Annotated in this window: 189 protein-coding genes, 1 tRNA gene, 48 pseudogenes, 2 CRISPR repeat arrays and 1 other annotated feature (2 of these 241 only partly in view); of the genes and pseudogenes, 58 read left to right on the forward strand and 180 right to left on the reverse strand. The window is 37.9% G+C overall.

Features of this window, described 5'->3' with window-relative positions:
* From NST05_RS06565 to ndk, 7 genes and pseudogenes are all read right to left on the reverse strand, one after another.
* A protein-coding gene (locus NST05_RS06565) for a Fe-S oxidoreductase (RefSeq protein ID WP_084828783.1) crosses the window boundary here: on the reverse strand, positions 1–292 show its 5' portion. 509 nt of this gene lie to the left of the window's left edge; only the first 292 of its 801 coding nucleotides appear in the window; the start codon lies at positions 290–292; the stop codon falls past the left edge of the window.
* A gap of 59 nt (positions 293–351) precedes the next feature.
* Positions 352–1,209 (reverse strand): Rgg/GadR/MutR family transcriptional regulator, encoded by an 858-nt coding sequence (locus tag NST05_RS06570; RefSeq protein WP_084828782.1) that lies wholly within the window; start codon positions 1,207–1,209, stop codon positions 352–354.
* A 523-nt stretch (positions 1,210–1,732) separates the two neighbouring features.
* Positions 1,733–3,565 carry a translation elongation factor 4 gene (lepA, locus tag NST05_RS06575; protein WP_011227164.1) on the reverse strand — a complete coding sequence of 611 codons (1,833 nt, stop codon included), beginning with the start codon at positions 3,563–3,565 and terminating at the stop codon, positions 1,733–1,735.
* 121 nt (positions 3,566–3,686) lie between these two features.
* Positions 3,687–3,851 carry a hypothetical protein gene (locus tag NST05_RS06580; RefSeq protein ID WP_165813976.1) on the reverse strand — a complete coding sequence of 55 codons (165 nt, stop codon included), beginning with the start codon at positions 3,849–3,851 and terminating at the stop codon, positions 3,687–3,689.
* A 100-nt stretch (positions 3,852–3,951) separates the two neighbouring features.
* A pseudogene (locus NST05_RS06585) lies at positions 3,952–4,716 on the reverse strand ((S)-acetoin forming diacetyl reductase).
* A gap of 210 nt (positions 4,717–4,926) precedes the next feature.
* Entirely contained in the window at positions 4,927–5,220 is a 294-nt protein-coding gene (locus tag NST05_RS06590) for a rhodanese-like domain-containing protein (RefSeq protein ID WP_084828780.1), read from the reverse strand.
* Between the two features lies 1 nt (position 5,221).
* On the reverse strand, positions 5,222–5,635 hold the full coding sequence (gene ndk, locus NST05_RS06595) for a nucleoside-diphosphate kinase (protein ID WP_171815033.1): 414 nt from the start codon (positions 5,633–5,635) through the stop codon (positions 5,222–5,224).
* 167 nt (positions 5,636–5,802) lie between these two features.
* On the opposite strand from ndk, the pseudogene NST05_RS06600 reads away from it, so the two are divergent.
* Positions 5,803–6,629 (forward strand): annotated as a pseudogene (locus NST05_RS06600) (5-methyltetrahydropteroyltriglutamate--homocysteine methyltransferase); the annotation flags it as partial.
* 78 nt (positions 6,630–6,707) lie between these two features.
* On the opposite strand, the gene trmFO reads toward NST05_RS06600, so the two are convergent.
* The 15 genes from trmFO to NST05_RS06675 form a co-directional block, all read right to left on the reverse strand.
* Positions 6,708–8,051 carry a methylenetetrahydrofolate--tRNA-(uracil(54)-C(5))-methyltransferase (FADH(2)-oxidizing) TrmFO gene (gene trmFO / locus NST05_RS06605; RefSeq protein ID WP_084828778.1) on the reverse strand — a complete coding sequence of 448 codons (1,344 nt, stop codon included), beginning with the start codon at positions 8,049–8,051 and terminating at the stop codon, positions 6,708–6,710.
* A gap of 100 nt (positions 8,052–8,151) precedes the next feature.
* Positions 8,152–9,447 carry a sensor histidine kinase gene (locus tag NST05_RS06610; protein ID WP_084829215.1) on the reverse strand — a complete coding sequence of 432 codons (1,296 nt, stop codon included), beginning with the start codon at positions 9,445–9,447 and terminating at the stop codon, positions 8,152–8,154.
* An 89-nt stretch (positions 9,448–9,536) separates the two neighbouring features.
* Positions 9,537–10,196: a response regulator transcription factor gene (locus tag NST05_RS06615; RefSeq protein WP_011227158.1), complete on the reverse strand. Its 660-nt coding sequence runs from the start codon at positions 10,194–10,196 to the stop codon at positions 9,537–9,539.
* Between the two features lie 35 nt (positions 10,197–10,231).
* Complete coding sequence (locus tag NST05_RS06620) at positions 10,232–11,056, reverse strand: TraX family protein (protein WP_011681087.1); 825 nt, start codon at positions 11,054–11,056, stop codon at positions 10,232–10,234.
* Positions 11,057–11,172: 116 nt separating this feature from the next.
* Positions 11,173–13,317: a type I DNA topoisomerase gene (gene topA / locus NST05_RS06625; RefSeq protein ID WP_084828777.1), complete on the reverse strand. Its 2,145-nt coding sequence runs from the start codon at positions 13,315–13,317 to the stop codon at positions 11,173–11,175.
* Positions 13,318–13,484: 167 nt separating this feature from the next.
* Positions 13,485–14,324, reverse strand: coding sequence for a DNA-processing protein DprA (dprA, locus tag NST05_RS06630; RefSeq protein WP_084828776.1), 840 nt, complete (start codon positions 14,322–14,324; stop codon positions 13,485–13,487).
* A 67-nt stretch (positions 14,325–14,391) separates the two neighbouring features.
* Positions 14,392–15,312, reverse strand: coding sequence for an ROK family protein (locus NST05_RS06635; protein WP_084828775.1), 921 nt, complete (start codon positions 15,310–15,312; stop codon positions 14,392–14,394).
* 10 nt (positions 15,313–15,322) lie between these two features.
* A complete protein-coding gene (locus NST05_RS06640) occupies positions 15,323–16,090 on the reverse strand; it encodes a ribonuclease HII (RefSeq protein ID WP_084828774.1) in 768 nt (255 codons plus the stop codon).
* A complete protein-coding gene (ylqF, locus tag NST05_RS06645) occupies positions 16,077–16,931 on the reverse strand; it encodes a ribosome biogenesis GTPase YlqF (RefSeq protein WP_084828773.1) in 855 nt (284 codons plus the stop codon). Before ylqF ends, NST05_RS06640 begins: the two co-directional genes overlap by 14 nt.
* Positions 16,932–17,058: 127 nt before the next feature.
* Positions 17,059–17,748 (reverse strand): XRE family transcriptional regulator, encoded by a 690-nt coding sequence (locus tag NST05_RS06650; protein WP_046206437.1) that lies wholly within the window; start codon positions 17,746–17,748, stop codon positions 17,059–17,061.
* A 94-nt stretch (positions 17,749–17,842) separates the two neighbouring features.
* Positions 17,843–18,358 carry a transcription repressor NadR gene (locus NST05_RS06655; protein WP_084828772.1) on the reverse strand — a complete coding sequence of 172 codons (516 nt, stop codon included), beginning with the start codon at positions 18,356–18,358 and terminating at the stop codon, positions 17,843–17,845.
* A 23-nt stretch (positions 18,359–18,381) separates the two neighbouring features.
* A complete protein-coding gene (locus tag NST05_RS06660) occupies positions 18,382–18,909 on the reverse strand; it encodes an ECF transporter S component (RefSeq protein WP_084828771.1) in 528 nt (175 codons plus the stop codon).
* A 101-nt stretch (positions 18,910–19,010) separates the two neighbouring features.
* On the reverse strand, positions 19,011–20,573 hold the full coding sequence (gene ffh / locus NST05_RS06665) for a signal recognition particle protein (RefSeq protein ID WP_084830599.1): 1,563 nt from the start codon (positions 20,571–20,573) through the stop codon (positions 19,011–19,013).
* A 32-nt stretch (positions 20,574–20,605) separates the two neighbouring features.
* Positions 20,606–20,938 carry a putative DNA-binding protein gene (locus tag NST05_RS06670; RefSeq protein WP_002950594.1) on the reverse strand — a complete coding sequence of 111 codons (333 nt, stop codon included), beginning with the start codon at positions 20,936–20,938 and terminating at the stop codon, positions 20,606–20,608.
* A 65-nt stretch (positions 20,939–21,003) separates the two neighbouring features.
* Positions 21,004–21,702 carry a GntR family transcriptional regulator gene (locus NST05_RS06675; protein ID WP_340742949.1) on the reverse strand — a complete coding sequence of 233 codons (699 nt, stop codon included), beginning with the start codon at positions 21,700–21,702 and terminating at the stop codon, positions 21,004–21,006.
* A gap of 166 nt (positions 21,703–21,868) precedes the next feature.
* Here NST05_RS06675 and guaA point away from each other — a divergent pair, with 166 nt between their 5' ends.
* The 4 genes from guaA (at position 21,869) to NST05_RS06695 (ending at position 28,540) form a co-directional block, all read left to right on the forward strand.
* A complete protein-coding gene (gene guaA, locus NST05_RS06680) occupies positions 21,869–23,431 on the forward strand; it encodes a glutamine-hydrolyzing GMP synthase (protein ID WP_084828769.1) in 1,563 nt (520 codons plus the stop codon).
* 223 nt (positions 23,432–23,654) lie between these two features.
* Complete coding sequence (locus NST05_RS06685) at positions 23,655–25,568, forward strand: DNA methyltransferase (RefSeq protein ID WP_084828768.1); 1,914 nt, start codon at positions 23,655–23,657, stop codon at positions 25,566–25,568.
* Between the two features lies 1 nt (position 25,569).
* Positions 25,570–28,356, forward strand: coding sequence for a DEAD/DEAH box helicase family protein (locus NST05_RS06690; RefSeq protein WP_084828767.1), 2,787 nt, complete (start codon positions 25,570–25,572; stop codon positions 28,354–28,356).
* Position 28,357: 1 nt separating this feature from the next.
* Entirely contained in the window at positions 28,358–28,540 is a 183-nt protein-coding gene (locus NST05_RS06695) for a hypothetical protein (RefSeq protein ID WP_171073565.1), read from the forward strand.
* A gap of 439 nt (positions 28,541–28,979) precedes the next feature.
* Here NST05_RS06695 and adhP read toward each other — a convergent pair.
* The 9 genes and pseudogenes from adhP to glmS form a co-directional block, all read right to left on the reverse strand.
* Positions 28,980–30,003: pseudogene (adhP, locus tag NST05_RS06700) on the reverse strand (alcohol dehydrogenase AdhP).
* 146 nt (positions 30,004–30,149) lie between these two features.
* Positions 30,150–30,431 (reverse strand): annotated as a pseudogene (locus NST05_RS06705) (DUF5960 family protein).
* A pseudogene (locus NST05_RS06710) lies at positions 30,409–30,786 on the reverse strand (hypothetical protein). Before NST05_RS06710 ends, NST05_RS06705 begins: the two co-directional pseudogenes overlap by 23 nt.
* A pseudogene (locus tag NST05_RS06715) lies at positions 30,783–31,902 on the reverse strand (DinB/UmuC family translesion DNA polymerase). Before NST05_RS06715 ends, NST05_RS06710 begins: the two co-directional pseudogenes overlap by 4 nt.
* Positions 31,903–32,067: 165 nt before the next feature.
* Positions 32,068–32,919, reverse strand: coding sequence for an amino acid ABC transporter substrate-binding protein (locus NST05_RS06720; RefSeq protein WP_014621495.1), 852 nt, complete (start codon positions 32,917–32,919; stop codon positions 32,068–32,070).
* 12 nt (positions 32,920–32,931) lie between these two features.
* Positions 32,932–33,561, reverse strand: a complete 630-nt coding sequence (locus NST05_RS06725; RefSeq protein WP_014621494.1) for an amino acid ABC transporter ATP-binding protein — start codon at positions 33,559–33,561, stop codon at positions 32,932–32,934.
* 8 nt (positions 33,562–33,569) lie between these two features.
* Positions 33,570–34,211, reverse strand: coding sequence for an amino acid ABC transporter permease (locus NST05_RS06730; protein WP_014621493.1), 642 nt, complete (start codon positions 34,209–34,211; stop codon positions 33,570–33,572).
* Positions 34,212–34,406: 195 nt separating this feature from the next.
* Positions 34,407–34,736 (reverse strand): zinc ribbon domain-containing protein YjdM, encoded by a 330-nt coding sequence (locus NST05_RS06735; protein ID WP_084825942.1) that lies wholly within the window; start codon positions 34,734–34,736, stop codon positions 34,407–34,409.
* 116 nt (positions 34,737–34,852) lie between these two features.
* Positions 34,853–36,661 (reverse strand): glutamine--fructose-6-phosphate transaminase (isomerizing), encoded by a 1,809-nt coding sequence (gene glmS, locus NST05_RS06740; protein WP_024009870.1) that lies wholly within the window; start codon positions 36,659–36,661, stop codon positions 34,853–34,855.
* Between the two features lie 206 nt (positions 36,662–36,867).
* Here glmS and NST05_RS06745 point away from each other — a divergent pair, with 206 nt between their 5' ends.
* Positions 36,868–37,776, forward strand: coding sequence for a LysR family transcriptional regulator (locus NST05_RS06745; RefSeq protein ID WP_024704084.1), 909 nt, complete (start codon positions 36,868–36,870; stop codon positions 37,774–37,776).
* A gap of 94 nt (positions 37,777–37,870) precedes the next feature.
* Here the strand turns inward: NST05_RS06745 and NST05_RS06750 are convergent.
* Positions 37,871–38,685 (reverse strand): annotated as a pseudogene (locus NST05_RS06750) (IS3 family transposase).
* Between the two features lie 68 nt (positions 38,686–38,753).
* A complete protein-coding gene (locus NST05_RS06755; RefSeq protein WP_084825940.1) occupies positions 38,754–39,467 on the reverse strand; it encodes a glycoside hydrolase family 73 protein in 714 nt (237 codons plus the stop codon).
* A gap of 172 nt (positions 39,468–39,639) precedes the next feature.
* Between NST05_RS06755 and NST05_RS06760 the strand changes: the two are divergent.
* Positions 39,640–40,647, forward strand: a pseudogene (locus NST05_RS06760) (YeiH family protein).
* Positions 40,648–40,701: 54 nt separating this feature from the next.
* Here the strand turns inward: NST05_RS06760 and NST05_RS06765 are convergent.
* The 3 genes and pseudogenes from NST05_RS06765 to NST05_RS06775 all read right to left on the reverse strand — a co-directional run bounded on the left by NST05_RS06765 (position 40,702) and on the right by NST05_RS06775 (position 43,322).
* Positions 40,702–41,017 (reverse strand): annotated as a pseudogene (locus tag NST05_RS06765) (hypothetical protein).
* A 145-nt stretch (positions 41,018–41,162) separates the two neighbouring features.
* Positions 41,163–41,561 (reverse strand): hypothetical protein, encoded by a 399-nt coding sequence (locus NST05_RS06770; RefSeq protein ID WP_011225860.1) that lies wholly within the window; start codon positions 41,559–41,561, stop codon positions 41,163–41,165.
* Between the two features lie 216 nt (positions 41,562–41,777).
* A complete protein-coding gene (locus NST05_RS06775; protein WP_084828764.1) occupies positions 41,778–43,322 on the reverse strand; it encodes a zinc ABC transporter substrate-binding protein AdcA in 1,545 nt (514 codons plus the stop codon).
* Positions 43,323–43,479: 157 nt separating this feature from the next.
* On the opposite strand from NST05_RS06775, the pseudogene NST05_RS06780 reads away from it, so the two are divergent.
* Positions 43,480–44,289 (forward strand): annotated as a pseudogene (locus NST05_RS06780) (PrsW family glutamic-type intramembrane protease).
* 55 nt (positions 44,290–44,344) lie between these two features.
* On the opposite strand, the pseudogene NST05_RS06785 reads toward NST05_RS06780, so the two are convergent.
* From NST05_RS06785 to NST05_RS06820, 8 genes and pseudogenes are all read right to left on the reverse strand, one after another.
* A pseudogene (locus NST05_RS06785) lies at positions 44,345–44,731 on the reverse strand (C69 family dipeptidase); the annotation flags it as partial.
* 130 nt (positions 44,732–44,861) lie between these two features.
* Positions 44,862–45,056 carry a hypothetical protein gene (locus NST05_RS06790; protein ID WP_084828762.1) on the reverse strand — a complete coding sequence of 65 codons (195 nt, stop codon included), beginning with the start codon at positions 45,054–45,056 and terminating at the stop codon, positions 44,862–44,864.
* Positions 45,013–45,948: a hypothetical protein gene (locus NST05_RS06795; RefSeq protein WP_252989158.1), complete on the reverse strand. Its 936-nt coding sequence runs from the start codon at positions 45,946–45,948 to the stop codon at positions 45,013–45,015. The genes NST05_RS06790 and NST05_RS06795 overlap by 44 nt, the downstream gene beginning before the upstream one ends.
* A gap of 172 nt (positions 45,949–46,120) precedes the next feature.
* Entirely contained in the window at positions 46,121–46,714 is a 594-nt protein-coding gene (locus tag NST05_RS06800; protein WP_084828761.1) for a site-specific integrase, read from the reverse strand.
* Positions 46,707–47,552 (reverse strand): GIY-YIG nuclease family protein, encoded by an 846-nt coding sequence (locus tag NST05_RS06805; RefSeq protein WP_232693757.1) that lies wholly within the window; start codon positions 47,550–47,552, stop codon positions 46,707–46,709. The genes NST05_RS06800 and NST05_RS06805 overlap by 8 nt, the downstream gene beginning before the upstream one ends.
* Positions 47,553–47,661: 109 nt before the next feature.
* Positions 47,662–47,820: a restriction endonuclease subunit S gene (locus tag NST05_RS06810; protein ID WP_309252091.1), complete on the reverse strand. Its 159-nt coding sequence runs from the start codon at positions 47,818–47,820 to the stop codon at positions 47,662–47,664.
* 66 nt (positions 47,821–47,886) lie between these two features.
* A complete protein-coding gene (locus NST05_RS06815) occupies positions 47,887–48,213 on the reverse strand; it encodes a restriction endonuclease (RefSeq protein WP_084828759.1) in 327 nt (108 codons plus the stop codon).
* Positions 48,210–48,807, reverse strand: a pseudogene (locus NST05_RS06820) (N-6 DNA methylase); the annotation flags it as partial. The gene NST05_RS06815 and the pseudogene NST05_RS06820, both read right to left, overlap by 4 nt.
* Here NST05_RS06820 and NST05_RS06825 point away from each other — a divergent pair.
* The 3 genes and pseudogenes from NST05_RS06825 to NST05_RS06835 form a co-directional block, all read left to right on the forward strand.
* Positions 48,799–49,128: pseudogene (locus NST05_RS06825) on the forward strand (transposase); the annotation flags it as partial. The pseudogenes NST05_RS06820 and NST05_RS06825 sit on opposite strands and share 9 nt — an antisense overlap.
* Positions 49,129–49,321: 193 nt before the next feature.
* A complete protein-coding gene (locus NST05_RS06830; protein WP_340742950.1) occupies positions 49,322–50,209 on the forward strand; it encodes a GRP family sugar transporter in 888 nt (295 codons plus the stop codon).
* A gap of 602 nt (positions 50,210–50,811) precedes the next feature.
* A complete protein-coding gene (locus tag NST05_RS06835) occupies positions 50,812–51,987 on the forward strand; it encodes an IS256-like element IS1191 family transposase (RefSeq protein WP_340742951.1) in 1,176 nt (391 codons plus the stop codon).
* A gap of 125 nt (positions 51,988–52,112) precedes the next feature.
* On the opposite strand, the gene NST05_RS06840 is transcribed toward NST05_RS06835, so the two are convergent.
* From NST05_RS06840 to NST05_RS06865, 6 genes are all read right to left on the reverse strand, one after another.
* A complete protein-coding gene (locus NST05_RS06840; protein ID WP_340742952.1) occupies positions 52,113–54,281 on the reverse strand; it encodes a heavy metal translocating P-type ATPase in 2,169 nt (722 codons plus the stop codon).
* Positions 54,282–54,475: 194 nt separating this feature from the next.
* A complete protein-coding gene (locus NST05_RS06845) occupies positions 54,476–55,651 on the reverse strand; it encodes an IS256-like element IS1191 family transposase (protein WP_159341049.1) in 1,176 nt (391 codons plus the stop codon).
* A 338-nt stretch (positions 55,652–55,989) separates the two neighbouring features.
* On the reverse strand, positions 55,990–56,190 hold the full coding sequence (locus NST05_RS06850; RefSeq protein ID WP_014621469.1) for a cold-shock protein: 201 nt from the start codon (positions 56,188–56,190) through the stop codon (positions 55,990–55,992).
* A gap of 279 nt (positions 56,191–56,469) precedes the next feature.
* Positions 56,470–56,670 (reverse strand): cold-shock protein, encoded by a 201-nt coding sequence (locus NST05_RS06855; RefSeq protein WP_084828757.1) that lies wholly within the window; start codon positions 56,668–56,670, stop codon positions 56,470–56,472.
* Between the two features lie 130 nt (positions 56,671–56,800).
* The gene (locus NST05_RS06860; RefSeq protein WP_084828756.1) at positions 56,801–57,001 is read right to left on the reverse strand and encodes a bacteriocin; all 201 of its coding nucleotides are present in this window, start codon (positions 56,999–57,001) and stop codon (positions 56,801–56,803) included.
* A gap of 102 nt (positions 57,002–57,103) precedes the next feature.
* Positions 57,104–57,177 (reverse strand) — tRNA-Met (locus NST05_RS06865).
* Positions 57,178–57,697: 520 nt separating this feature from the next.
* Here NST05_RS06865 and NST05_RS06870 point away from each other — a divergent pair.
* The 6 genes and pseudogenes from NST05_RS06870 to NST05_RS06895 all read left to right on the forward strand — a co-directional run.
* Positions 57,698–57,898: pseudogene (locus tag NST05_RS06870) on the forward strand (transposase); the annotation flags it as partial.
* Positions 57,899–58,033: 135 nt separating this feature from the next.
* Positions 58,034–59,209: pseudogene (locus NST05_RS06875) on the forward strand (IS256-like element IS1191 family transposase).
* Between the two features lie 49 nt (positions 59,210–59,258).
* Entirely contained in the window at positions 59,259–59,630 is a 372-nt protein-coding gene (locus tag NST05_RS06880; RefSeq protein ID WP_180481963.1) for a lipoprotein BA_5634 family protein, read from the forward strand.
* A gap of 197 nt (positions 59,631–59,827) precedes the next feature.
* Positions 59,828–60,310 carry a TspO/MBR family protein gene (locus NST05_RS06885; RefSeq protein WP_084829214.1) on the forward strand — a complete coding sequence of 161 codons (483 nt, stop codon included), beginning with the start codon at positions 59,828–59,830 and terminating at the stop codon, positions 60,308–60,310.
* Positions 60,311–60,595: 285 nt separating this feature from the next.
* Positions 60,596–60,963, forward strand: a pseudogene (locus NST05_RS06890) (transposase); the annotation flags it as partial.
* 8 nt (positions 60,964–60,971) lie between these two features.
* A pseudogene (locus NST05_RS06895) lies at positions 60,972–61,268 on the forward strand (DDE-type integrase/transposase/recombinase); the annotation flags it as partial.
* Positions 61,269–61,321: 53 nt separating this feature from the next.
* Here the strand turns inward: NST05_RS06895 and NST05_RS06900 are convergent.
* The 7 genes and pseudogenes from NST05_RS06900 to NST05_RS06930 form a co-directional block, all read right to left on the reverse strand.
* Positions 61,322–62,338: pseudogene (locus NST05_RS06900) on the reverse strand (C69 family dipeptidase); the annotation flags it as partial.
* Between the two features lie 17 nt (positions 62,339–62,355).
* Positions 62,356–63,267, reverse strand: a complete 912-nt coding sequence (gene whiA, locus NST05_RS06905) for a DNA-binding protein WhiA (protein ID WP_084828753.1) — start codon at positions 63,265–63,267, stop codon at positions 62,356–62,358.
* Positions 63,264–64,238: a YvcK family protein gene (locus NST05_RS06910; RefSeq protein ID WP_084828752.1), complete on the reverse strand. Its 975-nt coding sequence runs from the start codon at positions 64,236–64,238 to the stop codon at positions 63,264–63,266. The genes whiA and NST05_RS06910 overlap by 4 nt, the downstream gene beginning before the upstream one ends.
* Positions 64,235–65,125, reverse strand: a complete 891-nt coding sequence (rapZ, locus tag NST05_RS06915; RefSeq protein ID WP_084828751.1) for an RNase adapter RapZ — start codon at positions 65,123–65,125, stop codon at positions 64,235–64,237. Before rapZ ends, NST05_RS06910 begins: the two co-directional genes overlap by 4 nt.
* Positions 65,106–65,876: a DUF1003 domain-containing protein gene (locus NST05_RS06920; RefSeq protein ID WP_084828750.1), complete on the reverse strand. Its 771-nt coding sequence runs from the start codon at positions 65,874–65,876 to the stop codon at positions 65,106–65,108. The genes rapZ and NST05_RS06920 overlap by 20 nt, the downstream gene beginning before the upstream one ends.
* Before the next feature lie 204 nt (positions 65,877–66,080).
* A complete protein-coding gene (locus NST05_RS06925; protein ID WP_084828749.1) occupies positions 66,081–66,269 on the reverse strand; it encodes a serine protease in 189 nt (62 codons plus the stop codon).
* Between the two features lie 573 nt (positions 66,270–66,842).
* The gene (locus NST05_RS06930; RefSeq protein WP_340742953.1) at positions 66,843–68,018 is read right to left on the reverse strand and encodes an IS256-like element IS1191 family transposase; all 1,176 of its coding nucleotides are present in this window, start codon (positions 68,016–68,018) and stop codon (positions 66,843–66,845) included.
* A gap of 219 nt (positions 68,019–68,237) precedes the next feature.
* Between NST05_RS06930 and NST05_RS06935 the strand changes: the two genes are divergently transcribed.
* Positions 68,238–69,382 (forward strand): IS3 family transposase gene (locus tag NST05_RS06935; RefSeq protein ID WP_340742954.1). Its coding sequence is split into 2 segments (ribosomal slippage): positions 68,238–68,499 and positions 68,499–69,382, totalling 1,146 coding nucleotides; the frame shifts between segments, so codons are not numbered across the junction.
* A gap of 294 nt (positions 69,383–69,676) precedes the next feature.
* On the opposite strand, the gene queF is transcribed toward NST05_RS06935, so the two are convergent.
* From queF to NST05_RS06960, 5 genes are all read right to left on the reverse strand, one after another.
* Positions 69,677–70,168: a preQ(1) synthase gene (gene queF / locus NST05_RS06940; protein WP_002946191.1), complete on the reverse strand. Its 492-nt coding sequence runs from the start codon at positions 70,166–70,168 to the stop codon at positions 69,677–69,679.
* 119 nt (positions 70,169–70,287) lie between these two features.
* On the reverse strand, positions 70,288–71,004 hold the full coding sequence (gene queE / locus NST05_RS06945) for a 7-carboxy-7-deazaguanine synthase QueE (protein ID WP_023909581.1): 717 nt from the start codon (positions 71,002–71,004) through the stop codon (positions 70,288–70,290).
* A complete protein-coding gene (gene queD, locus NST05_RS06950) occupies positions 70,997–71,440 on the reverse strand; it encodes a 6-carboxytetrahydropterin synthase QueD (protein WP_014608213.1) in 444 nt (147 codons plus the stop codon). The genes queE and queD overlap by 8 nt, the downstream gene beginning before the upstream one ends.
* Entirely contained in the window at positions 71,440–72,093 is a 654-nt protein-coding gene (queC, locus tag NST05_RS06955; protein WP_084828747.1) for a 7-cyano-7-deazaguanine synthase QueC, read from the reverse strand. Before queC ends, queD begins: the two co-directional genes overlap by 1 nt.
* 174 nt (positions 72,094–72,267) lie before the next feature.
* A complete protein-coding gene (locus NST05_RS06960) occupies positions 72,268–72,648 on the reverse strand; it encodes a RidA family protein (RefSeq protein WP_002950526.1) in 381 nt (126 codons plus the stop codon).
* 327 nt (positions 72,649–72,975) lie between these two features.
* On the opposite strand from NST05_RS06960, the pseudogene NST05_RS06965 reads away from it, so the two are divergent.
* Positions 72,976–73,660 (forward strand): annotated as a pseudogene (locus NST05_RS06965) (transposase); the annotation flags it as partial.
* A gap of 70 nt (positions 73,661–73,730) precedes the next feature.
* Here NST05_RS06965 and NST05_RS06970 read toward each other — a convergent pair.
* The 5 genes and pseudogenes from NST05_RS06970 to NST05_RS06990 all read right to left on the reverse strand — a co-directional run bounded on the left by NST05_RS06970 (position 73,731) and on the right by NST05_RS06990 (position 79,848).
* Positions 73,731–74,139: pseudogene (locus NST05_RS06970) on the reverse strand (hypothetical protein).
* Positions 74,140–74,165: 26 nt separating this feature from the next.
* The gene (gene asnS, locus NST05_RS06975; RefSeq protein WP_011681059.1) at positions 74,166–75,512 is read right to left on the reverse strand and encodes an asparagine--tRNA ligase; all 1,347 of its coding nucleotides are present in this window, start codon (positions 75,510–75,512) and stop codon (positions 74,166–74,168) included.
* A gap of 36 nt (positions 75,513–75,548) precedes the next feature.
* Entirely contained in the window at positions 75,549–76,730 is a 1,182-nt protein-coding gene (locus tag NST05_RS06980; RefSeq protein ID WP_084828746.1) for a pyridoxal phosphate-dependent aminotransferase, read from the reverse strand.
* A 4-nt stretch (positions 76,731–76,734) separates the two neighbouring features.
* Positions 76,735–77,217, reverse strand: a complete 483-nt coding sequence (locus tag NST05_RS06985; protein ID WP_011681058.1) for a cell wall elongation regulator TseB-like domain-containing protein — start codon at positions 77,215–77,217, stop codon at positions 76,735–76,737.
* A gap of 144 nt (positions 77,218–77,361) precedes the next feature.
* A complete protein-coding gene (locus tag NST05_RS06990; protein ID WP_084828745.1) occupies positions 77,362–79,848 on the reverse strand; it encodes a bifunctional DnaQ family exonuclease/ATP-dependent helicase in 2,487 nt (828 codons plus the stop codon).
* A 94-nt stretch (positions 79,849–79,942) separates the two neighbouring features.
* On the opposite strand from NST05_RS06990, the gene NST05_RS06995 reads away from it, so the two are divergent.
* The gene (locus NST05_RS06995; RefSeq protein ID WP_011681057.1) at positions 79,943–80,578 is read left to right on the forward strand and encodes an MBL fold metallo-hydrolase; all 636 of its coding nucleotides are present in this window, start codon (positions 79,943–79,945) and stop codon (positions 80,576–80,578) included.
* A gap of 103 nt (positions 80,579–80,681) precedes the next feature.
* On the opposite strand, the gene NST05_RS07000 is transcribed toward NST05_RS06995, so the two are convergent.
* From NST05_RS07000 to NST05_RS07035, 8 genes and pseudogenes are all read right to left on the reverse strand, one after another.
* Positions 80,682–81,638 (reverse strand): ABC transporter permease, encoded by a 957-nt coding sequence (locus NST05_RS07000; protein WP_011681056.1) that lies wholly within the window; start codon positions 81,636–81,638, stop codon positions 80,682–80,684.
* 1 nt (position 81,639) lies between these two features.
* Positions 81,640–82,707, reverse strand: a complete 1,068-nt coding sequence (locus NST05_RS07005; protein WP_084828744.1) for an ABC transporter permease — start codon at positions 82,705–82,707, stop codon at positions 81,640–81,642.
* Positions 82,700–84,238, reverse strand: coding sequence for an ABC transporter ATP-binding protein (locus tag NST05_RS07010; protein ID WP_084828743.1), 1,539 nt, complete (start codon positions 84,236–84,238; stop codon positions 82,700–82,702). Before NST05_RS07010 ends, NST05_RS07005 begins: the two co-directional genes overlap by 8 nt.
* Before the next feature lie 113 nt (positions 84,239–84,351).
* Entirely contained in the window at positions 84,352–85,416 is a 1,065-nt protein-coding gene (locus NST05_RS07015) for a BMP family lipoprotein (protein ID WP_024704314.1), read from the reverse strand.
* Positions 85,417–85,484: 68 nt separating this feature from the next.
* Entirely contained in the window at positions 85,485–85,883 is a 399-nt protein-coding gene (locus tag NST05_RS07020) for a cytidine deaminase (RefSeq protein ID WP_340742993.1), read from the reverse strand.
* A pseudogene (gene deoC, locus NST05_RS07025) lies at positions 85,870–86,532 on the reverse strand (deoxyribose-phosphate aldolase). The gene NST05_RS07020 and the pseudogene deoC overlap by 14 nt, the downstream one beginning before the upstream one ends.
* Before the next feature lie 32 nt (positions 86,533–86,564).
* A pseudogene (locus NST05_RS07030) lies at positions 86,565–87,840 on the reverse strand (pyrimidine-nucleoside phosphorylase).
* Positions 87,837–88,427, reverse strand: coding sequence for a class I SAM-dependent methyltransferase (locus NST05_RS07035; protein WP_014727541.1), 591 nt, complete (start codon positions 88,425–88,427; stop codon positions 87,837–87,839). The pseudogene NST05_RS07030 and the gene NST05_RS07035 overlap by 4 nt, the downstream one beginning before the upstream one ends.
* A gap of 322 nt (positions 88,428–88,749) precedes the next feature.
* On the opposite strand from NST05_RS07035, the gene coaA reads away from it, so the two are divergent.
* Positions 88,750–89,670: a type I pantothenate kinase gene (gene coaA, locus NST05_RS07040; protein ID WP_023909573.1), complete on the forward strand. Its 921-nt coding sequence runs from the start codon at positions 88,750–88,752 to the stop codon at positions 89,668–89,670.
* A 68-nt stretch (positions 89,671–89,738) separates the two neighbouring features.
* A complete protein-coding gene (gene rpsT, locus NST05_RS07045; RefSeq protein ID WP_002947597.1) occupies positions 89,739–89,975 on the forward strand; it encodes a 30S ribosomal protein S20 in 237 nt (78 codons plus the stop codon).
* Positions 89,976–90,073: 98 nt separating this feature from the next.
* On the opposite strand, the gene NST05_RS07050 is transcribed toward rpsT, so the two are convergent.
* The 4 genes and pseudogenes from NST05_RS07050 to NST05_RS07065 all read right to left on the reverse strand — a co-directional run bounded on the left by NST05_RS07050 (position 90,074) and on the right by NST05_RS07065 (position 95,685).
* A protein-coding gene (locus NST05_RS07050; RefSeq protein WP_106693466.1) for an IS3-like element ISSth1b family transposase occupies positions 90,074–91,644 on the reverse strand; the annotation gives its coding sequence in 2 pieces (ribosomal slippage) (positions 90,074–90,999 and positions 90,999–91,644; 1,572 coding nt in all).
* Between the two features lie 100 nt (positions 91,645–91,744).
* Positions 91,745–93,165 (reverse strand): annotated as a pseudogene (locus NST05_RS07055) (sensor histidine kinase).
* Positions 93,155–93,829, reverse strand: coding sequence for a response regulator transcription factor (locus NST05_RS07060; protein WP_084828742.1), 675 nt, complete (start codon positions 93,827–93,829; stop codon positions 93,155–93,157). Before NST05_RS07060 ends, NST05_RS07055 begins: the two are co-directional and overlap by 11 nt.
* Positions 93,830–94,014: 185 nt before the next feature.
* The gene (locus NST05_RS07065; RefSeq protein ID WP_024704082.1) at positions 94,015–95,685 is read right to left on the reverse strand and encodes a formate--tetrahydrofolate ligase; all 1,671 of its coding nucleotides are present in this window, start codon (positions 95,683–95,685) and stop codon (positions 94,015–94,017) included.
* Between the two features lie 193 nt (positions 95,686–95,878).
* Here NST05_RS07065 and NST05_RS07070 point away from each other — a divergent pair, with 193 nt between their 5' ends.
* The 4 genes from NST05_RS07070 to NST05_RS07085 all read left to right on the forward strand — a co-directional run bounded on the left by NST05_RS07070 (position 95,879) and on the right by NST05_RS07085 (position 99,501).
* The gene (locus NST05_RS07070) at positions 95,879–96,562 is read left to right on the forward strand and encodes a phosphopantothenate--cysteine ligase (protein ID WP_084828741.1); all 684 of its coding nucleotides are present in this window, start codon (positions 95,879–95,881) and stop codon (positions 96,560–96,562) included.
* Entirely contained in the window at positions 96,555–97,100 is a 546-nt protein-coding gene (coaC, locus tag NST05_RS07075; RefSeq protein ID WP_002950459.1) for a phosphopantothenoylcysteine decarboxylase, read from the forward strand. Before NST05_RS07070 ends, coaC begins: the two co-directional genes overlap by 8 nt.
* A 27-nt stretch (positions 97,101–97,127) precedes the next feature.
* The gene (locus NST05_RS07080) at positions 97,128–97,700 is read left to right on the forward strand and encodes an ECF transporter S component (RefSeq protein ID WP_002948204.1); all 573 of its coding nucleotides are present in this window, start codon (positions 97,128–97,130) and stop codon (positions 97,698–97,700) included.
* 82 nt (positions 97,701–97,782) lie between these two features.
* Positions 97,783–99,501 (forward strand): phospho-sugar mutase, encoded by a 1,719-nt coding sequence (locus tag NST05_RS07085; RefSeq protein WP_100262422.1) that lies wholly within the window; start codon positions 97,783–97,785, stop codon positions 99,499–99,501.
* Positions 99,502–99,640: 139 nt separating this feature from the next.
* Here NST05_RS07085 and metF read toward each other — a convergent pair whose 3' ends face one another.
* The 3 genes from metF to NST05_RS07100 all read right to left on the reverse strand — a co-directional run bounded on the left by metF (position 99,641) and on the right by NST05_RS07100 (position 103,618).
* Complete coding sequence (gene metF / locus NST05_RS07090; RefSeq protein WP_084829212.1) at positions 99,641–100,516, reverse strand: methylenetetrahydrofolate reductase [NAD(P)H]; 876 nt, start codon at positions 100,514–100,516, stop codon at positions 99,641–99,643.
* A 188-nt stretch (positions 100,517–100,704) separates the two neighbouring features.
* The gene (gene metE, locus NST05_RS07095) at positions 100,705–102,954 is read right to left on the reverse strand and encodes a 5-methyltetrahydropteroyltriglutamate--homocysteine S-methyltransferase (protein WP_084828739.1); all 2,250 of its coding nucleotides are present in this window, start codon (positions 102,952–102,954) and stop codon (positions 100,705–100,707) included.
* A 328-nt stretch (positions 102,955–103,282) separates the two neighbouring features.
* Positions 103,283–103,618 (reverse strand): hypothetical protein, encoded by a 336-nt coding sequence (locus NST05_RS07100; protein WP_002948199.1) that lies wholly within the window; start codon positions 103,616–103,618, stop codon positions 103,283–103,285.
* Between the two features lie 146 nt (positions 103,619–103,764).
* Here NST05_RS07100 and pabB point away from each other — a divergent pair, with 146 nt between their 5' ends.
* From pabB to NST05_RS07115, 3 genes and pseudogenes are all read left to right on the forward strand, one after another.
* Positions 103,765–105,483: an aminodeoxychorismate synthase component I gene (gene pabB / locus NST05_RS07105; protein ID WP_340742955.1), complete on the forward strand. Its 1,719-nt coding sequence runs from the start codon at positions 103,765–103,767 to the stop codon at positions 105,481–105,483.
* A gap of 175 nt (positions 105,484–105,658) precedes the next feature.
* On the forward strand, positions 105,659–108,295 hold the full coding sequence (locus tag NST05_RS07110; RefSeq protein WP_084828731.1) for a calcium-translocating P-type ATPase, PMCA-type: 2,637 nt from the start codon (positions 105,659–105,661) through the stop codon (positions 108,293–108,295).
* A 198-nt stretch (positions 108,296–108,493) separates the two neighbouring features.
* Positions 108,494–109,848, forward strand: a pseudogene (locus tag NST05_RS07115) (IS3 family transposase).
* A gap of 52 nt (positions 109,849–109,900) precedes the next feature.
* On the opposite strand, the gene dltD reads toward NST05_RS07115, so the two are convergent.
* From dltD to add, 15 genes are all read right to left on the reverse strand, one after another.
* Positions 109,901–111,169, reverse strand: a complete 1,269-nt coding sequence (gene dltD / locus NST05_RS07120; RefSeq protein ID WP_084828730.1) for a D-alanyl-lipoteichoic acid biosynthesis protein DltD — start codon at positions 111,167–111,169, stop codon at positions 109,901–109,903.
* Entirely contained in the window at positions 111,162–111,401 is a 240-nt protein-coding gene (dltC, locus tag NST05_RS07125; protein ID WP_084828729.1) for a D-alanine--poly(phosphoribitol) ligase subunit DltC, read from the reverse strand. The genes dltD and dltC overlap by 8 nt, the downstream gene beginning before the upstream one ends.
* Positions 111,402–111,418: 17 nt before the next feature.
* Positions 111,419–112,666, reverse strand: coding sequence for a D-alanyl-lipoteichoic acid biosynthesis protein DltB (gene dltB, locus NST05_RS07130; RefSeq protein ID WP_084828728.1), 1,248 nt, complete (start codon positions 112,664–112,666; stop codon positions 111,419–111,421).
* Entirely contained in the window at positions 112,663–114,213 is a 1,551-nt protein-coding gene (gene dltA / locus NST05_RS07135; RefSeq protein WP_011681022.1) for a D-alanine--poly(phosphoribitol) ligase subunit DltA, read from the reverse strand. The genes dltB and dltA overlap by 4 nt, the downstream gene beginning before the upstream one ends.
* Before the next feature lie 8 nt (positions 114,214–114,221).
* Positions 114,222–114,353, reverse strand: coding sequence for a teichoic acid D-Ala incorporation-associated protein DltX (locus NST05_RS07140; protein ID WP_002885174.1), 132 nt, complete (start codon positions 114,351–114,353; stop codon positions 114,222–114,224).
* Between the two features lie 177 nt (positions 114,354–114,530).
* Positions 114,531–116,279, reverse strand: coding sequence for an ABC transporter ATP-binding protein (locus tag NST05_RS07145; RefSeq protein WP_011681020.1), 1,749 nt, complete (start codon positions 116,277–116,279; stop codon positions 114,531–114,533).
* On the reverse strand, positions 116,269–118,008 hold the full coding sequence (locus tag NST05_RS07150; protein ID WP_011681019.1) for an ABC transporter ATP-binding protein: 1,740 nt from the start codon (positions 118,006–118,008) through the stop codon (positions 116,269–116,271). Before NST05_RS07150 ends, NST05_RS07145 begins: the two co-directional genes overlap by 11 nt.
* Positions 118,009–118,040: 32 nt before the next feature.
* The gene (locus NST05_RS07155; RefSeq protein WP_041827329.1) at positions 118,041–118,652 is read right to left on the reverse strand and encodes a lysozyme family protein; all 612 of its coding nucleotides are present in this window, start codon (positions 118,650–118,652) and stop codon (positions 118,041–118,043) included.
* A gap of 1 nt (position 118,653) precedes the next feature.
* On the reverse strand, positions 118,654–119,631 hold the full coding sequence (locus NST05_RS07160; RefSeq protein ID WP_014608183.1) for a nucleoid-associated protein: 978 nt from the start codon (positions 119,629–119,631) through the stop codon (positions 118,654–118,656).
* 6 nt (positions 119,632–119,637) lie between these two features.
* Entirely contained in the window at positions 119,638–120,888 is a 1,251-nt protein-coding gene (gene glyA, locus NST05_RS07165; RefSeq protein WP_111679543.1) for a serine hydroxymethyltransferase, read from the reverse strand.
* 94 nt (positions 120,889–120,982) lie between these two features.
* Positions 120,983–121,588, reverse strand: coding sequence for an L-threonylcarbamoyladenylate synthase (locus tag NST05_RS07170; protein WP_011225789.1), 606 nt, complete (start codon positions 121,586–121,588; stop codon positions 120,983–120,985).
* Positions 121,575–122,408, reverse strand: coding sequence for a peptide chain release factor N(5)-glutamine methyltransferase (gene prmC, locus NST05_RS07175; RefSeq protein ID WP_084828726.1), 834 nt, complete (start codon positions 122,406–122,408; stop codon positions 121,575–121,577). The genes NST05_RS07170 and prmC overlap by 14 nt, the downstream gene beginning before the upstream one ends.
* The gene (gene prfA / locus NST05_RS07180) at positions 122,405–123,484 is read right to left on the reverse strand and encodes a peptide chain release factor 1 (protein ID WP_084828725.1); all 1,080 of its coding nucleotides are present in this window, start codon (positions 123,482–123,484) and stop codon (positions 122,405–122,407) included. The genes prmC and prfA overlap by 4 nt, the downstream gene beginning before the upstream one ends.
* Before the next feature lie 36 nt (positions 123,485–123,520).
* Positions 123,521–124,117: a thymidine kinase gene (locus NST05_RS07185; protein WP_084825915.1), complete on the reverse strand. Its 597-nt coding sequence runs from the start codon at positions 124,115–124,117 to the stop codon at positions 123,521–123,523.
* A gap of 228 nt (positions 124,118–124,345) precedes the next feature.
* Complete coding sequence (gene add, locus NST05_RS07190; protein WP_084828724.1) at positions 124,346–125,356, reverse strand: adenosine deaminase; 1,011 nt, start codon at positions 125,354–125,356, stop codon at positions 124,346–124,348.
* Positions 125,357–125,525: 169 nt separating this feature from the next.
* Between add and yghU the strand changes: the two genes are divergently transcribed.
* From yghU to NST05_RS07210, 4 genes are all read left to right on the forward strand, one after another.
* Positions 125,526–126,314, forward strand: coding sequence for a glutathione-dependent disulfide-bond oxidoreductase (gene yghU / locus NST05_RS07195; protein ID WP_084828723.1), 789 nt, complete (start codon positions 125,526–125,528; stop codon positions 126,312–126,314).
* Positions 126,315–126,394: 80 nt separating this feature from the next.
* Positions 126,395–127,339 (forward strand): DHH family phosphoesterase, encoded by a 945-nt coding sequence (locus NST05_RS07200; RefSeq protein ID WP_084829515.1) that lies wholly within the window; start codon positions 126,395–126,397, stop codon positions 127,337–127,339.
* Positions 127,326–128,258 carry an FAD:protein FMN transferase gene (locus NST05_RS07205; RefSeq protein ID WP_084829514.1) on the forward strand — a complete coding sequence of 311 codons (933 nt, stop codon included), beginning with the start codon at positions 127,326–127,328 and terminating at the stop codon, positions 128,256–128,258. The genes NST05_RS07200 and NST05_RS07205 overlap by 14 nt, the downstream gene beginning before the upstream one ends.
* Positions 128,259–128,363: 105 nt before the next feature.
* The gene (locus NST05_RS07210) at positions 128,364–128,606 is read left to right on the forward strand and encodes a type B 50S ribosomal protein L31 (RefSeq protein ID WP_002945948.1); all 243 of its coding nucleotides are present in this window, start codon (positions 128,364–128,366) and stop codon (positions 128,604–128,606) included.
* A gap of 122 nt (positions 128,607–128,728) precedes the next feature.
* Here the strand turns inward: NST05_RS07210 and NST05_RS07215 are convergent.
* Positions 128,729–129,993, reverse strand: a pseudogene (locus NST05_RS07215) (NRAMP family divalent metal transporter).
* Between the two features lie 228 nt (positions 129,994–130,221).
* Here NST05_RS07215 and NST05_RS07220 point away from each other — a divergent pair.
* A pseudogene (locus NST05_RS07220) lies at positions 130,222–131,093 on the forward strand (ISL3 family transposase); the annotation flags it as partial.
* A gap of 125 nt (positions 131,094–131,218) precedes the next feature.
* Here NST05_RS07220 and ileS read toward each other — a convergent pair.
* From ileS to NST05_RS07310, 19 genes and pseudogenes are all read right to left on the reverse strand, one after another.
* Positions 131,219–134,008, reverse strand: coding sequence for an isoleucine--tRNA ligase (ileS, locus tag NST05_RS07225; protein WP_100273363.1), 2,790 nt, complete (start codon positions 134,006–134,008; stop codon positions 131,219–131,221).
* Positions 134,009–134,057: 49 nt separating this feature from the next.
* Positions 134,058–134,269, reverse strand: a binding site (T-box leader).
* A 187-nt stretch (positions 134,270–134,456) separates the two neighbouring features.
* Positions 134,457–135,131 (reverse strand): annotated as a pseudogene (locus NST05_RS07230) (DivIVA domain-containing protein); the annotation flags it as partial.
* Between the two features lie 65 nt (positions 135,132–135,196).
* Positions 135,197–135,277, reverse strand: a pseudogene (locus NST05_RS11090) (DivIVA domain-containing protein); the annotation flags it as partial.
* A gap of 97 nt (positions 135,278–135,374) precedes the next feature.
* Positions 135,375–136,175 (reverse strand): YlmH family RNA-binding protein, encoded by an 801-nt coding sequence (locus NST05_RS07240; protein ID WP_084828718.1) that lies wholly within the window; start codon positions 136,173–136,175, stop codon positions 135,375–135,377.
* Entirely contained in the window at positions 136,175–136,432 is a 258-nt protein-coding gene (locus NST05_RS07245; RefSeq protein ID WP_011681006.1) for a YggT family protein, read from the reverse strand. Before NST05_RS07245 ends, NST05_RS07240 begins: the two co-directional genes overlap by 1 nt.
* Before the next feature lie 3 nt (positions 136,433–136,435).
* Positions 136,436–137,005 (reverse strand): cell division protein SepF, encoded by a 570-nt coding sequence (locus NST05_RS07250; protein WP_011681005.1) that lies wholly within the window; start codon positions 137,003–137,005, stop codon positions 136,436–136,438.
* 4 nt (positions 137,006–137,009) lie between these two features.
* Positions 137,010–137,693 carry a YggS family pyridoxal phosphate-dependent enzyme gene (locus tag NST05_RS07255; RefSeq protein ID WP_100262408.1) on the reverse strand — a complete coding sequence of 228 codons (684 nt, stop codon included), beginning with the start codon at positions 137,691–137,693 and terminating at the stop codon, positions 137,010–137,012.
* Positions 137,694–137,695: 2 nt separating this feature from the next.
* Positions 137,696–137,854: pseudogene (locus tag NST05_RS11095) on the reverse strand (cell division protein FtsZ); the annotation flags it as partial.
* Positions 137,855–138,012: 158 nt separating this feature from the next.
* Positions 138,013–139,018 (reverse strand): annotated as a pseudogene (ftsZ, locus tag NST05_RS07260) (cell division protein FtsZ); the annotation flags it as partial.
* A 28-nt stretch (positions 139,019–139,046) separates the two neighbouring features.
* Positions 139,047–140,423 carry a cell division protein FtsA gene (gene ftsA / locus NST05_RS07265; RefSeq protein ID WP_116920190.1) on the reverse strand — a complete coding sequence of 459 codons (1,377 nt, stop codon included), beginning with the start codon at positions 140,421–140,423 and terminating at the stop codon, positions 139,047–139,049.
* 125 nt (positions 140,424–140,548) lie between these two features.
* The gene (locus NST05_RS07270; RefSeq protein ID WP_179972866.1) at positions 140,549–141,673 is read right to left on the reverse strand and encodes a cell division protein FtsQ/DivIB; all 1,125 of its coding nucleotides are present in this window, start codon (positions 141,671–141,673) and stop codon (positions 140,549–140,551) included.
* Positions 141,674–141,682: 9 nt separating this feature from the next.
* Positions 141,683–142,753 carry a UDP-N-acetylglucosamine--N-acetylmuramyl-(pentapeptide) pyrophosphoryl-undecaprenol N-acetylglucosamine transferase gene (locus NST05_RS07275; RefSeq protein WP_340725842.1) on the reverse strand — a complete coding sequence of 357 codons (1,071 nt, stop codon included), beginning with the start codon at positions 142,751–142,753 and terminating at the stop codon, positions 141,683–141,685.
* 3 nt (positions 142,754–142,756) lie between these two features.
* A complete protein-coding gene (gene murD / locus NST05_RS07280) occupies positions 142,757–144,109 on the reverse strand; it encodes a UDP-N-acetylmuramoyl-L-alanine--D-glutamate ligase (protein WP_011225774.1) in 1,353 nt (450 codons plus the stop codon).
* Between the two features lie 122 nt (positions 144,110–144,231).
* Positions 144,232–144,504: a DUF3165 family protein gene (locus NST05_RS07285; RefSeq protein WP_002950398.1), complete on the reverse strand. Its 273-nt coding sequence runs from the start codon at positions 144,502–144,504 to the stop codon at positions 144,232–144,234.
* A 23-nt stretch (positions 144,505–144,527) separates the two neighbouring features.
* On the reverse strand, positions 144,528–146,375 hold the full coding sequence (typA, locus tag NST05_RS07290; protein ID WP_100262405.1) for a translational GTPase TypA: 1,848 nt from the start codon (positions 146,373–146,375) through the stop codon (positions 144,528–144,530).
* 137 nt (positions 146,376–146,512) lie between these two features.
* Positions 146,513–147,481, reverse strand: a complete 969-nt coding sequence (locus NST05_RS07295) for an ROK family glucokinase (RefSeq protein WP_084825911.1) — start codon at positions 147,479–147,481, stop codon at positions 146,513–146,515.
* Positions 147,474–147,680, reverse strand: a complete 207-nt coding sequence (locus tag NST05_RS07300) for a YqgQ family protein (protein ID WP_022096801.1) — start codon at positions 147,678–147,680, stop codon at positions 147,474–147,476. The genes NST05_RS07295 and NST05_RS07300 overlap by 8 nt, the downstream gene beginning before the upstream one ends.
* A gap of 109 nt (positions 147,681–147,789) precedes the next feature.
* Positions 147,790–148,227, reverse strand: coding sequence for a Fur family transcriptional regulator (locus NST05_RS07305; RefSeq protein WP_100262404.1), 438 nt, complete (start codon positions 148,225–148,227; stop codon positions 147,790–147,792).
* Between the two features lie 88 nt (positions 148,228–148,315).
* Positions 148,316–148,837 (reverse strand): Dps family protein, encoded by a 522-nt coding sequence (locus NST05_RS07310; RefSeq protein ID WP_011680999.1) that lies wholly within the window; start codon positions 148,835–148,837, stop codon positions 148,316–148,318.
* 108 nt (positions 148,838–148,945) lie between these two features.
* On the opposite strand from NST05_RS07310, the gene NST05_RS07315 reads away from it, so the two are divergent.
* A complete protein-coding gene (locus NST05_RS07315; RefSeq protein WP_014608171.1) occupies positions 148,946–149,593 on the forward strand; it encodes a prepilin peptidase in 648 nt (215 codons plus the stop codon).
* A gap of 40 nt (positions 149,594–149,633) precedes the next feature.
* Here the strand turns inward: NST05_RS07315 and NST05_RS07320 are convergent, their stop codons facing one another.
* On the reverse strand, positions 149,634–151,013 hold the full coding sequence (locus tag NST05_RS07320; RefSeq protein ID WP_014608170.1) for a serine hydrolase: 1,380 nt from the start codon (positions 151,011–151,013) through the stop codon (positions 149,634–149,636).
* A 188-nt stretch (positions 151,014–151,201) separates the two neighbouring features.
* Between NST05_RS07320 and NST05_RS07325 the strand changes: the two are divergent.
* Positions 151,202–152,451: pseudogene (locus tag NST05_RS07325) on the forward strand (ISL3 family transposase).
* Positions 152,452–152,528: 77 nt separating this feature from the next.
* Here the strand turns inward: NST05_RS07325 and sodA are convergent.
* From sodA to NST05_RS07455, 25 genes and pseudogenes are all read right to left on the reverse strand, one after another.
* On the reverse strand, positions 152,529–153,134 hold the full coding sequence (gene sodA / locus NST05_RS07330) for a superoxide dismutase SodA (protein WP_011680996.1): 606 nt from the start codon (positions 153,132–153,134) through the stop codon (positions 152,529–152,531).
* Between the two features lie 94 nt (positions 153,135–153,228).
* The gene (gene holA, locus NST05_RS07335) at positions 153,229–154,263 is read right to left on the reverse strand and encodes a DNA polymerase III subunit delta (protein ID WP_340742956.1); all 1,035 of its coding nucleotides are present in this window, start codon (positions 154,261–154,263) and stop codon (positions 153,229–153,231) included.
* A gap of 67 nt (positions 154,264–154,330) precedes the next feature.
* Positions 154,331–157,153: a phosphoenolpyruvate carboxylase gene (gene ppc, locus NST05_RS07340; protein WP_011680994.1), complete on the reverse strand. Its 2,823-nt coding sequence runs from the start codon at positions 157,151–157,153 to the stop codon at positions 154,331–154,333.
* A 175-nt stretch (positions 157,154–157,328) separates the two neighbouring features.
* Positions 157,329–157,724, reverse strand: a complete 396-nt coding sequence (locus NST05_RS07345) for a DUF4430 domain-containing protein (protein ID WP_002950368.1) — start codon at positions 157,722–157,724, stop codon at positions 157,329–157,331.
* The gene (locus tag NST05_RS07350) at positions 157,721–158,194 is read right to left on the reverse strand and encodes a membrane protein (protein ID WP_014608168.1); all 474 of its coding nucleotides are present in this window, start codon (positions 158,192–158,194) and stop codon (positions 157,721–157,723) included. The genes NST05_RS07345 and NST05_RS07350 overlap by 4 nt, the downstream gene beginning before the upstream one ends.
* A 117-nt stretch (positions 158,195–158,311) precedes the next feature.
* Positions 158,312–159,211, reverse strand: a complete 900-nt coding sequence (gene htpX / locus NST05_RS07355) for a zinc metalloprotease HtpX (protein WP_340742957.1) — start codon at positions 159,209–159,211, stop codon at positions 158,312–158,314.
* 1 nt (position 159,212) lies between these two features.
* Entirely contained in the window at positions 159,213–159,773 is a 561-nt protein-coding gene (locus NST05_RS07360) for a LemA family protein (protein WP_011680991.1), read from the reverse strand.
* Positions 159,774–159,890: 117 nt separating this feature from the next.
* Positions 159,891–160,896, reverse strand: a pseudogene (locus NST05_RS07365) (DNA/RNA non-specific endonuclease).
* A 63-nt stretch (positions 160,897–160,959) separates the two neighbouring features.
* Positions 160,960–161,382, reverse strand: a pseudogene (locus NST05_RS07370) (PD-(D/E)XK nuclease family transposase); the annotation flags it as partial.
* 78 nt (positions 161,383–161,460) lie between these two features.
* The gene (locus NST05_RS07375) at positions 161,461–163,065 is read right to left on the reverse strand and encodes a type I restriction-modification system subunit M (protein WP_340742958.1); all 1,605 of its coding nucleotides are present in this window, start codon (positions 163,063–163,065) and stop codon (positions 161,461–161,463) included.
* A 42-nt stretch (positions 163,066–163,107) separates the two neighbouring features.
* Positions 163,108–163,860, reverse strand: a complete 753-nt coding sequence (locus tag NST05_RS07380; RefSeq protein ID WP_340742959.1) for a hypothetical protein — start codon at positions 163,858–163,860, stop codon at positions 163,108–163,110.
* A 34-nt stretch (positions 163,861–163,894) separates the two neighbouring features.
* A complete protein-coding gene (locus NST05_RS07385; protein ID WP_340742960.1) occupies positions 163,895–165,046 on the reverse strand; it encodes an NTPase in 1,152 nt (383 codons plus the stop codon).
* Positions 165,018–165,764, reverse strand: coding sequence for a P-loop NTPase fold protein (locus tag NST05_RS07390; protein WP_340742961.1), 747 nt, complete (start codon positions 165,762–165,764; stop codon positions 165,018–165,020). Before NST05_RS07390 ends, NST05_RS07385 begins: the two co-directional genes overlap by 29 nt.
* Before the next feature lie 14 nt (positions 165,765–165,778).
* Positions 165,779–166,936 carry a restriction endonuclease subunit S gene (locus NST05_RS07395; RefSeq protein WP_340742962.1) on the reverse strand — a complete coding sequence of 386 codons (1,158 nt, stop codon included), beginning with the start codon at positions 166,934–166,936 and terminating at the stop codon, positions 165,779–165,781.
* Positions 166,920–168,134 carry an ATP-binding protein gene (locus NST05_RS07400; RefSeq protein WP_046206429.1) on the reverse strand — a complete coding sequence of 405 codons (1,215 nt, stop codon included), beginning with the start codon at positions 168,132–168,134 and terminating at the stop codon, positions 166,920–166,922. The genes NST05_RS07395 and NST05_RS07400 overlap by 17 nt, the downstream gene beginning before the upstream one ends.
* 111 nt (positions 168,135–168,245) lie before the next feature.
* Positions 168,246–168,965, reverse strand: coding sequence for a hypothetical protein (locus tag NST05_RS07405; RefSeq protein ID WP_340742963.1), 720 nt, complete (start codon positions 168,963–168,965; stop codon positions 168,246–168,248).
* 3 nt (positions 168,966–168,968) lie between these two features.
* Complete coding sequence (locus NST05_RS07410; protein WP_340742964.1) at positions 168,969–170,816, reverse strand: ATP-binding protein; 1,848 nt, start codon at positions 170,814–170,816, stop codon at positions 168,969–168,971.
* Between the two features lie 5 nt (positions 170,817–170,821).
* A pseudogene (locus tag NST05_RS07415) lies at positions 170,822–171,817 on the reverse strand (SIR2 family protein).
* A 35-nt stretch (positions 171,818–171,852) separates the two neighbouring features.
* The gene (locus NST05_RS07420) at positions 171,853–174,843 is read right to left on the reverse strand and encodes a type I restriction endonuclease subunit R (protein ID WP_340742965.1); all 2,991 of its coding nucleotides are present in this window, start codon (positions 174,841–174,843) and stop codon (positions 171,853–171,855) included.
* A gap of 109 nt (positions 174,844–174,952) precedes the next feature.
* A complete protein-coding gene (locus NST05_RS07425) occupies positions 174,953–175,090 on the reverse strand; it encodes a hypothetical protein (protein WP_162877220.1) in 138 nt (45 codons plus the stop codon).
* 12 nt (positions 175,091–175,102) lie between these two features.
* Positions 175,103–175,867: pseudogene (locus NST05_RS07430) on the reverse strand (SDR family NAD(P)-dependent oxidoreductase).
* Between the two features lie 30 nt (positions 175,868–175,897).
* Positions 175,898–176,182, reverse strand: a complete 285-nt coding sequence (locus NST05_RS07435; RefSeq protein ID WP_111679534.1) for a hypothetical protein — start codon at positions 176,180–176,182, stop codon at positions 175,898–175,900.
* Positions 176,183–176,194: 12 nt separating this feature from the next.
* A pseudogene (locus tag NST05_RS07440) lies at positions 176,195–176,359 on the reverse strand (Mbeg1-like protein); the annotation flags it as partial.
* Positions 176,360–176,528: 169 nt separating this feature from the next.
* Positions 176,529–176,711, reverse strand: a complete 183-nt coding sequence (locus tag NST05_RS07450) for an Mbeg1-like protein (protein WP_133264043.1) — start codon at positions 176,709–176,711, stop codon at positions 176,529–176,531.
* Positions 176,639–176,920 (reverse strand): Mbeg1-like protein, encoded by a 282-nt coding sequence (locus tag NST05_RS07455; protein ID WP_084828697.1) that lies wholly within the window; start codon positions 176,918–176,920, stop codon positions 176,639–176,641. Before NST05_RS07455 ends, NST05_RS07450 begins: the two co-directional genes overlap by 73 nt.
* Positions 176,921–177,166: 246 nt before the next feature.
* On the opposite strand from NST05_RS07455, the gene NST05_RS07460 reads away from it, so the two are divergent.
* The 5 genes from NST05_RS07460 (at position 177,167) to NST05_RS07480 (ending at position 180,805) form a co-directional block, all read left to right on the forward strand.
* Positions 177,167–177,793, forward strand: a complete 627-nt coding sequence (locus NST05_RS07460) for a Pr6Pr family membrane protein (protein WP_100285055.1) — start codon at positions 177,167–177,169, stop codon at positions 177,791–177,793.
* A gap of 255 nt (positions 177,794–178,048) precedes the next feature.
* On the forward strand, positions 178,049–178,438 hold the full coding sequence (locus NST05_RS07465; protein WP_002948103.1) for a hypothetical protein: 390 nt from the start codon (positions 178,049–178,051) through the stop codon (positions 178,436–178,438).
* Positions 178,439–178,629: 191 nt separating this feature from the next.
* Entirely contained in the window at positions 178,630–179,577 is a 948-nt protein-coding gene (locus NST05_RS07470; RefSeq protein ID WP_340742966.1) for a glycoside hydrolase family 25 protein, read from the forward strand.
* 113 nt (positions 179,578–179,690) lie between these two features.
* Entirely contained in the window at positions 179,691–180,164 is a 474-nt protein-coding gene (locus tag NST05_RS07475) for an aminoacyl-tRNA deacylase (protein ID WP_100273416.1), read from the forward strand.
* Between the two features lie 2 nt (positions 180,165–180,166).
* Complete coding sequence (locus NST05_RS07480) at positions 180,167–180,805, forward strand: histidine phosphatase family protein (protein WP_100273417.1); 639 nt, start codon at positions 180,167–180,169, stop codon at positions 180,803–180,805.
* A 424-nt stretch (positions 180,806–181,229) separates the two neighbouring features.
* Here the strand turns inward: NST05_RS07480 and NST05_RS07485 are convergent, their stop codons facing one another.
* The 3 genes and pseudogenes from NST05_RS07485 to NST05_RS07495 form a co-directional block, all read right to left on the reverse strand.
* Positions 181,230–182,132 carry an HAD family hydrolase gene (locus NST05_RS07485; protein WP_340742967.1) on the reverse strand — a complete coding sequence of 301 codons (903 nt, stop codon included), beginning with the start codon at positions 182,130–182,132 and terminating at the stop codon, positions 181,230–181,232.
* Positions 182,133–182,455: 323 nt separating this feature from the next.
* Positions 182,456–182,935 (reverse strand): annotated as a pseudogene (locus NST05_RS07490) (hypothetical protein).
* Between the two features lie 13 nt (positions 182,936–182,948).
* Positions 182,949–184,224: pseudogene (locus NST05_RS07495) on the reverse strand (LysM peptidoglycan-binding domain-containing protein).
* A gap of 128 nt (positions 184,225–184,352) precedes the next feature.
* Here NST05_RS07495 and lysS point away from each other — a divergent pair.
* Positions 184,353–185,843: a lysine--tRNA ligase gene (lysS, locus tag NST05_RS07500; RefSeq protein ID WP_084828692.1), complete on the forward strand. Its 1,491-nt coding sequence runs from the start codon at positions 184,353–184,355 to the stop codon at positions 185,841–185,843.
* A gap of 42 nt (positions 185,844–185,885) precedes the next feature.
* Here lysS and NST05_RS07505 read toward each other — a convergent pair.
* Positions 185,886–186,607: pseudogene (locus NST05_RS07505) on the reverse strand (ISL3 family transposase); the annotation flags it as partial.
* Between the two features lie 51 nt (positions 186,608–186,658).
* Positions 186,659–187,834, reverse strand: a pseudogene (locus NST05_RS07510) (IS256-like element IS1191 family transposase).
* Positions 187,835–188,182: 348 nt separating this feature from the next.
* Here NST05_RS07510 and NST05_RS07515 point away from each other — a divergent pair.
* Positions 188,183–189,178, forward strand: coding sequence for a hypothetical protein (locus tag NST05_RS07515; protein ID WP_198507016.1), 996 nt, complete (start codon positions 188,183–188,185; stop codon positions 189,176–189,178).
* Position 189,179: 1 nt separating this feature from the next.
* A complete protein-coding gene (locus NST05_RS07520; RefSeq protein WP_084828675.1) occupies positions 189,180–189,797 on the forward strand; it encodes a LysE family translocator in 618 nt (205 codons plus the stop codon).
* A gap of 142 nt (positions 189,798–189,939) precedes the next feature.
* Here the strand turns inward: NST05_RS07520 and NST05_RS07525 are convergent.
* Together NST05_RS07525 and NST05_RS07530 are read right to left on the reverse strand one after the other, a co-directional pair.
* Positions 189,940–191,189, reverse strand: a pseudogene (locus NST05_RS07525) (ISL3 family transposase).
* Positions 191,190–191,857: 668 nt separating this feature from the next.
* The gene (locus NST05_RS07530; protein WP_084830558.1) at positions 191,858–192,070 is read right to left on the reverse strand and encodes a hypothetical protein; all 213 of its coding nucleotides are present in this window, start codon (positions 192,068–192,070) and stop codon (positions 191,858–191,860) included.
* 194 nt (positions 192,071–192,264) lie between these two features.
* On the opposite strand from NST05_RS07530, the gene NST05_RS07535 reads away from it, so the two are divergent.
* Positions 192,265–193,599 carry an Nramp family divalent metal transporter gene (locus tag NST05_RS07535; RefSeq protein ID WP_193838232.1) on the forward strand — a complete coding sequence of 445 codons (1,335 nt, stop codon included), beginning with the start codon at positions 192,265–192,267 and terminating at the stop codon, positions 193,597–193,599.
* Between the two features lie 34 nt (positions 193,600–193,633).
* Here the strand turns inward: NST05_RS07535 and NST05_RS07540 are convergent, their stop codons facing one another.
* A complete protein-coding gene (locus tag NST05_RS07540; RefSeq protein ID WP_002886106.1) occupies positions 193,634–193,846 on the reverse strand; it encodes a YdbC family protein in 213 nt (70 codons plus the stop codon).
* 125 nt (positions 193,847–193,971) lie between these two features.
* Between NST05_RS07540 and NST05_RS07545 the strand changes: the two genes are divergently transcribed.
* Together NST05_RS07545 and NST05_RS07550 are read left to right on the forward strand one after the other, a co-directional pair.
* On the forward strand, positions 193,972–194,256 hold the full coding sequence (locus NST05_RS07545; protein WP_100273426.1) for a hypothetical protein: 285 nt from the start codon (positions 193,972–193,974) through the stop codon (positions 194,254–194,256).
* Between the two features lie 95 nt (positions 194,257–194,351).
* On the forward strand, positions 194,352–194,891 hold the full coding sequence (locus tag NST05_RS07550) for a biotin transporter BioY (protein ID WP_340742968.1): 540 nt from the start codon (positions 194,352–194,354) through the stop codon (positions 194,889–194,891).
* 50 nt (positions 194,892–194,941) lie between these two features.
* On the opposite strand, the pseudogene NST05_RS07555 reads toward NST05_RS07550, so the two are convergent.
* The 3 genes and pseudogenes from NST05_RS07555 to NST05_RS07565 all read right to left on the reverse strand — a co-directional run bounded on the left by NST05_RS07555 (position 194,942) and on the right by NST05_RS07565 (position 197,573).
* Positions 194,942–195,261, reverse strand: a pseudogene (locus NST05_RS07555) (CHY zinc finger protein).
* Positions 195,261–196,547 (reverse strand): peptidase U32 family protein, encoded by a 1,287-nt coding sequence (locus NST05_RS07560; protein WP_011680967.1) that lies wholly within the window; start codon positions 196,545–196,547, stop codon positions 195,261–195,263. The pseudogene NST05_RS07555 and the gene NST05_RS07560 overlap by 1 nt, the downstream one beginning before the upstream one ends.
* A gap of 96 nt (positions 196,548–196,643) precedes the next feature.
* The gene (locus NST05_RS07565; RefSeq protein ID WP_100273428.1) at positions 196,644–197,573 is read right to left on the reverse strand and encodes a peptidase U32 family protein; all 930 of its coding nucleotides are present in this window, start codon (positions 197,571–197,573) and stop codon (positions 196,644–196,646) included.
* Positions 197,574–197,801: 228 nt separating this feature from the next.
* Here NST05_RS07565 and NST05_RS07570 point away from each other — a divergent pair, with 228 nt between their 5' ends.
* The gene (locus tag NST05_RS07570) at positions 197,802–198,098 is read left to right on the forward strand and encodes a DUF3270 domain-containing protein (RefSeq protein ID WP_002945999.1); all 297 of its coding nucleotides are present in this window, start codon (positions 197,802–197,804) and stop codon (positions 198,096–198,098) included.
* 20 nt (positions 198,099–198,118) lie between these two features.
* Here the strand turns inward: NST05_RS07570 and NST05_RS07575 are convergent, their stop codons facing one another.
* From NST05_RS07575 to NST05_RS07605, 7 genes are all read right to left on the reverse strand, one after another.
* The gene (locus NST05_RS07575) at positions 198,119–198,559 is read right to left on the reverse strand and encodes a YtxH domain-containing protein (protein WP_340742969.1); all 441 of its coding nucleotides are present in this window, start codon (positions 198,557–198,559) and stop codon (positions 198,119–198,121) included.
* Between the two features lie 12 nt (positions 198,560–198,571).
* Complete coding sequence (locus NST05_RS07580) at positions 198,572–198,970, reverse strand: DUF948 domain-containing protein (protein WP_011680965.1); 399 nt, start codon at positions 198,968–198,970, stop codon at positions 198,572–198,574.
* Positions 198,971–199,092: 122 nt separating this feature from the next.
* Positions 199,093–199,884, reverse strand: a complete 792-nt coding sequence (gene lgt, locus NST05_RS07585; RefSeq protein WP_340742970.1) for a prolipoprotein diacylglyceryl transferase — start codon at positions 199,882–199,884, stop codon at positions 199,093–199,095.
* Entirely contained in the window at positions 199,884–200,813 is a 930-nt protein-coding gene (gene hprK / locus NST05_RS07590; protein WP_046206415.1) for an HPr(Ser) kinase/phosphatase, read from the reverse strand. Before hprK ends, lgt begins: the two co-directional genes overlap by 1 nt.
* 127 nt (positions 200,814–200,940) lie before the next feature.
* On the reverse strand, positions 200,941–201,204 hold the full coding sequence (locus NST05_RS07595; RefSeq protein WP_084828669.1) for a PspC domain-containing protein: 264 nt from the start codon (positions 201,202–201,204) through the stop codon (positions 200,941–200,943).
* 65 nt (positions 201,205–201,269) lie between these two features.
* Positions 201,270–201,710, reverse strand: coding sequence for a SprT family protein (locus NST05_RS07600; protein ID WP_002946099.1), 441 nt, complete (start codon positions 201,708–201,710; stop codon positions 201,270–201,272).
* Complete coding sequence (locus NST05_RS07605; protein WP_014621383.1) at positions 201,697–203,829, reverse strand: Tex family protein; 2,133 nt, start codon at positions 203,827–203,829, stop codon at positions 201,697–201,699. Before NST05_RS07605 ends, NST05_RS07600 begins: the two co-directional genes overlap by 14 nt.
* Before the next feature lie 226 nt (positions 203,830–204,055).
* Between NST05_RS07605 and NST05_RS07610 the strand changes: the two genes are divergently transcribed.
* From NST05_RS07610 to NST05_RS07620, 3 genes are read left to right on the forward strand one after another with little or no spacing between them, the layout of a single operon-like run.
* A complete protein-coding gene (locus NST05_RS07610) occupies positions 204,056–204,187 on the forward strand; it encodes an SPJ_0845 family protein (protein ID WP_002952698.1) in 132 nt (43 codons plus the stop codon).
* Positions 204,188–204,192: 5 nt separating this feature from the next.
* A complete protein-coding gene (locus tag NST05_RS07615; protein WP_340742971.1) occupies positions 204,193–205,095 on the forward strand; it encodes a permease in 903 nt (300 codons plus the stop codon).
* Complete coding sequence (locus NST05_RS07620) at positions 205,095–205,910, forward strand: TIGR03943 family putative permease subunit (protein ID WP_084828667.1); 816 nt, start codon at positions 205,095–205,097, stop codon at positions 205,908–205,910. The genes NST05_RS07615 and NST05_RS07620 overlap by 1 nt, the downstream gene beginning before the upstream one ends.
* A gap of 41 nt (positions 205,911–205,951) precedes the next feature.
* A CRISPR array of direct repeats spans positions 205,952–206,713; the repeat unit is 36 nt; unit sequence GTTGTACAGTTACTTAAATCTTGAGAGTACAAAAAC.
* A 96-nt stretch (positions 206,714–206,809) separates the two neighbouring features.
* On the opposite strand, the gene NST05_RS07625 is transcribed toward NST05_RS07620, so the two are convergent.
* The 13 genes from NST05_RS07625 to NST05_RS07685 all read right to left on the reverse strand — a co-directional run bounded on the left by NST05_RS07625 (position 206,810) and on the right by NST05_RS07685 (position 220,827).
* A complete protein-coding gene (locus NST05_RS07625; RefSeq protein WP_014621307.1) occupies positions 206,810–207,490 on the reverse strand; it encodes an IS6 family transposase in 681 nt (226 codons plus the stop codon).
* A gap of 69 nt (positions 207,491–207,559) precedes the next feature.
* A CRISPR array of direct repeats spans positions 207,560–211,355; the repeat unit is 36 nt; unit sequence GTTGTACAGTTACTTAAATCTTGAGAGTACAAAAAC.
* Positions 211,356–211,417: 62 nt separating this feature from the next.
* Positions 211,418–212,470 carry a CRISPR-associated protein Csn2-St gene (gene csn2-St / locus NST05_RS07630; protein ID WP_340742972.1) on the reverse strand — a complete coding sequence of 351 codons (1,053 nt, stop codon included), beginning with the start codon at positions 212,468–212,470 and terminating at the stop codon, positions 211,418–211,420.
* Positions 212,467–212,790 carry a CRISPR-associated endonuclease Cas2 gene (cas2, locus tag NST05_RS07635; RefSeq protein WP_084828665.1) on the reverse strand — a complete coding sequence of 108 codons (324 nt, stop codon included), beginning with the start codon at positions 212,788–212,790 and terminating at the stop codon, positions 212,467–212,469. Before cas2 ends, csn2-St begins: the two co-directional genes overlap by 4 nt.
* A 1-nt stretch (position 212,791) precedes the next feature.
* Positions 212,792–213,703 (reverse strand): type II CRISPR-associated endonuclease Cas1, encoded by a 912-nt coding sequence (gene cas1 / locus NST05_RS07640; RefSeq protein WP_011227029.1) that lies wholly within the window; start codon positions 213,701–213,703, stop codon positions 212,792–212,794.
* Positions 213,704–213,880: 177 nt separating this feature from the next.
* Entirely contained in the window at positions 213,881–217,246 is a 3,366-nt protein-coding gene (cas9, locus tag NST05_RS07645) for a type II CRISPR RNA-guided endonuclease Cas9 (protein ID WP_084828664.1), read from the reverse strand.
* Positions 217,247–217,501: 255 nt separating this feature from the next.
* The gene (locus NST05_RS07650) at positions 217,502–218,113 is read right to left on the reverse strand and encodes a hypothetical protein (protein ID WP_024704046.1); all 612 of its coding nucleotides are present in this window, start codon (positions 218,111–218,113) and stop codon (positions 217,502–217,504) included.
* A gap of 95 nt (positions 218,114–218,208) precedes the next feature.
* Entirely contained in the window at positions 218,209–218,421 is a 213-nt protein-coding gene (locus tag NST05_RS07655) for a hypothetical protein (RefSeq protein ID WP_223899721.1), read from the reverse strand.
* A gap of 181 nt (positions 218,422–218,602) precedes the next feature.
* A complete protein-coding gene (locus tag NST05_RS07660) occupies positions 218,603–218,947 on the reverse strand; it encodes a CPBP family intramembrane glutamic endopeptidase (RefSeq protein ID WP_308443139.1) in 345 nt (114 codons plus the stop codon).
* Positions 218,948–218,992: 45 nt separating this feature from the next.
* Complete coding sequence (locus NST05_RS07665; RefSeq protein ID WP_224107509.1) at positions 218,993–219,214, reverse strand: hypothetical protein; 222 nt, start codon at positions 219,212–219,214, stop codon at positions 218,993–218,995.
* A gap of 104 nt (positions 219,215–219,318) precedes the next feature.
* Positions 219,319–219,483, reverse strand: a complete 165-nt coding sequence (locus tag NST05_RS07670) for a hypothetical protein (RefSeq protein WP_223899722.1) — start codon at positions 219,481–219,483, stop codon at positions 219,319–219,321.
* A gap of 202 nt (positions 219,484–219,685) precedes the next feature.
* Complete coding sequence (locus NST05_RS07675) at positions 219,686–219,934, reverse strand: hypothetical protein (RefSeq protein WP_223899723.1); 249 nt, start codon at positions 219,932–219,934, stop codon at positions 219,686–219,688.
* Positions 219,935–220,075: 141 nt separating this feature from the next.
* The gene (locus NST05_RS07680; RefSeq protein WP_024704043.1) at positions 220,076–220,438 is read right to left on the reverse strand and encodes a TIGR02328 family protein; all 363 of its coding nucleotides are present in this window, start codon (positions 220,436–220,438) and stop codon (positions 220,076–220,078) included.
* Complete coding sequence (locus tag NST05_RS07685) at positions 220,435–220,827, reverse strand: YbgA family protein (RefSeq protein WP_024704042.1); 393 nt, start codon at positions 220,825–220,827, stop codon at positions 220,435–220,437. Before NST05_RS07685 ends, NST05_RS07680 begins: the two co-directional genes overlap by 4 nt.
* Before the next feature lie 215 nt (positions 220,828–221,042).
* Between NST05_RS07685 and NST05_RS11100 the strand changes: the two genes are divergently transcribed.
* Entirely contained in the window at positions 221,043–221,252 is a 210-nt protein-coding gene (locus NST05_RS11100) for a hypothetical protein (RefSeq protein ID WP_373368731.1), read from the forward strand.
* A gap of 270 nt (positions 221,253–221,522) precedes the next feature.
* Complete coding sequence (locus tag NST05_RS07695) at positions 221,523–221,720, forward strand: hypothetical protein (RefSeq protein ID WP_024704041.1); 198 nt, start codon at positions 221,523–221,525, stop codon at positions 221,718–221,720.
* A gap of 173 nt (positions 221,721–221,893) precedes the next feature.
* On the opposite strand, the pseudogene NST05_RS07700 reads toward NST05_RS07695, so the two are convergent.
* Positions 221,894–223,005: pseudogene (locus NST05_RS07700) on the reverse strand (IS3 family transposase).
* A gap of 51 nt (positions 223,006–223,056) precedes the next feature.
* Between NST05_RS07700 and NST05_RS07705 the strand changes: the two are divergent.
* The 3 pseudogenes from NST05_RS07705 to NST05_RS07715 form a co-directional block, all read left to right on the forward strand.
* Positions 223,057–223,218, forward strand: a pseudogene (locus NST05_RS07705) (Rgg family transcriptional regulator); the annotation flags it as partial.
* 92 nt (positions 223,219–223,310) lie between these two features.
* Positions 223,311–224,535, forward strand: a pseudogene (locus NST05_RS07710) (IS256 family transposase).
* Positions 224,536–224,584: 49 nt separating this feature from the next.
* Positions 224,585–224,800 (forward strand): annotated as a pseudogene (locus NST05_RS07715) (Rgg family transcriptional regulator); the annotation flags it as partial.
* A 630-nt stretch (positions 224,801–225,430) separates the two neighbouring features.
* On the opposite strand, the gene NST05_RS07720 reads toward NST05_RS07715, so the two are convergent.
* From NST05_RS07720 to rlmD, 5 genes and pseudogenes are all read right to left on the reverse strand, one after another.
* Entirely contained in the window at positions 225,431–225,553 is a 123-nt protein-coding gene (locus NST05_RS07720; RefSeq protein WP_255408482.1) for a hypothetical protein, read from the reverse strand.
* Between the two features lie 79 nt (positions 225,554–225,632).
* Positions 225,633–226,199 (reverse strand): hypothetical protein, encoded by a 567-nt coding sequence (locus tag NST05_RS07725; protein ID WP_024704036.1) that lies wholly within the window; start codon positions 226,197–226,199, stop codon positions 225,633–225,635.
* 179 nt (positions 226,200–226,378) lie between these two features.
* Positions 226,379–226,902, reverse strand: a pseudogene (locus NST05_RS07730) (GNAT family N-acetyltransferase).
* Between the two features lie 46 nt (positions 226,903–226,948).
* Positions 226,949–227,140: pseudogene (locus NST05_RS07735) on the reverse strand (TfoX/Sxy family protein); the annotation flags it as partial.
* Between the two features lie 323 nt (positions 227,141–227,463).
* Entirely contained in the window at positions 227,464–228,834 is a 1,371-nt protein-coding gene (gene rlmD, locus NST05_RS07740; protein WP_084828662.1) for a 23S rRNA (uracil(1939)-C(5))-methyltransferase RlmD, read from the reverse strand.
* A gap of 215 nt (positions 228,835–229,049) precedes the next feature.
* Between rlmD and NST05_RS07745 the strand changes: the two genes are divergently transcribed.
* Positions 229,050–229,598: a carboxymuconolactone decarboxylase family protein gene (locus NST05_RS07745; RefSeq protein ID WP_014608130.1), complete on the forward strand. Its 549-nt coding sequence runs from the start codon at positions 229,050–229,052 to the stop codon at positions 229,596–229,598.
* A 39-nt stretch (positions 229,599–229,637) separates the two neighbouring features.
* A protein-coding gene (locus NST05_RS07750; RefSeq protein ID WP_011680950.1) for an acyl-CoA dehydrogenase family protein crosses the window boundary here: on the forward strand, positions 229,638–230,686 show its 5' portion. It continues 16 nt past the right edge of the window; 1,049 of the gene's 1,065 nt are visible here — the first part of the coding sequence; it begins with the start codon at positions 229,638–229,640; its stop codon lies beyond the right edge, outside the window.

The raw sequence follows: 230,686 nt of genomic DNA on the forward strand, positions 1-230,686 counted from the left end.
CACAAGTTAATGGCTTGTTCAAGCCTAAATCATTTATCGTACAACCCAATTCAGAATGAAACCAGCACTTTTTACCACAACTCAACAATGAAACACTATCATCACTAACAATAAAATCTTTAAGATACGTGCGTTTTAGAAAACTTGCTGTCTTTGCATCAAGTAATAAAGAATTATTCACATGACAACAAGATCCTCTACACTTTTCACAATTATAAGAGATAATATCATCTAGAAACGTATAATGAATGATATCTTCTGAAATCTGTTCAGGAAATTTAATAATTCTCATATCAATAATATATCATTTAATTTTGACACTGATAATTTATACCATATACACAAATCCAACTACATTTTTAACACTCCAGATAAATGATTTTCAAATTTTATAGCTAAATTCTCACTATTAGCCAGCTTCATTGCAGTAATACACTTCTTCATTTCTAGAATAGCTTTATTGCTCCTATTCTTCTTTAATTCATATAAATTTTTTGAATAATGAAACACTAATTTCTCGTAAATCTCAGTTTCCGTAAAACAACTATGATTTAACTGTTTTTCAAAATACAACGCATCAATATACTCATCTCTTTCAATACTTATGATATAACAATTTAATAGCATTGTTGAGTGTAACCTTCGGTAGTTTGGTAAATCCTTGTAAAATTCTGAACGTTTACACATTTCTCTTGATAAAAGCATCATTGTTTGATGATTCAATACATCTACAGTATTCGCAAATAACAGTAGTTCGTAACAACCCCAATATTCTACAGAGAATAGGTAGTCTGATAAATATTGGATATCAGATTCATCATAGTAACTTTTGTCTGATAAGTCCTGTAAACGAATTTTTATTAAAATAGTATTTAGAGTATAAAAAGTCTCATGCTTTTCGATTTTTTCTACTTGAGAGATTAATAACTTTTCCATACCTGACACGTTCCTTGCTGAAACAAATAAACTAATCTTTTCTAAGATTTCATTAAACTCATCTCTCTGAAAGTCGTTTGCTGCATACATAAACTCATCAATAGGCATATTTATCGCATTTAAAGCTGACATAAACTTACTAATTGTCAAATCTGTATTTTCACGTTCAAAGCGGGAAATATGAGATACTGATACGCCTAACTTTGCGATATCTTTTAAGACTAATCCCCTAGACTCTCTAAATTTCTTAAATAATTTTCCATAATCTTTCATAAAAAGCACCTCTTTTGCATATACGAGAATTTCCCAGATAAACTTAAAAGTATTATATCATATAGTGAGATAGGAGGTTAATTTCTATGAATAAAGAAAGTTTTTTAGCTATCTTACTTCTAATTTTTGAAAGCATTATTGTAATTGCTGTTGGCTAAACAAATAGAAAATAAAGACACCACAAAAGTTAGACTTTCGATGTCTAACTTTTGTGCTGTAGTTAAGGTATGATGTTGTTCTCTAATAAGGGTATAATATAAAAAAGACTCTATGATTTCTGTAGTAGGTAAAACCACTATAGAGATTATAGAGCTTTTTGAGTGTATACAAAAACTAGTTCTTTATTGGAACAAAGTCAACAACTAATCTAGTATTGGTTGCAGCGGCAATTTCTTCCAATGTTTTATATGTTGGATTAGTGGTGCCATTCTCTATACGTCACTTTGAGAAGGTAAATTTTAAAATCCTCTTTATCATAACTTTTTACTAAAATAGCCAGAACATCACATTCTGACTATCATTCTTATTTCTCATCTTCGTCCATTGAAAGCACAGACAAGAAGGCTTCTTGTGGTACCTCCACCGAACCAATGGCTTTCATACGTTTCTTACCAGCTTTTTGTTTTTCGAGGAGTTTACGTTTACGTGAAACGTCACCACCGTAACATTTAGCCAAGACGTTTTTACGAAGAGCTTTGATATCTGTACGGGCAACAATTTTTTGACCAATAGCCGCTTGGATAGGAACTTCAAATTGTTGACGTGGAATAATTTTCTTAAGTTTATCAACGATAAGTTTTCCACGTTCGTAGGCAAATTCTCTATGGACAATAAAGCTAAGGGCATCGACCTTATCACCATTAAGGAGAATATCCATTTTCACCAATTGTGAACGACGGTACTCTGACAATTCATAGTCAAAACTTGCATAACCACGAGTTGATGACTTCAATTTATCAAAGAAGTCAAAGACGATTTCAGCAAGTGGAATTTGATAGATAACGTTAACACGATTATCATCAATATATTCCATGGTTTCAAAATCACCACGTTTACGTTGCGCCAACTCCATAACAGCACCAACATACTCTTGAGGAACCATAATTTGAGCTTTGACATAAGGCTCTTCAATGGCATCAATACGTGTAGGATCTGGAAATTCAGATGGGTTGGACACTTCAAGCATTTCACCGTCAGTAGTGTTAACATGGTAAACTACTGATGGTGCAGTCATGATGAGATCGATGTTAAACTCACGTTCCAAACGCTCTTGGATAACATCCATGTGAAGAAGGCCCAAGAAACCACAACGGAAACCAAAACCAAGGGCTTGAGACGTTTCAGGCTCAAATTGAAGACTGGCATCATTCAATTGGAGCTTTTCAAGAGCCTCACGCAAGTCGTTATATTTATTTGACTCAATTGGATAAAGACCAGCAAAGACCATTGGGTTCATTTGCTTATAACCATGAAGTGGTTCTGCGGCTGGATTATCCGCAAGTGTCACTGTATCACCGACACGAGTATCCGCAACTGTCTTAATTGAAGCTGCTACATAACCAACATCTCCAGTCGCAAGGTAGTCACGGCCAACAGCTTTAGGAGTGAAAATACCAACCTCAGTAACGTCAAAGGTCTTGCCATTAGACATCATTTGAATCTTATCGCCCGTTTTAACCATTCCGTTAACCACACGCACTTGGAGTATGACGCCACGATACGCATCATAAACAGAGTCAAAGATAAGGGCTTGGAGAGGTGCTTCCACATCACCTTGGGGCGCAGGAACTTTCTCAACAATTTGTTCGAGAATCTCTTCGATACCAATGCCAGCCTTAGCTGATGCAAGCACAGCTTCCGAGGCATCTAATCCGATAACATCTTCAATCTCTGTACGTACACGCTCAGGATCTGCCGCTGGAAGGTCGATTTTATTGATAACTGGTAAGATTTCCAAGTCATTATCAAGTGCCAAGTAAACATTGGCAAGTGTTTGTGCTTCAATCCCTTGAGCTGCATCTACCACCAAGATAGCACCCTCACAGGCGGCAAGGGAACGTGACACCTCATAAGTAAAGTCCACATGTCCCGGTGTGTCGATAAGGTGGAAAATATAAGTCTCGCCGTCTTTAGCTTTGTAGTTAAGCTCAATGGCATTCAGTTTGATAGTGATACCACGTTCGCGCTCAAGATCCATACTATCAAGGAGTTGTGCCTGCATCTCACGACTTGATACAGTCTCAGTCTTTTCCAAGATACGGTCAGCAAGCGTTGATTTACCATGGTCAATATGAGCAATAATCGAGAAGTTGCGAATCTTCTCCTGTCTTTGTTTTAATTCTTCAATATTTGGCATTTTATTCTTTCCTAGTTCTTACTTGTGATTGTTAAAAAACGAACCGTCACCTCCTATTATACAAAAAAGATAGGCATTTGCCTATCTCTAATATCTGCTTTATGACTGCATTTAATCCTTCTTATTTCTTAAAATTATCATTGTAGTGCTTATTAATAATAGCTGAACGCTTGTTCTCTATTGAACTACTTGAAAATGGAGCTAAACCAAAGGCTAGTACAATAATTCCCAATAGAATAAGACTAAAAAACGGGTGCTCAGCAATATAGTGTAAGATGTCTGACATGGGAATCCACCTTTAAAAACATAATTATTTATAACTATATTATCAGAAACATTATGTTTTATCAAGCAAAAAAGAGAGCCATTCGCTCTCCCTTTTAACCTTAATGGAATTGCATACCACCATCAACGATGATTGTTTGACCTGTAATGTAGTTTGAGTCAGGTCCAGCTAGGAAGCTAGCTGCTGCTGCAACATCTTCAGGTTCTGACAAACGTTTGAGGGTAATATCTTTAGCAAAAGTTTGCATACCCCACTCATCATCTTTACCAGCATTTTTACCAACTTCGTGGGCAATGTCAAACATCATTGGAGTCTTAACGATACCTGGTGCATAAGCATTTACAGTTATACCTGAATCAGCCAAGTCACGCGCCAAAGTTTGAGTAATACCACGAACTACGAATTTAGTTCTACCATATACAGTTAAGTTAGAGTTCCCTACGACACCTGCTTGTGAAGTTGCATTGATAATTTTACCACCATGACCAAGTGATTTAAATTGTGCTTGGGCAGCTTGTGCACCTCAGATAACTCCACCAACATTAATGTTAAATGTAAGTTGAAACTGTTCTTCAGTAATAGTGTCAAGGGGTTTTGTTGGTGCCACACCAGCATTATTAACAACAACATTCAAGTCGCCAAAGTGATCAACTACTTTTTGGAAAGCAGCTGCTACTTCAGCTTGTTTAGATACATCAGCTACAACTGCAAATGCTTTATCTGCTGACAATTCAGCAACAGCTTTTTCTGCAGTTTCAGCGTTGTAGTCCAATACTCCGACTCTAAAACCATCTTCAACCAAACGTTTTGCAATCGCAAAACCAATACCTTGACCTGCACCTGTAACAATAGCAACTTTTGACATACGAAATCCCCCTCTACCAATTGGAGTCACAAGCTTAGTAAGAAGCCTTATCTCAATTGGAATACGCTAAGTTAGTCAAGTTCTGGCAAAGTCATTTTCATAGGCTTTGTCTTAACTCATTTAGAATCTTACCACTTTATGAAAGCGTTGTTAATAATTTGTCATGCTTTTTGAAAGCAAATAAGATCACCACTAGTGACCTTATGTGTATTATTTTTCAAACTTAAACCCTAGTGCTTCCATATCGTCCAAGCCACCTAGATTAGTCACCTTAGTATATCCTCGCTCTTTAAGAACTGATGCAGCGAATTCTGCACGAGGTCCCATTTTACAATAGAGGTAAATGGAAGCGTCTTTTTCAGCTAGAATGTCAGCAGAGAAAAACTGCGTGTGAGGTATTAATAAGGCATCCTTAACATGACCTTCTGCGTATTCTTCTGGAGTCCTGACATCAATTAATAGTCCATCCTGAGCTAATTCTGATTGAATCTGTGCTATATCCATCCTACTCACCAAACCAAATCTTAATTTCTCGAGCCGCAGATTCTTCTGAATCAGAGCCATGAACGATATTTGGAATCATGTCACCATCTGGTGCTGTTGCAAAGTCTCCACGAATCGTTCCAGGAGCAGCATCCCCAGGATTAGTTGCTCCCATCATATCACGCCATGACTTAATAACACCTGGGCCGGACATAATACCAATAACTGCTGGACCACTCATCATGAATTCAGAAATACTAGGGAAAAAAGGTTTATCAGCCAATTGGGGATAATGTTCTTTAAGACGTTCTTCGTCAAGCATCAGCATCTCCATACGCTCAATAACGAAGCCACGTCGCTCAATTCGATCAAGCACTTGACCAATTAGATGGCGTTTAACAGCATCTGGTTTAATAATAAAGAATGTTTTTTGCATATTCCCAACCTTCATCGTTTTCTTTCCATTTTATCATAAGAAGTATCATTTTGCAGAGCTAAACCTTATATAGTCTAAAATTATATCCACAGCAAGAAATTAACTATTTTTCATTAGTTCCCATAAGAAATAATGTAGATGCAAATAGACATTTCGAGGTAAATTTAATGACAAAATCTAAATTCCAATTAGTCGGTTCTCTTCTTCGTCCTGCGGATCTCCGTAAATACAAGGACGAAATCGAGCATCGTGACGACATCCAGTATCCTTTCTATGATGCCCTTCCTGGTTATCAAGAAATTGAAACTGCATCTATTAAGCGAATTGTGGCTGACCAAAAAGCTAACGGAATTGACATCCTTACCGATGGGGAGTTTGGACGTTCTATGTGGCACTAGGACTTTGTCTGGGGACTCAAAGGTATTGAACGCTACATTGCTGAGCATGGTTATACTTTTAAAGACCATGATGGTGGTCAATATGAAACACGTAAAGATATCGGTATTCGTATCACTGAGCCTCTCTCAGGTAAAAACCACCACTACCTAGATATTTACAAATTGGTTAAGGCTGAAGCTGGTGATGAAGATGCCAAACAAACTATCTGGGGACACCTGCTCATGCCTACACTGAACTTGCTATCTTTGATCGATTGGCTGTTCCTGGACAAGTCTATGAAACAAACGAAGAACTCAAAAAAGGTTTGATTAATGCCTATAAAGAATTCTTGGATGAATACAAGGCTGTTGGTGGTAAAATCGTTCAATTTGACGACTGCCTCTGGGAACTTTTTGACCCATCAAACCCTGCAAGTTTCTACTCAGACGGCAATGGTGATTTGGCAGAATTGGCCGATGAATTTGTTGCTATCAATAACGAGGTTGTTGACTATACTCACGAACTTGGTTTAACGGTTTGGACACACAACTGTCGTGGTAATTATGAAAGCCGTTCTGCTGCTGAAGGAACTTACGAAGACATCGCTAAGAAATTCTTTGGCTAATCGATATTTCTATTCGCTCCTCTCTAAAACGAAAAGCCTTCACTCTTGTGAGGGCTTTTTATGTTAGCATCAAGCATCTATAAAAGTTTGCAAATCCTTAAGAGCTCTTTCTGCGATTTTTTCATAACGCTCTTTCTTGTCACGAATACGTGGGCCTTTTAATTCTTTGATAATACCAAAGTTAACATTCATTGGTTGGAAATGTTTGCTTTCAGCATGTGTCACATAATATGGAAGGCTACCGATTGCTGTTGTATGAGGGAAAATAACTTCATCTTCACCCTTAAAGAGACGGGCTGCATTGATTCCAGCAACCAAACCTGAGGCAGCTGATTCAACATAACCTTCAACACCAGTCATTTGTCCAGCAAAGAACAAATTAGGGTTTGATTTTGATTGGAAGGTCTGTTTAAGCAAGTTTGGCGAATCCATGTAAGAGTTACGGTGCATTACCCCATAACGAACAAATTCTGCATTTTCAAGACCTGGAATCATTTGGAAGACACGTTTTTGCTCTCCCCATTTGAGGTGGGTTTGGAAACCAACGATATTGTAGAGGCTACCAGCCGCATTGTCCTGACGAAGCTGAACAACCGCATAAGGTGTCTTGAAGTCACCATCACGTGGACCCATATAATCTTCAGGATACTCCAAACCAACTGGTTTCATAGGACCGTAGAGCATTGTTTTAATACCACGTTTAGCCATAACCTCGATAGGCATACACCCTTCGAAATACTTTTCTTTTTCAAAAGAATTCAAAGGAGCTTCTTCAGCTGTAGTCAAGGCCTCATGAAAGGCCATGAACTCTTCCTTGGTCATTGGACAGTTTAGATAAGCTGCTTCACCCTTGTCATAGCGTGACTTAAGGTAAACCTTGTTCATGTCGATAGTTGCTTTATCAACGATTGGTGCAGCGGCATCATAGAAATAGAACCCGTCTCCACCGTTAAGCTCATGAATCTTTTCAGCTAAAGCATCAGAAGTTAGGGGACCTGAAGCAATAACTGTAATAGCATCATCAGGAATTTCTGTGATTTCTTCACGGATAACTTCAATTAAGGGATGACTTTCAATTTCAGCTGTCACTGCTTCTGCATAGCCTTCACGGTCCACCGCCATGGCACCACCTGCTGGCACACGGTGAGCTTCTCCATTACGCATAATGATAGAGTCCAAACGACGCATTTCTTCTTTTAGAAGCCCTACAGCATTGGTCAAGCTATCTCCACGGAAAGAGTTAGAGCAAACCAATTCTGCAAAATTTGTTGTCTTATGCTGTGGTGTTGCTTTGACCCCACGCATTTCATAAAGTTTTACTGGAATACCACGTTTGGCAATCTGATAAGCCGCCTCGGATCCGGCCAAACCAGCTCCAATCACGTTAATATAATCTGCTTTTGATTGAGACATGACACTAATACCTCTTCGGAAACAAGATGAAATCCTGCTCCCACAAATCTTTCTTCATTTTTACTCTTAGTAGTATAGCAAAAAACTCCTCATCTGGCGACTAGTAGTCATCTGTATTTAAAAGGGGTAAAATGATAGTCACTTTAGCACTACCCGTGCCATTGTCATTTGCAAGAGAAAGACTACCATAGTGTAAACGAATAATATCATTGGCAATAGTCAGACCAAGGCCACTATGATTGCGACTCTGTCTGCTTTTATCCTCTTGATAAAATAGCTGAGTAGCGTTTTCAAGAGATTCAAGGGAAAATCCAGGACCAGAATCAAGGCATATAAACTTGAATTCATCTTCTTCTACCCTAGCGGTCAGGAGCAACTGACTGCCACTGGGTGTATGCTCTACGGCATTTGAAACAATATTCATAATAGCTCGATTCAACAAGGACTTATCCCAATTGCCTATGCTTTCTTTCGCAATTTCCTCCTTGTCAAATACCACATTGATTTGTTTCGTTTGAGCTAATGACAAGGTTTGATCGTAAATGTCTTCAACAAATTCCTTAACTGGAACTTCTTCAAGCGTCAGGGTCTTCTTCAAACTCATTTTGTTGAGTTCTGACAACTCTTTTACATAAGCATCAACCTGTGCAATACCTTTTTGAAAATGCTCTAACAACTCCGTTTGATTTTCATCCAAGGACGTCATAGCTAAGAGTTCCGCATTTCCACGAGCAACTGTTAGGGGCGTCTTTAAGTCATGTGTCAGGGCAGAAATCTGATTTTGTTTATCTTGCTCTGCCTTCCAATTTTCCATCAAAGACTCACGAAGTGCTATACGCATATGATCCAAACCACTTAAAACCTGATTAAATTCCTTAATTGTAGACTGAGAAGTTTGAAAATCCAAATCTTGTTGGGAAATTTTTTCAGTAACCCTTAATATAGGTTTAAGTTGCTGACTCAATTTATTTGCATAATAAAAAGTTAAAATAATAAATATGATTAAGATAGATACAAACATTGAACCAATCATCATAAGATCAGCATTGGGAAAATGCTGGTTCATCCACTCATTACGGTACCGAGGTGATAGTTGATAATTGACAATGACTATGCCATCTGATCGTTCAAAAGACTGAAAATAGCCGTATTTCTCACCGTGAGCATTCTTGAATTGGTAATTTAGTAAGGATTCTTCTTGCAAGTTAACAGGCATGTTAGACTTTTTAAGCTTAAAATCCCTAGTTAAAAAGACATAACTCGTGCCATCAGGTAAAATCTCGGGATTAAAGACCTTAGAAGTTTCAATATCACTTCTCACAGCAGACAAATCACTCTCAACTTGATTTGCTGGAATCACAACTCCAAAACGATAAGACAAGCTGAATAAATACAAAATAAGAAGACTGCTGATTACAGAGAGAATTGTAAGACTGACGACATAAGATAACAAGATTGTTCTTAAAGAGTGTTCTCGTTTTTTTATTAGTGCCACTTGTAACCAATCCCCCAAACTGTTTCAATAGGATTTTGCCCAACTTCTTTAAGCTTTGCACGGATATTCTTGATATGTTCAGCCACTGCTGCCGGACTGCCTTTATCCTCATAGCCGTACAAATGCGTGTAGATTTGTTCTTTTGAAAAGACTTGGCCCTTATTTTCAGCTAAAAACTGGCAAATACCATATTCCGACTTTGTCAAATCTAACAACTGATTCTCAATATAAAGCTCTTGAGCAGACAAGTCAAACTGAAACTCCCCAAGTGAAAGCTTATGGTGACGCTCACGATGTTCACGTCTCAAGTGAGCTGCAACACGCGCTTGGAGTTCTTTAACCCCAAATGGTTTGCAAATGTAATCATCCGCACCATAACTCAACCCTTGGACAATGTCTGCTTCTTGCGTTTTAGCTGTAATAAAGAGGATTGGGCAATCCACCTGATTTCGAATCTCATGGCAAAACTGTAGACCGTCAACATCAGGCATCATAATATCCAGTAAAATCAGGTCAAATCGAGGTAAAGAGTTCTTATCCAAATCCAAAACACTTGTAAGCCCTGTCACATTATGGTTTTGGAGCTCTAAAGCCTTTACAACCAATTGAACAATATCTTTTTGATCATCAATAACAAGTATTCGAGCCATAGCCTTTCCTTTCCTTCAAAGTTATCTTTATCATATCATCTATAGAAGATAACTGACAAGGCGTAAAGTAGATAAATATGGGTTGGGTAAAAAACATAGAACAAATATTTTGACCCTTTCCCTCTTTGACCGTTATAAGAAAGCATTAAAGGTGCTGAAAATATTTCCATCCATTCAAAGTATTTGAATATTAAATCGTGAAAAGAAGGTCTACTTAAAACAATCGCCATTAGCAGCCAAACGAGACTAACACTCATAAAAGCAAGCACTTCTTTCTTAAGATTCCTATGACAAAGATACATAGCGATACCGGTCAAAAGCAACCACGTTCCTCCATCATTGATAAATGTATGGACTGGCAATACTGTGAAATTGAGTAAATTTAGTAGAAAACCAAACATAGGTTTGTTCACACTTAGCAGATAAAAAGGCACCATTAACCATGGAAGCAACAATGGAAAAAGTAAAGTTGGTATCCCTTTAAGGTATTTCTTTTCTTGAATCCATGCAATCCCTTGAAGAGCAACGAGCAAAATTGCGAATGACGACAGCATCATATTTTGTGGAAAGAAACCATCTGGTCTAACTAGAGGATGTAGAAAATTATAGAATCCAAATTGAATCAGTCCCATCACAATTGCTAAAGAATAAATCTTTAGGAAGTATTTCTTCCGGTTATGGGTATGAATAAAACCCTCAATCACACAAAAAAGGAACAATGGGGCCGCTAATCTACCAATCATAGCAAACCAAATAGGGATTTTCCCTGTATAATCAAAAAAATAATGAATGTGGTCGAATACCATAGTAATTAGGGCTATATATTTGAGTTGGAAACCTGATAAACTTAAACGTTTCATAATAACTCTCCTTTCTTTTCATTCTTAGTATAAAAAACAAATTTAAGGAAAGTATCAGTTTTTTTGACAAAATACAGAAAGCTATCCCAAGTCAAAACTTGGGATAGCTTTCTTCTTTATTTTATAACAGATTCTTTGTAGTCACACTCTTCCTTACTACAGATAACTTGCTTGCCACCACCACGTACTTTCTTCTCCACGAGGTAATCGCCTGATTTAGGACAGTTACGTCCAATAGGGATATCCCACGAGGTAAATTCACAGTCTGGATAGCGATCACAACCATAAAAGACACGATTGCGTTTTGTCTTACGCTCGATAACCTGACCTTGCCCACAGGTTGGACAAGTCACACCAATTTCTTTAGTAATAGCCTTAGTATTGTGACAGTCTGGGAAGTTACTACATGCATAAAACTTACCGTAACGACCTAGCTTGATAACCATTGGATGGCCGCAGAGGTCACAATCAAAACCAGCAGGTTCATCCTTGATTTGGATTTTTTCAATACCTTCTTCAGCTTTTTCCAATTCTTTTTGGAAAGGTTTGAAGAATTCATCAATAACCTTCTGCCATTGTTCCTTACCGATTTCAACTTTATCGAGTTTGGCTTCCATCTCGGCAGTGAATTTAACATCCACGATATCTGGAAAGAATTCTACAATTAAGCTATTAACGATTTCACCGAGTTCAGTTGGTTCAAAACGTTTAGCCACCAATTTGACATAGTAGCGACGTTGAATAACATCAAGCGTTGGTGCATAAGTTGACGGACGACCAACGCCATTTTCTTCCAAAGTCTTAATCAATGTCGCTTCAGAGTAGCGTGCCGGTGGTTGCGTAAAGTGTTGTTCAGGCGTTGTCACAACCTTCTTAATCGTATCACCTTCAGCCATTTCAGGAAGCATTTTATTCTTATCAGAGTCGTTGTAAACGGCCATATAACCGTCAAACTTGATTTGACTACCATTTGCAGTGAAAATGACACCATTTTGAGACAAGGTCACCTTCATCGTATCAAATACTGCAGCCGCCATCTGACTAGCCACAAAACGATTCCAAATAAGGGTATAGAGCTTAAGCTGATCCTTATCCAAATACTTAGCAATACTTTCTGGTGTTTGGAAAACATTTGAAGGACGGATAGCCTCGTGAGCATCTTGCGCCGCTGAACTATTTTTCACCTTGCTTCCATGTTTAGAATACTTAGAGCCAAAGCGTTCTGTAATAAATTCAGCCGCTTGATTTTGAGCCACTGGACTGATACGTGTTGAGTCCGTACGCATATAGGTAATCAAACCTTGAGCGCCTGAACCAAGATTAATCCCTTCGTATAACTGTTGTGCAACCATCATAGTCTTACGTGTACGGAAGTTGATTTTATTAGCAGCATCCTGTTGTAGTGATGATGTTGTATATGGCAATGGCGCATTACGACGGCGTTCTTTTTTCTCTACCTTATCAACGTTAAAGTCGTCACTTATGATACGAGAGAGAACGTCTTTAACATCGTCATTATTGTTGAGCTTGAGCTTTTTACCATCAAGACCATAGAAGCTAGCCTGAAACTTCTTAGCACCCTTCTTAAAGGCACCATCAATTGTCCAATATTCTTCTGGTTTAAAAGCCTTGATTTCATTCTCACGGTCAATAATAAGCTTAAGAGCTACCGATTGCACTCGACCTGCAGAAAGACCTTTCTTAACCTTCTTCCATAGAAGAGGTGAAATAGAGTAACCCACAATTCGGTCCAAAACACGACGAGCTTGCTGAGCATCTACTAAGTCCATGTCAATGGCGCGTGGCTCTGCAAAGGCATTCTTCACCGCGTCTTTAGTGATTTCGTTAAAAACTACACGATTCTTATCTTCTGGATCTAATCCAAGTATATGTGACAAATGCCATGAAATAGCTTCCCCTTCACGGTCCGGGTCACTTGCGAGAAAGACTTTCTTGGCTTTCTTAGCTTCTTTCTTTAATTCTTTGATAAGGGGTCCTTTACCACGAATATTGATATACTGTGGTTCGTAGTTGTTTTCAAAATCAATAGACATACTTGATTTTTTCAAATCACGGATATGCCCTACTGAAGCAACAACTTTATAGTTGCGCCCAAGGTACTTCTCAATGGTTTTCGCTTTGGCTGGAGACTCCACGATAACCAAATTTTTCTTCGGTGTCGCTCTCTTTTTAGTCGCCTTTTTAGCCGTTGTTTTCTTTGTTGTTTTAGTTTTCGTTTTTGTTGTCGTTGCTGTCGCCATAGACTATTTCCTTATAATGTTATAAACTGGCTGTGCCACTAATCTGTCTAAAATATAGTCACAAGACATTAAAAAATGAAACATCTTGGACCAAGCAACTAACATGATACCGTCCTTTTCTTTAACTGTCAATAAGAAACTTTTTCTCTATAGGAGAAGTTTGATTTTCATGAAAACTCTGAAATGATGTCAAATCCTGTAGTAATGCACTTTGCGCCCTCTTGAATGAGGTAATGGCATCCATCCGATTTTCCATCTAAAATATTTCCTGGTATGGCGAAAACATCTCTCCCTTCTTCCATTGCACGCTCACAAGTAATAAGACTTCCCGAGCGAATCTTAGCTTCAACCACCATAACTCCTTGACACAATCCAGAAATTATCCGATTTCGTTCAGGAAAATGGTATTTAAGTGGCTGTTCACCCGGTCCGTATTCTGTAAGAACTAAATGATTTTTAGCCATATAGTCCTGTAAAGCTTTGTTTTCTTTAGGATAATATACGTCTAGCCCAGTCCCGATAACTGCAATGGTGTTACCTTTATTTTTTAAGGCCTCCATATGAGCACAAGTATCAATTCCACGCGCCAAGCCACTTACAATAGTAAAGGCATTCCCAAGTTCATGAACAATTTTTCGAACAGACTGTTTGCCTGTTTCAGAACACTTTCTGGCACCAACTACTGCTAACTTGGGTTTACTTAGCAAATCAATATTCCCTTGATAAAAGAGGAGAACAGGAGGATTATAGGAATGTTTCAGCTCAATGGGATACTCCTTATCAAAAATTGATAAGGTCGGAAAACGTTGAAAATCTTCCTTAAGCTGCTTAACATCCAAATTCTTGTATTTTTCCATAAAGAGAACGGCATTTTTAGACTTAGATACCACTGCCATATCACGTAAGCTCAATTTTTTATCTTGATTTTTTTGATAGTCTAAAATGTTAAGGATGTTTAAATTCGTCAATCCAGCAGCTTTTAGTTTAAAAAGTTCAAAGTTATTCATCTAACTACCTCCATTTCATTATTCGCAAGAAAAAACCAAAAAAGTCCCTTTATGGAACTTTTTTTGACTATAAGGCATTTTCAGAAGTAAAATATGATGCTGCTCCTAAGAGGTTACTATCGTTATGGAAATGACAAGATTGAATTGATATCGGATCAAAACCTAATTCGGAATCTTCATTAAATGACTCTTCATAAGCATTAACAAGACCTTCTATCAAAGAATTTTGTCTGCTAATGCCTCCACCAATAACAACTCTATCCAACTTGAGGAAACTCTGCAAATTAAGAATCAGAACAGCAATTTCATGACAATAGTCCTTAAATAGACGTTTTAGTTGTCCAGAGTGATTATCATCTAAAGCGGAGAAAACAGCTAAACCATCGTCCTGTTCTAAACCAAGTATTTGACTAGCTTCATGAACGAAACCTACCGCAGAACCTTTATTAGCGACAAGACTAAATAGAGCTTGCTTAAATAGCCCCAACTGGAAAGGGAGAACGGTTTGACCCAAGCTTTGGGGACTTGGAGCACGCAAATATTGGGTAACCGACAGAGGTGTTAACAAGGCTCCCTGTGAGACAAGTCCTAAGCCAACACCAGTACCCAAAACCAAGGCAGCACCACAATCTAAATCTTGTAAACTACCATATCTTGCTTCAGCCAAAGCTGCCGCATCTGCATCATTAATAACTTTTACAGGCAGTTGAAATATTTTGGACAAGCGTGTCCCAAGAGGAATAGATGTTAAATAAGGGATAAGGCCACCCTTGAAAACAAAGCCATGTTTACTATTAATTTTGCCTGGACATGCAATGGCAATACCAGAGATATCATTTTTAAATGATGAGACTATGCTTTCTAGAATCCGCCAAAAGTCGTCAATTGTCGTTGGAGTTGACTCTTTAGATTGACTGCTAATTCTAAAATCATCATCAACTAATCCAAATTTAATAAAGGTTCCTCCGATATCAATGGCTAAAATCACTCCACTTCACCTACTTTTTTATTATTGACTTTATTGGTTCAAAGCTTCTTCTATGAATTGGCGTAACACCAAACTTATCTATTCCAGACAAATGCTCTTTGGTGCCATAGCCTGCATTTTTGGCAAAGGCGTATCCAGGAAACTCCTGCTCATAATCAGCCATCATCTTATCCCGAGTTACTTTTGCTACTATAGAAGCTGCTGCAATAGATAGAGAATTAGCATCCCCTTTTATGATTGAGGTTTGTTCTATAAGTAAGTCCAAATTCATGGCATCAATTAGCAAATGTTCAGGTTGGGGATTGAGTTTTTCAATAGCTTCTATCATGGCTAACTTGGTAGCTTCATAAATATTGACATCATCAATCACATAATTATCCTTAATACCAATACCGACAGCTACTGCCTCCTTCATTACCTGATTATAGATAGCTTCATGTTTAGATTTTGGAATCTTTTTACTGTCATTTAGACCTTTTATTTTGCAAAGCTTTGGTAAAATGACCGCAGCCGCTACAACTGGCCCAGCTAAAGGACCACGTCCAACTTCATCGACACCTGCGATGAGTTCTATTCCTCGAGCATAGAGTGATTTCTCATAATTAAGAAGCGTTTCTAAACGTTCTTCCTCAGCAAGTTCAGCGAGGATAGCCTTACGGCGTTGCCTAATGGCAGCTTGTACACCAGTCCGACTATCTTCCTCAAAACTTGCCCATCTAGGGTCGTCAAGATCCCTCAAAATAGCCAATTGTTCCTTGACTTCTTTAATTGTCGCCATCAGTATCGACCCCAACAATATCAAGAGTATAACGGCCTAGTTTTCCATCACGAACATCTTTGACAAAAAGATTGTAAAAACGGTCATAATCTTCACGAAAGCCAAGTTTTCGAGTCATTTCCATGATGATTTCTGGTGCTTCTTCTTCAAGGTCAATCCCTTTAAAGTGTTCCTCTAGTCGTTCTGGGTAGTAAGTTTTAAAGTAGTTGAGACCAAAAATCGTGACTTCATCCATTGGTAATAACTGGTCCTTGATGGCACCAGTTAAAGCGAGTTTCAATCCAACCAATTCATCTTCAAACTTAGGCCATAAAATCCCTGGAGTATCAAGAATTTCTAAGTCCTTATTAGACTTCAACCACTGTTGACCTTTTGTAACGCCAGGCTTATTTCCCACAACAGCAATCTTTTTACCAGCTAGGCGGTTCATCAAGGTAGATTTTCCTGCATTTGGAATCCCAATAATCATGGTTCTCAAGGTCTCTTTCTGAATACCACGTTCACGTAGTCGTTGAATCTTTTCAGTCATAAGACTCTGAGCAGCATCTGTTACCAATTTAACTGTAGATTGTTCCTTGGAATTAATGGCCAGGGTTTTAATCCCTTGACTCTCAAAATAGGTACGCCATTCTTTCGTACGATTATCGTCAGCAAGATCAGCTTTATTGAGAATTAAAATCTTTGGTTTATCGCCAACAATTTTGGTCAACATAGGATTCTGACTTGAAAGTGGCAAACGTGCATCCACCAAAATCGTTACAAAATCAACATGCTTAAGATTTTCCTGAACCTGTCGACGGGCCTTAGACATGTGACCTGGAAACCATTGAATAGTAGCCATGTATGCTTCTCCTTTTGTATTCTTAGCAAAATATCATTTAAAATCTTTAAAAAAAGCCAAATCATTGGCTTTGCTTTAGTTATATTATAACAGATTTAGTTTGGGATGCCCAATTGTTATCACTTGGCTAAGCCTCAATAGGCATGAAGTTACCAACAATTTTACCGATGATTCGAGGGTCTTCATCATAAGGAGCAAATTTGTCACCATACCGTTTATTAAGAGAAACCAAACGAAGACCATCCTCCTCACGATAAACCTTTTTGATATAGGTTTGACCATCCCAGTCTACAGCATAGACATCGCCATCATAATCAAAACCTGTTTGTTTGATCAGCACGACTTCACCATTTAGGTAGGTAGGTTCCATAGAGTCTCCAAATACCCATGATGCAAAATCATGATCTATTTCTTCATCGTAGAAAACTTCATCATAATTGCCATCACCAAAATAAGTATAACCTGTTCCGGCTGATAAACGCTCGAAAACTTTATAAGAGTAAAGTGGGATAACGGGTGCTTTCTTCTTTTCTGCTTCTTGTTCCTCCAGAAGAGCTTTAGTGAATCGCAAAGCTTCTTGACGATTTTCCTCAGTTAATTCCAAGTACACTTCAACAATCTCGTGTTCAGACAGAAAATAGGTCTCGGCTACACCAAATAGTTCAGCCAGTACCGATAGATTCTTTTGATTTGGTTTCGTCTTACCATTTTCCCAGTTAAAATAAGAGGAGCGCGAAATCCCTAGATGCTTAGCTACTGATGCTTGACTCATTCCTTGTGCTTCTCGAATCTCTTTAAGTCTTTGTCCTGAAAACATAGCTACCTCCGTAAGTTAATAAACTAACATAAGTGTATCAAAAAAAGCAGTTGACTTCAAGTGAAATCAACTACTTTTATATTTCTCTTTTGTATTAATCTTTGACTAAAAATCCAAGATTATCGAGTGCCTCTTCAATATAATCTAAATCTTGTTGACTATCAGCTTCAACAAGATGATAGTGAACACCGTTGGTTAATTCAGATAGTGGTCGAAAGTCACTTGACGCTGCTTGTTCTAAAAAATGTCTAACATCTCGACGACAAGTCAACTTCAACAAGGCTTGAATTTCACCATAGGCTGGATGATCAATCATGATATTTTGAATACGTCCCCCATTATCGACAATGGCTAGAAGCTCTTCTTCCATATTATTCACCGTATGATTCACTTTAAACAGTCGATGTGCATAAGAATTATCATCACTAGTCTTATAAATATAACCCCTGTTAGTTGAGATAATTTGATAACCATCTGCTCGCAGAAGTGCAATATCTTGGACAATGATTTGACGAGTAACACCAAAATGTTCTGCCAAACTCTGCCCATTAATCGCTTCTTTAGACTGTTTTAATAGGGTCAATAATTCTTGCTTGCGATTTAAAGTCATAGACTAAACAACTCCTCTTACAACTATCGAATTTTTCGAATACTTTTGAAAATCGTTAATGCTATAACGTAGTCTATCATACTATGGACAATAGTACCAAATCCAACTAAAACAAACAAGATATAAAATAGTTTTTGGAAGTCCTCCCCCGTTACTGAATAAAAAATCACACAAGCAATAACTTCACCTAGAGCATGAATAACCCCTAAAACAAAGTTAAAAATTAAAGATGATTTATGGTTTTCTATTGTTTGAGGAAACCTTTTCAAATAAAGCGCTCCTAAACAACCAAAGATGATATGCGAGAATGCCCTAAAAACAATAACAATCGGATAGCCGGCCATAAAGAAGCCTAAACTAGACGCTAAGATAACAAAAGCTGCCACCCAGGGAGATATAAACATAGCTAGAAATAATGGAACGTGACTCCCTAAGGTATAAGAAGCCGGTGGAATGATTAGTTTAATTGGCATAATACTTGGGATAAGGATAGCAATCGCAGTTAACAAAGCTGCAAAGGTTATTTCTTGAATTCTTTTTTTCGGCTTCATAATCTTCTCCTTTTTCTGTATATACAATAGTATATTACATTGTATATACCTATATGTCAATATGCCATAAAAAAACTAGAGCCATAAGCTCTAGTCCTTTCTTATTTACGTTTTTTCTTAGCTTTCTTCATCTTGTTAGCTTGACGCTTCATCATATGTTTCATGGCAAATGAACCGACCTTACCTTTAAGACCACCACCAAGCATTTGGCTTAGATCCATATTTCCAAGATCTGGCATACCAGTGCCACCCATCATGCCTTCAAGAGCAGACATGTCCATATTCCCCATATCAGGCATATTTGGCATGTTTTTGGACAGATTATTTGGGTTAAGACCCATTTGACGCATCATTTGCTCCATATCGCCAGACATAACGCCTTGCATCATTTGTTTTGCTTGATTGAAGTCTTTAATAAACTTGTTTACTTCGATGAAGGTATTCCCTGAACCATTGGCAATACGGCGACGACGACTTGGAGTCAAGAGATCTGGATTTTCACGTTCTTCTGGTGTCATTGATAATACAATGGCACGCTTGCGAGCAATCTGCTTTTCGTCTACTTTAACATTAGCCAAGGCTGGATTGTTAGCCATACCTGGCAACATCTTTAGTAAATCCTCCATAGGACCCATATTTTGCACTTGGTCTAATTGGTCGATAAAATCATTGAAATCAAAGGTGTTTTCACGCATCTTCTCAGCTAACTCAAGAGATTTTTTCTCATCATACTCCTGAGAAGCTTTTTCAATAAGGGTAAGAAGGTCACCCATACCTAAGATACGGCTTGACATACGGTCTGGGTGGAAAGTCTCGATATCCGTAATTTTCTCACCAGTACCTGTAAATTTAATCGGCTTACCAGTGATCTCACGAATTGAAAGAGCCGCACCACCACGTGTATCACCATCAATTTTAGTAAGAACGACACCTGTGATATCTAGTTGTTCATTAAACTCCTTGGCAACGTTAGCAGCTTCCTGACCAATCATGCTATCTACAACCAAGAGAATCTCGTTTGGATGAGCAAAATCTTTGATATCACGCAACTCTTTCATGAGGGTTTCGTCAATCTGCAAACGACCAGCCGTATCAATCAAGACATAGTCATTTTTATTAGCACGCGCTTGTTCCAAACCATTTCTGACGATCTCAACTGCTGGTGTCTCTGTTCCCATATCAAAAACAGGAACATTGATTTGTTGTCCCAAAGTTTTCAACTGATCAATGGCTGCTGGACGATAGATATCTGCAGCAATCATCATTGGACGAGCTTCTTGTTCTTTAATCAGTTTATTAGCCAATTTACCTGCAAAGGTTGTTTTACCAGCCCCTTGAAGACCAACCATCATAATGATAGTTGGAATCTTTGGAGATTTCTCAATCTCAGATGTTTCAGATCCAAGAATTTCTGTCAATTCTTCATTAACAATCTTAATGATTTGTTGTGAAGCATCAAGAGTATCAATGATTTCGTGACCTACAGCACGTTCACGAACACGTTTGATAAATGTCTTAACAACTGGTAGAGCTACGTCTGCTTCAAGAAGTGCCAAACGAATCTCTTTAGTGACTTCTTGAACTTCTTTCTCTGAAAGTTTTCCTTTACGTCTTAAATTTTTGAAAACGCCTTGCAAGCGTTCCGTTAAGCTTTCAAAAGCCATATGCCATTTCCTCTCTTACTTTCTGCTTGAATCTAATCTCTATTATCAATGCTGCTCAGGATTGCAATTTGTTCCTGGAGATAGCTATCGTCTGCGTATTTTTCCATGATATCATCAAAAATTTGGCTACGGACGATGTAGTCTGAATACATATGTAATTTCATCTCGTAATCTTCTAAAATCTTCTCAGTGCGCTTGATGTTATCATATACGGCCTGACGACTCACACCAAATTCCTCGGCAATTTCTGCCAAACTATAATCATCCGCATAATATAGCTCAATATAGTTCATCTGCTTATCTGTTAACAAAGCTGCATAGAACTCAAAGAGGGCATTCATGCGATTGGTTTTTTCAATTTCCATAAGCTACATTTTACCATAAAATCATGGTGTTAGCACCATACTTGTGCAGAAAAAAGCAGTGACTTCTAATTGTTCTCCAAATAAAATTCAAAACGGTCGCCAACATAGTAACTTCGTACATATTCGAAAGCCTGCCCGTCTTGGAGAAAGGAAATTTGTGTCAGACTCAAAAGAGCATCACCAGTCTTAACCTTGAGGTGCTTGGCTAGACTACTATTGGCCAAACTTGCTGATATTGTCTGCTGACTTTTTCCTATTTCATAGCCATTATCAGTTAATGTCTTGAAGAAATGTTCGGTAATTTCTGATTCCTTAAAACCTCGGATAATTTTCTCAGGGATACTGGCAATTTCATAGGCAACCGGAATGTCACCAGCAAAACGAACACGTTCCATACGAATGACATGGGACTGTGGCAAGACACCTAAATTCTTGATTTCAAACTCATTTGGATGTAGACGTTGATACGAAATAAGCTCACTAGATGGCTTCCTCCCTTGGGATTTGACAATCTCAGTAAAACTCGTAGTTCCACGCATCTTTTCCTTAACTCGACTACTAGCAACAAAGGTTCCACTGCCTGGTTTGCGTTCTAAAATCCCCTCATCCACTAAAAGTGTTATCGCCTGGCGCACAGTCATCCGACTCACATCAAAAGTCTCGCAAAGATCTCGCTCGCTAGGAAGACGTTGCCCAATTTTCCAAGTACCATCATCAACATCTTCCTTAATCTTATCATGTATGCGAATATACGCTGGTAACATCCAATTCCCCTCCTTTTCCCTATTTTACAAAAAAAGTGACAAAATTGTAAATATAAGTAAGAGATTTACAGTTTCTCGTATAAATCTAGGTGCTAAGTCCATGAATTTGTGATACAATGATTGCATAAGAAAGAATCTACATGTGATGCAAAAAGAAAGGGTAATAATGACTAACATTTCTACTTTGAATGATGTGCAGAAAATCATTGTTCTAGACTATGGTAGCCAATACAATCAGCTGATTGCACGTCGTATTCGTGAATTTGGCGTTTTCTCTGAATTGAAGAGCCATAAAATTACTGCTGATGAAGTACGTGCCATCAATCCCATCGGGATCATACTTTCTGGTGGTCCCAACTCTGTTTATGCCGAAGATGCATTTGGTATTGACGAAGAAATTTTCGAGCTTGGTATCCCAATTCTTGGTATCTGTTACGGAATGCAACTTTTGACCCACAAACTCGGTGGTAAAGTTGTTCCGGCTGGTGAAGCAGGTAACCGTGAGTATGGCCAATCAACACTTCGCCTTCGTGCCCAATCAGAGCTCTTTGCTGGAACTCCTGAAGAACAAGTCGTTCTGATGAGCCACGGTGATGCTGTTACAGAAATTCCAGAAGGTTTCCATCTTGTTGGTGACTCAGTGGATTGCCCATTCGCTGCGATGGAAGATACTAAGAAAAACTTTTATGGTATCCAATTCCACCCAGAAGTTCGTCACACTGTATATGGTAACGACATTTTGAAAAACTTCGCTTTTAGTATATGTGGTGCCAAAGGTGACTGGTCAATGGCTAACTTCGTAGATATGCAAATTGCACAGATTCGTGAAACAGTTGGCGACCGCAAAGTCCTTCTTGGACTATCAGGTGGAGTTGATTCATCTGTTGTCGGTGTGCTCTTGCAAAAAGCTATTGGTGATCAATTGACATGTATCTTTGTTGACCACGGTCTTCTCCGTAAAGGTGAAGGCGACCAGGTTATGGAGATGCTGGGAGGTAAATTTGGCCTTAACATTATCCGTGTTGATGCTTCTAAACGCTTCCTTGATCTCTTGGCTGGTGTTGATGACCCTGAGAAAAAACGTAAAATCATCGGTAACGAATTTGTTCACGTTTTTGATGACGAAGCAAGCAAACTTAAAGGTGTTGACTTCCTAGCTCAAGGAACACTCTACACTGATATCATTGAATCAGGTACTGAAACAGCGCAAACAATCAAATCTCACCACAACGTTGGTGGTCTTCCAGAAGACATGCAGTTTGAATTGATTGAACCACTTAACACTCTCTTTAAAGATGAAGTGCGCGCTCTTGGTACTGAACTGGGAATGCCTGACGAGGTCGTTTGGCGCCAACCATTCCCAGGACCAGGACTTGCCATCCGTGTTATAGGTGAAATCACTGAAGAGAAACTTGAAACCGTTCGTGAGTCTGATGCTATTCTTCGCGAGGAAATCGCTAAGGCTGGTCTTGACCGTGATGTATGGCAATACTTCACTGTTAACACAGGCGTACGTTCTGTCGGTGTTATGGGTGACGGACGAACTTACGACTATACTATTGCTATCCGTGCTATCACTTCAATTGACGGTATGACAGCTGACTTTGCGAAACTTCCATGGGAGGTTCTCCAAAAGATTTCTGTTCGAATCGTTAACGAAGTTGATCACGTTAACCGTATCGTCTACGATATTACAAGTAAACCACCTGCAACTGTAGAGTGGGAATAAAATAGTGACACTTTATAACACCAGAAACGTTGATTTTACTGCATTTAGCTAAAACTCAAGTGACGTTCGGAGACACAAAATGATTTGAATTGTCTCCAAAACTGTCGCCAAAAATCCTCTCACTGAATGGTTGTCGGTGGGAGGTTTTTTTTGGCTCTCGCTAACACGTGTAAGGTGTTCAATGCTATAATTTAAGAGATAAACTATTAAGGAGACGACACATATGGCAAAAATTGAACCGAAAATTTTTGACGAGTTGAAAACGGCTTTGGTATCTTTTGGCGACAAATATTTTGTCGGAGAAGAATTGAACCGTTCCAAACTCACGGATGATTTACGAAATTATGATGAAGCACTTTTAAGCAAATTGTTTGAAGTAGATTTCATCAAGCAACATTTCATCAAGGAAGTGGCGGGGCAAAAGCTCTTTCAGATTGAACAGCTAGAGGAAGCCGTTCTCTATAACGATTACTGGGACACAAGCTACACCAAATATGAAAATCGTGTTGGGTTAGCTTCAAAAGGGAAGTTCTTACAAGATAGCCAAGATGTCGTATTAGACTTCCCGTTCAAAGATGGCGTTTTGACTGCTTCAATGACTAAAGAAGATAATGAGGACGGCTATGATGACGCCTTCTTAAACGAGGTCATTGAGAAAGACGAGATTGACCGTCTATTTGACAAGAAAGTATTTGTAAACGTCAAACGCTTTGGCGATAATCTGATAGCACAGGTAGATAATGGGATTGTTTCTTTTGATAAGGAGAAAGACAATCTGATTATCAAAGGAAATAATCTGTTGGCGCTGCATGCGCTGAAAAATGAATTTGCAGGAAAAGTTCGTCAAATTTATATCGACCCACCTTACAACACAGGTAAAGACTCATTTAACTACAATGATAAATTTAATCACTCCAGTTGGTTAGTTTTCATGAAGAACAGGTTGGAGATTGCTTGGGAGTTGTTGTCTGATGATGGAACAATTTGGATTTCGATTGATGGGTATGAAAGTCATTATTTGAAAGTTTTAGCTGATGGTATTTTTGGTGCGGAAAACTTCCTTGATGAGGTTGTGTGGCAACGTGCGTATGCACCTATCAATCTGAAAAAGACATTTTCGAAAAGTCATGATTATATCTTGGTTTACGCAAAAAATAATTCTGGGGCAAAAGAACTGAATAGGTTGCCTCGAAAAGCTGAGATGGTTGCTTCATATAAAAATCCTGACAATGACCCACGAGGAGTTTACAAAGCAGATAATTTTTCCGTAGGGCCAGCTGTAGAAAAGAATATTTATGAAATTACAACTCCATCAGGTAGAAAAGTATTACCTCCAGATGGATACTCTTGGCGATTCTCTAAAGAACGTTTTGAGGAACTTTTAGCTGACAATCGCGTTTATTTTGGAAAAGATGGTAACTCTGCACCTTCATATAAACGATTTTTATCAGAAGTTAAAGATGGCGTTGTTGCTCAAACTCTGTGGACTTATCAGGAGGTTGGACATAACCAAGACGCCAAGAAAGAAATTAAATCGCTTTTTGATGGTCAAGCAGCCTTTGGCACACCAAAACCTGAAAAGCTGATTCAAAGAATTTTGACACTTGGTTCAGATGAAAATGACCTTGTACTAGATTTCTTCATGGGTTCTGCTACTACTCAAGCTGTTGCTATGAAAATGAACCGTCGCTTTATCGGTATTGAACAGATGGACTATATCAGTACCGTTTCAGTCCCACGCCTTCAAAAAGTCATTGAAGGCGAACAAGGCGGAATATCAAAAGACGTTAATTGGCAAGGTGGTGGTTCATTTGTCTACGCCGAATTATTCCCTAAAAATATGGGCTACTTGCAAGATGTTATCCATGCCAAAAACCTTGATGAATTGAAGTCCGTCTATGAACGTATGCTTGCTGGAACAGATACGACCGAACCTGCCGATATTTCCTTCCGTGCTGATTTATCTAAGATTGATTGGATGGAAGGATTTGACGAAAACAAGCGTCTACTTGTGAAGCTCCTTGATAAAAATGGGCTTTACTATAACTACTCTGAAATTGACGATAAAAACGTCCGTGACTTAATCTCTGATGAAGATTACACCTTCAACAAGAATTTCTATGAAGGGGGTGACTAGCATGGCAAAAGCAAAGAAAATACCTGCTAACGCTCGTCAATTTCCTCTTGTGGATCAGGCTGAACAAGCTGAAAATGATTTGTTCAGTCAGCACCAAAGTTATGAAATCCCAAAGTATATTAAGGGGAACTTGATTCATACGTTGCGTACCTATCAGGATAAAGCTATCCGAAATTATCACTATACCCAAACAGAGATTAAACCGAACCCTCAACATGTGCTTTTTAACATGGCGACAGGTTCAGGGAAAACCGACTTGATGGCAGGGCTTATCCTCTACCTTTATCAAGAGCATGGCTATCGCAACTTCTTGTTTACCGTCAATACCAACTCAGTCTTGATGAAAACAAAGGACAACTTGGTCAACGAAAACAGTGAAAAATACCTGTTCAAAGACAAAATTGAAATCGACGGCAAGCATATTTTCATTAAGCAAGTCGAACGTTTCCCACGGATTCAACAAGACAACACCATTTACATTAAGCTATCTTCGGTTCAAAAAGTATCGGATGACCTGTTTGTCTTGAAAGAAAATACCATGGGGCTTTCAGACTATGAAAACCAACCTGTTGCAGTCTTAGCGGATGAAGCACACCATTATTCCGCAAGCACCAAGTCTGAAAAGGAAGCTGAAAATACTTGGGAATCAGCCATTAACAAAATCTTGCGTGCCCGTGATGATAAGGAACAAAAGAATCTCCTCCTTGAATTTACGGCAACAGTCGATTTTGATAAGGACGTCATCTATAACAAGTATCGGGATAAGGTGGTCTACCGCTATCCGTTGAATCAATTCATGTTTGATGGCTATTCCAAGCAGGTTAAGCGAATTGAAACGTCCGCAAGCGACCAAGATAAAATGCTAAACGCGGTCTTGCTTTCGCAGTTTAGAAAATACTGTGCTTATGCCGAGGGTGTCACAGGAACATTTAAGCCCGTGATTATGTTTAAGTCCGCAAAAGTTGCGGTATCACTGGAAGCCAACAAGGTCTTTAATGAGCTGATTCAAAATCTCAACGTTACGGATTTGCTCGCATTTATCAAGCGCCAACAAGTCCTAGATAGCAACGACAGCTCAGCTTTGGAACTGGCTTACAATTACTATCTCAAAAATGAAGATGACCTTGCAAAAATCGTCCGTGAGATTAAGCAAGACTTTGACCCGAGAAACGTGTTAAATGCTAATGACACAAGCGGAAATATGCTTGAAAAGGGGCAGTATGAGGCACTCAACACGCTCGAAAGCCCAAACAACCTCTATCGTGTGGTTTTTGCGGTCGCAAAACTGACCGAGGGATGGGATGTTCTCAACCTCTATGATATTGTCCGTATTGAGCAGGAAGCTGCGACAAACAAAAATGCCACAATGGTTGAAGCGCAACTCATTGGGCGTGGTGCAAGGTATTATCCATTTGAATTGGACGGTGTGAAAAGCTATCAACGTAGATTTGATAACGACACCTCAAACAAGCAATTGTTCCTAGAAACGTTGCACTACCACACCATGAATGAGCCACAATATCTTAAACAGCTTGTAGGCTCATTGAAGCAAATGGACTTGCCAACGGGTCAGGACAAGAAAAATCCACCGATTGAAATCAAGGTCAAGCCTGCTTTCAAAAAAACAGAAACCTATAAGACAGGAAAAATCTATTATAACGAAGCTGAGGATGTGGCAGATGATTGGTTTGATTCCATTCAGAAATACGGAATCACACACAAGACCGATATTCAAAGAAGTTTGAATTATGGTACTCGTGAGGTGTCTTATCAAGCAACAGTCGCATTGACTGAGACAAAACAAATCCATGTTGATAGGTTTGATGACCGCTATATTAAGAAAGCCATTCACCGCCTTGAGTTTTATCAATTTGACAACTTGAAAAAGTATCTGCCATTGCTTGAATCCATGAAAGAGTTCATCTATGGGGAAAACTGGCTAAACGCAAGTAAGTTGAAACTTTTCTTGACCGTTCCAAAAGAATACAAGTCAACAGATATTACGGCAGACGAGATTTTGAAAGTCACCATTGACCTTTTGAAAGAGTACGAAGTCAAATTCAAGTCTGGCTATGTCAAGAAACGAGGCACAAACAGGTTTGTTGGCTACCCAATTAGTGAGTATCTAACCAACTATAATAAGCGAGTACCTGAGTATGACACGGCAAACCTCTTGAATGAAGCCACTCAAAAAGTTGCAGTTTACGATATAGCTGAGGACTTCTATGTCTATGACCGTGCTATCGTCAACAAGTTGGAATTTGACCTCATCACACGTATTCAAGCTCATGTGAATGAGCTAAAAGCCAAATATAACAAGGCAGTTTACTTGTTCCGCATGGACGAGAATATGCACCGTGAGTCAGCTAAGAGCGAAAAGCTCAAGCTCCATCAATATGGCTCACGGATCAATCGAGCTGGCGAAATTGTAGATATGCACTTGCAGGGCTTCCAACCCGACTTCATCTTGTTCCTTGAAGATAGTGACTTTTGCTTCCAAATATTCATTGAACCAAAAGGCATGAGTGGCGATAGATTCGTCAGCGAGCTATGGAAGCAGGACTTGTTGCTCTATATGACCGACCATCAAGCAGAGATGGAATTTGAAGATGGTGTCGATAACGTCAAGATTAGCGGTCTGAAATTCTTTACCGCAAAAGACGGACAAAACACAATCCCTGAATTGATGGCAATGTCTGGCGTGACCTATCAGAAACCTAATGAACAGATAGATTTATTGATGGTAGCAGACCCTTCTACTGATGTAATAATCGAGGAGGATGAGTGAAATGCCAAAGAAAAGTGTGAATTCACGACCCTATCTCAAAACTTGTGAGTTGATTTATCAATTGGCTTCACAAAGAATTGGCGAAAAATATCGTAAATGGGAAGCAGATAACCAAAAATATAATACCCAATCTCAGTTTTTTCCCGAGGACCACAAACCTATTTTTTTCAAACATATTCTTTAAAAATAAAAAAATAGTAAGGAGTAATAAATGCAAGAAAAAATTATTTGTGAAAATAACTGGCAATATTTCTATCTCATTCCCCTCAAAAAGTTTAGTAAAATTCAATGGAAATCAAAAAAATTTAAAATAGTAACAACCCCCACCATCTAGCCCACCAAAATAAGTAAATCTTTCTAAAATCCCAATATGAAAGGATTTTAGTGGTATAGATTACTATTGAGTGGAAATAAAACCAAAAACATCAAAAGCGCTGAACGCAATCGTTCAACGCTTTTTTGTTTTATATCTATATGAGGTTTTAGACCAATAAAAATTCTATCAACACAAATAAATCACTGGAATTTTGTTCAGAAATACTGCTTTCAAAAAGTAATTTAGCCAGTTTTAGGCTACCCAACTCCTCATATAGTCATCATGGTAGTCATTGACAAATGTATGTTTACTTAGTGAAATCAAGTACCTTACGTCCTTGAATTTCACCTTTTTCCATTTGATCAAATACTTTTACAGCTGTATCGACAGGAACGGTTTCAACAACTGGTACTACCAAGCCTTGTGCACCGAAGTCAAAAGCTTCTTCTAAGTCTTTACGCGTACCTACAAGAGATCCAACAACACGGATACCATCTAGAACTGTTTTGACAATTGAGAGCTCCATGTATTCAGATGGGAGCCCAACGGCAACGACCGTACCACCGGCACGTACTCTATCGACAGCCTGGTTGAAAGCAACCTTAGAAACAGCTGTTACAACAGCACTGTGTGTACCACCAGTTTTCTCTTGGATATAGCCTGCTACATCTTCAACTTCTTTACCGTTCACCACTAAATCAGCACCAGATTCCTTAGCCAACTCAAGTTTATCTTGGTTGATATCAACAGCCACTACTCGTGCATTGAAAACCTTCTTAGCATATTGAATAGCCAAGTCACCTAGTCCTCCAGCACCATAAATAGCTACCCATTGACCAGGTTCAACTTTGGCTTCTTTAATAGCCTTATATGTTGTAACTCCCGCACAAGTAATAGATGAAGCTTGAGCTTGATTAAGTCCTTCTGGAACTTTCACAACATAGTCAGCAGTAACCAAAGCATAGTCACACATACCACCATCAACACTATAACCAGCATTTTTTTACAGACCGACAGAGTGTTTCACGTCCAGTTGTACAATATTCACAGTAGCCACACCACCCTTCGAAGAACCAAGCGATTGATACGCGATCACCTTTTTTTAGTGTTTTAACCCCTTCACCAACTTCTTCAACAATACCAATTCCCTCATGGCCTAAGATACGACCTGGAACTTGACCAAAGTCTCCATGGGCTACATGAAGGTCAGTATGGCAAACGCCACAGTATTCAACTTTAACCAAGGCTTGACCATGAGTAACTAACGCTGGTTTTTCATGGTCCACAACTTCAATACCTGTAATTGCTTGATTAACAACAACTGCTCTCATCTTAATCACCTCCATATGATAACTTTTAACACTCTCAGAAACAATATCAACGCTTACATAAACGTTTCTCAGTCACTGAAAAATTTCTTGAAAGCTCTGGCTAGCAATTAAAGAAATACTATTTCTCCCGCTGGATGCGATATGATTTAATCATTTCCAAGATACCTATACTGTCTCACGAGTGTCTTGGAATCCAAAAGACTGACTTCAAAATGGAAATAATGATTGCGTCCGTCTCTAGCATTCTCTTTATTTAATAGAAAATAATTATTTTGACTGATATCCATCTCTCTAAGAATATCATCCGTCAAAAAGGTTAAGGGAATATCCATAGCAGACTAGCGATAAAAGTCTTCTTCAAACTTTAGATAGCTATCAGAAAAATAGTCAATTTGAAGTTTATCATCATAAATTTTTCTCTTCTTCATCTATGTTTTTCGACCTCCAAACTAATTTCTAATATGTCCTTTGTTCGAATACGTTTATGTCGCTTGGAAGATTTTATAGTAACTTGATCAAAATCCAAGTCAACCACATAGCCACTAAACCTACAGCGCCTACCTTGATCCTTTATCTGGAAATTCCCCAATAATTGACCCAAATAAAGCTGGTTCAATAAAGTAAACTTCTCTAAATCATCCAAACGATTAGTTAGATTTTCTTTAGTCTTATCTTCATGTAGTGAACTTGTGTGTTCCGACAAGAAATATCACATCCACTTCATCATTCTCCTATCTGATGTTCCCTAGCAGATTGAAAGGGAAGGTAACTACGATCTATCATTTTAAGCCATCTAATCCTCCAGCTGACTGTCCACCAATAAGCTTACTTTGAGCAATACTCCTAGATGCCTCCTGTAAAGCTGTTGCTTTTTGAATGATCGTAAAGCCAAATTCCTGACGAATACTATCTATAGCTGACTGAAGCCTTTCTTTTTTATCAATGTCATCTGGATTATCAAATAAAGAAAGAATTTGAATCTTTTCATCTACAAAATTTGCATAAGAAACACTGACACTTCTAACAGCCCCTCCTTGATATTTCTTCCGAAAGAGTGAAATGACATGCCCTATTAGTATTTTTGTATTATTGGCAGGCTCAATCTTCATCTGTGCTTGTAGCGAACGCTTGCCCTCTATCTTTGAAAATCCAATGCTAATGGAAACTTGACAAGCTTGCTTATGGACTCGTCTTAATCTAATAGCCACCTGTTCTGCTATCTCTTTCAGAATCAATTCAATATCAGCTTGCCGATCATAGTCTCGTGGTAATATTTGCGAATTTCCTAAACCATGTGACTTTGTTTTATAAGGTTTATGAACATTACTTTCATCAATACCATTGGCATGAAAAAAGAGGTCTAAGCCCACAATACCTAACTCCTTTTTAAGAGAATCAGGGTTGCTATTAGCAAGTTCTCGACCTGAAATCATATCTAACTTATCTTTTCTAGTAACAGTCCTATCCGGGGATAAAGTAATTTAATGACGACGTGAAATCAATGAATTTCTCATCAATAGAATAGGGAAGAATATCATCAACACTGGCATAATTATGGAAAATGTGTTGAATCTGGATATTCTTTTTGATATAAAGATCCATTCGAGGAGGAACACTAAAGGTAACCTTGGCCCAAGATTCTATAAAATCAATAAAATCTCTATCCGTTGGAAGTCCCTGTTTTTTGGCATTATAATAATGAAACTTACGAGAATAAATATCAAAAGGTAAATCATAAGATCGACTAACATTTGACTTGCCAAAAACATGCTTAAATATAGGGGAAGACGCTAATATTGAACCATTAGCGTTTTCAGCTCTACTCATCACACATAGAGAAGTCTTAAGTGGATGTAACCCACGCTCAACACACTCTACACTCGCATAGAAAGATTTCATATCTACAAAAGCAATATCACTTTTTGGCTCTCTTGAATAATCGAAATATCCATGCTTGTCCTTTTGTTAGTTTATAAACTAACGTTAGTATAAATTATAACTTGTTATATATCAAGTGTTTTTCACAAAAAATAACAACATTCTTTCTAGAATGTTGTTATAGTCTTATCTTTTCCCTTTAACTTGGTCTGTTGCGACATCTTCACCAAACCACTTGTTAGAAATCTTTTGGAATTCTCCATTTTTATAAAGAGTTTCAAATCCTTGATTAATTTTTTTTATTAGTGTCTTATCTACCTTACGAGCACCTACAGCAAAGCTTTCTCCCTCGTAACCAGCAGGCATAACATTATACTGATCCAGAACTCCTGATTTTTCTAGGTAGTAATTAGCGTACACACGGTCAATCAATAGGCCATCAATACGTCCACTATTAAGGTCAATCAAAGCTTGTGTAAAAGTCGAATATTGGACAACTTTTTGATTAGCAACGACATCCTTCAAAATTTTTGGAGAAGCATTGAATGCATCATAACCAGACGACCCAGCTTGAGCACCTAAGGTCTTACCTGCCATTCCTGCAACAGAATCAATTCCTGAGGACTTTTTGGTTACCAGTACTTGTTCATTTACCATATAAGGTTCCGTAAAGTCTGCAGACTGCTTACGTTCATCTGTAACCGAGTAACCATTCCAAATAAGATCAATCGTCCCATTCTTCAACTCAGTTTCTTTCATATCCCAGTCAATAGCTTGCCATTCAACATCGATGCCATATAATTTAAAAACTGCATTAGCCAAGTCAATATCAAAACCAATATAGCTACCATCCTTTTCCTCATATCCCATAGGAACAAAGGTTGCATCAAAACCAATTTTGATTTTCTTTTCTTTGGTATAAGTTTGCCACTGGTCTTTCTGAGTTGCAAAATGTGAGCGCGAGCTACAAGCTGATAGCGCAAACAAAGGCAAAATAATAAGACAGGCTAGCAAAACTATTTTCACTATTTTTTTCATAGAAAATCCTCGCTATTTTGGATTGATAGTGACAATCTCATCAGCGATGTGCTGTGCAAATTGCATATCGTGAGTAATAACGATTTGCGTAATCCCAATCTCACGATTCTGCAAAATCAATTTCTCTACTTCTTGACGCAACTCAGGATCAAGAGCTGAAGTTGGTTCATCATAGCCGACGATTTTCGGATCAATCATCATGGCACGAGCAAATGCAACACGTTGTTTTTGTCCCCCAGAAAGTGAATACGGATAAGCATTTCCATGTGCTCCAAGCCCTAAACGGTCAAGTAGAGTCTGAGCTTTTTTCTGGGCATCTTCCTTAGACATTCCCATCGTCTTAATTGGCGAAAGGGTTAAGTTATCTAAGACAGTCAAGTGCGGAAACAGTTGAAAATCCTGAAAGACAAAGCCTAGCAAGTTACGACTTTCCATCTGATCCAAGGGAATCTCTTCATTTTCATAAATAATTTGCCCTGAATCAATAGTTTCAAGTCCTGCTAGCATACGCAAAAGAGTTGTCTTACCACCACCGGATGGTCCAACGATAGCTAAGATTTTCCCCTCTTCGACAGTTAGGTTATAGTTATCAAAAATTTTGTGTTGACCAAATTGCTTGGAAATATTTTTTAATTCTAACATAAGGTCTCCTATTTATAATAGTTGAATTTCTTTTCGATGTTTTTCGAAGCCACAGTCACCAGACCCACAAGGATAAGATAAATAGCTCCGGCCACAAACATCGGTGCTAAGGTCGCATCACGGTTAGCAGCGGTACGACTTTCCAAAAGAAGGTCTCCAACCCCAAGAACATAAACCAATGATGAATCCTTAACCAAGTTAATAATCTCGTTAAAGATACTTGGCAAGACAATCTTAACCACCTGAGGAAGGATGATATAGCGTATGGTCTGGAAAGGACTAAGTTTAAGCATTTTAGCTGCTTCGTATTGTCCTTTTGGAATAGCCAAAATTCCTCCACGGAAAATCTCTGCGAAATAAGCTGCATAGTTAAGCGTAAAAGCAAGAATAGCAGCTGGTAGACGATCAAAGACAATCCCAACGCTTGGAAGAACGTAATAAACGAAGATCAATTGTAAAAGGAGGGGCGTTCCACGCATAATCCAAACGTAAAGGGTTAATAACCAATTTAAAGGTTTGAATTTAATCTGCATTAAGAAAGCAAGTACAATCCCTAATGGAATCGACAGTACGATAACAATGAAAAATACTTGAAGTGTGACTACCGCACCGTTCAAAAGGGCTGGTAATACTTCCAAAACGTATGACATATAAACTCCTATAATTATTTAGTGTTGATGAATATTATACCAAAAAAAACAAAAAAATAGTATAAGATTTTAAAAATACTAAAAGGAGTGAGACTGAACCCTCTCTAAAAATTGAGTTCTAATTCCCACTCCTCAAGGACTTAAATAATCTGGAAAACTGTAGGTCTTAAAAAATTTCCTACTTAATCCTTATTTTTAGATTTTCTTAACAAATTCTGATTTAAGTTTCATGGAACCAAAACCATCAATCTTACAATCAATGTTGTGATCACCTTCAACCAAGCGAATATTTTTAACACGTGTTCCTTGCTTGATGTCTTTCGGAGCACCCTTAACTTTCAAATCTTTGATAACTGTAACAGTATCGCCATCAGCAAGACATGTTCCATTGCTATCAAGAACCGCAAGTCCTTCTTCTGCAACTTCGTTTGGATCCCACTCATAGGCACATTCCGGACATACTAGCAAGATTCCATCTTCATAGACATACTCTGAGTTGCATTTTGGACAATTTGGCAATGACATAATTCTCTCCTAAGATTGTAATACAGATACTATTCTACTTTAGATTACTTAATTAAGCAAGAGTGAAAACAAGAAAAACATATACCCCCCTTACAATGTAAGAGATGTTAGTATTTTTATTCAACTGTAACGGATTTAGCTAAGTTACGTGGTTTATCAACGTCGAGTCCACGATGAAGCGTCGCAAAGTAAGCAATTAATTGTGTCGGTACTACCATTGAAATTGGTGATAGGTAAGGGTGGACATTATTAAGAACGATGTCATCACCTTCCTTAGCAACGTTTTCCTCAGCAATGGTCAACACTTTAGCACCACGCGCTACCACTTCTTGGATATTACCACGAGTATGACTAGCAAGAACAGGATCTGACAGGAGGGCAATAACTGGTGTGCCATCTTCGATAAGAGCGATTGTACCATGCTTCAACTCACCTGCTGCGAAACCTTCACATTGGATATATGAGATTTCTTTTAATTTAAGACTTGCTTCCATAGCAACATAGTAATCTTGACCACGACCAATATAGAAAGCATTACGTGTTTCTGAAAGAAGAGCTGCCACCTTCTCATCAATCACTTCTTTTTCAGAGAGCGTTGATTCGATAGATTGTGCTACAAGTGACAATTCATGTACCAAGTCGAATGCTTTAGCTTTTTCATTACCATTAGCTTCACCGACTGCTTTAGCCAAGAAGGCAAGGGTCGCAATCTGAGCTGTGTAAGCTTTAGTAGAAGCTACGGCAATTTCTGGTCCAGCATGAAGAAGCATTGTGTGATCAGCTTCACGAGAAAGAGTAGATCCCGGAACGTTTGTCACCGTCAAACTTGGAATTCCCAACTCGTTAGCTTTAACAAGAACCTGACGACTATCTGCTGTTTCACCTGATTGACTAATAAAGACAAAGAGAGGTTTTTTGCTAAGGAGTGGCATACCATAACCCCACTCAGAAGAAATACCAAGCTCAACTGGAGTATCTGTCAACTCTTCAAGCATCTTCTTAGAGGCAAAACCGGCATGATAAGAAGTTCCTGCTGCGAGGATATAGATGCGGTCAGCTTCTTGAACAGCTTTAATAATTTTAGCATCTACAGTCACTTGACCCTTGTCATCAGTGTAAGCTTGGATGAGCTTACGCATCACTGTTGGTTGCTCATCGATTTCTTTGAGCATATAGTATGGGTATGTCCCTTTACCAATATCAGAAAGGTCAAGCTCAGCAGTATAGCTATCACGTTCTTTAACATTCCCATCATAATCTTGAACTTCGACACTATCAGCTTTCACGATAACCAACTCTTGATCGTGAATTTCCATGTATTGATTTGTTTCGCGAATCATAGCCATAGCATCTGAGCAGACCATGTTATAACCACCACCAAGACCAATTAAAAGTGGTGATTTGTTTTTAGAGACATAAATTGTTGATGCATCTTCAGAATCCATGAGGGCAAATGCATACGATCCACGGATAATGCGGAGAGCCTTCTTGAAAGATTCAATAGTTGACAAACCGTCTTCTTCAACAAATTTACCAATCAAGTGAACAACAATTTCAGTATCGGTTTGACCTTTGAAATGATGACCAGAAAGGTATTCTTCCTTAATTTCAAGATAGTTTTCAATAACACCGTTGTGAACCAAAACGAAACGTTCTGTTTCTGAGCGATGTGGGTGAGCATTGTCTTCCGTTGGTTTCCCATGAGTCGCCCAACGAGTATGTCCGATACCTGCAGTACCTTCTACACCTTCAATTTTAGCAGTAAGTTCCGCAATACGGCCAACAGCTTTAACCGATTGACTAGATGTTTCACCAGCTACAAAGATACCGGCTGAATCGTAACCACGGTATTCTAGCTTTTCAAGTCCTTGAATCAAGATATCAGTTGCATTTGTGTTACCTACAACACCAACAATTCCACACATATTTTTAATAATAACCTCAAGTCAAAGAGGTCATGTCTCCTTCATTTAAAATTGGTATAGTCAATAAGCTCTTTTAAAAGCTTAACGAAGACAGTATATTCCATATATTCAACATTGTCAAGCATAAAATTGGTATAGTTTCCAAAAGACCTTTTAATTGCTTCTTATCCTAAGGAATAATACTTAAAGTATGCTATAATAAGGCTATGCGAATTCAACAATTACATTATATTATCAAAATCGTCGAAACCGGCTCAATGAATGAAGCCGCAAAACAACTTTTCATTACACAACCAAGTCTTTCAAACGCTGTCCGCGATTTAGAAAGAGAGATGGGAATTGACATCTTTATTCGTAACCCTAAAGGGATCACCTTAACCAAGGATGGTGTTGAATTTCTATCTTATGCCCGTCAAGTAGTAGAACAAACTAATCTCTTAGAAGAACGCTACAAAAGTCACACAGAGACACGTGAATTATTTAGTGTTTCTTCTCAACACTACGCTTTTGTCGTCAATGCCTTCGTCTCACTTCTCAAGAGAGCTGATATGACGCGTTACGAGCTCTTCTTACGTGAAACTCGTACCTACGAGATTATCGAAGACGTTAAGAACTTCCGTTCAGAAATCGGTGTTCTCTTCCTTAATGGCTATAACCGAGATGTCTTGACTAAAATGTTTGACGATAACAGACTTACCTATACTAGTCTCTTTAAAGCTAGACCTCATATCTTTGTCAGCAAGTCAAATCCTCTGGCCAAGCATAAAGTGGTCTCATTGGAAGATTTAGAGGACTTCCCTTACCTTAGTTACGATCAGGGGATTCATAATTCCTTCTATTATTCTGAAGAGATTCTCTCACAAATCCCCCATAAAAAGTCGATTGTGGTTTCAGACCGTGCAACACTTTTTAACCTATTAATTGGTTTGGATGGATACACAATTGCCACTGGTATCTTAAATAGTAATTTAAATGGTGACAATATCGTCTCTATTCCACTAGATGTTGATGATGAAATTGATATTGTATACTTGAAACACCAAAAGGCTACTCTCTCTAAAATGGGAGAAAAATTCTTAGACAACCTTGTTAAGGAGGTCACTTTTGATAACTAATATAAGAGCTACTTAGTCCCCACCACATAAGGTTGGAATTTTTTATCGTTCAAAAAAGCCCCTTGTACTGACCCCAAAAAGTTAGACAAATAATTTATCCAAAGGATTTAGTTCTGTATTGCACAGGACTGAGTCCTTTTAGTTTTACCTTAATGCGTTTGTTATAATAATTAATATAGTCTACAATAGCTTGTTTCAATGTTCAAGTGAGTGAAACGTCTTCTCGTAACCATAAAACATCTCAGACTCAAGAATGAGAAAGATTCCATCATACCATTGTCTGGACTATTTCCCTTACGTGACATGGACGGTTGGGTCCCTTTATCCTCCAAAAAATGATGATAGAAATCGTGTTGGTATTGCCATCCTTGGTCGCTATGGAGAATTGTGTTTTCATAATGGTCTTCTGTAAAAGCTTGTTCTATCATAGCTTTCACTTGTACTAAATTCGGCGACCTAGAAAGATTATAAGCGACTATTTCACTATTGAAGCCATCTAATACTGGTGATAAATAGAGCTTTTGGCTGCTTGCTGGAATTGCAAACTCTGTCACATCTGTGTAGCACTTTTCCATTAGTTTGGATGCTTCAAACTGCCGTTGAATAAGGTTATCTACTTTCTTGCCAACTTCTCCTTGGTATGAAGAATACTTGCGTTTACGACCCAGTTTAGGTGGTCTCCCTCTTGTTTTCTCAACAATAGTATACCCATTTTTGTATTGTGCTATCCAATTGTTAAGCAATCCTTGATTTGAGAGGCCATAGTCCAGGCAAACACTTTGTTGAGAACAACCCTTCAAGTAGAACTTTATCAATTATTTCTTGTTTTAATTTAGGAGAATAATAACGATTCTTTCCCTGCTTTCTCAGTTCATATATTTGAACTTTATCTTCGTAAGTCAATTTCATAATAAAAATACCCCAAAAGTTAGATTTTTTCTGTCTAACTTTTGGGGTGCAGTTCATTTCGGCTCTTTTTATTTATAATTTTTATAACTTGCCCAAGCCACATCTATAGATAAGGTCTCAGCATCTGTGTATGATCCTCTATAACTATTCCAAACTAGATCGCTACTCGAACCTGTTGCCTGGGTAACTGGGGCTTGGTCGTAGATAGTAAGCCCATAGTATGCAATAATACTATTTAACTTAGAAGCATAAAGACTATCTGTAGCATAGGTTCCTGTGAGTGTCTGAGTAGCATCCGCATAGCTGCTTGTATTTGATTTCCAAGTACCTGAATAAGTGGATGACGTCATTAAAGCAGCATAATCTGCTAGGGAATCACTCAGACTTCCATATGAACGGAAGGGCTCGTCAATCTCGTAAGTATTTCCTGTACCGTCATCTTCCCAAGTACGCATTGTAACAGAGTTCCCATTATAAGAACCCTTAATACCAAAGAAGTTGTAATAAGGAGCTTGACTCAAGCCTGACTGACCTGAATTTGATTCCAAAATAGCTTGAGCAATTAAAACAGAGGCATAGATATTGTAATCTTGACCAATCTGTCTCGCAGTCTCTCCGATACTATCAATAAAAGCCGTCGTAGTTTGATTGTAGGAAGCTTCAGCTTTAGCAGTAACACTGTTATCATTTTTTCTATCTGTTGTAAATGCCAACACCAAAAAAAGTGAACAAAAAAAAGCCCCCACTATAAAAACAAAATACTTCTTTAAAAGACGACACATACAACCCTTCCTTCATAAAAAATTAATCATAATGTTTTAATACTATTCTATCAAAAAAACTAACATCCCGCAATCTTCTTACCTAGTTTTTGTTGAGAATTAAGGCATAAGTCGCCTTTACATCGTATTTATAATAGGCTATAATATAGCTAACTTTTTAGGAGATGACTTAATGAAAATAAAAGAATTCTTACCAGGAATAAGTATTTCAATACTTATATCACTCATAGCTTGGTATCTTGGAAACTTATTTCCTATTATTGGTGGGCCCGTCATTGGACTTTTTATCGGACTCTTATTAGCTAGTCTACTTATAAATCAAAAAAGATTTATAATAGGGATGCAATTCACATCGAAAAAAGTATTGCAATACGCAGTTATTCTTCTGGGATTTGGATTAAATCTTTCTCAAGTCTTCAACGTTGGTTTAACATCTCTACCCATTATTTTAACTACTATTGCTACGGCACTGATTACTGCTTATGTCATCCACAAGCTATTTAAATTAGATAGTGAAATCGTAACTTTAGTAGGAGTAGGATCATCTATCTGCGGTGGTTCTGCTATTGCAGCCACTGCGCCTGTTATCAAGGCCAAAGATGAGTCCATTGCAACTGCAATCTCTGTTATTTTCTTTTTCAACATTTTGGCAGCTCTACTTTTTCCTCACTTAGGCTCTTGGTTAGGCCTCAGTAATCAGGGCTTCGCTATATTTGCTGGAACAGCTGTTAATGATACATCCTCTGTAACTGCTACCGCTAGTTCATGGGATAGCTTACATGGAACATCCATCCTAGAGCAGGCAACGATTGTTAAACTAACAAGGACACTTGCTATTATTCCTATTACTCTAGGACTCTCTATTTGGCAGTCAAAAAAAGATAATACAAAGGAAAGGTTTTCTCTGACCAAAGCAATTCCAAACTTTATCCTTTGGTTCCTGTTGGCTTCACTCATTACAACCGTTGCAATGTCTATGGGGGTCCCAGCAACTATCTTTGCTCCTTTAAAAGACCTTTCAAAATTCATGATTATCATGGCCATGACAGCTATCGGTTACCAAATAAATCTCAAAAAACTAATTACTAAGGGAGGTTCTGCTCTATTAGTGTGAGGGCTTTGTTGGCTATTAATTAGTATCGTTTCACTCCTCATGCAAAAACTATTAGGATTTTGGTAAAATAAATAGAAAACTCACAAACTTGCTTAGTTTGTGAGTTTTTTTATTGTGTAGTTATTTTTTATATTCAAAGATATAGGTTTGAATAACCTTATCTCCCTCATTTGTCACTCTCAAGCCAACATCATAGTTATTAGTTTCACCACTTATGTCTTGAACCTTATAAAACACCATCCTTCTTTACTGAGGAAGGAGATACTTGACCAGAATAATGGTTTACTTCAAGAACTGAAGTGCTCTCTGGAGATAAGGAAATGAAACCATTTAAAGAATAAAAACCATAAAAAATAAAAACTAGAAGGCTGAGTGAAGCAAGGCTCCCAAAATAATACTTAAAAAAAGCCCCCGATTTCAACCCCTGTTTACTCACTTAGTTATTATCTTCCTTTAACTTAACATTATTTTTATTAGAGTATCTTTAAATTTTATTTTACACATATTGGGGAATTTTGTCAAATTATCTGATATTTAAAACATAAACTAAATTTCTTGACATATCAAAAGCCATTAGCAATCTAACGGCAATTTTTTATATCTGAGATAACGTATTCAAGACGGTTATAAAGACCAAGCAATAAGTCATAACTTCGATTTTCGTTTTCTTTCAAAACAGAATAGACTGTTGTACCGTAACTAAATTCAAAGAAGTCATCTAATTCTTTAAGCCAGTCATCAATAACCCCTAAATTTTGATCGATAATAGCAAATAAACTTGGCTGATACCAGATTGTACCTTCGATATAAAGGTTTTTGTCAGATAATTTAGATAGTGATACTTTTAAGTCAGCAAGCTCACGTTTAGCAAGATTGGGATCAATCTTGAGATCGAAAAGCAAGCGTGCATCATGATTAAGAATATTGAGTTCTGCTTGAAGCAGTTGAATATAGTGTATCGCTACTAAATACTGGTTCATAGGTCTCTCCTGGTCTTATGAAAATCGTAATATTATTGTACCACTAAAGAATGAAAAAAGTAGTAATTATTTAATATTTTACGTGATTTTTTTAGAAATATTTTTATATTGAAAGTTTTATTTTAAAATAATTACACTAGTTGTTTTTCTAATACTATAAAAAATGAATAATTTTCAAAAAAATAAAAAAACACTCAAATGAGTGATTTAATACTCTTAGTGACTGACCATTTCTTGTGCAATTTCTAAGCCGCTAAGTTTTCCAGGGTAGTAAGTTGGCCAGTTGTCCATTTCTTTTAGAATTTCTTCTTGGCTACTATTACCAAAGAAAATGTGAAAATGTGCTGAGCTTGTTGGATCTATTTGATGATCAGAGAATTGGACATACTGGTAAGGATTATCTGCCGCTTGACTGTCAGTTGCCGTAAAGAGATAACGAACACCCTTTTTACCAGAAGAATAGGTCAAAATCTTATAACCATCATAACGATAAGTGTGTGTCACACTGCTTCCATCAGTCTTAGTGAAAGTCATGGTCATCTTTTTCCCATCAATGGCAATTTTAGAAACATCTGTTTGATAACCCTTAATATAGTATTCTTTGTACTCTTGTGCTGTTTTATCCTTATTCAGCAGAGATTTGTATTCAAATACTTGATCTAATGTACCATCTTGAAGGAAGGGATAAACCGATTGCCACTCACCTGACCAATCTGACAGTTCTCTGTCTTTAACATCTTTGTCATCAAAGTAACCATTTTGAACAGTTTTCTTATCATTGCTTCCATCTTCAGGTTGAATATCTTTACCTTCAACATCTGTTGTCAAACGAAGACTTTTTAGATTTTCAGTCATAACACTGACATAATCTTCACCTTTTTTCAATTGATCCTTAGTTAGGGATTCAATAGGGTTTAAAACTGCTGTCTTAACTCCTACTTCATTGGCTAAGGTTTTAGCAATACTACTAGAAGCATTCTCTTCAAAGTAGATATACTTAATGTCATATTCTGAAACATACTTAGAAAGGCTAGCGATACGTTTTGCAGATGGATCAGATTCAGCTGAAACACCTGAAATTGGTACTTGGGTTAAACCATAATCTAAGGCAAGGTAGGCAAAGGCTGAGTGCTGTGTAACAAAACTCTTCTGTTTTGCCTGACTAAACGCTTGTGTATATTCCTTATCCAAAGCTTGTAATTTTTTTAGATATTTTTCTGCGTTGGTCGTAAATACCGCTTTTTTATCTGGATGTTGAGCAATCAAACCATCTCTAATAGTTTCCACTAATTTTTGAGAACGTTTTGGTGAGAGCCAAACATGGGGATCGTACTCATGATAATGTTCTTCACCACCGTGATCGTGATCTTCTTCCTCTGTACCAGGCAAAAGAATCATTCCTTTACTTGCCTTAATGACTTTGGTATGTTTGGTGTTAATGTTTTTTTCAACCTTTGGAACCCATGTTTCCATATTCTCATTCAGGTAGACAAAAGTGTCAGCCTTCTCAATATCAGCAACATTCTTAGTAGAAGGCTGAAAATCATGGACCTCACTACCTGCAGGGATAAGATAAGACACCTCCCCCTCATCTCCAACAACCTGTTTGGTGAATTCATAAACAGGGTAGAAGCTCGTTACAACCTTCAAATCACCATTTCCCTTTGAATCGTGTTGACTAGTCGTATAATAAATACCTGCACCAGCTACTAGAACAACAGATGCTAATCCTACTAGGCCAAAAATGCGTTTCTTTTTCATGATATTCCTTTCAAAATACTTAACCAGTTAATAGTTTGCTGGTTAAGTATATCACACTAATTTTATTTTGCAAGTCCCTAAATAAAAAAATTGAAATATTTCGAAGAGAAAAAATGATTCGATATACTGGAAGTATCATTTTGAAAGTAGGTTACACATGTTTCGAAAACTAACCCTATACATTTTTCTATTTTTGTCAGCCATCGGCCTTGACCTATGATACACAATCATATACTTCTGGCTCGGCTTATGGAATTATTGGGCTATCAACTCTCATTGCTCTCTGCTACATCATTCCAGCAATATTTCTGATTCAATTCTTAGGCAGGAAATATCAGGTGAAACCACTTGTTCTCGTATTTGCTCTAATTGGCGGATTCTTTATTACAGGTTGGTTGGCAGGTTATGCTAATACTTTTTCCCATGAATGGGTGACTGCCCGTCTTTCTTCAAAGAATTTCTTCTACCGATTTGAGGATGCTATAATGGCACCACTGGTTGAGGAACCTCTCAAACTAGCAGCATTTATCTTTGCTGTCTATGTGGTTCCAACAAAAAGTTACAGAGGGCTCTTACTCGTTGCTATTACAGCAGGTCTGGGCTTCCAGATTAGTGAAGACTTCTCCTATATTCTTTCAGATTTGCCTGATGTTTTTTCTTATACACTCTCAGGAATTCTTGGTCGAACTATTGGTGCTGTATCGTCTCACTGGCTTTACACATCCTTCCTCGCTATGGGGCTAGTCCTGATATGGTGTTCACGTCAAAAACTCATTAGTTCTAAATACAGTCTTATTGGTATGCTTTATGCTTGTGGTGCTTTTGCGGCACACTTGCTTGAAATTTACCTCTTCGAAATTTAGAAAGCGATTTGCCATGGGCATCAGGTCTTCTTATTTCACTCAATCTTTTCTTCCTCATTATACTTTATCAGATCCTCTCGAAACTGGATGAAGAAAACAAGTAATGTTAAACTACGAAAAAAGCCTTTCCAATTTTATGGAAAGGCTTTTTTGATGACTTTAATCACTCATAGAAAAACGATCGGTCATCAGATTACTAGCATCATCTAAGACTTTTGCCAATAGTTTATCTGTTTCTGACTGAATCTTATCACTAATTTTTTGATTTTCAGCTTCAAAATCAATACTTTTATCATTAGCTAAAGCGGTATCAACATGATTAATCATGGCATGGCCAAGAGCCATCGTTGTTTCTACATAAGTATCCAAATCAGCTTCATGATATTGGAAATGAGGATCACAGATAGCAGCAATCAAGCGATTACTCCAGTAGAAATTACCTGTATCTACTTTATCAGTTGTTTGACGGAAATAAGCAGGTGTTGTTCCGACCTGAGTCCAGAATGACACCATTGCACCAAAAGTCATTGATCCATAGGCTAACCATTAAGTTCTGTTGCAAAGTTTTCCAAAAAATCTATTTTAGTGTAAAATTGAGAAAAAAGACAGAGAGGACAGAGTAATGAATCATTTAATTTCTCCCAGCTCTTTATTAATCATTCTAACTTTTTTAATACTATTTTTTCTTACCACTAATAACTTTTGCCACAAACAGCGCCGCACTTGCTGCGGCAGGTACTGCAACTTTTTTCACAGTACTCACAAATGACTCGAATACTCGAGTGTGCTCACGACAAAAAAAGGCTTTCTTATCAAAAGTTTCTTTATCACAGCTTGGCATCATGCATTTTTTGGGTTTCAATTCTCTCATAATCCTGCTCTCCAATCCTTTTATTTATCACTTCATCAACTAAATAGGTGATTCTGTCAGTGACATCTAGGGAAATTTCATCAAACTTTCCGTCCATACCTTTGTGCGCATTGTCAATCTGCCAGGCAAGCGTTCTTTCAGTATCACCAACTTCTTCAAGTAATGTTTGTCCTATGAACGACTTATAGTTCATTAGTGTTGCAATCAATGCTTGTTGCTCGCCTAATGCAGTGTGAGCGACAAGGTTTAATTGGACAGTTGAATTTAAATAACCAACTGAATTTTGAAGGTGATTTTCGATTCGTTGTGCCTCTTTGGGTTTGATTTTGGTATCAATGAAGGCTAGTGCATCATGATGAATGGCTAGCATCAACTTCGCGATAGTGTCGTTATTTGTTTTGACGGCTGAAATCAATAATTCCTTTTTTACTGTCTCGTCATCTGCTGACAAGGCTTCCACAACCTGCTGTCGAGCACTAAAAAAACCAGCATATCTGTCATTGTATTGTCCCTGTTCGACTCTTTCAACCAAGCGATTCAGACTCTCTATTTTCTCGACAATATCAGCCAACTGCCCTTGAATAGCAGTTAATTCAGGCAAATTACCTAAATTCTGAACAACCTTTTTATCTAGAGTTACAAAGCTCTGGCTCTTCCCGGTTGAAACATCTTTAATGACTGCATAAGTTTCTCCTGTCTTCTTACGAATACCTAAGGTCCACTCACCCGATTTCAGCTTTTCCTTAACATAATCAGACAGCTTTGCTACATATTCGACCTCACCCTTGTTCGACAATTCTTCGATAAGTTTTGCCTCTGAAATGTGAGAAAAAACACTTGTTCGTATTTTCTCCGAAAGAGATAAACCAGCCGCTTTTTGCAGCGGAGCCAAAGAGTAAGAATTAAAGTCGTAGTTGTATAAACCTTGATTGGTAACGTCAATATCGGTGTCTTGATTGCTTGGTAATGCTATCTAAAATTCACTCATCCTAGACCTCCTTGTAGGTCGATGATTCTAATTATATCATGCTTGATAGTATAGCTCCAGCTTCTTTCTTTCAAAACTATCCAAAATCGATTTGGTCTAAAATTGTTTCATGACTGGCTTGATCTAAATCGAGATAAGTTAAAGTCATTGCTTCGCTTGAATGGTTTAGTAAATGCATCACTAAACCAATATTATAATTCGACTGCGTATAAACACGATAAGCGCCTGTTTTACGTATGGTATGTGTTCCTAAATAGGTTGATATACCTAAAAGATCGCCAACGTGCGCCATGACCTTATAAAATTGCTTTTCAGTGATATGACGCTCTGGGCGAGAGGTTGATGGAAATAACCATTCAGAATTAAGATTTTGTTGGACCAGCCAATCATGATGAATCAATAAATCTTGTTGTACTGGTTTCAAATATAACGTATTCGCTTTTCCTGTTTTTTTATCATGAATAAAAGCCGTGCTTTTGATAGAACCATCTGGGTTAAAGACATCTGATTTTTTTAATTTCATGACATCACTCACACGGAGTAGTGTGGCCTTACCGACTTGAAAGATCGTGTAGTTACGACGCCCAGCCCGAAAACTATCAAGTAACGTATCTTGGACCATTTTTAAGACATTCGAATCTTTGATGGGAAGAACGATTTGTTTAACCATATGAATTACCACCTTTCAAATATAACTTTTTTTCAGTCAGTTCAGCTAATTTTTTGATTTGATTGTATAAGCCTATTTTTGAAAAATTAACATACATATGGTATTTAGTTAGCTCTATTGGTTTAGTCAGCTTCGTCCCTTTAGCTGATATATGTTCTCTATTGCCAAGTATTTGTACTGTATTGGGTTCATTGGGACTCATTAAGGGAATCAATTTATCCAACTCTGCGGATAATACTAAATTAGAAACTAATTGCGTAAATACATCTCTACATGATTTCCCAGTATATAATGATTCTCCAAATATGATTGATATATGACTATTTAGAGTTGAGTTGTCACTATTATCTTCAGTTTGAATGTGTTCTGAATCAAATAAATCGATATTAGCAACATCATTCAATAGTTTCTCAACCTTATTCCATAATGACAGAGCTGAAAATTTGCTTAATTTATCAATATAGCTTTTATTTCCTTGAGTGCTATTATCTAAATCAATATTAGCAGTATTCATTTTTTCAATGATTAAACGTTCTAAAAGATCTAGTTGTGCTTTAGATAGATGCCCATCTTCACGTCCAAAAAATATTAATTTGTTCCACCATGGTTTATTTGTATTGTGTTGTTGTAACCTAGAAAAAATAGAATTAGAGGCTTGACCTACATAACGTTTATTATCTCCTAGTAATATATATATACCTGGTTTTTTAGATTCCTCAATTAATTGAATTGCTGGTAAATCATCTTTATTGGCAATAACTACAAAAGTAGTTTCTTCATAAAAAATAGAAATATTATCATTTCCAGATTCTCGATTAATAAATATATGGTATGGCATAACGTCCTCCTTTTAGGGTTATTATATCATTAAAATAAATAAACAGCCCCTATAATCTAGAATTTGGATTATAGGGGTTATTTTTATTTGATTTCTTAGGGGTTATTATCTAATTATAGACCCTAAACAAACATCTTTTGTAAAAAGCCTTTTTCTGTTCTTTCAACAAATCTAACTTACGTTGATGGAAAGCGATAGTATCATCTAACTGTTTGAAGAATGAACCTATTTTTTGTTGTTCTTCATAACTGGGAACAAAAGCACCCACACTATTAATTACAGTTTTCGATAAACTAGGTACACCAGTAGATTCATCAAATTTTTTCCAATTTTTTTAAAAAATAGATAGTGAAAATTGAAGGTCAATATTTTGTTTAGGAACAGCATAAAACAAGGTATCGACAGTCCAAAAAGGCGCTTTTAATAAATAAGGCTTATCAATTGTCCCTTTCCTTCCGAACCCAATGGCATCTATATCTGATAGCGCTCTATCTACACTTAGCATATATCCACCAGTTCCATAGACAGGTATTGATCCCGCATTCAGATGTTTGTAGTCTTTTCCAGACTTAACATCAATAAAATCAGCAAACTTACGCTGTTCCCAATCATCCGTAAAACCATCAAATCTTAATTCTGGAGCCTGTACTTTTTCCTTCATTTCGACACTCCCAGTTCCTTAAAGTGGTTTGCTAAGGTTTGATTAGCTTTCGCAATCTCTGCGTCTACTTCATCTATTTGACCTTGAATATCCACTAAGTCAAATCGGTTCTTCCTCTTCAAAGGTATCCATATAACGCGGAATATTTAAGTTGTAATCATTCTCAATGACTTCCTCAAGCGTTGCTAAGTGGCTATATTTATCAACCGCCTTGCGATGAATGACTGTTTCAGTGATCTTGTAAATATCTTCTGGGCGTAATTGCTTTTGATTCTTCATCTTTTCAAAGCCTTGACTTGCGTCCACAAAAAGAATATCTGAGTTTGCTCGATTCTTTTTAAGAATTAAGACACAAACGGGAATGCCTGTGTTCAAAAAGAGTTTATCTGGAAAACCAATTACCGATTCAATTTGATGTTTATCAATCAAAGCTTTTCGAATCCGTCCTTCCGCAGCGCCTCTAAACAAGACACCGTGTGGGAGGGTAATGGCCACGCGGCCACTCTCTTTGGTATGGTACAAACAATGCGACAAGAAAGAATCTTCCGATTTAGTTTTTGGCGCAATGCCATATTCACGAAATCGAGGGTCATCGATATCGCACTTGATACTGAGCCCAAGCTCAAACAAACCTACGAAACCTACTTATCGCTTCATGATGCTTAGATGGTGAATAAACATCCCGCGTAACTGGCAAACCTGTTAGCTACTTACGAGTCAAACGGTACGGCAATGGATATGACGATCGCGACGCTTAAGCGACACAAAGTCGCTGTTCTCGCCGCTGTCACCAGCCCTTATTCCAACGGTCCAATCGAAGGGATTAACCTCCTCATCAAGTCATTCAAACGATCCTGTTTTTGCTTCAAGAATCAGCTGAACTTCTTCAAACGAATCTACCAAATCACGCCATAACATGACAAAGACGGCTCCCCAAATGGAGAACCGCCTCAAATGATAAATTTATTATTCAACACCAGTTGACGTAGAACCACAGTTATGGTTCTTGTGTATTTTTTTATCTCTTGTTTTTTCCCGAAATAAGAGTAATATAGAGGTATGCTTAATTTTTTAGGTAAAAAATTATTTTAAAGAGGTAAATATAAACATGCAAGGAGTTCTTTTCGCGCTTGTTCCAATTTTTGCTTGGGGTGCTGTCGGATTGGTAGCTAATATACTTGGTGGTGATGCTAATCAACAAACACTGGGAATGACTTTGGGCGCTTTTGTTGTTGCACTTATTGTTTCCTTATTCCGCATGCCAACGTTGACATGGCAAATTTTCTTAATTGGATTTATTGGTGGATTGTTTTGGGCAATTGGACAATTTGGTCAGTTTAATTCAATGAAATACATGGGTGTTTCAGTAGCGAGTCCACTTTCAGCAGGAAGTCAATTAGTATTTGGTGTATTGCTTGGGGTTTTTGCTTTCCACGAATGGACAAAACAAATTCAATTTATTATCGGATTTATTGCGATGGCTGTTTTGGTAGTTGGGTTCTATTTCTCAGCTAAACGTGACCCAGAAAATGCAGTTGTTGAAGAAGGACGTAATTATACTAAAGGATTGATTGCTTTAACTTACTCAACTTTGGGATATGTTCTCTATGTTATTCTTTTTAATAACTTAGCAGTACTTTGGTTCAATGTTCATTTTGATACACTGACAATTATCTTGCCAATGTCAGTTGGAATGATCTTTGGAGCACTTGTGATGGGTCGTTTCAAAATTAAAATGGAAAAATATGTTTATCTAAATATGATTGATGGAGTAATGTTTGGTGTAGGTAATATCTTTATGCTTATGGCTGCAAGCGCTGCTGGTAACGCAATTGCCTTTTCATTCTCACAATTAGGTGTTATCATTTCAATTATTGGAGGAATTCTCTTCCTTGGTGAAAAGAAAACCAAAAAAGAATTGGTTTATCTTGGAATTGGAATTGTTCTGTTCGTAACAGGTGCAATTTTACTTGCAATTGTAAAATCTAAAGGATAATAAAAAAGCTGTCAGTAAACTGACGGCTTTTTTTGTGAGTTAATTTACTGACTAGTTTTCTGTCAGTAAAATTTTAGAGTTTTTCATTAACGAAATTCACAAAATGATTTAAAAAACATTTGGAGCACTACTGCGAGGGACAGTTTTCTTGGCATCAATGGAATTTGTTCTGCTGTACAATTTGGATGATAGCCTAAACAATCCTTTACTATAGTAGAAAGAGTGACAAATTTTTGGTTTTTAGTCACAGTTGCTTTAACTGAGGCTATTTTTTTGGAAGTTTGTCAAATGGTGTTGAAGGATAGTTTCTATCCCTTGGAAGTGTTTCTAAATATTTATTGAAAGAATCAAGTATGAGTATGTCTCCCATTTTCCCACTTTAGAAATAAACAGTTCTTTTGAAAGATCAATTACCCTAGCCAAGTCTTGATTTTTATAGTCGTAACCAAATAATTGCCATGGAACTGTTCCGTTTGTTATACTGTTTGAAATATCAATGTATTTGTTATTAGAGGTAGTGTAAAATAAGTTGTGTAAACACAAAAAGGAATAAATCCGTTATAGTAGAGTTGCAAAACATTACTAGAAAGAGATTTATTCCTATGACTCAGTTTACCACAGAACTACTTAACTTCCTAGCCCAAAAGCAAGATATTGATGAATTTTTCCGTACTTCTCTTGAAACAGCTATGAATGATCTGCTTCAAGCAGAGTTATCAGCCTTTTTAGGGTATGAACCTTACGATAAATTAGGCTATAATTCTGGGAATAGTCGTAACGGAAGCTATGCACGGAAATTCGAAACCAAATATGGGACTGTTCAGTTGAGTATTCCTAGAGATCGTAATGGGAACTTTAGTCCAGCTTTGCTTCCCGCTTATGGACGTCGAGATGACCACTTGGAAGAGATGGTTATCAAACTCTATCAAACCGGTGTAACGACTCGAGAAATTAGTGATATCATCGAGCGAATGTATGGTCATCACTATAGTCCTGCCACAATTTCTAATATCTCAAAAGCAACTCAGGAGAATGTCGCTACTTTTCATGAGCGAAGCTTAGAAGCCAATTACTCTGTTTTATTTCTTGACGGAACCTATCTTCCCTTAAGACGTGGAACCGTTAGTAAAGAATGTATTCATATCGCACTTGGCATTACACCAGAAGGACAGAAGGCTGTTCTTGGATATGAAATCGCCCCAAATGAAAACAATGCTTCTTGGTCCACCCTGTTAGACAAGCTTCAAAACCAAGGAATCCAACAGGTTTCTCTTGTAGTGACCGATGGCTTCAAGGGGCTTGAAGAGATTATCAATCAGGCTTACCCATTAGCTAAACAACAACGTTGCTTAATTCATATTAGTCGAAATCTAGCTAGTAAAGTGAAACGAGCAGATAGAGCGGTTATTCTGGAGCAATTTAAAACGATTTATCGTGCTGAAAATTTAGAAATGGCAGTGCAAGCTTTAGAGAACTTTATCGCTGAATGGAAACCAAAGTATAGGAAAGTCATGGAAAGTCTGGAGAATACGGATAATCTTTTAACTTTTTATCAGTTTCCCTACCAGATTTGGCATAGTATTTATTCGACAAACCTCATTGAGTCTCTTAACAAAGAAATCAAACGTCAAACGAAAAAGAAGGTCCTTTTTCCTAACGAGGAGGCTCTGGAACGTTATTCAGTTACCCTGTTTGAAGATTATAATTTCAAGCAAAATCAACGCATCCATAAAGGGTTTGGCCATTGTGCTGACACACTTGAAAGCTTATTTGATTAACATTCTTCAACTCTACTTGACTTGAGTGTTTACACATAATTATTGACAGTATCTAATCTTTAAGTATATTTAAGTGATAAAAGTTTCATAATTAGTATGAAAAAAATAGAAGAGCATGTGCTCTTCTATTTTTTATCATACCTCAATCCCATCGCGTTGATTGAGACAATCACGGTTGAGATTGACATCAGGACTGCTGCAATGAGAGGGTCAATATAAAATCCTGTAAATGGATAAAGAATACCCGCTGCAACAGGAATAGCAATAATGTTATAGCCTGCTCCAAACCAGAGGTTTTGTTTCATTTTTCTAAGCATGCGTTTGGAGATGTTAATCATATCCAAGACGTCACTTGGATTGGAGTTAACTAGGACGACATCAGCGGTACTGATAGCAACCGAAGTTCCTGCTCCAATCGCAACACCAATCGTAGCAGTTGCAAGGGCTGGGGCATCATTGACACCATCACCAATGAAAAGAACGCCGGCTTTCTTTTGGTATTCTTTCACAATTTCTGCTTTATCTTCAGGTTTTAATTCCGCTCTAAATTCGGGAATATTTAGTGCACTAGCAATTTTTTGAGCAGTTTCTTTATTATCACCCGTGAGCATAACAGGGGTAATTCCTTGGGCTAATAAACCATTAATAAAGGCTTTCGCGTCTGCTTTAGGAGAATCTCCTAAGGCAATAAATCCTAAAACATCTTGTTGTTCATTGATTAGGAAAGATACAGTTAAACCTAAATCTAAATATTGAGCAATCTTTTGTTCATCATAAGAAAGTTGATTTTCACGAAGATATTTATAGTTAACAATTTGATAAAAGTTTTGATTAACTTGCCCTTTAATTCCAACTCCTGGAATGTTTTCAACCGCTTCAACTTTTAGATTTTTAAGAGGTTTAGCAGCTGAAACGATTGATTGAGCAATTGGGTGAGTGGAACTTCCTTCAAGTGCTGCCATGATTTGGAGAATGTCTGTTTCACCAGTAAAATCAATAACATCACGGACAGTAAACTTACCGTCAGTTAATGTTCCTGTTTTATCCATTAAGGCATATTTAATTGTATTTATTTTTTCCAAAGAGGTTCTGTTTTGAATTAATAAACCATTTTTAGCAGAAATACTGGTTAAGCGAGAAACAACAAGTGGAACCGCAAGACCTAAAGCGTGTGGACATGCAATTACAAAAACAGAAACCGCACGAAGTAGAGCAAAACTAAAGTTAGAACTAATTGTCCAAAAAATTAATGAGAAGATACCGACAATAAGTGCAGCATAGAAAAGGTAACCAGCCACTCTGTCAGCCATATTTTCCAAATTAGATTTTTGAGCTTGGGCTTTCTTGACTAATTCGGCCACTTGATTGAGAAATGAATCTTTTCCAAGGGTTGTGACTTTCATCTCAAATGGTTGGTTTAGATTGAGGGAACCACCATAAACAAGGTCATTTGTTTTTTTATTGACTGCTCGGCTTTCACCAGTAATCATTGACTCATCAACGAGCGCTTCACTTAATATAAGGCCATCTGCAGGAATTCTTTCATTTTCTTTCACTAAAAGCAAATCGCCAACTTTTAGTTCTGAAAGCTCCACATCCTTCCCACTTTTTAAGTGAGCTTTTTTGGGAACAAGGCTTGCTAAATCTTTCAATGCATCGCCAGCACCCATGATTGCTTTCATCTCAATCAGGTGACCAATCAACATAATGACAATTAAAGTTGCCAGTTCAAACCAGAAGTTCATGCCCATATGTCCGTTAAGACTCATAATTGTGGCATAAACAGAATAAGCATAGGCAACGGCAATTCCCATTGTAATCAGCATCATCATGGCTGGCTTACGGCTTTTTAATTCACCTTTTGCTCCGCTAAAAAAAGGAGTCCCAGAGTAAAAGAAGATAATTGTACCAAGGATAAGTTGCAAAATTTCACTTCCGGGGAATTTAAGGATAGTAAAGCCAGCGATTGGTGAAATGAGTAGAAGCGGAATCATTAGAATGATAGCCACTTTGAGCTTTTTACTCATATCACCCATATGCATCATGTGTCCTCCATGATTCATCATATCCATATTGTCCATATCATGCATATTATCCATATTATCCATATTATCCATATTGTGCATGTTGTGCATGTTGTGCATGTTGTGCATGTTGTGCATGTTGTGCATGTTGTGCATGTTGTGCATGTTGTGCATCTCATGATTTTCGTGCTTCATATCCACCATTTCATGATTGTGATGATGCTCAGACATCATTTCTTCGTGATTAGACGAATGAGTTTTATTTGACATATTTTCCTCCTAAATGAATGCTTTGAAATTTCTATCTATGTATAGTTTACACTTGTAAACCATAAAAGTCAAAAAAAAAGTTATATTCTATAAATGTTATGAACATAATAATCGATATGTTTCTTTTGTAACTTAAATGTGATGTCGATACTGTCAATAATTATGTGTAAACACTCAAGTAGAGTTGAAGAATGTTAATCAAATAAGCTTTCAAGTGTGTCAGCACATTGGCCAAACCCTTTATGGATGCGTTGATTTTGCTTGAAATTATAATCTTCAAACAGGGTAACTAAATAACGTTCCAGAGCCTCCTCGTTAGGAAAAAGGACCTTCTTTTTCGTTTGACGTTTGATTTCTTTGTTAAGAGACTCAATGAGGTTTGTCGAATAAATGCTATGCCAAATCTGGTAGGGAAACTGATAAAAAGTTAAAAGATTATCCGTATTCTCCAGACTTTCCATGACTTTCCTATACTTTGGTTTCCATTCGGCGATAAAGTTCTCTAAAGCTTGCACTGCCATTTCTAAATTTTCAGCACGATAAATCGTTTTAAATTGCTCCAGAATAACCGCTCTATCTGCTCGTTTCACTTTACTAGCTAGATTTCGACTAATATGAATTAAGCAACGTTGTTGTTTAGCTAATGGGTAAGCCTGATTGATAATCTCTTCAAGCCCCTTGAAGCCATCGGTCACTACAAGAGAAACCTGTTGGATTCCTTGGTTTTGAAGCTTGTCTAACAGGGTGGACCAAGAAGCATTGTTTTCATTTGGGGCGATTTCATATCCAAGAACAGCCTTCTGTCCTTCTGGTGTAATGCCAAGTGCGATATGAATACATTCTTTACTAACGGTTCCACGTCTTAAGGGAAGATAGGTTCCGTCAAGAAATAAAACAGAGTAATTGGCTTCTAAGCTTCGCTCATGAAAAGTAGCGACATTCTCCTGAGTTGCTTTTGAGATATTAGAAATTGTGGCAGGACTATAGTGATGACCATACATTCGCTCGATGATATCACTAATTTCTCGAGTCGTTACACCGGTTTGATAGAGTTTGATAACCATCTCTTCCAAGTGGTCATCTCGACGTCCATAAGCGGGAAGCAAAGCTGGACTAAAGTTCCCATTACGATCTCTAGGAATACTCAACTGAACAGTCCCATATTTGGTTTCGAATTTCCGTGCATAGCTTCCGTTACGACTATTCCCAGAATTATAGCCTAATTTATCGTAAGGTTCATACCCTAAAAAGGCTGATAACTCTGCTTGAAGCAGATCATTCATAGCTGTTTCAAGAGAAGTACGGAAAAATTCATCAATATCTTGCTTTTGGGCTAGGAAGTTAAGTAGTTCTGTGGTAAACTGAGTCATAGGAATAAATCTCTTTCTAGTAATGTTTTGCAACTCTACTATAACGAATTTATTCCTTTTTGTGTTTACACAACTTATTTTACACTACCTATGCACCAAAAACTACTTATCATTATGTGCTGTGATAGGTGGTTTTTTATATAAATCTTTTAAATATTAATTTTAATTAATAAACATTAAAAAACCATTCTATATTAGAGTGGCCCTAATTTATGATTGGGAAGTGTGAGTTTCCTCTTGCTGGCTAAGTATATCATACTCTCTCATAATTGCAACTGAATATTAAAAAAAAAAAGCTGAAGTCATGACTCCAGCTTTTGCACGATTTTCAGATACAATTATGCTTTTGTAATATTAACTGCTTGAGGTCCACGTTGACCTACTTCAACATCAAATTCAACTTTTTGATCTTCGTCAAGTGATTTGAATCCATCAGATTGAATTGATGAGAAGTGAGCGAACAAATCTTGACCATCTTCAGAGGTAATAAAACCAAATCCTTTATCTGCGTTAAACCATTTTACTGTTCCATTTGCCATAATATATTTATTTCCTTTCGACAAAATTGTAAATCTTATTTTGCGAAAAGTGAATTTATAAAACATTTTACTCATTACAAAATCTACTTCTTAATAGTAACACTAATTATACTCAATGTCAAGCTACTCTCTGATTAATAAAATCCATATCGTAGTGACATGGATTTTATGAACTGTAGGGAAAGCAACTAATCTTTCCCTCACTCAGTATAACATTTTAATTCGTTTTTGCAATAGCAATAAATAAAAAAGCAAAGGACACCCCATGCTTTAACTCATTTATCTTTTATGTACGTTTGAATCATAACGACCACGAGACGTCATTTTGATATCAAAAGTAACCTTTTGACCTTCATCGTATTTTTTAAAATCATTTCCCTGAATAGATAAGAGATAAGCAAACACATCTTGCATATCATCTGCCATAATAAAACCATAGCCTTTGTCAGCGTTAAACCAATTTATTGTTCCTTTATTCATGTAATACATCCTTTCGCATCATCTGTAAATCCTATTTTGCGAAAAAGTGCATTCCTAAAACATTCAAACTCGAGACAAAACCTACCTCTTAATAGTAACACCTATTCTTACCAAAGTCAAATTGGTCTATTTAAAACTTATTGATTTTCTTGTGATTCCCCAGATTTTCATGAGGATTTGCTTTAGCAAGTGTCAGAGTTTCTCTATCAACCACCCTGACATTATGGTTTTCTAATTCAACAATTAGTACATACTTATAGAGATTAATATCTCCAGAAACGACTGTTACTTGTTCCCCATTAGATAATGTAATTTTATCTAATGTTTTCATTTTTCACTTCCATTCTAGGCGCTACCTATTTCACGAAAAAATTTTTACTTAAGGGTGAGTTTTTTATAAGAAGAATAAGAGCTCCCTAAAGCCCTTAAAATATTGCGGGAATAGGATTTGAACCTATGACCTTCGGGTTATGAGCCCGACGAGCTACCTAACTGCTCCATCCCACTTCGCAAGTGTAACACTAATATCAGTTAAAGTCAATTTATCATTAGGATTCATAAATTATTTAAAAAATGTGTTACCTTATCCGAACATTAAGTTATTTCTTACATTAGTAAAACTATCACTAGATATATCACTAAAATACTTACTACAAACCCAAAAAACAGTAGGCCTATGATCGCCTTTTTTCTTTATTTTTATTCGTTAGATGCTCCTTACTCTTATTATCAAACTGATTTTTGTTTATAGTTACACATTATTTAAAAAAGCTACCCCAATTTAAGTAGCTAATGATGAAGGTGTGGTGCTTTCGCTAAACCACCCATGAGCTAAGTATATCACTTTAATTCGAAATTACAATATCAACCAAAAAAATAGAAACCAATTTTGGCTTCTATTCCACAACAGATACTGTAATCTCATAAAATTAAGTATAGCACCTTGTTAAGCTCAATACTGATTATTAGTGATGTTATCCTTAAATCTTAGAGTCACTATTGTATAATTTAGACAAAGGACAAAAACATGAAAAAACGCTACTCAAAAAAATTTAAAGAAACACTTATCACCTTCTATCATTCTGGTCAATCCGTCACCCAGCTGTCTAAAGAATACGACGTGGCCCCTGCAACAATTTATAAATGGATAGACCTCTACTCTAAATCTAATGAAAGCTCCGTCTCTAAAGCTGATTTTCTAGAATTAAAAAGACAACTGGCTAAAGTGGTTCTGTTGCAAAGTTTTCCATTAGTGTAAAATTGAGAAAAAAGACGGTAGTGTAAAATAAGTTGTGTAAACACAAAAAGGAATAAATCCGTTATAGTAGAGTTGCAAAACATTACTAGAAAGAGATTTATTCCTATGACTCAGTTTACCACAGAACTACTTAACTTCCTAGCCCAAAAGCAAGATATTGATGAATTTTTCCGTACTTCTCTTGAAACAGCTATGAATGATCTGCTTCAAGCAGAGTTATCAGCCTTTTTAGGGTATGAACCTTACGATAAATTAGGCTATAATTCTGGGAATAGTCGTAACGGAAGCTATGCACGGAAATTCGAAACCAAATATGGGACTGTTCAGTTGAGTATTCCTAGAGATCGTAATGGGAACTTTAGTCCAGCTTTGCTTCCCGCTTATGGACGTCGAGATGACCACTTGGAAGAGATGGTTATCAAACTCTATCAAACCGGTGTAACGACTCGAGAAATTAGTGATATCATCGAGCGAATGTATGGTCATCACTATAGTCCTGCCACAATTTCTAATATCTCAAAAGCAACTCAGGAGAATGTCGCTACTTTTCATGAGCGAAGCTTAGAAGCCAATTACTCTGTTTTATTTCTTGACGGAACCTATCTTCCCTTAAGACGTGGAACCGTTAGTAAAGAATGTATTCATATCGCACTTGGCATTACACCAGAAGGACAGAAGGCTGTTCTTGGATATGAAATCGCCCCAAATGAAAACAATGCTTCTTGGTCCACCCTGTTAGACAAGCTTCAAAACCAAGGAATCCAACAGGTTTCTCTTGTAGTGACCGATGGCTTCAAGGGGCTTGAAGAGATTATCAATCAGGCTTACCCATTAGCTAAACAACAACGTTGCTTAATTCATATTAGTCGAAATCTAGCTAGTAAAGTGAAACGAGCAGATAGAGCGGTTATTCTGGAGCAATTTAAAACGATTTATCGTGCTGAAAATTTAGAAATGGCAGTGCAAGCTTTAGAGAACTTTATCGCCGAATGGAAACCAAAGTATAGGAAAGTCATGGAAAGTCTGGAGAATACGGATAATCTTTTAACTTTTTATCAGTTTCCCTACCAGATTTAGCATAGCATTTATTCGACAAACCTCATTGAGTCTCTTAACAAAGAAATCAAACGTCAAACGAAAAAGAAGGTCCTTTTTCCTAACGAGGAGGCTCTGGAACGTTATTTAGTTACCCTGTTTGAAGATTATAATTTCAAGCAAAATCAACGCATCCATAAAGGGTTTGGCCAGTGTGCTGACACACTTGAAAGCTTATTTGATTAACATTCTTCAACTCTACTTGAGTGTTTACACATAATTATTGACAGTATTCTTGAATACTCAAGCTGCTAATAAATTAATAAATGAAAAAGTTTTTAATAACGTAACCAAAAAAGGAGATAAGTTTAAATTTAAGACAGTAGAAAACTTATCATCCGAGCCAGCTTTGTGGACAGGAAAGGAAGATAAAACAATAACTGATGATAAAGGACAGTCAGTGAAACCTAAAAGTACAAAATATATTGTTCTAGGAGAATACAGTGCCACTTCTAAGATATTGATTCTTAATGATGAAGATTATCAAAAATTTGATGCAAAAGCTAAATTTGTAAGTGTAATAAAAGAAAAACGAGATGCTGATAAAGTGCTTAAAAGATACACTACGAGTGGTTCAATTCCCTCACAGATTTTCCCTTACAAATAATAAAAACGACTAAAAATAACTCTTATAAAATGTTACTGAAAATTTTTCTAGTGACATTTTTATTTTTTAATAAATTAAAGATGATTATATAAGTTATAAAGTTAGTCAAGCGAATAAGCCAGCTTGACTAACTATTTATGTTATAATATAAGTATGGTAATCAAAAGAATGCATTCATTATGAAAGGGAGAGAAATTATGACTAGTAATAAACTAAAATCATTGGGACAATTAATATTATTTATTATAGGAATTGAGCTAATTGGTGGCCTATCTGGCCTCTTGGCGGGTGATATTAAGAGAATTTATAATAATCTTAAACTCCCACTCCTAGCACCACCAGACTATCTTTTTGGAATTGTTTGGCCTGTATTATATGCTTTTATCGCCATTTCCGCCTATTTGATTTTTTATAAGCTGAAAACTCGAAGGAGTGAGGGCCAAAATGCTTTATTCTATTTTGGAATACAACTTATCTTAAACTTTATTTGGAGTATTATTTTTTTCAAAGGCTATTTTTGGTTAGGAGTTATAATTATTCTCTTACTAGATTTTATTGTTTATCTCTGCATCATTAAATTTTCAAAAATTAATAAGTGGTCTTCATTCCTTCTAATTCCTTATTTCATTTGGATTATTTTCGCAACATATTTGAGTGTATCAGTTGCTATCTTGAACTAAATAATTTGAGGAGAATCTGATGGTTTGGGCAGTAAATAGTGATTATATAATAGAAAAAGATTGATATTTATGAGTATGCACATCTGTAAAACAGAAAGCTAAAGATTGGAGAAAAATAATGAATTTTATTAAACCCTTTATTATAATTGGAGTGATTTTTTAATATTAGATATTTACTGGTTTTTTGCAGATGATAAATTGTAAAATATAGTGCAACAAAAAACTCATAGCCTTTCATTGGTGTAAACTGTAAGTAACCACACAAACAGAACCCGAGGAAAAACTATGAGCTACTCCCATCTTACCATAACCGACCGAATAAAGATAGAAACATACTTAGATTAGGTTTGAAACCTTGCCAAATTACAAGTAAACTTGGCGTCCATAAGTCTACCATTTCAAGAGAATTAAGACGATGCCAAAATGGTTATTCCGAAGCCTTAGCACTGGAACAGTACGACCACAGGTCTAAACAAAAACGTCGGAAGCCTTGTTTGACACCAGAGTCTCAAAAGGAAATTGAGGACGGTTTAAAATCCTCCTGGTCACCTGAACAGATTTGTAGCCGCTATCAGCTTGAACAAAAGCCAATGGTAGCTTTTAAAACCATCTATAACTGGCTCTACGCTGGTTTGATTGATCTGGATTTAAGCGGTCCTGCGTAATTGTGACCGATAAAGCACTTTCTCTTGGCTTCGCCTTTAGAAAGTTACAGAGTGTGGGTTTATATACTAAGACAGAGCACCGAACTGTGAAGTATCTTAACAATTTAATAGAACAAGACCATCGACCTATTAAACGACGAAATAAATTTTATCAAAGTCTCCGTACAGCCTCTTCCACGATTAAGGGCAGGAAGACCCTTCGAGGAATATATAAAAAGAACCGAAGAAATGGAACGCTCTTCGGCTTTTTTGTGTCTACTGAAATCAAGGTATTAATGGGGATAACAGCCTAAGATATTAGGAGTTCAGAGAGGGCGCGTTTGATTTTCAAACTTTGCAACAGAACCAACCATTGAATACCAGTTGTTTCTGATGATTTGTTAGGACGCATTTGCAAAAGTGCCGTTTGACTTGTACGATTAATACCTATTGGACGGAATTGGCGTAGACTCATAGCGTCTCCTTGAGGTCCCATAAGGATCATAAGGCGTATCTTGATAATGAAGACTCAAACGTATTTAACATCTTCAACTGTAATTTTGCGGTAAGGTTTTTGGCACCATGGAATAAAGAATGATTTTGGATCATAGTCCTTTTCTGGGTTAAAAAATTTCTGAATAGCCCAAGCGCGTGGTGTATTGTAATGACGGTCCTTATCTCGTTGGCTACCAAAAGCATAGCGGGGATTAAAGTGTTCGTTAGAATAGGTTAAATCCAAATGATGCTTATTGATAAAGTCCCGGATATCTGGTGAGGCAAGATAGTCGTCTGAATTTTCAAATTCATAATGATCGATACCAAGTTGGTTTGGGTTTGAAACATAGGCATCGTCTGGAACACGTCTGGCAATCCAATGATGACCACCAATTGTTTCTAACCACCAAATTTCCTCAGTATCTGCAAAGGCAATACCATTTGACTCATATGTGCCATAAGTTTCAAGGAGTTTACCCAAGCGAAGGACGCCTTCACGCGCAGTTTTAATATAAGGCAAGACCAAAGTCAGCATATCCTCTTCTCCAAAGCCATCTTTTACAAGAGGGTCTGCACCGAGAACACGCGCATTAGTGGTGATTGTTTCTGTTGCACTCATGGCAACATTAGCTGAGTTAATACCAGCCTCTCCCCAGATACCGTCTTTACCAAGCGCATCTGGTACAGAGGTATAACGTAAAGGACTGTCTGGCAAATCAATTGAAAACTTGCTAAGCACAGACTGATAATGACGTGGTTGGTCTTCAGGGGTTATTACTAGGAACTCTTTGGGCGTAAAAACCCCTGATTGAGAATCTTCAGTACGTGCAATCATGGTAGAGCCATCATATGAGGCTTTCTTACCTACTAAAATTGTTGTACAAGCCATAAAAGCTTCCTTTCTACTTACAAATCGTCTGCTATCTTATTTATTTTTCTGAGACGATGGTTGACACCACTCTTGGTTAGAGGAGGTTCTATACTATCTGCGATTTGCTGGATAGAATAATCTGGATTAGCAATACGGAGTTGGGCAATTTGACGCAGTTCAACTGGTAAAATCTCCAAGCCAACCGTATCCATAATCTTGATAATGTTATTTATTGTTTTCATGCTAGCACTAATTGTCCTAGCAATATTCGCTGTCTCAGCATTATTAGCACGATTGAGGTCATTTCTGGTCTCCCTCATGATTTTGACCTCTTCAAAAATCTCCTTAGAGGTCATGGCACCAATAACAATGAGAAAATCCATAATATCTTCTGCTTTTTGAAGATAAGTCACAAATCCATTTTTATGTTGTAAAACCTTGGCATCAAGCATAAATTTTTTCATAAGAGAGGCTAAATCTTCTGCGTGGTCCTGATAAACAGAGAAAATTTCCAATTGATAACGTCCTTTTTCGGGATCACGTACCGTTCCAGTTGCCAAAAAAGCACCTCGTAAATAGGATCTTCCAGCATCGTCATCTTCCATTATTGACGTTTCAATGCCTGTTTCAAAGCCAAAGAAAGAATCTGCTAATTGTAAATCAGACAAAATATCATTGACATTCTCAGCAACAAAGACAGTGTAAACACGATTTTTCTTGAGATTAGTCTTGTTATAATGCTTCAATTCAGGATTACAACGGTAGCGATTTTCTATCAACTGGTAGATATGACGAGCAATCTTTGCATTCTCTGTCGAAATCGAGAGAGTCAGTCCATGATTCGTTAAACCAACGGAACCAGACATCTTAATCAATGCTGACAATTCCGCTATATCTTTACTCGAGGCTGCAATTATCTCTTCTTTAACCTTAATCGTGAAACTCATGACTTCTTCCTCACTAGATGCATAAGCTCTTCCACTACCAAATCGCCATGGTGGAAGGCACCTCCGTTCTCAAGTCGCAGAAAATTAGAAGAAACAATTGTTTTTGCTTCACGACGTAAGCCCTCAAAATCATGCTCAACCTGAACAAGGTATTCATCAAATTCATTACTAGCCATGTATTCCTGAGGAACCTTCTTAACGTTAACCAAAACATTATCGATAACATCAGAGCCAAGATGACGATTGAGAACGGCCACATGGTCAGCATCTGAGAAGTGCTCCGTTTCTCCGTACTGAGTCATAATATTACAAATGTAAGTGACATCAGCCTTGGTCTCTATAAGCGCCTGACGAATCTCAGGTATAACCAGATTTGGCAAAATTGATGTATAAAGTGAGCCAGGTCCTAGTACAATCATATCACTATTCATAATGGCATCAACAACCTTACGACTAGCCTTCGGAACATCTTCATTGTAGGCGTTAGTCACATAGACACGCTCAATCATGCCCTCGTATTGGGAAATGCTACTCTCACCTGCCACCTCATGTCCATCTTGAAAGACGGCATGAAGAGTTAGAGCAGTCTCGCTGGCAGGATAAATCTTACCTGTAACATGGAAAAACTTCGTTAAAAGCTGCATAGCATTATAGGTAGACCCTTGCATTTCTGAGATTCCAGCGATAATCAGATTTCCAAGTGGGTGACCAGCTAAAGCTCCATCAGTTTGATCAAAACGATATTGGAAAACGCGTTCATAAAGTTTAGGCATATCACTCATAGCAACCAAAACATTACGCAAATCCCCTGGAGGAGTTAGTTTCATAATATTACGCAAATTTCCTGAAGAACCGCCATCATCAGCCACAGTTACAACAGCGGTGATATCAACATCTTTATGACGCAAACTACGAAGAATAACTGGAATACCAGTTCCCCCACCTATTACTGTAATTCTTGGTTTTTTCATGAACGATTCACCGTCTCCTTACGTCTATCCTTATCACGATGTGTTTCATTTACCGTCCAATCATTTTTCAAATCTTGAGCTAGACGATGCGCAAAAGCTACACTACGGTGTTGACCACCTGTACATCCAACAGCAATGGTAAGAACAGATTTACCTTCTTTTTGATAGCCTGGAAGAATTGGTTTAATGAGATGATTTAAATTCTTGTAAAATTCCTCTGATTCCTTATGAGTCATAACAAAATCATAAACTTCTTTGTCCAAGCCAGTGAGGTTACGAAGAGTAGGATCATAATATGGATTTGGCAAGAAACGGACATCAAATACCAAATCTGCATCCAATGGCAATCCATATTTAAATCCAAAACTCAAAACTTCAATACGGAAAGAAGGTTGGTCTTGCTTAGATGAAAATTGTTCAGAAATTGCCTTACGAAGCTGACGTGGAGTTAGTTTAGTTGTATCCACCACGTTTTGACTCAAACTCTTAAGTGGCGATAAAAGTTCACGCTCTAGCTTAATTCCATCCAAAACACGTCCATCTGCCGCTAGTGGATGACTACGACGCGTCTCTTTATAACGTGAAACTAATTCACCATCAGTAGCATCTAAGAAAAGAATTTTGAAATTGAGTTCCTCATTGCTTTCCAACTGATCTAGAATATCGTTAATTTCGTCAAAGAAAACACGACTACGCATGTCTACAACAAGAGCAATCTTATCTGTCTCTTCACTGTGTTTCAACAACTCAATAACCTTTGGCACCAATGAAGGTGGAATATTATCAATAGTAAAATAACCAATGTCCTCAAACGATTGAATTGCTACAGTCTTACCTGCACCACTCATCCCTGTAACAACAACTAAATTAATTATCTTTGTTTTCATGAGTACCCCTTTCTAGCCTCATTACTTTCAAAATACGAATATCATCTGATATCTTCTCAACTTGTTGACTAACTGCCATTAGCATTTCTGTCTGCAATTTTTGAATAGTAAGCAAATCTGATTGGTCTTGTTGCACCAAGTGATCAATCTTTTCATGTAAAAGTCGGATTTCTTCCTTTGATTGTTTATTGACGTGATAGTCATTTCGTGCTTGCAATCGATCATAATCCGATGCTCGATTCTGACTCATCATAATCAGAGGTGCCTGAGCTGCAGCCAGTGTAGATAAGGCGAGATTCAACAGAATAAATGGGTACTTGTCAAAGGCAATACCAAAGGGTTGGACGACATTCAGCCCCATCCAAATCCCCATAAAAGCAATGAATGACAAGATGAAAATCCAAGATCCACCAAATCTGGCCACTTCATCCGCCACCTTTTGGCCAAAAGTAATTCGACTATCCAATTGTTCCTGGACATCCTTATCTTCGTATAGCAAACCCTTGGTCACATCATGAACTGTTTCACGCACATGCTTATTTTTCTCATTAGCATTTGCGATAACCTCGTCGAGAAAAACTAACCTATAATCTAAAAGACTGATATTACTTATAAAGTCATCCCCTTTTAAATCAGGGTAGTCTTTTCTTAGAAGGACCTGTAAACGACTATTAAGTCGTTCAAAATAAGAACCATCTGTCTCGTCGAACCAATCTTTAGAGATATAATCTTGAACTCTTTTTACCTTCATAGTTTCGCCTTCTTTCTAGGCTTTATTATACCACATTGAAGACTCAAACGTTCAATTAATAAAGTAAAAGAATCCAAGACTAATCTCGTGCTCCTCCTATATTGGGACAATATTTAAAATCTTATTATTGGTAGTTTAAGGTCCAGTAGTAAGTAGCATCACCAGCGACAACGCAAGCGACTGCTGCTTGGGTAACATCTGGACTCATGAGAAGGTCACAAATACCACTGAACCATTAGATTCACGACGATAAACAATACCATCACTGTTATATCTTTGTGAAATATTTTCGGCATGTAGAAGAGTTGTGCTATTGTAAAAACCATCAGACCATGTAAGTTCTGGCAAACCTGCTGCTTTACGTTGTGCATTAATTTCGTTAAATACAGCCATCGCTGAATCAAAGTCAACATAGTCAGAATTTCCAGTTGGTTTTACATGGTAAATAAATTTAACATATCTAAATTCAACATCACTATATCATTTGTCGTCAACACCGCTCTTGAGATTAGTTATAATAAATAGTCACGTGCCCAAGCAATTCCCTTAAAAGCGTTAAAGTTGAATCGGCTGTTGAAGCTGTTTCTGAGGTTGTTTGAGCTTCAGAATCCGTGCTTAAATCTTTAAAAGTACCCACTTACCATTTGAATAAGAGTAATAATCGACATTATCTTTCAAATAATAGTGAATATCATTTTCATAACGGTAGTGAGGAGCGTTTTTTCAAAATCTCATAACCAATCATTAGTGTATTGTTAGAACATCATTATTGTTATTATAGTTGTCACCACGAACCCAGCGACCGTTATAGTTCACATAGTAGCTACTTCACTTAAGATGTGGTACAAGTATATCGATATGTACTTGATTCGTTATAATTGTTATAACCATAATCATAGTTATAGTTCGGATAGTAACGATACTGTCAATAATTATGTGTAAACACTCAAGTAGAGTTGAAGAATGTTAATCAAATAAGCTTTCAAGTGTGTCAGCACATTGGCCAAACCCTTTATGGATGCGTTGATTTTGCTTGAAATTATAATCTTCAAACAGGGTAACTGAATAACGTTCCAGAGCCTCCTCGTTAGGAAAAAGGACCTTCTTTTTCGTTTGACGTTTGATTTCTTTGTTAAGAGACTCACTGAGGTTTGTCGAATAAATACTATGCCAAATCTGGTAGGGAAACTGATAAAAAGTTAAAAGATTATCCGTATTCTCCAGACTTTCCATGACTTTCCTATACTTTGGTTTCCATTCAGCGATAAAGTTCTCTAAAGCTTGCACTGCCATTTCTAAATTTTCAGCACGATAAATCGTTTTAAATTGCTCCAGAATAACCGCTCTATCTGCTCGTTTCACTTTACTAGCTAGATTTCGACTAATATGAATTAAGCAACGTTGTTGTTTAGCTAATGGGTAAGCCTGATTGATAATCTCTTCAAGCCCCTTGAAGCCATCGGTCACTACAAGAGAAACCTGTTGGATTCCTTGGTTTTGAAGCTTGTCTAACAGGGTGGACCAAGAAGCATTGTTTTCATTTGGGGCGATTTCATATCCAAGAACAGCCTTCTGTCCTTCTGGTGTAATGCCAAGTGCGATATGAATACATTCTTTACTAACGGTTCCACGTCTTAAGGGAAGATAGGTTCCGTCAAGAAATAAAACAGAGTAATTGGCTTCTAAGCTTCGCTCATGAAAAGTAGCGACATTCTCCTGAGTTGCTTTTGAGATATTAGAAATTGTGGCAGGACTATAGTGATGACCATACATTCGCTCGATGATATCACTAATTTCTCGAGTCGTTACACCGGTTTGATAGAGTTTGATAACCATCTCTTCCAAGTGGTCATCTCGACGTCCATAAGCGGGAAGCAAAGCTGGACTAAAGTTCCCATTACGATCTCTAGGAATACTCAACTGAACAGTCCCATATTTGGTTTCGAATTTCCGTGCATAGCTTCCGTTACGACTATTCCCAGAATTATAGCCTAATTTATCGTAAGGTTCATACCCTAAAAAGGCTGATAACTCTGCTTGAAGCAGATCATTCATAGCTGTTTCAAGAGAAGTACGGAAAAATTCATCAATATCTTGCTTTTGGGCTAGGAAGTTAAGTAGTTCTGTGGTAAACTGAGTCATAGGAATAAATCTCTTTCTAGTAATGTTTTGCAACTCTACTATAACGGATTTATTCCTTTTTGTGTTTACACAACTTATTTTACACTACCATAGTAACCTTTATATCCATAGTAGTTATACCCTGAATAATATTTATTATACTATTGACCTGATATAATTAAGTTGTAACACCTGTGTATAGTTTGGTAAAATACATACATAATCCAAGGAGATGTTACAATGACAAATAATCGTTACGAGCCTGAGCTCAAACAAAAGGTTCTTCGCCTCTATCTGGAAGAGGGACGAACCAAGAAAAGCCTGACCGAAGAATATAATCTTGGACAAGGCACGCTGACATACTGGTTACAGCAATACCGCAAAGAATGCGATAACAGCCCAACAAAACGGGAAGAATCTGATTCATACGAAGTTGCAAAAAAGCTACGCAAAGAAATTGAAGAACTCAAAAAGGAAAATGATTTTTTAAAAAAAGCGGCAGCATTCTTTGCGAAGGAAATCGATTAGCTCAGTACCAGTTCATCCAGAAATATCAACAGACATTTGGGGTCAGATGGCTTCTTAGAAGAATGAACATCTGTCCAAATACTTACTATAATTATCTTAAAAACAAAAAACATGCTTATCGTCAGGAAAAGGCAGAGATTCAACGTAAAATTGTTGAAATCTACCACCGCGAAAATGGAGTTCCTGGATACCGAATGATGAACGATTATCTTAAGGGTATCGGAAGCATTCGTTCAGATCTGACAATACATCATTTTATGAATGAATTGGGCTTGCGTTCCATCACACGTCGCAAGAAACCAAACTATGTAAAAGGAACTGCCAATAAAATCTTTCCAAACCTTCTGAATAGGGAATTTGATGTAAAAGAACCCAATAAAATATGGTGTACTGATTTTACATATTTAACTCGTCCAGATGGAACAATGCGTTACAATTGCACGATTATAGACCTTTGCGGTCGTGAAGTGGTTGCATCATTAAACAGCAGTCATATCGATACTGAATTGGCAAAGGAAACCTTGAAAATCGCACTAGAACGTCGAAAACCAGCAAAAGGAATTATCCTGCATTCTGATCAAGGGCGTCAATTTACCGCAAAAGAATTCAATAAATTTTGTGATAAAAACTATGTCCAACAAAGTATGAGCAAAGCAGGCTGTCCATATGACAATGCCGTTATGGAAAGATTCTACAATACGCTCAAACACGAATTCTATTATCTCTACAAGTTTGATTCAAATGACATTCTTGACCAAAAGCTCTATGAATTCGTTTATGGGAAATATAATCACGTAAGACCACATCGTGCAAACGGTGGACTTACACCTTATGCTGCACGATGTCGTGCAGCGTAAGAAATTTTATACACTAGTGTTACAAAAATGCTTGACTAGGTCATATGGATTATAAGTATAGTTTTAAGAATATCCACGACCATAATAACTATAAGCCTTACAAGTAATCGCTTATAATTTGATTTACAACTTTATTGTAAGAAATAAAACTTCTATTATCAAACTATTTTGACGATAGAAGTTTCTAATATCCAACCAATATAATGTTAAAAGGGTCTTTACTTCCGGTACCACCTAATCTATTTTTTGACAAGAAAAAAGTCCATTATTCTCATAAGGACTTTCATCATTAGATTAACGATTATCAATGTTTTCAGGATATAGATCATGATTAAAAAGACGTTGCTCGGCCATATTTTCATATTTTGTTTTTGGACGACCATAGTTGTAATAGGGGTCAATTGAAATACCACCACGAGGAGTAAATTTACCCCAAACCTCAAGGTAACGAGGGTTCAAAAGCTCCACTAAATCTTTACCAATGGTATTAATACAGTTTTCGTGAAAATCACCATGGTTACGATAGCTAAAGAGATAAAGCTTTAGAGATTTAGACTCCACACAAAGCTGGTCTGGAATATAAGAGATATAGATGCTAGCGAAATCTGGTTGCCCAGTAATAGGACAAAGTGACGTAAATTCTGGACAGTTAAATTTGATAAAATAATCATTATCAGCATGACGATTATCAAAAGATTCCAAAACTTGTGGAGAGTATTCAAAAATGTAAGGTGTCTCCTTACTCCCAAGGAGAGTGAGATTTTTCATTTCTTCTTGTTGTGACATTTTTTCTTCCTTTATTATTAATTTGTTGGACCATAATATGGTCAATTTACACTTTAATATTCTATATATTTTACTTAAAAAACAATAATATTTTCAATTCTAATCTAAATTATTGAAGATTAGACACCACGTTCATTATCATAGAGTAGTGTATGAAGCTGAGGGAGAACACGAACATTTCCCCACGAGTCATCTGCGGCTATTGTCTCCCAGAGCTCTTTGAGGCGATCTAATTGATGTTGGACAATGTTACCCTCTGCTTTTGGTTCAGGATTACCCGCTGAGAGAAACATAACATCTGGTTGATACCGCTCTTGAATCATCTTAGCAAAGGCCAAATCAGCATCATCAAAGACAGGGACCTTAAAAGTAAGCTTATCAGGATCCAGCTGGGAAACAATAAAATCAAGTGTCTCCATATTGACTTCCATCTTAGATGATGGTGGTTTAGGACTTAAGGTTACTTGATCAATCTCCCTTAGCCACTCCTGCCAACGAGACCCTTGTGTTTCAACAGCCAAGGTCACGTCTCTTGCCTTGAGTTTTGAAACAAGCTCAGCCATATTAGCCGCTAAAAGAGCTGGATTCCCTCCAGATAAGGTTACATAGTCATAAGTTCCAAGAGCATCTAGAGCTTCAATAACTTCATCAGCTGTCATTCGTGTTGGTTTTTCTGAACCATCCCAAGTGAAAGCAGAATCACACCAATCACAGTGATAATCACATCCTGCAGTTCTTACAAACATGGTCTTTTGCCCAATAGCTCTACCTTCACCTTGAAAGGTCGGCCCAAAAATTTCAAGGACTGGTAATTTTAGTACTCGTTCTCTAGTCATCTAACCACTCCCGTCTAAACTCCGCAAAAGCTGTCGGTGTCTCATATAGCCGTACATACTCCAAACGAAGTTCACGCTCCTCCGAAAGATATTCACTAGTCGTCTGGAATATCCAGAAAACCATATTTTCTGCAGTCGTGTTCATATAAGGCAAAGACTCATTGAGATAACGGTGATCCAGATAAGGTTCCAAATGATTTTTGTAAATATTCTTAAGGTCACCAAAATCATAAGTCATACCACGCTCATCCAAGTAACCACTTACTGCAATCTGAAGGTGATAAGTATGGCCATGAAGGGACTTACACTTTCCCTCATAATTAAAGAGATGGTGGGCAGCATCAAAAGTAAACTCTTTAGACACCATTGTACGGTGAAGATTATACACTAGTGACTCACCCGTTTCAGTCTTGATTTCTTTCGGTGCAAAAAACATTAAGCATCTCCTTTTTCTGCAAGATATTTTTCAAGACCTTTTTGACGCAAGTGGCAGGCAGGGCAATCACCACATCCTGTCCCTATAATACCGTTATAGCAAGTCAGCGTTTTTTCACGAACGTAGTCAAAAGCTCCAAGTTGGTCAGCCAAAGCCCAAGTCTCAGCCTTATCTAACCACATAAGAGGAGTCTGAATAACAAAGTCATAGGCCATAGCAAGGTTGAGTGTGACATTAAGTGATTTGACAAAAACATCACGACAGTCTGGATAACCAGAAAAGTCTGTCTCACAAACACCCGTAACAATGTCAGTGATACCACGTTGCTTGGCTAGAACAGCTGCAAAAGAAAGGAAGAGATGATTACGCCCATCTACAAAAGTATTAGGAACTTCACCTTCTTCTGCCTCAATCTCAATATCAGATGTTAAGGCATTTTCAGTAATTTGACCAAGCAAAGACATATCCAAAAAATGGTGTTTAAGCCCTTGCTCTTGCGCAATCTCTTTAGCTACTTCAATTTCCAAGCTATGACGTTGCCCGTAAGCAAAAGTAACTAATTCAACTATTTCATAATGTTTTAGAGCCCAAAATAGGCAAGTAGTAGAATCTTGACCGCCACTAAAGACGATCAAAGCTGATTGACGTTTCATAATATTCCTCTTTATTCGTGATGTCTGGGACACATAAAAAGGCCCCTTGGAAGAGCCCAAAAAACGCCAGTAATGGTTTTTTTTAGCGATGGTGTCTCCCAAACATCGTAAATTATTTATCTTTAACAGTGTATCATAGTTAAGAAAAAAAGAAAAGAACCTAGGCTCTCTTCCTTAGTCAATCTCAGCAATAACTTCGACTTCAATTTTAACATCTTTCGGCAGGCGTGCTACTTCTACCGCAGAACGTGCAGGGAAGTCAGCTTTAAATGCAGTCGCATAAACCTCATTAAAAGGAACAAAATCATTGATATCGCTAAGGAAACAAGTTGTTTTGACAACATGGTCAAAGTCTGTTCCAGCTTCCGCCAAAATAGCACCAACATTTTTAAGGACTTGTTCTGTCTGTTCTTGAATGGTTTCACCAATGATTTCACCTGTTTCTGGTGACAATGGTACTTGACCAGAAGCAAATAAAAGATTTCCTACGATTTTACCTTGAACATAAGGTCCAATCGCTGCCGGTGCTTTATCAGTATGAATAGTTTTTGCCATGATAGTTCTCCTTTGACTAGTATGTTATTATTATAGCAAAATATTCAGAAAATTGAAACATATATTTTCAAAAAGAAAAGAATTACGGCTCTATAATTTCTGTAGTGGGTAAAACCACTGTAGAGATTATAGAGCTTTTTAAGTATACACAAAAAGTCCCATAAGAACTATAATGAAGAGCGACAAAACCATCATTAGGAAGAACTTATGAGACTTATTAAGAATACCACAGAATTAATCGGAATTAAAAACCCTAACATCATTATTTCTCTTGTTTTTGAAAACGGATACTCATATCGAGGTTCAAGCAAAACTGGATTATCCTGTATACGAAACTACTTTTTGAAGTATCCATTGAAAGTACGCCAAAAGGTAAGGTTTATCACGATGGACATGTCAGGATCTTATATGCCACTAGTTCGAAGACTTTTTCTAAATGCCCAAATTATTATTGATTGTTTCCACATCATCCAGCAGCTTGATCGAGCCTTTTTAAAGACAAGAATTGCCATTATGAACCAGTTTAATAAGAATTCACTACCTTATTGAGATTTAAAAAATCACTGGCGACTTTTTCAAAAGGACAGTCGTAAGCTATCTCTCAACTCCTTCCATTCAAAGACCTTCAGACAAACTTTGGTACCACATGAAATCATTGAGAAGACATTGGTCTTTTCAGAAGAGATCGCTAATGCCTACAAACTTTATCAGCTTTTACTTTTTCACTATCAGAAAAAAAGAGTAGATGAGTTTTTTGAGCTCATTCAAGAAAACTTAAACGTCGTCAATCATTACTTTCAAACTGTCTTTAGGAGACTTTTCTTAGACACAAGCAATACATCCAAAATGCACTAGAAACAGACTATTCAAACGCAAAACTGGAAGCTACTAATAAGTTGATCAAAGACATCAAACGGTTGGGCTTTGGTTTTAGAAACTTCATCAACTTTAAGAAACGTGTCTTCATCACTCTGAACATACAAAAAGAGAAAACCTATCCGGTCCTCTCTAGATGTTAGCTTTTCGTCACCCACTACAGTTGACAAAGAGCCAGAATTATCTCCAGACTAATACTTCTCTTATTATTTCATATACTTTTTGACATAGTCATAGTAGTCTGGTTTTTTCTTTTTATTGAATGCGAAGAGCATTTGTCCTTTAAGAGGTTCTTTAGCATCACTTGGTTCTAGAAAGAGAGCAATCTCTTTAGATTTCGTCGGAAAGAAGACTGTATAAGATGTTTCTTTTCCCTGATCTTTTACTTTAAGAGAATAATAGGTATAGTTATCTTTAGACTTAGGACCATCTACTATGCAGTTATAATCCTTGCTCACCAATCTTGACCTTATCTTTCTTGAAGACAATCATATAATCCTTCTTTAAGGCATCTTGTGCCTGCCATCACCCTCTAGTGGAGGGAGCAAACTTGCTACAAGCAGCCATTAAAACCAAACAAAGTAAGACCAAAAGACCAAGTAACCATCTTTTCATACTTTTGCACTCCTAAAGAACTTTACTTATGGTTTGATACGGTGCAACATACGTGGGAATGGAATAGCTTCACGGATGTGTTTTGTGCCAGCTACGAAAGTAACCATACGTTCAATACCGATACCAAAACCACCGTGTGGTACCGAACCATATTTACGAAGGTCAAGGTAGAATTCGTATTCTGAACGATCCATTCCGAGTTCTTCCATTTTTGCTACAAGGGCATCGTAATCATCTTCACGCATTGAACCACCAATGATTTCACCATAACCTTCTGGAGCCAAAAGGTCTGCACAAAGAACGCGCTCTGGATTACCAGGAACAGGTTTCATGTAGAAGGCCTTAAAGCTTGCTGGGTAATTAACGACGAATGTTGGAACACCAAAATAGTTTGAAATCCAAGTTTCATGTGGTGAACCAAAGTCATCCCCATGTTCGAGGTGCTCGTAGTCCGTATCTTCATCTTTTTCATGGGCTTGAAGAAGATCAATTGCTTCATCATAAGATACACGTTTGAATGGCTCAGCAATGTATTTCTTAAGAAGATCTACGTCACGTTCAAGAATTTCAAGAGCTTGTGGTGCACGATCAATAGCACCTTGGATAAGAGCTTTGACATATGCTTCTTGCAAGTCAAGAGACTCATCATGTGACAAGAATGAATACTCAGCATCCATCATCCAAAACTCAGTCAAGTGACGACGTGTTTTTGATTTTTCAGCACGGAAAACAGGACCAAAGTCGAAGACACGACCAAGAGCCATAGCACCAGCCTCAAGATAAAGCTGACCAGATTGGCTCAAGAAAGCAGGTGTACCAAAGTAGTCTGTCTCAAACAATTCTGTTGAATCTTCAGCAGCATTACTAGACAAGATAGGACTATCAAATTTGATGAAGCCATTTTTATCAAAGAAATCATAAGTTGCATAGATAATGGCATTACGAATTTGTTGGATAGCCATTTGCTTACGTGAACGCAACCAGAGGTGACGATTATCCATCAAAAAGTCAGTACCATGTTCTTTTGGAGTAATTGGGTAGCCTTGAGACTCACCGATAACTTCGATATCAGTAATATCCAATTCATAACCAAATTTTGAACGTTCATCTTCTTTGACCATCCCAGTTACGTAGATAGATGTTTCTTGGCTAAGGTGTTTGATAGTATCAAATTTTTCAAGACCTTCTTCTTCACCAAATTTTTCGATAAAGTTTGGTTTGAAAGCAACCCCTTGGAAAAAGGCTGTTCCATCACGCAATTGCAAGAAAGCAATTTTACCTTTTCCTGATTTGTTAGCAACCCAAGCCCCGATAGTGATTTCTTCACCGATGTGTTTAGGTACATCAATAATTGAAACTAATTGTTTAGACATGTAATTACTTCTCTTTTCTTTTAAACTATATTATATTTATTTTTCCATAAAAGCTTTGATACGACGAACAGCCTCTTTCAGAATATCCAAATCTGTAGCGTAGCTAAGACGAATATTTTCAGGAGCACCAAATCCCGCACCTGTCACTAAAGCCACCTCTGCCTCTTCAAGGATGGCATTGGTAAAATCATTGACATCTGTATAGCCTTTGATTTCCATAGCTTTTTTTACATTAGGAAAAAGGTAAAAGGCACCTTGAGGTTTGATAACTTCAAATCCAGGTACTTCAGCCAAGAGTGGATAAATCGTATTCAAACGTTCTTCAAAGGCTTTACGCATCTCTTCGATAGAAGACTGATCACCGGTTAAAGCTTCAATAGCAGCGTATTGAGAAACTGACGTAAGATTTGATGTCGTTTGACTGATAATCTTCGCCATTCCTGAGATAATTGCTGGTTCTCCGACAGCAAATCCCACACGCCATCCTGTCATTGCATATGTCTTAGAAACGCCATTAATAACAATTGTTTGCTTACGAATAGCATCTGACAAGCTTGAAATTGGTGTGAAAGTATTGCCATTGTAGACCAATCGACCATAAATGTCATCGGCTAAAATCAAAATATCATGCTCAACTGCCCAGTCGCCAATTGATTGCAATTCTTCTTTACTATAAATCATTCCGGTTGGATTTGATGGAGAATTAAGCAAGACAACCTTGGTTTTTTCAGTACGAGCTGCTTCAAGTTGCTCAACTGTAGCTTTAAAGTGATTTGCTTCAGTCGTTTGAAAAGTAACTGGAACACCTTCAACCATTTTAACTTGGTCTACGTAAGAAACCCAGCAAGGTGTTGGAATAATGACTTCATCACCAGGATTGATAACCGTAGCAAAGAAGGCATACAAGATAAACTTAGCACCTGTGCCAACAACAATCTCGCTATGTTTCACAGTATAGCCATAGAAATTTTCCATATAAGTGCTAACAGCATCTTTGAGTTCTGGAAGCCCAGAAGCCACGGTATAAAAACTTGCTTTCCCATTTTCAATAGATGCAATCGCAGCATCTTGAATATTCTTAGGTGTAACAAAATCTGGCTCACCAAGTGTTAAACTCAAGATATCACGTCCCTTAGCTTTAAGAGCTTTAGCACGCGCACTGGCAGCTAAAGTAACACTTTCTTCCATTTGTAATACACGATTTGATAATTTTGTCATTTCATTATAGTCCTTCTACTTTAATAACCTGACCTGAGATAAAATCAACCAGGTAATACCGAGTCCCTGACTTCACTTCCCAAATAGGAGTTTTGCCATATTTTCCTAGGTGTACATAGGCTATGTCCTTGGCACCATAGGCTTTAGCTGCTTTTTTAGCCACTGACTTACTTATACCATCAGATTGCTTATAGATATCGACCACACCTGAATCCTCATTGACGATAAGAGCTAATTTTTCACCCTTACTTGACTGTCCAAGAAGGCCATAATAGGTAGCCTTACCGTTGTAGATATTAAATTCAGAAACAGTATGAATATCTGCTTTGGTCTTAGCTATGGCAATCACTTGCTTCTCAGCATCGACATAGGGCTTTACCGCAACAACTAGCATTGCTGTAATGGATAGAATTACAGTCACAACGAGAACAATCATTCCAAAAATAAGCTGTTGCTTTTTTGTCCACGGTTGTCGATGTTTACGCATAATGCCTCCTAAAAAAGTTTCTGAGTTTATTATATCAGAAAAAGAGAAATCTTTATATAGCTATATCACTAGTAATAACTATCTTTTTATGACTCAGGAAATGCGTAGAAACTCTGTCGTCTTAGAAAATCTTTGACTAAAAAATTAACACTCTTTTTCTAAGAATTCTTGAATGTCCTCTTTTATCTGCTTAAATGGTGCATGTCTAAGGGGGACTTCTTGTGATACTTCCTTTATGAACAGTTTTCCATAGCTCTTAACTAGGGGACGATTATCCATTAAAAGAATAGCTGATCGCTGTTCTGGTCTTCTTTGGGCACGTCCAATAGCCTGTTTGAAACGTAAAACCATCATCGGGAGACTGTAACTATCAAAAGTACTTTTTCCTTGCTTAGAGAACAAAGACTCTATTTTTTGATAGAAAGGATCTTTAGGATTGTCAAAAGGAAGACGTGTGATAATCTCGATAACCTTATCTTGTTGAGCAAAATCAGCACCCTCCCAGAACGATCCCATACCAAGTAAGAGATTAGTCTCACCTCTATCGAAACGTTTTTTGATGTTAAAGGCTGTCCCATTTTTCTCTTGAGTCAAGTGATGAACTTCCCTATGATCTAACAAATCAGAAACAGCTATCATACTCTTTCGAGATGTAAATAATACAAAAATAGGATATCCCATTGCAGATAGTTTCTGGAGTCGCTTTGCAATCGCTTCGCCATATTCTTCTTCAGAAGAAACGCCAATCATAGGCATGGTTTGGTCAATCCAGATAGATTGATTTCGCAAACCATCCATTGGAAGGCTTACTTTATGTACCTGACTTAGTCCTAATAAATCAGCTACATCGACATCTGGACCAATATCAATTGTTGCTGAAACGATTATCACTTTTTGAGCACTTGGGAGATAATCAGATAATTTCAATAGCTCCTGACGTGAAGCATTTAAATATGTAACGCGATGTTCCTGATAATAGTCTGTTTCAAGCCAAAATTGACTGTAATGCTGTGTGTTCAATGATGACACCATCTCCATCACATCACTCTCACCTTCAAGTTCAGAAATGGTTTGAAGCAAACGATTTAATTGCTGCCGATTATACTGCTTCTGAGGGAATTGTTGATGCTCTTGAATTAAATGTCTCACTTCAAACTGCAAATTTTCAAGCAAACGCTGTTGTAACAAAGTCTGATTACCGCTATCAAGAATACGATGAATATGTTGCAAAAGAGTAGTAAGATTGACTTGATAACGTGAAAACTGTTCCAAAGCCAGAACCATCTTTTGTCCTTCATCAATCACAAGAGTCTTTCCTCGAACAAAATCATGGTCATCTTCCATACGTGTCAATAGATAAGCATGATTGGTTACAACCACTCTAGCTTCTTGACTTTTTTGACAAGACTGCTTCCAAAAATCGTACTCTACAAAAAGACTATCTGCCTTTAGCTTACCATCATGTTTGATTTCATCAAAATAAGCCATGTAGCGTTGTTTCTGTTTAATTTCGTCAAGATCACCAGTTTCGGTTTCAGTCAACCAAACTAAAAGTTGCATTTTATAACGATTAATCAAGCGGTTACTATCCTGACGAAACAAGGTCTGGTAAAAGGCATCTAATTTGATGTAGTTCTGTGGTCCTTTTAGACTATGAAAGTTAATGTTAAAGACTTCTGCTAAGGCCTTGGCCTCCTGACTCATAATCTGATTTTGAAGAAGCTTTGTTGGAACAGCTACTACTACTTTATCGACATCGGCTTGTGCTAACAAAGGGATCAGGTAGCCATAGGTTTTCCCGATTCCAGTTTGAGCTTGGATCATTGAAATATCAATATTGTCAAATTCCCTCCTCACTGTCTTCGCAAATTCCTCTTGTTTAGCTCTTGATTCTAAACCTAAGAGAGCAATATTAGTTTCAAAATCTTGAGAAAGCTTACGTTCCGACATGTAAGTCAAAGGTCTACGAAGTACGATACCAGATTCCTCAAGCATGATATATTCCTTTGAAAGGCTGTTAGTTTTACCTTTTATGGCATCACGAATAACCAATTCAGACTCAAAAAGCAAATTATCAGAAAATGTCAAAAGCATATCAATGGTCTGTCTAGGTAAGCTAGCAATCTTATCCATCAAATGAAGCAAAAGCTTCCCTGTAGCTCTCGCATCTTCAATCGCCGTATGAGCTTGAGCTAAGTCAAGATTTAAGACTCGTGATAAATAAGAAAGATTATATTGTTCTAGCGTCGGATAAAAGACCTGAGCTAATTCGACTGTATCAACACGAGGCGTCCTTAGTTCGAAGCCCTCCATAAAAAGTGCCTCTGCAAGCAAGTTTGCATCAAATTTTACATTATGGGCAACAAAAATACAATCCTCAATCAGTTCAAAAATGGTTCTAGCAATTTCTGAGAAATCCGGTGCCTGAGACAACTGTTGATCAGTAATTCCTGTTAAGTGAACAATATGATTATCAAGTTTTTGGTGGGGGTTAACGTCACTCGCAAATTCGTCAATTACCCTACCATTTTGCATGATAACAATTCCCACCTGTATTATACAAGCCGTTGATGAAGCCGATGTAGCTTCCAAATCAACAATGGCATATTTATTCGTGCTTTTTTCACTCATAACGACCTTATTATAGCATATCCAGGACACCAAAAAAAGACAAAGCCATCATTCTGATATTGGAAAAAGCCTGAATTCGTGCTAAACTAGAGCTATGAAAATAAAACGAATTTTAAATCCTGTTGCCCAGGAAAACACCTATATTTTAGAAAACGAATCAGCCAGCTTAGTCATTGATCCAGGAAGCAACACTTCAAGTATCTTAGCTAAACTCGAGGCAATTGCTAAACCTGTTGCTGCCATCCTCTTGACCCACACGCACTATGACCACATTATGAGCGTTGAAGCTGTCCGTCAAGCTTATAACCACCCGCCTGTCTATGTCGCAGAAGCCGAGAAAGACTGGTTAATGAATCCCGTCCATAATTTGTCTGGTCTTCCACGTCATGATGATATGGAGGATGTTATTGTCAATCCTGCTGACTACTACTTTGATTTTATCAAGGACTATAACATCAGCAACTTCCAGTTTAAAGTTGTTCCAACTCCTGGACATTCTATCGGTGGAGTTTCCTTTATCTTTGAAAAAGAAGAAACTGTTTTTTCTGGTGATGCCCTTTTTAAAGAAGCAGTTGGGCGATGGGACCTTCCTACAGGTAATCACGACCAGTTACTTTCTAGCATTCAAGATCAACTTTTCACTCTTCCTAACCACTATCGTGTTTTTCCAGGCCACGGATGGGACACAACTATCGGTCACGAAAAAATCTTTAACCCACATTTTTCATAAAAAGAAAAGCCCATCACTGCTGTTCTCATTTTGGCAAAGTTGGGCTTTTTGAGTACAAAAAAGAAGACCTGAGGGCCTTCTCATCAGAAACTCTTTTGAGTTCCTATTTAGATTTGATATAGTTAACACCATCTGCTTTAGGTGCAACGGATTTACCGAAGAATGCAGCTAAAACAATAATTGTCAAAATATACGGTGCAATTTGCAAATAGACGTTTGGTACATGTGAAATAACAGGTAACTGTTTTCCGATGATTGCCAATGATTGTGACAAACCGAAGAACAAACTTGAGAGCATAGCTCCAACTGGATTCCAACGACCAAAAATCATAGCGGCCAAAGCAATGAAACCAGGACCAGCAATAGTGGTAACAGCAAAATTGTTTGAAATCGATTGGGCGTAAACCGCACCACCGACACCACCAAGGAAACCAGAAATCATAACACCGTAGTAACGCATACGATAAACGTTAATCCCAAGTGTATCTGCAGCCTGTGGGTGTTCACCAACTGAACGAAGACGCAAACCAAAGCGTGTCTTGAAGATTATCCACCATGACACTACTGAAACTAAAATGGCTACATAAGCAATCAAAGAAACATTAGTAAAGAAAATCTTACCCAAGACAGGAATGTTACTCAAGATAGGGAAGGAAACGGTTTTAAAGTTATGACTGATAGCTGGTGTTTGACCTGCACCGTAAATAACACGTGTCAAGAAGACAGCCAAAGGCGGTGCAATCAGGTCCAAGACTGTACCTGAGACAACATGGTCCGCACGAAAGTTAACTGTCGCAGCAGCATGGAGCAAGGAATAAAGAAGCCCAATAAATCCTGCTACCAAGGCCGCAATCCAAGGTGTTGCATTGCCAAAACTATCCGCAAAATTTAAGTTAAAGAGAACACCTACGAAGGCCCCAATAACCATGATTCCTTCAAGTCCGACGTTTACGATACCCCCTCGTTCAGAGAAAGTACCACCGATACTCGTGAAAATCAGCGGTGCTGAATATTTCAGCATAGAGGCAACAATTAAGGATAAGATTGTAATAAAGTCCATATTAGTTTTGTCCTCCTTTAGCTTTCACTGATTTATGACGAGGGCGAATCCAATATTTAATAATGTAGTTGGCACCTACGAAAAAGATAATCAAAGCTGATACAACATCAATAATTTCTGATGGCACACCAATCATACCAGTTTTACCAACAGACAAGACACCATAGAGAAGAGCTGCAAATGGAATACCAATTGGTGAATTGGCTGCTAAGAGGGAAACGGCCATACCATTCCAACCGATAGCTAATGAAGAATTTTGTACAAAGGCATTTTGGAAAGTCCCAAGTCCTTCTACTGTTCCTCCAAGACCACAGAGTGCACCTGAAATAATCATAGACATGATAATCACTCGTTTTGATGAGATTCCGGCGTACTCAGACGCATTTGGATTAAGACCAACAGATGTAATTTCAAACCCTGTTGTTGTTTTCTTGAGCATGAACCAAACTAGGAATACAGCTACAATAGCAAGAAAGAAACCAATATTGAAACGTGATCCATCTGTTAACGAAGACAGAAAATCTGTTTGGTAACTTGCGGAAGCTGAAACCCTGTTAGAGGCTTCTGATGAACGTAACATATCAGCTGTGAAACCAAAACGGACAATATTGTTAGCAACATACAAAATGATATAGTTCATCATGATGGTAACGATAACCTCGCTTGTTCCAAGGTAGGCACGAAGAATACCTGGAACAGCACCAGTGATACCACCGGCAACTAGACCAATAATGACAGTACAAACAATAGAAACTACTTTAGGTAATTCAGGAAAGGCTAGCGCAAACCACACCGCAGAGGTCCAACCAGCTAAGGCCTGCCCTGGCAAACCAACGTTGAAAAGTCCTGCCTTAGATGCTACAGAGAAACCAAGTGCAATCAGAATCAATGGACTCATCGCACGTAGAATTTCACCAATATTTTTCAAAGAACCAAAGGCCGTTGAGAAAAGATCGTAGTAAGCCCAGAATGGATCATAACCAAAGATTAACATCAAAACAGCACCGACCAGTATTCCCAAGAGGATAGCAATTAAAGGAACTGCCCAATTTTGTGTTTTTTTAGACATTTGCTTCCTCCTTATTCAATTGTCCACCAGCCATAAGGATACCAAGATCTTGCTTATTGGTTTTAACAGGATCTAGGATACCTTGAATTGCACCATCATAGATAACAGCAATTTGATCTGACATATCAAGAATTTCATCCAATTCAAAGCTGACAACAATGATAGCCTTACCTTTATCGCGTTCAGCGATAATACGTTTACGGATGTACTCAATGGCACCAACATCCAAACCACGAGTTGGTTGACTTACAATAAGAAGATCTGGATTACGGTCAATTTCACGGGCGATAACTGCTTTTTGTTGGTTACCACCTGACAAATCACCACCGGCGATTAATTCTCCAGCACCACGAACGTCAAATTCGTTCATCAATTCACTAGCCTTTGCATTTATGATATTATAATTCAAAATACCATTCTTAGAATTAGGCTCCTTATAATAGGTTTGAAGAGCAATATTTTCAGCAACGGTCATTTCAAGAATCATACCATCACGATGGCGATCCTCTGGAATATGACCGACACTCATCTCAGTAATCTGACGTATGGTCTTATTAATGATAGACTCACCCTTAATAGTGATGTCACCAGATTTAATTTTACGAAGTCCCGTAATTGCTTGGACAAGTTCTGTCTGTCCATTTCCATCAATACCAGCGATACCAATTATCTCACCAGCACGCACATCTAACGATAAGTTTTTAACAGCTGGAATGCCTCGATTCTCATTAACCACCAAATTTTTAATAGAAAGAACCACTTCTTTAGGATTTGAAGGAATTTTCTCTGTTTTAAAGGAAACATGACGACCAACCATCATCTCAGCCAAATCGGCATTTGTAGACCCTTCGATAGTAACTGTATCAATTGACTTACCACGTCTGATAACCGTAACACGATCAGAAACCGCACGAATTTCATCCAACTTATGGGTGATAAGGATAATAGACTTACCTTCCTTAACCAAAGTTCTCATGATGTTTAAAAGTTCCGTAATTTCAGAAGGTGTCAAAACGGCTGTGGGCTCATCGAAAATCAAAATATCAGCACCACGGTACAAGGTTTTAAGGATTTCAACACGTTGTTGGGCACCGACAGAGATGTCAGCAACCTTAGCTGATGGATCAACCGCAAGGCCATATCGTTGAGACAATTCTGTAATTTCCTTTACAGCCTTCTTCATATCAAGAACACCACCAGATTTGGTCACTTCACTACCTAAAATGATGTTTTCAGCAACTGTAAAAGCTTCAACCAACATAAAGTGCTGGTGGACCATCCCAATACCCAATTTTGTTGCTTTAGACGGTGAATCAATAGACACAACTTGCCCATTTACCTTAATTGTTCCACTTGTAGGCTGTAAAAGGCCTGCAAGCATATTCATTAAGGTTGACTTACCCGCACCATTTTCACCGAGGAGGGCATGGATTTCTCCTGGTCTCACATCGAGATTGATGTGATCGTTTGCAACAAATTCACCAAATTTTTTGGTAATGTCGTGCATTTCAATGACATTTGGCTTCGTCATACAATCTCCTATCAAAAATAATTATTATATCAGCAAAAGAAATCATAAACTGCTTCCCTTTGCTGAGACAAAAATTGTCCCAGTTTAAGGTCTAAGTATGTGTACTTAACCTATTATTTGCTAAGACCATCAGTTGGTTTCAATTCACCATTCTTGATTTGATCTTTAGCTTTTACGACTGCATCCTTAATATCTGAAGGGAGACTAGATGTTACGATGTCAACACCACCATCTTTGATACCATAAGTCTTAGTTTTACCACCTTCAAATTCTTTGCCTTTGACTTGATCGTTAGCAATGTCTTTAACGACTGTACCAACCTGTTTAATTGTTGAAGTTAAAACGAAGTTAGATTTTTTCTTATCTGAAGACGTATAGTTTCCTTCTGCTGATTGGTCACGGTCAACACCGATTACCCAAACTTTTTTATTGCTATCAGCGCTAAGTTTTTCATTAACCTCTTTAGCGGCTGTGAAGACACCTGTACCAGTTCCGCCAGCAGCTTGATAGATAACATCTGCGCCTGAAGCATACATTGTTGAAGCAATAGTTGAACCTTTAGCAGCATCATTGAATGACTCAGCATATTGAACTTGAACATCAATATCAGGTTTTACAGATTTAGCTCCTGCAGTGAAACCAGCTTCGAAACGTGTAATTGTGTCTGATTTTTGACCACCGATGAAACCAACTTTCTTGTTTTGTGATTGCATTGCTGCGGCGATACCTGCAAGGTAAGCTCCTTCATTATCAGCAAACAATACGCTTTCAACGTTCTTTTGGTCTTTAATTACGTCATCGATGATAACGTAATTAATTTTCTCATTATCTTTAGCTGATTCTGAAATAGCATCGTGAAGTCTAAAACTAACACCAAAGATAAGATTATAATTTTGGTCTACAGCTGATGACAAGTTCGTTGCAAAATCAGATTCTGAGTTTGATTGGAAATATGTGTAACCTGAATCTTTTTCAAGTTTGTTAGCTTTACCCCAAGCTTGAAGACCTTCCCATGCTGATTGGTTAAATGATTTATCATCAACACCAGCACTATCTGTAATAATTGCAGCTCTAACTTTCGAATCAGCTGCTGATCCACCTCGTCCACCACGAGCACAGGCCACAAGACCAACTACTGCTACAGCAACAAGACCAATTCCAATAATTCTCTTGTTCAATTTCATCTTGAACACTCCTCCTATAAACTTGCAAGAAACCCTGCTTAATAAAGAATATAACAACTAGACTATTGTAAGTCTGTAAAAGAGTATGGTAACAACTCTCCGACTGTCATCACGACTGTCGATTTATCTTCAGCGATAAGAATCACTTTAGAATCCTGTTTAAAAAATTCGGCCATTACTTGACGGCAGGCACCACAAGGTGAGATGGGTTGCTCAGTGTCACCGTAGACGACTATCATTTCAAAATCTCGATGACCTTCTGAAACTGCTTTAAATATAGCAGTACGTTCTGCGCAATTAGTTAAACCAAAAGATGCATTCTCAATGTTGCAACCTTTATATATCTGACCGTCGTTTGTCAGAAGAGCTGCACCTACGCGGAAATGTGAGTAAGGAACGTAGGCGTTGCCAGCAACTTCCTCAGCTTCCTCAATAATTTGTGATATCTCAGTATCCACCATCGACACTCTCACCTTCCATTATCGCAACACCCGCAGATGTTCCAATCCGATTAGCCCCTGCTTTAATAAAAGCTTGCGCATCTTTATAGGAACGTGTTCCTCCAGCTGCTTTAACCCCCATATTTGGTCCTACTACTTCTCGCATGAGTTCAACATCTTCTATAGTTGCCCCACCAGTTGAGAAACCAGTAGAGGTTTTTACGAAGTCTGCTCCTGCAAGTTTGGTAAGTTGACAGGCTTGAACTTTTTCATCGTAACTAAGCAGGCAAGTCTCAATAATGACTTTGACTAGCTTATCTCCACTGGCGTCCACTACTGCTTTAATATCCGATTCAACAAGTTCATTCTGTCCAGATTTTAGAGCACCGATATTGATTACCATATCGACTTCATCTACACCATTGAAATTGCATCTCGTGTTTCAAACGCTTTAACAGACGATGTTGTTGCTCCTAGTGGGAATCCAATTACTGTACAAACCTTAATGGAACTATCTTTTAGCAAATCAGCAGCAGTCTTTACCCAAGTTGGATTAACACAAACACTTGCAAATTCATATTTTTTTGCTTCTGCAATCAACTTTTCAATCTGTTCAAGCGGTCGCATCTGGCTTTAGTAAAGTGTGGTCAATATATGTATTAACTGTCATAAATATACTCCTTAAACAAGCTCTCTCATTTATTAAGAAATAATTTTTAAAATTTCTTTTGGCTTCTTACATTCATTGCTGATTTGTAATATAAGCTTTAAATTCATCAATTAGCTCTTCGATTAGGGCTTGGTCACTATAAATATTAGCAACAGTTTCACTTACTTTGACAGAATCGTCCACTTTTTTCTCAAAAACAATCCCTGTTTCATAATTAAGAGTGTCAGCTTTAGTAGTACGACCAGCCCCTAATTTCATAGCATATTTACCAAATGCTAAAGCTGGTAGTTCAGAAATATAACTCTCTTCATCAGCCAAAACTTCTGTGACATAAGCTGCTGCACTCTTACGATAAAGGTCATCCAAGTCTCCACCTTGAGCTTCAATAAGTTCTTCAAATTTAGATAGAGCTACACCCTCCACTAAATGTTGACGAATTTTATCTGAACTCGATTCAACTCCTGTCAAATTTAAAATAATCTCTGCTAATTCACAAATGAACTCTGTAATGTCTGCACGGCCCTTACCTTGCATGATTTCAATAGCTTCAAAAATTTCAAGACAGTTACCAATAGCTCTACCAAGTGGTTGACTCATATCTGTAATCACTGCAATTGTTTCTCGACCCATTTCACGGCCTAAGGAAACCATTGTTTCAGAAAGGTGCTCAGCCTCTTCCAAACTCTTCATAAAAGCACCTTGACCTACCGTAACGTCTAAAAGGATCTTATCTCCTGCAGCAATCTTCTTAGACATAACAGAACCTGCAATCAAAGGAATTGAATCTACTGTAGCAGTCACGTCTCTAAGTGCATAAAGAAGTTTGTCCGCTTTACCAAGATGTTCTGACTGTTCAATAAGAGAAATTACCAATTTCTTTAACTTGTTGAATAAATTCTTCTTTGGTACGTTCGACTTGATATCCTTTTATAGATTCAAGTTTATCAATCGTACCTCCAGTATGGGCTAATCCACGTCCGCTCATTTTAGCTACAGGCACACCAAAACTTACAACTAATGGCATTAAAATGATTGTTACTTTATCTTCAACACCACCAGTTGAATGTTTATAAACTTTAACGCCTTCAATACTAGATAAATCATATTGATCACCTGAAGAAACCATCTCTGTCGTTAAATCATGAATTTCACGAATACTCATCCCTTTGTAATAGATTGCCATCGCCAGAGCTGAAACCTGATAATCTGGAATGTCACCAGATACATACCCTCGAATGAGATAAGCTATTTCTTCAGTGGTCAATTTACCACCATCACGTTTTTTTCAATTAAATCAACTGTTCTCATAACTTTTCGCTTCTAAGTATGTAATACCCCTTATCTTTTCTTATAATTTCCGAATTTCCAAAGACATCTTCCATCTTCGCTTTAGCAGAAGGTGCTCCTTGTTTCTTCTGGATAACAATTGTTAAACTTCCACCTTGATTAAGGTGATCAAATGCCCCTTCGATAATTTCATGAACTACCTTTTTCCCTGCACGTATTGGTGGATTGGATATTATATAATCAAACTTTTCTGAGACATTTTCATAGATGTTTGATTGAAAAATGTGAGCGACTACTCCGTTACGTTCAGCATTTTTTTTAGCTAAATCTATAGCCCTACTATTTATATCAATCATCGTTGATTGGACGCCTTGAACCTTTGCTAGACTAATTCCTAATGGACCATAGCCACAACCAACGTCAAGTAGGTTTTTTCCTCTTTCTAAATCTAAAGCATTGAGCAAGACCTGACTACCATAATCCACCATTTTTTTTGAAAACACACCTGCATCAGTATAAAAATGGAAACCTTGACCTAAGAGTGATACATTAAGATCGTGAATATCGTGAGCCGCATCTGGCGTCTCTGCATAATACATTTTAGACATATTTTTCCTTCTTTGTGTTCTTATCAAGTCATAGAAAATGATAAGGCTCATATCATATTAAGTATAACAGAAAAAAAAAGATAATGCTATAGAGAATGCTATATAAATGAGAAGGAATACATTAAGAAAACACCTTGATATTTCAAGTATCTCTCAAGTATCTTTTGAAATAAGAATGCTTACAAAATTTGTGTAGCATAACAAAAAAATAATGTCAACAATTTTGTAAAGGTTTATATTCCTTTTGTTTTAAATCCATCATTTATTATTTAGTGTTTTGATAAGGCTTACATGAATTAGTAAATTCTGCTATAATTAAGCCATGTTAAACGAATTTATCAATTTTGAAACTATATCTCGGAGCGATTGGCAAAGATTCTATCAAGAAGATCAAGTATCATTAACCCCAGAAGAACTAGAATCCATTAGGAGTTTAAATGACAAGATTGACGTTCAGGAAGTGAGGGATATCTATCTTCCTTTAATCAATTTGATTCGTATTTATCATCGAGCTGCAGAGGACCTCACCTTTTCAAAAGGGATTTTTTTGCAAAAAGCACAGGCTAACAGACCTTTTATTATTGGTATCTCAGGTTCTGTTGCAGTCGGAAAATCAACAACTAGTCGCCTTCTGCAACTACTTCTTCAAAGAACCTTTCCTAAGGCGAAGGTTGATATGGTGACAACAGATGGTTTTTTATTCCCAAACCAGGTCCTCATAGATAAGGGAATACTTAATCGTAAAGGCTTCCCCGAATCCTACGACATGCCACTACTTCTCAATTTTCTAGATACCGTAAAAAATGGTGGGGATGTTAACATTCCTGTTTACTCACATGAGATTTATGATATTGTACCAGGACTTACTCAGAAAATTAGTCAACCAAATTTCCTAATTGTTGAAGGTATTAATGTTTTTCAGAATCCCATTAACCAACGTCTCTATATGAGTGACTATTTTGATTTTTCTATCTATATTGATGCTGACGTGAAAAATATCAAAACTTGGTATCTTGAACGTTTTCAAACTCTTCTTGAACTTGCTCGAAAAGATGAAAACAACTATTACCATCGTTTTACCAAATTTACAAAAGAAGAAGCTCTTTCCTTAGCGCAAAAAACTTGGACAGAAATCAACTTGGTAAATCTAGAAAATTATATCGAACCCACACGAAATCGTGCAGAGCTTATTCTTCATAAAGGTGATAGTCATAAAATCGACCTCATTCATTTAAAAAAATAGAAAAAGCTTGCCAAGGGTTCTAAAATAACGTATAATGACATAGTTAGATAAATTTGGAGGTGAAAACATTGGCAAATATTAAATCAGCTATCAAACGCGCTGAACTTAACGTTAAACAAAACGAAAAAAACTCAGCTCAAAAATCAGCTTTGCGTACTGTTATTAAGGCATTCAAGGCTAACCCAACTGAAGAAGCTTTCCGAGCTGCATCAGCAAGCATCGATAAAGCCGCTTCAAAAGGTTTGATTCATAAAAACAAAGCAAGCCGAGATAAATCACGTCTTGCAGCTAAATTGGCTAACTAATCGAAAACTCCAGTAGGAGTTTTTTCTTGTCAAAATATCATAAAAATCCTGCTAACAATAGGGGCTCTTTGTCAAGTGGACAATGAAATAATAAAATATTAGGCGACGGCCTTGTTCCTCATTTCAAGAGGGGCAAGGCCGTTATTGCGCTCTTGAAAACGTTGATGATTGTAAAAATAGATGTAGGCATCAATATCTGAAACTAGCTCCTCAAAAGTCTTATACTTCTTCAAATCATAGCACTCCGTCTTAAAGTGCCCAAAGAAACTCTCAATTGGTGCATTGTCAATACACTTACCAACACGAGACATGGAGCGGGTCATCTGATACTGGGTAGTTAAACGGTAATAATCTTTCGAAGTATACTGCGAACCTCGGTCGCTGTGAATTAATGGTGTCGCATTAGGATTAGCTTTTTGTGCTTTACGAAGTGTTTCCAATACCAATTCGTTATCATTAAATTGACCAACTACATAGGCGACAATTGAGCCGTCGTAAAGATCCTTAATAGCACTCAAATAGGCTTTACAGCTGAAACCGTACTTCAAGAAAGTCACATCTGTACACCATTTCTGATTTGGAGCAGTGGCTGTAAAATTACGATTGAGAATGTTGTCCTCTACATTGACAAAGCTAGTTTTAGTACAATAGCCCTTGGCTCTTCTGATAATGGAACGTAGACCTAGAATGTGCATCAAGCGTCGAATCCGCTTCTTGTTGTAGTTTGTTTCAAGCTTGCGATTGACAAATAGCGTCATACGACGATAACCAAGAATACCATTATGCTGGCTATGAAGTTTCTTGATGATATCCATCAAGCCTAAATTTTCCTGTTCAGAAGTTGTTTCTTGATGTTGTAACCACTTGTAATAGCCTGAGCGAGATACCTTTAGAATATGGCACAAGTGGCTGATAGAAACCTCTTCATACTCATCCGCATATTCTTTAATCGCTTGGAAGGTTTCCAAGTGCCGACCAAGTCTTACCGTCGGTTTCGTCGTTTGATTTCTTCTAACTTTTTTAGCAGGCCGTTCTCCATTTCAAGATACTTAATCCGCTCTTCCTGTTGCTTGATTTTGAGGCGTAACTCTTCTTCTGGAGTAAGGTTTGGTTTACTTGTAAGACCTTTTCCACGACGATCTAGGAGACCGTTAGAACCGTCCTTCTCGAACTTTCTGACCCAAGAATAGATCTGCTGGTAGGAAATACCATACTTCTCAACAGCCCCTTGGTAATCTTTCTCGTGGGCAAGGGTAAAATTGACAATCTCAATTCGTTCTTCAAATGTTGTCTTGCGTCCTTGCTTCATGCGTCTCATTCCTTTACTAGTAGCTTTCAGTTCTTTACCACTAGTATAACTTTTTATCCATGATCTGAGAACATAAGGGTCAGAAATTCCATATTTTTTGGTCAGATCTTTGAGACTTCCCAAGCCATTAAGATAGTCGGAAACAGCTTGTTCCTTTAGTTCCTTACTATACTTCTTCCATTGACGGCTTTCCTCTAGCCCATCAACACCAGCTTCTTTGTACTTCCGAACCCAGTTCGATAGGGTGTCTTTAGAGATACCTTGGTTTCTAGTTAACCAACTAAGTGATTTACCTTCTTCCAAGTGAAGCAGAACAATTTCTAGTTTCTCAGATACAGATTTTGGACTTCTTTTGGACATAATAAGACTCCCCTTATAGTTTCTAGTGAAAATTTTTATTTTTTCACTGTCCACTATAAGGGGAGTATATCATGGTGATAGTGGGATTTTTAGTTGTTCATTAGACTCCGGTAATTTTAACTTCAAAAATAGTCCCCTTCGGCTGATTGTCCTTGACAATTATTGTTCCTTTAAGTGCAAGAACAATCTGTTGTGCCAAAGATAAGCCCAACCCAAAACCACCTTTTTGTCTAGTTCTAGCTTTGTCTACTCGGTAGAAACGATCAAAGATTTTTTTCTTATCTTCATCTGCAATACCAGGGCCATTGTCTGCCACTGTAATATAAAGATGACGATCATTAGTACGAACGGTGAGGGTCACCTGGCCATCATCTTCTGTATATTTGATAGCATTATCAAATAAAATTGTCATAAGCTGCTTCAATAGAGTCTTATCAGTTTTGATTGAGCGCCCAACCTGATTTTGAGCAGTAAACCCCTTTTCACTTTCTTCAGCAATCGTAGCATAATTGGTAAAGACTTTATCAAAGAAAGAAGAGTCTAGGATTTCAATTTCTGGTTTAATACCATCATCACGACGAGTCAAATTCAAGAGATTGGTCGTCAAAAGACGCATATTTCGGACTTCATCTAGACTATAAGCAATGTTCTCTGAATTGTCTAAAATTGTAGACTCTGGCTTGCGGAAAAGAGACTCTAGGCGGTTTTGAATCACAGCAAGTGGCGTACGCAACTCGTGGCTAGCATTCTCAACAAATGTCTTCTGCTTCTCAAGACTTTCCTGTATAGCCCGCATTAACCATTTTGCCAAATACAAACTAACCGCGATAGATAGTAGCCAAAAAAACTCATCATAATGAGAATTAGTTTTACATAACGTTCAGAGGCTTCTTCTAATTGCGTCGTATTGATTGCAATAACAACGTACTTAGCATCAGGATAGAAACTATTATCTACTTTTTCAGTAACCAAGCGATAATTTTCCGTTTGATCAAAATAGTTCTGAGCACTTCCCTTACTAATAACATCAATAGTATTTTGATCTATTGGTAAATTAGATAAGCTAGAAAATTTGTCGACAACGTTTAGGAGCTTTCCATTCTTATCAAGAACTAACACACTAGTATTAGCTGCTACAGTCAAATCATGAGGAGCATCCTCGATTTTTGATTTGGTCTTTTTAGATTTTGTCTTATAAACACTCGAATTAGGTATTTTGTCTAGCGATATGCTTTGCTATCATACTCCTGATAGATAGTTGCCGTATTATTTTGATCTACATCAGAAGTCAGAAAAAAATTCGCGTTTTAGCATTTCCATTTCCAAATAAGAATTGGTCTTAGTTACTGCTGCTTTCAGACTAGAGTCAACATTGGAATAAACTCCATAACTGAGAATCTGCAATATCATAACAGTCATGATAAGGAAAATACCAGAAAAAGTTGCAAAGAAATGGATGAAGAACTTAAAGCCGTCTGACTTGATTCTCCTGAAAAGATAATTGAAAAATTCAGTCAGCATTCTTCAAAATATACCCCACACTTCTTAAGGTTTGTAGGTTGGTAGCAAAATCAGTCCCCTTAAGTTTCTTACGAATTTTCGAAACATAAACTTCAACAACAGAGACATTGGTATCACTATCAAATCCCCAAAGACGATCAAAGATTTGCGACTTGGGCAAAATAACGTTTTGATTTTGTAGGAAGTAGACTAATAAATCAAATTCTTTACCAAGAAGTTCTACTTCTTCATCACCCACATAAGTTGAATTTGTAGAAAGGTTGACACAAACATCTCCAAAAGAAAAAGTATTTTGATCAAATTTACCAGAACGTTTCAAAAGTGCCTGAATACGCATCTTCAATTCTTCTAAATAGAAAGGCTTGGTTAGATAATCATCAGCTCCGAGTTCGAAGCCATGCCCCTTATCGTCTAGACTTTCCTTAGCAGTCATGATAAGAACAGGAGTCGTTATTCCTTGTTCACGCAATTCTTTAAGAACTGTAAAACCATCTTTTTCAGGTAACATTAAGTCCAAAAGAATCAAATCATAAACACCACTTTCAGCTTCGTAAAGACCTTCATCTCCATCAAATACTTGCATCACATCCGCAAAGTCATCTAAAAAATCAAAAACTGAGTTCGACAAACTCAAATCATCTTCTACTAGTAAAATTTTAATCATAGTTATCCCTCTTGCTAGGTGTAAAACCTAGTCATATATCTCTCTAAATCATCCTATTATATCGAAAATACATCTAATCTTCTAGTGCATTAATTTCTTTTATTTAGACTCAGTTTACCTTATTTTCCTTAAGAATGGAGCAAAAAACAGCACCTATAGGCACTGCTTTAAAGAAATATTCGTTATTAGAACAAACCAACTGCTGTTCCATCTTCAGTAACATCCATCTTGAGGGCCGCTGGGGCTTTTGGAAGACCTGGCATGGTCATAACATCACCTGTGAGAGCCACGATGAATCCAGCACCTGTTTTAGGAACAAACTCACGAATAGTGATATCAAAACCTTCTGGTGCTCCAAGCAAGAATTGGTTATCTGAGAAACTATATTGTGTTTTAGCCATACATACTGGCAATTTATCCCAACCAAATTCTGCAAACTGTTTGAGTTGATTTTTAGCTTTTTTCTCGAAGACAACTGATTTACCACCATAGATTTCAGTAACAATCTTAGTAATCTTTTCTTCCAAGCTATCATCATCCGAATAGAGACGTTTGTAATCAGCATTGCCATTTTCAACAGCATCCACTACTGTATTAGCAAGGTCAATACCACCATCAGCACCATTAGCCCAAACGCTAGCCAATTCAACAGGAACCTTGATTTCTGAACAAAGTTCTTTAAGAGCTGCGATTTCAGCTTCTGTGTCAGCAACAAATTCGTTAATGGCAACAACCGCTGGAATACCAAATTTACGTATATTTTCTACATGACGTTTTAAGTTTGAAAAGCCATCGCGAACGGCTTGAACATTTTCCTCAGAAAGGTCAGTTTTAGCGACACCACCATGCATCTTAAGAGCACGAAGTGTAGCAACAATAACGACAGCATCTGGAGTTGTTGGTAGGTTTGGAGTTTTAATATCAAGGAATTTTTCAGCACCAAGGTCTGCACCGAAACCTGCTTCAGTGACCGTGTAGTCTGCCAAGCGAAGTGCTGTAGATGTAGCTAGAACTGAGTTACATCCGTGAGCGATGTTGGCAAATGGACCACCATGTACCAAGGCTGGTGTACCATAAATTGTCTGTACCAAGTTAGGTTTGATGGCATCTTTTAGAATAAGTGTAAGCGCACCTTCGATTTCAAGATCACGTACATAAACAGGTGTACGGTCATAACGGTAAGCAACGACAATGTTAGCTAAGCGTTCTTTAAGGTCGTTGATGTCAGTAGCCAAGCAAAGAATTGCCATGATTTCAGAGGCTACGGTAATATCAAAACCATCTTCACGGGGGATACCATTGAGTGGGCCACCAAGACCAACTGTCACATGACGAAGAGCACGGTCATTAAGGTCAACGACACGTTTCCAAATAATACGACGTTGATCAATACCTAGGGCGTTTCCTTGATGAATATGATTGTCAAGAAGGGCTGACAAGGCATTATTCGCTGTAGTAATAGCGTGCATATCACCTGTGAAGTGAAGATTGATATCCTCCATTGGAAGAACTTGAGCGTAACCACCACCTGCAGCACCACCTTTAATCCCCATAACAGGACCAAGAGATGGTTCACGAAGGGCAATCATTGTTTTCTTACCAATTTTGTTAAGAGCGTCTGCAAGACCAATTGACATGGTTGATTTACCTTCACCTGCTGGTGTTGGATTGATGGCTGTTACCAAAATCAATTTTCCTGGTTTGTCGTCTTTGACTTCATTGATTTTATCAAACGACAATTTTGCCTTATATTTTCCGTAGAGTTCCAAATCGTCAAAGCCGATTCCAACTTTTTCAACTACTTCTGTGATTGGTTTTAATTCTACACTTTGAGCAATTTCAATATCTGTTTTCATGAGATACTCCTCTATATATTTCTATGTACTATTATAACAAAGATTAATAAAAAACGCACTATTTTTTAGAAATTGTTTTCAAATGTTCGGTTTTTATTTAGCTATAAAAAGTTATAACTTTATTTTATAGGGGTACGTCTCAAAAACACTTACTATTATTTACTAAAATCTAAATTTTTAGTACAATACTACTATGAAAATTTTGATTACATCAGGTGGTACCACTGAAAAGATTGATGATGTCCGTGGAATCACAAATCATTCAACAGGTTATCTGGGTAAGGAAATCGCTGAACTTTTCTTGGCTAAGGGTCACCAAGTTACCTTAGTAACTGTAAAGACTGCCGTTAAACCTGAACCAAAAGAAAATCTAAAGATTACAGAAATTACCAACGTAGACAGTCTCCTAAAAAGTATGGAGCCACTTGTCAAGGAGCACGATGTCCTCATCCATAGTATGGCTATCTCTGACTATACTCCAATTTATATGACGGATTTCGCTGAGTTGGAAGATACGGAAAACCCCAGCCAACTCTTACATAAGTCTAACACTGAGAGCAAGATATCTTCGGCTTCGGATTATCAGGTTCTTTTCCTTAAAAAGACACCAAAGATTATTAGCCTGGTTAAACAATGGAATCCCAATATTCAGTTGGTTGGCTTCAAACTTCTCGCAAATGTCAGCAAAGAGGATCTTTTCAAGGCTGCTCGTGCTAGTCTTAAACGCAATCAAGCAAACATTATTGTGGCAAATGATTTGGGTGAGATTACTCCAAATCAACATATTGCTTATCTAGTTGACGAAAAGGGTGAAGAGATGGTTACAACTAAGTCTGCAATTGCTCAAGCCTTATATGAAAGGATATGCTATGACTAAACGTATCATACTTGCTGTTTCTGGCTCAATTTCCGCCTATAAGTCAGCAGATCTGACAAGCAAACTAAAGAAAAAGGGATATGATATCCACGTCATTATGACTGAGTCTGCTCAATCCTTTATTACGCCTCTAACTCTTCAAGCTCTTTCTAAGAATCCAGTTCACTCCGATGTTATGGAAGAAAAATTGGCTGAACGTATTAATCATATTGACTTAGCTAAGAAAACTGATCTCTTTATTGTTGCCCCAGCTTCAGCAAATACGATTGCCAAATTAGCACACGGCATGGCTGATAACATGCTAACTGCGACGGCTTTAGCTTTGCCAAGCACCACTCCAAAACTAATTGCACCAGCAATGAATACGAAAATGTATGAAAATCCATTGACTAAGAAGAACTTAAAGACCTTGCAAGAAGTTGGCTACCAAGAAATTCTTCCAAAATCTGGTTTACTTGCATGCGGAGATACAGGTCGTGGCGCTCTAGCTGATATTTCTGTCATTATTGAGTCAATAGATAATGCTCTAACAAAATAGTCTTGTTGACAAGAAAAGAAGTTTATGATGAATAAAAAAAATAAAGCAAACCAAACGGCACAATTGGCTCTATTAATAGCCACAATGGTCGTTATTGAGGTACTCAGTCAAACTATCTTTGCTGCTTTTGCACTTCCAATCAAACCAACCCTAACTCATATCCCAGTCATTATTGCTAGTATCGTCTATGGTCCTAAAATTGGTGCATATTTAGGCGGTTTTATGGGGATTATGAGTATTGTTCGTAACACTATCGTCTATACAGTAGGCAGTTATCTCTTCAGTCCTTTTGTGGAAGGAGGAACTTGGGCATCTGCTGTCATTGCAATTGTTCCTCGTATTTTAATCGGTATTTTTCCTTACTTTATCTACAAGTTACTTCAAAATCGCCTAGGCTTGACGCTGTCTGGTGTTTTAGGTGCTTTTACAAATACATTTTTCGTGCTTCTAGGTATCTACTTCCTAATCCCTAATTTCTACTCAGCAGGTGGAAAAACTCTAATGGCAACTATTTTCACTATAAACTCTGTTGCTGAAATGGTTATTGCTGGCCTATTAACGCTTAGTATCACACCTATGCTACTTCGATTGAAAAAATAAAGAAAAAACATGGTAATTAGCATGATTTTTTTCCTTTAGTTGTGATATAATGTAAGCGTTTAAAAATATAAAGGAGATTGATATGTCTTACACTGAAAATTATCAAAAATGGCTCGATTTTGCTGAATTGCCTGCTTATCTTCGTGATGAGTTGGTTTCTATGGATAAAAAAACTAAAGAAGATGCCTTCTATACTAATCTTGAATTCGGTACAGCTGGTATGCGTGGTTTAATCGGCGCTGGTACCAACCGTATTAACATTTATGTTGTTCGTCAAGCAACCGAAGGTTTGGCGCAATTGATCGACTCAAAAGGTGAGGAAGCTAAAAAACGTGGTGTTGCTATCGCTTATGACAGCCGTCGTTTCTCTCCTGAGTTTGCTTTTGAATCTGCGCAAGTTTTAGCAGCTCATGGTATTAAATCTTATGTGTTCGAGAGCCTTCGTCCAACTCCTGAATTATCATTCGCAGTACGTCATCTCCACACATTTGCTGGTATCATGATAACTGCTAGCCACAATCCAGCTCCATTTAACGGATACAAAGTTTATGGTGAAGACGGTGGACAAATGCCACCCGCTGATGCCGATGCATTGACAGATTACATCCGTGCTATTGATAATCCTTTCACTGTCAAATTAGCTGACCTCGAAGACAGCAAGGCTAGCGGTCTCATCGAAATCATCGGTGAAAATGTTGATGCTGAATACCTAAAAGAAGTTAAAGACGTTAACATCAACCAGGACTTGATTAATGAGTATGGTCGTGACATGAAGATTGTATATACTCCACTTCATGGTACTGGTGAAATGTTGGCTCGCCGTGCCCTTGCTCAAGCTGGGTTTGATGCTGTTCAAGTCGTTGAAGCTCAAGCGGTTCCTCATGATGACTTCTCAACTGTTAAATCTCCTAACCCAGAAAACCAAGATGCCTTTGCTCTTGCTGAAGAACTCGGTCGTAATGTAGATGCCGACGTATTGGTTGCAACTGACCCTGACGCGGACCGTCTTGGCGTTGAAATCCGCCAACCAGATGGTTCATACCTCAACCTTTCTGGTAACCAAATTGGTGCTATCATCGCCAAATATATCCTTGAAGCTCACAAAACAGCTGGTACTCTCCCTGCTAATGCTGCCCTTTGTAAATCAATCGTATCAACTGAATTAGTTACTAAGATCGCAGAAAGCTACGGCGCAACAATGTTTAATGTCTTGACTGGCTTCAAATTTATCGGTGAAAAGATTCATGAATTTGAAACACAACACAATTACACTTACATGTTTGGTTTTGAAGAAAGCTTCGGTTACCTCATCAAACCATTTGTACGCGATAAAGACGCTATCCAAGCCGTTCTTATCATTGCAGAAATTGCTGCTTACTACCGTTCACGTGGTATGACATTGGCAGATGGTATCGAGGAAATCTACAAACAATATGGTTACTTCTCAGAAAAGACAATTTCAGTTACGCTTTCAGGTGTTGATGGTGCTGCAGAAATCAAGAAAATCATGGACAAATTCCGTCGCAATGCTCCTAAACAATTCAACAACACTGATATTGCTAAAACAGAAGACTTCTTGGAACAAACAGCTACTACTGCTGACGGCGTAGAAAAATTGACAACTCCTCCAAGTAACGTTTTGAAATACATCTTGGCTGATGATTCATGGTTTGCCGTTCGTCCTTCAGGTACAGAACCAAAAATCAAATTTTACATTGCAACAGTTGGAGAAACTGAAGCAGATGCTAAAGAAAAAATTGCTAACATCGAAGCAGAAATCAATGCTTTTGTAGGTGAATAGTACTTTTGACTTAGAGCTAAGCTCTAGGTCTTTTTTGATACATGATAATAATGCCCCACATAAGTAATTACAATCTTTCGCTGCTACACCAAGAAACCACCTATAGATTAAATATATAGGTGGTTTTTCTATTATTCAATTACAGTGCGCCGACTTGTGAATGATGCTTAAACAAGGAGTGAGTAGCTTCGTAAATATGACGTGCAGTCTCTGCATTATTCATCGTATAAAGGTGAACTCCAGCAACGTCTTGTGTAACCAAATCCACGATTTGGTCAACAGCATAAGCTAGACCGGCAGCTCTCAGAGATTCAGGATCATGCTCATACTTATCCAAAATAGCACGGAATTTACGTGGCAAATGGATATTTTCACACGTCTTAAGTAAACGTAGGGCTTGGTTACGATTCAAAATAGGCATAATACCAGCATGGATAGGCACATCAATGCCAGCAAGAGTACATTTATCTTGGAAATCGTAGAAGCGTTCATTATCAAAGAAGAGTTGGGTTACAAGACTTGAACAACCTGCATCTACTTTCTTCTTAAGATTTTGAATATCAGAGATTTGATTTGGTGAATCAGGATGACCTTCAGGATAACAAGCACCAATGATATCAAAGTTAGGAGCTTCTGCCTTGATAAACTCAATCAAATCAGTTGCATATCTGAAGTCTTTTAAAGGTTCGACCCCAGGAATGATGTCACCACGAAGTGCCAGGATACGATTTACTCCAACAGCATCTAATTCTCGCAAAGTATCAGCTACCTTTTCTTTGCTCAAATAGATTGCTGGAAGGTGAGCAATAGTAGGAATAGCCAGGTCATTTTGAATATGGTCTGCCAAAGGAACCGTTGTCTCTTTGATATTATATTTGTTATTACTAGCTGTTACACTGATAAAATGGGGTGCCGATCCTTTCATGTCATCAAGGGCAAGCAAGATTTTCTCATTGCCTACGGCTGGATTAGGTGGAAAGACTTCAAAAGAGAGGGATGGTGTTTGGCTTGTCATAAGTTTTACCTTCTTCGTTTTAGATTTTTGTTGAGACAAAAGCATTTTTATTAGTGTCAAGTAAACTCGTAGGAATTATTGATCACATTTTGCATCTAGCTTGATTACAAAAATCTTTAGAAAATTATTCACTATTGAAAACCTTCTACATATAGGAAAGAAGCTTTTCAAGGTATTATAACTTCTACTTACAAGTTTTTGCGAGCCGCTTTTGCTGCTTCTACAAGCTTGATTAAGCTTTCTTTAGTTTCTTTAATACCACGAGTCTTCAAACCACAGTCAGGGTTGATCCATACTTTACTACTTGGAATTTTAGCCAAGATCGCTTCGATAGTGTGGTCAATTTCACCGTCTTGTGGGACACGAGGTGAGTGGATATCATAAACTCCAGGTCCAACTTCTGTTTGGAAGTTTTGTGCTTTAAGTTCATCCAAAATTTCAAGGTTTGAACGACTAGCTTCAAAAGAGATAACATCTGCATCCAAGTTGTCGATAGCTGGAATGATATCTGTAAATTCTGAGTAACACATGTGTGTGTGGATTTGTGTGTCTGGTGCTACTGTTGAGTGTACCAAACGGAAGGCTGGAATAGCCCAGTCAAGGTAGTCTTCGTACCAGTCACTACGACGGAGTGGCAATTTTTCACGAAGAGCAGCCTCATCGATTTGGATAATCTTAATGCCTGCAGCTTCGAGGTCAAGCACTTCTTCCTTGATAGCAAGAGCGATTTGAAGAGTTGAATCTTTAATAGAGATATCTTCACGTGGGAATGACCAATTGAGGATTGTAACTGGACCAGTCAACATACCTTTAACAGGCTTGTCAGTACGGCTTTGTGCGTAGCTAGACCATTTTACAGTGATTGGATTAAGACGAGTGACATCACCCCAGATGATTGGTGGTTTCACCCCACGCATACCATATGATTGCACCCAACCATTTTTAGAGAAGAGGTACCCAGACAAGTTTTGACCGAAGTACTCAACCATGTCATTACGTTCAAACTCACCATGTACAAGGACGTCAAAGCCAACTTCTTCTTGCCATTTAATCCATTCATCTATAATTTCAGCAAGAAAGGCATCATATTCTTCCTGAGACAATTCATTCTTACGGAAAGCCAAACGTTTGGCACGAACTTCCTTAGTTTGAGGGAATGAACCGATAGTTGTTGTCGGAAGCAATGGAAGTTTGAAGGCATCCTTTTGAATGGCTTCACGTTCTGCGAAAGCCGGTAAACGTGTGTAATCTGCTTCTGTCAAACCTGCAATACGAGCACGAAGTTCAGCATTTGCACCAACACGTTCAATAGCAAAGAGCTCTTTGTTAGCAGCAAGTGATTCAGCACCTTGACCATTACGGATAGCATCCAAATCACGAAGTTCATCTAATTTTTCAACGGCAAAAGCAAAGTGGTTCAAGATTGCTGGTTCAAATTCTTCATTAGCAGTCGTAAATGGCACATGAAGAAGTGAGCATGAGCTTGTCAATACGATTTTTTCAGCTGGAATTTGTTCAAGAACAGCCAAGCTCTTTTCGTAGTTGTTGCGCCAGATGTTTTTACCATTGACAATACCTGCATAGAGAGTCTTGTCAGCTGGGAATCCACCTTTGACAAGTTCAAGCGTCTTCTTACCTTCGACAAAGTCAAGACCGATAGCATCTACTGGCAAGTTTACAAGATCATTGTATACATCACGAACATCACCAAAGTAAGTTTGAATCAAGACCTCAAGGCCTTTCTTGTCAGCCAAGATTTTATTGTACAGATTCAAGAAGAGTGCTTTTTCGTCAGCAGTCAAATCTTTAACAAGTGCTGGTTCATCAAGTTGGATACGAGTAGCACCAAGTTCAGCCAATTTTGCAAAGACATCTTGGTAGGCAGCAATAAAGCTATCGACGAAGTCTTCTGCTTTCACACCATCTTCGAAATCAGACAATTGAAGGAAAGTGAATGGTCCAACCACAACTGGGCGAGTATCCAGACCCAAGTCTTTGGCTTCTTGGTACTCATCAAAAATCTTGTGACCAGCCAATTTTACTGCTGTTGTTTTTTCAAATTTTGGAACGATGTAATGGTAGTTGGTGTTGAACCATTTCTTCATTGGAAGAGCACGCACATCCCCCTTTTCACCTTGGTAACCACGTGCCAAAGCAAAGTATTGTTCCAATTCAGTCAAATCCAAGTTTTTCACAGACTCAGGAACTACGTTGAAAAGGAAGGCCGCATCAAGGAAGTTATCGTAATGAGAAAAGTCATTTGAAGGAATTTCAGTAATACCTTTTTCTTTAACAATATTCCAGTGTTTTGCACGCAAATCTTTAGCAGCCGCTAAAAGTTCGTCTGCAGTAATTTCATTTCTAAAATATTTTTCTGTAGTAAATTTTAATTCTCGGAATTCACCCAAACGTGGGAAACCAATGATAGTAGTTGACATCTTGTGTCCTCCTCTTTGTTGTTGATTTAATCTTACCAAAGAAATAAATATCTGTATAATTGTTATCAGTTTTCAATATATATAGTTTTAAACTATATCCTATAAAATAAAGGATTTCTGGTCTCGTTGTCTTATTTTTAATTAGATATTTGTATAGCTAATAACTATATAGGGAGATGATAAGGTCATTTTTATCAAAAAAAACCTCTAGACTTTTGTCTAGAGATATATCTTACTTTTTCTTCTTTAATATTTAGTAATCAACTCATCTATGTTCACTATTGCGTAGTAAAGTCATAAAATAAGGCGTTTTAATCAAAACTAAATCTTAAACTCGTTCTTGAAGCCAAGAAGACGTATAGGACATGTTCTCACTGTTATAGCTATTCCATATAAAATAGCCCAAAATCACCAAGACCACTAGGAAACATATTCCCAATACTGCTAACCAAATGATTTGCTTCTTTAAACTATCATACTCACTCATATAGCCATTATGAAGTTTTATAAGCTCGTCTCTCTTTTTATTGCTTGACTCTTTTGCAATGGCAATCTCAAGCTCGTACATTTGATGTTTCCAAGAATTCCGCTTGGAAGTCACTTTTTTCAATTTTTTATTTGAAAGACTACTGTTCCCTTTCTCAAATTTATTTTTTTTAGTCATATTTCCCTCTAAAATTTTCTTTTAGTTCATATCATTATAACATATGTAAAACTATCTGAAAAGTTCATTTTTCGTTAAAATTTTAAGAAAGAAAATTAAATCATGAAAAAGAACCAGAGGCTATCTTCTTATGTTATACTCTATGTATGCATGAGAAAACCGTTATTGATTTTAAAGAACTTGGCGTCAGACAAATCTTCACTCACGCCACAAAAGAGATAAAAACCAAAGACATTAAGGAAGTTAAATCACTTATAAATCAAATAGAAGCCTATCAAGAAAAAGGCTATTTTGCTGTAGGCTATGTAGCCTATGAAGCTTCTCAGGCCTTTGAACCTAAATTTCAAATTTTTGATAGCCCATTAATGTCAGAGTATCTTCTCTATTTTACTATTCACGACACTGTTCAAACAGAGTCTATCCCTCTTGCCTATGAGCCTGTTCCCTTACCAGAATCTTGGCAAGAACTAACTTCTGCAGAGGAATACAAGGCTGCTATTGAGCATATACACCACCATATTCGTCAAGGAAACACCTACCAGGTCAATTTTACCGTCCAACTTCAACAGAACATAACAGCTGATCCATTTTCCATCTACAACCGATTGGTTGTTGAGCAAAATGCACATTACAATGCCTTTATTCAACATGATGATGTCTCCATCATTTCCATAAGTCCTGAACTCTTCTTTAAAAAAGATGGTGATATATTGACCACACGTCCTATGAAAGGGACAACAAATCGTGGCTTGACAACTGAAACTGACCTTAAACAAGCACAATGGCTTGCTCATGATCAGAAAAATCGCTCTGAAAATATGATGATTGTAGATCTTCTTAGAAATGACATGAATCGTATTTCAAAAATAGGGAGTGAAAATGTAAAAAGACTTTGCCAGGTTGAACAATACTCTACTGTTTGGCAATTGACTTCAACTATTGAGACGCAACTCCTACCAAACAGTCGTTTGGATGATATCTTCCAAGCCCTTTTTCCTTGTGGATCTATTACAGGAGCACCAAAAATAGCTACTATGGCAATTATTAAAAACGTCGAAAAACAAGCTCGAGGCGTCTATTGTGGAGCCATTGGTATCTTGCTACCTAATGGACCAACTATTTTCAACGTAGCCATCCGAACACTTCAAATACAGGGAAACAAGGCTATATATGGAGTAGGAGGTGGAATCACCTGGGACAGCAAATGGGAAGCTGAATATGAAGAAACAAAGCAAAAATCAGCTATTCTATACCGTCAAAATCCTAGATTTGATCTTATCTCAACTGGACGGATTCATCAAGGTAAACTACTCCATCTTAAAGAACATCTCAATCGTCTACAAGAGTCCAGTCGCTACTTTGCTTATCCTTTCAATAAAGAAGAAGTTCAAAATCAAGTCGAAGATTTGTGTCAGTCCCTTGATTTTGACACAGACTACCGTCTTAAATTCTCCCTTGCAAAAGATGGTAAACTTACTTTTGAACATGCCCATTTAACAGAATTAGACGATGATTTTTGTCAAGCAAGATTACTTAAGCAAACACATCCTTTGAATAACCCCTATACCTACTTTAAAACAAGTTATCGACCACACATTAGTCTAGGACCTCATGAGCAAATCTACTATAATCAAAAGAAAGAACTTTTAGAAACTTCTATCGGTAACCTCGTTCTTAAAATCAAGGACCAACTCTACACTCCACCTGTTCACCTCGGTCTTTTAAACGGTATTTACAGACAAAGCCTCATTGCTAATAATCAGGTCACAGAGAAAGTTTTGACTCTGGAAGATTTAAAACAGGCTCAAGCCATCTATGGCTGTAATGCTGTGAGAGGGTTGTATGAATTGAGGGTAGATTTCTAAAATATGGATTTAAAATTGTGAAATTTCATTTTCTAGAAATCAATCACTACTTCTCTTGATAAAAAATCACAATTTAATAGTAAAATAAAGTATAATACTTACTGACAGTTATTAAAATTATTGCTTCTATTAGGTTTTAAATTTTTGAACATTCTAGAAAGGATAAATACGTTTAATGAAAAAATTTAAAGGCTTGACTTCTGCAGAAGTTCAAGCAAGTAAAAACGCTCATGGCGATAATAGGCTCTCTAGTAAAGAGGCTAACTCGCTGCTTTCAATTTTTATTGAAGCCTTCCAGGATCAATGGATTCTCATCCTCTTGGCTGCCTTAGGATTAAAAATCATCTTCAACTTTGTTGCAATGATTTTTCCTGCTATTGGGGAGGCTAATTGGTATGAGGCTATCTCACTAATTTTTGCCATTTTGATGTCTACAGGGTTCTCAGCAGTCTCTCAATACCGTAATGAGCAAAAATTCAATATTCTCCAAGAGGAGGCTTCAAAAACTAATGCTAAGGTTTATCGAGATGGTAAACTTAAAGAGATTCTCGTGGATGATATTGTAAAAGGGGATCAAATTCTCCTTCAATCAGGGGACAAGATTCCAGTTGACGGTATCATCTTGGAAGGTAAATTAAAAGTAAACCAAGCTGTCTTAAATGGTGAAAGCGAGGATGCCACAAAACTTCCTCTTGGTGACCGAGAAGAGCCAGATTCTTCAGACCTCTTTACAGAGTTTAAGGTCTTCCGTGGTACAGTCGTAACTTCAGATGAAGCTGTGATTGAAGCTACACAAATTGGTGATAACACCGTTTTAGGAAGTATCAATACGTCTCTTCAAGAAGATAGTAAAAATTCACCATCTAAAGAAAAACTTAACAAGCTTGCAAGAAACATCGGGGTCCTCGGTTATAGTGCAGGTGCTGCCTATTCAGTAATCAACCTTGTATTAGGCTTTATTTCCCTAAATAAAGCTAACAACCTCAATGGTGGCTCGATTTTCCTTCTTATCATTGAAACAATTCTCTTTGCGGTTACAATCATCATCATGGCTGTCCCAGAAGGACTTCCAATGATGTTAGCACTCGTTTCCTCAATGAACTCAGGTCGACTTTTAGCTCAAAATATTCTAGTCCGCCATCCTGATACTATTGAAACTGCTGGATACATGAATATTCTCTTCAGTGATAAGACTGGTACAATCACAGAAGGTAAACTATCTGTAGTTGACTTCTTCCTTGGGGATGGAACACTTTATGCAGCTACTGGTGAAACCGATGCTCCAGATTTTGATACGATGTCAGATAGTCTTAAAGCTGAAATGATTAATGGTATCGGTCTTAATAACGATGCCATGGTTGCTGATGGCAATGCTGTTGGTAGTAATGCTACTGACCGTGCACTTCTTGACTTCTTGATTGGACGTTCTCAACTTGATTTCGATACTAATACTATTACTGAGAAGCAACAATTCAACTCAGCAACAAAATTCGCAAGTGTAACGACTAACGATGGAAAAACCTACATCAAAGGTGCTCCAGAATTTATCCTAAATGACTGCTACTACTATCTTGATAAAGATGGTCATAAACAAAACTTTACAGATGATATTAAAGCTCGTTTTCAAGAGTTATCATTGGAACAAGCTAACCGTTCAATGCGTTTGCTTGCCATCCTCAATACAGATGGTAATGATAAAGTCTTGATTGGTATCGTATGTATCCGTGATAACGTTCGCTCTTCAATTAAACAAACCGTTGAGACAATGAACCGTGCGGGTGTTCAAGTAGTTATGGTAACCGGTGACCGTAAAGAAACCGCTGTTGCTATCGCTAAAGAAGCAGGTATCGTCACTGGAGAAAATGACCTTGTCCTTACTCACGATGAACTTTCTGCCCTCTCAGATCAAGAACTTAAACAACAATTGCCTCACTTAAAAGTGGTAAGTCGTGCCCTTCCAATGGATAAAAAACGTCTTATTGAGGCAGCTCAAGAACTCGATATGGTAGCTGGTATGACGGGTGATGGGGTCAATGACTCACCAGCCCTTAAATCAGCTGATGTTGGTTTCTCAATGGGTGACGGTACTGAAGTCGCACGTGAAGCCTCAGATATCGTTATCTTAAACAACTCATTGACTTCTATTGAGAAAGCTGTTCTCTATGGACGCACCATGAGTAAGTCAGTAAGTAAATTTATCATCTTCCAATTAACTGTTAACGTAACAACTATTGCCATGTCACTTCTCTCGCCACTTTTGGGTCTCAAAGAGCCGTTTACAATCATCCAAATTCTCTGGGTTAACCTTATCATGGACACACTTGCTGCCCTTGCCTTTGGTGAAGAGCCTGCGCTAGATCGTTATATGAACGAAAAACCAGTAGCTAAGAAAGCAAATATTCTTACTGGTTATATGAAATCCGCTATCGGAGTTGCAAGTGCCTTCATTACTCTTGTATGTTTAGCCATTCTTAAAAATGTTGGTGGTATCCAAGACTTTATCACAAATGGAACTGGTAACTTTGAAATGGTAACAACCTTTACATTTACAGTATTTATCTATGCTGTTATTTTCAACTCATTTAATACACGTAGTAATGGCTTCAATATTTTTGAACATATCGGTAAAAACAAGAAATTCTTAATCGTTATGATTTCTATTGCTGTTGTTCAAACCCTTATTATTCAATTTGGTGGAAAAGTATTTAGTACTGTTCCGATGGATATTCAACACTATATCATTGCTCTTCTTATTGCTGTATTGATTATACCAGCAGATTTCATTCGAAAAGCTCTAACTAAAAACAAATAAGATATGAGGTATTGCAAATCTTCAAAGTGATAAAAAGGACTAGGTTTTACTCCCAATCCTTTTTCTAAATTTCTAAAGGTAACCTATGAAAAAATAAGAGCAATATTATTCTATTATTGCTCTATAACAAAAAAGGCTTTAAATGAACTGCACCCCAAAAGTTAGACAGAAAAATCTAACTTTTGGGGTGTTTTTATTATGAAATTAACTTATGAAGATAAAGTTCAAATATATGAATTGAGAAATCAAGGAGAAAGCTTTAAACGACTTTCAAATCAATTTGGAGTGAACTTTTCTGGTCTAAAATATATGGTGAAATTAATTGACCATTATGGAATAAACATCATCAAAAAGGGAAAGAATCGTTATTATTCTCCTAAATTAAAGCGAGAAATGATTGATAAAGTGCTACTTGAAGGTCGTTCACAAAAAAAGTGTAAGTCTTGATTATTGTCTTTCAAGTGGTGGAATGTTGCCTAATTGGATAGCACAATACAAGAAAAATGGGTATACTCTTCTTGAGAAAAGAAGAGGGAGAGTACCTAAAATGGGGAGTAAGCCAAAGAAGAAACCTGAAGAGATGACAGAGCTAGAGCGACTTCAAGCATAAAATGAGTACCTGAGAGCGGAGAATGCTATTCTAAAAAAGTTGAGAGAACTCCGATTGAGGGACGAAAGGGAGCAAGAAGAAAAACAGAAATTGTTCAAGGATTAGTAACAGAGTCTCCTTTAGATATCCTTCTAAACATTATCAAACTTGCTTGTTCAACCTATTATTACCACTTAAAGCAACTGAATCAAGTAGATAAAAATCAATCTATCAAAGTGGAAATTCAAGCCATTTATGATGAACATGAGGGAAATTACGGATATCGTCGAATAACTCTTGAATTGAGGAATCGTGGTTTTGTAGTGAACCAGAAGAAGGTCCAAAGTCTGATGAAGCTCCTTGGTTTAAGTTCCCAAATTCGTCGTAAACGCAAGTATTCTTCATACCAAGGAGAAGTTGGCAAGAAAGCAGATAACCTTATTCAACGGCAGTTTGAAGCATCCAATCCAATGGAAAAGTGCTATACAGATGTGACAGAGTTTGCCATTCCAAATAGCACACATAAATTGTATTTATCGCCTGTTTTAGATGGTTTCAACAGCGAAATTATCGTATCGCTTATAATCTCTCAACTTCACCAAACTTAGAACAAGTGAAATCTATGTTAGACCAGTCCTTCACAGAGGAGCATTATGAAAATACAATTCTCCATAGCGACCAAGGTTGGCAATACCAACATCAGTATTATCATCAATTTTTAGAGGATAAAGGGATCCAACCGTCCATGTCACGTAAGGGAAATAGTCCAGACAATGGTATGATGGAGTCTTTCTTTGGCATTCTTAAGTCTGAGATGTTTTATGGTTACGAGAAGATGTTTCACTCACTTGAGCAATTGAAACAAGCTATTGTAGACTATATTGATTATTACAATAACAAACTAATCAAGGTAAAACTAAAAGGACTTATTTCTGTGCAATACAGAACTAAATCCTTTGGATAAATTAGTTGTCTAACTTTTTGGGGTCAGTACAAATCGAGCTTTTTTCTTTATGTTAATTAAACTGACTAGGAGTTCCTGTATATCCTGACCAGTCCTTACTATAAAAGCGATCATTCAATTTATAGCTAGGTGCAGGTGTTGGATTACTAACGAAAGAATCAACGACCCTGTCAAAGGCTACCCAACCTTTCCAGCCCATATGAATAGTGTCTTGCATAAAGTAAGGTTGATCGCCATCTTTTGAGAAATCTGCAATATTGGTAAATCCTTGACTTTCCAATTGATAACGGATTTTAGAAACCGTAGCATCATACATGTCCTGATTAAGTCCAGTATAAGCCATCCACTTGCTATTAACAGGTGGAATGACAAATATGACATTTGTATTTGACTTGGCAAATTGATTAAGAACCAGCTGTAAATCACCATATTCTTGAGAAACTTCATAGGAAAGATTTTTCTGGAAACCTTTAAGTTTACCAATCTTCTTAGATAAGCGTTCCTTATAAAAACGGTCATCAATTCCAAAGTCATTTGATTTGGTATGTGCTTCTGCATCTCTTACAGCAAGCTGATCAAGGGCATCATAAGAGAATTGGTCTGGTAACTCTTTAAGATAAGGAAGAACCTTCTTGTCATAATTAGCGTTATTTGACGCTGCTAAAGGGCTAAACAAGCTATCTTCTCGCCTATTTAGCTCTGCCATGAATTGAATATAGGTTTTATCGACAGTATTGAGATCTTGTCCTTTGGCCACTTTAGAAAGTTGAGATTTCATCGTTATCTCAGGTTTCATCTCTAAGATACGTTTAGCAGCATACTGTGAATTTGCATCCGTCTGATTTTGACTTAGGAAACTACTAAGTTGGTCGTTATTAAAGAACTGCTGAAAAGCTGCAGAATTATAACCTTTTTTAGTGAACCATTGCGGAGACAAGACGTACACAGCTGTACCGTTTTGTAATTCTGGAAGCATTTGTTGCATTCCCAAATAATGATTTAGAGAAGCTGACCCACGTTGTCCAATAAAGTATGGGCGATAGTTACGGTCGTATTTCTCTGCTAAAACAGCTGGATGAAGGGCATCAAAACGTAACCACTCACTAGACCCAAAGAAAGGTACAAAACGATGATTCTGGTCTGAAAGAGCGGTAGTTTTATTTTTCCGACTTTTAAAGTTCTCATTCGTCAGCGTTACTGCACTACGTTTTTCAGCCTCATAACTATATTTTCTGCCTTGTGGGTAGGCATATATAACTACTACTACCAAAACCAGGGCACAAATTACTGGACCAAAAATCTGCCATAAACGCTTAAGCATTGCGAAGCTCCGTTACCCCTTCAACAATCTTATTAGCTGTGTTCCAATCATCACGACCAAATTCTGAAACTGGGACACGAATATCAAAACGTGATTCCAATTCAACGATAAGTTCAACAGTTCCCATTGAATCAAGAACACCAGCATCAAAAAGGTCTTCATCCATCATGTCAGATACATCTTCCATGAACAGTTCATCAATAATTTCAATGACTTCTGCTTTTATATCCATTTTTAAATTTCCTTTACTTATTTTTTAGTGAACCAGAGATCATTCAAGAATCCAGAGAAAATCAAGAATGATAGCATAACTGTATTAAATGTGATAAAGATTCCCAAAGCCTTGGTCCATTTATTTTCGGGAAGAGGCTTAAGTCCTGCTTTTTTACGATCTTTATTAATGGTTTTCTTTTTACGTAACCAAGCATCGTTAATACCTAGACCAATACCATGAAATATACCATAAGCAATATAGTACCAAGTAATCCCATGCCAAAATCCCATAACCATCATATTGATGATATAAGCAACATTCGATGTGGTGTTACGATTTTTGAAAACCTTATTTCGCATGAGTACTATGACTAAGCGCATAAAGACAAAATCACGGAACCAAAACGACAGACTCATATGCCAGCGATTCCAAAATTCCTTCATATCACGGGAAATGAACGGTTTGTCAAAGTTAATAGGACTCTTAATCCCCATTAGATTTGAAACTGCGAGAGCAAACATTGAGTAACCCGCAAAGTCAAAGAAGAGATCAAACCCATAAACGTACATAAAACCTAGTGTGGGTAGATTAAAGATACCGCCTTGGCTCAATGCTTGTGCTTTTAATGGTGGTAAAAGCATACTCCCGAAAATCTGAGCTAAAACAAACTTATAAAGAAAACCAAGCATAATATATTTTACAGCTTGCTCTAACATGTTCAGCAGCTCGTCACGATTAGGAATTGACTGATAATCTTCATTAAAACGTTTGAAGCGATCAATGGGACCACTTGTGAAGGTCGGCATAAAGAGCATGAAGCGGAGGAATTCCCCTAGTGTGAACTCTTTAAGAACTCCATCACGCATCTCGATAATCATACCAACCGCACGGAAGGTTAAATAAGAGATGCCGAGAAAGTTTAAAAGTGACTGGGTTCCGTTAATGATAGGCTCTACCTTAACAAGAATCAAGGGAAGAACAACAAGAAACGAGTGCAAATAGAAGACCCATTTATTATCCCTTTGACTACGATAACGTTTGTATGAGTATACCCAGATGATTTGCCAGACAATATAGAAAAGCAAAGCTAAGATTTGGCTAGCATGGGTACCTGTCAGAGCAAGAACGATAAAGGTAATACTTACCAAGCATTCATAAATAGCAAAGCGCTTTTTAAAGAATAGACCTATAAAGATTGGTAATAAGGCTATTCCAAGATAGATGAAATAGAAAGGATTACCGTAGGGTTCTAAATGGGGAAGCTGTTTCAAGAAGTCTATCATCGGTTATTAACCTCACTGATGAGTCCCTTGATATCAATTTTCCCATTTGGTGTAAGAGGCAAGCTCTCACGATAGAGGAACTTAGTAGGCATCATGTATGACATCATGATATCTTCCAAGTCAGCTTTGATAGCCTTAGTAATATCGATGTCACGCTCAAACTGGTCACGTACGCCATCCTTAAGAATCACATAAGCCAAGAGGTTCTGAACCTTATGGTCTTTGTTATAACGTGGGACAGCTACTGCTGAATCGATATACTTAGACTTATTAAGGTTTTGGGAAACATCTTCTAACTCAATACGGAAACCATTAAATTTAATCTGAAAGTCCATACGACCACTGTAAAGAAGGAGACCCTCATCAGTCATAGTACCCACATCACCAGTATGGTAAGCAGGTAGACCATTAAACTCGAAGAAGGCTTCCGCAGTCTTTTCAGGATTATTCATATAACCTTTTGAAACTGCAGGACCCGATACGATAATTTCACCCTGCTGACCATTTGGAAGGATATTACCGTCTTCATCGATAATATAAGTTGGTGAATCTTCCTTGGTATAACCAATCGGTAGACGATTAAGAGTAGCTAGCATCTCATCAGTTACCGCTACTGCTGACAAGGCAACAGTAGCCTCAGTTGGTCCATAAGCATTGACAATACGTGCTTCTGGGAAACGTTGGCGGAGTTTCTGAGCAGTCTTGACAGTCAACTCTTCCCCATCGAAATAGAAATGCGTAATTTCTGGCATCTTCTCTGCATTGAAGTCTTCAGACAACATTGCCATATCTGCAAATGATGGCGTGGATGTCCAAATGGCAATTGGAAGTGAAAAGATAGTTTCAAATAGTTGCTTGAAGTCCTGAGTAATAGCTGAAGGAAGCGCATAGAGTGTTCCTCCAAGTGCCAAAGTTGGCGCCCAGTACATTACTGATAGGTCAAATGAATAAGGCGGTTGAGCCAACATTTGAGGACGTTTTGGAGTCGCAAATTCCTTGTCTGTAATCATCCAGTTGGTGAAACTAAGAAGGTTATTATGCGAAATCTGAACTCCTTTAGGTTTACCTGTAGTCCCTGATGTGAAGATGATGTAATAAGTATCATCACCTTTAACAGGGTGGGTTACTTCATAAGTAGTCTTGTTAGCAAAACTTTCCTTCACTTGATCCAATGTCAAGATTGATGCTTTAACATCCTCTAGTGGGAAGGCGTTAATAGCAATAATCAGACTCGGCTCTGCCACTTCAACAATAGCTGTCACGCGCTCAAGAGCTGAGTGACTATCAATTGGTATATAGGCGTGACCAGATTTAGTTAAAGCTACGAAAGTTGCCAACATTTCATATTCTTGACCGCCATAAACTACAACAGGTGATTTTTCTGGGATATCAAGGCTATCAATCTTAGCAGCTAAACTATCCGAATCGGCTTTCAAATCGCCGTAAGTATGGACTTCCCCTAAAATATTGTAAACAGGAAAGTCGGGTTGTGATTGAGCAAACTGCTCAATCGTTTCAATCATATCTTTAATTTTTGTACTCGTCATTATTCTTCCTAAAATTCGTTATAGATAAAATTACCTTGACCTTGTCCTAGGTAATTGTAGAGATAAATTAGGGCCATAAAAATGGCGAAATAAAGCAAAGTTTGTCCTAAAAAGACGAGGACATTTTTGTGTTTTAACATTCTAATTTTTGATACCTTTTTTATATAACATCCTTTATATTTTACCATCTTATCGGTATTTTTTCCAATAAAAAAGAAAAAATAAATCAATTTCATTTCTTTTTCATCTCTTACTTTCATTAATAAATAATACATTTAATAGCAAAAAAAAAACAGAGCCTAAACGCTCTGAAATTTTTAATTATTTTGTGTTTTTTGGGCTGTCTGCATACGATAGTACATTCCCTTAGTCCTCATTAATTGATTATGTGTTCCATGTTCAACGATATCACCATTATTCATTACCAAAATAAGGTCTGCATTCTCAATGGTAGATAATCTATGAGCAATAATGAAACTCGTCCGACCTTTCATCAGTTTAGCAAAAGCTTCTTGAATAAGGAGCTCCGTACGGGTATCAATACTTGATGTTGCTTCATCCAAAATAAGAATTTTAGGAACATTGACAAATATACGAGCAATAGTTAGTAACTGACGTTGACCTTGTGAAAGAGATTGCCCTGCATCTCTCAAGAAAGTGTCATAGCCTAGAGGTAATTGTTTAATAAAGAAATCAGCATTAGCTGCTTTGGCTGCTGCAACTACTTCCTCTCGACTAGCTTTTGGATTGCCATAGGCAATATTATCATGGATAGTAGCTACTTTAAGCCAAGTTTCTTGTAGAACCATCCCAATCTGCTTGCGAAGACTCTCACGGGTATAATACGTAATATCTCGACCGTCTAGCAAAATTTGACCCTTATCCAAATCATAAAAACGCATGAGAAGATTAATCAAAGTAGATTTTCCTGCTCCTGTTGGGCCAACAATAGCAACGGTACTCGCAGCAGGAATATCAATACTCAAATCCTTGATAAGAGGTTTATTTTGCAAATAGCCAAATTGAACATGATCAAATTGAAAATGTCCCTGAACTTCTGCTTCGTCCAAAACCGCATTTCCCGTTTCTGGTATTTCATCTTCATCTAAAATCATATATAGACGATCAGCACAGGCTAAAGCACTTTGAAGTTCAGATAGGACAGATGAAATATCATTAAAAGGTTTGGTATACTGAGTGACATAGTTTAGGAAGGTAGTCAATTGTCCCACTGTAAATGTGCCTCCCGACATGATGCGATAGGCACCAACACCTGTAATGAGAGCGTAAAGCAAGCTATTAAAAAAACGTGTAGCTGGGTTAACCGCTGACGAGTAAAAGATGGCTCCCTGTGAATAGTTAGCATACTTACCATTAACCTCATTAAAATTGCGAACCATCTGGTCTTGAGCATTTAGAATTTGTACCAGAGCTTCCTGAGTTAGACTTTCTTCGATCAGCTGAGTCTGTTTGCCTCTCCACTTGGTTTGATTGCGATAGAGTTGATAACTCTTCCTAGCAATGAAACGAGTCACAAGCATTGATAAAGGTGTCATCACTAGAACTAAGAGCATCATGAACCAGTCTAAGCGAGCCATGGTAATGATTATGACAAAGATGGTCAAAAGTCCAACGAAAAATTGATTAAAGAACATAAGGAGACCATTATTCAATTGGTCACTATCTGTAGTCACACGGCTAACCATGTCTCCAGTTCCTTGACGATCAAGATAACTGAATGGAATAGCATGAATTTTCATCATGACTCGTTCACGTAAACTTTCGCTATAAGAATAAATCAATCGATTATAAATCAAAGGGTTAAGCCACTGGATTGCACTATTAGCTAAGATAAGCAAAAACATCTGCCAAATCAAACGTGACATCAAAAAGACAGCATTCATCTTAAGAACAGCATCTACTGCATCGCCAAGCAAAATAGGGAAGTAAACAGTCAAAGCAACTTGAACAATGGTCCCAACAGTTGCTAAGGCAAAGAGGTAACGCTGACTTAGGATATCTTTACATAATCGTTTAAGCGTTGACTTGTTATTTCTAGCCTTCATCAGCGACCACCTTTTGATGTTGAGAATAATGAATGTCTTGATAGATTTTATTAGTGACAAGCAATTCTTCATGATTACCAAGACCAACTTGATGTCCCTTATCAAGTACCAAAATTTGATCAACAGCTTTTAAGCTATTTGTTCTCTGTGAAATAATAATCAAACTAGTTGATTTAAGATTTTCTCTGATAGCCGCTAGTAGACGACTTTCAGTCAAATAATCTAAAGCCGAGGTCGAATCATCCAAAATTAAGAATGGTGCTGGTCGCATCAAAGCACGCGCAATAGTAAGACGCTGACGCTGACCACCCGAAAAATTACGGCCAAAAGACTCCACTGGCTCATCTAAGCCAAGCTCCTTTTCTCTTACAAAATCAGAAGCCTGAGCCATGTCAAGAGCATGCCACAGTTCTTGATCACTTGGTTCGTAATCAAGTCCCAATGACAAGTTTGAACGAATGGTTCCCCTAAACAACTCAGCTTTCTGTGGGACATAGGCAACCCAAGACCGCCACTCTTTGAGATTATTCGGCGACAACTGATTCTTAAAGATAGTCAAACTACCAAACTGAGGTTTATAAAGATTCATAATTAAATTGACCAAGGTCGATTTACCCGAACCTGTACCTCCAATAATCCCCAGAGACTCACCTTCAAAAGTCTTAAAGTCGATTTCTTGTAGCGATGGTTGACTAGCTGTAGGATAAGTAAAAGTCATCTTGTCAATTTCAAGAGCTATGCTTGGTTGATTTGGTTTCTTAATTATTAAAGGCGCTTCAATATCCTCATCTTGAAGATTGAAGATAGCTTGGACTCGTTTTGCCGAAATAAAGCTTTGGTTGAGATTCGTCAACATCATAGCTAATTTAAGGAGCTCCGCCAAAATCTGCAAAAGATAATTAACCAAGGCGATTAGCATACCTTGAGACAAAAGACCACCTTGAATTTGCACATTTCCTTGCCAAAGTATAGCAATTAAGGTCATATTAACAACCAAGAATGTCAAAGGACTAATGAGACTTGATATCACCCCTGTTTTAAGTTGCCACTTCTTCAACTCTTTATTGACAGTGGTAAAGTTATCTAATTCACGCTCACTCTGACCAAAAGCACGAATAACCCTCATCCCCTCGAGTTGTTGACGAGTATTGGTCACAATTGATTCATTAATCAATCGAATCTTAGCATACAGAGGATTGACAATACGACTAGCTAGTACAATTATAAGAGACAATACCAAGACCATACCAATAAACCATAAGGTTAAACGTGGGCTGATACGGAATGCCATAATAATGGCTCCCGTCACAATTATTGGTGCCCTTAAAAAGAGTCTTAAAAACTGATTAATACCTGTTTGAATTTGAAAGGTATCTCCAGTCAAACGTGTTACCAAACTTGAAGTACCTATCTCATCACGCTTTTCCTTTGACAATCGCATTATTTTTGCATACAAATCATTTGTTAAAGCTTGGGCATAGCCAACTGCTGCCCTAGATGAAAAATACTGTGCTGAAATAGCAACGACAACCCCAATCACGGCAAGTCCGAACAAGAGAAAAATCATCATAAACAGATGATTTTGGTCTCTATTTGGAATAGTTATATCGACAATTCCAGCAATCACCATAGGAACTAAGAGTTCGAAACTAGCTTCGATTAATTTAAAAACAGGTCCCAGGATACTATCTTTAACAAATCCTTTGAAATAAACTAATAATGCTTTCATTTGTCTTTCCTTAAGAATGGAGGTGGTTACTCTTAGAGACGAGAGAATATTCGCATCAGAAAGAGATTCAACTGCACTTCTTTGGCGTAATAAATATTTCCACCATTTGTATAAAGTTTTCCCCCACCATAATACATGGCAACAGGTTGATAATAAGTATAGGTTTTCCCACTAGTGTTTCCTAGACTTGGAGCAACGACATCTTTAGAATAGGCATTTGCTAGTTCAACGGTGTTAACACCACCGTTATCAGCAACATAATCAATATAGGTCTTACCAAAGTTATAAGCTTGCACTGCTGTCCAAGGATCGACCTTATGGTGGACAGCTGCTTCAAGATTATCCGAAAGCACCCTCACCCCCTGACGGATACTTTCTTTTTGATCTGTAATGGAGTTGGTCACCCCCGTAGAACTTTCACTGGACTGCATTACGTCGTCTGTCTTTCCCTTGGTTTCTGTGTAAATCATAGCAAGAACCAAATCGACACTAGTTGTATTTTTAATGTCATCCTCTGCTAAGACCTCCTTAACCAGGGATTCATAAGTTAGGACATGTTGGATATTGGCATGGATTCGATAGCATTGGATACTTATTATGAACACTACGACAAAAACCACCAGACTTCTTATCCATTTAAACATATTATTTATTGACGATATCCTCGATATTTTTGATGAGAATAGAGTAGGTGCCATCAGGATTTTGAATAAATTCAACACTATCAGCATCCTGATAAACGTTATTCGGCACAATTAACTCAATCCCATTTGATAACGATAGTTTTTGATTCTCCAATTTTTTAATTTGACGAGAATGGTCAATATCTGAAACCGAAATGGGTTCAGGAATAGCTTCTTTTAGCTCATCAACGAAGGTCAAACGAGCAGTCAAATTATTATCAAAGAGCTGGTCCGCTAATTTTTCAGGTGACAACTCTTGATCTTCTTCCAAATTATTGAAAATAGCAGATTTCATTTTTCCTTGGAAGTTAAAGTCATCCTGATTGAAATTCTCAGCAATCTTCTGAGCAGTATCTTCAACCATCTTAATCGATTTTTTAACAGACTGCTCAGGTTGGACCTGCAACAGATTTTCAGAGAAATAATTGGCAAAACTACCATTATGCTTAATACGTTTTTCAATCAGATAATACTGCTTACTACTACGGTTGATAACCAAAGCTTCATCTGGTGTCTGGGCCGCAGAAGGCAGATTATTTTGTGACAACTGAATAGGATGCTGACTATTTCCCAAAGAATGAACCAAACTATCCTTAAGAGCAATGCGCAAGAAAGCAAAATATTCTTGACCTTCTTTATCAAACTGAATAAAGACCAAATCATTGGTCTTTTGATCTTCAGAAATGACAAATTCTTCCTTCCAAAGTTTGGAAATTTTGACTGAACTTTCCATCAAATCATTTCCTATATGACTGATGAAAACATTCTCTGTATCGAAATACCCTCGTTTAGCCTCATCAGAAAAAACCTTAGAGAGTTTCTTTCTAAAATACTCATCTAAACGTGGCGTTATTTCAATAGGTGATTCTGCCAAAACCAGCTCCGTATCATTTGGCGAAAACTGATGAATGATAATGCGTTTAATATATAGATCTAACATAATTTATTAATAGAGTGGGAAAGCATATGTAAGAACTTTAACATCTCCACGAATGCGTTCCAAAACTTCAGGTTTATCGTGATTTTCTAAAGCTTCAACCATCCACTCTGCAATCTGACGGCTCTCAGCTTCACCCATACCACGGCTTGTAATTGCTGGACTACCGACACGAATACCAGATGTTTTGAATGGAGATAACTGCTCATAAGGAATACTATTTTTGTTCAAAGTAATATTTACTTCTTCAAGAACGTTTTGCGCAACCTTACCATTTTCGACAACTTTAGTAACATCAACCAAGAAGAGATGATTATTAGTTCCACCTGAGATTACTCGGAAATCTGGATGTTGGTTGAAAACGTCCGCCATGGCAGCAGCATTCTTGATAACATTTTCACCGTATTCCTTAAAGGCAGGGTCAAGTGCTTCTTTAAGAGCGACAGCCTTGGCAGCAATAACGTGTTCCAGTGGGCCACCTTGCAAACCAGGGAAGACCGCAGAATTCAATTTCTTAGCGATATCTTCATCATCAGTCAAAATCAAACCACCACGAGGTCCACGAAGTGTCTTGTGGGTTGTTGTAGTTGTCACATGTGCATAAGGAACCGGACTTGGATGATGACCAGAGGCTACAAGACCTGCAATGTGAGCCATATCTACCATGAGGTAAGCACCTACAGCATCAGCGATTTCACGGAATTTAGCAAAATCAATGATACGTGAGTATGCTGAAGCCCCTGCCACGATAAGTTTGGGTCTCACTTCTTTTGCTTGAGCAAGGATAGCATCATAATCAAGAAGTTCACTTTCCTTATCAACATTGTAAGACACAAAGTTATAGGTCTTACCAGAGAAACTAACTGGTGCACCGTGTGTCAAGTGACCACCCGCTGACAAATCCATCCCCATAACTGTATCACCAGGTTGGATTAAAGACATGTAAACAGCAGCATTGGCTTGGCTACCTGAGTGAGGTTGCACGTTAGCAAATTTTGCCCCAAAAAGTTTCTTAGCACGTTCAATGGCAAGAGTCTCAACCACATCAATAACGGCTGTACCACCATAGTAACGTTTACCTGGATAGCCTTCTGCGTATTTGTTAGTCAAGAGCGTTCCTTGAGCAGCCATAACGGCTTTAGAAACCACGTTTTCAGAGGCAATCAATTCAATATTATTTTGTTGGCGTTCTGCCTCAGCATCGATGGCGTTCCATAGTTCAGGGTCAAATGCTTTGTAATCTTCTTTATCAAAAATCATTGAGGTCTCCTTTGAGGTCTAATGGGCTTTCAAACAACTCACCCACAAACAGTCGAAAGTTATCTCACTCTTTCTTAAGTCTCTGTTAGTCATTTTATTCCATAGTCAACTCTGGAAGAGCTGCCAATAGGTCATCTTTTGTTATTTTCCCTTGTCTGAGAATCCTAGCAGGTGAAACCGACAAATCCAAAATCGTCGAATCTACACCTAACAAGGCATTATCATCCTGATAGCCAGTCACCTGAAAATCAAATTGCGCTCTAATATCGTCGAAATGACGACCGCTTTCCTTCCCAGACTTATTGGCTGATGGACCAATCAAAGGCCCCTCAGCTTGAATCAACTCTCTAGTTACGGGATGGTTTGGTAATCGAAATCCAACCGTTGCCAATCCTGAATTAATCCATCTAGGTACTTGATCATTAGCTTTTAAGATGATGGTCAGAGGTCCAGGCAAAAAAGCATCGTACAATTGTTTCAAATACTTGGGTTGCTCCTTTGAATAGAAGAGGATATCTTCATACGAGGCTACATTCAAATTCATGGCTTTGTCTCTAGGCCGATTTTTTAGCTCATAAACATAATCGACTGCCTTCTCATCCAAAGCCTTGGCAAACAGACCATATACGGTCTCTGTAGGGAGAACAACGGCCTCACCATTATTTAAAATTTCTCTTAACTGTTTCTTACTTTCCATCATCCATCACGACCATTCTATCCTGTCCAAATTGATCCTTAAGGATACGCACATGCTTATCTGGAAAATGTAGTGACAAAAGTTTCCTTAAATCTTCGCCTTGCTTATAGCCTATCTCAAAATAGAGTTTTCCTTGAGAATTTAGATACTTATCTGCGTCCTCAAGGATTTGTCTATAAATGGCAAGTCCATCTTCATCAGCAAACAAGGCCATCTTGGGCTCGCTAGTCAAGACATTTAAACCAACTTCGTCCTTATCATTTTCAGAAATATAAGGAGGATTCGACACAATAATATCAAAACTACCGGAGACATTTTCAAAAACATCCGATAGAACAAAGCTGATATCTACCTGATTTAGCTTAGCATTATCCTTAGCAAGTACCAAAGCGTCAGCTGATAAGTCACTAGCCGTCACTTGCCACATAGGACGACTCTTTTTCAGGGAGACCGCAATAGCACCACTGCCAGTGCCTATATCAAGAACCTTGAGCTCTGTGTTCGGGTTTTCTGCCAAAATTAGGTCCACTAATTCCTCAGTTTCAGGACGAGGAATCAAAACACGCTCATCAACATGAAAACGTAGACCATGAAATTCCTCATAACCTAAAATATATTGGGCAGGCTTGTGAGCCGTAAGTTGCGTGAAAATATGAGCTAAAAGATTTCCTTCTTCCTCCGAAACTTCCTGTCTCAATTGAAGAACAAAATGAGTCAAATCCCATTGTTTCAAACCACGATAAACAAAGGAAAGGGCCTCAGGTTCTTCACCGATAGCTTCAAGTTCCTTCTCATAACCGGCCAGGACATCCGCTAAAATCATTTATTAAGCTCTTCCAATTTTTGTGTTTGATCGTAAAGAACCAAAGCATCGATTATTTCATCCATTTTACCAGCCAAAATCGTATCTAATTTTTGAAGGGTCAAACCAATACGGTGGTCTGTGACACGGTTCTGTGGAAAATTATAAGTACGGATACGCTCTGAACGATCCCCTGTACCAACTGTAGATTTACGCTCTGCATCTTGCTCATCTTGAGCAATTTGTGCAAAATGGTCCGCAACACGCGCACGGATAATCTTCAGGGCTTTATCACGGTTTTTCTGTTGGGTACGTTCTTCTTGCATCTCAACTTTAATTCCAGTAGGAATGTGAACCATACGCACCGCAGTTGCAACCTTATTGACGTTCTGTCCACCGGCACCAGAGGCGTGATAAATATCGACACGAAGATCCTTAGGATCGATTTCGTACTCCATTTCTTCAACTTCTGGCATTACCAAAACAGTTGCTGTAGAGGTATGAACACGACCTTGACTTTCAGTCACAGGGACACGTTGTACACGATGTGCTCCAGACTCATATTTGAGTTTAGAGTAGACTGATTGTCCTGAAACCATGGCAACCACTTCCTTGATACCACCAACACCATTGTATGATGCTTCCATTACTTCAAAGCGCCACCCTTGTGTTTCAGCGTATTTTTGGTACATAGCTAGGAGGTCACCCGCAAACAAGGCAGCCTCATCTCCCCCAGCAGCCCCACGAATTTCAAGGATGATATTCTTGTCGTCATTAGGGTCTTTTGGTAAGAGGAGAATTTTCAAGCGTTCTTCATACTCTTCTTTAGCTGCTTTGGATTCTTTAAGTTCTTCCTTAGCCATTTCTTCCAAATCAGCATCACCACTAGCTTCCTTAATCATCTCTTCAGCATCTGAGATATTTTGGATAACTTGCTTGTACTCACGGTAAGCTATGACAGTTTCACGGGTGTTAGCCTCTTCACGCGACAACTCCATGAAGCGTTTGGTGTCTGATACAACTTCAGGGTCGCTAAGCAATTCGCCCAATTCCTCATAACGGTCTTCAACCGCCTGCAACTGATCATAAATGTTCATTTGTTATTTTTCTCCTTATATACCTGATAGTTATCTTTAATTCTGTTTCAAAGGAACTATTCTTTCTCGAGGCGGATTAAACCAATGTTTTCGGCAAACCGAGATATAACTTTCGTGACCTCCAATTTGTACCTGTACCCCCTCATAGACTGGCTCACCATCTTCCATTCGTAGAACCATGGTTGCCTTTCTCGAACAGTAGTGACATATGGTCTTAATCTCTTCGATTTTATCAGACAAAAGCAAGAGATACTTAGATCCTTCAAATAGATTGTTTTGAAAATCATTTTTGAGACCAAATGCCATAACTGGGATATCTAACTCGTCAACAATTCGTGCCAAATCATAGACATTTGCACGAGTTAGAAACTGTGCTTCATCAATCAAAACGCAATAAGGCCGCGGACTCATATCATCAATGTAAGCAAAAATATCCGTGTCATTCCCAATTGGATAAGCCTTACGTCTCATACCAATACGACTGGAGATATAGCCGACCTCGTCTCGATCATCTAATCGACTGGTCAGTAGCACTACCGGCTTTCCTTGCTCTTCGTAATTATATGCAACCTTAAGAATCTCAATGGATTTCCCAGAATTCATGGTTCCATAGCGAAAATAAAGTTGTGCCACACCAGACTCCTCTAAAATTTTTATTGTACCTATTTTATCATAATTTTAAGCGCAAAAGGGAGAGAGTCCGAACAATTTTTGAAAAAAAGTTCGTCTTACTCCCTTAATTATAAAGTGGGACTAAAAAGTAACTTAAAACTTTTCAATAATCTTCTCTTGTGAAACTCCTCAACTCTAAAATACTATTTGAGGTCCTACTAAATAAGAAGTATCGTTACTACCACTTCCTTATGAATAGGCTTTAGCTAATCGTGAAAGGAGTTCTTCTTTCTCTTCATCACTAGCAAAGGAAGCTTCAATCGCTGTCTTATTATGTGCATAGAAATCTTGAACTGTGCTATCAAAATACTTGTGATAGAGTTCGTATTCCTTAGTTAAATTTGTATCAGAAACCGTACGATTGTCTGTATTAATCGTAATGTTAGCACCTGCTGCTTTCATTTTAAGGTATGGAAAATCATTAACAGTCACTGCTGCCTTGGTCTGTAGATTACTTGTTAAGCATAACTCACCCGTCAGACCGTTTTTGACAAATTCATCCAAAAGTTCTGGTTCTTGAGCCAGGATAGTCGCATGACCATTACGCTTAATTCCCATAGCAATTGACTCAGCAAGAAAAGCCGGACAGCCACACTCACCAGCATGAAAGGTCATAGGACGGTTGTAACTTTTGACTTGTTCAATAAGAGGTTTAATAGCTGCAGGTCCATAATTAAGCTCATCCCCAGCGAAATCAAAACCAACAAAGTCACTATCTCTGACTTGATTAGCTTCATCAAGAATACGAGCTGTTAATGATTGATCTGATTGGCGCATGCCACAAACCAGTGCCTTAGCAATAATACCAAATTCTTCTTGAGCTTGACGTAATCCTTGACAAACAGCATCAATTGTCTCAGTGACAGTCAATCCCTTATCCATCGACAATTCTGGTGCGAATCTCACTTCAATATAGATAACATTTTCTAAAGCAGCTTGTTTGGCAACATCATAAGCAGCAATAGTTAAAGCCTCATTAGTTTGTAGTAAGGGGCGAATATAATCAAAGGACTCTAAATATTCTAGGAGACTCTCACAGGTAACCGGCGCTGTCACGTGCTGTTTGAGCTCCTCATCATCCTCAGGCAAATCAATCTGTGCCAACTCAGCTAGGTGACGAATGGTACTTAAAGATAAAGAACCGTCCAAATGGCAGTGCAATTCTATTTTAACCAACTTATGAAAGTCAATAGCAGTCATATTTCTTTTCCTCTCTAAATAATATTCTATTAATTCAGATAAAATGATTTATAATCTTATCTTACCTATCAAGAATCAATATGTCTTCTCCAAAAGAACGTAGTCGATTCTTGAAATGCCATCAGAATTTTGTTAGGATGTGACTATCAAGAATACAAGGAGAAACTTTATGTCTGACTATATTTTACCAGAAGTTTGGGAAAATCCAACCTCTATGGGAGGTGCCTGGGGTGGCCTCAATCAACCTACAGCTGGTGCACGTTTTGAACAAACTTTACCTAAAGGTGACCAACCTTTCCAGCTCTATACTTTCCCAACACCAAATGGTATCAAGGCAACTATCATGCTAGAAGAACTGAAGGAATTTGGTGTGACTCAAGCGGGTTATGACGCTTATCGTATTAAGATTGGTGACGGTGACCAATTCGGCTCAGACTTTGTTGCAATTAATCCAAACTCAAAGATTCCAGCCATGATGGATTATTCTGAAGACCAACCAGTTCGTGTCTTTGAATCAGCTAACATCCTCCTTTACTTGGCTGAAAAATTTGGCAAACTCATTCCAACTGATCACACAAAACGTACGGAAGTTCTCAACTGGCTCTTTTGGCAAACAGGTGCTGCTCCTTTTCTAGGTGGTGGCTTTGGGCACTTCTTCCACTATGCACCTGAAAAAATCGAATATGCCGTCAACCGTTTTGCCATGGAAGCCAAACGCCAACTTGACTTGCTTGATAAAGAATTAGCAACTAAACCTTACATTTCTGGTGATGAATACACTATCGCTGATATCGCAATCTGGTCTTGGTATGGCCGTCTTGCTCAAGATAAGATTTGGGACAAGGCTGGTATTTTCCTTGATGTAAAAGAATACAAGCACCTTCAAGCATGGACTGAGAAGATTGCTAACCGTCCAGCAGTTAAACGCGGACTTGAAGTCGAATATAAAGAGATCTAATTTTTGTAACGGTTTGCCTAGGCTAACCGTTTTTCTATAATTTCATGATATAATAAAGGCAAACTCACAAGGAGACAAACATGACTTTATTTCAAGCAATTTTAGAAAAAATCAAATCCTACGACACTATTATTATTCATCGCCACCAACGACCAGACCCCGATGCCATTGGTAGTCAGATAGGGCTAAAAGAAATTTTAAAAACAAACTTCTCAGATAAAAAGATTCTTGCAACAGGTGTCAATGAACCTACCTTATCTTGGATTGCTGAGATGGATGAGGTGCCCGACAATGATTATGAAGGTGCTCTTGTTATTGTTACCGATACAGCCAATACTCCACGTATTGATGATGATCGTTATGATAAGGGAGAATTTCTTATCAAAATTGACCATCATCCTAACGATGATGCTTATGGAGACCTGCTTCTGGTTGATACCTCTGCTTCAAGTGCCAGCGAAATTGTGACCGACTGGGCTCTCACTCTTGGTCTTTCCTTATCAGATGCTGCTGCTCGTGTTCTCTACAATGGTATTGTTGGCGATACGGGGCGATTCCTCTACCCATCTACAACACCTAAAACACTACAAATCGCTGCTAAACTTCGCGAATATGACTTTGATTTTGCATCTATGGCTCGGCGAATGGATAGTTTTCCTTTCAAAATTGCTAAACTTCAAGGCTATGTTTTCGATAATCTTGAAGTTGATGAAAATGGGGCAGCTCGCGTCGTCTTAACTCGAAAAGTTCTTGATGACTTTAATATCACTGATGCTGAGAGTTCTGCTATTGTTGGAACTCCTGGCCGGATTGATAGCGTTGAATCATGGGCTATTTTCGTAGAGCAACCTGAGGGCCATTACCGTGTACGTCTTCGTAGTAAAACCATTGTCATCAATGAAATTGCCAAACGCCATGACGGTGGAGGCCATCCACTTGCTAGTGGAGCCAATTCCTACAGCTTAGAGGAAAACGAACAAATCTATCAAGAAATTAAGGATACTGTTGCCCATGCAACTCACTAATCGTCGTGTACATCTCATGGGGACTGTGATTGATGTCTCCATCTATCATAAACAGCCAGAGCCTCTACTTGATCAAGTTGAAGAGTTGCTTAATCTTTATAATAAGCGTTTTTCCGCCAATGATGACAGTTCCGAACTCATGAAAATTAACAAGGCGGCAGGCTTACATCCTGTGAAGATCCACCCAGAACTTTTTGAACTTATTTCTCTTGGAAAATGGCACAGTTGCCAGCCGGGCAGTCACCTTAATATTGCTATTGGACCTCTCATTCAGACTTGGCGAATCGGCTTTTCTGATGAAAGGCTTCCCTTTCCTGAAGAAATCACTCTGCTCTTAGATATTATTAATCCCAATGCTATCGTTCTATCCGATGAAAATCAAAGCGTCTTTCTCCAAGAAAAAGGCATGAAAATTGATCTTGGTGCTCTGGCAAAAGGTTATATTGCAGATCGTATTGCAGATTATCTTAAAGCTGAAAATGTCACTAGTGCTCTGATTAATCTGGGTGGCAATGTCCTAACATTTGGACCAGCCTTACACAATCCTGATCAAAAATGGCGAATTGGTATTCAAAATCCTAAGGAGACTAGAAATACTAACCTTCTAGTACTTGCCATAAGAGATCAATCTGTAGTTACTTCAGGGATATATGAACGCACTTTTGAGATAGATGGCAAAACCTATCATCATATTTTTGATAGTCAAACTGGCTATCCAGTCTCTAGTGACCTAGCTAGTCTCACCATTATTTCATCTCTCTCAGTGGATGGCGAAATTTGGACCACCCGTTTATTTGGATCAAGTCTCGAGCGCATTTTCCAGGAAGTTAGCTCACAACCTAATCTTGAAGCAATCATAGTTGATAAAGATAATCACTGCTTCCAGACAGCTGGCATATACAAGATTCGACTTTCCTAAAAAATAGTAAAAAAGACTTGTCAAGAAGATTAGCTTTTGATAAACTAAAATAGTTAAAAAAACTATGGTACGGAAAGTACCATGGCAGAAAGGAAATATTTTAACATGAAAAAAGATATCCATCCAGATTACCGTCCAGTAGTATTCATGGACACAACTACTGGTTACCAATTCCTTAGCGGTTCAACTAAACACTCAAACGAAACAGTTGAATTCGAAGGTGAAACTTACCCACTTATCCGTGTAGAAATCTCATCAGATTCTCACCCATTCTACACTGGCCGTCAAAAATTCACACAAGCAGACGGACGCGTGGATCGTTTCAACAAAAAATACGGTCTCAAATAAGCAACCTCTTGTTGTTAAGCCATTTTAATTGGAATGGCTTTTTTCTGTGTTCTCGGCTATAACCTCTCCTTCATATTTAGAATTAAAAAAAACAGCTTCCCAAGGGAAACTGTTTAATCATCTTATCCTGCTTTACCAATAGCCAAAGCCCAGATAAAGAAAATAGCAAATCCAAACAAGAAAATCAAACCTGCAATAGCAAGCCCTTTCAACCAAGTTGGAAGGTTTTTCTTCTCATTTGTAACAAGTACATAGTTCAAAAGCGCAAAGAATGGTGTTGTAAGGAAAGAACCAATCATAGCGAAACGAAGCATTATTGCTACTTGACCTTGGAAGAAGAAAATAATGATAAGACCAAGAATAGATGTCAAGGTCATCCAAACTTTCAAAGGTGACTCATTAGAATCTTCTTTGTTAAACAAAAGACGAAGAGATGTTTCATTCACACGTGAGTAACCATCAATAACTGTAATTACAGTACCGAAGATACACAAGAAAGCAATAAAGGTAATCAAATAACGTGACCAGTTACCAAGTACTGATGCGTACATATCGACAAACTGAGCAATATACTTAGCCGAAGCAGCTTCAACAGGTTTACCAGTTGGATATTGGATAAGGGCACCAAGTGCTACAAAGAATACTGCAAGTATAGCTGTTCCGATATAACCAACGTTAAAGTCAAAGAGTGCGTCTTCGCTATTAAAATCAACTGTTTTCTTTTTCTCAGCTGACCAAAGTGAGTTGATAGCTGAAATCTCAATTGGAGCAGGCATCCATCCAAGAAGTGATACGATAAATGGAAGGGTAACTAGCTGCCATGGTGATTTTTCAACGAAATCAGCTCTGTACTCCGGATGTTTGATTGCCGCAATAACAACTGCTGCTACTGTTGCAATAGTCAAAGCCGACATGATCCATTTAGCCATACCGTCAAGAAATTTGTAACCACCAAAGAGTAACATACCCCAGATAATTGCCACCAAAATAATTGACCATGTAGTAATACTCAAACCAAGCATTGGAAAGGCACTGGCAATGATGGCTGAACATAGAATGGAAACTCCCGCTGTGTTAACTAAGGCTGAAAAGACATTCAAGATGAAGAATACCCAAAGGTAAAATTTTCCCTTTTTAGCGTAACCTTCAACTAAAGTTTTTCCTGTATCTGCGGTATATTCCGCACCAAAACGGAAGAACGGATACTTGAAGACATTGGCAAGAATAACCAGACCTAGTAAGGCCCATCCATAAGAAGCACCCGCTTGAGTTGAGGAAACGATGTGGGAACACCACCTACAGCAGCAGATGCCATTAGGATACCTGGTCCCATTGCTTTTATTTTACTACGCCAGGTAGACTGATTAGTTGCCTCTATTTGTGACATAAAAAATCTCCTAAAACAAATTTTCAGAATAATCTGAATTGGTAATTACCATTTTACACAATTGTTGGAATAATTTCAATAGCTTTTCACATATTTTCTGAAAAATCGGCTCTATAATTTCTGTAGTGGGTAAAACCACTGTAGAGATTATAGAGCTTTTTAAGTATACACAAAAAGTCCCATAAGAACTATAATGAAGAGCGACAAAACCATCATTAGGAAGAACTTATGAGACTTATGAAGAATACCACAAAATTAATCGGAATTAATCGGAATTAAAGACCCTAACATCATTATTTCTCTTGTTTTTGAAACGGATACTCATATCGAGGTTCAAGCAAAACGGGAATACCAATACTACTACGTCTGAAAAAACGTCGTTTCCAGTGTGAAAGTTGTAGGCAAGTCACGGGGTCTGAGACATATATCGTTGAGAAAAACCACCAAATTTCAAATCTAGGCCGACAAAAGGTCTCACAACTCCTCACTGAGAAGATGTCACTCACGGATATTGCCAGAAGACTTCATGTATCAACGTCCACTGTCTATCGCAAACTTGACCAGTTTAATTTCAAGGAACATTATGACAAACTACCAGCTGTTATGTCCTGGGATGAGTTTAGTTTCAAGAAAGGTGAATTCGCTTTTGTGCCTCAAAACTATGAGAACAACAAACTCATACCCATCCTCGATAATCGCCGCCAAACCACTATTCGAAACTTCTTTTTGAAGTATCCATTGAAAGTACGCCAAAAGGTAAGGTTTATCACGATGGATATGTCAGGAGCTTATATGCCACTAGTTCGAAGACTTTTTCTAAATGCCCAAATATCATTATTGATCGTTTCCACATCATCCAGCAGCTTGATCGAGCCTTTTTAAAGAAAAGAATTGCCATTATGAACCAGTTTAATAAGAATTCACTACCTTATTGAGATTAAAAAAATCACTGGTGACTCTCTCAAAAGGACAGCCGTAAGTTATCTTGTAAATCATTTCATTCGAAAACCTTTTGTCAAACCTTAAACCCACATGAAGTCCTTGAGAAGACACTGGATTTCTCAGAAGAGTTCGCTAATTATCACAACCTCTATCACCTTTAGGAAGCGTGTTTTCATCACTCTGAACATTCAAAAAGAGAAGACCTATATGGTCCTCTCTAGATGTTATCTTTTCGTCACCCACTACAGCTAACAAAGAGCAACTCTTTTTAGCTTATTTTGCTTTAAACTTCGAAACCTTCTGCCACAACTTCAGCAAAGTTTTCTTCGATAATGCTAGCACAGTGATTACAGATAGTCGCGTTGTAGCTACGTTCTTTAGTAGTTCGATCAATACGACGACAACGGTCACATACTTCACCTTCAGCACGTTCTACTGTGAATGAAACACCTTGGAATCTTACAGCAGATTCAGGAACATCTCCTTCAGCAATAGTTAGAGCTGAAACAATCAAAAGTTGAGCAAGGTTAGTATTCAAACTTTCAAGAAGTTCTTTTACTTCAGCATCTGGATAGATAGTTAAATGAGCTTCAAGCGATTTACCAATAACTTTTTCATTACGAGCTTCTTCCAAAGCTTTTTGAGCTTTTCCACGGAAGTCCATGAAGGCATTCCATTTTTCAAGAAGTGCATCTTGATTAGCAAAGTCTTCTGCTTCTGGCAACTCTGACAATTGAACATAGTCTTCATTTTCAAATTCAAGATATGACCAAATTTCTTCTGCAGTATGAGGAAGGATTGGAGTCAAGAGTTTTGTAATCTTAACAAGAATATCGTAGAAGACTGTTTGCATTTGACGACGTTCAAGTGATTTAGCACTCTCAATGTAAACGACATCTTTGGCAAAATCAAGATAGAAGGCTGACAATTCAACATTAATGAAGTTAACTAAAGATTTGTAAATAGTCAAGAATTCGAAGTTTTCATAGGCATCACGAATACTCTTAACCAATTGGTTAAAACGAATAGTCATATATTGATCGACAGAGCGCAAATCTTCAAATGCTACTGCATCAGTTGTTGGATTGAAGTCAGAAGTATTAGCAATCAAGAAACGAAGTGTGTTACGAATCTTACGATAAGATTCTGATACTTGGCTAAGGATATCCATTGAGATACGAACATCATTGCTAGTATCTACACTTGTTACCCAAAGACGAAGAATTTCAGCACCAAATTGTTTCTCAACATCACTAGGAGCAATTGTATTTCCAAGAGATTTGGACATCTTTTCACCCTTACCATCAAGTGCAAAACCTTGAGACAAGAGTTGTTTATATGGTGCAACACCATGGTTGGCAACTGAGGTGATAAGTGATGAGTTGAACCAACCACGGTATTGGTCTGAACCTTCGAGATAGAGATCAGCTGGATATGTTAACTCTGGACGGTTTACAACAACACCATTCCATGACGATCCTGAGTCAAACCACACATCCATAATATCATTTTCTTTAGTGAACTCACCATTTGGTGAACCTGGATGTGTAAAACCTTCTGGAAGAAGATCTTTGGCATCACGTTCCCACCAAATAACTGATCCATGCTCTTCAAAAAGTTTAGCTACATGTTCAATCGTTTCTTCAGTCATGATTGGTGTTCTATCTTCAGCATAGAAGATTGGGAGTGGAACACCCCAAGCACGTTGACGAGAAATTACCCAGTCACCACGGTCGCGAATCATGTTGTAAAGACGAACTTTACCCCACTCAGAATGGAATTTAACTTTTTCAATTTCATCCAAGATTTCTTGACGGAATTTAGAAACAGATGCAAACCATTGTGGCACTGCACGCCAGATGATTGGTTTCTTAGTACGCCAGTCAAATGGGTATGAGTGAGAGATTTCTTCTTTCGCAAGAAGTAAATCTCCAAGTTTCTCCATAACAATCGGAGCTACTTTATCGTAGAATTTACCAGCAAAATCAGGACCGGCATTTTCCATCATGATTCCACGTTCGTTAACAGTTACTACAACCTCAAGACCATTAGCAACACCTACGTTATAGTCATCCTCACCAAACCCAGGAGCTGTATGGACGATACCTGTACCAGAGTCTGTTGTAACATGCTCACCAAGAATTACAAGTTCATCAACTTCACTGTCCCAAGGGTGCTCTGTAACGATTTGATTTAATTCATCACCACGGTAAGTATTAAGAACTTCTACTTCTTCCCAAGCAAATTTCTCAGAAAGACTATTTAGCAATTCAGAAGCAACAATAAATTTACGAGTTTCTCCAGCAGGTTTTACAAGAACATACTCAATATCTGCACCTACAGTCAAACCACGTGAGGCTGTCACTGTAAATGGTGTTGTAGTCCAAACAACAATATAAGTATCAGTATCTAAAACACCTTTACCATCTTTAACCTTATTGGCATAGTAAAGAGATGTTGAAACCAAATCATGATATTCAATCTCTGCTTCAGCAAGTGCCGATTCTGATGACCATGACCAGTATACAGGTTTCGCACCTTGATAGATATAACCCTTTTTAGCCATTTGGCCAAAGACACGGATTTGGGCTGCCTCATAGTCTGGTGTCAAGGTAACATAAGGGTTTTCCCAATCAGCTGAAACACCAAGACGTTTGAAATCTTCACGTTGCTTATCAACTTGTGAGAGTGCATAATCACGACACATCTTAAGGTATTCAGCGCGATCAAGTTCTTTACGTTTTACGCCTTGCTTAGCCAATACCTGTTCAATTGGCAAACCATGTGTATCCCACCCAGGAATAAATGGAGCATAGAAACCAGACATTGATTTAGATCGAACAATGATATCCTTAGAAATTTTATTCATCGCATGACCCACGTGAATATTACCATTGGCATAAGGAGGGCCATCATGAAGTGTGAAGTGTGGTTTACCTTGATTCAACTCTTGACGACGTTGATACACTTTCGCTTCTTCCCACTCTTTTTGCCAGATTGGTTCTTTATTAGGAAGTCCAGCACGCATTGGAAAAGCTGTCTTACCTAGATTTAATGTTTCTTTAAGTTTCATTATATCTCCTCTTTAATTTTTTTATACTAAATAAAAAGAGCCTTCATCAAAAAAGGACGAAAGCTCGTGGTACCACCTTAGTTTAGAGCAAGTAACATTGCTCCCTCAAATGTCCGTAAGGAGGACCATCCTTCTAGCTTACTTAATTCAGCTAGAACGCTAGAAAATGATAACTACCCAAATAGGGAATGTAGGACTCACACCATCTCCCACTCGCTGTTAATATATTTGGAAAGTTTTATTTTTCTTATTCGCTAATATTTAATTTAAAAGTTTGTGTTTCATTAAGATCTTTTTCAACAGTTGCTTCTTGTTCCGAATCATTGTCCTCGTCTACAGGTGCAGAAATTGGAAAATTAGCTACTTCACTTTCGAATGAATCTTCAATACCAAAATATACTGGAGTTGAAGTAATATCATTTGTTTCGTCAACATCTGAATTAGAGAAATCTTTAACTTGTTTATTGCTTTCAGCAGCGCGACGTTGAAGTTCAGCCATTTCGTCAGGAGTGAATTGACGAGTCGCATCGAATGAAGCGGCATCGTTTGAATCTGGAATATGTTCATCCAGCACTTTTTCAACAACTTCTTTAAAGGCAACATCTGAGTTTTGCAGATAAATAGCTGTTGGTTGCAACAATTCCTCCCACTCTGGAGCACTTGCTAAGCTAAGTTGACCTTCAACTGCAGCCAAAAGACGTTGGTGAAAAACACGACTTTGACGTTTAAGCTCTTCAGTTTCAATAGCAACACGTTTTGCTTCATCTGTAGCATCACGAAGAATTTCAGATGCCTTAGATTTAGCTTCTTCGATCAAGCGTGTCGCATTAAAGTTGGCTTTGTTAATCAAGTTAGCTGATTCATCTGCTGCTGAAGCTTTAACTTTTTCAGCTGTTTCTTGAGCCAAGATAACTGACTGGCTCAATGATTCTTTCATTTCATCAAAATAAGCCAATTTTTCTTCAAGCTCTTTTACACGAGTAGTAAGTTCACGATTGTCACGAACTAAATCTTCATAATCATCTATGATAATATCAAGAAATTCATCTACTTCTTGTTCATTGTATCCACGAAATTTAGTGGTAAACTGTTTATCTTTAATATCAAGTGCTGTGATTGCCATTACAGGCCTCCTTTATTTTTTACCATTTCTTCAAGTTCTTTTACATGAGCAACAAGTTCACGATTTCAATGAACTAAATCTTCATAACCATCTACAATAATATCGAGAAAATCATCTACTTCTTGTTCATTATATCCACAAAATTTAGTTGTAAACTATTTTTCGATAATATCAAGAACTATAATTGTCATTACAGATCTCCTCAAGTTTCATTAGCATCTCTGATGCTTTTAAATTAAATACCTACTTTTGTCGTCTTAGAAGACTGTCGATGACGACCTTGGCTTTTCCTGATTTAGAAATTCCTTCTTGTTGCCCTAGACGAAATCGGCCAAAACCTCTAACTGAAATCATATCACCAATAGATATTATCTGATCAGATTTCTCAATTTGCCTATAATTAAGTTTGATTTTGCCTGAAGCAATTAGCTTTAAAGCATTTGAACGCGATGTTTTTAATACTGTAGATAACACATTATCAAGACGCATACTAGAAAGCAAGACAAAAGATTGAGAATATTTTTCTTGATTGGAAATCCAATTATCTTTACTTACTTCTCTAAGCGTAACCGAAACCCTACCGATTTTAGTAATAGTCATTATTGCATAGCTTGCTAGATGAGAAGCAATGTTAAATTGAACTCGGCCTTCTTCATCAAGAATAACATCTCCAAATACTTGACGTTCAAGACCAAGTTGATTAAGCAGTGCGCCTAAAATTTTGGGATGTGTCAATTTATTAAATTGTCTAGCATAAGAAATCTCTAATCGTTTAATTTCAAAGTCATCTTCATCAAGCTCATAATAATCCGGAGCAAGAATCACTCTTCCATACTCTTCGTTATCAAAAGTTGAACTTACAAAGAATTTTAAATTATAGTAATTTGCTAAATCTTTGACAATCTGGATTTCACGAGGATTTAAGAAATCAGTCAAATATGGGCTATACCGATCTTCAACTAATTGACAAAATCCCCTAACCTTTTCTAAAAAAAGACGTTCTTCTAACGAGTAATGTTGTTCAATATTTTTTGCTTCAAACATCAAAATAGGACAACCTTAAGAATACTAAGAGAGAAATTTAACAAAAGTATAATTGCGATAATTGAAAAATCAATACCAGCAAAAACCAAATTCAGCCTACGAAATGGTGCAAGAATTGGCTGAACAATTTGTCTAATAGTCTTCCCAAGAGCTGTATCATAAGCTCCTGGAAACCAAGATAACAAAGCATAGATTACAAGGAGTATCTCTACCAAGTTAACAACACGTGCCCAAATAACATATAGTAATACAAACATGGCTTAACGTCTCTTCATGTCGAAGTCAAAAGTAGATTCTTGATTTCCATGACTCAAACTAATCTCTTCGATGTCAACAACAACGTTGATTGGTGTGAGCAAGTACATGGAAGAACCAACTTTTTGTAAGTTTCCTGTAAGTACCTTGCTAGCACCATCAATAAAATCTAAACAACGACGAGCTTGTGCTTCTAACATATATTGAAAATCAATTAAAACACATTCATTTTCAATCAAAAGTTCTACAATTTCTTGAGCATCTTCATATTTTTTAGGATATTTAATTGCAATAGTAGTTTTAGTTGTATTCATTTGTTGGGATCCCTGATTAACTTGTGATCGACTCAAAGGTAAACTACGAAGGACTTGAGTTTTCTGTACGTCTGATTTGATATGTTGGCGACGAGGAGGGACTGTTTCCTGAGGACGCTCAGGTTTACGTTGCTGTTGAGGTGGTGTCTGCTCAGTTTTCTGTACTTTAACTGGACGTTCTTTAGCAACATCTTCATGATCTGTTACTTCGTCGGCATCAAAATATGAAACAATTTTTTCAATTGCATCTTTTATTGCCATAAGGTTATTCTCCGTTCTCTTTAAAGAATGCACTGCCTATTCTAACAAAGGTTGATCCATTCTGAATAGCCATGTCATAGTCTCGACTCATACCCATGCTTAGTTGATCACAAGGAACATTCTTTAGTTTTTTATCTTGAATTGATTGTCTAAGTTCATTTGTCTCAGCAAAAATCTTATCAAGTTCTTGAGTATTCGCATCAATTGGAGCCATAGTCATTAGCCCTACTATACAAATTTTATCAAGATTTTTAATTTGATTTAGAACAGTGTCAAGTTCTTCAGGTGAAAAACCATGTTTCGACTCCTCACCTGAAACATTAACTTGGAGGAAGCAATTAATGGTATGATCCGCACGCTTTTGAATTTCCTCTGCCAATTTAACAGAATCCAAAGCATGAAAATAATCAACTAAATTAATAACATCCTTTACTTTTCGACGTTGTAGGCTACCAATAAGGTGCCATGTCAAATCATATTTTTTTAACGCCTGATACTTATCTAAAAATTTATCAACACGGTTTTCAGCAATGTGTTTAATTCCCGTTTCAACCAATTCTTCAGCGATTTTACTTGAAACATACTTAGTTACGGCAATTATATTGACTTCTTCGCTAGAGCGATTAGCTTTTTCACATGCTCTCTTCACCGCCTGATAAACATCATTTTTATTTTCTTCTATAGTCATTATTAACGGTTTTTAAAGAATGGTGGTGTCTCCAATTCATCGTCATCTTCAACATCACTTGAGAATGTAGACATAGTCAATTGACTATCAAGTTCACCTGTCTTAGGACGAGAAATATTATCACGTCTCAAGTCCCAGTTTCCAAAAGCTGATTGCTCTTGTTGAGGTGCTGCCACAGTTGGACGAACGCCTGGTTGTGACATTGAATGTGTTTCATTGTAGTCGAAATTCGGTTGACGTTCAAATGAAGCTTGAGAACCTAGACGTTGTTGTTCTTGAGCAACTTGCTGATTAGGAACTGACGATTGTGAAGGAGCTGTAGTCACTTTGCGTGGTTGAGCTTTCATACCAGATACCTTTTCAGCACGCTCTTGACGAACCCCCGTTGCAACAACCGTTACACGAATTTCATCTTTCAAAGTATCATCGATTGATGTACCAAGCCAAATATTAACACCGTTACCAGCAGCTTGACCAACGATTTCAGATGCTTCTTCTGCCTCTGTAAGTGTCATATCAAGGCCACCAGTTACGTTAACGATAACATCTTCTGCACCATCGATAGTTGTTTCAAGAAGCGGTGAATAGATTGCTTTGCGTGCAGCTTCAACAATACGTTCTTCACCAGAACCAATACCAATCCCCATAAGCGCATTGCCTTTATTTGCCATAACTGTTTTCACATCAGCAAAATCGAGGTTGATTAAACCTGGGTTGGTAATAAGGTCTGTAATACCTTGTACCCCTTGGCGTAGGACATTATCTGCTTCACTAAGGGCTTCAAGAAGTGGAGTTTTCTTATCAACGATTTCAAGAAGGTTGTTGTTAGAGATAATAAGAAGAGTATCAACTTGTTCACGCAATTCTTGAATACCTTCAATAGCGAAGGTACTACGCTTATTACCTTCAAATCCAAATGGACGCGTAACCACTGCTACTGTCAATGCACCCAAGCTTTTAGCAATACGTGCAATAACTGGTGCTGCCCCTGTACCAGAACCACCACCCATACCAGCAGTGATAAATACCATATCAGCTCCTGTAAGTGCCTCTGTAAGTGTTTCTTCACTTTCTTCAGCTGCTTTACGACCAACTTCAGGTTGACCTCCAGCACCAAGACCACGAGTCAATTTAGGACCTAATTGGATAACTGTTTCTGCTTTAGAAGAGCTGAGCGCTTGAATATCCGTGTTAGCTGCAATAAATTCAACACCAGAAAGACCTTCTTCAATCATTCGGTTGATGGCATTTCCTCCACCTCCACCGACACCAATAACTTTAATTACCGCACCCTGAACTGATGCGCTATCAAATGAAAAATTCATTTTATTTCCTCGCTTTTACTAGATTCAATTAATCAAACATACTTCCGAAGATTGCACGAACACGATCTCCAAGTTTTTGTTTTTGTTCATGATTTTCTTCATCAACCGGTTGAGGTACCTCGACGGTATTCTCAACTGGAATACGATTTGGTTGTGGGGTCACTCGAGGTGCTGGAGTATGAGTTCTATCAATACTCAAGGTAGGCGCCTCATTGTCGATAGGTTTACGACGAAGATACTCTTCACCACACACAGCTTGCTGAGCAATAATATCAACTTCTGTAAGGAGACCAACATACTCAACAAGACTAATTACATTTGCAAACATTGGATTACGGATACCAACTTGGTTAGGTATATAAAGTTTCACATTTGTCTCAAAAATTTCCTGAGCAACTTCAACTACACCTGGCATGATGGCCGTTCCACCTACAAGGACAATACCACCAGGCAAATCAAGTAGGCGACCTCGCGTCAAGTCTTGTTTAACTCTATCCAAGATATGCTTCACACGAGCCGAGATAATTTCAGCAAGATATTTCTCAGTGATTTCAACAGGTGAATTTTCACCTACAACCTCTACCTGAACAGTTTCAGTTTCACTTGCTTTTTCAATGTCAGCATTACCAAAATTAAACTTAAGCGCTTCTGCAATTTGCATAGATGTTTTTAAGACTTTTGAAATATCCTTGGTGATATATTCGCCACCCTCAGAGTAAATATTGGTAAACTGCAGTTCTTGAGCACGCATGCTTGCAACAGTCGTTTGACCACCACCCATATCAATAACAGTAGCACCAAATTCACGCTCTCCTTCATTCAAGACAGCACGAGTCATTGCAAGAGGAGAGATGATGATATTCTCAACCCGAATACCTGCACGCTCAACTGTCTTACGAATATTGTGAAGAATTGTTGTTGGTCCTGTGTAAATGAGGCCTCTCATCTCAAGACGAATCCCCATCATTCCACGAGGATCATGAATCCCTTGAAAGCCATCAACGATAAATTCTTCAGGAACTAGTGAGATAACCTCACGTTCAGGTGTAATACTCTTAGTCAAGGCTGATCGAACAACACTTTCAACATCTTCATCTTTGATTTCTTTTGATTCACTTGTTACAGGAATCATACCTTGTGTAGGCTCAATTTGAAGAAGATTGGCTGGAAGCCCAACATTCACTTGTTCAATCACAATACCGGCTTTTTCTTCTGCTTGCTCAATAGCTGTTTTGATTGATTTTGCTGCAGCGTCAATATCAACAATGATGCCATCTTTCACACCAGAACTCTTAACATTACTTACTCCGATGACATTCATTGATCCATCAATAAACTCAGCAACAAGAACCTTAATCGAGCTAGTTCCTATATCTAATCCTGTAAAAAAGCCATCTCTAGCCATTCACTCGACCTCTCAATCTTTCCATTCAATATCTTTGTAAACTGTATAAATACAGAATTATTCGGATACTATTGTACCATAAAAAAACGTAAAATGTCAGCATTTTACGTTTTTATTATTCAATATTAGCCTTGACTGGGGGAAGATTGAAGAGTTTTATCTTGATTAACAGTCGGATTTCCTACTCCCTGAACATCTGAATTTTCAGCATTAGCTTCTTTCTCAGTATTTTGTTCAGTTAGTGTCGTTGTTTCCTGACCCTCGTCAGAAATTTCTCTGTCTTCCTTCTTATCTGTCTTGCTTTTATCTTTCTTTTTATCCTTATCAGTTTTTGATGATTCTACTTCAGGAGTTGTTGTATAGAGGCCAACCTCCATATCTACAATACATCCATCAGAAAGCTTACTCTTAATTTTCTCGTAATAAGGTAACTTAGTCGTTAATTGAGAGAGGGGAACGCGAATAGAATTTCCATCATATAACTCAATTGTCAACAAATCTGTAGTTGCTTTTGTAGGCGTTAAATTAATAATTTGAATATTATTCTTGATTTTACTATCAAGTTTATGCAACTCTTTTACTAAATCTTCAATTTTCTTTTCATCATCCGTCTTTAAAGTGATAAATTTATCTGGTAGATTTCCTGTTGAAACAGTCCCTCCAGTCTTACCGCTTTCAAGAATAGAAACATATCCATTTGATGTTTGACGATAAGCCACGATTGGATATTCTTTCACTGCAATATTAAATTGATTTGGAAAACTATAAGTTACCGTAGCCTTTTTAACCCAAACGTTGTTTTTTTCAACAGTTGATGCAATCTCTTCTTGATTGAAAAAAACGTGAGTAATATAATCTGTATCAAGAATACCACTTGCAACTTTCACATCTTCCGGTAGAGCATTTTTTGTTCCTGATACTGTAAGAATCTTTTGCTTAGACCAAGGCGAGATAAAGAAGAGTGAAAATACGATTAAAATCGCAGCTATAAAAATAACAAGCCCCGCAAGATTTCGTTGTGCAATTGGGATATTGCTAGTCGTATTGACTTTTTTTCTTTTTTTCTTCTTGACCTTTTTTTTTACTGGTATTTTGTCCTCCTGAGATGTGGCTTTTTCTGGATGAACGCCTGTTTTGTTAGTCATCTCTCCTGAATCTTTGGTTTCTTGTTTTCTCAAAAATTCTAGATTTCGCTTCTGCCACTCAGTCAGAACTTTTTTTTCTTGTGATTTTTGATCCTTTTTTGCCATGAAATTCCTTTATTTATTTGAAATACTAGTCACTAATAGGTTATAAAAATCATCAGGAGAAGTGATTTCCTCAGATTTAGCCATAGCTTCTTTGTAAGTCTCTGCATGTTCAACAAGTTGTTCGAGCTCGTGTTTTAATGTCTCCCAACTTAATTCCAGTTCCTGCAATTGACGAGCGTAACCCTTTCTTTCAAAATAGTCAGCATTTTCAAGCTGGTCCCCACGGCTAGCTTCTTTTCCTAGAGGAACGATTAAATGAAGTTTTTTCATAGCCAACAATTCAAAAATAGTATTTGAACCACCACGAGTTACAACTAAATCCGCCATATCCATAAGAGGTTGGTACAAATCTGTCACATAATCAACTCTATAAAGATGACGCTCCAGGGTATTTAATGAGGAATCCCCAGATATATTGATGATATTATAGTTCTCAATCAGTTCTGGAGTTTTGCTAATAAAATCATTAAACACCTTTGCACCAGCTGATCCCCCAATAAAAAGGACTGTTTTTAGTTTCTCATCAAACTGTTCTTTAATCTTATCTAGTTGATCTGAATTATCAAACCTTGTCATACCCACCTTAGTAATAGCACCAACATGCCGTGTCTTCACCAAAGTTTTTGATTGTTCAAAAGTCGTAAACATAGTAGTTGCAAACTTGTATGCGATTTTATTGGCTAAGCCCATAGACAAATCAGACTCGTGAACATATACAGGGACTCTTAATAATTTAGACGCGATAACTGGCGGTACAGATACAAATCCGCCTTTTGAAAAGAGTGCTTGGGGACGAATCTTAGCAATAATTGCAATTGACTGTAGAATTCCCCAACCAACTTTAAAGACATCCAACATGTTTTGCCATGAAAAATAACGACGTAGTTTACCTGTAGCGATACTATGGAAGGTTACATCTAGACCAGACTTATCAATTTGTTCGTGTTCAATACCATGTTTATCACCGATATAGTGCACTTCCCATCCATCTTTTAGAAACTTTGGAATTAAGATAAGATTTAAAGTCACATGTCCAACTGTCCCTCCACCAGTAAAAACAATCTTTTTCGATTTTGCCATAGCCTATCCCTTCAATCGCTCAACAGTTGTGATAAATTCATCACCACGCACTTCGAAATTCTTGTACATATCCCAACTCGCGTTAGCAGGACTCAACAAGACAACATCACCTGCACTAGCTTGTTCAAAGGCAATGCGTGTCGCATCAGCCACATCTTTGGCATCCAGATAGGTTACACCAGCTTTGTCTGCAGCACGTTTGACACGAGGAGCTGATTCTCCCAAAATTACCATTTTCTTAAGTCCAGTAATATCAGGAATGAGTTCATCAAATTCATTACCACGGTCCAAACCACCGGCAATCAAAATGACTTTACTATTATCAAAGCCAGAAAGTGCTTTTTGTGTCGCTAAAATATTTGTTGACTTACTATCATTATAGAATTTTACATCATCAATCGTATCAACAAATTGAAGACGGTGTTTAACCCCACCAAAACTTGAGAGAGTTTCTTTAATTGCCTGGTTTGAAACACCTGACAATTTTGCTACAGCAATTGTCGCTAAGGCATTTTCAACATTGTGACTTCCTGGAACTCCAAGTTCATCAGCATGCATTAGCAATTCACCTTTGAAGTAGAGGCCACCATTTTCCAGATAAGCACCATCTACTTTTTCCACAGTTGAGAAGGGAACGACTTGTGCATTTGTTTGCGTAGCCAACTCTTTAGCCAAATCTTGATTAAAGTTTAAAATAATAAAATCGTCTGATGTCATTTCGTTTTGAATATTCCATTTGGCAGCTACGTATTCTTCAAAGCTACCATGATAGTCAATATGCGTCGGCATCAAGTTCGTAATCACAGCAATATGTGGATGGAAACTCTCAATTCCCATTAATTGGAAAGAAGACAACTCCATGACCAAAGTATCCTGATTTGTCACTGATTGCGCTACTTCTGATGCAGGGAAACCAATATTTCCAGACAAGACACCTGACTTTCCACCATGATTTAAAACATCAGCAATCATAGTTGTTGTGGTTGTCTTACCGTTTGAGCCTGTAATACCGATAATTGGTGCTTCAGAGACTAGGTAAGCCAATTCAACTTCAGTCCAAACTGGAATTTCTTTTTCAAGCGCACGAGCTACCATTGGATTATCATACCGAATCCCAGGATTCTTGACCATTAATTCAAAATTTTCATCCAAAAGTTCAAGAGGATGTCCACCACAAACAACCTTAATGCCTTCTTCAAGAAGTGATTGAGCCGATGGGTTTTCCTCAAATGCTTTTCCATCATTAACAGTAACAATAGCTCCTAGCTTAGCCAAAAGACGAGCCGCTGCTTCACCAGATTTAGCCAAACCAAGGACTAAAACTTTTTTATTTTCCAATTGTGTTATTGATTTCATAATTCGTCCATTCTCTCAAATTGTATCATAATCATTTTACCCTTTATCACAAGCTATTTCAAGGAGTAGTATTTTCTAGTTACAGAAAAAAGCCAATCTAACAGATTGACTTTAATATCATGCTACTTATTTTCGCCTTGTTGAGCTTTATCACGATTGGGCTCTGACATGCCAAAAATATCTTTCAAGGTGAAATAACTCAATGTAAACATTCCTACCGTGACAAAGAACTCACCAGGTAAACTGAAGAATTTAATGATTGATAACACTGCTAAAAGCAAGAGCAATGCTAAGGTAGCCATGACAAAGAGAAGATTCATAGTGTTTTTAACCGACTTTGGTGCAATAAAGAAATAGAATGAAGCAATCAATATAGCAACAATCAGATAAAACATCTCTTCTCCTCTCTAAAAATTACTCAGCTTCCGCTGCTTTTTTTCTTACGTTTATTAGCTTTATCACGCTCTGCTTTATTCAAAATTTGTTTACGCAAGCGGATAGATTTAGGTGTTACTTCCATGTATTCATCATCATCCAAGAATTCAAGTGATTCCTCAAGTGTCAATATACGTGGAGTCTTGATAACAGCCGTCTGGTCCTTAGTAGCTGAACGCACGTTTGTCATTTGTTTTGCTGTAGTAATGTTAACACCAAGGTCATTTTCACGAGCATTCTCACCGACAATCATACCTTCATAAACTTCAGTACCTGGGTTAACAAAGATAGTACCACGTTCTTCAATACGCATAATTGAGTAAGTTGTCGCTTTACCTGTATCGATAGAAACGAGAGCACCACGGTGACGTCCGCCAATCTCACCAGGAACAACCGGCAAATATTGATCAAAGGTATGGTTCATAATACCGTAACCACGTGTCATAGACAAGAATTCAGTAGAGAATCCGATAAGTCCACGAGCTGGCACAAGGAAGATAAGGCGTGTTTGGCCGTTACCAACCATTTGCATATCAAGCATGTCACCTTTACGTTCTGAAAGAGCTTGGATGATTGAGCCTTGGTACTCCTCTGGAGTATCAATTTGAACACGTTCAAATGGTTCGCATTTCACTCCATCAATTTCCTTGATGATAACTTCTGGACGTGACACTTGAAGTTCATATCCTTCACGACGCATTGTTTCGATAAGGATTGACAAGTGCAATTCACCACGGCCTGAGACAGTCCATTTATCTGGTGAATCAGTTGGTTCAACACGTAGTGAAACGTCTGTTTGCAACTCAGCCAAAAGACGCTCTTCGACTTTACGTGATGTCACGTGTTTACCTTCGCGACCAGCAAATGGTGAGTTATTCGCCAAGAAAGTCATTTGAAGTGTTGGTTCATCAATACGAAGAACTGGTAATGGTTCAACAGCATCAGTTGGTGTGATTGTTTCACCGACGAAGATATCTTCCATACCCGAGATAGCAATCAAGTCACCAGCCTTGGCTTCTTCAATTTCACGACGCTCCAAGCCAAAGAAACCAAAGAGTTTCGTAACACGGAAGTTTTTAGTTGTTCCATCAAGTTTTGAAAGGGTAACTTGGTCACCAACTTTTACAGTCCCACGGAAGATACGTCCAATACCAATACGTCCAACAAAGTCGTTGTAGTCAAGAAGTGACACTTGGAATTGAAGTGGCTCATCTGAGTTATCTACAGGAGCTGGGATGTGATCTATAATAGTGTCGAAGATTGGAGCCATAGTGTGCTCTTGATCGGCAGGATTATCAGACAATGATGATGTTCCATTAATAGCTGATGCATAAACAACTGGGAATTCCAATTGATCATCATCTGCACCCAGTTCGATGAATAGCTCTAGGACTTCATCAACAACTTCTTCAGGACGAGCTGAGGGTTTATCAATCTTGTTGACAACAACAATTGGTGTCAAATTTTGCTCAAGAGCTTTTTTCAATACAAAACGTGTTTGAGGCATTGTCCCTTCATAAGCATCGACGACAAGAACAACACCATCAACCATTTTCATGATACGTTCAACTTCTCCGCCAAAGTCCGCGTGCCCTGGTGTGTCCATGATATTAATACGAGTACCATTGTAAGCAACAGCTGTATTCTTAGCAAGGATGGTAATACCACGTTCTTTTTCAAGATCGTTTGAGTCCATTGCACGCTCATCAAGTTCCATACGTTCATCAAGGGTGTGTGATTGTTTCAACAATTCATCTACAAGTGTTGTTTTTCCGTGGTCAACGTGGGCAATAATGGCAACGTTACGGATGTCTTCTCTAAGTTTAGTCATCTTTTCCTCTTTATTATTTATTTCAACCTTTCAAGTATACCACATTTTCAATAAAATGGCAGAGATTGGATAATTGTAAACGTTTTTCAACAAAAAAGTGCTACCTTCCCTTATCCGGTTAGGCGCACCTTATCTCATTATTTGTCAATACTATAAGCAAGACTAGCGGCTCCAATGATTCCTGCATCATTTCCAAGCTCCGCTAATTTCACTTTTGTTGTACGGCGAACTTGTGGGAATGCATAACGTGTAAAGTATCCTTCAACACGACTACGCAAGAATTCTCCTGCGGCAGAAACACCACCACCGATAACGACAGAATCTGGGTTAAGAATGTTTGAGATGTTTGCTGTTGCAAGTCCGAGGTATTTAGAGACTTTATCAACAATGCTGTCAGCAAACTTATCACCTTCAGTAGCAGCTACGAGAATATCTTTACTTGTCACAAACTCACCATTGTCTACAGCAGCTTTAATAGAAGAGTTTCCTTCGTATTTTTCTGCCAAATGATGTGCTATACGTACAATACCTGTTGCTGAAGCTACAGTTTCCAGACACCCCTTGTTTCCGCAAGTACACTCAAATCCTGTGTCAGGTTCAACAATAATGTGACCAATTTCCCCACCAGCACCGGCAACACCATGAATTAATTTACCATCAACGATGACACCGCCACCAACACCTGTACCCAATGTTACAAAGACAACATTCCGATTGTTAGCACCAGCACCAACCCAACGTTCACCCAGTGCAGCCACATTAGCATCATTATCAATAGCGAATGGAATACCAAGTTCTTTTTCAATAACAGAGCCAACTTCTTGAGTTTCTGCCCAGTTCAAGTTAAAGGCACCCGTTACTGTTTTATTTTCTCGGTCAACTGCACCTGGAGATCCCATACCAATTCCAATAAAATCTTCAGCAGTAAGTCCATACAATTCCAAACGGTGTTTCAAAGATTCTACAATGTCAGGAACAATGTGGCTACCATTTTCAAACGTATTTGTTCCAATAGCCCATTTTTCTTGAACTTCACCATCTGCATTCAAAATACCAAACTTAACAGTTGTTCCACCAAGGTCAATACCTAAGAGTTTCTTACTCATTTTCCTTCTCCATTTCAATCTGATGTTCACGTCGTAAAATCATTTCAGCAATAAGATAGTTTTCCTTGTCTATCAAAGCATTCTTATAAAGCGCTTCCAGTTCAATCTTCATCATCTCGATATCATAGAGCCTTTTACCCAAGTAAACTACTACCCCAAACTGCTTCAACAACTGTTGAACGTCATATAATGTTTTCATAGAAATATTTTAGCAAAAAGCTCAAGGCATGACAAGATAATTTTGAAAACCTTTATAGATTATTATGTACCTAGACAAAAAGCCAAGTCTATTTGACTTAGGCTCTTATCTATTGACAATTCGGACAAACGCCATGCAAAATCATTTGCTCACGAGTGATGCGAAATCCTGTTTGCGATTCTACCTCTTCTTTGAAAGACGGAATCGGTAAATATAAATCAGTAATTTGACCACATTTTTCACAAACAATGTTTAAGTGGTCATGCCCCATAAAATCATAATATGTTGTATTATCATTATTAACCTTAATTTCAGAGACAATTCCCTCTTCGACTAACACTTTCAAGTTGTTATAGACCGTTGCTAAACTCATACCTGGATTATCAGGGAGAAGGTCATAATATATCACATCAGCACTAGGATGTTGATCAGACGTCATCAAATAGCGGATAACAGCTTTGCGGGATTCGGTTAATCGAATCCCTTTAGCTTTTAACTGATTCAAGATATCTTCGTAAACACCTAGACTATGTCGATGATCAGACATATCGCCACCTCTCTTCTTCTAAAAGAATTTTGTATCTATTATACACTTTTAAAGGAACTCTTGACAATCATCTTAACTCAAAATTTGATTATTTCAAGCCTGGTGCTTGTCCAAGTTCTGCAGTCAACATCCAGATCGTCTTATCAATTTCTGATTTTGCATCCGTAAAGATATCATTTGAAGGAACATCTCCTTCTTCATCTGTGATATCCAAGCCAACTTGGAACAAGACAGACAAGTATTTGTATATATCAACCAATAGCTGAATTCGATCAGACATTGGTTGATCAAATGTACCAGTAGTTTCAGTCAAACCTGAATTAGATGAAAACTCTACCAAAGTTGAGTATGGTTCACCACCAATGGTAATCAAACGCTCACTAATCTTATCAAGATGGGAATTCAAACTATCCATTAATTCATCCATTTTTGGGTGAAGATAAAGGAAACCAGGACCACGCATATACCAATGAACTTGATGCACAATAGAAGCTGCTACAGACAAATCGGCAACCGCTTGATTTAATACTGCTTTGGTTTTTGTGTTTGTTGGTGTCTCTGCTTGATGGTTAACTGTTTCCTTGATTGTTTCTTTAATTGAATCTGTCATATTCTTTCTCCTTATTTAGAACCATTATTGTTTATGTCTATATTTTAAAATATTTATAAATAAAATACAAGTAAAACGCTTTTTCTGTCTTTTTTCGAATAGTTAGGTATGCTTAGTATTTTATATTTTTTTCTTGGTACCTCTTTAGGCTCGTTTATTGGATTGATTTGTGATCGTTTTCCTGAGAAGTCGATTATTTTTCCTAGAAGCCATTGCAATCAGTGTGGGCATCCGTTACGTTTTTTCGAAATGATTCCGATCCTATCACAACTTTTCTTAAGGTTCAAATGTCGGTTATGTCAAAGCTCTATCCCATACCGTTATCTCTTCTTGGAATTGTTTTGTGGAGGAATACTTCTTCTTTATTTCTATAACTACCTAGATTTTGGAAGAACCTATTTGCTTTTTTTCAGTCTTTGTCTAACTATTTTTGATTTAAAAAATAAATCATATCCCCTTCTAATTTGGATTCTTGGAACACTACCTCTCCTATGTTTGGGAAACCACTACCTCACTTTTAGCTTAGGAATAAGTTTAGCCGTTCTGTCATATATCAAACGTTTAAATATTGGTGAAGGTGATTTTCTCTATTTGGCCAGTGTCTCCCTCATTTTCCCATTTTCCAAAATACTAATAGCTATTGAACTAGCTTGCTCATTTGGGCTTATGTACTTCCTAGTACGTAAAAACCCTAATGAAACAGTCGCTTTTGTCCCATTTCTCTTTATTAGTGTTCTAATTCTTACCTTCATGTAATAGTATAGAAAAAAAGCCGAAATAATCGGCCTTTTCAGTATTAATTCATATTGACACGGTGCCATTCATTAATAACATAAGCGAGCATCCCCAATTGTTGAAGACCCCAACCGCTAATTTCATCTGATTCCTCAGTTGAACCACCAAGGTAACCGGTATAGATTGCTACCATATAAGGTGTATCTTCCATGACAATAGCATCAACGTTGAGTGCTTCACGAACGTAGCCTGGTTTTTGATAGATGGTTAAACCAGGAAGATAAGTTTTGTAGTATTCATTTGAGAAAGACTCACCAATATAGTGGAGAATATTCTTATAATTCTCTTGGTGTTTCCAAAGGTAATCCAAGACTTGGATGTAATAATCCGTTGTTGTCTTATTACCATGCATTTGAATAGTTTTAACTTTCCCTTTTGACTTACCGTATTTATCAAGCATGCCATAGAATTTTTCCATACCGCCAAGACGTTCTGCCAATGCATAGGCAGGCGTATTCTCAGAATAAACTAGAGAATATTCTTGCATCTCTGGGATGGTCATTGCACCACCAAAGGAGGCAACATACTTATCATGTTCTCCTTGATATTCATATTCAGTATTATTAATATCAAAACGTTCAGTTAAAGAAAGCTTCCCTCTATTAACCTCATCCATAACAAGCATGTTTAGTGGCAATTTGTAGGTTGATCCTGCAGTCATTGGCTGAGTATCATTCATAGAGAATTGCTCATTTGTCTTGGTATTTTTATATGAGAAGGCAATTTGGCTAGACTCGATTCCCTGATCAGCCATAAAGGCTTCAACCACTTGGTTCAATGTCATGTTAGCATAATCATAATACAATCCATTAGCATACATCGTATCTGCATCTGCTTCCATGACTGCTTTTTTAGCTTCAGCTGACTTGTTGGTTGGAGTTACCTTTTCCTCTTTTTTCTTATCCTCTTTTTTAGTTACCTTAGAGTTAGAACCAAAAATGTTCCCAAGGTCCCCAGTGTGACCAGCCTGTTTTCCTCGCCCTGCTAAGGCAAGCATAGCAACAAACACAAGAATAACTACTACACCCAGAAGAATTAAGATAAGATAAGGTTTCTTATCATCACTGAATGATTTCGCTCTAGATTTTTTAGAGCGTTTACTTCTAAGTAATAAGGTTTCAGTTTTTTCTTCTTTTTCCTTGTGTCCTACTGGTACCGATGTTTCCTCAACTGGTTTCTTTTCTACTGATTTTTTAGAAACCTTTTTCTTATCTTTTTTGTTATTCTTCTCGTCGCTTCTTTCGACATCTTTTTTACTATCTTTACTGTCTTTCTTAACGTCTTTTTGAAGGTCTTGTTTTAGCGAATCTTTCTTCTTATATTTAGTTTTTTGGCGGCTTCCACTATACTTTTTACTTGAATATTTTTTCTTTTTTTTCATACCAATTATAGTTTAAGCTATAATAGTACAAAAAGCAAGGAGATTTTACAACCATATTACAAAAAAAGGCTCTATAATTTCTGTAGTGGGTAAAACTACTGTAGGGATTATAGAGCTTTTTGAGTGTACACAAAAAGTCCCATAAGAACTATAATGAAAAGCAACCAAACCATCATTAGGAAGAACTTATGAGACTTATTAAGAATAACACAGAATTAATCGGAATCAAAGACCAAAATATCAAGATTTCACTTGTTTTTGAAACTGACACTCATATCGAGATTCAAGCAAAACTTGATTACCCTGCACCATCATGTCCTCATTGCCATGGAAAGATGATCAAATATGACTTTCAAAAGCCTTCTAAAATCCCTCTTCTCGAGCAAGCGGGAACGCCAACTCTACTACGTCTGAAAAAACGTCGTTTCCAGTGTAAAAGTTGTAGAAGTGTCACGGTAGCTGAGACATCTATCGTTGAGAAAAACTGCTAAATCTCCAATCTAGTCCGACAAAAAGTTACACAACTCCTAACTGAGAAAGTGTCACTAACTGATATTGCAAGAAGACTTCGCGTGTCGACGTCCACTGTCTATCGTAAGCTTGATCAGTTTACTTTCAAGGAACATTATGACAAACTCCCTGCTGTTATGTCCTGGGATGAGTTTGGGTTCAAGAAAGGGGAATTGGCTTTTGTGGCGCAGAATTATGAGACAAACGAACTCATAACCATCCTTGATAATCGCCGCCAAACTACTATACGAAACTACTTTTTGAAGTATCCATTGAAAGTCCGACAACAGGTACAGTTTATCACGATGGATATGTCTGGAGCTTATATTCCACTGGCTCGCAAGCTCTTTCCAAACGCAAAAATCGTTCTTGATCGTTTCCACATCATCCAGCACCTTGGACGTGCCTTTTTAAAGACAAGAATTGCAATTATGAACCAGTTCGATAAGAAGTCACTACCCTATCGAGCCCTGAAAAATCACTGGCGACTCTTCCAAAAGGACAGCCGTAAACTATCTCTCAACTCTTTTTATTCAAAGACTTTCCGCCAAACTTTAGCACCACATGAAGTTGTTGCGAAGACACTAGTCTTTTCAAAAGAGCTTACTGACTACTATACACTTTATCAGCTTTTGCTTTTTCACTTTCAGGAGAAGAGAGTAGATGAGTTCTTTGAACTGATAGAGGAAAATAGGAGCAAGGTCAATCATTATTTTCAAACTGTCTTTAGGACTTTTCTTAGACACAAGCAATACATCAAAAACGCACTAGAAACGGACTATTCAAACGCGAAACTTGAAGCGACTAATAAGTTGATCAAAGACATCAAACGTTTGGGCTTCGGTTTTAGAAACTTTATCAACTTTAAGAAGTGTGTCTTCATCACACTGAACATACATAAAAAAAGGACCTATCCGGTCCTCTCTAGATGTTAGCTTTTCGTCACCCACTACAGTTGACAAAGAGCCCAAAAAAACACCCTCAAGACTGAGGATGATTCTAGACTTATTTAGCTTCTGCGTAAAGCTCAGCAACTTTATTCCAATTGATGATTTCAAAGAAGGCTTTGATGTAGTTTGGACGTACGTTACGGTATTTTAGGTAGTAAGCATGTTCCCAAACATCAAGTGCCAAGATTGGTTTTTTACCGTCTGAGATAGGTGTATCTTGGTTGGGAGTTGAAACAACTTCAAGTTTACCTTCTGCGTTAACCACAAGCCATGCCCACCCTGAACCAAAACGAGTTGTCGCTGCCGTAGTGAAAACTTCTTGGAAAGCTTCAAATGAACCGAATGCTTCGTTAATAGCGGCTGCTACTTCTGCAGTTGGTTCTTGTTTTTCTGGTGACAAAAGTTCCCAGAAAAGTGCGTGGTTAAGATGTCCACCACCATTGTTAATAAGTGCTTGACGAATGTCTGCTGGAATTTTTTCTACATCAGCCAAAAGCGCTTCAAGGTCCTCACCAATTTCAGGGTGTTTTTCAAGCGCAGCATTAGCATTCGCCACGTAAGTTGCATGGTGTTTGTCATGATGAAGAGTCATTGTTTCAGCATCAATGTATGGTTCCAAAGCATCGTAAGCGTAAGGAAGATCTGGAAGAATAATAGCCATAGTAAAGGTCCTCTTTTCATTTTTTTCCATCTTACCATAAAGTGATAGAGCTTTCAAAAATTTTGCTTACAAAATCTTGGAAATCTCCATTTTTTTAGCTGTTTGACGCTATTTTTAAAAGTTCTAAATCAAGTAGATAATCTTTATCTAAAGTTCCTGTTTTTATCTGGTAGTCTGTCTCAACCAGAGTCTTAATCGTTGTCTTTAAAAATGCAACTGATAAATGACGACTATCTCTTATAGCATAGCGAACCTGAAATGGATTAACTTTCCGACTTAGATAGTCTGAAAGACTTGAAACAATTTGTTGCTCGCTTTTACCTTGAGCAGATAACAATTTGACTTGCAGATAGGTGCGGAATTGTCCCAGCATAACAGCAATCAACTTAATCTCATCTTCTCCTTGCAATCGTAAATCATGAACCAATTCACGAACATCTTGAATCTGTCCTCTCAAAAGAAGTTGAGTCATATCAAAAATGTTATCTTGTAAACTTTTAGGAATAGCCTCCATAATGTCTTGCGATGAGATATTCCCTTCAGTTTTATATCCTTTTAAAAACGCCAGATTCTTTTGAATATCTGAAAAATCAAAACTTGACTTGACTAAGAGTTCCTCAAATACCCCTTTATCAAAAGTGAGTCCCTCTTGATGTGCCTGTTTTTGAAAATAAGTTCTAAGCTCTGTATCCTTTAAAGAGTTAGCTTCAAGTACCAAAGCATCACGTTTTAGGAGTTTAACCAACCGACGCTTCCCATCGAGCTTTCCAGAAGCCATTAATACAAGACGTGTTGTTTCTACAGGTGATTGAAGATAATTTTCAAGACGTTTCAATGCTTTTTCATCTAGATAAGACTTTTTAGCAGTCGTCATATCTGCGAAATGATCAAAAATAACTACCTTTTCATCTGCAAAAAAAGGCATACTTTCCAAATCGAGTTCAGCATCCTGATAATCAGTCTCGGACATATCAAAATAGGAATAGGTCAAGTCGCTTGAATCAAATCCAATTTGTTTTAAAAATTTTTCTTTAGCTTGACTATACTGACCTAAATCCTCGCCAGCCAAGACAGTTATCTTAGGAAGTTTTTCTCTGCTCAGCTTTTCAATCGTTTCCATAGCAATCATGGTTATATTATACCAGAATTTTCATTATAACAAAAAGCTCACCACCGAAGCGATGAACTTTACTTTATTAACCAGAGTTTCGAAGTCCTGTTGCAATACCATTGATAGTAATATGAATAAGACTAATTTCGTCATCAGTCAGATTATTATTACGAAGACGTTTAATCAATTCAATTTGGATGTAGTTCAAGACGTTGAAGTATGGCAATCGGAAACCCAAACTCGCTTTAAGAGATGGGCTTTCTTCAAGGAAGTCATCATGTTTTTCAATCGCAAGAATGACATTCTTAGTCAGCTGCCACTCATCCAAAATGATGTTAAAGACGCTACGAACTTCTTCACTCTCTGCCAACTGTGCATAGTGGAAGGCAATATTCATATCTGATTTTGAAAGCACCATATCCACGTTAGACAAAAGTGAACGGAAGAATGGCCATGTTTCAAACATGTGTTGAAGTTTTTCAAGGTTTCCTTCTTCAGCTTCAATATAGTGATTAAAGGCAGAACCCACACCATACCAACCTGGTAACATGATACGGTTTTGTGACCATGAGAATACCCAAGGAATAGCACGAAGTCCTGAAATATCAGTAATAGTCTTACGAGCAGCTGGACGAGAACCAATATTTAAACTTGATACTTCCTTGATTGGACTTGCTTCAAAGAAGTAATCATAGAAATGTTCATTTCCGAAGACAAGATCTCGATAAATACCATTAGAATCTTGAACAATACTATCCATAATTTCACGGAAATCAACCAATTCATCAGGATCAGTAATTTGGCGTGTTACCATGCGATCAAGCGTAGCTGAAACTAGCATTTCAAGATTGTAGTAAGCTGCATCCTTATTGCCATATTTATTACCGATAACCTCACCTTGCTCCGTCAAACGGATACGGTCTTTAATAGTACCAAATGGTTGAGAAGTAATAGCATCGTAAGATGGGCCACCACCACGACCAACTGTACCACCACGGCCATGGAAGAAGGTAATTTTAATGCCACGCTCTTCACCAATCTTGGTCAACTCGTTCTGAGCCTTGTAAAGCGTCCAACCTGAAGACAAGTAACCACCATCTTTGTTTGAATCTGAGTAACCCAACATGATTTCTTGGTAGTTATTGCTATTCTTAATCCATCGTTTAACAATATCATAACCAAGGTATTGTTTCATGATTTCATTAGAGTTTTCCAAGTCTTCGATGGTTTCAAACAGTGGAACGATTTGAACACGCGCACGCTCAGTATCAACTAAACCAACTTCTTTAAGAAGGATGGCTAACTCAAACATATCTGAGACGCTCTCAGTGTGAGAGATGATATGTTGTTTGATGACTTCTTCACCAAGATAGTCCTTCAAAAGACGAGCAGTACGGAAGATAGCTAATTCTTTTTCAAGCGTTTCAGACTTAGATACATTTGTTGATGATAAGGTACGCGGATCTTCTTGCAATTCTTTAAGAAGAACAGCAACCTTTTCAACCTCTGTCAATTCACTGTAGTTGTCAACAATGTTTGCAGATTTAAGCAACTCTGCCACACAAGCTTCATGAACGCTTGAATCCTGACGCATATCAATTGTTGCAAGGTAGAATCCAAAGACCTCAACAGCTTGAAGAAGCTCTTCGAAATCACCGGAAATCAAGACAGAATCATCATTTTCGAGAAGTGAATTTTTAATTGCCAAAAGATCATCATGGAATGCTTCAGCTGTTTCATAAAATTCGGTAGTTTGTTGTGAGACAGCTTGAAGACTTTGGCTGAGACGGTCATGCACAAAATCAGCTACTACTTCACCTGTTGAAACTGAGCCAAGACGAACATTTTCAGAAAGACGCTTAGCAGCTCTTTCATTGCTAAAGTTACCTGCTTTGAAGAAAAGAAGCGTCTGAATCAATTTAGATTGAATGTAACTAAAAGCACGACGGTATGGTTCGTTTTCACGGTAAACAGATGTATCTGGAGAAAGTTTCGCCATTTCTGCTACTGTTTCTGAAACTTCAGTCAAACGTGATGAGAGTGAGAATGAGCGGTAAAGATTATCAACTTTTTCAATATAGTAATTGAGGATAACTTCACTTTGTAATGTCGCAGAAAGTTTAAGAGTTTCTGCCGTTACAAATGGGTTCCCGTCACGGTCACCACCAATCCACATTCCCATTGTAATAGGTGTTGGATTATCAAGTTCGATACCTTTTTCAACCGCTAAACGTTTGAATTCATGCGATAGCTTGGTAATCGCCTTAATCAATGAGGAGTTGTAATACTCCATAACGTTAGTGATTTCGTTTTTAACTTTAAGTTTCTTCTCACGAATGATATCCGTTTTCATCATAATCTCTACATAACGACGCAAATCCGCATACCATTTATCCTTATTAATAAGACCATCCTTAACGTCACGATGCTTACGGAGAAGTTCGTGAATGTGGTTAGTCAATTCAAGCATGGTTTTACGTTGAACCTGAGTTGGGTGAGCTGTCAATACCGGCACGACATTAACATTTTCAAGAATGTCACGCGCATTGTCGCTTTCAGCGACAACATCAAAGGTTTCAGACAACTTACCTAAATAAGATTCATCAATATTATTTTTGCGGTTGACTTCATAAGCCAAATCCACGTCCTCAGAGATATTAATCAAGAGAGGTAACAAAGAGAAATAACGTGATGCAACGACCATATCATCATTTGTCATTTCTGAAATGGCTTGTGTAAGGGCCTCATAGTCACCTTCATCATAAAGTTCAACCAAATGTTGGATAGTCGTGAGGCCTTGCTCACCAGCTATGCCTCGTGTTGCATCATCCAACAATTCTTTCAAGATACCAACTTCTTCAGAGATGATTTCCTGGTTGTTACTGCTTTCCAATTTGTTAAAAGCCAAACCGTATTCTCCTTACTTTATGTAGTACCCTTTTATGATATCACTTTTAAAACAAAAGTAAACTGTTTTTCTGTAAATCGTCAGTTGTTTTGCAATTTTCTGACTTTTATTAAAAAATTATTAGTCCTATTTCCGAACTTTATAAAAAAAAGACTCTGAATTAGAGTCTAAAATCTTAATTATACTTTTCTTGGTAGAATTTGATTTCATCACCATCTTGAACTTTAAGTTGATTAGCAGCTTTCTCACCGATTTTTCCATTGACATCAAACATCCAATAAATCCCCTTCTCCTTGTCTTGAGAAATTCCATCAATTTCAGTAATAAAACCATCATTTTCTTGAACAGGATATATTTCTTTTAAAACATCAAGGACCGTATCACCTTTTTTGAATTCTACGGATTTTTTCTTACTTTCCTTTTCAGTTTTTAAAATCAAAGTAACCTGGCCTTGACCCTTAGACTGATGATTGTTTGTGCTACTAGTAGGTTTAGCAGACTCATTTTTTCCACAAGCGCCTAAAGTAACAAGAGAAAAGGCAAGAGCTAAACATATCAATAATTTTTTCATTTCAAAAGTCTCCTAAAAATAGACTGAATAAATGGATAGAATAGAAGCGTCGATACTGCATGATAAGTATCATAAAGAAGTCCAGAAACAACAAAGGTAAGACCGCTCTTAAATAGGAGGCCATAACTATAATCCAAGAGAACTCCGTAGAGAAAGGATAAAATAGTTACTAAAGCAATCTGCCAAACAAGTGATAACCTAGGTGCAATCAAGCTCCAAAGAGCCATCAAAATGCCGAAGGCCAAGATTTGATTAAAAACCCAGGGACCAAACCCAAAGATGAATCCTGAGATTGACATGGTCAAAGCCATAATCAAGAAACCATCTACTAACCCCAAATAAAGGACAGACACAAAAAACATAGCTGTGATAGGCTGAATATTTGGCAATCCTATAAATGCTGACCGCAATCCTACTGCCAGTGCTGACAAAATGGCTATCCGAGCCATTCGTTGAATCGTTAGTTTCATATATCTATTATGCCAGAAATAAGTTGAATTGACTAGGTATGATACTTATTTATTTAATTAAAAAAGAAAATAACTGCTAAAAGAAAGAGGCCAATCACATGATTAGCCTTCCCTGAGTTACATTTGTTTCAAGCGTTCCACCCGTTCTGAAATTGGTGGGTGAGTATAAAAGAGCTTCTGTAAACCAGATTCTTTTTTAGGGTCATTGATAAAGAGGGCTGCGCTAGCATCATCCACGTGATGTTGCATTGGCGCACTATTATCAAGTTTGAGCAGAGCGTTAATCATACCTTGTGGGTTACGTGTCAATTCGACGCTAGAAGCATCAGCTAAAAATTCACGCTGGCGTGAAATAGCCAACTGAACCAAGGTAGCTGCCAAAGGCGCCAGAATAATGGCAATCAAAGAAATAATGAGAAGAATAATTTCCAAGCCACTACTTCCATTACGATCATCATCATTACGACGACGGACTCCACCCCAGAACATCATATTGCGGGCCATACCAGATAGCATGGTGATGGCAGATGCCAAGGCAACTGCAATGGTCGAAATACGGATGTCATAGTTACGAATATGACTCACTTCATGTCCAATAACCCCTTCAAGTTCCTCACGATTCATAACCGTAAGAAGACCTGTCGTAGCAGCTACTGCCGCATTTTTAGGGCTAGACCCCGTAGCAAAAGCATTCATTGAAGGATCATCGACAATAAAGACACGTGGCATCGGTATTTGTGCCACCATAGCCATATCCTCAACAACATGATAAAGGTTCGGAGCGGTTTGTTCATCAACCTCTCGTGCACCGTTCATAGCCATAACGACATTAGTTGATTGGAAAATCATGGTAACGGCATAGATAAAACCGATAACTAGAGCAAGAATCAGACCACCGAAGCCTGAACCTAACCAAAGATAGCCAACACCGTAACCAACAAGGCCCAACAAGAGGAAAAAGACAAGGAGCAAAAGCCAAGTCTTTCTCTTATTTCGAGCAATTTGATCAAATAACATATTAGTTACCTAGTCCACTGAAATCAACCTTAGGCACAGCTTTTTCTTCTTCTGGTGTTTCAAGGAATTCAGCAGCCTTAAAGCTAAACATCTTGGCAATAAAATTGCTTGGGAATGTTTCCAATTTCACATTGTAGTTACTTGTTACACTGTTATAAAGTTGGCGTGAATAGGCAATTTTGTTTTCAGTGTTCGTCAACTCTTCTTGAAGCTGACTGAAGTTTGCACTGGCCTTAAGGTCAGGGTAACTTTCAGCAACCGCAAAGATTCCAGAAACCTGGCGTGTCAATTCATCACTAGCACGCATCGCTTCTGCAGGTGAAGTTGCAGCTGCTACTTGATTACGAAGTTCTGTTACTTTTTCAAGCGTTGAACCTTCGTATTTTGCATACCCTTTAACAGTTTCAATCAAGTTAGGAAGAAGGTCATTACGACGTTTCAATTGAACATCAATTTGACTCCACGCCTCCTTGGTTTGCATGCGGCTATTAACCAAGCCGTTATAACTTGCAATAACAAAAATCACGAGAACAACAATAATGGCAATAATAATCCAAATCATATTTTTTATTCCTTTCTTATACCTAAAGAAAGTCCGTACGACTTCTCTTACAAGTATCTTTAATAGTCTTAGTATATCAAATTTTCAGATAAAAGTGATAGAATGTGAGTTTTTTTTTTACTCTTTAGACGTGTGTCGTTTGCCTTGGGCTAGGGCATCTGCTTCTGTCATAGTGACGACATTAGCCTTATTGGTATTGCTAGGCATACTATTGATGTCATACCAATAAACATCTGCTGCTCCATGACGCGCCACATAAACTGTTCTACTTTCTTCTTGTGTAGGTTGCGCAGGCTCTGGATCAGGACTCGGTTGTTCAGCCACTGGTGATCTCTCAGGACTAGGCTCAGATGGTGCCTCAGTAAATTCAGTAACCGTATTTGTCGCTGTTCCATCCGCATAATTTATTTCTGCATTTGGTGATTGGTTATCCAAGACATCATGCGTAACTCCCTGACTGTCGAGAGTCTCCTTATCTCCACCAAGTTTAATTTCCAAAAGATTTCCAGAACTATCAATACCAACATATTGAAGTTCCACTTGACGAGGCAACAACTCGTATCCACTGTAGATAGCTGTTACCTTATAATCTAACCAATAGTTAGGATGGAGTGCCAGCCAGTTATCCAAGCGATTCTCGTAATAAAGCATACCTGACTGATTACCCTCGTCGGTTCCTTTATAATTTCCAGAGTTTAATCAGGCAGTCATAGGTACTAAATTCTTGCCCTCGTCATTGACACCAGAAAATTGATAGCCAATCCAAATGCCCTCGATTCATTAGCCAAGATTTTGATTTACCATCACCATAATAAAACTTATAGTTATGCCATCCTACAGGATCATATTTTATTTTACCATGATGTTTATTCTTCGGCTCGTCCTTATCTTGTAACTGTATATGAGCACTGTGGGCACGTCCTAGCTGGTCCTTCTCCTCCATGACAAACTGCTTTTGACCATTAAAAGCTAATATACCATTAATCTCATCTGCTTGAGCGACTTGAGGGGGCACAGCCAATGATTGTTTGCTAGCATCTACAGAAACTCCAAAACCTAAAGTAAATACTAAAACAACAAGAGCAATTAAACGAATCCTACTATTTATTTTTTCTTTCATCATCTTAACACCATAATATTTTTATGACTTTAATTATACAGGACCAAATCAAAATATACGATTAAAAATAGGGGACTCCTCATCAGGCAACAAGGTCTTCTCCAAGATAGCTATACCATAGACCGGCTCCATCTGCTCATACATCTTATGCGTCTGTCCTTGTTGGCGTAATTGTTACACATTTTCCACCAGCTGGTTAGCCAAATAATAATGAAAACGATTGAGAAAATAATGCTGCTTACGCACCTGAATCTCAATAATGACCTCAGCTCCATCATTCAACTTAGCCCGAACATCCACCGAGGTTGAAAAGAGCTCATCCTCGTCAAAGCCCTTTTTATGAAGCTGCGTCCCCTCCAAAATCTGAGCGTCCACAACATCCAAATCCAAAATATCTCTAATAAAAGCAACCGTTATCTCAGGCAGGCTGAAAATCTTCTTAGCCATGATATCCAAGGTCGGTGAGACATGCTTGTGTCTTTTTTCCATTTACCTCTCCTTAGGAAAAAATAGAGGGTTGGCCCCCCCTACTACTACTATTCGGAAAAAGCAAATGAAAGTTTGCAACTACCCCTTAAATGCTTTCACAAAAGTCTTGAGTTCCTCGTCTGCTTCTGGTGTGGTTCCATGAAGCTGGCCAAGCATATCAAGAAGGGAGGCTGTCTGACTTTCGATCGTCGCATTGGTCTGATTAATCTTAGCCACAATCTCGGTCAAGGGCTCCACTTCTTCTTCCTCAAAGATATCCACATAACGAGGAATATTAAGGTTGTAGTCATTTTCCACAATCTCTTCAAAGCTAGCCAGATGGGCAAACTTGTCCATATCCTCACGGCTCTTATAGGCATTGAGAATCTTCTCAATATGAGCATCCGTCATGATGTTCTGATTTTTCCCCTTATCAAACTCCTTAGAGGCATCGATAAAGTAAACATCACGATTGGTGCGGTTCTTTTTGAGAATGATAACCGTCGTTGGAATACTGGTGTTAAAGAAGATATTAGCAGGTAGACTAATAACCGTATCAATAGCTCCTTCTTCCAACAAAGCCTTACGAATAGTCCCTTCGGCATTACCACGGAAGAGTACCCCATGAGGTAGGACGATGGCCATAACACCATTGTCTTGTTTCAAGTGATAGTAACCATGCAAGAGGAAGGCAAAATCAGCCTTAGACTTAGGTGCTAGTTTCCCAAATGGTGAGAAACGAGGATCATCCATGAATCCTGAGCTGGCAGACCACTTGGCTGAATAAGGTGGGTTCATGAGAACACCGTCAAAGTTAGTTGGCTCTTGGGTTGGCCAATCCTCATCCAAGGTATCTGCGTTGTGTAAAAACTGGTTTTCAATCGGCACACCATGCAGAATCATGTTCATACGTGCCAGATTATAAGTTGAGGTATTCAACTCTTGACCAAAGTAAACCACGGTCTGTGGTTGACGTGAATAACGTTTGGCATTAAGCAAGAGCGAGCCTGACCCCATAGTCGCATCGTAGAGGGTAAAGCCTTGCTTGTCCTCACGACCTAAAAAGGCAATCTGGGTCATAAGCTTGGCTACAGGTTGCGGTGTATAGAACTCACCAGCTTTCTTACCCGAATCCGTCGCAAACTGACCAATTAAGTACTCGTAAGCATCACCAAGCATATCACCAGCATGACCAGCCACATCTAAGACCGCCAACTCCTTCATCACAGCCGCAACCGTTTGGTTTTGCTTTTGTGGAGTCGCCCCAAGTTTCTTAGAGTAGAGATCGATATCTTCAAAAAGGTTTTCATAAAGCTCGTCACTCTGCTCAATATCACGGAAACCCTGAGCCAGGTCCTCTAGCTGGAAGCTTCCATCATTCACTCGCTCTACTAAGGCCGTAAAGGTCAAGTCAGGATGAATGGCATAACTCATCTCATCAGTAATAACTGCCAAGAGGTCCTCGTGAGTCTCCTCATCCTCATAGTATTTACGATAGACCGCCAGTGCCTCTTCCAAGTTCTCTGTATCCTCCTCCATGGTCTCTGCCACGAAAAAGAGCATCTTGTCCGACAAATACTTGTAAAAGACCATGCCCAAGAGATAAGACTTGTAGTCATTGGCATCCATCTTAGAGCGGAGAACATCCGCTGAGTTCCACAGGGCTTGATAAAGCGACTGGGAGGTTTGTGTTGTTTCTGACATAATGTTTCTTTCTTTGTATTTTTGAATGTTATCCTATTAGTTCTAATAGCCAATCACGACTGTTTCCACTTCCTTGATGACCTCATCTGAAATATCAGAAATGGGAAGTTGGTAAATCGTATTTTGACGTGGGTTGAAAATGCCTAGATTTTCAATGGTTTGAAACTCTGGATGAATCGAACGCCTACCCATGAGATAGTAAATCAGTAGCTGCAAGGTATGGTCTTTATTAGGCTTGCTGGTGGTGACTTTAAAGTCCCAAAGGGTATCTTTGGTCAGGAAATCCCCGTCACCAGTCGTTATGGTAGCTGTATAAGCCCCTTCCATGGTAAAACCATCCGCAGTCACAGGGCCAAAGGCCTTGAAGAAGCTCAAACTACGCTCAACCATGATACGAATATTCGAAATGGTAGCTTGATCTGGGACAATACTCTCCACTGGACGATAAGCCAGAGGACCCGCACGAAAGGCACTATCAAAACCTGCCAACTGACAAGCCTTAGTAATCGACAAATCATCCAGCCTCTTAACATCATCCAGAAGACCAAAAGCCTTAGACTCCATCCTCATGACTCTAGCACCAAGTAAGGAAATCTCAAAAGCCTCCTCAACGGTTGTCCCATCCATGAAACGACTAAGATAGTCCACAGCAGTCCCAACCAAACTAGCCGCAATAGACTCCTCAGGATTAAGAACCTGACCATCATCAAGCGTCGTCACAGTAAAAGTCTTGACAGGAAGATAACCACCACGAGGCTGTTTAATCTGTTTGATACGTTGTGTTACTGATACCATGTTTGTCTCCTTTTAAAATACTCTGCATTAAATCTTAAGTCTCGACCTTAAATCTTGTGTCTTCCATCTTAGTAAATGTGAAACCTTCCTTCTCCATCTTTTCAAGTCTCGGTTTAATTTTAGAAATGACAGACTCCTTATAATCAGTATGCTTATGAGGGGATTCAAATAAATATCTACCAGTCCAAATAGTATACCTCTTGTCCTCAGGAATAATATCAAATCCTTCATAGTCTAGTTCATTCGTAATAATAAATTGAAAAATCCAAAAAGATAAGAACTCCCTGTCATCAAATAATTTTATAGCCTCCCAAATAGTATTATCCCAAAGCTCAAACTTTTCAAACAATCTCTTACTACTTAAATAGGTTAACAGAAAAAAGTCCTTTCTACGTAAGTTTGAAAAAGTCTCAGTATCTATTCTTAAATCAGAATAATATAGTCCTAGTTCGTGAAAACTAAGCAAGTCGTGTTTATTGAGAAAATATATGATTTCAGACTGGTCCAGATTCTCATTCCTAAGGATAGATTCCCACATATTTATAATCCTAGTAATAACATCCTTAGTCAGAGGTGAATCCCTTTCATATGAAGGTATAACCTCATTCAAACTTTCTTGAACAATAAAATTCATTGAAGGACTATTCTTAAACTTTATTGATTCTTTTATTACCATAATCAAAAGTTGTTTTTTCATTTTTTTAGAGAATACTCGGAATTGACTAGATAAGTATTTGTAAAAATCAGATGATTGATCAGAATCAATAATCTCTGAGATTAATTTCTCTGAGTTACTAGTAAACAGTAGTTCTAACTCAATTTTTGTTCGGTTGATTGTTTGCTCGTATAATAAATATTCTAACTTATTCTTTTTGAAACTTGATGGATAATCCGAATTATCTGAACTCTGAATTTCAGATAATTGTTCTTTTATTGTATAACCTATTCTTTTTATATCCAGAAACCCTGACTTTTCTGATTCCTCCACCCTAATTGCTTCATCGTTAAGCAGATTCATATATAAATCTGGATAAAATAGATAAGCATAAATCACAAGTAATTGCTGCTTAACTTGAACGTGTCCTAACTTTCCTCTTGTAAAGAATTCTTGATTGACATAATCATTAAAGTGTTCTCTATCTCGTAGATTCCTGTTCTCAGAACTTATTCTTTTTTTTAAAATCATCAGAAAGTACTGTATTAAATTTATCTTCTAGAACACTAAAATAGTTATTCCATATTTTAGATGGATGCAAATCAAATGGCAGTTCAACTTGTCTATCAATTACTTTTGATAAATAATTATCATCACTTTTATGAACCTTTGTAATATCACCAACAAAAACTATAGGCAACTTTCCATTTATCAAACTGAAAAGTTTATAACTTTCTTCTTGTTGCTTTTCAGACATTCTATCAAAGTCATCAATAATCAGGACTTTCGAAAATTTTGGTAATTTACTTAATGAGAAACAATAAAATTCATTCGATTTTTTCTTAAAAACTTGCCATACAGCAACTATTAATGCTACTACTCCTCCTAGTTTCAGAATCAAAGGTTTTGAGCCACCAAAATAATTACTCAACCCAATATCAACAACATTAGTCATCAGTATAGATACAGCCACTAGCAGGATAATACCCAGTCTTATAGTCCAATATAAAAGAGGATGTAATTTTGAAAATGCAATCTCGATAGTTGAACGAGTATCAGATAACCTCCAAAAATCAATGGTAATAAGTTTATTTTGGGAACCTCTCTTCACTTCTTTTAAAAATTCCGACTTACCAGATCCCCAACTACCATTTAAAAAATATGTTTTATTATCATTGAGTAATTCAGAAAAGTTTTTTGCTGCAACTGTGGTATCAATGTGCTCTAACTTAATGAATTCATGCTCCATACATCACTTTCTCCTTAGATGAACATATCCTGCAAAAGCTTCTTTTTTAGAGTTTCTAGCTGCGAAATTTTTTCTTGGTAAGAATTAATGAGGTTATCGAGGTTTGAGAAATAGGCGCCAATGGCTTGTTGTTCTTCGAGAGTTGGAATTTGAATAATTGCTTCTTTTATATCATTCGAACTAATTGATTCAAACGTTGAACCTGTACTAAATTTATTCCAGAAACCAGTCATTTTCATTTTTTCTAAAGTATAAAAAATAAAGTCATTACCTTTTATTGCTGCAACTCCACGCCCAATAACTACATTGTAATCCGTTTTACCAATATCACCAACAGGAGCTCTCACAGTTAGAATTATATCGCCAATTTCTGCCATTTTAGTAACTTCCGTCGTCCATAATCTAGGAACGACCTGCTTATCTTTAATATCTGCATTTCCTTGAACAAGAATATAATCATTCGGATTATCTGTATAGTTTTCTGACTTGGGAGATTGTCCCATTGTAATATTTGTAACTTCAGAGAGTATTTTATTTTCCCACTCACCTTCAAATCCATCCAAACGTATCTCAGGAACAGTATGTCCAGCTTTAGGAAACATTTTGGAAAGCATGGTCGCCTTGAGAGATTGGTAGTTGGCGAGATTATTTTTGTAGCTAGACAGAAGGTCGTCAAGGGTACGGAAAAGGGAGCCGATGGCAGATTGTTCTTCTATACTAGGCAAATAAATTTCAGCTGATTTTATATCGTTTGAATTAATACTCTCAAAAGTTGATCCCGTAGAGAACTTTGACCAATAGTGAGACTGTTTCATTTTTGTTAATAGTTGAAACAAAAACTCATTTCCTTTTATCGCTGCTACCCCACGACCTAAAACAACATTGTAGTCTGTCTTACCTATATCTCCAACGGGTGCTCGAACACTTAAAATTAAGTCACCTTTTTCGGCTAACTTTGTAACCTGTGTTGTCCAGACTCTTGGGATAACCCTACCATTCTGCATATCTGCATTACCTTGTACTAATATATAATCATTTGGATTATCAGTATAGTTTTTACTATCAGGTGATTGCCCCATAATTATTTCGACAGTTTTTCCAAGGCTTTGCTTTACCCATTCATCTTCAAAATTTTGAAACCTAATTTGTGGAGCATTACTTTGTTTTTTCATATACCTTCTTTTTCCTATACTCATTTAAGATATTTTTTACAACTTTGGTTAATGCTATTTCTTCTTTGTCCCATTTACTTCGTTTTTCATCTCCATCATAATTATACTCAAGGCAAATGTTTTCACTTTCCTTTTTTATTTTCTCAATGATATCAGATTTATTTTCTTCAATATATTCTTCAATAACATTTCTTTCTACATCGTCATAAAAAACAGGAATTAGGCTCAAATGCCTTCTCCAAGCTTCACCGTCTTGTTGAAGTAAATCTTTTAACAAATACATCAAGTTTATTTCGACAGAATCAGATAAGTAATAGTAATACATAGATGGGAATTTCATATCATCCATCCTGTCGAATAATTTTAAAAAATTATACTTTGGTTGAACAGACATCCCCCTATATTCGTCAATATAATGTGAACTGAATTCCAACAAGATTGTTTGGTGGTATTTTAGACGTAAAATCTGCCATGTTGTTCTTGCGTTGGGATGGATGAGTGCATAAACTGGAGCTTTTAGTTCATCGTTCTGTGGATCATCAACTAATTCCATAGTATATTCAGGAAATTTCTCATAGTACCAAGAACGAGTTTCATAATTTCCCTTCATCTCAATCCAATGATCGTGGTCAGTTATATAGTTAATAACACGTTCCTTTGGGAAAGGAGTTAATCCAAATCTATATTCGAATAATTTTTCAATATCGCCTATTTCTGCCTGACTATCAATTGCAGTATTCTTAGAACCTTTTCGAACATAAATTCGATATTCTCTAACTTTACCATAGTTTTTAGTTATGTAGTATGGAACCCTGTTTGATTTTTTTATAATTAAAACATCTAAATCTCCATTATTAATAGTTCGAAATTCAACTGTCGGAATCATATCTCCAGCCCAAGTTAATTTTTGTAAAAAATCCTGATAATTTTCTTGTGTCCACTTATTAGAAAATTGCTTAACTCCTGTTATTTTAACAGGTTTATCTTGAATACCCATGATAATATATGCGTCACAATTACTTAAATTATTTGCCATACAAATAATATCATGGAGAAGGTCGTTCTTCTTTTTATTTTTTTCTTCTTTACTTTGATCTTCGAAGAAATATGGTTTTTCTTTAAAATCCCAATATTCCCCTTCCACTCCAAGATAAAATAAATCTCTTACGATTTCATCTAATTGATCATTTGTTAACAATTATAATTACTCCCTGTAAACTGTAATTCCTTTTTTGAAAATCCTGATTTAACGTTTCCGATACATAGAGAAACAAGGAATTTCAAAAACCAATTCACTTTACATGTATTTTCATTCTAACGTTATCTTACATTCTGTATAATCAATTAATATTCCTGGAGAAACATTTGGAATAAAAACATTAATAGACAGTTCTTCATCAATAGAGATAGCTTGAATTTGAATACCTAATGGTATTTTATCAGTTGGCACTTTATAAATTAATTCTGATTTATACAAAATATTTCTTCCACTTCTTATAGTATCTTCAAGTTTGCTCTCAAAATAGAACTGGCTTTTAGTATTAAGACCTTGAGAATTCATGTTACTCCATGCTGTCTGGACAAAAAGGATTCTCTTATCTTTATTTTTTATTCCTCTAACAAGTTCATTAGCTAATGAATGACCAATTATATGTCCTCTATGAAAATATTTTTTAGCAAACATATCAGAAGTAACACATTCCCAATGGATGGGATCTTTTAATTTTTTTCTCTTCTTACTTCCCAAAGTATCTAAACTATCTCTTGTTAGAAATGCTTCACAAATATAAGGACGTTCATTTAAATCTGTTGGCAATTCAAGCAATTTATGTTTTTTATGTTCAAACCCACTACGTTCAAGCAATGGAATTCCATACTTTGATGTTCCACGATTAATTATAAAGTAATTTTCTTCAGAATTTTCTTCAGAAATTTCATCAGCATATTCAACTGATTTACAATCCAACAAGCTTTCCAATTCAGTTTCATCTGATACTCCTAGTAATCTAAATATTTCTTCTTTTCTCATAGTTCAACTCCACAATTCAGTCAAAATAACATCATCACTATTCGGTCTAATGACTTCTTCTTTATCTACTTTCACAAATACTGGAACTTGAATTGCATTACCTGTAATTATAACTTCTCCTTTACCTAAACTCGGAATTTTATTAAAGGATGTTTTATCCAACGTAGGCATAGTATTTACCAGCATACGTAAATCATTATCATTAACCAATCTATGGATGAAATAATTATGAACTTGTGAAAGAATAGTAGGTGAAATATCTGCTGGTCGTTGACTTGATAAAGTTAAGTAGAAACCAAATTTCCGTCCTTCCTTAATGATTTCTTCAAAAATATTCAATCTGTAGTCCTGCCAAGTATCTCCTACAGAATGGTTTTGAGCATTTAAAATATTATGTGCTTCATCAATAATCAAATGACTAGTACATGTAACATCATTTTCAGCTATTTTCGTTTTTTGTTGATCATAGATCATCTTAGAGATAAGCATAGGAACTAATCTAGTGATTTCCTGATTTGCATGGACGAGATTAATAATATTTAAACTAGAAAAATTTCCTTCAATGCTCTCTTTAACTTCAACAACCTTTTTCAAACTATTTAAAGCTGTATCAATTCTATGAAACAAAGGATTGATATGTTCAATATTCGTTGATTTCCATGCTGATTGGTGGACTCTTTGAAATTCAAGGTGAAATTTCAACTTATCAATCATCGATAACTGGTTAAAGGAGTTTTCCAATGCATTAGTCAAACCCGGAATACATAAGTATGCCAAAGCTTGATTATTAATTTCAGATTTTTCATTAATGAACACATTTGCAGGAGGACCTGAAAAATAATATTTATCAGAAGAATGAAAGTTTAGAGATATTAAATTATCAAGTAAATAAAATTCTGTTGTTTGAAGATAATCCCTTGCAACAGTAATCCAGTTTTCTTTAGCTTCTGAATTTACAGAGTCACCACTAGTCAAAATCTTCTTCAAAGTTCCCACAACAAAATGAGCAATACTCTTGCCATTGAAATGTCTTTCATTCCAAATTTTAAGGGATTTTCTTAAAAAAGGAACTTGTGTAGCAGAAGTCGCTCCGAATAGAATTGACAAAATATCTGGATCAAATAAATAATCTGAAGTTATTGGAAGTTTATCTGTTGTTTGATTTTTAGTATTAATTTCATATACTTTTTTATGGGTGCCCGTTATACCAAAACTATCATTTTTAGTATATTCACCATTAAAATCAATAACATAGAATTTTGAATGCTCTAAAATTTTCTCTTGATACTCTGACCGGAATAGTTCTAGAAATAACTTGTGTAAAGTATTAGATTTACCACTACCAGTATTCCCAAAAACACCAATATGAGAAGCAAAAATTTTATTAATCGATAAAGGAACAATTTGACCTTCCAAGATTGACTTGCCAATAGAAATTGTCGGCTCTGCGTTATCAATCCCATATATTAATTCTAAGTCCTTTTTTGAAGTAATACATACCTCATTACCAATCATCGGCACATATTGACTTGTGACTTGGAATTCACCATTTTCAATTACGCCTTTAGTTTTTAAATGAACGATTCGATTTATCGAATTTTTTGAAAAACGATTATCAAATTCTGTACTTCGAATTGTATTTTGTTGATCAGCAACTTTTTCAGTAACAACAGAAGCGATAATTTTTATATTATTCTGTAAAATTGTCAGATATGCTCCGATTTTTGCTCCTTGTAACACATCACCATACCATAGATACTCTGCATCATTAGATAAATGATACATTCCAACTTGAGAAATATCACCATCAACACCAACAATGACACCCAGTTTTTTGATATTTGACTTCATACTAATTATTCCTCAAAAGAAATATCTCTAAGTAACTCAGTTAGATTGCTAAGATCAAAACTAAACCAGTCACTTTCATCTTCAACTTCATGCTTTGATTTATACTTTTCCTATAATTCATTAGGTGTAATGACATTCAGATTTCTTGGATAATCACTGAGGCTCAAATTTGTAAATATTGTTTGTTTATCAAACTCGGAATAACAAAATATAAAGACATTTAATTCAGGATTTTTCAAAGATCTGTTCAACATTTTAGCAATATGTCTATCTTGAAACGAGAATCCAATAACGATAAGAATAGATTGTGGTTTATCTAGCTCAAGTTGAAATACTCTTAGCATGTCATGAAAATGGTTGTTTAGAAATGTTTCTTGGCCTTCTATGCCAGTTGGTTTAACTACTACTGGATTTTCGACTACGCTTTTCCTTATTAAAATATTGTCCTCTTGATTTCTTTCCCAATTCATCGAACCATGTGGTTTAATCAAAGATAATGTAGGAAGTTCATTAAGGTAGTTATCATTTAAGCCTCTATATGCGACAGACTTATTATAATTAGCACTATCTAAAATCCTATTAAAATACCCATTACCTCCATCATTAAAAATGAATGATTCATATTTCATCAATTCATCCAGTGACTTCTCAATGAAGAGATCATAGTTAGTTGTAAATATGTTAATATTTTTTGTTACTTGTCTAGAATTTGCATGATAAAGTAGTTGAAGTATTACTTTAATAAATTCAGAATATCTTTTTAAAACTGCTTTAATATCTTCTTCATTACTAGCCTTACTAGTATCTTCAAGAACTTTCTTAGAAACCTCTTTAACCTTATCAGATAAAAAATTATTAGCTTCCTCATCTGAAATATCATTACTTCTGAAAGAAGACATTAAAGGTATTGCTGGAACTGAAGCCCCTGATCCAATTAAAAAATTAAGCCTCTTAGTCATTGCGAAATAACGCAACTGTTTTATATCAAATTTTTCAACCATATGTATATTCCTCAAGTAAAATCAAATACTACCATCTACCTCCCCACTCTCAATGGTTCAATAACCTCTTCAATGAGTTTGGTGTAGGCTTCTTTGATGTGTTTTTTGTAGCTGAGCGGGTTGAGGGCATCAGCTGTTTCTGCTTTGTAGTCTTTGTAGCGTTGGCTCTTGGCAAGCTGGCTTTCTCCAGATTGCTTCTTGGCACCCTTACGATAGTGTTGGACATAGTAACGAAGTTCATCGAGTCCGACATACCATTCTCTGGCAAAGCGTTTGAGATGGTCGTCGATAATGGCTTCAATCATAGTGTCCAAGACGTCAGTGATAGATTGTCCTTGGTAATCTTTAGGATTGGCTTGGACTTCTTTCCACAGATTTCGGATGATTTCGGCTAGTTTAGGATTGGTACGTTCCAGACTCTGGATATAATTATCAACCGTTTCGATATCCTTGTCACTGAGAGCCTGTGGACTATCCTCTTCCTGCTGAATCATACTTTGAATCAGTGTCAGGATGTAAGCATAGTTAATCTCGTCGACTTGGACGGATTCCAGTTCGTAGTGGATATCAAAGAGATTATCATCACCATCGTCTTCTGCTCGGCTTTTGAGCTCTGCTAGGATATTTTGATAGATTCCTAGATAGGTTTCGAGCTTTTCATCTGATAGGCCAGTTTCTGCATAGATAGCCGCTTCATCGTATTCACTATAGACACGGATAGACGCCAGATACTTGTCAAAAGTTTGATAAGCCTTAGCAATGCGACGGAGTTGTGGGCTAGAGGCCTGCTCTATCGTGATGACATAGTTTTCCACATCTTCCACTTTTACTTGAAAATCTATCCAGGCTTGGATGAAGTTGGCTTTTTCTTCCTCCCAATCTGGGGCAGTGACGTCATTTTCACCTCCGTTTGAGTAGAGCTTAAGGGCATTATCCACAGCCTCTTTAAAGGCCTCTGGTCTTTGGAAGGTGATGATATGGCCATAACGCTTTTTACTATCAAAGATACGGTTGGTACGACTAAAGGCTTGAATCAAATCCTGTGGACGCATGGGCTTACGGTCGATGAAGAGAGTGGATAGACAGGGGGCATCAAAACCGGTCAAAAGACGGTCAACGACGATAACCAAATCCAACTGCTCATTGCGAGGAATGTATTTGTCTAACTTTCTGGCTAAACGATTATTGATATCCGTATTAAAGCCACGCAAATCAGCCATGTTAAAATGGGTACCGAACTCCTGATTGTAGTCGTCCATGACCTGTTTCATGTGGTTTTGGTAGTCGATAGACTCTTCTTCATTTTCCGACACAGAGTAAGTGACCGTCATCTTTGGAAAGTCGGGTAGCACGCGCTTAGCTCGCTCTGACACCTTGATACGTTCCTGTCCTGCCTTGATACTCTTGAGCAGATTGTAATAAGCCTGAGCTTGTGGAATGGACTTAACCGTTAAGATAGCCTCGTAGGTCTTTCCCACACCATTTGGAAAGCCCAACTGTTGATAACTCTTGTTTAGGATAGCATCCAAGACTTCTAGCATGTGTTCTTTATCTTCATAAACAGAGTCAGGAAGATCTTTTTCAGGAATCGGCGAAATAATAGTATTTCGATAGTCTACCTTGAATCCCAGGACTGCCCCGTCATGGATGGCTTCTTTGACCGTATACTCGTGTAGGCGTTCGCCATATTGTTGGTGGGTGGTTTGTGCCAAATCGCCTAATTGCTTTCGTTTATTTTCCTTGAAAATCGGTGTACCAGTAAAGCCATACCAGAGCGAATTGTGGAAAAAGCCTTTGATATCCTTTTGAGTCTGAGGCGTGACCGCACGGTGACATTCATCCACAACGAAAGCCACACGAAGGTCTTTGATTTTTTCCGAATCCTTTTGGTATTTACCCTCTCCAAACTTGCGCATCATGGTTGTGATTTTCTGGATAGTCGTCACAATCACACGCTTGTCATTTCCTGCCAAACGCTTAACCAAATCATGAGTATTGTCCGTTTCGTCGATATCAATGACATCATTGGCGGCGTAAGAAAGAAAGGACGAGGTCGTCTGCTGGTCAAGGTCCCTACGGTCGACGACAAAAACGGTCTTTTGGATAGCTGGAATCTGCAAGAGGTTGCGAGCCACCTTGTAGGAGGTCAGGGTCTTACCAGAACCCGTGGTATGCCAGATATAGCCTGATTCCTGACGGCGAGAGGCATCTTGAACAGACTCGATGGCATGGATTTGATAAGGACGTAAGAGGATGAGGGCTTTCTTACTATCATCAATAACGGAGTACTGCATCACCATCTGATGGGCACGTGGAATAGACAGAACCTCGTGGGCAAAGTCCATGAGACTGGTCATGGGTTTATTATCTTTGTCCACCCAAGATGTTAAGAATTGTTTATTAAGCTTATCCTCTCGTGCAGCTGCAATATAACGTGTATCAACCTTATTAGTCACAACAAACATCTGAAGGGCAGAATAGATACCACGTAACTTTCCTTCACGGTCATACTTTTTGATTTGATGAAAGGCATCCAAAAAGGCGACACGAGGACTCTTGAGCTCGATATGGATAAGAGGAAGGCCATTGATCATCAGGGTTGTATCTAAACGACGGTCCTGATCTTGAGGATAGGCCTTGTCACGTTCAACTTGATTGACCACTTCGTAACTGGATTTTCCAGCAGCGATATTGTCACGCCAGATGACAGAAAGTCGGATAGTCCCAAGGCTAGCATCTTCACGCTGTACCTCGACTTTGGCAATACCATTTTCACCAGCCAACCACTTAGCAGCTTCATAATAGTTAATGAAGTTAAGCTGGTTCTTGATTTGGCGCTTCTCCTGCTCAGTCAAGGGATGGTCAGCAAGGAGGGCAACGTTATTTTGCGCTAACTTCTCAAAAAAGTTATCCCATAATTGACCTTCATTTTTTAAGTCTGGGCGATAGGTCCACTGGCTCTCACCAGAGGTTAATTGCTCGATTAATTGACGTTCTATCTCAAGTTCTGGAGTAACTGCTGGCATGACTTATCCTTTCAACATTGTCGTAATCCCTTACATTATAGCATTTTCACGTTTTCTTTCATAGTTTTTGGAAAGTTCAAACAAAAAAACACAGCTTGGTTCCATGTTTTTATCTTCTATTTACTCTTTTTTTCTGAATGAGTTTTTCCACTCTTTGGTAACTGGCTTCAATTTCTTCCTTGCTAAAGAGTTTTGATTGTGAGTCTTCCCAGCTACTGCCGATGGCTGGATTAGTTTGATTCTTCATAAGTTTCTCTTTTTACTCTCCCCTATGAATGGTAAACCCTGTGGCTTGTTGGTTAGCCATGATGGTCATGTCTGAAATCTGAACGCGTCGTGGTTGCTTGGTAACATAGAGGACTGCCTCCGCAATATCTTGGGCTTGGAGGGCTTCCAAACCTTGATAAACCTTGGCTGCCTTGTCCTTGGCACCGTGAAAGCGAACTTGTAAAAAGTCGGTCTCAACGATACCGGGCTGAATGGTTGTCACCTTGATATCTGTGGCAATGGTATCAATACGCAAGCCGTCACTAAAAGTTTTCACTGCAGCTTTGGTTGCTGAATAAACAGCGGCGCCTGCATAAGCATAGATGCCTGCTGTAGAACCCATATTGATGATATGGCCCTCATTGGCAGCTACCATACTCGGCAAAATCTGACGTGTCACCATCATCAAGCCCTTGACATTGGTTTCGAGCATGGTCAGCAGGTCCCACTATTCGTAGTCTTGGTAAGCTGTTAGGCCTAGTGCCAGGCCTGCATTATTGACTAAGACATGGACTTGCCCCACACTTTTGAGAATGGCTTGGCAAACGTCCTTGACCATCTCCATATTGGTAACATCCAGTGCAAAGGTCCAAACTTTTTGATTGGGATAGGTCGCTTCAAATTCTGCTTTTAGAGCTTCTAAGCGCTCTACACGGCGCCCTGTCAAGATGAGGTTAGCCCCCTCTCTGGCAAAGGCACGCGCCGTTGCTTCGCCAATTCCTGATGTTGCTCCTATAATAAGTACGTTTTTTGGCATGATATCCTCCATTTCAATGATTCCGCTGCCCTAATCGTTGTTGGTCAATTCACTCAACTTCTTGATAAAATCAGGAAGTTCTAGCTTGGGGTGACTATATTTCTTGTTTCCTGACTTCCAAAATATCGAGAGTAACTGGTTGAAACCGTCTTGCAGGACCTTCTTTTGTTGGTCCGAAAGATTGCCAAATTCTTGTAACAACTGACCTATCTTTGGCAAGGCTTGGATGCCAATATCATCGAGGCTTTCAATACCTGAATCAAGGATGGTATCAAAAACCAAATCGCAAACTTGCTTGAGTTCTTGATTGGGCAAGGTCTCAATCCACTATTGGAAGGTTTCTTCCAAACGTTGACTCAACTCTGTTGGCTGGTCCTCATAAACAAAATCATTTATTTCCAAGTCAACCTGCCAAAGTAAGGCATTATGTTGAGAGATCCCTATACCTTCCGCTGCTACTAGCTGAGCAGCCTGTTCCCAGTAGAGCATGACTCTACAACAGAATCTCGAGGTCTGATAACTGTCATCTTGACTTTCAACTCTTGGTAAGCAGGATTTTCTAAGAGTGGTTTCATCAACCTTGGAGAATCTAGGAGCAAAAGCTCTGCTATTTGCTCACGTAGAACAAGTCGAGCTTTGAATAGCCGAATAGAGGGCAAGATTACCACCCTTTGAATGGCCAGAAACAAGTGATATAGCCACTGAGATTAGGCAAGTGATCAGACCGAAAGGCAATAGCTGAGTGATAAGCTGGAATTTCTTGACTATAGGTCAGCTGAAAATCCTCCTTCCATCCAATGACAATATATCTGTCCCATGAAAGACAAGCTGATGGTAGTCTAATTCAGGCAGACTAAAAATCATAGCTGCAAACTGCTTTTCCACTTCCTTGTCCAAGACACTACAGTAGTCACTTAGATTAAGTCCAGCGAAACGTCTCGACCTCACCATGGCTTCAGCCAAATCCACCTGTTCCTTAGTTACCATGAAGCTGTAGTCTGGATTTAAGTCCTTCCCTTTAGCATAGTCATGTAGATTGATGGTTTCCTTCAAATCACTTGCTAAGAGCCATTTTTCATAAGTCAGTTAGCCAATTTCATTAATGCAAACCTTATCCAAGATATTGAGAGGTTCTTGATCAAAGGTAAGCTCCTTCACCTGTTCAAGATAATCGATTAAATTGGGCATGGTAAACTCCTTGAAAGTCTTTCTTACTTTGATTTTACTAGAATTTTCAATAAATTGTTAGTGAAAAATGTGATATGATAAGAGAGATTATTTATTAGGAAAAGGAAGCTTATGACTATTTCACGATTTTACCGTATCTTACTAGCTCTTTGTGGACTGGTAGGAGTCTCTATTCAAATCCATGATGATGGTTGGGGCATGTTGCTCTACTACACCGTTTTGTCCAATATCCTCGTCTTTTCTAGTTTGATTTTCTTTATCATCTATGACTTCAAAAAAGGGGATGCGACGACTAACACAAAACTCTTGCGTTACAAGGGTGGCGTAACCATGGCCATCCTCATCACTGGAGTCATCTATCACATCCTCTTGGCTCCTATTACAGAACCTGAGAAATTCTGGACCCTCCGCAATTTCTTAGTTCACTATATTGTCCCTTGGGGATTGGTGCTTGATACCCTCATTTTCGATGCTAAGAAAGCCTTTCGTCTGCGCGAACCACTTTACTGGTCCCTATTCCCACTGTCTTACTTCTCCTTTGCCCTTCTAAACGGACTGGTTCTAAAACTGTCAATTCCAGGTGCCAAAGATAGTCCTTTCGCCTACTTCTTTATCAATGTCAATAAATTTGGTTGGAATAAGGTCATGATAAACGTCCTGGTCATCAGTGCTGGCTACATTGCTGTTGGCTATCTCTTATTCCTCTTGAAAAAATTTATCGGTCGTAAACCGGCATAAAATACAAACTGAGCTCCAAAAGGAACTCAGTTTTTCTATTTCAATAATCCTAATCTATCAAAAGCTTTATAGAGGACATCAACATCAAAAAAATAAGTTTTGACATGATATTACCTCAAATATTTTGTCCTTATTATAGCCTTATATTGATTTCAGGGCTACTATTATCCTTAGACAAACTGATACTATCCTACGATTGTATTCTTCTCAATCCAATGTATTGCTATTTCGCATGAAAGAAGTTATCATGAAAATATGAACGATTTAAAAACATTACTGAACCATTTGCCCTATAAACTAGCAGCCTATGATGCTACAGGAACCCTTCTCTATGACAATGGTGGGGCTGACGGTAGCTTCTTTCCCCGTGAGTCTGAAAATTTGCCCGATTGGATTCTGTCTGAGATTTTGGCTTCTCCTAACAAAGAAATGAGTTATCAAATTCCCACAGACAGTTTTGATCAAATCCTAATCCAGACCTATCAGGCTGCTCTCGATAAAGAAGGAAATGTCCTTGGATTTTGGGAAACCATTTATGATTTAAAACAACCTCTCAAGACCTATCTGGATAGTTCTGCTCAAGCACTAGTAGCTTGGTCTGATGCCACTAGTGGTGCTAGTTTTAAGGAAAAATCTGATAAATAAGGCTAAAAATCTTTCTTAAATAAATGAAATATTCACTTAATTCACAACTAATCCCCTAATAATACCCTCATTAAATCAGTTTGAGCTAGTATCACTAAACTTTAAAAAAATAAGTCACTGTAATATATCTCACATAATTTATATGCCGAGTGTTTTGCATTTTTACGCTATTTAATGTAGAATGGGAAGGGATGAGAAGAAGAATTAAACCGATCGTTGTTTACGTGGTTCTAGCTCTTTTAGGATTAGCATTAGTTATTGCAAACATTCACAATACGTCTAAACAGCAGGCGCGTCTCGAGAAAGTGAAATCAGCTATTCCTTCTGCTACTACACCAAAAACAACAACCAGTAGTACATCTGACAGTTCCGATGAGGAGCTGATACTCAATCCCATTATCGACCTTTCGGGTTGGCAACTTCCTCAGGATATCGACTACGATGTCTTGTCAAATTATATTTCTGGTGCTATCATCCGCGTCTTCGGTGGTTCACAGATTAGTAAGGATAGTAATGCCGCCAGCTCAAATGGAGTTGACAAATCTTTTAAAACACATATCAAAGAATTCAAAAAACGTGACGTTCCAGTTGCCGTCTATTCCTACGCCCAAGGTACTTCTGTCAAAGAGATGAAGGAAGAAGCTCGTATTTTCTACAATAATGCTTCTCCATACAAACCTACCTATTACTGGATTGACGTTGAAGAGGAAACCATGTCTAACATGGAGGAAGGTGTCCAAGCCTTTCGTGCTGAACTCAAACGTCTAGGAGCTGAGAAGATTGGCCTCTATATTGGTGCCTATTTCATGCTTGAGCAAGAAGTTTCAACCAAAAACTTCGATGCCGTTTGGATTCCAGCCTATGGTACCGACTCGGGCTACTATGAGGCTTTGCCAAATACTGAAATTGGCTATGACCTTCACCAGTATACGTCACAAGGAAGCCTTCCTGGTTTCGACAATACCCTAGATCTTAATCAAATCAACCCTGAGAAAAACAAGCGTAAAACCTTTGAAAAACTCTTTGGAAAGATTAAGAAGAAATCAACTAAAAATAAGAAAACTACTTCGACCAGTTCAACTAGCTCAGCAACTGTAACCAGCTCATCTCGTTCCTCAAAGTCGTATACTAGTGAGTAAAAACCAGTGTTTCAGACACTGGTTTTCTTCTTGCCCAAATTGACTTAGGCGTGTTTGGACAAATGTGTTATAATGGAAAGTAGAAATGTACAACTTTGAAAAGGAGATAAGTAATGGCTAAAAAAAGCAAAGTCAAGAAAACTTTGGTCGACCAAATTCTTGATAAGGCTAAAATAGACCATGATAGCTTATCCTTCAACGGTTTAGAAGGAGAGCTTCCAGAGAATGTGGCGCGTGAGAGCATCTATAAAACCCTGGCCCTTAAAGGGGATAAGACAGGACCAGTCATTGGTATTATCCCTATCACTGAGCATCTATCCGAAAAGAAATTAGCTAAAATTTCAGGCAACAAGAAAGTTCAAATGATTCCACAAAAGGATCTCCAAAAAACAACTGGCTATGTACACGGGGCCAACAATCCTGTGGGAATTCGTCAAAAACACAATTTTCCCATTTATATCGATCAGTCTGCCCAAGAAGCAGGTTTTCTTATTGTCTCAGCTGGAGAGATTGGGCGTTCTATCCGCATCAACAGTCAAGAACTTGCTGATTTCGTTAATGCCGAGTTTGCTGATATTAAGGAGTAATCATGAGACTATATTTTGTACGCCACGGTAAAACTCAATGGAATTTGGAAGGACGCCTCCAAGGTTCCAAGGGAGACTCCCCCCTTCTTAAAGAATCTATTGAGCAAGTCAGTGAGCTTGGCCATTACCTCAGTGATACTCATTTCGACTTGGTCTTATCAAGTGACTTACCACGCGCTAAAAAAACAACTGAACTCATCATGGAGTCTCAAAAAACTAAAGCTAACATTACCTATACCAAGGATCTGCGTGAGTGGCAATTGGGGAAACTAGAGGGACAAAAACTTTCTATCATTCAAGCGATTTATCCCAAAGAAATGGATGCCTTTCGTCATAACCTGGCCAACTTCCGTGCCAACAACTTTCAAGCGGAGTCCGTCTATCACACAACCAAACGTGTAGCTGACTTAGTCCGAACACTGAAAGATAGTAGTATGAAGAACGTCCTCCTCGTCGGACATGGAGCTAATCTAACAGCTTCTATTCGTAGTCTACTTGGCTTTGAACCTGGTCTTCTTCGTAAAACCGGTGGTCTTGACAATGCATCTGTCACAATTCTCGAGACAGATGATTGTGAGCACTTCACTCTCAAATCTTGGAATGACACATCCTATAGGACTCAAGTCAACAAAATTAGCTAAGTCATCATCTTATATCGTGAAATAAGCGGTCCTTAACAGGATCGCTTTTTTTGCATGAAAGAACCCATAAAACTATTACTTTTTTTGGGCTACTTGGCAATTGTTTCCGACTCGGTTCATCTTTGACAATTCTATGAACATGTTCCCAATAGTTATCAGAAAACCCTCTTTGCTTTTCTTCAGCATTAAGATGATCCGCCAAGGCATAATAGGAATCTCAGGCAACACACTTCATCTGCTCCGCATCTCTAACACCCACAAAGAGATCACCACATTTATCGTTGAGCTCTTCTACCTATTTTCTAAAAGCATCACGCTCAGTACTTAGTGCTTCAATATCATATTTTAAGTTATCTGTTCCCACCATTTCACTTCCCCCTTTATCACATTCTAGACAATAAAACGGCCTCGTTAGGCCGTTTTTTTATTTTCCATACTTCATACGAAGAATTTTTTCCTGGTTAGCATCCAAACGAAGGAGAATAACCACCTTATCAATACTCATATTGCTCTCAAGAAGACGTTCAGCTGCCATCATAAGACCATTGTTAATACCCAGTTGAAGAATTGGATTTTCTTTATCGTTAATATCAAAGATAAATTTGTTATTTGGAAGATCGAAAAGGACTTTCACAGCTCCAAAGAGTTGCTCGAAACTATCGATTTCCAAGTCAAAGACTGGTTTCGTACCTGGTTTAAGGCTACGTCCACGGTGGTTAAACCACATAGAATGCCAGCCACTGTTAAAGGCACCCATAACGTCATTGTCGTATGAATCTCCGACGTAGAGAGTCGTCGATGGATTCATATCAAATTGTTCAGCAGCAAGATTGAAGATTTCCTTTTCAGGCTTTTGGAATCCTGTCGCCTGACTGACAATGACACGTTTGGGATCCACGTAATCGTATAATCCTAACTTCTTGACTTTCTTAAGCTGATGCTCTGTTGGTCCATTAGTAATAATTCCCATACGAACATTTTTTTCTTTGAGGAAATCAAGGGTCATGCGCATTTCATCAAGCATAGTAATGTTTTCCAACTCATGCTCATAAACCTCTTGGAAATGGTTCCCCATTTCTTCATCGATTTCATGGTAACCAAACTCCAAAAGTGTCTCTTTACAGCGCCAAAAACGGAAATATTCGGTTGTCCACTCACCGGTCATTACACGTGGAAAACCGATGTCAGAATAGTGGCGGAAACGAATATAAGCCTGATTCATATGGGTCATATCAAAGTCAGGGAAACATTTTTCCATGGCAATACGATAAGGTGCCTGTTGGTCGTAAATAGTATCGTCAACGTCAAAAACAATAGAAGTAATCATTTGTCCGTTCTCTCTTATGTCGTTCTCTTGCCATAGACTTAGCAAACTAGAATGTCCGATAACTAAACTGATGAAGCAGTCAGCCCCTAAGCCTAAGTCTTGCAAAAGTTGCTTTAAGTCAACTGTCTATAAGCAGTCATGCATATCTGTTTTTTGATCAGCATGAAATTGCCCAAACATTTTTATTATACCGTTTTTGCCCTCTTATTTCAATTTTTGACCAAAATTGGGAAAATATTATTCGTGACTTCCAGTATTTCAGATAGAAAAAAGGTTTGAAACATGACATTCCAAACCTTAGGGATCTTTTTATCATCAGATGATTATTTAATTTCTTTAAAAGTCATTTTCTGTTTCACTTCACCCTGACCACCTTTGGCAATCTGGTAATAGAAATCTTTTGATGTGAAATGGTCGCCATAAGCAAAGACCTTATTGTACTGCCATTGTGACAATTGATCATCCTCTTTTTTACCGAGAGTCAAAGTTGTTTTTGTCACATTATATTCCCATTTAGCTGTTTGGTCACTATAAGCTTTGTCAAAATCAGTCTGGCTCTTAGCGGCATTAACCACTGTCGTACGGTCCTGACTCACTAGTTCCTTGTTACCACCCTCTTGGAAGGCTACATACATGACACGATTGTTGACCTCACCATTTAAAAAACTTGAATATTGGTAAACCTTACCAGGTACAACACTATCCAAATGGTGTGCCCCCCATTAATAGAAGACACTGAGACCAGCTCCCGTAACCAAGAGGCAAGCAAGTACAACACTAATAATGATATTTCTCTTTGACATGATTGGCCTCTCTCTATTCGTCACCAGTTAGGTCAGAGGAATTTGCCTCTGAGTCTGTTTCAGTATGACTTGAAGAACTTGATGATGAACTTGAACTAATGCGTGTTTCTGTTTGAGAATCATCACTTGATGAAGCTTTTGATTCAGATGATGTTTTAGTGCTTGATGATGAACTTTCTTTTTCTTTATAGACATCAACGTTGAAGGCCCGCTTATCACCCTTGTAAGTTACCTTAATTTGGGCATATTTTGCCTTGACAAGCTCTGACATTTTACCCCCATTGTTAAGGGTGTCGTAAATCTTTTTAGCGAGTGCTTTGGCATTGGCTTCAGTTCTGGCACCATCTTTAGGACCATTAGCAATATCTTCATATTTAGCAGTTTCACCTTGACGGTAAAGCGCTGTTCTTTCATTGTCCTTCTTAGCGTCAGCATTCAGACTATTCTTATCATCTACATGTGAGAAGAATTTCCATTCAGGTCTACCTGAGCGTTTTTGTTGATAAATATTTGAAACTTCTTCCTGAACCTTGTCTTGGAAAGCATCCTCAGTCAATTCATTTTCTATAGAAGTATCTGTACTTGCTTTACTTTCACTGCTGCTTGCTGTTGAACTTGATGCAGAAGATGAAGAAGAACTTGTTGAACTTGATGAAGCGTCTTTAGATTCTGATGATGAAGAAGATTACTCCTTACTTTCTTTAGAATCTTTATCCTTATCGTTATTATTGTTGTTATTGGAGAATGAAATGCTGTGATCAGAATTATCTGGAGCCGTAAATCATTGTATTCTTAGAGTGGTCATCAGATACAAAAGTAGTATTATTGATAATCACTCGGTTATTATCGCCATAATAGTTGTTGATAACAATCTTAGAATGTACACAACGGTGACCATTATCAGTAACATGATAACCTGCTGGTACATCACCATCACGTTTTAAAATAAGGACATCATCAGCAAAGATAAGATCAATATTCTGAATATTGTTATCGTAGGCTAATTTTTCAATAGAGATTCCCTTCGCTTAAGAGATTCCCCACAAGGTATCTCCCCATTGAATCACATATTGTTGACCATCTAACTGTTGTGGATTGATGTTCTGAGTTGTCAAATTATTTGTAATTTATTGTGGTGTGCTGGTAATCTAGTTTGTAATATCTGTAGCGTGAGCACTTGTTTGATTTTGATAAAAGCTATCTGCTAACACAGATATCGTAGGTAGCCCAATAGGCGCTAGTAAAGCGCCAAGCATCTCGGCTTTACCAACATAATTTTTCTTTTTCATTGTGTATTCTCCTTAATTTCATACTAATCTTAACTAGCCCCTTTATTTATCTGACATTTAGTCATTTGTCCTATCTTTAGAGGATGAATTATGATACAATATTAACGACTATTTTATGGAGGACTAACATGCCAAATCAACACATGGAAGAATTAAACGATCAACAGATTGTCCGTCGTGAAAAAATGGCGGCCTTGGCTGAACAAGGAATCGATCCTTTTGGTAAGCGATTCGAACGCACAGCTACATCTGGTCAATTAAAAGAAAAATACGCTGATAAAACAAAAGAAGAATTGCACGAAATCAATAAAACTGCTACTATCGCAGGCCGTTTGATGACTAAGCGTGGTAAAGGTAAAGTTGGCTTTGCTCACATCCAAGATCGCGATGGTCAAATCCAAATCTACGTGCGTAAAGATGCTGTCGGTGAAGAAAACTACGAAATCTTCAAGAAAGCTGACCTTGGTGACTTCCTCGGTGTCGAAGGTGAAGTTATGCGTACAGATATGGGAGAACTTTCTATCAAGGCTACTCATATCACGCACTTGTCTAAAGCCCTTCGTCCATTGCCTGAGAAATTCCACGGACTTTCAGACGTTGAAACAATCTACCGTAAACGTTACCTTGATTTGATTTCTAATCGTGAAAGCTTTGACCGCTTTGTCACACGTTCAAAAATCATCTCTGAAATCCGTCGCTATCTCGATGCTCAAGGTTTCCTTGAAGTAGAAACTCCTGTTCTTCACAACGAAGCTGGTGGTGCTGCTGCTAAACCTTTCATCACTCACCACAACGCTCAGAATATTGATATGGTACTTCGTATCGCAACTGAGCTTCACCTCAAACGCCTCATCGTTGGTGGTATGGAACGTGTCTACGAAATCGGACGTGTCTTCCGTAACGAAGGCATGGATGCCACTCACAACCCTGAGTTCACATCTATCGAAGTTTACCAAGCTTACGCTGACTTCCACGATATCATGAACTTGACTGAAGGTATCATCCAACACGCTGCTAAAGCGGTTAAAGGTGATGGACCTATCAACTACCAAGGAACTGAAATCAAGATCAACGAACCATTCAAACGCATCCACATGGTTGATGCAATCAAGGAAATCACTGGTGTTGACTTCTGGCAAGATATGACTTTGGAAGAAGCTAAAGTTATCGCTGCTGAAAAGAATGTTCCAGTTGAAAAACACTACACTGAAGTTGGTCACATCATCAATGCCTTCTTCGAAGAATTTGTTGAAGAAACATTGATTCAACCAACATTCGTTTACGGTCACCCAGTTGCTGTGTCTCCATTAGCTAAGAAAAACCCAGAAGACCCACGTTTCACTGACCGTTTCGAACTCTTCATCATGACAAAAGAGTACGGAAACGCCTTCACCGAATTGAACGACCCAATCGATCAACTGTCACGTTTCGAATCACAAGCTGCTGCTAAAGAACTTGGTGATGACGAAGCAACAGGTATCGACTACGACTACGTCGAAGCTCTCGAATACGGTATGCCACCAACAGGTGGACTCGGAATCGGTATCGACCGTCTCTGCATGCTTCTTACTGATACAACAACCATCCGTGATGTCTTGTTGTTCCCAACGATGAAATAATAGGCTCTTTGTCAACTGTAGTGGGTGACGAAAAGATAACATCTAGAGAGGACCGGATAGGTCCTTTTTTTATGTATGTTTAGTGTGATGAAGACACGCTTCTTAAAGTTGATAAAGTTTCTAAAACCGAAGCCCAAACGTTTGATGTCTTTGATCAACTTATTAGTCGCTTCAAGTTTCGCGTTTGAATAGTCAGTTTCTAGTGCGTTTTTGATGTATTGCTTGTGTCTAAGAAAAGTCCTAAAGACAGTTTGAAAATAATGATTGACCTTGCTCCTATTTTCCTCTATCAGTTCAAAGAACTCATCTACTCTCTTCTCCTGAAAGTGAAAAAGCAAAAGCTGATAAAGTGTATAGTAGTCAGTAAGCTCTTTTGAAAAAACTAGTGTCTTCGCAACAACTTCATGTGGTGCTAAAGTTTGGCGGAAAGTCTTTGAATAAAAAGAGTTGAGAGATAGTTTACGGCTGTCCTTTTGGAAGAGTCGCCAGTGATTTTTCAGGGCTCGATAGGGTAGTGACTTCTTATCGAACTGGTTCATAATTGCAATTCTTGTCTTTAAAAAGGCACGTCCAAGGTGCTGGATGATGTGGAAACGATCAAGAACGATTTTTGCGTTTGGAAAGAGCTTGCGAGCCAGTGGAATATAAGCTCCAGACATATCCATCGTGATAAACTGTACCTGTTGTCGGACTTTCAATGGATACTTCAAAAAGTAGTTTCGTATAGTAGTTTGGCGGCGATTATCAAGGATGGTTATGAGTTTTTTGATACTGTCAATAATTTTGTGTAAACACTCAAGTAGAGTTATGGAGTGTTAATCAAATAAGCTTTCAAGTGTGTCAGCACATTGGCCAAACCCTTTATGGATGCGTTGATTTTGCTTGAAATTATAATCTTCAAACAGGGTAACTAAATAACGTTCCAGAGCCTCCTCGTTAGGAAAAAGGACCTTCTTTTTCGTTTGACGTTTGATTTCTTTGTTAAGAGACTCAATGAGGTTTGTCGAATAAATGCTATGCTAAATCTGGTAGGGAAACTGATAAAAAGTTAAAAGATTATCCGTATTCTCCAGACTTTCCATGACTTTCCTATACTTTGGTTTCCATTCGGCGATAAAGTTCTCTAAAGCTTGCACTGCCATTTCTAAATTTTCAGCACGATAAATCGTTTTAAATTGCTCCAGAATAACCGCTCTATCTGCTCGTTTCACTTTACTAGCTAGATTTCGACTAATATGAATTAAGCAACGTTGTTGTTTAGCTAATGGGTAAGCCTGATTGATAATCTCTTCAAGCCCCTTGAAGCCATCGGTCACTACAAGAGAAACCTGTTGGATTCCTTGGTTTTGAAGCTTGTCTAACAGGGTGGACCAAGAAGCATTGTTTTCATTTGGAGCGATTTCATATCCAAGAACAGCCTTCTGTCCTTCTGGTGTAATGCCAAGTGCGATATGAATACATTCTTTACTAACGGTTCCACGTCTTAAGGGAAGATAGGTTCCGTCAAGAAATAAAACAGAGTAATTGGCTTCTAAGCTTCGCTCATGAAAAGTAGCGACATTCTCCTGAGTTGCTTTTGAGATATTAGAAATTGTGGCAGGACTATAGTGATGACCATACATTCGCTCGATGATATCACTAATTTCTCGAGTCGTTACACCGGTTTGATAGAGTTTGATAACCATCTCTTCCAAGTGGTCATCTCGACGTCCATAAGCGGGAAGCAAAGCTGGACTAAAGTTCCCATTACGATCTCTAGGAATACTCAACTGAACAGTCCCATATTTGGTTTCGAATTTCCGTGCATAGCTTCCGTTACGACTATTCCCAGAATTATAGCCTAATTTATCGTAAGGTTCATACCCTAAAAAGGCTGATAACTCTGCTTGAAGCAGATCATTCATAGCTGTTTCAAGAGAAGTACGGAAAAATTCATCAATATCTTGCTTTTGGGCTAGGAAGTTTAGTAGTTCTGTGGTAAACTGAGTCATAGGAATAAATCTCTTTCTAGTAATGTTTTGCAACTCTACTATAACGGATTTATTCCTTTTTGTGTTTACACAACTTATTTTACACTACCTGACTTTCTGGTGAAAATTGCCAATATGATAAATTTTGTTCCATTTAATTCTCCTCGATATTGCTATTAATATTATACCATACTAACAGTTCAGAATTCATTTTACTCTTTTAAACTTATCTTGCACAATTAAATAGAAATTTATAAAAGAAAGATTTCTTCAAAGTTTGTACAATTTTTATAATTTTCTAAAAATTCTATCTTTTTGGTTGCGATTCACTCTTTTTTGTGTATAATTATAACATATAGGAGGAAATTTATGAAAAACATTAAAGATAGTATTACCACTGCCCCTAGAACAGGTGTACTTGCAGATTTTTTTGAGAAAACCGCATTAGGCGAGTTGGGAGAACCAAACAATACTTATTTAGGTGATATCAATTTATTTAAAAATGACGAAAAAATGTCATCTTTTTATTTAAATCATAGAAAATTGCAAGGACAATTCGACAAGCATTTCTACTCAAGTATTCCCTTTATATTGGAGGAAGAATGTCGCGTTGGATCAGCATTAAAAGATTACTTAGAAAAAAGAGATGGTACACAGTATTTATATGTTCTCGGAGCCGCTGAAGGAACAATGGCTAGAACAATTGGAAATTTGAGCAATGGCAAGATAAAAACTTTATCTTGTAGCCCAACAAAAGCTAATCAGGATAATTTTTTTAGATATGGCAAGCCACTACATTCAAAATTTATTCTATCCCCTTACAATAAAATAACCAACTCAAATATCAGAGAATTATTTCCTAATTTCAATGGTTTTGACGTCATAATAGAAGATACAACATTTCAGATGTACAGCCCAGATAGAGCTAAACAAATAAAATTTACAAAAGAAAAGCTTAAAAAAGATGGTATAATTGGTTTTATTGAGAAATTTTCCAATAAAGATATTACGGAATTTCTAAAAAGAGAACATATCAAAGACTCACTTTTTAAAAATAGATTTTTCTCACAAAAAGCCATTCAATTGAAAAAAGACAATGTATTAACAAATATGAATAATGGTCTTGTTACAATTGACACATTTAAAAACATTTTAGCTGACTTCTTTAACTATGCTGTCATAAATTGGAATTCTGGAAATTTCTATACAATCTACGCATCTAATAGCAAAAATAATCTTTTAAGCTTTTTATCTAATATGACACCAGCATTAACTCCTAATCAGTTTGTACATACCGATCTTCCAGTCGCATTACTGAACTTAAATAAAAACGAAATAAAATACAGAGTCATAAAGGAAAAATAATATGTCACTATCTACTTGGATATCATACACTATCGCTTGCATTCTACTTATTTCCCCCCCTGGACCAACAGTAACTTATCTTATAACTACTAGTATGACTCATGGGAAAAAAACAGCTTATGAAATTGTTTGGGGAAGTTTCTGGGGAGGACTTGTTTGTCTAATCCTCTCCTTTATTGGGATTGGAACTATACTTAAAACTTCAGAAACCTTGTATGCAATTTTACGTCTACTTGGAATCGCTTATCTTATCTATTTAGGAATCAAAAGTTTTCTTGATGCTAATAAGGTGAAAGATAAAGCTGAAAAAATGGTACCTCCTGAAAAAGGAGAAGCCTTTAAAAATGGATTTTTATTGATATTTTTAAATCCTAAAAACATTATTTTCTTTGCTTCGTTTTTACCTCAATTCATTAATCACAACTCTCCGTTTTTATTACAAACTATAATATTAAGTTTGACCTATCTAATTGTTGGTTTAATCAACGATTATTTATATAGTTTTTTTGCTTCAAATATTGGAAACGTACTTGGAAAACATTCTGAAAAGTGGATTGCCTACATCGGTGGTATAGCTATGATACTATCAGCTATAATCGTTGTATTTCAAAATTTTTAGTAAAAATTATTTTTAACACATAAACAAAAAACACTCTAAAAACTGGATTTTTAACCTGATATACTCCCCTTATAGTGGACAGTGAAAAAATAAAAATTTTAAGGCTCTTTGTCAACTGTAGTGGGTGACGAAAAGCTAACATCTAGAGAGGACCGGATAGGTCCTTTTTTTATGTATGTTCAGTGTGATGAAGACACGCTTCTTAAAGTTGATAAAGTTTCTAAAACCGAAGCCCAAACGTTTGATGTCTTTGATCAACTTATTAGTCGCTTCAAGTTTCGCGTTTGAATAGTCCGTTTCTAGTGCGTTTTTGATGTATTGCTTGTGTCTAAGAAAAGTCCTAAAGACAGTTTGAAAATAATGATTGACCTTGCTCCTATTTTCCTCTATCAGTTCAAAGAACTCATCTACTCTCTTCTCCTGAAAGTGAAAAAGCAAAAGCTGATAAAGTGTATAGTAGTCAGTAAGCTCTTTTGAAAAGACTAGTGTCTTCGCAACGACTTCATGTGGTACTAAAGTTTGACGGAAAGTCTTTGAATAAAAAGAGTTGAGAGATAGTTTACGGCTGTCCTTTTGGAAGAGTCGCCAGTGATTTTTCAGGGCTCGATAGGGTAGTGACTTCTTATCGAACTGGTTCATAATTGCAATTCTTGTCTTTAAAAAGGCACGTCCAAGGTGCTGGATGATGTGGAAACGATCAAGAACGATTTTTGCGTTTGGAAAGAGCTTGCGAGCCAGTGGAATATAAGCTCCAGACATATCCATCGTGATAAACTGTACCTGTTGTCGGACTTTCAATGGATACTTCAAAAAGTAGTTTCGTATAGTAGTTTGGCGGCGATTATCAAGGATGGTTATGAGTTCGTTTGTCTCATAATTCTGCGCCACAAAAGCCAATTCCCCTTTCTTGAACCCAAACTCATCCCAGGACATAACAGCAGGGAGTTTGTCATAATGTTCCTTGAAAGTAAACTGATCAAGCTTACGATAGACAGTGGACGTCGACACGCGAAGTCTTCTTGCAATATCAGTTAGTGACACTTTCTCAGTTAGGAGTTGTGTAACTTTTTGTCGGACTAGATTGGAGATTTGGCAGTTTTTCTCAACGATAGATGTCTCAGCTACCGTGACACTTCTACAACTTTTACACTGGAAACGACGTTTTTTCAGACGTAGTAGAGTTGGCGTTCCCGCTTGCTCGAGAAGAGGGATTTTAGAAGGCTTTTGAAAGTCGTACTTGATCATCTTTCCATGGCAATGAGGACATGATGGTGCAGGGTAATCAAATTTTGCTTGAATCTCGATATGAGTGTCAGTTTCAAAAACAAGTGAAATCTTAATATTTTGGTCTTTGATTCCGATTAATTCTGTGTTATTCTTAATAAGTCTCATAAGTTCTTCCTAATGATGGTTTGGTTGCTTTTCATTATAGTTCTTATAGGACTTTTTGTGTACACTCAAAAAGCTCTATAATCCCTACAGTGGGTTTTACCTACTACAGAAATTATAGAGCCAAATAATAATGATATCCCATTAGTCAAATAATGGGATATTTTTATATGAGGTGTAAACGTGTTCAAAAACTGAAGTACCTTTTTAAGAAAGAATAAACTGTGGTCGAGCATCCTAAGACAAAGACAGAAGAAAGTCAATTTGACTTTTCCAGAGATCGCACAGATTATTTTCTCGACCAAGCACTTGCATTTTATTGTGAAGAAAATAACATTCCTTAAGAAAAACTCTGTTCATCTGATATCAGTGAACTACTCCTCCCCTGCATCTCTGATTTTTATGAAGATTATATGATTTTTTGTTACACAGTCTTGGTTATGTTGCTAGAACTGAATTTGACTGGAAAATCTATCACTTGGTTGAAGATGATATTAACGAAATCTTCAGTCAATATAAGACTCACATCGGGTAATATGAAATAACGCTTCTCTCGAAATGAGAGAAACATTTTCTTATTTCCAAAATTTTGCTTTTGATGCTGCGATCCAAGCTGATAAACAAGCTAGGGCTACTTCTGCATAAATCGCGTATTGTTTAGCAGGATAAAGCTATGCTTTATTTTCTTCATGCCAATGAGACTTCCAGAGACCGATGTAATTTTCTGTTATTTCAGGATTTTTAAGGCACTCCATGTAATTTGCAGATAAATTGTCTGGTTGATTCGTTTGTATGTTAATGATATAAATCACCAAAACATCCGCAATGACAGCTAAGAGTTTCAAAGCAATCTTTTTCTTGGCTGTTAGTTGAAATGCTTTCAATTATTTTTCTTCCCAATATAGTAATATATGTACTCCTATACTTTAGTATAAAAAGTAGGGATACAACATTAATGATTAAAAAGTCAAAACCTTTCGAAAACCTTGCATATCTTGCTCATAGTGTTATAATGGAACTGTCCGTCTGTCTAGAAATAATACACTTTTAGGCAGATGCGACTTAGAAAGAGGTATTTATGACATTTTCAAAAAAGGTTTCCCTTGCTGAGGTAAACCAATCCGTAGATACACCTAATAATAATCGTTTTTGGCAAAATCTTAAGGCTTTCTTGGGACCTGGGGCTCTTGTGGCCGTGGGTTACATGGATCCAGGGAACTGGATAACAAGTGTCGTCGGTGGGGCGACCTACAAGTACAGCCTACTCTTTGTCATCTTAATTTCATCATTAATCGCTATGCAGTTGCAACAAATGGCCGGAAAATTAGGGGTTGTGACCCAAATGGACCTAGCTCAAGCGACTGCCTACCACTCACCTAAATGGTTGCGATACACGCTTTGGGTGATTCTTGAGCTGGCCTTAATGGCGACGGACTTGGCTGAGGTACTTGGTTCTGGCATCGCTCTTAACCTACTCTTTGGTATTCCAATCATGGTTGCTATTCTGGTGACAGTCCTTGACGTCTTCCTACTCCTGCTCATCATGAAGCTGGGATTCAGGAAAATCGAGGCTATTGTTTCAACCTTAATTTTGACCATCTTGGTTATCTTTGCCTATCTAGTAGCCTTGTCTGAGCCTAGTGTTGCGGGAATCCTCGAGGGTTATCTTCCTACGCCAGCACTCTTCGAGCCACATGCTGCTGGGGACACCAACCAATTGACTTTGGCACTTGGGATTGTGGGGGCAACCGTTATGCCACATAACCTCTACTTGCACTCATCCTTGTCACAGACTCGTAAGGTTGACTATTCAGATGATAAAGACGTGACCAAGGCTGTCCGTTTCATGACCTGGGACTCCAACATTCAATTGTCTTTGGCCTTTGTGGTTAACTCCCTCCTCTTGATTTTGGGGGCAGCTCTCTTCTTTGGTCACGCTTCTGATATTTCAGCCTTCTCACAAATGTACAATGCCCTTCAGGACTCTAAGATTGCTGGTGCGTTAGCTAGTTCGACACTTTCAACTCTCTTTGCCTTGGCGCTCTTGGCTAGTGGTCAAAACTCTACTATCACTGGTACTTTGAGTGGTCAAATTGTCATGGAAGGTTTCCTCCACATGAGGTTACCAAAGTGGGTAATTCGTTTGTTCACACGTCTCTTCGCCCTGCTACCTGTTATCATTGTAGCTATTCTCTACGGCGATCAAGAAAAGACACTGGATCAACTCTTGGTGTATTCACAAGTATTCCTTTCAATTGCCTTGCCATTCTCTATTTTCCCTTTGATTTACTACACTTCTAAAAAATCACTCATGGGAAAACACGTCAATGCCAAGTGGAATACCTACCTCGGTTATACCATCGCTATTGTCCTAACCATTCTCAATCTCAAACTTATCTTTGATACGTTTTAAAAAAAAACAAGGCTAGCACCATGCTGACCTTGTTTTAGTTTTTGAAGGCGTCAACGAGAACTTGGAATTCTTCGTTACTAAGGGTAATTCCCTTGCCCATCTTGGTATGGTCTGGACTCCACGTACGGATATCATACTTAGCTGGTGCGCCATTAAAGCTCACACGATTGAGTTCCTTAGTCCACCCCTTGTCATTCTCAGACAAGACCAAGAGTTTTTCTTCAATTTCAAATGAAAATTCTGCCATTTGCTTACCTCCACTAGCTTTATTCGTTTTTTTTCTGTGAAAATTATGTATTTTAGAATGAAGTTATCCACAAACTTTCACCTTTCATGCTATAATTATTTTATCAAGAAACGAGGTAAATGACCATGATAAACTTTTTAGAAGCGGTAAAGCATCAGCTTCATCAGTTTGTGGAAACAGGTTACAGCAAACCTGTCCACCTAATGCAAAATCAGCTTATCAATGATATCTATCATGCTATTGATAATAAACAAATGGTCATGCTGGCTTCTAATAATAGGACCTATAAGGGCTACATCAATCGTTATGACAGCCAACGTCAAGCTATCTTTATCGAGCAGGACAAAGTTATCAGTATGATTGAACTAAAAGACATTAAACGTCTAAAAATCATATCTCAACGAGGTTAAGTATATTAGTTAACCTCTTTTTTATTTTTGAGTTGACTAATATAGTAGGTCTTGGTATGATAAGTTAACTATCAAATCGCTCGAGGTTAACTAAAATGACACAAAATCGTACACTATCCCTTATTCTTCCAGCTTTTGGTGCTGCTATTATTGCTGCACTGGCTCAAATCATCATTCCGATTGGGGCAGTTCCCATTACTCTACAGACCTTTGCTGTAGGACTTGTGGCTGCTGTTTTTAAACCGAGGGAAGCTACTCTTTCTGCTATCCTCTATCTTATTCTTGGCGCTATTGGTTTACCCGTTTTCGCAGGAGGTGGCGGTGGGCTTCAATCCTTCTTTGGTCCTTCAGCTGGCTATCTTCTTGCCTATCCTTTTTTTGCTCTTGTCACATCAGCACTAACCCATGCTAAGACCCCTATCTGGAAAAGCTTTTTGGCTTTTGTTTTGGGAGATGCGCTTGTCTTTGTCGGTGGTATCCTTAGCCTGCACTTTCTTGGAAAGATGGGTTGGTCTGCAGCTGTGGTGGTCGGTTTGATACCCTTTATCATTCCCGACCTCATTAAAGGTCTGATTGTTACTTTGGTGACTAAGCCAGTATTAAAAGCTCTAAAAAATCATAGCTACTTTAACTAAAGAAAAAAAGATTGAAGACTTTGTTCCTGTGAACAGAATCTTCAATCTTTTTATTTTTCAAAATAAATATCATAATGCTTTGAACAAGCTAGGTTGAAAGCACTGTGACAATTAGGGCAAGCTATTGCCTCTTGATACTACTCAATAACCATCTCATGCTGATAAACACCACAGATAAGGACCTTGTCCTGCTTGAGATGACAAGGATAAGCTCGAAAGCTATGTGTTCCTCCAAGCTATCATGACACTGATAACAAGCATAATACTTCAGACAATCGAAGCATTTTAGGGCAACAATATCTAGCTCTGTGTGATAATGCTGGCACCTGCTCTCATTATCTACCAAGAGACCATATATTTTTCTCGTCATTAGGCACGAACAGTCTTACTTGAACCGTCTTTTTGGTAGAGATTAATCAAACCTTCTTTAGTTGAACGAATCATATCACCAGGTTTAACTTCTTGTGGCACGGTAATAGTAAGAAGTTCCATTGGGTTTGGTGCACGATCAATCTTATTACCATTAGCATCGTGAAGATCTTTGATCTCACACTCGAAATGACGGAAGCCTGGTCCGTAGAATTCAACGTGGTCACCTTCGAGGATAACATTACGTTGACGGATCGTAGCTGTCATAGTTACTGGGTCAAAATCTACTACTTCACCAACAAATTTGTATTGTGGAATCTTACGACGGGCACCAAAGAGTTGCTCGTTTTCTGTTGGAGTCTTGTAATAAAAACCTGTTGCCAATTCACGTTGGGCAACTTTCCAAAGCTCGTTAACCAAATCATCTTTAATAGCATAAAAGGCTTCTGCACTTTCCATGTAAGCATCACAGGCCGCCTTGTAACAGTTGGCAACTGTTGATACGTAATGGACAGATTTCATACGACCTTCGATTTTCAGGCTATCAACACCATTATCGATAAGGTCCGGGATGTTTTCAATCATACACATGTCAACAGCTGACATTGAGTATTCTTCAGGAACTTCACCGTGAATACTCTTTCGCTCTTGGCCGAATGGCATGTCGTAAAGGTCATATTTCCAACGGCATGACTGTGAACAACCACCACGGTTGGCATCACGGTCTGACATGTGGTTAGAAAGGGTACAGCGACCTGAGTATGAGATACACATAGCACCATGGACAAAGGCCTCAATTTCAAGGTCCGTACGTTTACGGATTTCAGCTAATTCTTCCATAGTAACCTCACGTGCTAAAACAACACGAGTCAAGCCATACTGTTTCCAAAAATGAAAAGTTTCAACGTTTGTCGCAGATGCTTGCGTTGACAAGTGGATGTTAAGGCCTGGAGCATAGGTTGAACAGATTTCAATCAAGGCTGGATCAGATGCAATAACGGCATCGAGTCCCATATCACGCAATTCACGGAACCACTCACCTGCACCTTTTTCATTTCCTTCATGGGTAACCATGTTAGAAGCAACGTGCACGTCAACGCCACGAGCGTGAGCGTATTCGATACCTTCACGAAGTTCATCCATGGTAAAGTTTCCAGCACGGCTACGCAAACCATAGGCTTGTCCACCAACGAAAACAGCATCTGCGCCGTAATTTACAGCAACTCTCAATTTTTCCAAAGTCCCAGCAGGTACCAGTACCTCTGGGCGTTTTTTAGTTGTAGTCATAATTTCTCCAATTTGCAAGATTGTCGATTTTAGTTTTTAGGATAGATCCTTCGTTCCCTGAAAATGGAAAACTCTCAACCGAAGGAGGACGTAATTTTATTTTACACGGTCAGGTTCATAATCATAGAAACCTGTGTCCAAACCACGGTTGGCTGGGTGTAATTTATGAATGGCTTCATCGAAGAGGAAGGCTTGATCCTGTGAAAATTCTCCAGCCTCGATGAGGTCACGAGCCTTCACAAAATATTCGGTAATTTTTACGAAGTTTTCACCTGGGCAATAAACACCGTCCAACTTCCAGTGGTCAAAACCATGCTCAACGAGTTCTGAAAGCTTAGTCATCATATCCAGGTCATTATTGGCAAAGATATGTGTTCCATGCAAGTCTTCATAGACTGAGTAGTGAGAATCTGGATCTCCAGGTTCAGAAAGAAAGAGGTCACGTTCTTTGGTAACAGCTTCATCCGTTTTGATAAAGTTGTAGTAGTTTTGAAGAAGTGGTCGTTTTGAGTGGTGAATGATACTTGCCCCGTAAACCAAAACCTCAGCTGGAATTTGAAGATTTTCAGCCATGATGAAGAGTTCCGCAGATGGAATCTCACGGGCCAAAACAGCTTCAGATGCTCCTGCCTGTTTGCCCCAGAAATTAATCTGACGGCTAGAGGTTACCATGGTTGAAGCATCATAAATCATTTTGAAGGGACGTTTATCACGGTTACAGATGTAGAAAACTCCTGCATCACCAACCGTGATATAATCTGCTTTAATATCTTCAAGAAAATCAAGGTAGTCAGGAAGAGCATCCATCATACTTTGGTGCATGAGGACATTAACTGCAACAGTTAACTCTTTACCTGACTCATGTACCAGCTCTGCGATTTTTCGCATTTCTACGAATGAAAAAGGCTTAGGCAAACGAAGGCCAAAAGATTTTTCGCCGATGTAAATACGATCTACGCCAAGTTCTAGGAGATCACGTGCCTGCTCGTAGCTCTCAGCTGTCGCTGTAATCACTATTTTTTTCATAACTCATATTATAGCACAAATTGATTGATTTTTTTAGAACTTTTAGGTTTTGTTAAATCGTATTTTGATATTTAAAAATTGTTTTATAATACTAGAATTTCAAAAAAACTTTGCAATATAAACTTTTTATGGTATTATTAAAAAGATTGTAACTAGTGAAATACTGACTCAGTCTTTTAGCCTACACAAAATAGTGATTTAAGTACTTTATATAGAAAGGAGGCAGACATGGCTGACAACTTACACCGTCAATTTGATCACATCGAAGATTTCGAGATTGAACGTCGTCAAACGACCAATTATCAAGACGATCAAGGTCTAAATAGTAATAGTATTAAACTACAAGATATGATTTTCTTTGGACGTGTCTCAAGCTTCTGTGTTTCAACAGTCCTAGTTGCCTTCCTTTTCTTGGTAGCACAGGTAGCTACCTTCTGGGCCTTCTTCTGGGCAATTACCATTAGCGCCATTGGTCAGTTAGGCATTTATGTCCTAATCGAATATCTTAAAGCAAAAGAACGTTGACTAAGGAGTCAACGTTCTTTTTAGTTTGATTCTGCTACTTCTTCAGAGATATCTTTGATATCAATGAAGATATCATCAACGATAGCTTTTGTTTCTGCTTTAACATTGGCTTGCTCAGGTGTTACTTGAGCTGTTTTTTCCTTGATGAGTTCAAAGCTCTCTTTTGCAAAGTCAGCAACTTGAGCTGTTTTTTCTTGAACGGCTTTTGTCAAATCAGTTGCAGTGATGTCGCCATTTTCAAATTTTATTTTATAATCTTGGAAAGTATCGACTGCCAATTCTTTATAGTCGCCAACTTTTTCCACTACTTGATTTTGGTAAGCTTTAGGATCTTCTTTGAATGAAGCGATTTCCTCATCAATACGTGCTTTAACTGCTTTACCTTTTTCAGTTGTAAAGAAATACGCTGCTGCAGCTCCAGATGCTGCACCAATAATTAGGGTGTTTAGAAATTTACTCATGAAAAGACCTCCTTATTTTTTCTTGTCTTTTTTACCAAATAGTTTTGAAGCAACCTTGCCGATAGCAAAGGCTGAGCCTGCTTTACCGACACTTGCTCCTGCTGCACTTGCCTTAGCAGCGAGGTGACGAGCTCGAGTATTCAAGTCAGAAACACTTTCTGAAAGATCAGCTACTGCTACAAAGAGAGGATCAATCGTTTGAACTTTTTCATTAACATCTTCAACCAAGACATTAGCCTTAGCCAAAATTTCATTTGTTTGGTGAAGTGTTACGTTAATATCTGTACGAAGAACCGCAACTGTTTCTTCAACTTCTTTGACAACATGACGTGTGCGAAGTAAAGTTGGGATTAATGCAATTAGAAACGCAGCAAGTGCGATTGCGATAATAAGAAATGCAATTTCTACCATAGTTTTAGACTCCTTTGACCTGTTTAAAAGGTTAACAAAAAAACTGAATGTTTGACTCCTGCCTCGTATGACCTTTGTTATTATAATTTTCACTTCATTATAACAAAGTCTGAACAGTATGACTAGTTTTTCATTTTATAATCTGCTTTTTGACGTTGTTTACGGAAATATAAGAGGACAACTCCAAGGATAATGATGGAAATGCTGACCCATTGTGAGACACGCAAGCCGGCAAACATAAGACTATCCGTACGCATGCCTTCAATGACAAAGCGTCCAAGTCCATACCAGATAAGGTAAAATGAAGTCACATCTCCCTGTCGCAATCCCTTATTAAAATATCGTAGTCCCAGAATAATGCTAAAACCAACTAAATTCCATAGGCTTTCATAAAGGAAGGTAGGTACACGGTAGCTTCCATCAATAAACATCTGCTGACGGATAATTTCTGGAAGATAATTCAGTTGACTAACTGCTTTTCCATAGGCCTCTTGATTGACAAAATTTCCCCAGCGACCGATGCTCTGAGCTATCATGACCCCAGGGGCCGCAATATCTAGAAAATCTAAAACCGCTATAGCATGACGTTTGGCGAACCAATAAAGGACAGCTGCACCAGCAATCAAGCCACCATAGATAGCAATTCCACCATTCCAAATCGCAAAAATTTCCGATGGATTTTGGCTGTAATAAGACCACTGGAAAATCACATAGTAGAGCCTAGCACCAACAATGGCTATAGGAAAGGCTAAGAGAATAAAATCTAAGATATGCTCAGGATTGATTCCCTTTTCAGGAGCCAAACGCTGAGCCAGATAAACTGCAAGCAAAAGACCAGATACAATAAAGATAGCATACCAATGAATACTGATTGGACCAAGTCTTAGAGCAATTGGATCAATAGTAGCTAACATTAGTCTTCACCATTCTTACTAATGAGGTCGGTCAAACGGTCCTTAAAAGTTTTGGTTGCATCATATCCCATTTGCTTAGCACGATAGTTCATTGCTGCAGCTTCTATAACGACTGACACGTTACGTCCTGTCTTAACAGGAATACGGATACGTGGAATCTTAACGCCCTGTAATTCAATCTCTTCATTGCTATTTCCAAGACGGTCAAAGACCTCGTCATTTTCAAAATTCTCAAGATATATGCACAACTGAACTTGAGATGAATTACGGACAGCACTAGCTCCGTAAAGACTCATAACGTCAATGATACCAACCCCACGAATTTCAAGAAGATGGAGAAGAATTTCTGCAGGTTCCCCCCAGAGAGTTCCCTCATCCTTAGCATAGACATCTACACGGTCATCAGCAACTAGACGGTGGCCACGTTTCACCAACTCGAGCGCTGTCTCACTCTTACCGATACCAGAGTCCCCTTGAATAAGAACACCCATCCCGTAGATATCTACCAGAACACCATGGACACTAGTACGTTCAGCTAATTGAGAGTTGAGATACCAAGACATGTCACCTGAAAGTGATGATGTAGAGTTGCGTCCTTGAAGAACTGCTACACCATTTTCCTTAGCAGCTTGAAGCATCTCTTCTGGAATCTCAAGACCACGTGCCACGACAACAGCTGGAGTTTCCTCTCTAAATATATTAGCAAAAACAGAATAACGGTTATTAGCAGTCATGGTTTTAAGGTAGGACCACTCCTTCATCCCAACCAACTGAAGTCGTTCTGGTGAATAATAGTCAAAATAACCCGTCATTTCTAAACCAGGACGAGAGATATCAGCCGTTGTTATCGCTTTTGCCAAAAGCTCCTCATTCCCATAGACAACCTTAAGTTTAAGCTTATCAACCAACATTTTAACAGTTACTGTCATGTTATTTCCTCCGATTATTTACTAGTTTCATTGTATCATAAAAAGGTTTTCAATGCGGTTCGCAAAGCAAAAAAAGACCTATGACTAACACTAAGGTCAATCATAGATCTTTTCTGTTATCATTTACTCACCATTTCCACTCGTCTTCTACAGGTTCAGCGTTTTTGCGTTTTCTTCCATCCTTAAGTTTTATTTCAGGATAAATATCCTCTTTATAAGGAAGGAGGAGGGCTAAAACTAAGTATAAGAAGATTCCAAACTGCGTGGAAACCATGAGAATAATAGCTAAGACACGAGCCAAAGTGAGGTTCCAGCCAAATTTATCTGCCAAACCTGCAACAACACCGGCGACGAGTCTATTTTTTCGTATCTTATAAAAGCGATTTGGCATGGTCTTCTTCTCCTATCATTTCGTTGATATCATTGTATGATTTTTTGAGACAAAAAAAATCAGTCCTAGGACTGATTTAGAAAAATGAGTTTGCCTTGGCACAAACCACATCCAAATTTCTGTGTATTGACACGGCGTTTGCGACGGTAAGTGTGACCACAAGATTGGCACTGATAAAGGAAGTAATTTTCTGCCTGGTTTCGCATTTTGGGGGCGTACCTAAGGCCGTCCACCCTAGCTAGTAGGTCCTTGAAATCTCTATCCCCATGTTTGCAGCCCTTCCCTTGAAAATAAAGGTGGTAGTGACAGAGTTCATGACGGACGATTTTCCGAAAGGTCTCGAGGCCGTGTTCTTCATAAAGTTTCGGATTGAAATCTAAGTGTCCATCCTTTGGGAAGAAACGACCTCCAGTGGTCCTCAGGCGCTTGTTCCACAAGGCTTGATGCTTAAATTTCCAACCGAAATCTTCGATAGAAACTGTCTTAACATAATCAGTTAGATTCACGTGGATTCACCAAGGAAAGATTAAGCTTTTCGTGTTCTAAGTCAATTTTTGACACCCATACGGTAACTAAATCCCCAACAGAAACCACTTGGCTTGGATGGTTAACGAAACTCTTACTCATCTCAGAGATATGGATAAGACCATCCTCATGGACACCGATATCCACAAAAGCACCAAAGTCCACAACGTTACGTACTGTTCCTTCAAGTTTTTGCCCCACCGACAAGTCTTTGAGCTCAAGAACATCCTTGCGAAGTACCGGTGCTTCAAAATCATCACGCAAGTCTCGACCTGGTTTTAAAAGGTCAGCAATGATATCTTTAAGGGTTTCCTGACCAAGCCCTAGCTCTTCTGCTGTGTCATTAAGATTAAGAGCCTTCAATTTTGCCTTAGCAGAGTCGTCCAAATCTGTGATGTCTAACTGCTTGAAGAGAGCCTTCACCGCTGGATAAGACTCTGGGTGGACTCCCGTATTATCCAAGATATTTTTAGCGTTTGGAATACGGAGGAAACCGGCAGCTTGTTCAAAGGCTTTGGCACCAAGACGTGGGACCTTCTTAATTTCATCACGTGATGTAAACTCCCCATTTTCCTCACGGTAGGCAACAATATTTTCTGAGATAGTCTTGTTGAGACCTGAGACATGTGACAAGAGAGTACTACTTGCCGTATTGACATTGACACCAACCTGGTTAACCACGGTATCAACGACGAAATCAAGATTTTCAGAGAGTTTCTTCTGGCTAACATCATGCTGGTATTGGCCTACTCCGATTGATTTGGGGTCAATCTTAACCAATTCCGCCAGAGGGTCTTGAAGACGACGGGCAATGGAAATAGCAGAGCGCTTTTCGACCGTCAAGTCTGGGAACTCATGACGGGCCAACTCTGAAGCAGAGTAGACTGAGGCACCACTTTCATTGACAATGACATAAGAGGTCTCTGGGAAATCTTTGAGGACTTCTGCCACAAAGGCTTCACTTTCACGGCTGGCTGTTCCATTTCCGATAGCAATAATCTCAATAGCATGCTCTTTGATGAGGTCAGCCAAGTCTTTCTTAGCTTGAGCAATCTTAGCTTGACTTGCTGGAGCAACTGGATAGATGACCTGAGTTGTAATCAGTTTCCCTGTTTGGTCAACGACGGCCAATTTAGCTCCTGTACGAAAGGCTGGGTCAAATCCAAGTACCATCTTTCCTTTAAGTGGTGAGACTAGGAGAAGGCTTCGAAGATTTTGAGAGAAAAGATTAATGGCTCCATCTTCTGCTGCTTCAGTCAACTCACTACGGATACGACGCTCCATAGCTGGAATGATTTTCTTCTTGAGCGACTGGTTGATGACTTCCTCAATATAATCATTTTTTTGCTTGAAACGGGCACTGTAAAAACGATGCATTTTCTCAAGATTGTGCTTAAAGTTTACCTTGATAACGCCTAATTTCTCACCACGGTTAAGGGCCAGAGTACGGTAACCTTGGAGTTTAGATACCTTATCCGCAAAATCATAGTAAATCTTGAAGGTTTCCTTTTCATCCAGAGATTGATCCTTTAGGATCGAAGTGATCTCACTGTTGTTCCAGATTTCGTTGTAGGTCCAAGAGCGCAAGCTATTGTCCTCAGAAAAGGCCTCAACCAAAATATCCACAGCACCCGCAAGGGCCTTGTCAGCTGTTGGAAAGGCTTCGGATGTCAACTTTTCAGCTTCATCTTTGAGGTTTGAACTATTTTGCAAGATAAGACGAGCCAGTGGAAAAAGGCCTGCTTCACGTGCAATAGTCGCTTTAGTGCGGCGTTTTTCCTTATAGGGAAGGTAGAGTTCTTCCACGTCTGCCAACTTTTCAGCCGCTTCGATGGCTGCCTTTAGTTGGTCAGTCAATTTGCCCTGAGCCTCAATCTTTGCCAGAACCGTTTCCTTGCGGTCTTGGAGGGCTGTCAAAGACTTATCCATATCAATGATAGCCTTGATTTGCGTTTCATCCAGATTTCCGGTTTTTTCCTTACGGTAACGGGCGATGAAGGGAATGGTATTACCTTCTGCGGTCAATTCCAAAACGGTTTCAACTTGTTGTTTTTTTAGGCCCAATTCTTGAGCCAATGTCTCTAAATTTCGATTTTCCATAAACTCTATTATACCACGATAGGAGGTATGCTTGGGCAGAAAACCTTGTAGATGAAGCGAGATTTTTTGAGCAAGAGGTAGTATAATAAGAGAGTAAACCTATTCTTAAGGCTATTTCTTTCGGAAAATAGATGCATCTTCCTTGAAGCAAAGCTTCTTCTGCCGATTCCCTAATTTTCTGTCAGAAATGACGCCCTTAGTATCTTAATTAACTCGGAGGCTTTTTATGGCGGTTATTCAGAAAAAAACAAATGAACTTGAAAGCATGATGGCATCTTTTGCGGTTATCCCTGATTTTGAAAAGGCGGGAACTGATCCTAAGAAGGACAAACGTCTTCAAGAAGATAAGAAGAAATAAAAGTTATGGCTATTTTTCATCAACTACCAGATAGCGTTTTTCAGCTTCTGGCAGTTTTTCTATCTATTATTATCGAAGCCCTGCCCTTTGTTTTACTGGGAAGTATCGTGTCGGGCTTTATCGAAGTCTTCTTGACTCCTGAAAAGGTCCAAAACTTCCTGCCGAAAAACAAGGTCCTGGCTATTCTCTTTGGAACCCTAGTCGGCTTTATTTTTCCTTCTTGTGAATGTGGGATTGTTCCCATTATCACGCGCTTTTTAGAGAAAAAAGTGCCTAGCTACACGGCTATTCCTTTCATGGCAACTGCCCCTATTATTAATCCAGTCGTTCTCTTTGCGACCTATACGGCCTTTGGGAACTCTTGGTACTACGTGTTTTTACGTTTCCTCGGGGCTTTCTTGATTGCCATGATTTTGGGAATCTTGCTGGGCTTTGTGGTGGATGACCAGATTCTTAAGGAAAATCGAAAGGTCAGTCATGTGCACGACTATAGTGGTTTGTCAGCTGGTAAGAAAGTTTTTCAAGCCTTGATTCATGCGGTAGATGAATTTTTCGACACTGGGCGTTACCTGATTTTAGGGAGCCTGGTGGCCGCAAGTATACAGACCTACCTACCTACCCGTATTTTTACGACAATCGGGCACAATTCGGTGACAGCCGTCCTCATCATGATGCTCCTGGCCTTTATCCTCTCACTTTGTTCTGAGGCAGATGCCTTTATCGGAGCTTCACTACTCTCTAGTTTTGGAGTGGCACCAACAGTGGCCTTCCTCATCATCGGTCCTATGGTTGATATCAAGAACTTGATCATGATGAAACACCAGTTTAAGACACGCTTTGTCGGGCTCTTTGTGGGAACCGCAAGTCTGGTAACAGTCATTTACTGTCTAGTATTGGGGGTGATTTAATGTTACGTTTTCTCATCTTATCTGGGTATTTTGAGCTCGTCATGTACTTGCAAGTTTCTGGCAAGCTCAACCAGTACATTAATATCCACTACTCCTACCTGGCTTACATTTCCATGGCGCTTTCCTTCATCCTCGCTTTGGTTCAACTCATCGTTTGGATGAAGAAAATAAAGGTTCACTCGCATTTGTCAGGTCGAGTGGCCAAGGGAGCCAGCATCGTTCTCTTGGCATTTCCAGTTCTCACTGGGCTCTTAGTGCCAACGGTGACCCTGGATGCCAATACTGTATCAGCTAAGGGTTATCATTTTCCACTGGCTGCAGGGAGCGATCCTAACCAGGCCGACCAAGAGGGAACGACTATCCAGTACTTAAGGCCGGACACCAGCTCCTACTTCACCTCCTCAGCTTATGAGAAGGAGATGACCAAGGAGCTAGCCAAGTACAAGGGACGTGAGACCATCCAGATTACCACGGAAAATTACATGGAAGTCATGGAGCTCATCTATCTCTATCCAAACGATTTCGTGGGTAAGAAGGTCACCTATACCGGCTTTGTTTACAATGACCCACAGACCGAGGGATATCAGTTCATCTTCCGTTTCGGTATTATCCACTGTATCGCCGATTCAGGTGTTTACGGACTGGCAACGACAGGAAGCGACCAAACCTTTAAGGATAATACCTGGGTAACAGTCACTGGTACCATCACTGTGAATTATTATCAAAACCTTAAACAGAGCCTCCCTATCCTTAATTTGACTGAGGTTAAAGAGGTTAGTCAGCCTGACAATCCTTATGTTTATCGTGTATTTTAAAAAGCCAAGTTCAATTGAACCGGCTTTTTATGTTGAATCAAACTGTACAGTTACTTAAATCTTGAGAGTACAAAAACCATCAGCCAAACCTTTACCGATCATTGCCCGTTGTACAGTTACTTAAATCTTGAGAGTACAAAAACAGTTTTCGTGGGCGGGTTTAATTATTCGTAGTTGTACAGTTACTTAAATCTTGAGAGTACAAAAACCATGCATTACAGCGGCATTATCGGCCTTATGTTGTACAGTTACTTAAATCTTGAGAGTACAAAAACGATAATACGAACACTTATTCAACAACGAATGTTGTACAGTTACTTAAATCTTGAGAGTACAAAAACGATAATACGAACACTTATTCAACAACGAATGTTGTACAGTTACTTAAATCTTGAGAGTACAAAAACCCTTCTGCAACGTAGAAAACAATAAAGTTTGTTGTACAGTTACTTAAATCTTGAGAGTACAAAAACTGCCTAAAAATCCAGTAGTATCAAGGGTTTGTTGTACAGTTACTTAAATCTTGAGAGTACAAAAACGATTTTACTATATCATTATCGTTGTATTTGTTGTACAGTTACTTAAATCTTGAGGGTACAAAAACAACAGACATAAGAAAAGTTCTTAAGTGTAAGTTGTACAGTTACTTAAATCTTGAGAGTACAAAAACATTGATCATAGTAGACGTGAAATGGCATGTGTTGTACAGTTACTTAAATCTTGAGAGTACAAAAACATTGATCATAGTAGACGTGAAATGGCATGTGTTGTACAGTTACTTAAATCTTAAGAGTACAAAAACCTTTTCCTGTATAGTTCTTATTGCTAAACTGTTGTACAGTTAGGTTCTGTTGCAAAGTTTCCCAAAAGAGTATAGAAGTCCTAGTTTAACATTTTGACTATGCTGGGATCCCCATCAGAACTTTAATTTCAGTCGACACCGAAAATCCGAAGAGCGTTCCGTTTCTTCGGTTCTTTTTGTATATTCCTCGAATAGTCTCCATGCCCTTAATCGTGGTTGAGGCAGTTCGTAAACTTCGATAAAATTTATTACGGCGCTTAATTGGACGATGGTCCTGCTCAATTAAATTATTGAGATACTTCACTGTCCGATGTTCTGTCTTGGTATATAAACCGTTAATCTGTAGCTTTCTGAATGCAGAACTAATCGATGGTGCTTTATCGGTTACAATCACTCTAGGTTGTCCAAATTGTTTATGGAGCCGTTTTAAGAAAGCATAAGCCGCCTGAGTATCCCGTTTCTTTCGTAACCAAATGTCTAAAGTTAATCCATCAGAATCAATTGCACGATAGAGATAATGCCAACGTCCTTTAATTTTGATATAGGTTTCATCCATTTTCCACGAATAGAAGGACTGTCTATTTTTCTTCTTCCAAAGATGATAGAGGACTTTACTGTACTCTTGAACCCAGCGATAAATCGTAGTGTGACAGACATTGATACCACGGTCATACAGTAGTTCTTGAACTTCACGATAGCTCAGATTGTAACGTAGATAATATCCCACAGCGACAATAATCACATCTTTTTGAAATTGTTTCCCTTTAAAGTGGTTCATTACTCTGTCCTCACTGTCTTTTTACTGAATTTTATACTAAAATAGATTTATTGGTCAACTTTGCAACAGAACCTACAGTTACTTAAATCTTGAGAGTACAAAAACGGTCAAGCGTTTGTGACTCAATCAATACTGGTTGTACAGTTACTTAAATCTTGAGAGTACAAAAACTGGTTATACACTACTTACTTCTACAGCAGTGTTGTACAGTTACTTAAATCTTGAGAGTACAAAAACTACAGAATTAAACCGAGACGGAACTATGAAGTTGTACAGTTACTTAAATCTTGAGAGTACAAAAACTTTTGGGGTATAAGGTATTTAGTTGCACTCGTTGTACAGTTACTTAAATCTTGAGAGTACAAAAACTGGAGCACAAGCCAAGAGCGGAGCTACCATGTTGTACAGTTACTTAAATCTTGAGAGTACAAAAACTGTAGATGACAGAAAACCTATAAAAGCCAGTTGTACAGTTACTTAAATCTTGAGAGTACAAAAACTTGATATCAAAATCAAGGTTGTTAAATTCAGTTGTACAGTTACTTAAATCTTGAGAGTACAAAAACAATAAGTAGCACTTACTCCTCCATCAGCTAGTTGTACAGTTACTTAAATCTTGAGAGTACAAAAACAACAGTTAAGCCGTTATATGTTCCGTCATTGTTGTACAGTTACTTAAATCTTGAGAGTACAAAAACCATTTTACTGAAAGAAATGTCTCTCTTTCCGTTGTACAGTTACTTAAATCTTGAGAGTACAAAAACTTGGTGATCTTTTCACCCAAAACTTCCCGGGGTTGTACAGTTACTTAAATCTTGAGAGTACAAAAACTTGATCAGACTTATTTAATCCGTCTAAACGGTTGTACAGTTACTTAAATCTTGAGAGTACAAAAACTTTGTCTTTTTAACATTTCTATCCATTTCGGTTGTACAGTTACTTAAATCTTGAGAGTACAAAAACTTTAAAAAGGAGTAAAGACCACAATGGAAAGTTGTACAGTTACTTAAATCTTGAGAGTACAAAAACTGATTTCTGGGATTTTAATAGTTCTGATTTGTTGTACAGTTACTTAAATCTTGAGAGTACAAAAACTGTCTCGATAAGAACGTTGTCTTTCTTACTGTTGTACAGTTACTTAAATCTTGAGAGTACAAAAACACTTGAACTTGTTTCTGTGCTAGACGAGCTGTTGTACAGTTACTTAAATCTTGAGAGTACAAAAACTCAAACGTTGAACTATCGACGTAACCTTTGGTTGTACAGTTACTTAAATCTTGAGAGTACAAAAACCAGGTCTTGATGAAGCGTTAGAGGATTGGCGTTGTACAGTTACTTAAATCTTGAGAGTACAAAAACAAGTCGTTCTCGAACTTAAAATAGCGACTTGTTGTACAGTTACTTAAATCTTGAGAGTACAAAAACCCAATACAATCGTCACGCCAGAATTAACAAGTTGTACAGTTACTTAAATCTTGAGAGTACAAAAACAAAGAAATGGGTCGTCCGAAAATGAGATGTGTTGTACAGTTACTTAAATCTTGAGAGTACAAAAACAACAAGAAATCCTTGCAGATATTAATGAATGTTGTACAGTTACTTAAATCTTGAGAGTACAAAAACTTTCTTTAGCATTGTCTTTCATATCATCCCGTTGTACAGTTACTTAAATCTTGAGAGTACAAAAACAATTTAAGCAAGCTCGTAACTAAGTTTGAAGTTGTACAGTTACTTAAATCTTGAGAGTACAAAAACTGCGTTATGGGTACAATGACGACTATAAACGTTGTACAGTTACTTAAATCTTGAGAGTACAAAAACCCTTGTTTCAAAACTGGTTTAACAGTAGAAGTTGTACAGTTACTTAAATCTTGAGAGTACAAAAACAAGTCAGCAATCATTTGTGCTTGTTCTTTTGTTGTACAGTTACTTAAATCTTGAGAGTACAAAAACCAGTAGGTTGTTGTTATTGACGATTGATAGGTTGTACAGTTACTTAAATCTTGAGAGTACAAAAACCATCTTAGGATAGGTACTGGTCATGCCGTAGTTGTACAGTTACTTAAATCTTGAGAGTACAAAAACAACTGCCTTTCTAGTAATTCGTGTAATTCAGTTGTACAGTTACTTAAATCTTGAGAGTACAAAAACTATTACTGCGTTTTGCTGAATGTTTAGGCTGTTGTACAGTTACTTAAATCTTGAGAGTACAAAAACCTCATAACTTAACTAACCTTCTTCCATCTTGTTGTACAGTTACTTAAATCTTGAGAGTACAAAAACAAGTTCTGGCGCTTTAGTCAAGCGACCTATGTTGTACAGTTACTTAAATCTTGAGAGTACAAAAACGCTGACTAATCGTACTATTCAAGGCTTCACGTTGTACAGTTACTTAAATCTTGAGAGTACAAAAACGCATATGTTTTAAAGTATTTACTAGCTTCTGTTGTACAGTTACTTAAATCTTGAGAGTACAAAAACTGTCAGTTTCAAACGCACCACCACCGATATGTTGTACAGTTACTTAAATCTTGAGAGTACAAAAACCCAAGCGATACTTGATACACTCTAGGGGCGTGTTGTACAGTTACTTAAATCTTGAGAGTACAAAAACCGGTTTTGAAAGTGGTGTGATCTACGAGGAGTTGTACAGTTACTTAAATCTTGAGAGTACAAAAACCAAGTATGACAGTGATGGCAACATGGGAGTGTTGTACAGTTACTTAAATCTTGAGAGTACAAAAACAAGGAAAACTAGAAGACAGCTTTACAAGCAGTTGTACAGTTACTTAAATCTTGAGAGTACAAAAACCCCTTCTTTAATCGACACTACAAACCTAAAGTTGTACAGTTACTTAAATCTTGAGAGTACAAAAACAATAGTATAAACATTATACAACAGTTCCCAGTTGTACAGTTACTTAAATCTTGAGAGTACAAAAACATAACTACATGGCAGCATCAAATGATGGTGTTGTACAGTTACTTAAATCTTGAGAGTACAAAAACATTGTCATTGTGTTTGTGCCTCAATTCTGGTTGTACAGTTACTTAAATCTTGAGAGTACAAAAACTATCAGTTTCAAAAGCTCCACCACCGATATGTTGTACAGTTACTTAAATCTTGAGAGTACAAAAACGTAAGTAATTGTGGTGTTACGAATACCGACGTTGTACAGTTACTTAAATCTTGAGAGTACAAAAACAGAAAGAGTTGTCACCTGATGAGACCTTGGGTTGTACAGTTACTTAAATCTTGAGAGTACAAAAACCAATAATGCAAGAAAACTATTTAGATTAGAGTTGTACAGTTACTTAAATCTTGAGAGTACAAAAACTAGCGTTAGAAGAATATGCAAGAAAGGGATGTTGTACAGTTACTTAAATCTTGAGAGTACAAAAACACACTGGACGAACTACTTCCTTCGAGTATTGTTGTACAGTTACTTAAATCTTGAGAGTACAAAAACACGGTGTAGAGACTAAAAAAGTCACTAATGGTTGTACAGTTACTTAAATCTTGAGAGTACAAAAACTAGGAAAATTAGAAGACGAATTTACAAGCGGTTGTACAGTTACTTAAATCTTGAGAGTACAAAAACAAATTGGCAAAGCTTTTGGCGAAGGTGTCTGTTGTACAGTTACTTAAATCTTGAGAGTACAAAAACCTACCAATGTTTCCAATGCACCAGCAGAATGTTGTACAGTTACTTAAATCTTGAGAGTACAAAAACATAAAAAGATATATAACTCTTTGTATAAAGTTGTACAGTTACTTAAATCTTGAGAGTACAAAAACCAGTGTGCTTCTTTTCCATTTCTTTTAATAGTTGTACAGTTACTTAAATCTTGAGAGTACAAAAACCTCAAATGATTTTTGAGATTTTCATACCCACATAGTGATTATAAAATCAATAACTGTTCTTGTCAATCCTTACTTTCTAAAAATTTCTGTAAAAGTTTTTCATCAGATGTTTGTGAATATCTTATACGGTAACTAAAATGAAACAACTGATTTAGGATATTCAATATTACTGAATCAACAAGTGAGAGACTAGGTTGTCTCAGCATTTTTGTCAATAAATAAGGTGTCACAGTTTCTAAAGACATCCTAAAGCCTTCTCTCGTCGGAAAATCATTACTTGGATAATATTTCATTACCCTTTCATACATAAACTCAACATCATACAAATGCTCCACCTGGTCAGATAAAATATTGACGAACCTACTATTTTCTTCATCAATTTTTAAATAGCCTTGGTCACTAGGAAACAAAATAAAGGTTAGGTATGGATACTTCTTGACCAGATGACAGATTTGCCTATAAAAAATAGTATAAGATTCTTCTGAGATAAAGCCATCAATATTTTTTAGCACAATGAGATACTTCTCTGTTATTTGTGAAAGTAGACCGTCTAACATTTCTAGAAAGAGAGAAAGTTTATCAGTATTTGAAACCCATTCAAAAGATAGATTCTTGTTCTCAATGGCAAAAAATGGGCTAAAATTTTTTGTGAGTAGTTGGTCTAGTGTTAGAGGGAGATTCTCCAAATGGTATTCCACCTGTCCACAGTTTAAGTTTATATGCCGATTCATAGCTTCTTCAATAAGCTCTACATGTTCATTAATTTTCTCCAAATGGCCTACAATATCAACTTGATTGACAATTTTACGAAGGTAAGCGTGGGCAAGTGTTCCTTTCTTGTATTCCATCTGCTCCAGTAAATCCTTAAAACTTGAAATGTCGATATAGTGATAGCTATTTCGTTTCACTATTTCTCCAACTTCATCAAGTATGGTAGGCTCCTCATAATCAAAAATACTTAAGTCCTCACTTGAGTATTTTTTTCCACCAAAATACCAGCTCAAAATCTGCCAAATATAATATTTGAGTTCATTATTTTGACCAACAATTTGTGTGATTGCACCGATATTCAATTCAATACGTTCTTTGTAAGGATGTCGTACAAAAAATTTCATATGACCACCAACTTATTATCACTGACGATTTCCTCTTGCTTAGTTTTGCCACCTATAATTAATGTCATCTCTGAAAATTGCTTTTCAGTAACCGCCAAAAGTCTCACATTTCCAGCAGGCAGATTGCTCGTCTTTAGCTTTTTATAAAATTTATTTGCAAAGCTTCTATTAGGACAAGTGCGATAATAGACCGAAAATTGTAACATTTCAAACCCATTTGAAATTAATTCTTTATGAAAATTACGATAAATTCTTTTTTCATCCTTGGATTCCATTGGTAAATCAAAAAAACATAATAATCTCAACGCTTCATACCTCATCTTATTTTCTCCACTCTAAACTTGATACCACTGGGCAGTGGAATTTACTGCTATCTTTTTCCGAAATATATTTGATAAAGCCTTTGACATATTTGTCCATAGCAACTGTCACTGAACAGGTCTCTTTGCCATATTTGATTTTAGCATTGAGTAAATCTGTCAATCCCAACCTATACTCATACTTAAGGAATTCCTGATCTCGTAGATTATCATATACCCAAACATCTACAATCTGTCTAAATGGCTCCATCAAGTCGTCAACCAAATTAAACTGATTGTATTCATTTTTATGGAAGATTCCTAATAGGCCATTTAAACCATAACCCGCCACTATTCTAGCCATCTGAGCCCTCATGATAGCATAGCCATAGTTTAAGCCAGCATTGATGACATCAGCTTCTTGCTGAGTTACTCTGACAAATTGTTTACCAAAGAGCTCATTAAAGTAGACCTTGGCAGCATGTCCTTCTCTATTCGTTCTATCACCAGGTTCTATCTGCTCTTTATAGTCTGAAAGTAATCTAATGTTGTCCAGACTTTTTTCAAACATGGCTAGAACATCCTCTTGGTTATTGATTTTATAATAAGTTACAATCTGCCATGCCTTGTCCTTTTGTTTCTGAGACCAATCCAGCTGTTCTTTCAAGCGCTTGTACGCTCTAAAGTGCCCATTTTGTGAGTGATAAATTCCTGTTGGTAAATGTTCGTTATCGCAAACAACTAAAGCAATATTATATTTACTTAAGGCACTTAATAGACGAAGGGTAACAACTGTATCCCCACCTTCTGCAACGATTATCGAAATATCACTTAGTGGCACCGTAAACTCTTGTCCCATCTTTTGCACTAATAAGTTATCAAGCTTTAAGCGCATCTTCTCGCTTTGACTGACATGTACAACTCTCCAAGTCATTTCTTCTCCTCTTTAAATAACGAAAACACCCTGCCATAAAATGACAGGGTGTTGATTTCGGCATGAAGCCTTATCTTTGTAGCTTCTGCAAGATTTAAGTAACTGTGTAAGGCGTCCCTTACACTATTATTATAGTATATGATAACTATAATTGCAACACTTTTTTAACAATTAATATTAAAAATCTAGCTTAGGCTTATCACCCTCATTTTTGATGATATGCTGATTTCCTAGAACATCCGTTCTTACTTTATAAATAGAAATATTTGATTTTCCTAGCCCTTTTATGCATTGACCACCATTAGCAACGTTACCCAACACTTTAATTAACGCCTCACCTCCTTCAAATTTCTGTTTATCATAAGGTTTTAATTCAACATAATGCTTTTGTTTAGGCATAGTTCGAGAAAGAAAACGGAAAAGCTGTTGTTCTTTTGTTTCTGTTTCTTTAACGAGTAACAAATCATTTTTATAAAGTGTAAACTTGAATTCTGAATCAGAATCCACACCCTCTTTTTTCTTAATGTCATTGTATTTTTCCTGGGAAATCTTATATGTTCCTGTCCCTTTTTCAAATTGTAAATCAGCATATTTCAATCCGAGGATTTCGTATTTTCCAGTAGTATTATTGAAATAGACATCCGCTCTCCATGGAGAAACTGACTGTAAGACAACTTTATTGTTACTATCCTTCGGAGTAATATCAATATGATTGCCTAGCTTACTATCATAGTATTTAAGACTCTTGATTTCAGGACCATTGCCTTTTTTACTATATTTACGAATATAGCCATGTTCTTCTTTATATTTTAGGAAAGGATTACATGGTACCTCTTTCCCTTTTTCATTCATTTGCTTATTAGGATAGTTCTCTAAAATTGGCTCGATAACTTTCTCAAAGGTTTGTGGGTCGTGACGATACATGAGGAATTTTGACTTATCCTTCTTATAAATCTTCATAAAGGCATCATAACCATCCTGAGTATAAATATCTTTGATTTTCCCTAAGACATAAGTTTCATCCGCCTTATCTTTTCCTACTTTAGCCTGTCTTGTCGCATAAATAGTGGCATCTGATATTTTACGATTAAACTTAGAATCCACTTGATAAGAGAATAAGATACTGTCTTCAAATTCTTTACTCTTCAATGTATCAACAAAATGTTGATAAGGGGCTTTGAACACAAATTCCTTGTACTCATCATCACTAATAAGTTCACCTGTTTCAATATCAAGGAGTTGGTCTTCTGAATAACTTACAAGGGTATTCTTTTGTTTTTTCCACAAATTCAACTGACTTGAGGCGGCAATAATCAATGCATCGACAGCATGGTGATGATAAGTATCACGAGTCTTCTCAATTCCCCAATGGCGTCTCAATTGAGATGTAAATTGGCCACGAACCACGGAAACTTTTGTATCAATCTTGTGAGCTCTAAAGTGTTCTTGAAGGGCATTGAGGACAACTCTTGAAGCGTATCTTGTATCTACAAGATTTCGTTCAATAAATTTCTTTCGAACATCAAACTTTGAAATATCTTCTTCTGTAAGGAGGTATTCTTTTTTCTTGTTCGAAAGTGTTTTTGACTCACGTACAAAAGCTTTTAATTCACGGAAAGACCACGCATCATCCATACTATCTAAAGCCTGATAAGGTGTTCGTTGTCCTTTTTCTTGGTTAGCAGTTGCATAAACCAAAACCTTATTTGCAAGGCTATCATCGAATGTGATAGAAAGAGGTAAAATATGATCTACTTCAAACTGATTAGAATTATTTATCAAATCATGGATTGAGATTGTCTTACCAGTATAAAGGCAACGTTCTCCTTGCTGATGCCAAAGGCGGATTTTAGTCGCTAATTGCTTATGACCGTGGAAAACACTATGTGGTAATTCAGCCTTTCCATTATATTGGTTAGCAGCCTTAAGCATTGCTGCATCTTTTTCATCTTTGTTGGCTTTTTGAATCTTTTGAATAGCTTTCTTTTCATCATCTTCATTTGTTTCACGAGCCATTTCGATGACAATATTGTCAAAGTCTCCGTATTCTTTAATCGCCGCATTTACGATTTTTATAGCCTGGCGAACAGACTTAGCAACAACAGGATTATAGATTTCTTCAGTTAATAGTTTTTCATCTATATATTTTGTTTTATTTGAAGACGAAGTCGTTTTTTGTTTTCCAAGTCGTGTCAGGATAGTCATTTGCTCTTCTGACGTCTCATACAATTCTGGAATTAACTCCATCATCAGTTTGACAGAAAAATTATGCCATCCTTTTCCAAAAATGGAACTATTTGCTTTGCGGAATTGAACCAATTCGTCAACTTGCTTCTGGCTAAAGCTACCATCAGCAAATTCATGTTCTAAGGCTTCTTGAATACCTTCCCTCTCAGTGTTTAATGTTAAGACATAGGCTAATTTATCAAGCGTTTCTCTATCCATTTGCTCAATATCTAAGGTTTCAAGCGTTTTCATTTTTCGATAGGCTTCGAAAGTATGAATCTCAGCCTTACCTGATTTGTCGATACGGTATCCCTTGATATCTGCAACATCACAAGAAAGTAACTTAGCGATATATTTAAAAAGTTTCGCTGGCCCCATTGCCTTTTCATTTTTGACATAATTAATGATTTGATTCTTCTGTTCTTTGCTCAACTTTTTGGTTTCAGTAGGAACTGTTAGATTGTTCAAATCATTTAGCAAATTGAATTCTTGAGCCGTGTAGGAAGCTTTTGCTGCTCTAAACTCGTCTGGATAAAATGTACATTTCCCAATTAGAATTCCAAAAATATTGTCTAAAGTTTCTCCATTCGTTCTGTAACGACCATAATCAGTCCGTGACTTTTCATTTCCGGGTCCATGATAATATTTCCGTTTTCCAGTTAAAATTTCGAGATAACGATTAACAAATTCATCTGTAATCTGTGGATTAAATTCTTGTTGAGTTTGCAGTATCCTTAAGGCTTCTGAACGATAAGCTGATGTTGGAAAGACATTAATCAAGCGATGTTTTTTGCCATCTTTCTCAACAGTAAAATCACCACGTAATTGACCATATGTTTGGTAGCGTTCCAACTGTATCTGTCCCGGTGTCTTAGTTTCTAATTGTTTACTATTTTCCTTAACAATTTGTGCATAGTCTCCTATTGATGAATTTCCGTCATCACTAGCATCATCGAGGTAACTAATCCCACGGTGTTTCACCATATTTTTAAGAGCGATAAACAGTTCTTCATTAGACAATTCATCGGTCAAGCCCTTAACTCGTAATTGATATGGGTTAAGATTAATTGAAATCTTCGTAAAATCGGTGATTAATCCACTTTCCTCAAATAGACGATTTAAACGAACTCTACGATGTTTTTTACGTCGTGTCAAGCGTCTTCCTTGACGATTCGTTCTACGTACTAGGTTATTTTCCGCTTGAGCTGCTGGGAAGATGCGTGAGTTTTTATGGATAATTTCTCCTGTCACTTTGTTAAGGATACCTACACCAACAGAACCTATACCGATATCAAGTCCTAAAACTAAGTCACTCATTTAATAATCCCCTTATGCTTTTTTCTAATATTATAAACTAGTATCTGAAAATTCGCAACTTTTTTGTAAACGCTATAATCTATGTTTTAAAAAATCAATTTAATATCATTTTTATCTAAACAACGTTATTCACTTCATTCCGAAACCTAGAAAAAATATAAGTAGTCCTCCCTCTAACGACTTTGCTCATGTAAAAAACCAAGTCAGTTTAGACTTGGTTTTGGATTTTATTTTTGAACAAATGATTTTAAACTACTAACTTGTTGGCAAGGAAATCGGAATATTAAGCTTCACCTTCATCTTACCGTTGGTAACTGTGGCTTGGTCAATCTCGTATCCTATTTCAGGAAGCTTGATCTGGATCTGGTTGTTAACCATGCGAACACCACTACTAGACTGGGCAATGCTCTTCTTGAGATAAGGCAGAACCAGTGATTTTGGAACTGGAAGACGACCCAAGTGGGCACCTACCAAATCTAGTAGGATGACTTCCTTGTTAGTGCTGACCGTAAAATCAAGGCTAAATGTTGATTCGATAGGGCCAAGAGATACGGGAACCTTAGCTGTTAGATAGGAATCATTCAACTCTACGGTACTGTTTTGCAAGGTCTCATCATTAGATTCAGCTATGCTTGCTTTTAGGACTTGACGAAACTGATTACTATCAAGATTAATCTCGGTTGAAAGGCCACCTGATGAGAGGGATGCCCCACCGATACCAGCCTGGGCTAAATCAACAAGAGATGTTTGTGTTGATACATTTTTTAATTGGTCTTGACTATCGATATTGTCCGGAATAAGTAGAGCCACCACTGCCAAAAAGAGCACAATGACGAGGATAAGGAGTCGCTTAAACCATTTCCACATAGGGATACCTCATTTCAATTTTTCACTTTTGACGTCTATTGTACTGTAATCAAGGGAAAAAAGCGAGTAAGAACTGGAAATTCTCTCATATTTTTTTAATCCAATAGGTAGGGTTCAAGAGATTCATAGACCTTTAAGTAGGCATTGGCATATAGGTGAACGCCGTCATAGTTATGCTCTGCTTTCTGCTCTTTTATATCGTCGAACAGCTCAGCATTACAATTAATGAAGTGGTAACCATAGGTTTTGGCGATTTCCTCAAGAGCCTGGTTGCAACGGTCAAGATTTTCAGGTGTCCGCAGTTTCATCCACTGAATTGAGGCCTTGGTCTGCCAAGGCAGATGAAGATTAGCTGGGTAAAAATCTCCATGAGAGAGGAGCCCGTGAAGAGTGTCTCCCCCTTGATAGCAACCTTATTTAGATACTGATAGTTTTTAAGTTTGATTTCTTTTAATTCATCCATGTTAACTTTCTTCTATATAATTTTATCTAAATGAGGGAGAAGGCAAAGAGCAACCCTACAACCGTATTGGCCAAGGCGTGGATAAAGACACTTGGAAGAATGGAGCCATCTGCTTTCTTCTCATTGATAGCACCCAAAACGTAAGCTATGAGACTGATAAAGACCAAGATGGCAAAAGCCCTAAGGTAGCCAGTTAGTTGGATAAACATAAGCGCATGGATGAGCCCAAATAAGAGAGACTGAACGAGATTGGCTCCTAGAAATCCCAGTTTTCCCTGCACCATTTTCAAAAGAAAACCTCTAAAGAAGATTTCTTCTGGCAAGGCAGTCCCTAAGATAGCGAAGGCTAGAATGGCAGGAAGTGCTCCAATTCCCTTCCCAGAAAAATCTGCTGTGGCCGTTTTGCTAGAGGCGAACTAACTAAAGACCACAATCGAGAAAATAAGAAAAAGTAGACTAATACCCAAAATGGTCAGTACTAATTGTCTCTTCTTCTGACTCTCAACTTTCTTCAACCCAATCCAGTCAAAGAAACCGACCTTTTTCCTGCTCCTAATTAACCAAGTGATAAAAGGAATGACAGAGACTATGAGCAGTTCCATAATACCGCTCATCAGTTTAGACATAAATAGGGTCATGAGTTTGTCCTCCATTTCTAATCAAAAGACAGCTTCGTTCTTTTGAAAACGATTACCTTTACACCTTGATTATACTACTTTTTAGGGGAAGAAAAAGCTCATTTTCACCAGTCTTGCCAGGTTTCTTTGGCACGAATCACCCGGTCTTGCTTATAGTCAATATGGTAAACACGCCAGCCACCAATCCAATCGTCGGCCAGCTTGTACTCAACACTTCCTTGAAGGTCATCGCCCTTGCCCAAGAGTTTCTCTACTTCTTCTCTCGTCATGCCCTCAAGCTGATACTGCCGATGAAAACTCCACATGAGTTTATGGCGCATGTAATCAGGTGTATGAGCCCATTTTTCAGGAGTAAATACCCTATCACGAGGGATGATAATAGCAAAATGAACCAGACAAATGATTTCAATGATTAAGCAAAAGCCTTTTAGTCTCTTACGTCTGGTTTCTGGGGTGAGGTAGGCAATAGGACTACCTGACTTTCTCTTGTTTCCAATAATCGTCCAAAATCACTGAGTGCTCTTTTGAAAAGCGAATACGGATATCTCTGGCAACTTGTTGGGATACACGTGCGACATTTGTCAATTCTAATCCTAGCTCAGGTGTGTCGTGTTCCAAACGATACTTGTCATCCTCGGATTCAACAAAGATAAAACTCGTTGACCCTTTTTCGCTATAAGTGAGATAGAGACTATCGTAGGATACTGGAAGTTGTACCAAGGCATCCCAGATGTCACTGTCACTTGGGTTTGTAATCGTCGCTTAGTCTACCTGATCCGCTGTCGATATACGTATGACAAAGCCTTCTGCTACTTTCTTTTTAGGTGCAAGCCACTTAAACAAACTCATCGTTTTCCTCCTTTAGATGATGATTCCTTTTTGCTTGAGATTGTCCAGACATTCCTGTAAATAGGTGGCATCATGCTCTGGATAAATAATGGCTGGTAGTTTCTCCACTTCAAGCTTGTCGTAGGCTGGCATTTGCTTGCCTCGATACTCCTTGTCTAGCCACTCAGGGCTAACACGATAGCCACGTTTCGTCATTTCTTGCATAATAAGCTCATGGTATTTAAACAGGCGATATGGAGAATAATCAAAAACATAGTTAACCGTCGCATGTTTTCGTTGCCATCCCTTGCCACGAAGGGCACAACATTCTCGGTGCTGCCCTAATAATTGCTGACGAGGTAGTTTTGCAATCAACTCTTGATGCCACAGTCTCATTTTGAACCCCCATTAATTAAGGTTGACTCCTCCAGATAGCGATTAGGATACGTGATGAGGAGCTCTTTGACGGATTCCACCAAACGGGTCTGAGGAATTTGGCCTGTCGCATAGCTATCCAATTGGGCCATGAACATTTCCTTCTCGTTAGCAGTCGCCTTTTTCTTAAAATACCCCCAAATATGTTGGAAGGTATTGACGACCTGACCAGGATTTTCAGGAAGGGCTAGGGCTTGATCAATGTAGGCTTGAACCTGATCCAAACGAACCTTATCATTCTTGAGATAGTTACGGATTTCTAAGTAAATCTTGTTTGAATGGCTGAGTACCAGGTACTTATTGGCTGCCCAAAGTCGCTCGCACTGGTGACGTGGATTAGTTGTTGTCATTAGGGACATTCCTTCTTGCTTTTTTTATCAGTATAGCATAGTTTAAATAGAGATAACAGATTATGCCTTTGAGAATCCGACGATTAATCTTCAAATATTTTCAGAAAAGAGGTTTCGCTTGCCCTCTATGTAAGCGTTTTCCATATTTAAGGCATCAAAGAAAGGAGACGAGCCTATGACATTGTCCAAAAAAACTCACACTTTCTCTTGCCTCTGTGGCAGTTCTTGGTCTATTAGCAGCCTGCTCAAACCAAAAAGCTCAAACACCTGAAAGCTCTGCTAGCACCCAACAAAGTTCAAGTAAGGTTTTATCTTCACAAAGTTCTGAAGCCTCTAAACAGACTGAAGGACTAGACGGCACCTATAAAGGAACTGATGAAAATGATCGCATTACTCTTACCATCTCTGGAAATACTGGAACTTGAGAAGAGGATGAGGCAGATGGAGAGAAGGAAAGCAAGCCTGTAACTGTTAACTCTGACAATCAAAGTCTGACAATGGGTGACGACACCAAATACTATAAACTCGACGGTAATCAGTTGACTATCGAAGATGGTGACCATAATCCAAATGATATGGTTGTCTTGACGAAATAAGATGAAAAACCTTAGCCAAACCACTCTATGGAATTTAGCTAAGGTTTTTTATGTTATACTATAGGTAGAATGAAAACGGATACAAAGAGGAGGTTGACGATGACTCAAAGAAGATTATGGGTGATGCTATTTGTTATGTCGATTATTGTAACTCTTATTGGTTTGGGATTTTCTGTCTATAACTACTATGTCTTCGATAAACCTTTTATGACTACCACTACCAAAGGTTTATTAGCTTCATTTTTCCTGTGTGCGACAATGGTCGTCATCAGCCTATCCAAATCAAATAAGAAGTAAAGATAAGAAAGAGGTATAAGTTTGTAGACTTATACCTCTTTTGATACAACATTATTTAATCTTGTGTTTGTTCATCTTTTCTTCAAAGATGGCTGTCATAATCTTACGTAACTCTTGACTGACGTTAAGTCAAGTTTTTAGAGTAACAAACGTAGAATTTTAATCTATTTATTTTAAGCACTTACCTTTTCAAATTGATTAGGTGTAGGATACCCTAAACTTTGATGGATTCGTTTTGAATTATAAAAGGCTTCGATGTACCAGAAAATACTCTGATAGGCTTCTTCAAAGTTCTTATATTTAAATTGATACACCCACTCTCTTTTTAAATGTCCATGCCAAAATTCAAGACTGGCATTATGATAAGGGTATCCCCTTCAACTGAAAGAGTGAGCCATCCCATAATACTTAAGCAACTCTTCATACTCTAGACTCGTATACTGGCTTCCTTGGTCAGAATGAAGAATAACAGCTTCTGGATAGTCTTGTGATTTAATGGCCTTATTTAAAGTTCTTTGCACTAATTCTACAGTCATTCGCTTGCCCAAATCCCAAGCAATGACTTTTTTAGTATAACGATCCATAATGGTTGAGAGATAAGCCCATCCTTGTTGAGTAGGAATATAAGTAATGTCGGTTGACCAAACCTTATTTTTCTTTGTAGGTTCAGTCTGTATGAGATTTTTTCGATTGATGTGATCACTTAGTGAGTATCCAGGCTTAAATTTCTTAATGACTACAGACTTGAGTTGAAGTTGCTTCATTAGCTTCTGTACGAGTTTTAACCCGACTTTTTCCCCTTGTTTAAGTAGAGGATGATGAATTTTAGGAGCACCATAGATTCCTCGGTTAGCATTGAAGAGTTGAGAAATTTTGAGTGACAGGTATTGTCTCCTTAATTGAGTTTTAGATGGATGTCGGTTAATCCGTTCATAATAACTTGATTCAGGAACATCAAGGAGTTGACAGCTTAGTCTGACATTGAGTGCTAAAGTTTGTATGGTTTGAGCCATATCCGCAGCACTCACTTCTTTTTCTCGGCGAATATGGTCAATACTTTTTTTAAGATGTCTCGTTCTTCCTTAACTTTAGCCAGTTGTCTTTTTAATTCTAGAAAATCAGCTTTAGAGACGGAGCTTTCATTAGATTTAGAGCAGAGGTCTATCCATTTATAAATTGTTGCAGGGGCCACGTCGTATTCTTTAGACAGCTGGGTGACGGATTGACCAGAATGATAGAAGGCGATAAGGGTTTCTTTAAATTCTTTTGAATAGCGTTTTTTCATGTTTTTGTCCTTTGTCTAAATTATACAATAGTGACTCTAAGATTTAAGGATAACATCAAACCTACAGATAACGAAATACTTCAATTAACAGACTACCTTTTTAAAGTTGACCAATGGGGGTATTATGAAATTATCTTACTAGGAAATTGTGCAAGAACTATTGAATACAATTCATTTTTTCTATTAACAAAAGAAATGGTGAAGAACCATATCTAGGTAGTGTAAAATAAGTTGTGTAAACACAAAAAAGGAATAAATCCGTTATAGTAGAGTTGCAAAACATTACTAGAAAGAGATTTATTCCTATGACTCAGTTTACCACAGAACTACTTAACTTCCTAGCCCAAAAGCAAGATATTGATGAATTTTTCCGTACTTCTCTTGAAACAGCTATGAATGATCTGCTTCAAGCAGAGTTATCAGCCTTTTTAGGGTATGAACCTTACGATAAATTAGGCTATAATTCTGGGAATAGTCGTAACGGAAGCTATGCACGGAAAATTAGGCTATAATTCTGGGAATAGTCGTAACGGAAGCTATGCACGGAAATTCGAAACCAAATATGGGACTGTTCAGTTGAGTATTCCTAGAGATCGTAATGGGAACTTTAGTCCAGCTTTGCTTCCCGCTTATGGACGTCGAGATGACCACTTGGAAGAGATGGTTATCAAACTCTATCAAACCGGTGTAACGACTCGAGAAATTAGTGATATCATCGAGCGAATGTATGGTCATCACTATAGTCCTGCCACAATTTCTAATATCTCAAAAGCAACTCAGGAGAATGTCGCTACTTTTCATGAGCGAAGCTTAGAAGCCAATTACTCTGTTTTATTTCTTGACGGAACCTATCTCCCCTTAAGACTTGGAACCGTTAGTAAAGAATGTATTCATATCGCACTTGGCATTACACCAGAAGGACAGAAGGCTGTTCTTAGATATGAAATCGCCCCAAATGAAAACAATGCTTCTTGGTCCACCCTGTTAGACAAGCTTCAAAACCAAGGAATCCAACAGGTTTCTCTTGTAGTGACCGATGGCTTCAAGGGGCTTGAAGAGATTATCAATCAGGCTTACCCATTAGCTAAACAACAACGTTGCTTAATTCATATTAGTCGAAATCTAGCTAGTAAAGTGAAACGAGCAGATAGAGCGGTTATTCTGGAGCAATTTAAAACGATTTATCGTGCTGAAAATTTAGAAATGGCAGTGCAAGCTTTAGAGAACTTTATCGCCGAATGGAAACCAAAGTATAGGAAAGTCATGGAAAGTCTGGAGAATACGGATAATCTTTTAACTTTTTATCAGTTTCCCTACCAGATTTGGCATAGCATTTATTCGACAAACCTCATTGAGTCTCTTAACAAAGAAATCAAACGTCAAACGAAAAAGAAGGTTCTTTTTCCTAACGAGGAGGCTCTGGAACGTTATTTAGTTACCCTGTTTGAAGATTATAATTTCAAGCAAAATCAACGCATCCATAAAGGGTTTGGCCAATGTGCTGACACACTTGAAAGCTTATTTGATTAACATTCTTCAACTCTACTTGAGTGTTTACACATAATTATTGACAGTATCCAGTTTTTTAATCACTGAAATAAAAAAACTATTAACTAATAAATTCAATTTCTACGAAGAAACCGTATTTCTTTATGCTACTGGATATTTTGAATTTAAGAAAGGTTCAAATAATGATATGACCAAAATGAAACAGGCTATACAAGTTTTCGAACTTTTAGGAGAAAATGAGTTAAAAGAGCAATACACCGAACATTACTCTAAAATTGTTAATTAGATTTTAAAACGATAATCGAAAAAAGAAAGGATCAGTACCAATGTTGTCCTTTCTTTTTTGATATTTATAATGATGAATATCTATTTTTTAAGGTTACTAAAGCCAATTCCTATAAAATTGAAATCCTCAATTAGCTCATTCTTAGCTACAGCATCTCACCGTGAATGAAATATTCGAGACGTTTAGCTGCGTTTTACCAATAAACTCACACTAAGCGGTTCGGACTTACCGTATCATCTCGTCGGTGTACCTCCTCATTCTACGAGTCCTATACCCCAGGGCACCTTCTCGACCTTCGGTCTCACCTTGTCGCATGGGCGGAACATCTGCTTCTACTTCGCTGAGGTCTCAGCTCGTAAAAGCAGTGAGACTGCCTCCACATGTGATGCTAGAAAATATCTATATTATAGACCAAAACTTTTGTTCTTTTCTCAATTAGATAATTTTTTAGTTCAGTACAATTTTGGTAAGGTACGTTTTATTAATTTATCGAACAAATTGATACATCTCCAAGTCCAAAAGAGAAATTGTCAAAGATATCCTGGAATTAGTTGCCCTGTCTGGCTCATAAGAGCAAAGTCAACGCCTAATTCACGAATGAGACAGGGACACAGTGTAAATCCATTTTTCTCAATGATAAGAGCCAAGTCCAAAGAAGGGAATTCGCTCCTCCTTTGGAAAGGACTGCTTATACAAGTCGCTGATGATTCCCCAGTGTTTAAAAGGATTAAATTTAATTTGTTTTAAGGTCATAAATTTCTCCTTAATTCCACCATCTGGCAAAATAGAAGCCTTTTTAAATATAACTCACGCCACGCCTTCGCAACATTCTTTAGTTTAACAATTGAATCTCTTCTTTGACATATCCTTCTACATCTTCAATCTCTACAAATAGTGGGTCTAAGTGGCATAAGAATTTCCAATCTTCGGTACCTTTTTTTCTATAGAGAATCGCTTCGCCGTCTTCACTTCCGAAAAAGCTTCTGTCGGCCTCATATCCACAGCGTTCTAGAAAGTCTTTTGCCTTGCGATAGTTCGCTTCTCTTGCTTCGACATAGGCTTTCACTTCATCGTTGTTAACGACATACGCGTCGATTTTTGAATATCCTTCAATCACTTTATCGTTTTTAACGGATAGATTCGAAATTTCTTTCCAAATAATATCCACATTTTCTTCAGAATTAAACGAAAATCTAGATAGAGGGACAATATTTCCGTTAAAGACAATTTCCATATAATCCGGCAAGTATTTTGGGTTCACAAACTCCACCCCAAACCCATCTTCTGTTTCTAAAGTATACCCCGGGATTTGAGCTACAAACGCTCTCCCCTCTTCTAAAGAATCAAACGCGACTAAATCCTTTTGATAATCACCTTGATACAATTCCAATATAACCATCGATAACCCTCCATTTAACCTTTACGACGCTACGCAAATTTATTTTTCAAATCTTACAAGCAGTGATACTACATCAACATGAAACGAGTGAACCTATCTGTATGTAGAAACAGGTCTATAGAGCTTTTAACGATCGCATAAGGTTATCATTTAAAGGTATGACCTCAACAAACTAAGATTTACTTAATTGAAATCCACTCTGCCTTTGAGAGACAGGCGATGTGTTCTGTGCTAAAAACACCTTCCAATGCACATGGAACCTTCTCTTTTATATGATGATAACGGAACCCACATTTTTCCTGAACTCTCTTTGACTTTGTATTGCCGTCAAAATAACCGAACCACATTTTCTCCAAATTCAAGTCATCAAATCCATGTCTCATTATCTCACGAACTGCTTCTGGTATAAGCCCCTGACACCCCAATACAGAACTCCTATCCAGTAACCAATCTCCGCCTCAGTATCAGGAATACCTTTATCACTTGCAGAGCCAATCATCAAACCTATGCTATCCACTGGCTGCATTGTTTCTTTTAAAACTATAGCGTATGTCTCAGGTGCGGAAAAATAACTTTTTATAATTTCCCTACTGTTTTCAACACTAGTATGTACTGGCCAACCTGCAATCGGACCAACCTCTGGATTACTGGCATATTGGAATAAATCATTGGCATCTCTTTCTTCCCATGGGCGAAGAATCAACCTTTCCGTTTCTAAAATCGTTTTTTCTCCTTAAATTCCACTCTAATCATTTCTTTGGTTTAGGTGCAGGTAATTCATCATACATTGCATTGAATAAGCCAGTTAAATAATTTTTGTTGTCAACATCATCTACCAACAGCATTTCATTTGCTCCATCATATGGTGACTCGTACTTTGCATTTGGCATATATGCTATTGCAGATTTAAAAGGCTTCACTAAAAATCTATCATCATAAATTCACAATAATGAAATCTAAATATTCTTTACTTGAAGCCATAATCTACACCTCCAAAATTTGCATTGGTCTACAGGATTTTTAATACTTATATTAGTTCAATATGGTGGGCCTTCCGTTTCTACTATGCTACTTCGTAGCTCGTACAAGCAGTGTTACGCATTCAACATGATGCGTCCGTGGGACTCAAAAGGTTCGGAGAACCTTTTGAGGATTAGCTACGTTTCACTAAAAACTCACACACTCGGCGGTTCGCTATTACCGTATCGTTTCGTCGTAAACTCCTTACTCTACGACAGCTATCGCATGGGCGGAGCATCTACTTCTACTTCGCTGAAGTCTCAGCTCGTACAAGTAGTGATACCGCCTCAACATGATGCGTTTGCGGAAATAAATCAACCGGCTGGACTTTCTTCAATTCATAGCCCAAGTCTTGATAAAGTTTGATATCACGCGCCATGGTTGCTGGGTTACATGAGACATAGGTAATCTTCTCAGGTTGCATGGCGACGCTGGCTTTGATGAAGCTTTCAGTCAAGCCCTTACGTGGTGGATCCACAATGATGACGTCTGGTTTGATGCCATCCTTGCTCCACTTGGCCATGACATTTTCAGCTGAGTCAGCCACATAGTGGGCATTTGTAATGCCGTTGCGTTCTGCATTTTTCTTGGAATCTTCGACGGCTGTTTCGATGACTTCAACGCCGTAGACTTCCTTGACCTGTTTTGCAAATGACAAACCGATTGTCCCGATTCCTGAATAGGCATCAATAACAATGCTGTCGCTGTTTAGATCTGAGAAGTCAATAGCTGTTTGATAGAGTTTTTCAGCCATCTCAGTGTTAACCTGATAGAAAGACTGGGCAGAGATCTCATAGTCATTGCCCAACATACTGTCTGTGATGGTGTCTTGGCCATAAAGGGTGCGGAACTCCTTACCAAAGATGGCGTTAGTGTTCTTATCGTTGATGTTTTGAATGATTGAAACAATACTTGGAAAGGCTTCCGTAATCTTAGCAATGACTTGGTCAATACGGAAAACTTTTGGTTTGGTCGTTACAAAGACCAACATCATCTGACCTGAATAATGACCACGACGAACTACCAAATGACGAATCAAACCTGTCTGCTCCTTCTCATCATAAGGTTTGAGGTCATAACGACGGAGAAGGTCACGGACAAAGACAATGAGTTTATCAATTTCCTTGTCTTGAATGAGGAAATCTTCAATTGGAATCAAGTCGTGCGAATTCTTGCGGTAGAAACCTGTTTCAAGCTGACCTTTAACACGGCGAACGGGCACCTGCGCCTTATTACGGTAGGCGTAAGGTGTTTCCATACCTAGTGTTTCAGCAACTTCTACGTCCGAGATACCGGCTGTCTTATAGAGGTTATCGACGACTTGTTTACGCTTGAACTTAAGCTGCTCAGTGTAAGTCATATGCCCAAAATCAGCAATCCCTGAACGAAGATAAGTAGCATTAATATCCTGATTACGACTTGGTGAAAGGGTCACATACTCATCAACCTTACCAAAGCCGATATTCTTCTTAAGCTTAAGCACACGCATTCTGATGACTTCACCCGGTAGGGCATTATCCACGAAAAAGACAAAGCCGTCGACCTTGGCTACGCCTGATCCTTCATGTGTCAAATCGACAATTTCAACTTCTACAATATCGTTTTTATTTAACATAATTCAACTTTCTTTACTTTTAGGGGGCCTAAATATACCTTCAAAGGCCTTTTACTACCCTCCATTATAGCACATATAAATCAAATTTATGACTAGCCATAAATAATATAAACTTTACAGAAAAGTCATACAGTGCTATCATAGGTCCATGACAAAAAATTAAACGACTCAGCAACTTGCTAGATGTCGTTTCTATCTAAAGGAGAATAGAAATCATGCCAGATATTACCATTCATACAATCGAAACTGCACCAGAAGAAGTTAAAGACGTCCTTCAAACAGTCAAAGATGCCAATGGGGGATTCATTCCAAACTTGATTGGTCTCCTTGCTAATGCGCCAACTGCGCTTGAAGCTTACCGTACTGTCGGTGAAATCAACCGTCGCAATTCATTGACACCAACTGAACGTGAGGTTGTTCAAATTACAGCTGCTGTTACTAACGGATGTGCCTTCTGTGTGGCAGGTCACACAGCCTTTTCAATCAAGCAAATCCAAATGGCACCTCAACTTTTGGAAGCCCTTCGTAACCGTACACCAATCGAAGACGATCCAAAACTTGATACCCTTGCTAAATTCACTATTGCCGTAATCAATACTAAAGGTGCTGTTGGTGACGAAGCCTACAATGACTTCTTGGAAGCTGGCTACACTGCTCAAAATGCCCTTGACGTTATCTTGGGTGTCAGCCTTGCTAGCTTGTGTAACTACGCTAACAATCTCGCACAAACACCGATTAACCCTGAACTTCAAGAATTCGCTTAATTCAAAACCAAACGATAAACTAGAGGAGGATCTAAGCCTATGTCACGTTTTTCAAAAGAATTCCTTACTTGGTTGGACACCAACGCTGACCATATTGACCAAGAGTCTGGACCAATTGCGGACCAACTTCTTGAAAAAATTGCTGAAAACGACGTCTTTAAGATCGGCGTACCTGCTGAGTTTAATGGCCTAGGTGGTGGTCCTACTCACGTTGTTGATGTGCTTAATGAATTGGCACAACACTCTTTGACAGCTTCCTTTATTTCTTGGGGACACCGTACTTTCATCGAGTATATCTTAGCTAGCGACAATGCTTACCCTCGTGAAACATGGTTGAAAGAATTATATACCGGTGAGCGTGCTGGTGGTACCGGTTTGTCTAACGCCGTCAAATTCTTATCTGATATTGAAGAATTGAATGTTACTATCAGCCAAGAAGGTGATGACTACTATCTCGATGGTCGTTTGCCTTGGGTAACTAACCTTCGTTCTGATAAATTCGCTGCTCTCTTTGCTGCTGACTTTAAAGACGGTAGCCAACCTTGGATTATCACCATTCCATCTGAAGCTGAAGGCCTCAGCCGTTCTGAAGATTTGGAATTTGTTTCCCTTCAAGGTGCTAACACTGCCTCTCTTACTTTTGATCACGTTAAGTTAGATCCTAATTGGGTCCTTTCAAAAGAAGGTGCAGACTATATTGCCAAAACACGTCCGAACTTCCTTGGTTTCCAATTTGGTCTTGCCTTTGGTTTGGCACAACGTTCTCTTGATGAGGTTGAAGCTAGTCTAAACAGTAACCGTAGCGTTCTTCGTGAGGAATTTGAAGCAACACGTGGAAATCTTCTTGCTATTCAAGACCAACTCTTTGCGGGTCTTAATGATGCTAATTATTTCATTGAAAAACCACGTGAACTTTTCCAATTGCGTATCGATATTGTCGATGTCGTAGCCAACAGTCTGCTCCTCGAACTTCAGGCTAGTGGTGGTCGTGGCTATTTGAAAGAATCAGAGTCAAGCTTTATCCGTCGTTGGAATGAAGGCGTCTTCCTTCCAATTGTATCTCCGAGTGCGGTACAGCTTCGTCACAT

The organism is Streptococcus sp. FSL E2-3494, assembly GCF_038007085.1.
In the GTDB taxonomy this organism is placed as follows: Bacteria; Bacillota; Bacilli; order Lactobacillales; family Streptococcaceae; genus Streptococcus; species Streptococcus thermophilus.

Excerpts from the sequence above, each read along its gene's own strand:
- NST05_RS06570 (WP_084828782.1), bottom strand. The coding sequence starts at position 1,209 with ATGAAAGATTATGGAAAATTATTTAAGAAATTTAGAGAGTCTAGGGGA.
- lepA (WP_011227164.1), bottom strand. The coding sequence starts at position 3,565 with ATGCCAAATATTGAAGAATTAAAACAAAGACAGGAGAAGATTCGCAAC.
- NST05_RS06580 (WP_165813976.1), bottom strand. The coding sequence starts at position 3,851 with ATGTCAGACATCTTACACTATATTGCTGAGCACCCGTTTTTTAGTCTT.
- NST05_RS06590 (WP_084828780.1), bottom strand. The coding sequence starts at position 5,220 with ATGGATATAGCACAGATTCAATCAGAATTAGCTCAGGATGGACTATTA.
- ndk (WP_171815033.1), bottom strand. The coding sequence starts at position 5,635 with ATGCAAAAAACATTCTTTATTATTAAACCAGATGCTGTTAAACGCCAT.
- trmFO (WP_084828778.1), bottom strand. The coding sequence starts at position 8,051 with ATGTCTCAATCAAAAGCAGATTATATTAACGTGATTGGAGCTGGTTTG.
- NST05_RS06615 (WP_011227158.1), bottom strand. The coding sequence starts at position 10,196 with ATGGCTCGAATACTTGTTATTGATGATCAAAAAGATATTGTTCAATTG.
- NST05_RS06620 (WP_011681087.1), bottom strand. The coding sequence starts at position 11,056 with ATGAAACGTTTAAGTTTATCAGGTTTCCAACTCAAATATATAGCCCTA.
- topA (WP_084828777.1), bottom strand. The coding sequence starts at position 13,317 with ATGGCGACAGCAACGACAACAAAAACGAAAACTAAAACAACAAAGAAA.
- dprA (WP_084828776.1), bottom strand. The coding sequence starts at position 14,324 with ATGAATAACTTTGAACTTTTTAAACTAAAAGCTGCTGGATTGACGAAT.
- NST05_RS06640 (WP_084828774.1), bottom strand. The coding sequence starts at position 16,090 with ATGGCGACAATTAAAGAAGTCAAGGAACAATTGGCTATTTTGAGGGAT.
- ylqF (WP_084828773.1), bottom strand. The coding sequence starts at position 16,931 with ATGGCTACTATTCAATGGTTTCCAGGTCACATGTCTAAGGCCCGTCGA.
- NST05_RS06650 (WP_046206437.1), bottom strand. The coding sequence starts at position 17,748 with ATGTTTTCAGGACAAAGACTTAAAGAGATTCGAGAAGCACAAGGAATG.
- NST05_RS06655 (WP_084828772.1), bottom strand. The coding sequence starts at position 18,358 with ATGACTTTAAATCGCAAGCAAGAATTATTGACCCTATTAAAACAGTCT.
- NST05_RS06660 (WP_084828771.1), bottom strand. The coding sequence starts at position 18,909 with ATGAAGCCGAAAAAAAGAATTCAAGAAATAACCTTTGCAGCTTTGTTA.
- ffh (WP_084830599.1), bottom strand. The coding sequence starts at position 20,573 with ATGGCTTTTGAAAGCTTAACGGAACGCTTGCAAGGCGTTTTCAAAAAT.
- NST05_RS06670 (WP_002950594.1), bottom strand. The coding sequence starts at position 20,938 with ATGGAAATTGAAAAAACCAATCGCATGAATGCCCTCTTTGAGTTCTAT.
- NST05_RS06675 (WP_340742949.1), bottom strand. The coding sequence starts at position 21,702 with ATGTTACCAGCGTATATTCGCATACATGATAAGATTAAGGAAGATGTT.
- guaA (WP_084828769.1), top strand. The coding sequence starts at position 21,869 with ATGACTAACATTTCTACTTTGAATGATGTGCAGAAAATCATTGTTCTA.
- NST05_RS06685 (WP_084828768.1), top strand. The coding sequence starts at position 23,655 with ATGGCAAAAATTGAACCGAAAATTTTTGACGAGTTGAAAACGGCTTTG.
- NST05_RS06690 (WP_084828767.1), top strand. The coding sequence starts at position 25,570 with ATGGCAAAAGCAAAGAAAATACCTGCTAACGCTCGTCAATTTCCTCTT.
- NST05_RS06695 (WP_171073565.1), top strand. The coding sequence starts at position 28,358 with ATGCCAAAGAAAAGTGTGAATTCACGACCCTATCTCAAAACTTGTGAG.
- NST05_RS06720 (WP_014621495.1), bottom strand. The coding sequence starts at position 32,919 with ATGAAAAAAATAGTGAAAATAGTTTTGCTAGCCTGTCTTATTATTTTG.
- NST05_RS06725 (WP_014621494.1), bottom strand. The coding sequence starts at position 33,561 with ATGTTAGAATTAAAAAATATTTCCAAGCAATTTGGTCAACACAAAATT.
- NST05_RS06730 (WP_014621493.1), bottom strand. The coding sequence starts at position 34,211 with ATGTCATACGTTTTGGAAGTATTACCAGCCCTTTTGAACGGTGCGGTA.
- NST05_RS06735 (WP_084825942.1), bottom strand. The coding sequence starts at position 34,736 with ATGTCATTGCCAAATTGTCCAAAATGCAACTCAGAGTATGTCTATGAA.
- glmS (WP_024009870.1), bottom strand. The coding sequence starts at position 36,661 with ATGTGTGGAATTGTTGGTGTTGTAGGTAACACAAATGCAACTGATATC.
- NST05_RS06745 (WP_024704084.1), top strand. The coding sequence starts at position 36,868 with ATGCGAATTCAACAATTACATTATATTATCAAAATCGTCGAAACCGGC.
- NST05_RS06755 (WP_084825940.1), bottom strand. The coding sequence starts at position 39,467 with ATGTGTCGTCTTTTAAAGAAGTATTTTGTTTTTATAGTGGGGGCTTTT.
- NST05_RS06770 (WP_011225860.1), bottom strand. The coding sequence starts at position 41,561 with ATGAACCAGTATTTAGTAGCGATACACTATATTCAACTGCTTCAAGCA.
- NST05_RS06775 (WP_084828764.1), bottom strand. The coding sequence starts at position 43,322 with ATGAAAAAGAAACGCATTTTTGGCCTAGTAGGATTAGCATCTGTTGTT.
- NST05_RS06790 (WP_084828762.1), bottom strand. The coding sequence starts at position 45,056 with ATGAGAGAATTGAAACCCAAAAAATGCATGATGCCAAGCTGTGATAAA.
- NST05_RS06800 (WP_084828761.1), bottom strand. The coding sequence starts at position 46,714 with ATGGTTAAACAAATCGTTCTTCCCATCAAAGATTCGAATGTCTTAAAA.
- NST05_RS06805 (WP_232693757.1), bottom strand. The coding sequence starts at position 47,552 with ATGCCATACCATATATTTATTAATCGAGAATCTGGAAATGATAATATT.
- NST05_RS06815 (WP_084828759.1), bottom strand. The coding sequence starts at position 48,213 with ATGAAGGAAAAAGTACAGGCTCCAGAATTAAGATTTGATGGTTTTACG.
- NST05_RS06830 (WP_340742950.1), top strand. The coding sequence starts at position 49,322 with ATGCAAGGAGTTCTTTTCGCGCTTGTTCCAATTTTTGCTTGGGGTGCT.
- NST05_RS06835 (WP_340742951.1), top strand. The coding sequence starts at position 50,812 with ATGACTCAGTTTACCACAGAACTACTTAACTTCCTAGCCCAAAAGCAA.
- NST05_RS06840 (WP_340742952.1), bottom strand. The coding sequence starts at position 54,281 with ATGTCAAATAAAACTCATTCGTCTAATCACGAAGAAATGATGTCTGAG.
- NST05_RS06845 (WP_159341049.1), bottom strand. The coding sequence starts at position 55,651 with ATGACTCAGTTTACCACAGAACTACTTAACTTCCTAGCCCAAAAGCAA.
- NST05_RS06850 (WP_014621469.1), bottom strand. The coding sequence starts at position 56,190 with ATGGCAAATGGAACAGTAAAATGGTTTAACGCAGATAAAGGATTTGGT.
- NST05_RS06855 (WP_084828757.1), bottom strand. The coding sequence starts at position 56,670 with ATGAATAAAGGAACAATAAATTGGTTTAACGCTGACAAAGGCTATGGT.
- NST05_RS06860 (WP_084828756.1), bottom strand. The coding sequence starts at position 57,001 with ATGAAAACATTAGATAAAATTACATTATCTAATGGGGAACAAGTAACA.
- NST05_RS06885 (WP_084829214.1), top strand. The coding sequence starts at position 59,828 with ATGACTAGTAATAAACTAAAATCATTGGGACAATTAATATTATTTATT.
- whiA (WP_084828753.1), bottom strand. The coding sequence starts at position 63,267 with ATGAGTTTCACGATTAAGGTTAAAGAAGAGATAATTGCAGCCTCGAGT.
- NST05_RS06910 (WP_084828752.1), bottom strand. The coding sequence starts at position 64,238 with ATGAAAAAACCAAGAATTACAGTAATAGGTGGGGGAACTGGTATTCCA.
- rapZ (WP_084828751.1), bottom strand. The coding sequence starts at position 65,125 with ATGAAAACAAAGATAATTAATTTAGTTGTTGTTACAGGGATGAGTGGT.
- NST05_RS06920 (WP_084828750.1), bottom strand. The coding sequence starts at position 65,876 with ATGAAGGTAAAAAGAGTTCAAGATTATATCTCTAAAGATTGGTTCGAC.
- NST05_RS06925 (WP_084828749.1), bottom strand. The coding sequence starts at position 66,269 with ATGGCTGTATTTAACGAAATTAATGCACAACGTAAAGCAGCAGGTTTG.
- NST05_RS06930 (WP_340742953.1), bottom strand. The coding sequence starts at position 68,018 with ATGACTCAGTTTACCACAGAACTACTTAACTTCCTAGCCCAAAAGCAA.
- queF (WP_002946191.1), bottom strand. The coding sequence starts at position 70,168 with ATGTCACAACAAGAAGAAATGAAAAATCTCACTCTCCTTGGGAGTAAG.
- queE (WP_023909581.1), bottom strand. The coding sequence starts at position 71,004 with ATGACTAGAGAACGAGTACTAAAATTACCAGTCCTTGAAATTTTTGGG.
- queD (WP_014608213.1), bottom strand. The coding sequence starts at position 71,440 with ATGTTTTTTGCACCGAAAGAAATCAAGACTGAAACGGGTGAGTCACTA.
- queC (WP_084828747.1), bottom strand. The coding sequence starts at position 72,093 with ATGAAACGTCAATCAGCTTTGATCGTCTTTAGTGGCGGTCAAGATTCT.
- NST05_RS06960 (WP_002950526.1), bottom strand. The coding sequence starts at position 72,648 with ATGGCAAAAACTATTCATACTGATAAAGCACCGGCAGCGATTGGACCT.
- asnS (WP_011681059.1), bottom strand. The coding sequence starts at position 75,512 with ATGTCTAAACAATTAGTTTCAATTATTGATGTACCTAAACACATCGGT.
- NST05_RS06980 (WP_084828746.1), bottom strand. The coding sequence starts at position 76,730 with ATGACAAAATTATCAAATCGTGTATTACAAATGGAAGAAAGTGTTACT.
- NST05_RS06985 (WP_011681058.1), bottom strand. The coding sequence starts at position 77,217 with ATGCGTAAACATCGACAACCGTGGACAAAAAAGCAACAGCTTATTTTT.
- NST05_RS06990 (WP_084828745.1), bottom strand. The coding sequence starts at position 79,848 with ATGAGTGAAAAAAGCACGAATAAATATGCCATTGTTGATTTGGAAGCT.
- NST05_RS06995 (WP_011681057.1), top strand. The coding sequence starts at position 79,943 with ATGAAAATAAAACGAATTTTAAATCCTGTTGCCCAGGAAAACACCTAT.
- NST05_RS07000 (WP_011681056.1), bottom strand. The coding sequence starts at position 81,638 with ATGGACTTTATTACAATCTTATCCTTAATTGTTGCCTCTATGCTGAAA.
- NST05_RS07005 (WP_084828744.1), bottom strand. The coding sequence starts at position 82,707 with ATGTCTAAAAAAACACAAAATTGGGCAGTTCCTTTAATTGCTATCCTC.
- NST05_RS07010 (WP_084828743.1), bottom strand. The coding sequence starts at position 84,238 with ATGACGAAGCCAAATGTCATTGAAATGCACGACATTACCAAAAAATTT.
- NST05_RS07020 (WP_340742993.1), bottom strand. The coding sequence starts at position 85,883 with ATGGTGGATACTGAGATATCACAAATTATTGAGGAAGCTGAGGAAGTT.
- NST05_RS07035 (WP_014727541.1), bottom strand. The coding sequence starts at position 88,427 with ATGTCTAAAATGTATTATGCAGAGACGCCAGATGCGGCTCACGATATT.
- coaA (WP_023909573.1), top strand. The coding sequence starts at position 88,750 with ATGTTAAACGAATTTATCAATTTTGAAACTATATCTCGGAGCGATTGG.
- NST05_RS07060 (WP_084828742.1), bottom strand. The coding sequence starts at position 93,829 with ATGATTAAAATTTTACTAGTAGAAGATGATTTGAGTTTGTCGAACTCA.
- NST05_RS07065 (WP_024704082.1), bottom strand. The coding sequence starts at position 95,685 with ATGAAAACAGATATTGAAATTGCTCAAAGTGTAGAATTAAAACCAATC.
- NST05_RS07070 (WP_084828741.1), top strand. The coding sequence starts at position 95,879 with ATGAAAATTTTGATTACATCAGGTGGTACCACTGAAAAGATTGATGAT.
- coaC (WP_002950459.1), top strand. The coding sequence starts at position 96,555 with ATGACTAAACGTATCATACTTGCTGTTTCTGGCTCAATTTCCGCCTAT.
- NST05_RS07080 (WP_002948204.1), top strand. The coding sequence starts at position 97,128 with ATGAATAAAAAAAATAAAGCAAACCAAACGGCACAATTGGCTCTATTA.
- NST05_RS07085 (WP_100262422.1), top strand. The coding sequence starts at position 97,783 with ATGTCTTACACTGAAAATTATCAAAAATGGCTCGATTTTGCTGAATTG.
- metF (WP_084829212.1), bottom strand. The coding sequence starts at position 100,516 with ATGACAAGCCAAACACCATCCCTCTCTTTTGAAGTCTTTCCACCTAAT.
- metE (WP_084828739.1), bottom strand. The coding sequence starts at position 102,954 with ATGTCAACTACTATCATTGGTTTCCCACGTTTGGGTGAATTCCGAGAA.
- NST05_RS07100 (WP_002948199.1), bottom strand. The coding sequence starts at position 103,618 with ATGACTAAAAAAAATAAATTTGAGAAAGGGAACAGTAGTCTTTCAAAT.
- pabB (WP_340742955.1), top strand. The coding sequence starts at position 103,765 with ATGCATGAGAAAACCGTTATTGATTTTAAAGAACTTGGCGTCAGACAA.
- NST05_RS07110 (WP_084828731.1), top strand. The coding sequence starts at position 105,659 with ATGAAAAAATTTAAAGGCTTGACTTCTGCAGAAGTTCAAGCAAGTAAA.
- dltD (WP_084828730.1), bottom strand. The coding sequence starts at position 111,169 with ATGCTTAAGCGTTTATGGCAGATTTTTGGTCCAGTAATTTGTGCCCTG.
- dltC (WP_084828729.1), bottom strand. The coding sequence starts at position 111,401 with ATGGATATAAAAGCAGAAGTCATTGAAATTATTGATGAACTGTTCATG.
- dltB (WP_084828728.1), bottom strand. The coding sequence starts at position 112,666 with ATGATAGACTTCTTGAAACAGCTTCCCCATTTAGAACCCTACGGTAAT.
- dltA (WP_011681022.1), bottom strand. The coding sequence starts at position 114,213 with ATGACGAGTACAAAAATTAAAGATATGATTGAAACGATTGAGCAGTTT.
- NST05_RS07140 (WP_002885174.1), bottom strand. The coding sequence starts at position 114,353 with ATGTTAAAACACAAAAATGTCCTCGTCTTTTTAGGACAAACTTTGCTT.
- NST05_RS07145 (WP_011681020.1), bottom strand. The coding sequence starts at position 116,279 with ATGAAGGCTAGAAATAACAAGTCAACGCTTAAACGATTATGTAAAGAT.
- NST05_RS07150 (WP_011681019.1), bottom strand. The coding sequence starts at position 118,008 with ATGAAAGCATTATTAGTTTATTTCAAAGGATTTGTTAAAGATAGTATC.
- NST05_RS07155 (WP_041827329.1), bottom strand. The coding sequence starts at position 118,652 with ATGTTTAAATGGATAAGAAGTCTGGTGGTTTTTGTCGTAGTGTTCATA.
- NST05_RS07160 (WP_014608183.1), bottom strand. The coding sequence starts at position 119,631 with ATGTTAGATCTATATATTAAACGCATTATCATTCATCAGTTTTCGCCA.
- glyA (WP_111679543.1), bottom strand. The coding sequence starts at position 120,888 with ATGATTTTTGATAAAGAAGATTACAAAGCATTTGACCCTGAACTATGG.
- NST05_RS07170 (WP_011225789.1), bottom strand. The coding sequence starts at position 121,588 with ATGATGGAAAGTAAGAAACAGTTAAGAGAAATTTTAAATAATGGTGAG.
- prmC (WP_084828726.1), bottom strand. The coding sequence starts at position 122,408 with ATGATTTTAGCGGATGTCCTGGCCGGTTATGAGAAGGAACTTGAAGCT.
- prfA (WP_084828725.1), bottom strand. The coding sequence starts at position 123,484 with ATGAACATTTATGATCAGTTGCAGGCGGTTGAAGACCGTTATGAGGAA.
- add (WP_084828724.1), bottom strand. The coding sequence starts at position 125,356 with ATGACTGCTATTGACTTTCATAAGTTGGTTAAAATAGAATTGCACTGC.
- yghU (WP_084828723.1), top strand. The coding sequence starts at position 125,526 with ATGTCTGACTATATTTTACCAGAAGTTTGGGAAAATCCAACCTCTATG.
- NST05_RS07200 (WP_084829515.1), top strand. The coding sequence starts at position 126,395 with ATGACTTTATTTCAAGCAATTTTAGAAAAAATCAAATCCTACGACACT.
- NST05_RS07205 (WP_084829514.1), top strand. The coding sequence starts at position 127,326 with ATGCAACTCACTAATCGTCGTGTACATCTCATGGGGACTGTGATTGAT.
- NST05_RS07210 (WP_002945948.1), top strand. The coding sequence starts at position 128,364 with ATGAAAAAAGATATCCATCCAGATTACCGTCCAGTAGTATTCATGGAC.
- ileS (WP_100273363.1), bottom strand. The coding sequence starts at position 134,008 with ATGAAACTTAAAGAAACATTAAATCTAGGTAAGACAGCTTTTCCAATG.
- NST05_RS07240 (WP_084828718.1), bottom strand. The coding sequence starts at position 136,175 with ATGTTTGAAGCAAAAAATATTGAACAACATTACTCGTTAGAAGAACGT.
- NST05_RS07245 (WP_011681006.1), bottom strand. The coding sequence starts at position 136,432 with ATGTTTGTATTACTATATGTTATTTGGGCACGTGTTGTTAACTTGGTA.
- NST05_RS07250 (WP_011681005.1), bottom strand. The coding sequence starts at position 137,005 with ATGGCAATAAAAGATGCAATTGAAAAAATTGTTTCATATTTTGATGCC.
- NST05_RS07255 (WP_100262408.1), bottom strand. The coding sequence starts at position 137,693 with ATGACTATAGAAGAAAATAAAAATGATGTTTATCAGGCGGTGAAGAGA.
- ftsA (WP_116920190.1), bottom strand. The coding sequence starts at position 140,423 with ATGGCTAGAGATGGCTTTTTTACAGGATTAGATATAGGAACTAGCTCG.
- NST05_RS07270 (WP_179972866.1), bottom strand. The coding sequence starts at position 141,673 with ATGGCAAAAAAGGATCAAAAATCACAAGAAAAAAAAGTTCTGACTGAG.
- NST05_RS07275 (WP_340725842.1), bottom strand. The coding sequence starts at position 142,753 with ATGGCAAAATCGAAAAAGATTGTTTTTACTGGTGGAGGGACAGTTGGA.
- murD (WP_011225774.1), bottom strand. The coding sequence starts at position 144,109 with ATGAAATCAATAACACAATTGGAAAATAAAAAAGTTTTAGTCCTTGGT.
- NST05_RS07285 (WP_002950398.1), bottom strand. The coding sequence starts at position 144,504 with ATGTTTTATCTGATTGTTGCTATATTGATTGCTTCATTCTATTTCTTT.
- typA (WP_100262405.1), bottom strand. The coding sequence starts at position 146,375 with ATGACTAAACTTAGAGAAGACATCCGTAACGTTGCCATTATTGCCCAC.
- NST05_RS07295 (WP_084825911.1), bottom strand. The coding sequence starts at position 147,481 with ATGAGTAAGAAACTCTTAGGTATTGACCTTGGTGGAACAACTGTTAAG.
- NST05_RS07300 (WP_022096801.1), bottom strand. The coding sequence starts at position 147,680 with ATGAAAACATTATATGACGTTCAACAGTTGTTGAAGCAGTTTGGGGTA.
- NST05_RS07305 (WP_100262404.1), bottom strand. The coding sequence starts at position 148,227 with ATGTCTGATCATCGACATAGTCTAGGTGTTTACGAAGATATCTTGAAT.
- NST05_RS07310 (WP_011680999.1), bottom strand. The coding sequence starts at position 148,837 with ATGACAGATTCAATTAAAGAAACAATCAAGGAAACAGTTAACCATCAA.
- NST05_RS07315 (WP_014608171.1), top strand. The coding sequence starts at position 148,946 with ATGCTTAGTATTTTATATTTTTTTCTTGGTACCTCTTTAGGCTCGTTT.
- NST05_RS07320 (WP_014608170.1), bottom strand. The coding sequence starts at position 151,013 with ATGAAAAAAAAGAAAAAATATTCAAGTAAAAAGTATAGTGGAAGCCGC.
- sodA (WP_011680996.1), bottom strand. The coding sequence starts at position 153,134 with ATGGCTATTATTCTTCCAGATCTTCCTTACGCTTACGATGCTTTGGAA.
- holA (WP_340742956.1), bottom strand. The coding sequence starts at position 154,263 with ATGATTGCTATGGAAACGATTGAAAAGCTGAGCAGAGAAAAACTTCCT.
- NST05_RS07345 (WP_002950368.1), bottom strand. The coding sequence starts at position 157,724 with ATGAAAAAATTATTGATATGTTTAGCTCTTGCCTTTTCTCTTGTTACT.
- NST05_RS07350 (WP_014608168.1), bottom strand. The coding sequence starts at position 158,194 with ATGAAACTAACGATTCAACGAATGGCTCGGATAGCCATTTTGTCAGCA.
- htpX (WP_340742957.1), bottom strand. The coding sequence starts at position 159,211 with ATGTTATTTGATCAAATTGCTCGAAATAAGAGAAAGACTTGGCTTTTG.
- NST05_RS07360 (WP_011680991.1), bottom strand. The coding sequence starts at position 159,773 with ATGATTTGGATTATTATTGCCATTATTGTTGTTCTCGTGATTTTTGTT.
- NST05_RS07375 (WP_340742958.1), bottom strand. The coding sequence starts at position 163,065 with ATGTCAGAAACAACACAAACCTCCCAGTCGCTTTATCAAGCCCTGTGG.
- NST05_RS07380 (WP_340742959.1), bottom strand. The coding sequence starts at position 163,860 with ATGGTATCAGTAACACAACGTATCAAACAGATTAAACAGCCTCGTGGT.
- NST05_RS07385 (WP_340742960.1), bottom strand. The coding sequence starts at position 165,046 with ATGATTTTAAAAAAAAGAATAAGTTCTGAGAACAGGAATCTACGAGAT.
- NST05_RS07390 (WP_340742961.1), bottom strand. The coding sequence starts at position 165,764 with ATGGAGCATGAATTCATTAAGTTAGAGCACATTGATACCACAGTTGCA.
- NST05_RS07395 (WP_340742962.1), bottom strand. The coding sequence starts at position 166,936 with ATGAAAAAACAAAGTAATGCTCCACAAATTAGGTTTCAAAATTTTGAA.
- NST05_RS07405 (WP_340742963.1), bottom strand. The coding sequence starts at position 168,965 with ATGAGAAAAGAAGAAATATTTAGATTACTAGGAGTATCAGATGAAACT.
- NST05_RS07410 (WP_340742964.1), bottom strand. The coding sequence starts at position 170,816 with ATGAAGTCAAATATCAAAAAACTGGGTGTCATTGTTGGTGTTGATGGT.
- NST05_RS07420 (WP_340742965.1), bottom strand. The coding sequence starts at position 174,843 with ATGCCAGCAGTTACTCCAGAACTTGAGATAGAACGTCAATTAATCGAG.
- NST05_RS07425 (WP_162877220.1), bottom strand. The coding sequence starts at position 175,090 with ATGAAGAATCAAACTAATCCAGCCATCGGCAGTAGCTGGGAAGACTCA.
- NST05_RS07460 (WP_100285055.1), top strand. The coding sequence starts at position 177,167 with ATGACTATTTCACGATTTTACCGTATCTTACTAGCTCTTTGTGGACTG.
- NST05_RS07465 (WP_002948103.1), top strand. The coding sequence starts at position 178,049 with ATGAACGATTTAAAAACATTACTGAACCATTTGCCCTATAAACTAGCA.
- NST05_RS07470 (WP_340742966.1), top strand. The coding sequence starts at position 178,630 with ATGAGAAGAAGAATTAAACCGATCGTTGTTTACGTGGTTCTAGCTCTT.
- NST05_RS07475 (WP_100273416.1), top strand. The coding sequence starts at position 179,691 with ATGGCTAAAAAAAGCAAAGTCAAGAAAACTTTGGTCGACCAAATTCTT.
- NST05_RS07480 (WP_100273417.1), top strand. The coding sequence starts at position 180,167 with ATGAGACTATATTTTGTACGCCACGGTAAAACTCAATGGAATTTGGAA.
- NST05_RS07485 (WP_340742967.1), bottom strand. The coding sequence starts at position 182,132 with ATGATTACTTCTATTGTTTTTGACGTTGACGATACTATTTACGACCAA.
- lysS (WP_084828692.1), top strand. The coding sequence starts at position 184,353 with ATGCCAAATCAACACATGGAAGAATTAAACGATCAACAGATTGTCCGT.
- NST05_RS07515 (WP_198507016.1), top strand. The coding sequence starts at position 188,183 with ATGAAAAACATTAAAGATAGTATTACCACTGCCCCTAGAACAGGTGTA.
- NST05_RS07520 (WP_084828675.1), top strand. The coding sequence starts at position 189,180 with ATGTCACTATCTACTTGGATATCATACACTATCGCTTGCATTCTACTT.
- NST05_RS07535 (WP_193838232.1), top strand. The coding sequence starts at position 192,265 with ATGACATTTTCAAAAAAGGTTTCCCTTGCTGAGGTAAACCAATCCGTA.
- NST05_RS07540 (WP_002886106.1), bottom strand. The coding sequence starts at position 193,846 with ATGGCAGAATTTTCATTTGAAATTGAAGAAAAACTCTTGGTCTTGTCT.
- NST05_RS07545 (WP_100273426.1), top strand. The coding sequence starts at position 193,972 with ATGATAAACTTTTTAGAAGCGGTAAAGCATCAGCTTCATCAGTTTGTG.
- NST05_RS07550 (WP_340742968.1), top strand. The coding sequence starts at position 194,352 with ATGACACAAAATCGTACACTATCCCTTATTCTTCCAGCTTTTGGTGCT.
- NST05_RS07560 (WP_011680967.1), bottom strand. The coding sequence starts at position 196,547 with ATGACTACAACTAAAAAACGCCCAGAGGTACTGGTACCTGCTGGGACT.
- NST05_RS07565 (WP_100273428.1), bottom strand. The coding sequence starts at position 197,573 with ATGAAAAAAATAGTGATTACAGCGACAGCTGAGAGCTACGAGCAGGCA.
- NST05_RS07570 (WP_002945999.1), top strand. The coding sequence starts at position 197,802 with ATGGCTGACAACTTACACCGTCAATTTGATCACATCGAAGATTTCGAG.
- NST05_RS07575 (WP_340742969.1), bottom strand. The coding sequence starts at position 198,559 with ATGAGTAAATTTCTAAACACCCTAATTATTGGTGCAGCATCTGGAGCT.
- NST05_RS07580 (WP_011680965.1), bottom strand. The coding sequence starts at position 198,970 with ATGGTAGAAATTGCATTTCTTATTATCGCAATCGCACTTGCTGCGTTT.
- lgt (WP_340742970.1), bottom strand. The coding sequence starts at position 199,884 with ATGTTAGCTACTATTGATCCAATTGCTCTAAGACTTGGTCCAATCAGT.
- hprK (WP_046206415.1), bottom strand. The coding sequence starts at position 200,813 with ATGACAGTAACTGTTAAAATGTTGGTTGATAAGCTTAAACTTAAGGTT.
- NST05_RS07595 (WP_084828669.1), bottom strand. The coding sequence starts at position 201,204 with ATGCCAAATCGCTTTTATAAGATACGAAAAAATAGACTCGTCGCCGGT.
- NST05_RS07605 (WP_014621383.1), bottom strand. The coding sequence starts at position 203,829 with ATGGAAAATCGAAATTTAGAGACATTGGCTCAAGAATTGGGCCTAAAA.
- NST05_RS07610 (WP_002952698.1), top strand. The coding sequence starts at position 204,056 with ATGGCGGTTATTCAGAAAAAAACAAATGAACTTGAAAGCATGATGGCA.
- NST05_RS07615 (WP_340742971.1), top strand. The coding sequence starts at position 204,193 with ATGGCTATTTTTCATCAACTACCAGATAGCGTTTTTCAGCTTCTGGCA.
- NST05_RS07620 (WP_084828667.1), top strand. The coding sequence starts at position 205,095 with ATGTTACGTTTTCTCATCTTATCTGGGTATTTTGAGCTCGTCATGTAC.
- NST05_RS07625 (WP_014621307.1), bottom strand. The coding sequence starts at position 207,490 with ATGAACCACTTTAAAGGGAAACAATTTCAAAAAGATGTGATTATTGTC.
- csn2-St (WP_340742972.1), bottom strand. The coding sequence starts at position 212,470 with ATGAAATTTTTTGTACGACATCCTTACAAAGAACGTATTGAATTGAAT.
- cas2 (WP_084828665.1), bottom strand. The coding sequence starts at position 212,790 with ATGAGGTATGAAGCGTTGAGATTATTATGTTTTTTTGATTTACCAATG.
- cas1 (WP_011227029.1), bottom strand. The coding sequence starts at position 213,703 with ATGACTTGGAGAGTTGTACATGTCAGTCAAAGCGAGAAGATGCGCTTA.
- cas9 (WP_084828664.1), bottom strand. The coding sequence starts at position 217,246 with ATGAGTGACTTAGTTTTAGGACTTGATATCGGTATAGGTTCTGTTGGT.
- NST05_RS07650 (WP_024704046.1), bottom strand. The coding sequence starts at position 218,113 with ATGTGGAAATGGTTTAAGCGACTCCTTATCCTCGTCATTGTGCTCTTT.
- NST05_RS07655 (WP_223899721.1), bottom strand. The coding sequence starts at position 218,421 with ATGAAACTGCGGACACCTGAAAATCTTGACCGTTGCAACCAGGCTCTT.
- NST05_RS07665 (WP_224107509.1), bottom strand. The coding sequence starts at position 219,214 with ATGACCCTATTTATGTCTAAACTGATGAGCGGTATTATGGAACTGCTC.
- NST05_RS07670 (WP_223899722.1), bottom strand. The coding sequence starts at position 219,483 with ATGACGAGAGAAGAAGTAGAGAAACTCTTGGGCAAGGGCGATGACCTT.
- NST05_RS07680 (WP_024704043.1), bottom strand. The coding sequence starts at position 220,438 with ATGAGACTGTGGCATCAAGAGTTGATTGCAAAACTACCTCGTCAGCAA.
- NST05_RS07685 (WP_024704042.1), bottom strand. The coding sequence starts at position 220,827 with ATGACAACAACTAATCCACGTCACCAGTGCGAGCGACTTTGGGCAGCC.
- NST05_RS07695 (WP_024704041.1), top strand. The coding sequence starts at position 221,523 with ATGACTCAAAGAAGATTATGGGTGATGCTATTTGTTATGTCGATTATT.
- NST05_RS07720 (WP_255408482.1), bottom strand. The coding sequence starts at position 225,553 with ATGACCTTAAAACAAATTAAATTTAATCCTTTTAAACACTGGGGAATC.
- NST05_RS07725 (WP_024704036.1), bottom strand. The coding sequence starts at position 226,199 with ATGGTTATATTGGAATTGTATCAAGGTGATTATCAAAAGGATTTAGTC.
- rlmD (WP_084828662.1), bottom strand. The coding sequence starts at position 228,834 with ATGTTAAATAAAAACGATATTGTAGAAGTTGAAATTGTCGATTTGACA.
- NST05_RS07745 (WP_014608130.1), top strand. The coding sequence starts at position 229,050 with ATGCCAGATATTACCATTCATACAATCGAAACTGCACCAGAAGAAGTT.